Raw genomic sequence first — 230494 nt, forward strand, 5'->3', positions numbered from 1 at the left:
CGGTGGACAACCTGTTGCAGATGCACTAGCAAACTTACTGCAACGCCCTGTATTGACCGCAGAAGCCAGTGTTTGGCCTGTGCAGGCAGATGGACGCCCACAGCGTATGAAAGCCCTAATTCGTGAAGATGAGTGCATTGGTTGTACCAAATGTATTAATGCCTGCCCTGTCGATGCCATTTTAGGCTCAGGCAAACTCATGCACAGCATTTTGACTGATTTATGTACGGGCTGTGAATTGTGTATTCCACCTTGCCCTGTCGATTGCATTGACTTGGTAGAAGATACACAACCCCTGCTTTCTGATAGCGCAAGAGTGGCAGAACAGAATGATTTACGCCAACGCTACTACGCCCACATACAACGTGAAGAACAACGTCGTCTGCACCGTAAAGGCCCTGTGGTACGTGCAGAAATTGATACCGAACTGTTTGCTCAATTTTCTGCACAAGCCGATGCTGCTGTGCCTGTGATTGAATTGCCTGTGCAAAAAAATGAACAGATTTCCACTGCCGATGCACAAACCACCATCGAACTTGCAAAATTACGCACACAAATTAAAAAACTCGAAAAACAACTCAGTGTGCGTGACGATGAGAAAAAACGGCTATTACTAACCAATTTACAACAACAGTTACGTGAATTAGGAGCATAAACATGCCCGAAAGAAATACACGTCTGACCAATAAAGCGGTCAAAACAACGGCTGCCAAAAGCACCACGCTCAAAGAAAAGCTGTCTAAAAATATGACCAAAAAGCAAATTCAGACTTTTTTTGAGCGCTTGCGTGACCAACGTCCAAATCCGACCACTGAACTGAATTTTTCCAATCCATTTGAATTGCTGATTGCGGTGACCTTATCAGCACAAGCGACCGATGTCAGCGTCAATAAAGCCACCGACAAACTGTTTCCTGTTGCCAATACGCCCGAAGCAATTTATGCCTTAGGTGTGGAAGGTTTAAAGGAATATATTAAAACCATCGGACTGTATAATTCCAAAGCAGAAAATGTCATTAAAACCTGCAAAATTCTCATCGAAAAACACGGCAGCATCGTGCCTGATAATCGTGCCGATTTAGAAGCCTTGCCCGGCGTGGGACGCAAAACTGCCAATGTGGTGTTAAATACCGCATTTGGACAGCCAACCATGGCGGTCGATACGCATATTTTCCGCTTAGGTAACCGCACAGGTTTAGCTGTAGGTAAAAATGTTTTAGAAGTCGAACACCGTTTGATTAAAGTCATTCCTAAAGAATTTTTAATTGACTCGCATCACTGGCTAATTTTACATGGCCGTTATTGTTGTATTGCGCGTAAGCCTAAATGCGCTGAATGTGTGGTGTCAGATGTGTGTAACTGGCCTGATCGCTTTGAATTTGGTGCACATCGTCATACTACGCTGCATGAAATTCATCACGCGCCCATATCTAAGTAAGTGCTTCGGTAGACTTTTGCAAAGTGATCTAAACTTATTGATGACAAGCTAGATCATCAAAGCAATGTGGATCATCCAAAATCGTGTGGATAACTGTGCAATCTATGCACAAGATTATGTAGAGATGATTTATTTATCCTGAGAATCTTCAGACTGACGTTGTTGTTCTTGCTGTTGTTTAAGTTTCGGATGCAATTGATAGTGCTTACCTGATTTTTTTTCAGTCGAATTCTGAGCTTGTGTGTTGCGCAATAACTTATAGCTCACAAAAACAAGAAAGCCTAAAACGGCAATACTTGCCAATAACATGATGATAACAGCAGCATGTTGCAAAGCACTCTCCCAAACTGACACAAATAAAAAGAGCCCTAATATGAATCAGGACTCTTTTAAAGTCAAAACAAGCAGCCTGTTTAAACGATTTTATTTTCTTTTAAACAGACTTGGTCTAAAACCTAGACTTATTTTGCTTGGTCTAAAATAGCAAACAAATCTGCTTGAACTTCTTCAATTGGACGAAGACCATTCAATTTGTTATAGCTTGGTGCATTTTCACCAGAAGCAGCACGACCTTGATAGAAGCCAACCAATTGCTCAGTTTCTGAGTGATACGCTTTTAAACGCTTACGAATGGTTTCTTCTTGGTCATCTGGACGTTGAACCAAATCTTCGCCAGTTTCGTCATCTTTACCTTCCACTTTTGGTGGGTTGTAAACAAGATGATAAATACGACCAGATGCAGGGTGCTGACGACGACCAGACAAACGCTGTACGATTTCTTCGTCTGCAACATCAATTTCAATCACGTGGTCGATATTGATGCCTTCACTTTCCAAAGCTTCAGCTTGTGGAATGGTGCGAGGGAAACCATCAAAAATACAACCATTCACGCAATCTGGCTGCGCAATACGCTCTTTCACTAAGCCAATGATCAGTTCATCGGATACCAAACCGCCACCGTCCATAACGCTTTTGGCTTGTAGACCTAATTCAGTACCTTCACGAATTGCAGCACGGAGCATATCACCGGTTGAAATTTGTGGGATATTGTAGCGCTTACAGATCAACTGAGCTTGTGTACCTTTACCTGCTCCAGGTGGTCCGAGTAAGATAATGCGCATAAAAAAACATCCTCATTTTAACAATGTATTTGACACTCGTTGCATATCAGAGCCATCGCCCTTTACGCAGCCAGCATCCTCTTATAAGAAAGCGACAAACAAATGTATTAAACCAGCAATAAAACCAGTTACACCACCCAAGACAATTAAAATCCACTCATCTTCCTGAAAGGCAGGACGCAAGAGATTCTGGAATTCTTTTGGCGTCAGTTCACGAATACGATCTCTGAACATTTGATAAATTTTCTGTGCACGGCTCGCATTAAAGGCAGGGTCGCATACAGGCACCATCGTAATTTCAATCGAACGATCAATCAAGTCAGTCTTGAGTTTGGCATACTCTTTTGGCCCCAAAGACAACTGTAAAGAGGTACGAACCAATGGTGTTTCCATAATTTCGTTGATGTGGCGTTTGACAATACGGCGGGTTTTGTCTTTTTTACTGCCATACATCATTTCAGTCATAATCGATTTTAACGTAATCAGATCTTCTGTGACTACCGTTGCAAACACATCCGAGACTTCTTCTTGGCGTTTCATGAACGCACCCTGAATATTATAAGTCCCAATGCGTGGAATCACTGGCTTAATCCATGGAAATTGACGATTTTCAGTCAATTTAAAGAACTGCGGATATTTCACGTAATGTGGTTCGACTGGGTTAAATACCATCCAAATCGCAATCCAGTTGGTCAAGAAGCCCCAAATTGCCGCCCAAAATGGAACCGTCCAGTGCCATGGTACAAGAAACCAAACAATCATTTGGAAAATACCAAAGAACATCCCAATCAATGCACTGATATGCCAAATAAAGTTAATTTCTTTTTGACCGACTTTTAGGAACATACGCACCATTAAGCGGCGATCACCTTCCATTTGGCTGACCACCATTTCACGCATATCCACCAAGGATTCAACATTCAAGGTCAGTTCAGTCACCAATTCACGCAGCACACCTGGCAATTGTTTATGCGCCTGTGCGTAAATACGGCGTTTAATCGAATACGGTAGGTTTTCCCAAAGCACAGCATTGCGGTCTAACATGACCTCATCAATTAAGTGTTCAAGTTCAAAACCCACTTGCTCACCAATAATACGCGCCATATCTTCAGGGTCCATAGCATTGAGAAACTCACGCAATGAACCTAATTTTGACAATGTGTTATCGGTAATGATGCCTGAAATACGCCCTGCTTTACGCGGTACAATCCCCTGCCATCCCACAGGAATAGGCCCAAGGTGAAAGCCCCAAAAGCTAATTGGATAGAACACCATTTTTAGTGCCATCCACACGTGCGCCCAAGTCACAAAAGCAGTCACAGGAATAATACTGAGCACGGCCCAAAAATCTGGACGATTCAAAAAGGTTTGCCACAACTGATTGACGTACTCAAGCATGCATTTTTTCCATATTTAGTTCTAATTACAAGATTCTAAAGTAGTTAAAAGTCACTATTCTGACTACAAACCCATACTGAGCGTATAGGAAAATTGTAGTCTAGGCTCAGTTTCCGCAATCACTCGCCCTTGTCGATCTTCCAATTTTTCACCTGCGCCAATGCCAACACTAAAGCTACTGATGCGTTCAGGGCTCAGTAATACATAAGCCAGATCAATGCCTGCACCTAAACGCGCTTTTTCTTCACCATCCACCCATTTAGATTCTAGGTGTCCTGCGTAAGCGCCAATATAATAACCATTTTTGTCTTTACCTGTGAGGTGGTATGGGTAACGAAAACCTGTTTGCCCACCGACTTCATGGTCACCATTTAAAAAAGCCCCCGCTTTTAGATAGGCAATGCCATAAGGATTGACCCATTCACCATTCAAATGCAGTAATTTTTGGGTAATACCCGCCCCTACATTCCAGGTTTTTGCGCTATCTGCGCTAATTTTTGCTTCAGGTAAAAAAGTAGTGTTCCCAGCAAAGCTAAAACTTGAAAAGGCAAGTAATGCCACGAAAGAATAGACTTTTGTCATTATTGTCACCAGTGTCCATTTGTTTTAATTTTAAAAACAGTCCTGTTTTCGTGTTTTGACTCTAGCAGAATTGTCAGGATTCTTATATACAGCAAATTACAATTTTGATGTCGCTAAAGTCAAAAATTAAGATTGCGCCCATCTTCTAGGTTAAATCGGGCAATTCAGTCAAACATGGTTACTCAAAATTGCCAATAGATGCGTTAGAATAGTCCAAATTCGTTCTCCCTCATTTTTGTTAAGCCAATTTTTGTATGAAACAACACTATCCGTTAAAAAATGCTCAGCAAGAGAAGCGTATTTTTCGCAATCGCATCTTTTTTTCGGTGGGTGTTGTGGTTTTTTTCTTGCTGCTGTTGGTGGCTCGTTATGCCTTTTTACAAATTAGCGGCTACGATGAATTTGCGACTGCATCAGATAAAAACCGAATTCGGCTACAACCACTCGCACCTGCACGTGGTTATATTTATGACCGCAATGGTGTGTTATTGGCAGATAACTACCCTGTGTTCTCAGCCACTTTAAGCCGTGCAGATGTTGAAGATATTGACGATACCATTGCGCGACTGACACCTGTTTTACAACTGACAGAAGAAGATATCGATCGCTTTAAAAGTCGGATTAAAACTTCACGTAAAACTGAACGTGTATCGATCAAGCTGAATTTAAATGAATCGGATATTGCCCGTTTTAGTGAAGTTAAATTTCAGTTCCCTGGGGTCAATATTGAAACCCAGATGACACGTTACTATCCGCATGGTGACTTATTTGCGCACGTGATTGGTTATGTCGGGCGCATTAACGACAAAGAACTGAAAGAAATTGACAAAGATGCTTATGCAGGCACCAACTTGATTGGCAAAATTGGGGTGGAGAAATCGTATGAGCACTTGCTACATGGCGTACCCGGCAACGAATCTGTAGAAGCCGATGCACATGGTAATGTGCTGCGCAATTTAGGACGTAAAGACCCTGTACGTGGCAATGATTTGTTTTTGTCATTGGATTATGGCTTGCAAGTGGTCGCCTCTGAACAACTGGCAGAACGCCGTGGTGCAATTGTGGCACTTGACCCACGTACAGGTGAAATTTTAGCTTTAGTCTCCAGTCCGAGTTTTAACCCTAACTTATTTGTCACAGGTATTAGCCATACCGACTACTCTGCCTTACGCGATAATTTAGATCAACCACTCTATAACCGTGCAGTACAAGGTGTTTATCCACCGGGTTCTACCATTAAGCCGATGTTTGGTTTAGGTGGTATTCATTATGGCTATGTCGACTGGAAAACCGCCATTCAGGATTATGGTTATTTCACTTTACCAGGCGACAGCCACCGTTTCCGTGACCATAAAAAAACTGGGCATGGCATTGTCGATATGCACAAAGCTCAAGTCGTGTCGTGTGATACCTACTTCTATGTATTGTCGTATCGCATGGGCATTGAAAAAATGAACGACTGGATGCGTCAATTTGGCTTTAGTGAAAAAACTGGGGTCGATTTACCAAGTGAAAGCACAGGACTCTACCCAAACCCGGACTGGAAAATGCGTACGCGCAAAGCCAAATGGATGAAAGGTGAAACAATTTCCGTCAGTATTGGTCAGGGTGCATTTACCTCGACACCATTGCAATTAGCAATGGCCACCGCCATCACCGCCAACAAAGGATTTAAAGTCACACCGCACGTGTTACGTGAAAGTCGTGGCGCGAAACCATTTAAAGTTCACAATGGTACCAACGGAAAAATTGACTTTAACGGCACAGAAGAAGACTGGATTAAAATGCGTGATGCCATGGTTGATGTGATTCAATCAGGTACAGGTAAAGGGATTAAAGGCGGCTTGCAATATTCAGTTGCAGGTAAAACAGGTACAGCACAGGTTAAAAGTATTGCGCAAGGTAAACGCTATAACGAAGCCTTATTGACCGACCGTCAGCTTGACCACGGTTTATTTGTTGGCTTCGCTCCTGCCGAAAACCCTGAAATCGCAATTGCCATCATTCTAGAAAATGGTCGCGGTGGTTCTGCAGCAACGGCTTTGGCGCGTCCAATTTTAGACTATTGGTTACTGAATAAAAATAAAAAGCCAATTCGTCCATCTGCCGCACAAGTGAGTGGTGGCTTAATGACTGCAGGTTTAAAACCAAGTGAATTGCCAAGTGGTGAAGTCCCTTCATCTACTGCACCAAATACGAATAACGTGAATAATCCGAATACAGCAACCAATCACCCTGCGCTCAACCCAAATCCTTCGCAAACTACTCCGAGTTCAACTCCAACCAATCCACCTGCAACTGCGCCAACAGCAGTTGTACCCACTAACCCAATTGAGAGCGACTAAGCCATGAAAAATCAACTACGCATTATTGGTGGAGAATGGAAACGTCGTCAGTTGGCTTTTGCTTCAATTGAGGGATTACGCCCTACGCCCGACCGAGTGCGCGAAACCTTATTCAACTGGTTAATGTGGGATGTGCAAAACGCCAAAGTGTTAGACCTCTGTTCAGGTTCGGGCGCTTTAGCTTTTGAAGCCCTGTCTCGCGGTGCGGCACACGTGGTCATGATTGAGCCAAACCGTACACAAGCACAGTTTTTACAGCAAAATTTAGAATTATTACGCGTCAATAAAAGCAAAGCACAATTAAAAGTTTCTACCGCACAACATGCTTTGGCGACACTAAAAGATCAGTTTGATTTGGTATTTTTAGACCCGCCTTATAGTTTAGATTTATGGGAAGAATTGGCAGGGTTGGCTGATCCACTCATTGCGGCACAAGGTCTGATTTATGTTGAAGCAGATCGTGATTTAAACCTGTTAAAATTACCGCAGACTTGGCAAAAAGTTAAAGAGAGCAAAGCGGGAACTGTACGTGCGGGCTTATACCAAAAGATTGTTGTTTAAATTTTCTCCTTAAAAGATACGCGGTAATTTTATGACTATCGACACTTTTCAAGAGTCATCTATTAATGTAATATTATAACATTACATATTGTAGTATTTATCTTCATGAAAGTTCGTTCATCTTTAAAAAGTGCAAAATCGCGTGCCGATTGTCAAATTGTGAAACGTCGTGGCAAATTATTTGTGATTTGCAAATCCAATCCACGTTTTAAAGCAAGACAGGGATAATCCCCTGTCTTTTAGTTTTGATAGATTATTACACTGAAATAGTGTGCTTATTCTGAATAGTAACGTGTATCGACACTAAAACTTTCAGGAAATTTTGCTTGAACCTGCGCATAAAATGCCATGATTTCAGCCATATCTTTTTCAAAATCACCGGTTGGATGCACAATTTTTCCCACACCCGTTTTCTTTTTTGCGTAATCCATATACGCCAAAGCAATTGGCACACCTGCATTTAACGCAACATGATAAAAACCTGTTTTCCATTGTTCTTGACGCGCACGTGTGGCTTCAGGCGTCACCAACATCACCAATTTAGGATGGTTTTTAAATAAGTCCGTCATGAGCTGAACCATACTAGGTCGTGCTTCGCCTGGTGCTTTCGGACGACGGTCTATACCAATGCCTCCCATCGCACGAACAAATGGCCCAAACGGCAATTTCATATAGCTGTCTTTAATGGTCAGGCGAACATTAACGCCCAAAGCTTTAAGCCCTAAGCGTGCATATAAGGCATCCCAATTACTGGTATGCGGTGCAGCAATCATCACATATTGGTCTAATTCCAACGGACAATGATTGTCGATTTCCCAACCCATTAAATTTAAGCTTCGCTCAGCTAACTTTTCAAACACAACCGCATACCCCAAATAAAGTGTGCGAATTCTAGCAAGCATCACCAAATATAAAAGTCTAAAACGATGAATAAATAAACAAATACTTTATAAATGTATAAAAATTCCCTGCACTCATCTCAATTTTCTTATTCCATGCAACATCATACTGTTTTTACATCCATTTATTACCAGATTTAAGCAGATTTAAAAATTGTAAATATATGAATTTACGCGTAGTTTGATGAGTTTCAAGGTCTAATCCGATGTAATCCTTGAAGTAAAATTTAAAACGTTAAAACACGAACTTGTTATGATTTGCTACAAATTTTCATTAAATATAAGGCGAATTAGCTTTTCAGATACAAGGTGAAAGATTAAGGTGGCAGCAACAAGAGTTTTGAGTTCAGAACATTTATGCTGAATCGTTATCCGATTGCACTCAGTACACTTAGCTTACTTTTAGCTGCTTGCGGGTCAACCGAGCAAAGTAAGGAATATCAAGCTAATTTGGCTTCTGAACCACCAGTCGCGCACAAAACTGAATCTCAAAAATCAGCAACTTCTTGGTCAAGACAAGCTACAGGTAACTTTATAGCCTTATTACCTTGTGACCACTGTGAACAACATGTGATTCACTTACGCCTGAATGATGATCAAACCTTTCAACTTAGCGACATTAAACGCTCGAAACAGCGCCAAAGCGAAAACCAAGTGACAGGAACGATTCAAGCTGCTCAAGACAACAAACAGCGAGAAAAACAGAATCAACATCCATCTCAAACTACTATTGATGAATGGTTGCTCCACACAGAAAATGTAGAAGCTTACGCGCGCATTCAGCTTACAACTCACGGGCTTAAATTCAATTTATACAAACAAAGAAATATAAAAAATCAGCCGAAAATTGAAACCCAGGTTTTCCTACATCCTGTAGAAAGTATAAAAGTCAGTAATGCGCTGAAGCATGTCGATATTCAGGCTGAACACGTACAAAATGTTGAGGTCAAAGAATTAAACGACCCTGTGATGGCACACGATTATTTTCTGGCAATTCACAATCAATCTGATCAAGCATTACAATTACATGCCAATGACTTGGTTTTGGTCGATCAGCAATATCAGGAATATGCTGCTGTAGTCGATCCGCAATTTTTAGAACCGATTCCTGCACAACAAAAACAATGGATTAAGGTGTCTTTCCATTACCCTGCTTCTGTACAGGCAGATGTGATCAAAATTAAATAGGTTACAGCTGCTGCATTTCATAAATGAAGGAACATCAATTTAAGGATGTTTCAAAGTTCTTTGACTATTTTAAATAGCCATAAAAAAACCCTGCATCAGCAGGGTTTTCTTTTAAACCATCAAGCGATTACGCGTTGAATTGGTTCATTGTGTTTTTAGCTTCGTCCGCTGCTTTAAGCGCGTTGTCACCAGAGAAAATTTCTTTGTGATCGTCACCGATGTCAGAACCAGCCATTGCTTGGTGTTTAACACAAGCGATACCACCGCGGATTTCTTTACGTTGTACGCCAGCAACATAAGCCAACATACCTTCAGAACCGAAGTAACCTTGAGCAAGCTCGTGAGTAGAAAGAGCAGCTGTGTGGTAAGTAGGCAGAGTGATCAAGTGGTGGAACACGCCTGCTTCACGAGAAGCGTCTGCTTGGAATGTACGTACTTTTTCGTCAGCTTCAGCAGCCAATTCAGAATCGTCGTACTCAGCGCTCATTAATTTAGCGCGGTCGTATGCAGATACGTCTTTACCTTCAGCAACCCAACGGTCGTACGCTTGTTGACGGAAGTTCAGTGTCCAGTTGAATGATGGAGAGTTGTTGTAAACAAGTTTCGCATTTGGCACAACTTCACGTACACGGTTAACCATGTGAGCGATTTCTTCTACGTTTGGAGTCGCAGTTTCGATCCAAAGAAGGTCAGCACCGTTTTGTAAGCTAGTTACACAGTCAAGTACAACGCGGTCAATTTGAGTGCCTTCACGGAACTGGTACAAGCCAGAAGCTAAACGCTTAGGACGGTGTAATTTACCATCACGCTTGATTAGGATTTCGTCTTCTTTCGCTTCAGAGATGTCAATTTCTTGAGTGTCTAAGTAGCTGATGTATTGAGAAGCGATGTCGCCTGGCTCTTTAACTACTGGGATTTTTTGAGTTAAGTCAGCGCCTTCAGAGTCAGTACGTGCAACGATGATACCGTCGTCAAGACCCATTTCTAAGAACGCATAACGTAACGCGTGGATTTTAGCGATGAAGTCTTCGTGTGGAACAGTTACTTTACCAGCTTGGTGACCACATTGTTTCGCGTCAGAAACTTGGTTTTCGATTTGAAGTGCACATGCACCCGCTTCGATCATTTTCTTAGCTAATAAGTAAGTTGCTTCTTCGTTACCGAAACCAGCGTCGATGTCCGCAATGATTGGCACAACGTGAGTTTCAAAGTTGTCGATTTGAGCAGTGATTTCAGCAGCTTTAGCAGTATCACCAGCGTCTTGTGCTTTTTTAAGTGCGCGGAACAAATCGTTTAATTCTTTCGCGTCAGCTTGACGTAAGAATGTGTAGATTTCTTCGATCAATGCAGGAACAGAAGTTTTTTCGTGCATAGATTGGTCAGGAAGTGGACCGAATTCTGAACGAAGTGCAGCAACCATCCAACCAGAAAGGTAGATATAACGGCGTTCAGTAGTACCGAAGTATTTTTTGTTCGCAATCATTTTTTGTTGCGCAACAAAACCGTGCCAGCAACCTAAAGATTGAGTGTATTTGCTTGAATCAGCATCATAAGCAGCCATATCACGACGCATAATCGCAGCTGTATATTTAGCAATATCTAAACCAGTTTTGAAACGGTTTTGCATTTGCATACGCGCAGCATCTTCAGGACTGATGTCTGCCCAAGTGTTGCCGAATTTTGCTTTTAATTCGCGGATTGCATCAATCGCTGTTTGGTATGTAGTCATGATATTGTACCCTGTAATATTATTTAGGATTTATCAATCGAAGGCTAAATCGCGCTTATGCTTGATTGCTCAGATTTAGAGCACTTCGTTACGATGAATACAGAGTAGAGTGACTGAATGAATTAATCCAATATTCTCGTGTAATTCTCGGTATTTTTTAAAAAAATGTATAGATCAAAGTCTTAATTCACAAAAACAATAAAAACACAACCCATTGATTTTAAAAACCTTATTTAGAAAATTAATCAAATATCTTTGCTTACAAATTCATCTCTGTGCCGATATTTTCTGCATTAGACTTAAGTCTTGCATTTCATAAAAAATGCTTGCATTGGCGATTTCTGCCATTTTTTAGCAAAATTTTGCTGCTTTTCAGCACAATGTAAGTGCATAAGTTTCATACAAAATAGAATCTGCTATCAGTTCTGCCAATGCTTTTAAGTGTTTTTGCATTTAAGATTAAAAAGTATAGATGCAGTGCTAGGCAGCTTACATTTCTTTAGGAAATAATGATGGGGCTGGCTGTTTTTATTCAGATTTTTTGCTATTTATCTCGTCGATTTTTTCATCATAATTTATACACAAGCCTTACGGCTTATGGCATAATTCCAATAATTTAGTGATTTTATTTTCGGTATTTATTTTATGAATCTGGAGCGGGTTGATCTTAATCTATTAATTTATCTTGACGTCTTACTTCGTGAAAAAAATGTAACCCGTGCTGCAGAACAATTGGGCGTTACCCAACCTGCGATGAGTAACATTTTACGTCGTTTGCGCAATTTATTTAATGATCCCCTGCTGATTCGTTCTTCTGAAGGCATGACGCCAACTGAACGTGCCTTAGAATTACAACCGCGTATCCGCGATGCCTTATCTGACCTTTCTATGATTTTGGAGCCGCGTACTGAGTTCCGCCCTTATACTTCAAATCGTGTATTTCGGATTATGACCTCCGATTACGCAGAAGCCACTTTAGTCCCACGCTTGGTTAAAGCTTTACGCTCTGAAGCACCTAATGTGGTATTAGACTTTTTAACCCCGAGTGATGTGTCTTATCGCGACATGGAACAAGGTAAAGTCGATTTGGCGATTAACCGTTTTAATGAAATTCCACAAAGTTTCCATCAGGTTTTAGTTTGGCGTGATAGTTTTTCTTGCCTGCTCAATCACAAACACCCTGCTGCCAATAACCTGAATTTAAAAAGCTACTTAGATGCACAACATATTTGGGTTTCTAAAACAGGTATGGGCGTTGGTTTTGGTGTGAATCCAGAGAAACAAGCGGGACTGGGTTGGATTGATCAAGCTTTAGAGCGTATTGGACAAAAACGTAAAATTTCGGTGTTTACCCGTCATTATCAAATGCCTGCACTACTCGCGTCTAATGTAGATTTAGTCGCAACCTTACCTACACGTATTGCGCGCTTACAAGCCAAAAGCCAAAGCTTACTGATTAAAGACCCACCATTTTATATTCCAGAATTTGAATTAAAGATGGCATGGTGTCCGTTGTTACATCATCACCCTGCACACCGTTGGTTACGCCAATTGATTTTATATGTAGCGCGCCAAATGATTGAAGAAGAAAACCGTGAGTTTTTACTGAATAACTCTCAATTTTCAGCCTATTAATTAAAAATTCACTGAACTTATTGGCACAAACGCTTATACTCAGATGAGGAATATTTCGATATTCCTCATTGTTTAATCATGATTTAATAAAGATTCAAATTGTTATATTTAAAATAATATAATCCACAGGTGGATTCGTGAGCCTCTTCCAGAATATTGTTATTATCCTCATCCTCATTGTCGGAGCTGGTTTTTTATCGCTGACTGAAATTGCGTTGGCTGGTGCACGTAAAGTTAAACTGAAAATTCTAGCCGAATCAGGCGATGAACGTGCCCAAAAAGTTTTAGACCTACAAGAAAACTCAGCTGATTTTTTTGCTGCCTCACAAATTGGCTTAAACGCAGTTGCCATTTTAGGTGGTATTTTAGGTGAAGGCGCATTCCGTCCTTATTTTTACAACTTAGTTGTGCGCTTCTATCAAGGACCATGGGCTGAAACGCTTAGTTTTGCCTTGTCATTTACCTTAGTGACTTCGCTGTTTATTTTATTTGCCGACCTAATGCCTAAGCGTTTGGCAATGATCGCCCCTGAAAAAATTGCGGTATCGGTGATTAATCCGATTCAAATTTTTATTCGGATATGCAAGCCTTTGGCATGGATGATTAATGCGATTGCCAACGTGCTGTTCCGTTTATTCAAAGTAAACACCACGCGCGAAGACAATATTACATTTGATGATATTTCTGCAGTCATGGATGCAGGCGCTCAAGCAGGTGTTTTACAAAAGCAGGAACATCACTTTATTGAAAACGTGTTTGAACTTGAAGAACGTAACGTGCCTTCGAGTATGACTACACGTGAAAATGTGGTGTTTTTTACCCTAAAGGAATCTGAAGCCAGTATTCGTCAAAAACTTGCAGAATATCCTTATTCCAAATTTTTGGTCTGTAGCGAAAATATTGATGATGTGATTGGTTATGTTGATGCCAAAGATATTTTGGTCAGAATCCTCAATAATCAATCTTTACTACAACTAAATGAAAGCACCATCCGTAATGTATTAACCATTCCAGATACACTCACGCTGTCTGAAGTCTTAGACCGTTTCCGCTCGACCAAAGAAAAATTTGCCGTGGTGATTAATGAATATGCTTTGGTTGTGGGCGTAATTACCCTGTCTGATATTATGATTACTGTGATGGGCGATTGGGTAACACCTATTGAAGAAGATCAGCAAATCATTAAACGTGATAACAATTCTTGGCTGATTGATGGCAGTACACCAATTGAAGACATTAAACACGCGCTGCAAATTGATGAAATGCCAGATGATGAAAATTATGAAACCATTGCAGGTTTTATGATGTATAAGTTACGTAAAATCCCGCGTCCTGCCGACTCTGTACTTTTTGATGGTTATAAATTTGAAGTGGTCGACGTCGATCATTTTAAAATTGACCAACTTTTAGTAACACGAATTGTAGAAACACAGGAAATACAAAACAACACTGAAGCAGATGGATAGTGAAATTCACTGTATTCGTGTGGGCTTGATCTGCATCCAGATTTTCTAGCATTCATAAAAAAGCACCACATCAAAATGAAGTAGTGCTTTTTTCAAACCTGAACAGATACATCTGAAATTCAGCTGAATATCTATTTAATATTTGCTGATCAATTCATCCAATACCGCTTGATAGTGAATCGCAATATCTTCAGCTAGAATTTTATAGACATTGTCGAATTGCACCATCGGCCAGCCCTCTTTCCAGAAAGGAAAAATGTTGTGCAAATCATGCGTCACCACAGCATCTTCACGCACAATCGCTTGTGCAACCTGAGCCAATACTTGTGCAGTTTCTGTGCCATCAATGGCTAAATAATCAATCCCACGTGCTTTTAAAATACGCACACGGTCTTTTTTATAACGAATTTTTTTCATTTGCGCTTCATTTAACTGCAAAGCCAAACTCACCGCTTCTACAAATTTGCTTTCAAATGATTGATTCAGTGCCACCAACGCTGCTTTATGCGCTTCCTGACGACCTGCTTTCCCACCATTACGGATAATTTCTTTTGCCTCTGTGTCTAGCTCATCACTTTTCATAGACTGCAAAATGTCGAGTATTTCGATATCACTTAATGATTCAGGAGATTGGTCAATCATGTACTGCCCTTGGACAAAAATAGCAAAACGCTATTTTCGCACAATTTAGCTAAAAGCTCGACACATTCCGAAGCAATTGTTCACACAAGGCAGTGCTGCACCTATTACAGTGCAGCAGTTTAAAATTGATCTTTCAGCTTTGATCATCCTTGTTTATTTTAAATTTCTTATTGTTCCCTTAGTTTTTCTCCTGAATTTTACCGTCTATTTAAAACCCGTTATTTCAAATGAATAATCCAATAAATAACAGGTTTAACTTTTCAACTCACTTGTACTTTTTAGTAAAAAATAATTAACAGGTTGCTCTTTACACTTAATACAAGTTTTCGCGTTTATCATGATCGAGGCGGTCAATATAGCGCTCTAAATGTAGCATCGCATGATACATTTTATTTAAGTTCCGAACATTGATTTGCTGACGAACAATATTTTTGTGTAACCGTTTTAATGCACGTAGACTGTGTTTTGGCGTATATGCAGATAAAATTTTCATAAGCCTGCTCTCTCTATCAAATTATTTTACATGAACCGTTTTGTTATCTTGAGAATGAATTCAATGAATATAAAGATAAGCTCTATTATTGACAGGGTGTGTCCTACACTTCCTTAATATTTGACTATTTGGAAAAATTTTATTGTGTTAAATTGTAGTTTAAAGGAATATTTATGTAATTATGATTAAAATAATTGCTAAAACTGATTCAAAAAATCTTTGTTAAAATCCTCTATAAAGTACACATAAAAAACTGACACTCGGTCAGTTTTTTTATGTACGTTGATTTTAAATTTGAGTCTTTAAATCACTTCGACCACTACTTTGCCCACATGCTCGCCTGTATCCATTTCGGCATGCGCTTGCTGAATTTGATCAAACTGAAAGGTTTTATAAATCATAGGCAGACATTCACCTTTGGCTAACAATGGCCAAACTATCTCTTGCAAACCTTTGGTAATTTCAGCTTTTTCTGCAGTATTGCGGGCGCGCATGGTCGAACCCGTAATGGTAAGACGCTTCATCATAATTTGACCAAGTTTTACTTCTTTGGCTTTTGCACCACCTAAGAATGCGATATACACCAAGCGACCATCACGACGTAATAAGTTTAAATTACGTTCCAAATACGGCGCACCAACAATATCTAAAATGATATCGACCCCGGCATTGTCTGTCGCTGCATTAATCACTTGTTCAAAATCTTGTGTCTTGTAATTAATCGCTGTGGTGAGGTGTGAAATTGCCTGTACTTTTTCATCTGAGCCTACAGTTGCAAAGGTTTTTAAACCTAAGGCATTGCACAGCATTAAAGCAGTTGTACCAATACCACTGGTTCCACCATGAATCAGCGCCGTTTCACCTGCTTTGGCTTTACCCATTTGGAATACATTGGCCCACACAGTAAAAAATGTTTCAGGTATCGCAGCGGCTTGTACAAAACTGACACCTGTTGGAATTGTCAAAGTCTGGCTTTCTGGTACAACACAATATTCTGCATAACCACCACCATTGGTTAAGCCACACACTGCATCACCAACTTTAAATTGGCTAACATCTGCACCCACAGCAACTACTTCACCTGCTACTTCTAAACCTGGCACTGGCGTCACGCCTTTAGGCATAGGATACAGACCCTGACGCTGTAAAATATCAGGACGATTCAAACCAAAAGCATGTACTTTGACCAAAACCTCATTGGCTTGTGGCTCAGGTATTGCAACCGTTTCATAGGCTAATTTTTCTGGGCCACCTGGTTCTGTAATAATAATCTGCTGCATTGTGTTTTGTGTCATGGCAAATCCCTGATTGTTTGATGCTGATATGAATTCTGACTATTTGAACATAAAACAGCAAAGCATTAAAACCCAGATTAACTTAGGTATAATTCTCATGCCGTGGTGTTTCATGCGTGATTAAATTTTTATTTATGATTAAAGAGTATGTGATGTCAGAAATTGTGGAATACAACGAAAATAATTACCGTGAGTTTGAATATGAAACAGGCGTTGCGGTGATTCGTTTTTATGCGACGTGGTGTACGCCTTGTGTTCAAAATGCACCATTTTTTGAGCAGCTTGCCCAACTTTTTGATGCTTCGGTAAAGTTTGGCAAAGTGAATGTCGATCAATCTCCAATTTTAACTTTGCGTTATCAAGTCTTTGGTTTACCGACCACTCTGATTTTTAAAGATGGGCAAATTGTTGAACGACTGTCGGGCAATGTTTCTGTCGTACAACTTCAACAAAAAATTCAGAGCTATCTTTAAGCCATGTAGAGTAGCGTCAACATATTAAGTTTGAATTACTACCTGATCGCGTCCTGCATGTTTGGCTTGATACAAATGCGCATCTGCAGCTTTCATAAAATCATCCACGTGCGTATACGCTTGTGCGCGAGTCATCCACGCTACACCGATACTTAAAGTCACATATTGTTTATGGTCTTCTCGTGCTACATGCTCAAAAGCTGCATCACGCACAGCCTGCAAGACCTTTTGCATGAGTGGTGCAATCGCAGGTTGCGGAATATCGTGCAGTAAAATGGCAAATTCTTCACCCCCATAACGTGCCACAAACGCATTTTTAGGCAAAATATCTTGTAAAACTTTAACTAGGTTTTGCAGAATTTGATCGCCTTTTAAGTGCCCATAATGATCATTGTATTTTTTAAAATAATCGACATCGAGCATCGCAAAGACCAAAATATGTCGCTTATTTTGCAAGGTTTCAAAATACAAACGCTGAATTTCTTCATTTAATGCACGGCGATTATATGCCCCTGTTAATGCATCGGTTTTAATCTGTATTTCCAGTTTTTCATTCAAAAGACTGAGTTGTTCAGTGCGTTCCTGCACTTTTAAATCTAACGAGCTGTTTAAATGAATCAGTTTTTGGTTCAAGCGTTCAATGCGCAAGTTATGGTAGGCATAATTTCGTGCCTGCTGAAACATGATAAGCAATGCATAAACACTGGTCGAAATAAAAGATAAATGAATGGAATTGACCAGATTCAGCATTAATAAAAAATCATGAATAAATGTGCCACATAGAATAATTACTGCCCAAAAATTAATTTTGGAATAATCCTCTCCTGAACGCAGGGTTTGATAAAATCCATAAGCAAAATTTGCCAAAATCAAAACAAAGAAAAATGAACTATAAAATGCCAATTGCTGAAAAATAGTGGGTTCTGCCCACAGCGTCACCCCAATATTAAAGCTCAATAACAGCATTGCCGCGCTATATACCCAACGATGCAAATAGCGCGAACTGAGCAAAAACATATAACTCAGGAAAAATAAAATCGCTAAAAAACTAAATAAATATTCGAGTCTTATTCCCCAAGACCAACTTAAATTCAGGAAAGTGGTATAGGCATAGGGTGCAGAAAATAAATTGTGTAATGCCAGAAAAACAATAAAAATGCCGAAAATAAAAATACGCTTGGTCTTTCCACCATTTGCAAGACTAAATGCCGAAAACATCAAGGTAAACAAACCAATACCAAGTACTGCCCCACAAATCATGGCAATACTCATCATCAAACGCTGATACTGTTGATTGATGGTGCGACTTAAACCAATTTTCATTGGATTTTTTAAACCACCTTGCAAGCTCTGAAAGCTAGACGCTTGAATGGTCAGGGTAAAATATTCACTTTCAGGAACAAAATATGCAATTCGTGGGGCATTTTCGGTTTGGTGACTACTCGCATCTGCACCGACTGTGCCAACACGCACCAGTGGATCGCCATTTAAAAATACCCGATAGGCGCCATATTGGTTGGGAATCCAAATCGCAATACGTCTGCCTAGAAATTCTTTTGGAATTTGAAAGTGCCCAATAAAAGTGCCGTAAGTATTGGCATTGCCCATTAAATCTTCAAATGAAGCAGGCAATTCAACGGTATTCGATGCCAGTACCGCACTGGGTTCTTGAATCAATTGTTGCGGATAAAACAACCATCGCCCAGTCAAAATACTCGATTGATCTTCAGTAAATTGAACAGAATTGAGCAGTTGTTGATGTAGATAGTAAGATTCAGGTGCAGACTCATACTGCGCCAACACACGCGGTGGTGTGAGTACACTGCACAGTAAAATTAAGAAGAGTAATGCACACTTGTGCCACATCCGAGTGAAATTCAAAAATGCAAAAGTCCTATTGTGCTTGTTTTTTAATCTAATCGTTCTTGCACTAAATTTGAAGTAAAAAATTAAGTCATTTATGCTAGACCTTACTGGCATCGGATGAATGACTTAAATTCTAGCGGTTTGGCTAAGTTGAAAGGTGTTTATTGATCGCGTGTTTTCACATCATACAATTCAATTTCAAAAATCAAATTAGAATTAGCAGGAATGATATTGCCCATTTTGCGCTCACCATAAGCCAAATGCGCAGGTACGATCAGTTTGCGTTTACCACCCACTTTCATCCCCATGATGCCTTGATCCCAGCCTTTAATGACACGACCTGTACCAATCACGGTTTCAAAATAGTTACCACGGTCTAAGGATGAATCAAACTTGGTGCCATCTTCCAACCAGCCTGTGTAATGCGTAGTAATTAAAGCGCCTTTAACCGCTTCTTTCCCCTCACCCACCACCAAATCAATAATTTCTAATTCTGCACTCATGTTCATCTCCAAATATTTACACTTCGATGTTTAAGATAATTTCCAGCTCGTGCAAGTGTTATTGCAACTGTGTCCACTCAATCTGAGCCTGTGCCTGATCGCCAATCAATGTCCATTCGCCATCCATTACATTCAACTGCAATTGCATGGTACGTTCGCATAAAGCTTGAACGGCTTCGGTACTCGCTGGCGATAGTTGCCACACTTCAACATTATTTAAAGTTTTGATTTTACTGTTACGTTTGTACCATTCATCTACCGATGAACCATAAGCAATAATCGCAACTTGCTTACAACGCGAACTGGCTTTTTTGACTTTGTCTTCATCTGGGCAACCGACTTCAATCCACTTAATTAACTGCCCTGTTAAGTCTTTTTCCCACAAAGCAGGCTCATCGGTTTCAAATAAATCTTTGGTAAATTCCAAAGCTTCATCTGCATAACGTGCGAATGCCAAAATACGCACCATCAATCGCTCAATAGTTTCAGAAGGATGCAATGCCATGGTGAGCTGATAGTCACCGTATTGATGCACATCCATATTGGCAATGTTCAAATCTGCCTTATAAATTGTCGCTTTCAGCGCCATTGTCTATTCCTAAAACTATGTTTAAATTTGCCACTAAGCATAATGGATTTTCTGTGATTTTGCTGTATCGTTTGCCCGATAACGTATAGATTTCAGTCTAGAACCGCAGCAGCATCGACCCGATACGCCAATAGTTCAGCCTCAAATTTTTCCCAATCACGCTCGCTTTGATAAATAATTTCCAACCGATTGTCTATGCCTTCATCGGTAGATTGATAATTAAATTGCTGCGGATTGAAGTTGAAACTTTTCCAACCCTGATTGGTATAAAAAATTCCTTTAATACGCAGCCAATCTTGCTGTTCACAGAGTAAATCTAATAAGGGATAAAAGTCGAATTGCCAACGTTTAGGCAATTTCCAACCTGCGACTGCATATCCTTGTGCAGTTTCGACATAGTGATATGGCAATTGTTTGATTTCTGCAGACTCTTGCAGATTTGTAGAGCTGACCTTCTGTTGCAATTTTAGCAACGGCTGAATTTTACGCTGTGTACCGACATACGGTATATCCATTTCGGTCAAAGCCAGATGACCCTGTTCTGCTTTCAACCATTTTTGCGCGTAGGCTTGATATTCCTGTTGTAGTTGTATGAGGGTTTGCTCATCTGCCGCCTGCATTTGGTCTGCATGTGACACCACAATAATTTGTGCAGCTTTGAGCTGATCGGCATACAGGTTTTGCTGCGTCCACGCCTGATCATGCAAACGCGAACCATCTACTACCGTCACCAAGGCGCGCATCGATAAATGCGTATGCCAATGTGGTTCGGTCAGTTGTTCCAAGAGTTGCGCAGGATGCCCCAAACCTGTCGGCTCGATGAATAAACGGTCAGGCTTCGCTTCGGACAATAAACGCGACAAAGTAATTTGCATAGGCAATTGGCTGCTACAACATAAGCAACCGCCCAATAATTCTTTGACTTGATAACCCTGTTGCTGAGGTAAGAGTTGTTGATCGACCCCGATTTGTCCAAATTCATTCATCAGCACCGCCCAAACTTCATGTTCTGGTTTTTGGCTGAGTAACTGTTTCAATAAGGTGGTTTTTCCTGCACCGAGAAAACCAGAAATAATATGCGTCGGGACTGCTTTTTGTGGTGCAATTAATTTCAAAATAAGCTCACTTTATTGAATTTCAAACAACTCAAGCATGCTAAGCAAGTTTAGCGATTAGTTCAATCTGAATCTAAACACACTGAAATTTATTCATTTCAGCACATCTATCACCATCATGATTTGAAAAATTCGCTTACATTTATTACGTGATGATCTGCAACTTATTTGGGGAAATACACGAGTTTTAGCCGCTTGATGTTATGTTTTATTGCCAACCACGCAATTTTATTGCGGAAAACACAGCCATTTTGATTGGATTTGACTTCATATTTAAAACAAAAATTACCAAACTACGACCTATTCATCATCATTGTGCGGTTCAAGTAACCGTCATTGTTTTGCTTTGTTGCAAGCATTGATCCCATAGCTTTGGCTCTTTAGCATGAGTTCCTGTTCAGCCCGTTCAAATCAGGTGATGACTGACTTGAACACTTTAGCCGCAATAAGTTTTTTTACTTAATGCTTGTGCTGAGCACTCCCTACTACTCATGAAAAACTTTAAATAAGGATGCCAAACCATGAAATTGACACAAATTTTACTCGCTTCAACTTTTGCTTTTGCCACTGCAACTACTTTTGCTGCAAAGGCTGAATCGACAGCAACAGAACAGGAAAAAGTAGTTGTTTCAACGCAGGAAACTGTGGCTGAACCAGCTTCAGAACAAGCTGCTGCACAACCTGCATCTGAAGCAAGCACTGAAACCCCTGCTGCATCGACGCAACAGCCTTAAAACTTAGATACATTTAAAAATGTAAATCGAATACAAAAACTGAGTTTTCCGCCACTCTCTCGGTTTACTCAGTTTTTGTTTATCTACAAAGCCAATCAATATTGCCTTGGACAAAATTAAAAAATAGGCACAAAAAACCTGTCTACAATTGCAAACAGGTTTTCAGCTAAATTTGATGAAAATTTAGTTTTGTTCAGTTTTCTTATAAATGCTGCAAGATGGATGATGATTTTCTTGCAAACGTGCTACTTTACGCTGCTCTGCTGCTTCAAAACGGCAACGCTTCCAGTCATTGTCTAATTTCAACGCAGGGATTTGTTTTGGTTTACCATTTTCATCGACAGCAACCATAGTGAAGTAACAGCTGTTGGTATGGCGCACTGTACGCTTTTGAATATTTTGTGCTTCTACACGAATCCCAATTTCCATTGAAGTACGACCGACATGGTTCACACTAGCAAGGAAAGTCACCAATTCACCCACATGAATCGGCTCTTTAAAGTTCACTTTATCAACCGAAAGGGTCACCACATAACTACCCGAATAGCGGCTTGCACATGCATACGCCACTTGGTCTAATAGTTTTAAAATTGTTCCACCATGTACATTCCCTGAGAAATTTGCCATGTCGGGTGTCATTAACACGGTCATGGTTAATTCTGACTGGTCATCTAACACTGGGGCAATTTGATCTAATGGTGACATTGCGTTCTCTAGACTCTTTTAAAGACAGTAAGATATGAGCCTATTATTATATCGTGTTTATAAAAGTTTGAATGTTCATTTCGGCAACAAGTGCATCATTATTATTTATATTGTTTATGATAACATTTATTTAAAATTATAAGACTAAAGACTAAGACTCCCAAGCTGTTATTTTTTAATCCATTTCTGATTTTTTAGAATATTTGTTCAAATTGAATATTACGTGAATCCCCCTGATTCAAGTGTTCAAAAAACAATCTAAAATCTTTTATTCAATGGATTATTCAAGCAAATTTCGGCGAATTTACACAAAAAAAGTTCAATTTCCCCGTAAATTTTCAAACTTCGCTGCGACATTTAAGCCAAGCGCAGCATTTCCTGCGACACATTGCTATAAGTCAAAGTTTGTTCAGTACTCAGTGCAGCTTCAATCACATAAGAACCATCTGGATTAATCATCGTCACTGTAAAAATAACTTGCTCCATAGTAGCAAGTTTCACCTGCTGTCCAATTTCAAAGCCGTGCATGAAGTATCCCCTCGATTTTTTATAAAGTTTTAAAGTCCTGAAGCACAAAAGTTAGGCCGTCTTGGAAGCATGTTCAATTGGTAAACTGCTTAAAAAACTAATTCAGTAAATGCTGCATAGAATAAATGGAAACAGTGCGAAAGAACACGCTAAAAAATTGATTTTAAGTCTAAATACCTCATCTCAGTATTTAGATATCTTTAGGGTATCTTTATTTTTAAACTATAATATCAAATACTTACAAAGAATAAATCTAAGCAATCTAACATTAAAGTTATTTTTATCAAGCACCTAATTAGACTTAAGTTAAATCTGTTGATTTCATTGAATTGACCTAAATGAAGGATCTGGACAGCTATTTAAACTGTCCATAAAGCCCAAAAGTATTACTCACTTTATAGTCTACAATTCTATGCCCATGCGCATAATGATGCTGTTGATAGACCTGATCAATTTTATTTAATTGCGCTGCGGTTGCTTCTGCACCTGCCAGCATAGTCGCTTCGCGCCCTTTTACATCAAAAATATGGGCTTTTTCACGTAAATCGGGTTGAATGACCACATCTGCCAGTTTCAATTCTTCATTGGCCAAATGCTTTTGCATAATATTAATATTTTGGTTAAACAATCCCCACACATTACTGGTTTCAGTATGAATAGGCTGCGCCAAAATATTCACGGCAATCACAATATCTGCCCCTAAATCGCGTGCAACCTTGACAGGTACAGGGCTCACTAAACCACCATCGACATATTCATGTTCTGCAATTTTAGTAGGTACAAACATACTTGGGATAGACACTGACGCACGCACCGCTTGACCCGTATTGCCATAATTAAATACAACTTTTTTGCCTTCTTTTAATTCAGTCGCCACCACGTACATCGGGATTTTAAATTGCTCCAAACGGAGTTGATCGACTTGTGCATTGACATAATTTTCAACTTTTTTACCATCAAAAAAGCCTTTTAAATCTAAAGTCACATCCCGCACATCATTGGCTTTCATATTCATGGCAATTTCACGTAATTGCTGTGCATTTTTACCACTGGCATAAATTGAACCGACAATGCTGCCTGCGCTGCTGCCCACAATAAAATCAGGATGAATACCGTACTGCTCAAGTACTTCAATCACCCCAATATGTGCATAACCACGTGCGCCACCACTGCCCAAAACCAAGGCGACAACTGGACCTTTTTTTTGTTGTTTTAACTGACGAAAATCAATTTGATTCAGGCGTGACTCTGCTTCAACCACGGGCTGCGACTCACGCAAAGTTTGAGTCGAAAATTGCTGCTGTGATGGCACCACCTGACATCCCACCATCAGTAATGCTGTAAGAGATACATACCCAATTTTCATAATGACCTTCTTGAATCCATAGGTTTCAGTCGATATTTCACCATCAATCGTGTCAAGGTTGATCAGCCTACTTGATACAGCAACCCTCTTAACGTCAACAGTTATGCTCTCTGTTTTTACCTTGCATGAGCGCCCATAGTCTATCTATTATTTTAACCGATCCTTGTAGTAATTCGTTAAACTGTCACGTCTAGCGACTACAGTGGCGCACAATTTGAATCTATCTAACATAATATGCAACCACCTTCTTATTCCTTATTATTCTGGATTTTTCTGCAATTAGGCTGTCTGTCTTTTGGCGGGCCTGCAGCGCATTTGGTATTTTTCCATCAGCGTTTTGTGCATCAACTCAAATGGCTAGATGAATCCCAGTATTCACAAATTGTCGCACTTGCACAACTCTTACCTGGCCCAACTAGTAGTCAGGTGGGTTTAGCGATTGGTTATTTGCAAAAAGGCTATTGGGGTGCAGTCCTAGCGTGGTTGGGTTTTACCATGCCTTCCGCATTGTTTATGGCATTGGTTGCAGTTTTGGGACATCAATATTTAGATGTACTGTCGTCAAATAGCTTTCACAGTATTCAACTGATCGTATTGGCCGTGGTGGCTTGGGCATTTTGGCAAATGTTGCGTAGTTTTTGTAAAACGGTTTGGCAATATGCCTTAATGTTTGCTTCTGCCCTATTTATTTATCTGATGCCCTTGAGCTTCAATCAAGTTTTAGTGATTCTGATTGCAGCTTGTTTTGGCATTTGGATGGCGAAACGCGCAGCATCGACTGCTGCACCATCATCCACCAATACACGGGCGACAGATACGCATTTTACTGCGGCACATTTACTCAAACATCGTCGTTATGCTGTATTTTGGGCGGTACTATTTGTTGCACCCTTTATTGTGCTGTCAGGTCTAAACTGGCTACAACCTCATTTACTCTATGCAGCTAATTTAAGTTTCTATCAAGCCGCATCTTTGGTCTTTGGCGGTGGGCATGTCATTTTGCCTTTATTGCATCAAGATTTTGTTAGCACAGGCTTAGTCAGTGCAGAACAGTTCGATTTGGGTTATGCCATGGCGCAATTGGTACCTGGTCCACTGTTCAGCTTTGCAACATATTTGGGCAGTTTGATTCCAATGACAGAATCTATGCTGCTGAATGCGACTTTAGCCACGTTGGCGATTTTTATACCATCTTTCTTTTTGGTATTTGCCACCTTGCCTTATTGGTCTTGGTTGATGCAGCAAGCCTATATTCGTCATGCGGTTACAGGGATTAATGCAGCGGTAGTCGGTTTGCTGCTGTATATGGTGCTCGAAATGGCACAGCGTCATATTTTGAGTATTGCTGATCTGCTGTTTATTGTTTTGGTGATTGGATTATTAAAATCCAAACTACCTGTTTGGCTCAGTCTAATTAATAGTTTCCTGGTCTATACAGCATTCTTGCATTTCATGGCTTAAATGAAAAATGCTACAGATCAAATAAAAATGCCAGTTCAATTGAACTGGCATTTTTTGTGGATGACTGAATCAAGCCTGAATGCTTTGGAGCTTAGCCACCAAAGAATTTTAGAATAGATTGAATCACCGCAACGTTAATTAAATCGACAAAGAATGCACCACACAGCGGCACAATCAAGAACGCTTTATAAGATGGACCATACATATTGGTAATGGCCTGCATATTGGCGACTGCTGTTGGCGTTGCCCCCATCCCAAAACCACAGTGTCCTGCTGCCAACACGGCTGCATCGTAGTTTTTCCCCATAAGACGGAAGGTCACAAAAGCTGCATATAACGCCATTGTGAGTGCTTGCGCACCTAAAATCACCATCAACGGACCTGCCAAATCGGCCAATTGCCATAGTTTGAGTGACAACAACGCCATCGCCAAATATAACGATAAAGATGCATTCCCAAACACATCAATCGCACGGTCAAAAATATTAACTTTAAAAATACTTTCTAAGACATTACGCAGAACCACACCGCCCGCCAATGCCCAAACGAAAGTTGGTAATTCAAACATCGTGCCTTTGGCAGCGCCTGTCATAAATTCGGCAAATGCCAAACATCCAGCAAATAAACCCAAAGTAGTAATTGCGTTATCTGCTGTAATTAAACGAACCTGATGCGGATATTCAAATGGAATAAACTCATTGGAATCTTGATCCGCAGGCGTATTATCGCGTTTTTCAATTTGTTCGTCGGTACGTGGTACAGCCAATTGATGACGGTTGATTAAAGTTTTAGCCAGTGGACCACCAATTAAACCACCAATAATTAAACCAAAGGTCGCACTTGCCATGCCCAGTGCCAAAGCACCTTGAATACCATATTGGGTTTCTAAAATTTCACCCCACGCACCTGCTGTACCATGACCGCCAGTTAAAGTAATCGATCCTGCAATTAAACCAATTAGTGGATCAATACCTAACAATGTTGCAAGACTAATGCCGACAATGTTTTGCAACACAATAAATGTGGAAATTGCAATCAAGAAAATAATTAAACCGATTCCGCCCTGACGCAATTTTGTGAAGTTCGCGCTTAAACCAATCGAGGCGAAGAAAATAAGCATAAAGCTAGTTTGCAATGCGCTACTGGTGGTAATGCTATAACCCCAAAATTGATTCACCAACAATGAAACAATAGCGGCAACCAAACCACCTGCAACAGGTTCAGGAATATTATAGCGTTTTAAAAAATCAATTTTATTGACTAAAAGTCGCCCTAAGAGCAGGACGATGACCGCAGCAATCAGCGTATAAAACGCATTAAAAGTAAATTCCATGGCAATATCCATATAGTGATTGCAGATTGTTTTTAATACGATGAAGAGCTGTCTATGCAAACCAAAGCATTTGCATCACTATGACTCTAAATCAACTAAAAAATGCCGCAATACAAAGTATGTAAACAGTATCGTATTTGACCGAAGTTTAAGAGGTATGCATTTCGCTCAGCCAACCCATCCTTTGGTTTCACTCAAGCGTTATCATCTGCGTTTGCCTAGAACAGAAGAAGAGAAAGACAAAAGACAGCATTTTCACTTTCGGGGTGACTTCGAGTGCAAACAACTGAATCGGCTTAACACTGAGAGGTAATCTCATATAAGCTCCAAAATATCTGAGGTGGATAAATACCTTCCGATAAAGATATTCAACCACTTGACAAAAAACAGCAAGATTAAAGGTCGATCATTATGCATTTTTTTTGACAAAAAGCTGCTATTTTCTGCGTTTTTTTCTATAAATTTTAATGATTGTTTTCAGCTATAAGTGAAAGTTAAAGCATTTTATAAAAGTGGATAAAATTTAAGTTATTGAATTAATTTCATAAATTTAAATCATAAAAAAACAGAGCTTAAAATTAAGCTCTGTTTTGGATTGTGCTCAAAAGGAGTGACTTAGAAGCTATAGCGCGCCATAAAGCCTACACGGTCATCACTGAATTTTTCACCAGCAAATGTTTCACGTTCACCATTTAGATACTCGATACCTAAATCAACTGGTTTTACAGGTGAATAGATAAAGTTGATCCATGCTTGTTGTACTTTCTCGTTAGCACCAGTGTTTAAACGTGCATAGTCTGTACCATCATCTGCAAATAGTGCACCATAAGCTAGAGTTGAACGTAGTTGTGGTGAGAACTTATAAGTTGCGCCCACTTGTACACCAATCGTTTCATTTTGCTCAATGCTATTACCATCAACTACAAATGCTGAGTTATTACCATATAAGTAATTGCTGTTACCTTTTACATAAGATACGTCTGCAGATACTTTTAAAGGTTCTGCAACTTGATAATTCGTACCTACAGCAGCACCCCAACCAGTTTTATCATCATTTGCTGCTTCTGATTTGTAATGTTCAACCAATGCACGTGCAGAAGCTAAACCTTTACCATCAGCAAAACCTTGAGTCACTTTAGCAGTTAACACCGGGGCACGATAAGTTACTGGTGTACTTGTTGAGACTGTACCAGCTGAGCTATTGCCTTCTTCAGCAGAAACAAATAATTGTGTTGCAGGCGCTAATTTTTGGCTATAACGAACTTGCGGGACACGCGTTGTACCACCACCAATATTCGTTGCAAAGTCAATCATTTCTGGTGCATGATTTGACAAGAAGTTCGATGTGGTTTGACCGAATAACCAGTTGTTTAAAGTTAAATAAGCATGACGGATACGCAAGTTGTCAGATCCGCTTGCAAAGTCAACCTCAACTTTACCGCCTACTTTGTTGTCACCAACAGGTGTATTAAAGTCTAAACCTAAGCGGGTGACTTTTGCGGTAGCACGTAATTTGTCTTGTACATTAGTTGTACCAGTTTTATGAGTAGCGTTAAAGTCATCATCCGCACCATCAATAATATAGTTTGCATCACCACGGATCGAACCATAAATAGAAACATCTGCACCAGATTTAGACTTTAAACTGCTTAATGCACTTACAGGTGCAGCAGGCTTCGCCTGTTGTACTTGGGCAATTTGAGTTTGCTGCTGTTGTTGTACTTGCTGTTGTTGCTGAATTAACGATTTTAACGCTTCAACTTCTTGACGAAGTTCTTGAATTTGTTGTTGCTCAGTTTTTGCTGCGTGTGCAGTACCTACCATTAATGTTGTAACAGCAATAGCTAAACCTTTGATCATAAATTGACCGTTGAGTAATTGACTCATTTATCTCTCCAAAATAAAACAACGCTGCATCCGTGCATGATGATTTTGTTCGTCATCTATCGATTTCACATCGAATTATAAAAATGGCTTAAAAATCAAAACACTTTTGCCAAATAGTCCAAGACACTCAAATATTTCAAATTGTGTCATTTATTACAGGCTTCAATCTATCAAGTTATGACGTTTATTAAAATCAGTTTTCCCGAATAAGAAATCACAATTAATCATAATTACAGATTTAAACAATTAAACCATATAAAATTCAATACTTTAAATAGGTTGATTATTCAAGTATTTACACCACCATTAGACTATTGTATATATTTCAGTTCTGTCTAAAAGCCCGATTTTTGCGAAAAAAATCACCATTTGAAAAAGTATTGACCTCAACTCAGTCTGGTTGCGGTTGTAAAATATGAAAAACGGCGAACATTCCAGACCCAATAAATAGCAGCATTAATACAGCCATATTCAGCAAAGCACTACCTGTTAAAAAATTGAGTAACACCCCACCAATCAAGCCACAAAAGAATTGCACACTACCCATGACCGCACTGGCTGTTCCTGCACGTGCGCCTTGTTTTGCCATAGCTAGTGCCATGGCATTCGGGCCTGTAAAACCAATCCCAGACACGGCAAGAAATAAACCGATCATCACCAATGCCAAAGGTGCATACCCCAAACTACCTGCAAGCAGTAGAATGACCGCACCACTCAGTTGAATCATGCTGCCCAATTTTAAGCGTTGTAACACACCCAATTTGCCACTGATTTTTTTATTCAGGGTCGAAAACAGCATAATACCAATCGCATTGGCACCAAACACATAAGCAAAAGCTGTTTCACTCAAGCCATATTGATCCATCATGACTGTACTCGAACCGCTGATATAACAAAATAAAGCACCACCAGTTAAGCAGCCTGCCAACATCGGCATACGGAAATTTGAATCTTTTAGAATAGAGCCATATAAAGTCAGCACCTGCTGAAAATTCAGGTCTAAACGGTGCTGCTTAGCTAAAGTTTCCTGAAAAAAGAAATGCACGCATATCAAACAAATCATGCCCACACAGGCCAGCACCGCAAAAATGGCTTGCCAATTCATCCATTGCAAAACCCACGCCCCTAAAGTTGGCGCAATAATCGGGGCAATGGTCATCACAATCATCATGCTTGAAAAGGCCTGTGCTGAAGTTTGTAAATCCAAACGATCACGAATTGCAGCCCGGGCGATCACCACCCCCACACAACCGCCAAGTGCCTGTAAAATACGTGACGCAATTAAACTCCATTCATTTTGAGCAAAAACGCACAATACACTAGCAACAGAAAACAGCGCCAAGCCAAAATACAATGGTGGTTTACGTCCTATACGGTCACTGAGTGGGCCATAAATTAATTGCCCCAATGCCAAACCTAAAAAATAGGCAGGCAAACTATTGGCCACCATTTGGGTAGGTACACCAAACGCATTTGCCATGACAGGCAAAGCGGGCAAATACATATCAATCGATAATGGCCCAAGTGAGGTCAATAACGCGAGCAACAAGATCCATGCTGTTGAATATTGCTGTGAAGATGGTTGTGGCGTACCGTTAGAACTTGGTATCGTTTTTGCTATGGTCATATTTGATGATGAAATGGCATACTTGCAGACAAGCTTACACGCTCCATAGTATGATTTGTTGGCATCAAAGATGAATTTTCACATAATTTACCTGACTCCCATAAAACCTCAGTCTAAACAGAGCATTTGCTTAAAGGAATACAGTTGAAATCTTGGCTGACACGGCTGAAACAAGCGACTTATAACACCACGTTTATGTATAACATCCGCATGCTCATTGCATTTGCGGGAACGGCATTTGTCCCCTATTTTATGGGCATGCAACTGGCCACAATTCCACTCACGCTAGGTGTTGTGGCAGCAGGCTTAAGTGATATTGATGACCGCTTTTCAGTGCGGATTGTCAATCAGCTATATACCTATATTGGCTTTTTTATTACCGCCACCTCTATTCAGTTTTTATTTCCACATCCGGTTTTATTTGCCACAGGTTTAATTCTTTCCTGCATTGTTTTAATTCTGCTGGGTTCACTCGGTCGACGCTACGCCACTATTTCTTATGGCTGTTTAGTGGTGTCGGTCTATTCCATGCTTGGGGTAGATTTATTTGAAGAATGGTATATGCAACCACTGCTCTTGGTTGCTGGTGCTATTTGGTATGGTTTAATTTCAACCATTAGCTTTTTGCTGTTCCCCGTGCGTGCAGTACAAGACAAACTGTCGCATAGCTATGCATCTTTAGGCGACTTTTTATTTGCCAAATCCAATTTATTTGATGTCGATATGACAGCAGCGAGTTATCAGCAAAGCATCATCGACCTATCGCTCGAAAATGGTAAATTAATTGGAATTTTTAACGATCTAAAAACTGCTTTGCTGACCCGTTTAAAAGGCGACCGTGGGCAAAAAGATACCCGACGCAGCTTACAGTATTATTTTGTCGCACAAGACATTCATGAACGTGCCGACTCTGCACATATTGATTATCAAAAACTGGCGAAAATATTTCAGCACAGCGATATTTTATTTCGCTTCCAGCGCATTTTGTCTATTCAAGGTAAAGCCTGTAAAGATTTAAGTGAAAGTATTCTGCATCGTAAACCTTATGTGCATAACAAGCGTTTTAAACATGCTTTTGAGAATCTTAAACAGTCTTTAGAAAAGCTGCGCAGTGAACAGCAATATGACCAGGTTTGGATTAATGCACTGTTTGCCTTATATCAAAACCTAAAATCAATTGACGCTCAACTGCGTAATCTTGAAACCGAACGTAATATTAAACTGGATAAATCCAAACATATTGAACAGCAACTGAAAGATGATGACTTAAAAAGTTGGGATGATATTGTCATTCGGATTAAGCAGCATTTAACCCCCGAATCGGTTTTGTTCCGCCACGCCATTCGTTTGTCGATTGTGCTGTTGATTGGCTATATTTTTGTGCAAGTCACCAACATTCAATATGGCTACTGGATTTTACTGACCGCCCTGTTTGTGATGCAGCCTAACTTTAACACCACCAAACGGCGTTTACGTTTGCGTATTATTGGGACGTTAGCAGGGATTGTAGTCGGCTACACCATTTTATATTTTGTACCGTCCGTTGAAGGGCAATTACTGGTTTTAGTGATTAGTGGCATGTTGTTCTTTGAATTGCGCAGTAAACAATATGCACAAGCCACTGCCTTTATGACCATTTTGGCGCTGATGAATTTTAACCTAGAGGGTTTAGGCTATGCCGCAGCTGTGCCACGTATGGTCGATACCTTAATTGGTTGTGCGCTAGCATGGTTTGGCGTGAGTTTTATCTTCCCCGATTGGAAATTCCGTCGTTTATCACGCACGATTCGCCGCTCACTCACCGCGCAATGTGGCTATTTGGCAGAAGTGATTGAACAATATAAAAATGGACGCAACAACGGTTTGAATTATCGTGTCGTGCGCCGTGCTGCTCATAATACCGATGCAGAAGTTGCTTCACTGATTTCAACACTCGCCACCGAACCTGATTTTGACCCCAATCAAAAAGCTCAAGCCTTTGAGTTCTTGTGTCTAAATCACACCTTTATTAGCTATATTGCTGCACTTGGTGCGCATCGTGACAAAATTGACGATCAGGAAGTCTTGCAACTGCTCGATCAAGCGATGGACGATATTCAAGGTGCTTTACTGAAAGATGAAACGCCAGATTTAAGTGCACACAACATGTTGCAAACCATTCGTCAGCGTTTAAGCCAAAACAAAGAAGAAGATCAAAAATCATTAATTATTTTGCAGCAATTATCTTTGATGATGAGTATCTTGCAACAATTAAGTCGCTTAAAACAAAGTTTAAGCCACGAACATGATCAGGACGCAACTGAACTGGCGTCTTTATAAACAATCCTGCAAACGGTCAGTGCCTACTTATTCGCCCTAAGCTGCACAAGTATTCACCGACCTTAGCATGATTTTGCGACAATATACTCACTGCATGACAGCAATTAATGCTAAACTTTTTATAGTTTTAAATTTGTTAGTTTCACTATGACCGCGAAAAGTTTATACGCCTATACCCTACAGCCTGTGATCTACGAAGTTTCTGAAGAAGAACAACGTCACGCACAACTGGTAATTTGGCGCAGTACCAATAAAATTGGCATGAAAGCATGGATTATTATGGGTGTGATTGTTGCCCTTTCCATTTTAGGCATTCTGCTATTAAAAAATTATTCGACAATTTTCTGCTGGGTTGCCATTGTCTGTGTGGTGCTCTACCTGCTCGTGCGTAAATACGGCTTGGAATGGTACGTTAAGCGAAAAATGAATGAATTTCCTGTTCAAGAAATTAAAGGGATTCGTTTAGGCGTACAACCACACGGAATCGTAATGCGTCAGCAAATGGGCGCTCAAGAAGGCGTGGGTGCAATCGGCTGGAAAGATGTGTATGAATGGTACAACACCCCTGAATTTATTTTGATGAACTTCAAAGTAAAAGGTCAGCAAGGCGCTTATATTCTACCTAAGCGCATGGACAGCAAGAACTTTTCGTTCAACACCATTCGCAAACATTTAACCGAAGCTGCAGGCGAAGCCAAGCAAATCTAAATATCCCGATCTAAAAATAAACCTCTATCCCCTGCGATGGAGGTTTTTTTACTTAAAATCAAAATAATGAACGATAATGAGAATAAATAGCATTTGCATTAACTTTGTATCTAGATTATTCTTCTGCAAAATTCGTGCTCAACTCGCATTCCTCATGTTAAAAAAAACTTTTTTCCAAATTCACTGGTTCCTTGGCATTACAGCAGGGCTTATTTTGTCACTCATGGGTGTCACTGGGGCAATTTATTCCTATGAACAACAAATTCTAAAATGGTTGAATCCAGACAGTTACCAAGTTCAAGTTGAGCAGAAACCCAAACTTACTCCTGCAGAAATTTACACACATTTTCAGCAAGTCCAACCAAATTATAAAATTAACAGTATTACCATTGACCAAGATCCTGCAGCATCTTCAAGCATCAATATTGCGAAAGAAGGCGCCAGACGCGGTCAAAATATCATGATTAATCCCTACTCTGCAGACATTTTACCTGAAGTGAAAGGGCGTGATTTTTTTCAATTTATCCAACAATTACACCGCAATTTAACCGTAGGGCCTATTGGTAAGCAAATTACAGCCGCATGTACCCTCATGTTGTTGTTCTTTGTGTTAAGTGGCATTTACCTACGCTGGCCGAAACGCCATTCATTTAAACAATGGTTTGCGCTCAAACCTCAATTAAAAGGACGTAATTTTATTTGGGACTTACATGCCGTAGTAGGCACATGGGTGGTGATTTTCTATCTAGTGTTGGCATGCACAGGGCTATATTGGTCGTATGATTGGTGGCGCAATGGCATGTTTAAAGTCATGGGCGTAGAAAGACCACAAGCACAATTACAAGCAGAGGCACGCAATAAAAAAGAAAATCAAAATAATCAAACACATCATCAAGCAAGGCAGACACAAGTTGTGGAACGTGCCCCAAATACAGAAAAACCAGCCAAGCAAAATACGCTGGATCAGGCACAAATTAATCTTGCTTTGACGCAGGCATGGCAGCATTTCCCACAGCAATTGGGGCAGGATTATTCGAGCATCACTTTTAACGTGCCTAAACATGCCAATAGTGAAATTGAAATTAACTTTGTCGATGTCATTCCACAACATGAACGTGCCCGCAATAGCGCTACTTTTGATTATCAACAAGTGCGTATTACTCAACTTGAATTATATGCAGACAAACAGCTTAATGAAAAAATCATGAGCAGCATGCTGCCTGTGCATCGCGGTAGTTTCTTTGGACCTGTTTATCAATTTTTAGCCATGCTTGCTGCCTTGATGATGCCGCTGTTTTTCGTCACAGGCTGGATGCTATATTTAAAACGTCGTAAACAAAAGCGTTTGACTCTTGCTGCACGTCAAAACCAAACTCAATTTAAGATTGACCCAAATGCTGAACACTGGCTCATCGTCTATGCCAGCCAAACAGGTACTGCCGAACAATTGGCATGGCGCACCGCTACTAGTCTGCAAGAAGCACATCAGCCTGTCACAGTCAAAGCCCTGCAACATCTCAGCCTTGAAGATCTTAAAAACACCACCCAACTGTTATGTATTGCTAGCACTTATGGCACAGGTGATGCACCCGATTTGACCTCAAGTTTTGTGAAAAAAATCCTACCGCAAACCTGTGACCTGAGTCATTTGCGTTATGCAGTACTGGCTTTAGGTTCACGTGAATATGCAGATCATTACTGCCGTTTTGGACATACGATTGCTGCATGGCTGCAACGTAATCAAGCACATGCCTTGTTCAATACCATTGAAGTAAATAATGCCAATCCTGCAGACATACAGCGTTGGAATCAGGCTTTGGTACAGGTCACACAACTTGACTTACCAAGTATGCATATCGAAAAAACTTTTGATACATGGACCTTACAGCAACGTGACTTGCTAAATCCCAACAGTTTAGGCGCACCCGCCTTCAATATTGAACTGTTAGCACAACATGATGTGCATTGGTCTGCAGGTGATATTGCAGAAATTCAGCCTGAAAACAGCACTGCACGGATTCACGCCTTTTTAAAACAGCATCAACTCGATGCCAATACAATTCTTGCTGATGGTCAGCAAACCTTAGTACAGGCTTTGGCAGATAAAGACCTCACCGCGCCAATTCAGACATTTAAAACTGCGGATGAATTATTGGCACAACTTTCACCCTTGCCTAGTCGTGAATATTCAATTGCCAGTATTCCTTCACAACAGGTTTTAAGACTTGTGGTGCGTCAAAAATTCGATGCTCAAGGCGAGCTTGGCTTAGGTTCAGGTTGGTTAACTGCACATGCTGCACTTGGGCAAAATATCGCATTACGCATTCGCAATAATCCATCTTTCCATTTAATTGATGATGACCGCCCAATTATTTGTATTGGCAACGGTACAGGGCTTGCAGGATTAATGAGCTTATTGCATGCACGTACCCGCCTGAATTACACCCAAAACTGGTTGTTTTTTGGTGAACGTCAGCAAGCGCACGATTACTTTTATCAGCACACCATCGAGGCTTGGCAAAGCACAGGTATGCTACAACGCCTTGATTTGGCCTTTTCCCGTGATCAAGCCGAAAAAGTCTATGTACACCATAAGTTACGCGAACAGGCTGAAGAATTAAAACGCTGGATTGAACAAAATGCCGTGATTTATGTCTGCGGTAGCATTCAAGGCATGGCCAGTGATGTCGACCAAGCCTTAAAAGATATTTTGGGTGAGACTCAACTGGAACAATTACGTCAGCAAGGACGTTATCGCCGAGATGTGTATTAGGATTTGTTGACACTTTTTAAATGGCTTGCGCTGTAGCTCTATAGCTAAAACTTGGCAATTCACCCAAGTTTTATCCATAGCCTCAGCCGAAACATAATTCAGTTGAGGCAAAATTTTTCAGCAGCTTCGGCTATACTGTTTGTACAGCATCACAGTACAATAAAATTATGCAAGGCATGCAAGCAAGTCACGTACAAACACAATTTAGTCTATTTAAAAGAATATTGAGTAGCCTAATTGGATTAATTTTAGTATTGGATGGTGCCTATCTCATCAGCTTAAAGAAAATTCATTTCGGCACCGTTTTACCTGTTTTAATAGGCATGATGCTGCTGTGTTATGCCATTTTCTATACTTGGATTCAAAGCTACTTAAAACAACATACACGCTTAGATTGGCTGTGGAAATTCGGTTGGGGCGTATTTTGGCTGTGGTGCATCAGCCTGCTGATCTTTTTTACTTATATTCATTTCAGTACACAGCAGCAAAATACTGTAACCAACAATGCTAAAGTGGTGATTGTACTCGGCAGTGGCATTGAAAATGGACAACCATCGCCCACGCTCGCCAAACGACTGGATACTGCAGCCGCGTATGCCTTAGCGCATCCTCAAAGTTATTTCATTGTTAGTGGTGGCCCTGCATTTGCGGAACAACTCACTGAAGCACAGGTGATGTCTAATTATTTGCAACAACGTTATGCAATTGCAGCATCACACATTATCTTGGAAACCCAAAGCACCAGTACGGCACTTAATTTGAAAAACAGTCAGCCCTTGCTGCATACATTAGGCACAGATAAAACCCAACCGATTATAATTGTCACCAGCGACTTTCACACACCACGTGCAGCAGCCATTGCCAAACGACAAGGATACACACAGTTCAGCATGCTCAGTGCAACGACACCACTCTATACCCGCTATAACGCATGGTTACGCGAGTATTTTGCTTATATCAGTGGTTGGCTGCTGAATGAGTATTAAAAATAAAATCTAGCAAGCAGATCGCTTAATTCAAACGTATCGAGCGTGGTAAAGGAATTTGCATATCTTTAAAAAATTCAGGTTTTTGCATATACACCTGATACAAATAATTTTTTAGATCAAGCAATAACTTTTCAGGGGCAACCAATACATTCTGCCCTTCTGGGCTTAGATTCATCGAAATATTGGTGGCTTCCTGACGTAAAAATGGAATCACTTTTTCAATAAAATCTTTCAGTGAAATTTCTTCGACTTGATAATTGGCCCAATTGTCTTTAATTAACAGTTTTGCCAGACTTTTATTTTGCCACATTGCAAAAGCACGTTGCCCTGTAGGCGTGGCACAGAGCGCCCAGCCATCTTCATACAATGCAAAAACATGCCCCTGAGACACAATGGTCTCAATAAATTGCTTGTAAATATCTTGTGCATTATAAGTTTGCGTTGCTTGCTTAGATGCAGCTTTACGTTGATAAGGATTTCGCATAAGTCACGGATATTAGTATTATTATTAAATAAAAATTTTAGGCGAATTTATTGCAATACGCAAGTAATATAAGATAAATGAGGATGAAAGGATATGGTGGGCGCTGACGGGATCGAACCGCCGACATTCTGCTTGTAAGGCAGACGCTCTACCAACTGAGCTAAGCGCCCTGAAGATTAAAAAATAACATCGTTATTTTTTATGATGCAAGACAAGCAAAGAACGTCGTCTTGAACTTTGAAATACATTTTTCACATCAGGGAATGAAAAATGGCGCAGCGGACGGGGCTCGAACCCGCGACCCCCGGCGTGACAGGCCGGTATTCTAACCAACTGAACTACCGCTGCAACGGTAATTGCGTAAGCAATTAAGGTCTTTTTTGTATGTATGCCAAGCATAAATACTAAAATATGGTGGGCGCTGACGGGATCGAACCGCCGACATTCTGCTTGTAAGGCAGACGCTCTACCAACTGAGCTAAGCGCCCTGATAAGATCAAAACAATATTTTGTTCTGATTTTGCAAAACTGTCAAACTTTGCATTATTTCAGTTTAAGTCTATCAGGCAACCTAAACTTTTCTTTTGAATGGCGCAGCGGACGGGGCTCGAACCCGCGACCCCCGGCGTGACAGGCCGGTATTCTAACCAACTGAACTACCGCTGCATCGCAAAAGAATCTGGTGGGCGCTGACGGGATCGAACCGCCGACATTCTGCTTGTAAGGCAGACGCTCTACCAACTGAGCTAAGCGCCCTCAAAAGCAATTTATGTAAATGGCGCAGCGGACGGGGCTCGAACCCGCGACCCCCGGCGTGACAGGCCGGTATTCTAACCAACTGAACTACCGCTGCACTTACACAAAGTCACTATTGTGGTACAAACAATGGTTAAAGAATCTTAAGTGGCGCAGCGGACGGGGCTCGAACCCGCGACCCCCGGCGTGACAGGCCGGTATTCTAACCAACTGAACTACCGCTGCACGTAAGAATCTATAACGTAAAGGCTTGGTGGGCGCTGACGGGATCGAACCGCCGACATTCTGCTTGTAAGGCAGACGCTCTACCAACTGAGCTAAGCGCCCTTAACGTCTTTATCGTTTGTGAGGTGCATTATAGAGAATCTTTACCGCCTGTCAAACGCTTTTCGGCTTGTTTTCAGTTTTTTGTGACTGAGTGATTAAAAAATAGGTGATCCGCTATAAAAACAAACAAATTCTGCAAGTTATTTTAGTTTTCAAGCAAAATTAATGTGCTTTTCAACTTGTTAGCTCTGCAATCTATCTGCTCAATATGTTGGTTTTTTATGTTGTGATAGATACAACTTTATTCAATTGACTCGCACCATCAACCAAGCAAACCTAAGCTATTTAAATCTAGCTTGTGTTCAGAAATATAAACCAAGGCTTTTTCTGGAATCAGTTCATACAATTCTAAAATATCGTGGTTACGCATCCGAATACAGCCATGCGATGCAGGAATTCCCATCGGCTCTGTATCTGGTGTGCCATGTATATAAATATAACGCTGAAAAGTATCGCAGCCAACGCCTTGATTAAAACCTTCTTGCAAACCACTGAGCCATAAAATGCGGCTTAAAATCCAGTCTCGTTCAGGAAATTGTTCAGCTAAATCTAAATTGTAAATTTCCCCTGTCGGTTGACGTGCAATGAACACTGCATTTTCAGGTTCATTTTCACCAAACTTTAAAGCGACTTCATGCCAGCCACGTGGTGTTTTACCACTATTTTCAGTTTCACCAATGCCATTCACACCACTCGAGATGACGTAGAGTTTCTGATGCTTCGGCAAATATAAAGTTTGCTCGGCTAAATCAATCAAAATATCTGCTTGTGTGTATAAAAAAGACATTGCGCTACCCTATTCTTCTTCTTTCGTGGGCGGCTGTGGTTCAGGACGTAACCACAACCAAATACACACCACCAACATGGTGGTATTGGTAAAAATTTTGACCGCAACGGGCGCAGTTGTGAACAGCATGATCACGGCACTAATACTCATCATGATCGTTGCAAACCATTTGGCTTTACGCGGTACAGTACCATTGGCGCGCCAATCTCTGAGTGTACTGCCATATTTAGGATGATTCAGTAACCAGTTGTCCATTTGCGGCCAACCGCGTGACGATGCCCAAGCTGCTAAAATCAAAAAAACTGTAGTAGGCATACCCGGCAACAATGCACCAATAAAGCCGAGGATGACAAAGATCACCACTAAACTTCGCCATAACAAGCTTTGCATACCACTGTCCTAAACTACGAATTGCGGTAGTATAAAGCGTTTTTTAATTTTCCGTTGTAATTCTGCATTTTTCAGCATGGATTCATAATGATTGAGTTGTATCAACCCGAACTTCTGCCCGAAGTATGGCTGACCTACAAAACCCCACTCATCCGTCAGTTGGCTTTTAGTGTGGCAAGTCCGAATATTTTATGTGCTGTGCCTGAGCAATTGCCCATTCAACATGCTTTTGAATTCCATTCAGATACTTTTTGGCAGCACCATTATCACGCTTATCAATCACGTTTAGCCTATTTAGATTCACATCCAGAAGCAGTGTACGACTTTTTAAATCAACTGAAAAGCACCCGTTTAGGCTTACGCTTTGAAATGCTGATGTGGTTTTGGCTGCGTGATCGTGATTATCATCCCTTCGAATTATTGGGACACAGTATTCAAATTATTGATGGCGCTAAAACTGTGGGTGAACTGGATTTTTTACTGCACAACCATGACACACAGCAGGTTGAACATTGGGAAGTCGCATTAAAATACTATTTAGCCGAAGCGGATTGCTCTTTGGCACACTGGTATGGTTTAAACCGCTCCGATACTTTGGCGCGTAAACTGAATCATTTTAGTCAAAAGCAATTTCAATTTAAGCAAGCCTTGGATGTGCCGATTCAACGCCGTTTTGCTGTACTCAAAGGACAATTGTATTTCGCCATACATCACTTGGCACAATCATCTACAACACTTACGCCACACTGGGTTAATCGCGCTCGTCGTTTAGGTCTTTGGGGGAGTGATATTCCTGCCCAAGCAGAACGGTTTTATCGCCTACAACGTCATGAATGGATTTGTCAAAATGCTCAAGCCAGTAGCCTACCGAATCAATGGTGGGGCGATGGTTTGTATTATCAAGAGGCACATTCACAATTTTATATGTATCGCGCTGCACCGCTGATTAGCTATCCCCCTTTAACACGCTGAATAACTGTTTCAACATTTTATTACGTAAGCACTATAAAAGTTGCCTATTTATTATTCTGTTTATTTCCTAAGCTAAAAAACACATCAAAATAATCTATCTAGAGCATATTGGAGATGATCATGAAAAAAATTCTAGTGACTTCACTGCTATTAACCTTTGTTTTAACGGGTTGTAATACAATTAAAGGCGTGGGCGAAGACGTATCTTCTGCAGGTCATGCGGTGAGTAACACTGCTGAAAAAACCCAACAAGAAATTCGCAAATAATTCTGAGTATTTCACGAATATCTTCACAAAAACCACAAAAAACCTTGTTCTCGGACAAGGTTTTTTCACGCTAAAATTTCACTTTTGTTGCATTATTCCCCTATTATTAGCACTTACTCTTGATAAACGTCTGAAACTCTCATGACCTCTTCTGCTACTCTGGATTTAAGCCTTCAGCTTTTACGCCAACCGTCTGTCACTCCTGTCGATCACAACTGTCAAAACCTCATGGCAGAACGCTTAGAAAAAATTGGATTTAAGATTGAATCTATGCGTTTTGACGATGTAGATAACCTCTGGGCGCGTAAAGGTACGGAAGCACCAGTCTTTTGCTTTGCAGGTCATACAGATGTTGTACCGACAGGCAATTTAGACGCATGGAATACCGATCCATTCGTACCTGAAATTCGTGATGGCAAACTTTATGGTCGTGGCAGTGCCGACATGAAAACCGCATTGGCAGCCATGGTGGTTGCCTCTGAACGCTTTGTCGCCAAACATCCTGACCACAAAGGCTCAATTGCCTTTTTAATCACCTCAGATGAAGAAGGCCCATCCATTAACGGCACCGTAAAAGTTGTAGAAACGTTGGAAGCACGTCATGAAAAAATGACTTGGTGTTTGGTGGGTGAACCTTCAAGTACCCATAAATTAGGCGATATTATTAAAAATGGGCGTCGCGGTTCGCTTAATGGTGTCTTAACGGTAAAGGGTAAACAAGGTCATGTGGCTTATCCACACTTGGCAATTAACCCGATTCATACCGCGTCTAAAGCGATTTCGGAACTGTGTGAAACGGTGTGGGATCATGGCAATGAATACTTCCCTGCCACCTCATTTCAAATTTCAAATATTCAAGCAGGAACAGGTGCGACCAATGTTGTCCCAGGTAACATGACGGTGACCTTTAACTTCCGTTATTCGACTGAAGTGACTGCAGATGAGCTAAAAGCACGTGTCTTGGAAATTTTAGATCGCCATCAAGTGGATTATGAAATCGAGTGGACGCTTTCAGGTTTGCCATTTTTAACCCCTGTGGGCGAATTGGTTAATGCTGCACGTCAAGCCATTCGCAATGTCACAGGTGTTGAAACAGAATTATCGACCAGTGGCGGTACATCTGATGGTCGCTTTATTGCGCCGACAGGTGCACAAGTGTTGGAGTTAGGCGTACTCAATGCCACCATTCACCAAATTAACGAGCATGTTGATGTGGCTGATTTAGAGCCATTGGCAGAAATTTATGAACAGATTTTGGAAGGATTACTAACTTAAATCCAATAAGATTAGTTGCATGAAGCAGAAAAGGAACTCTATTTGAGTTCCTTTTCTATTTTACAACGGAGAAAATTGCGTTTAGATCGTCAAATTTTCTTGAATGTATTGCAAATTCGGTACATGAAAGACCTGCTCACCCATACGGACATATTGGAATACCGCAGGATCAGTCGTGGTTTGTTGGTCATCATCTACCACTTCAGAAATACGCAAGCGCAGGGTTTTAGGCATTTCATTGCACATCAAAGCAAAACGCTGCTCCATTTCATCGCCTTCAATCACCAGTGCCACGCCCATTTTTTTCTCTGGGTCATTGACCGCATAAACAGGCAATTGCGATTCGTGCCATTCCACAGTTTTAACTTGAGTGGCGTTATCCAGCGCTGACAACACAATATTTTGAGGTATCAGCATCGGGGGTTTACCATGACATTCAACAATATAAGCATCAATAAAACCGGTAGATACGGTAATTAAATGTTGCAGCTCTTGCTGACTGATTTGCCCGAGTAAATTTGGACTATTCGTCTGACTCATCGTTTACCCCTGACTAACTGCTAATAATTGTTCAATATTGGCAAGCAATTCTGCCTCTTGGAACGGTTTACCCATGTAATGCGTCACACCTAAGCTAAACGCTCGTTCGCGGTGTTTTTCACCTGTACGTGACGTAATCATGATGATCGGCAGATTGCTATGCATGTCGTGGTGGCGTACAAGGTTAGTCACCTCAAAACCATCCATACGTGGCATTTCAATATCCAGTAACATCAAGTCAGGTTTGACGTTTTCAAGCTGCTCCATGGCATCGACACCATCTTTGGCAGTCACGATGTCATAACCTTGACGCTCAAGCATACGTGAAGTTACTTTACGTACGGTGACTGAGTCATCCACAATCATAATTAAGCGGCGTGTATCACGACGTTGGCTATCACGTTGATCGCTGGCTTGTTTAGTACGTTGCGTTGCAAGAATTTGACGGGCAATGTTCTGACCATCCAAAATCAAACAAACTTGACCATCACCCAAAATAGTTGCGCCTGCAATTGCACCAATGCTTGAGAACTGTTGTCCAATTGGTTTCACAACAATTTGACCACGCGAACCAATCAACTGATCGACTAGTAAAGCAATGGTTTGACCTGTGCTGCCTTTAATTAACAGAACAGGTAGTGAATGACCCACATGGCTTAAACGCGGTAATGGCTGATTGCCAACGAACTCAGATAAGTAACGTAACTTGTAGTTCTGGTTGTCAATTTGGAAGAAATCTTCATTGCTGTTGAAGTAAGATTCCAAAGTGGTTGGTGCAATACGTACAATACGGTCAATTTGCGCCAACGGTACAGCAAATTGTTGATCACCAACTTTAACCATTAAGGCATCGGATACCGCAACCGTCGTTGGTACACGAATACTAAAGGTTGTGCCTTGACCTAATGTTGAATCTACAGAAACGTGACCGCCGAGCGCCTTAATCTCACTTTGCACCACGTCTAAACCAACGCCACGACCTGAAATTTGTGTAACCGATTGTGCTGTTGTAAAGCCTGGGTGGAAAATGTATTGCAGAATTTCATTTTTATCTAAATTCTGATCGGCTTTGATTAAACCTAAGCTCAATGCTTTTTCTTTAATCTTAGCATCATCAATACCCTTACCATCATCCACAAAAGTCACCATAACATCTGTGCCTTGGCGAGTAATGTTCAGTTCAATTTTACCAACTTCAGGTTTATTGGCTGCAGCACGTTGTGCAGGGTCTTCAATACCATGGTCAACCGCGTTGCGCAGCATGTGTTCAAACGGTGTCACCAAACGCTCTAGAATGGTACGGTCTAATTCACCTTCAGTGTTATAAACCACCAATTCTGTCGGACGGTTTAAGGTCGATGAAGTCTGACGCACAATACGTTGTAAACGTGGCAATAAACGTGAGAATGGTACAAGGCGTGTACGCATCAAGCTTTCTTGAATTTCAGCCTGAATACGTGATTGTTGTAATAACAAACCTTCGGCATCACGAATTTTTTCAGCCAAGGTGCTCTTAAAGTCCACCAAGTCCGATGCAGATTCCGCCAGAGATTTAGACAACTGATTCAACGATGAATATTGGTCCATCTCTAATGGGTCAAAGTCTGCATAACGTGAGTTTTCAGAACCATGCTTGGCAATAATTTGCGATTCCAGCTCGCCTTCCATTCGGCGTAACTGATCGGCAAGACGTTTAATCGCCAATTCCATCTCATTCAACGTACCGCCTAGTTGCCCAAGCTCCATTTCAATACGTGAACGGTTAATCGAGTTCTCGCCTGACAAGTCAATCATCTTCTCGACTAAATCGGCAGAGATACGAATCATCTCATTGCTATTATCCAGCTGTGTGGTTTCGCCCCACTCACCCGACATTGCAGGTGGCTCTGTACCATCACCCTGAACAAACTCATAACTACGGCTTGGCGATAACAAGTCGGTATGCGTTAAACGCTCGGGCAATTGCGCAGATACATCTACAAACTGCATCGCCGACAAGCTCGATTTCAGACTATCATAATTGCTGTAATCGGCTTTAAAGATAGCATCACGCAACCAAGCCAACGTGGTTTGTAAAAGTGCATCGTAAACATTCGAGTTAAACTGATGTACAGCAAACTGTTCAAAGGTACTTTCAAGCTGGTAGGCGATTTGAGCAACTGGCTCAATTTCAGCCATACGTGCGCCACCTTTTAAGCTGTGTGCAGCACGTTGTAACTGTAGCAAAATACTACGGTCACTACGTTGCTCAAACCAATGTTTCAAGCGCTGATCCGCAGAATCTAAAATTTCTTCAGCTTCTTCACGGAAGGTTTCTTCTACTATAGAAAGCAGTTGTTCGTCTTCAGACTCAACCGTGGTTTCAGGTGCTACAGTTTCAGTGATTGGCTCAAATACGGCTGCAGGGGCATCTTCAAGTTCAACTGAAACATCATCTGCCAATACTTCTTCTGCAGGCTGCATCTCAGCTTCAGCTTCGGCGTCTGTTTCAACTTGTGCTGTCTGCTCTTGTTGCATTGAAGGTTGAACAGCGGTAGTCGTTTCAACCGACTTACCTTGTGACAAGCTAACAATGTCAGCCAAAATCGCAATAGATTCTGGCGCTGCATAGTCCACACCTTCTTCACGAATGGTTTGAATACGGTCTGCAATGTCGTCTTGTACTAAGCGAATAATTTGAATCAACGCAGGTGAAACAACAATTTGGTTGTTGATAATGCGCTCATAAATTGATTCGAGGTTATGCGCAATCAAACCAATATGCGTTGCAGCAATCATATTCGCACCACCTTTTAAAGTGTGCAAATAACGCATCAGGTTGTTTAATGCTGATGTATCGCTGGCGTCTTTAGACCACGTGTTTACATCTTCATCCATCCCCACCAAAAGTTCTTCGGCTTCTTCAAGGAAGATGTCCTGTAAATCTGGATCAAAGTCTTTATTGGCATCTGCTGCGTGGATATTTTGACGGTCAGCAGCAATACGCTGTGACAATTGCGCCAAGTTTACCGCACCAGAACTTTCAGTAGCTGCAAGCTCTGACGTAGTCTCTACACTTTCTACTTCAGCAGGAGCAGTTTCAGTGACTTGATCAGTTGCTGCAATCGTGCTTTCAGATGTTTCAAGCGCTAAATCTTCAATATCTTGCTGTACAAATGCAGTTAAGTCATTCAGCGTTTTCTGAATATCTTCAGTTACTGTGACACGCTGCCCAGCGGCCAAAGTGTCAAATAAGTGGATAAACTCTTGATGTGCCTGCGCAAATAGCTCGTAAGCATATTCTGAATTTAGCAACACTGGTTGAGCTAAAACACGGTCATACGCTGCTTTCAGCTCTTGAGTAAATTGATGAATACCAATAGATGCACGGTTATCTGTATGATCCACCAACAATTGTGCCTGCGCACTCAATTCTTGCAAATAGTCTGGATACTGTGCTTGTGCCAATTTATCAAATTCAAACTCAGCATCAAGTAAACGGTCAATATTCAGTTCAATTAATTTAGAGACCAAACCTTGAGGATTGGCTAATTCATCAGTGTCGCTGCTGCTAAAGCCGTAGTTATCCCACGCTTTGTTATAGGTGTCATAAATGACATCTAAACCATCACAACGTCCTTGACGCAGAATATGCAAATAATCACGTACAAATTCTGCATATTGAACTAACAATGCTGTTTCTTTAGAGGTCGATTCAATTTCATCTTGCACAAAGGCTTTGAATAAGTTTTCAACTTTAGAGCTTGCTTCAAATACCTGCTCAATTTGCGCCATAGACGAACTGCCGCGCAGTGTATGTAAAGCACGAATTAAGCCATTATAGTCTTGTGAGTGAATCTGATCTTGCGCCAAGAACTGATCAATTGTTGCTAAATGCTCTTCAGCTTCTTCCACAAAAATAGCCAGAGTTTCAGCCAATAGGCTTGCATCAGCAGCCTCTTCTTGTGCAACTTCTGTCTGCGGCATTTCTTCAGCAGTTATTACGTCTTCAGATGATTCAACTGCTGTGACTACTGCTGTTTCAACTGCAGCATCCGCCAATTCTAGCCCTATCAGTATATCAGTTGCAGTCAGTTGATCCGCTAGAACTAGCAACTCTTCCAGTGCAGGTTCAGGACTTTGGTTTTGCTGTAATTGTTGTCCTAAAAGCACCAATGGGCGTAAATCAAGATCAATTAAACCGACTTGCTTAAAAATTGGATAAAGCTTGTATTGATAAATATTTAAAACAGTTTTTGCGTATTTTTGAATATCAGTATTGAGTGTTACCGCACCCGAAAGCACACGGTTTAAAGTATCTTCAACCGTCCATGCCAATTCGCCCGCAGACTTCGCACCCACCATGCGACCCGAGCCTTTTAAAGTGTGAAAGTGACGACGAATAGTCACTAAAGTTTCTTGATCTGTTGGGTTAGCAAACCAAGTAGTAAATAATGGATTTAATTCTTCGAAGATTTCTTCAATTTCTTCGACAAAAATTTCAAGAATTTCCGCATCTTGCTCAAGATAACTATCTTCAGGAAGCGTCATTGTTTCGACTAAATTTTTTAATATTTCTTTCATAGCTAAGGCTTCTTACGTTTTCAGCACCAAAAGGCACTTCAACTTAATTGTAACCATCCTGAATGCCCCTAACCCAAAAGTTAAGTTCATCTTTGCGATGCTTTATCTCTGAATGATGGTGTACCCATAACTGTGTATAGGTACACCTTTCCCCAAGCTGGAATCCCGCTTATTCAGGTAGTTTAAAGTCAGTTACAGATTCACGTAATGATTCTGCCATGTTGGCCAACTCAGATACCGAACGTGCAGTATCGAAAGTTGCACTGGTCGTTTGCGAGGTAATTTCCTGTACAACGTTCATCGTGGTTGCAATGTGACCTGCAGAAGCAGACTGAAGTTTTGCAGCGTCCGAAATGTTAGAAATCAATTTCGCAAGGTTGGTTGATACCGTTTGAATTTCATCCAGTGCAACACCCGCATCCTTAGATAAGTTCGCACCACGTACAACTTCCGATGTGGTTTGTTCCATCGAAATTACGGCTTCGTTGGTATCAGTCTGAATGGTTTTAACCAGTGTTTCAATCTGTTTAGTTGCAGATGCTGAACGTTCCGCTAGACGCTGTACCTCGTCGGCTACGACTGCGAAACCACGACCTGCTTCACCCGCCATAGATGCCTGAATTGCTGCGTTTAATGCCAAAATGTTAGTTTGGTCGGCAATATCGTTAATCAAGGCAACGATGTTACCAATCTCTTGTGAAGATTCACCCAAACGCTTAATACGCTTAGAGGTTTCTTGAATCTGCTCACGAATGATATCCATACCTTCAATTGAACGGTTTACAACGTCTGCACCATTCGATGCAATATGTACTGAACGTTCTGCTACCGCTGCTGATTCTTCAGCGTTGGCAGATACTTGGTCAATTGACATTGCCATTTCGTTAATTGCGGCAGATGCACCTGCAATTTCTTGCGCCTGATGCTCAGATGCTTCAGCAAGCTGGTTGGTAATGTTCTGTGTGGTTGCCGTATATTGTGCAACTTCGTGCGATGTTTCGTGAATACGCGATACAAGGTCACGTAATTGGTCAATTGCGAAGTTAATCGAGTCGGCAATGGCACCCGTGAAGTCTTCCGATACTGTTGCGTATGAACGTAAGTCACCATCCGCAAGGTCGGCAATCTCATCAAGTAAACGTAAAATCGCGTTCTGGTTACGGTCATATTCATCTTGTAGACGAACCACGCGAGTTTTATCGGCTTCACCACGTAAGTTCAAGAGTTTGAATACACAGAATAAGAACGCAAGTAATGCTGCAATTAAGCCAATTGCAGGAATTGCAATAGACCAACCTGAACCGCTAGACAATTTATTTAAATTGGTTAAAAGCTTATCTGACTGATCAAAAATAGAAGATGATGCCTGACGTACTTTTACAATTTGTGTTGAGTTATTTAAAACTGTTGCAGCAGCAGATTTCAATACATCTTCATATTCTGCTTGAATACCTTCTAATGAACTACGTAAATCTTCTTGAGTAATACGTTGTACACCAAGTTCCACACTACCATTTAACTGTGCTGCCAAGTAAGCACCAAACGTTTCGGTATCGGCACTAAAGTCATCTGCAGATTCACGTGAACTGTCTGTACCTGTTAATACAGAACTGATTGAACGTAAAATACGTTCTGCAATGAATACTTGGTTCTTTGCAATAACCACCTGGCTACTTGGCATGTCTTGACGTGCCATTTGGTCAACCATCAAGTTATATTCAGCCTGAATACCCGGAATGGTTTCAGCAATTGCAATGTTGGTGTCATAGAGTTGGTTAATGATTTTTTGTTGTGAAGCAATCAAATCAATATTTTCAGAAACCGATTTCCACTGTGTTTCTACTTCACGCAAGGTATCCGTATTTGGGTGAATATCTTTCACTGTTTCTAAGTTTGCAGCAAAGGCTTTTTGTGAATCTGTTAAGTTTTTAATAGATTCAGGCGTACCTGATGCAGTCGCTTCAGTTGCTTGACGTGAAATGGTTTGTGACAACAGACGTAAATCACCCAAACTACGGGTAAAATCGTTATTACGCGGCACGCTATAAAAAAGGTATAACAACAGGAAAAGCGATAAGATGATACAAAAAGCTGCGCCTAAAATAAGTGGCTTAGATTTTTCTGTTTCGCCAAATACACTCGCAAACTCTTCTGTTCGCGCCTGTAATTTTGCAAAAAAACCTGGACCACTTGCTTTACGGACGGTTTCTTCGCCTGAATTTTTCTTTTTAAGTTTAAAGCCCATGCAGCTTCTCCCCGATTGACGCCTTCATTTTTTAGGTGCGCGACAGTTAATTTATAAATTTTATAGATGCGTTCATGTATTTTGGGTTTTGCAATAAACGACTAAATAAGAAAACATGCCATTGTTGGTTATGTTGGTGAAAATACCCCTGACAATATTCTTGTAAATTACTATCTAAATCATTGTGTTTAGAAAAGAAACTTTTCTTATTAAAGTGCTGTATACCCAAAACTTGATCTACAACTAAACCGACATAATGGTCATTATGACTAATACACATTACTTTTTGAGTAGGTGAATATTGGCTGCTTTGCCCAGAAACATAATGTGCCAAATCTGAAACTGAAAGTAATCTTCCGCGAATATTCGCTAAACCTACTACCCAAGGTTGGGTATTTGGCACTGGCGTATATTTCGGTGGATAAATAACCTCAGAAACTTCTCCTAATGGAGCAACGAAATATTGCCCCATCATCTCAAAAGCAATGCCTGACCAGCGGTTTACCTCATTTTCGGTACTAACGTAGTTTTTGTTTCCACGTTTAGATAACCGAAGCAATTCAATAAAACCATTTGCAGCCATAGCTTATCCTGCATTAAGGTGTTGATTAATCACATCAATTAATTGTTTTTCGTCAACAGGCTTAGTTAAGTAATCGCTTGCACCTTGGCGTTTTCCCCAAACACGATCAGTTGCCTGATCTTTGGTACTCACAATTACAATTGGAATGTGTTTGGTGGTGTCACCACGCGAAATTTGACGTGTTGCCTGAAAGCCATTCACACCTGGCATAACCACATCCATTAATACTAAATCTGGTAATTCAGCTTGCGCCATGGTCACGCCATCTGCACCATTCGCTGCTTCAATGACTTCAAAACCATGCTTGGTCAAGATTTCTCTGAAGCGGAATGTTTCTGTAGGTGAATCATCTACAATAAGAATACGAGCCATTATTTTCCCCAATAAATCTAACTAACTAATAATTATGCTGTCACGTGGTTACGAATGGCGTTTAATAATTCATCTTTACTAAATGGTTTAGTCAGATACTCATCAGAACCTACTACACGTCCTTTGGCTTGGTCAAATAAACCATCTTTACTTGATAGCATAATGACAGGAATGTTTTGGTAGTTTTGCGAGTTTTTAATTAAGGCACACGTTTGGTAACCATCTAGGCGTGGCATCATAATATCTACGAATACGATATCTGGATTTGATTCGGCAATTTTGGATAAAGCTTCAAATCCATCAACTGCGGTAACCACTTCACAACCTTCACGCTGTAGAAGTGTTTCAGCTGTACGGCGAATGGTTTTTGAATCATCAATCACCATGACTTTTAGATTTTGGAATTTATCGTCCATTCAATGACCCTTCCCATTTTTGTTTGTACAAGCAACTGAGTAGAAAAATTTTACACATTGATCGTATTTTTAACATATCTTTACTTGTAGTTTCAATGAACATATTTAGTGTAAAGCTACACTTTTACACCATTATCACCAAACCGCTCACACTTTCGTGTGACCATTGATATTTTTTTATCGGTTGTATTTTTTTAATTCCTAATTTTGATCTAATATAACACTATTATTACGTGTAATTTAAGTAATTTAGTCAACTTTATTGTGGGGGACAACGTGAGCACTTTTTTTGCAAAATCACTCGCTGTAAAATTAAAACAAAATAAGCAGTCACTCAAATTGGGCATGCTTGCGTTACTGCTATTGCCCTCTGCCCCACTCATGGCTGACAGCCAGAACAAAGCGGTGTGGTATCGCTATTATGATCAACATGGCGTTGCAAATATTAGTAGTAATGTGACACCTAATCATATTCGTCATGGTTATGAAGCATTAGACCGTAACATGCAAGTAATTCAGCGCGCACGTCCATACAACACCGAAACGGATATTAAAAAAGCCCCACAACGTGCTGCTCAAGCGTATCAAATGGAATCTGATCAGCGTTTGAAAAACGCCTATACCAATAGTCAAACTGCAATCACCAAACGTAATAACGCTTTAGCGCATATTAAAAAGCAAATTATTTTCCAACAAGAACAACTCAAACAGTTGCAAAACGACCGTATTACTTTTAAACGTCAAGAAATGGAATATTTACGCAAAGTCAAACCTGTGCCTGCACAACTAAAAACCAATTTGGACAATAACTTAAAAAACATCGAGCTTAAAAAAGATATGATTCAATCTTTACAAACAAGCTATCGAAATACACAAGCAGAATACGACAGAATTATTACTCGCTTAAAAGCACTTGAATAGTTGATTTGAATTACCTTGTCATTTTGGCAATCAATAAGGACAAATATGCATGCACATTGCACAGCGTATCGCAGTTAGGTTTAATCGGCAGCATTTACCCATTTTTCGTATTGGTGCAATCGGTTTATGTATTTTGCTGAGTGCCTGCCAAAAAACAGAAACTGAAAATAAAACAACAGTATCAGAAAAAATTGAACTCATTCAGCAAGATTTAGTGACACCACAACAAGGCAGCGCAATCAGTAAAACTGCCTTTACAGGCACAGTGCGTGCAGTCAATCAAAGTAGTATTCAAGCACAGGTGACTGCCACAGCAACTTCAGTCTATGTCAAAGTGGGCGATAGCGTACAACGTGGTCAAACCTTGCTACGCTTAAATAATCAGGATAATGCTGCGCGTTTAGCACAAGCTCGCGCCAATTTAGCTGCAACGCAAGCGCAAGCCAACCAAGCCCGCAACATGATGCAACGAAAAAAACGTTTGCTCGATCAGGGTTTTATTTCACAAGTGGAATATGAGCAAAGTCAGTTAGATTATCGTGCGCAAATGGAAAATGTACGCGCCCAACAAGCCAATGTCGATATTGCACTAAAAGCCGATCAAGATGGCACGATTACCAGTCCAATTCATGGTGTCATTACCCAACGTCAAGTTGAGCCTGGGCAAACTGTGGCTGCAGGACAAACCTTATTTGAAGTCGTCGATCCGAACCAATTAGAAATTCAAGCGAAATTACCAAGCGACTTACAAGCCGCACTCAAAATTGGTCAAAAAATTGAATATCAACTCCAAGGACAAGCAAACACATTTAATGCACAAATTAGCCGTGTTTCTCCTGTTGCGGATTTAGCCAGTCGTCAAATTGAATTTTTTGCGACCCCGCTTGAGCGTCTTCCCTCTTTAAGTATTGGGGCATTTGTGGATGGTTATATTTTAGCGAACACGACAATTTCAGGGCAAATCATCCCACTCAATACCATTCACGATATCCAAAACAAACCTTATGTTTGGGTGATTCGAGATCAAAAAATTGCCCGTGTAGATATCACAGTTTTAGAACAGCGCTATAGTGACAATACTGCCGTCATTCAAGGCTTACAGAGCAGTGATCTAGTCAGTCGAGTGGTGTTCAACCCCGATCAAATTCAGCAGCAGGTGATCATTCAAAATAACCCTCAATAAATTGAATTTCATCTCAATGCAGTAGTGCAGATGTCCAATAAATAAAAAATCAGGATCGTTGTTATGTGGTTTACCCGAGTTAGCGTCAAGTATCCCGTTTTTACCATCATGATGATGTTTTGTCTAATGGTGCTTGGCTTGGCTTCATGGCAACGTATGGGCGTGGAAGAATTTCCTGACGTCGATTTTCCGTTTGTAGTGGTTTATACCAGTTATCCGGGTGCATCACCTGAAACAGTTGAATCTGAAATCACCAAGAAAATGGAAGATCAGATCAACACCATTTCTGGACTCAAACAACTGGTTTCACAATCCAGTGAAGGGCTATCTACTATTATTGCCGAGTTTAATTTAGATGTTCCTTCGGCAGTGGCGGCACAAGATGTACGCGATAAAATTTCGTCTGTCAGTGCAGGGTTTCGAGATGAAATTCAAGACCCAGTGGTGGAGCGCTACGATCCAACTGCCAATGCAGTGATGTCGATAGTTTTTGAATCCTCACAAATGTCCTTACGCGATTTAAGTTCCTATTTAGATCAACAAGTTGTACCGCAACTACGCACTGTGTCTGGTGTCGGAACTGTTAATTTATTGGGTGATGCACAGCGACAAATTCGGATTGAGGTAGATCCACAAAAGTTAATGAGTTTTGGCTTAGGTGTAGATCAGGTCATCAACACGCTCAAAGCTGAAAATATTGAAGTACCTGGCGGCACACTCAAACAAGCCAATAGTGAATTGGTGGTCGAAATCCAATCCAAAGTCATTCATCCTCTGGCTTTTGGCGATTTAATTATTGCCAATAAAAATGGTGCGCCCATCTTTTTAAAACAAGTTGCCACAATTCAAGACAGTCAGGCAGAGCTGGAAACCAGTGCATTTTTAAATGGGCAAACTGCGGTTGCTGTCGATATCTTGCGTAGTTCAGACTCTAATGTCATTGAAGTGGTAGATAACACTTATAAAACCTTAGAACGTATTCAAACCCAACTGCCTGCTGGCATGACTGCAAAAGTCGTGGTGGATTCTTCTAAAGGGATTCGTGGCAGTATCCGTGATGTAGCGCGCACCATTATTGAGGGTGCGATTCTGGCAGTCCTGATTGTACTGTTGTTTCTTGGTTCATTCCGTTCTACCGCCATTACAGGATTGACCCTGCCAATCGCCCTACTCGGCACACTCACCTTTATTTGGGCATTTGGCTTTACCATCAACATGATGACCTTACTGGCGCTCTCGCTCAGTATTGGCTTATTGATTGATGATGCAATTGTGGTACGTGAAAATATCGTGCGTCATGCCGATATGGGTAAAGACCATGTCACGGCTGCTTTAGATGGTACTAAAGAAATTGGCTTAGCAGTTTTAGCAACCACCTTAACCATTGTGGCGGTATTTTTACCTGTGGCATTTATGGGCGGCATTATCGGACGCTTTTTTTATCAATTTGGTGTCACCGTCAGTACTGCCGTGCTGATTTCCATGTTTGTCAGTTTTACGCTGGATCCAATGCTTTCTGCACACTGGGCAGAAAAACCAAATCCGAATAAAAAACCTGGACGAGTAAAACGCTTCTTAAACTGGATTTCCAACAAACTCGACAATTTAAGTCATCATTATGAAAAACTTTTAAAATTAGCACTACGATTTCGCGTTATCACCTTATTGATTGCCGTGGGTTCATTATTTGCAGCACTCGGATTATCCAAACTGATTGGCACAGAGTTTGTACCTGTACCCGACAAAGGTGAAATTCGGATTAAATTTGAAACACCTGTGGATGCCTCGCTTGAATATTCACAAGCAAAATTAAAACAAGTAGATCAAATCATCCGTCAACACCCTGAAGTACGTGCGACTTACGGAGCCATTAACAGCGTGACAGATCGCGGGAAAAATCATGTTAACTTGCGTGTAACTGTCAGCCCGCGTAATGAACGTCAACAAACGCTGACCGAACTCAATAACGAATTTCGCCAGCGTCTACAAAGTATTGCAGGCATCACCATTACCTCTGTCGCATCTGCCGATGAAACGGTTTCTGGTGGGCAAAAACCTGTGATGGTGTCTATTAAAGGCCCTGATTTAGCAGAATTACAAAAAATCTCTGACCGCTTTATGACTGAAATTGCTCAGGTGAATGGTATTGTCGATTTAGAAAGCTCGCTAAAAGCTCCTAAACCTACATTAGGTGTTCATATTAACCGTATCCTTGCCAGCGATTTAGGGCTATCGGTAAATCAAATTGCCAATATTATCCGCCCACTGATTGCGGGGGATGATGTCACCACTTGGCAAGATGAACGTGGCGAAACCTACGATGTCAATGTTCGCCTTACAGAAAACCATCGTAGCTTGCCGAGCGATGTGCAAAATATGTATTTAACTTCACAAAAAACCGATGCCAATGGACAAAATATTTTAGTGCCTCTAGCAAGTGTGGCGAAGTTTGAAGAAAGTTTAGGTGCAGCGCAAATCAACCGCCGTGATTTGGCCCGTGAAGTTTTGGTCGAAGCTAACACTGCTGGACGTCCTGCAGGTGACATTGGTGCCGACATTCAAAAAATTCAGGATAACTTTAAATTACCCGCAGGTTATAGCTTCGACACTCAAGGCGCCAATGCTGACATGGCTGAATCTGCAGGTTATGCACTGACTGCAATTACCCTGTCTATTGTGTTTATTTATATTGTTTTAGGTTCGCAATTCAACAGTTTCATTCACCCCGCAGCAATTATGGCTTCCCTACCTTTATCGTTGATTGGAGTATTCTTGGCACTGTTTATTTTTAACTCGACCATGAACCTGTTTTCTATTATCGGTATTATTATGCTGATGGGATTGGTCACCAAAAATGCGATTTTACTAATTGATTTTATTAAAAAAGCTATGGATCAGGGCGATTCACGTTATGATGCAATTATAGCTGCAGGGAAAACCCGTTTACGCCCTATTTTAATGACCACCAGTGCAATGGTGATGGGGATGGTGCCACTCGCACTTGGCTTGGGTGAAGGCGGCGAACAAAGTGCGCCTATGGCACACGCAGTCATTGGCGGTGTAATTACATCCACCCTACTCACCTTGGTGGTCGTACCTGTCATTTTCACTTACTTAGATGATTTTAAGAATTTTATGTTACGCCAAACGCGTAAACTGATTTCTTAAAATCTCACGCAAAGTCACACAATCGTTCTGGCTAAATTTTAACGCAAGTTTAGCCCGATTTTTATTGTATAATCTGGCTTTGAAAAAACTCCATTTAACGCTTCACTTTTTAGGACAGTTTCCATGCGCGCGAGTCGCTTTTTATTTGCTACGTTAAGAGAAACCCCAAACGATGCCGAGGTGATTTCTCACCAGCTGATGTTACGTGCGGGTATGATTCGTAAATTGGCTTCAGGTTTATATACTTGGCTGCCAATGGGTGTACGTGTGCTAAATAAAGTTGAAGCCATTGTTCGTGAAGAAATGAACCGCGCAGGTGCTTTAGAAACCTTTATGCCTGTCACTCAGCCTGCTTCACTTTGGGAAGAATCAGGTCGTTATGTGCAATACGGTCCTGAATTACTACGCTTTAATGACCGTCACGACAATCCTTTTGTACTTGGCCCAACACATGAAGAAGTCATTACCGATTTGGCACGTAATGAATTAAAAAGCTATAAGCAATTGCCAATCAACTTCTATCAAATTCAAACTAAATTCCGTGACGAAATTCGCCCACGTTTTGGGGTAATGCGTTCACGCGAATTTATTATGAAAGATGCTTATTCTTTCCATACCGATCAAGCTTCTTTACAAGAAACCTATGATGTGATGTACGACACCTACTGCCGTATTTTCTCGCGCTTAGGTTTAGACTTCCGCCCAGTACAGGCAGATACAGGTTCTATTGGTGGTTCAGGTTCACATGAATTCCACGTTCTGGCTTCAAGCGGTGAAGATGATATCGCCTTCTCTACCGAATCTGATTATGCAGCCAATATTGAAATGGCTGAAGCTATTTTGGTGGGTGAACGTGCTGCTGCAACCCAAGAACTCAACATTGTGGATACACCAAACCAAAAAACCATTGCGGAAGTTTCTGCATTTTTAGGTACAAATAGTAACCAATCAGTCAAAGCGCTCTTGGTTCAAGGTATTGCAGATGAAACAGGTCAAGTGCCTGTGATTGCATTATTCCTGCGCGGTGACCATGAACTCAACGAAATTAAAGCAGAAAAGCATCCACAGATTGCAGCACCACTTACTTTTGCAACCGATGCACAAATTGCAGCGTTAGGTTTAACTGCTGGCTTTGTTGGTCCACAAGGTTTGGTTGAAAAAGGCATAACTGTGATTGTAGACCGTGCTGCATCAGTACTGTCTGACTTCGTTGCAGGTGCAAACCAAGTTGATCAACACGCAACAGGTGTGAACTGGGTACGGGATGCACAATATACTGAAGTTTACGATTTACGAAACGTCGTTGAGGGCGATCCATCTCCAGATGGTCAAGGAACTCTACAAATTAAACGCGGTATTGAAGTCGGTCATATCTTCCAGCTTGGTACTAAATACTCTGAAGCGCTGGGCTGCAAAGTATTAGGTGAAGATGGCAAACCGTTTACTGTTACCATGGGATGCTATGGGATTGGAGTCACACGTGTCGTTGCCTCTGCCATTGAACAAAATTTTGATGATAAAGGGATTATTTGGCCTGCAGCCATCGCACCATTTGAAATTGCGATTGTACCAATGAACGCACATAAATCACCTCGCACATTAGAAGCAGCAGAAGCACTTTATGCTGAACTTCAAGCTGCGGGTTATGATGTATTACTGGATGATCGTAATGAACGTCCTGGGGTGAAATTCTCTGACCTTGAGCTTACAGGTATTCCGCACCGTATTGTGATTGGTGAGAAAGGTTTAGATGCAGGTACTTTTGAATATAAAGGTCGTCGTGATGCTGAATCTAGCAACCTAACGAAAGAAGAATTACTCATCAAAATTGCCAAATAAGATTGAACACTGAGTATAAAAAATCCCGCACAAGTTGCGGGATTTTTTTCATTTGGAATTAACAGAATTTCATACCACCATAACAGTTAGGGGTAACGTTTTGGTTATTTAAAAGCTTATCCTTTAATGTAATCGTAGCTGGATTTCCTGTTGCATAATTCGTAAATTGACCTACATTAATATTCAATTTTTTTTCAACAGCTACGCCAGCCAAAGAACCTAAAGCCTCAAAAGCACCAACATCAATTGGTTCGGATTTATTGAGCAAATAGTCACTAATCGCTGTAGCTACTTGTGGTAATACCGCAGAAATATCAACCTTATCTGTTGTTGCTAAATATCCCAGTTGTATAGGTTCTTTAAAAGACATCCACCACCCTTGTTGAGCAACATCACCCTGATCGGCTCCTTGCCAATGCACAGGTTTACTTTGCAGAGATAAATACCCTCCTGTGCCATTGAGTGGAATATTGTGAATCATATTTAGGGCTTGGACAAAAGTAATATCCATATTAAGTTCATCCAAACTCGAGCCTGCTGACATTTTAAAGAATGAGTGTGTCCCAAGAGAACCAAATAATAAAGCAGGGAATTCTACATAAAGCTGGTCTTGAGAGAAATCAGGAGTTCCTTGAACACTACCCGGTAAACTCTTACCCGGCTCTGCAACAGCTAAAGGAATAGAAGGAATAGAAGAGCGAATACCACTCACTTTGGCAGCAGTCATACGTTGACCCGTAACCACCGTTTCTGGCATAGTAAAATCTACTTTCATAGAAGGAACTGTAATCCCTGTATGCCCTTCTGTTCTAACACCATTTGTAAATGGCTTACTATCAAACTGTCTTGTTTGCCCCAAAGCCTTTAAACGACCAGAAATAATTTCATCATCGGTCATACCAAATGTCGCTTGCTCAGTAAATGAATGACCTTGAGTTTGTGCCATTTTCATATAACCACTAAAACTTTTAATCCCGTCATTTGGGTTTTGTACGTTATCTGTACCCAAAGTCAGTAGACCTAAAATTTCTTCAGCACCTAAGCGAAAACCAACCACTTCACGTGTTGACGCACTATTTCCACTAATCGCAAACTCAATAAATGGATTGGTAATTTGCGCACTAGTACCCGCACGTTCACCATTAAACTTTGGACTACCTGTTGAATCATAAGATTCATTCAAGCCACTTAATGCAATATTGGAAATATCAATATCACATCCCGCTTTACTACCAATCGCATTATTTACACCACCACAACCCAATTGTAGCGTTTTAATGTTGGCATTGAGCTCCATGAGTGCATCAACACTCAGCTTATAAAAGTTGAGCCCTTGTGATTGATCTGTCGCAGTCATCAGGTTCAAAAGTGCCTGACCTTGTACATGAGATAACTGATCATCATTTAAAGCCTGCATCGCTTGAGCAGAATTGAATGAAAAAGCTGTACTTAAAATAGATGCAACTAAAATTGTTTTTTTCATTTTATTTCTATCCTTTAGCGTGGCGTAATGCCGAATGTGCTGCGCATGGTTCCACCTGTAAGCGCGACAGATGCGATTTTCTGCATATTGCCATTGGTAGACATTGCAAAGTTTGTTTTAAAGGGTTGAGCAATATCATTTTTATAATTAAATTTAACTTGATTGTCTAAAGTGACCGTATCTGCACTGACGACTACTTTTCCTTTAACACCTATATGACCTTCCATTCGATTCAAGTTTATTGAAGAAGTTTGAACAGTTTCATTATTCACTTGATCTTCATTAATCAAACTAAAATAACTACCTAAATTCTTGGGATCTGCCTGTTCTGTGCTATCTAGACTTCTAAACTTAAAGTTCGCATCAAAAGACAAAAAGTTTGAGTTCGGATTAGTATCGGTTGGATCCATTCCAGGAATCACCAACAACTCACCATTTCCATCTAATTTAAAAGCGATTGTGGTCAACACATCATCTTTCTTAGAGAAATTATCATAAGGTATAAAGCCACCGCATTTAGTTGATCCTGTGACGCAGTTGTATTTTGAACCCGGTAGTTGTCCAATCGCTAACTCAGCTTTTGCTGCAACCAATAAATGATCTGCACGAATATAAATCCCTTCATCTTCATAACCAATCACACCATCGGACTGAATTAATGCATCAATATTTCTTAAACCAGCATAATAGTTGACAGCTTCACCAGCATGCAGGCTTTTTTGCCCATCAATTAAGATAATAGAAGTGGTACTTGGTAACCCAGTTTTTGAATCAATGCCATAACCTTCGGTAGAAACAATAGCGTTATAACCAATTCCGGTTTTGTTCGTTCCATCATAAGGTGACAGATATTGTTTACCCGACAAGGCCACATTGGCATTTAAATTATAAATTGGAATCCCAATACCCCAAGAACCACCATCTCCTGTCAATTCATTTAAAGAGTTGTCAGAAATAATTCTAGCTTTGGCTGCAATAGACTGAAAGTCCATGCCACGAACAGCGATCAGTGAAAACTGGTCACCTTCAAGCTTACTCGATAGCAACTGGTTTAAAATAGGACTGGTTGCACCAATAGTATTTTTAATATTTTCATTGACTAAAAAATTGAGGTTTTTCGCTTGAACGGTATTAATATAAATATCGCCAAAATCGATAGAGGCATTTTTATTGTGTAAATTACCTTGTGCATCACGTGTGGTTAGCAATCTTAAATTCGAAAACTCAACCGCATAACTGCCTTTTCCTGTGTGCCCAATTTCTAAGGTTGTTGGTAATTGCCCTGCAGCCAAGCCTGCCGTATTTTGATTGGTAAAATCAGCAGATAAGCCCAAATGCAAACCACCTTGCCCCACCACAGTATCGTAGCCTGTAACTGCGGTATTTTTTGTTTCAATTACACCATTGACCTTATTCGAAACGTCAAAATTGGCAACATTTTTTTGATGCCCATTAAAAAACAATTTCGCATTGCTTACCGCACCTGATGCACCAAAGCGAATTAAATTTTTATCATCATAACGCAAGTCAATATTGACCCCAGGATTGGTTGCATTTTGTCGGCTACTAGCAACATCACTTAAGTCTTTCACTCGTCCAAGATTCACAAAATGGTCGGTGGTGCCATTTTTAGTGGTAAAGACCAATCCCTCATCGGCATCAATGTACATATAGCCGTCAGTCGCAAAATTAAAGTTAAAATCATGCATAGATAATTGATGCTTACCTAAACCATGACTAATTATGGCATTCTGTAACTGGAAGTTTAAATGTGCCGTTTCATTTTGATTGAATAAACCTGCTTTGGTTTCTAATAAAACTTTTAAAGGTGATTTAGTTTCTAAGCCGAACTGACCCAAGCTTTGTGTTTCTTTAGTACAACTATTTCCGACACAGTTTTTTTTGACCAAGTTTAAATCTGCAGTCGATTGAAAAGCATCAATACTCGCATCGATACGCACACCTGCGCCAACATCAGTTTTCCCCACATCTAAAGCAAGCTTACTGATAATAGGCTGGTTATTCTGTCCTTTAATTTCTACATTATGTAAGCCTAAACCCTGTTGAGTTCCAGCCACTAAATCAGGATCATACCAATTGACTTGATTAATCGTGGCTTTAGACATTTCATGGGTGATTACAATACCATCTTGCCCACTTACATCAGACAAATGCTGGTCTGCAATCAGCTCTAAAGCATACACTTGTTGCGCACAAAGTACGCTCAATGTTAATAAATTCAACTGCATTATTTTTTTCATTGTTATTTCCCTATACTGTACTTAATCCTATATTCAACAACGACTTGCTGCCGAACCTGTACAGTTGTAGCTAAATATTTTCACATTGCCAGACATGTGCATATTGCCGTGAATATTTAAGCCCATAAATCCTTTTTCAGCGCCCTGATCAAACAAAGGTACATCTTGCTGAACTAAGTTATAACTACCATCTTGTTGATAATTTCTTCCTTGAAATTTGGTATATACCTCTGAATTTGCATAACCTTCATTTGCTCCCTGACCTGTACCTGTTTCGATCGCCATGGTTGCAAAACCCAAATTTCTTATTTTTAATGGCTTATCATCATAAAACTTAAGCTGCATTGCCGTTTGTGGGTCATTTTTATGATTAATAATAGTCGTGCCATCTAAAGAAAATTTATCTATTTGTATGGTGCCCTGAATTTGTTTAAATACCAGCCATTTTTTATTGCCGTTATTATCTTCATGGTTATTGGGTGCAATGGCTAAACGACAAAGCACATTATTGTCAGCACAATTTTTACTATAGCGATAATAAACTTCTGTAGGTTTAGTCCCACCATTAAATTTAGAAATATTGCTGAGTTCTAAATTTTCGGCATATTCATGGTTTAACGATAACGTCCAACTGAGGTCTGCTCCACCTTGACCAGTAGCCTGCGTTAATTCATGATTTTCCAGTGCAATTAAATTGGCATGGGTCAAAGGACTACACATCAATGCAATACAAGACAGTTTTTTCAACATGATGATTCTCCTTTTATAGACCTGTTGTTTTAAATTTAAGGTGCTGAATCAGCACACCATCTATTGCAACTGAACCTAGATTCTTAGCAGTACCATCCACACCTTTAAATACAACACCTGTGGCATTATCATGATCTTTGGCACGCAACATATTATTTGGCAAGCGTTCTACAGTACCAATTGCAATACTACTATGCGTCGCATTACGTCCTTGATACATCGCAGCACTGTCATTGGCATTGGCTTTTAGCGGTGTGCCACAGCTCACCACATTACAGGTAGAACCTGTAAATGCTGTAGAACCTAAATATCCACCCTTTCCATCTTCATAATTTTGATAAATTTTATTGTAAATTTCAGGAACATTCGGAATACGTGTTACTTCCAGCACAATATTATTGCCCTCAGAACCAACCACAAAAGGCTGATACATATTCCCTAAAACTAAATTGATATTTGGACTGTATAAATACAAACCTTCTATATCATGAAAAACTGGTGCTAATGAACCATCTATTGCTGGTGTGACTGCAGTTCCATCTAAAGTATCTGATTTTGCTGCTGTACTAATGCGAATTCCTTTACTATCTAAGTTTGAATCTGTGAAACCTAAATTCGCAGGATTATCATTGGTATTTAAACGCAATACACTTGCCATACCCAAGGTTTGATGATGATTTGGGTTATCCGAGTCTAAAGTCTGAAATACTCGGGTCTGTGAACCATTTAAACTTAAACCATTGGCAACAAACTGAGTACGTAAACGGTGCTCTTTATCTAAACCCGATTTTGGTGCTCCAGTGCTCGGATCAACCTCTGCGCTTGAATTCAACTGACGCGAAAAAATATCAGTCCAAAAGCCCAATTTAATATTATTATCACTTTCAGTTGGCGTTGTAGTTGCGAGCGGTGCCTCAAGTGCCAAATAACCGACATCTTTTTCTACATTTTTAAATTGTTTTACTTTTTCTGTACCAGCACGGAATAACCATGGATTGTCTGCAGAACCCCAGTTAAAACCCTGATTGCTATAACGACTGCTTAAAGAGTTATCACTTTTAGATAATGCCAGACCATAAATAAAGACATCTGCTTTGGTTCTGAGTGAACCCACTGAAGTTTGTGCTGCTGCTGTTTTTGCTGCTTGAGTTGCGTTATCTACTGCTAATAATTCTAATTCTTTGATTGCATTTGTAGCTGCTGCTTTTGCAACTTTATCACCCTCAAGGTTTAGTCGCTCCTGAGTTACTGTTTCTACAGTTTGAGCAACCTTAGGATCAATATGATTAAATCTTGTAACCCCTTGCGTCCACTGTGTTGAAGGTACGGTATCAATACTTCTATTGCCATATAAAATTTCAATCATTTCATATGTATTCTGTAATGCATATTTGGTAGATGCATCTTTATTCCACAAAGTTGGATTTGCAGCACTAGGAATAGTCGTTCCATCCTTCGTCGCATTAATCCTTCCTTCATTATAATATTCATTATAGCGCTGTTGATAATATTGTTTCATTCGGTCAGATTCAAAGTATTCTGCCACTAGACTTTGACGCACACCAACTGAGATTTCACTGCTCACTGCAGTTTTTGTAGAGCTATAATTTTGTGTTTTATAGTTATTGAAAGTCGTTGTATAGGTACTTTGGTATAATGTTGATGTAGTTGAAACACCTGCCAAATATTCAGCATCATAAACCTGATTATAAACTTTCTTATAGGTATGTTCTGAAATATTCTGATAATTCTCCCCCGTCGGGATAATACGAATAAAGCCCGTATCATATTGACTTGGGTTTTCTAGCCCACGTGTATAGCTCGACCCTGTTGATAGATCATTCGGTTGCTGAAACACCATTTTGAAATCATCAAGGACTAAAGCAACCCCTTCGCCTGTGGTATTTGACAAAGAGTCATCGGAGAGTGCTTGTAAAGCATAACTCGGGTTCGTCAAAAATAAGCCTATAGCAGTGGCTAAGCAACGCTTACGAAAAGGGAAAGTAATTGCGTGTTCAGTCATCTCGACCTTCCTTTTATCTGATGCTCCGCATCTTTCTTTTATTTATCTATAGCTTGGCTATTTATTTGAGTGTTTTTATCCTTAAAAACGTGATTATGCCAAACCATTCTCATATTTAATTATGCTGAATATTTATGCAAATGCAAAACAAACTGGCTAAACAGCACAGCTTTCCGATGAATGAAAAAAAGCGAGCACATTGGCTCGCTTGTTCAACAGAAAAATTGTGATGGGTTAATCACTTATGCTTTAGGCAAGGTCACGCCTGTCTGCCCTTGATATTTACCACCACGGTCTTTGTACGAGGTTTCACAAACTTCATCTGATTCAAAGAACAACATTTGTGCCACACCTTCGCCTGCATAAATACGTGCAGGTAAGTTCGTGGTATTGGAAAACTCTAAAGTTACATGACCTTCCCACTCTGGTTCAAGTGGCGTCACATTCACAATAATACCGCAACGTGCATAGGTCGATTTACCTAAACACACTGTCAATACATTGCGCGGAATACGGAAATATTCAACGGTACGCGCCAATGCAAACGAGTTTGGCGGAATGATGCACACATCTGATTCAATATCGATAAAACTTTTTTCATCAAAGTTTTTTGGATCGACAATTGCTGAGTGAACATTGGTAAAGACTTTAAATTCACGTGCACAACGTACGTCATAACCATAGCTAGAAACACCATAAGAAATGAGTTTTTCGCCATTTTCGTCAAAGCGAACTTGGTTTTCTGCATACGGTTCAATCATGCCGTGTTTTTCGCTCATTTCGCGAATCCAACGATCAGACTTAATTGCCATTTATTTTCTATCCAAAATATGAATGTTTAACTGTGCTGTACTTTAACTGAAATCTAAGTTAATGAAAACCAGCCGTTTCCCTCACATCGCTTTTTTAAGTGCAATGATTATTTGTGGTGGACACAACTTTGGCTTTATAGACTCAACAAAGCCGAATAACTTAAAGGAATTGAAAAGCTCAGCAACACAATAGAAGCTGTTTTTTGTAGATTGCACTGATTGAGCCAGCTAATTTTATTTTTAGCAAGCACGGAACCAATAAATGTCCAGAAAAAGGCAATCGGCACGATTAAACATAAAAATGCCAGCATGTATGCCACATAATAGTCTGCTTTTACCCATGCAATCGTTGGGAAAATTGCAGAGGCGAACAACAATGCTTTAGGATTCAGTAAAGTCGCTAAAAATAGCTCACTCGCACGGATCGTAGGTTGATTAAAGCTTTGCTCGACTTTAGCCGTGCGCCATAATTTAATCGCCAAGAAAATAATATAGCTTGCACTGAATAATTTTAGAATGGTGGGCAACAACGGGAGATGAGTAGACACCGTACCAATTAAGGCGCCCCAAAGTGTAATAGAAATCAAATAACCCAATGCTTCTGCTGGAATTAATCGGAAAGATTTGCGGATACCAACCTGAATACCTGATGATGCAAGCAAGGTATTGGTTGGCCCTGGTGTCAATAAAATTGTGATCACCAAACCGATAAAAAACCATGAAATCATGCATTGACCTCACTACTGAATGAGCGCAGATTAAAATAGTTCATTGCAATTGGCAAAAAGTATTTTGTAAGACAAATTCTTGATCAGTTTAACATTTTAAATTTATTATTTTATTCAATCACTTATATAAAAAATATTTTTTAATCGAATGGTAACTTATAAGTCATTTTTTCTTAACATTTTTAAGGTATTTGAAGATTAAACACCTTTAAATCATATACTTGTGTGTTTTTCAATCAAAAAAGATAGCCCACCGAAGTGAGCTAAATTTTCAAAATATTGTGACTTAGCTTTCAAAGATGGATCACTTAAAATTTGAAGGACGACAACTGAATGACGACAACCGCGATCATTCCAAGCTGAGGTCCCCGTTTAGAAAATACGATTCTGATCTTTTTCGGCTTTAGGCAGTTTTTTTGCAATTTGCTTGGCAATCGCAATGTAACTATCGGCAGCATCATCGCCTGCAATCACTGACGGCGTACCTGCATCCACATTTTCACGAATACTGACATTTAAGGGTAAACGCCCAAGCAACGGAATGTCGTATTGTTCTGCCAGTTTATCGCCACCGCCCTGACCAAAAATTTGTTCTTCGTAGCCGCAGTTTGAGCAGATATGCGTCGACATATTCTCAATTACGCCCATGACAGGAATTTGCACACGATTAAACAGTTCGATGCCTTTCACAGCATCCATTAAGGCAACATTTTGTGGTGTGGTTACAATTACCGCTCCCGTTACAGGAATACGCTGTGCAAGTGTTAGTTGAATATCCCCCGTTCCTGGTGGCATATCAATCATCAACACATCCAAATCTGGCCATAAGGTTTGATTAAAGAGCTGCATTAATGCACCTGTGGCTTTTGGCCCACGCCACGCAACAGGTGTATTGTGGTCACCTGTTAAATGCCCGATGGATAACACAGGCATTCCAAAAGCATCCAACGGTACAAACTGCTCAGCTTCAATCATAGGAGTTTTGCCTGCATTGCCAAGCATGGTCGGAATACTTGGACCATAAATATCGGCATCTAATACGCCAACTTTTAAGCCTAGCTTTTGCAATGCCAAAGCCAAATTTACTGTAGTGGTAGATTTTCCAACCCCACCTTTGCCCGAAGATACTAAAATCACGTTTTGAATACGTGGATGTTTCGGCACATCACGTTGTTGTGGCGCAGGTTTTTGAATCGGTGGATTATTCGGATCGGCTTCTTGCATAGAACTTTGACCTGCAGCATCCACCACTGGTGGTAAATGAGATGCTGTGGTCTGTGTGGTCGATGTAGCGCAGCTTTCACCTTCAGCATGCTGATGCCCACAACTTTCTTTTTTCTGTCCAGTTTTCTGCTGAATCACATGCATATTCAATTCTTTAATGCCGCATTTTTCTAAAGCATCTGCCAACTCATCATGAATTTGTTGTAAATGTTGTTTTTCTTCAGGATAAGTATTGATGGTGATTTGCAGAATGTCTCCTTGCACATTCACTTGAGAAATACGATCTTTTAAGGCATGTTCAGATTCAGGCAAGATATAACTTTGTAGCACGTGCTGAATAGCTTCCTCATTCACCGTATGCGAAGGTGAAAAAACTGATTTAAGTGAAGAAAGCCAAGACATAGATTTACTCCAAAGTTTGGAAATACCGCGATTTTGATAGTGTAACGATAATTCAGTATAAGGTTAAGTCGTGCTTTCACTGAAATACTTAATTCTGAGTATATCAGTTGGTTTTCAACATGGTTTATCTTCAAATGCAGACCAACTCCTTGTTTAGATATTGTATTTAGCCTTCTAGGCGGATTTGAAAAGAATTCATGGAATCCCTTGTGCATCTATGTGCTATCTAAGGTAAAATTGCCCGAATTGCATCGTCCCTATTTGAGAGAGTTATATCCGTGCGTCAAATTTTAGTCACTAACGCCCTACCATACGCCAATGGTCCGATCCATATGGGTCACTTACTCGGTTATATCCAGGCAGATATCTGGGTTCGCGCCATGCGTGCAATGGGACATGACGTGACTTATGTCTGTGCGGATGATGCGCATGGTACAGCAATCATGCTGCGTGCCGAAGCCAACGGGATTAGCCCTGAACAGCAAATTGCCAATGTGCAACAAGAACACATTCGTGATTTTGACGGTTTTGGCGTGCATTTTGATCATTATGATTCAACGCATAGCGACACCAACCGCGCACGTGCCAGCGAAATTTATGTCAAAAATCGAGATGCAGGCAATATTGCCGTGCGTCCTGTTACGCAATTATTTGACCCTGAAAAAGGCATGTTCTTATCGGATCGTTTTATCAAAGGCACCTGCCCAAAATGTAAAGCAGAAGATCAATACGGCGACTCTTGCGAAGTTTGCGGCACAACCTATAACGCGACTGAGCTGATTAATCCAAAATCGACTTTGAGCGGCGCAACACCTGTAGAAAAATCATCAGATCATTACTTCTTTAAATTGCCTAATTTTGGTGAATATTTACAAAAATGGACGCGCGATGAAGGTCGTTTGCCAGTTTCAATTGCCAACAAATTGGATGAATGGTTTGAAAACGGTTTAAATGACTGGGATATTTCACGTGATGCACCATATTTTGGTTTTGAAATTCCAGATGCACCAAATAAATATTTTTATGTCTGGGTTGATGCGCCAATTGGTTATATGTCGAGTTTTGAAAACTACGTAAAAAACAAACGCCCCGACCTGAATTTTGACGATTATTGGAAAAAAGATTCAGACAAAGAAGTCTATCACTTCATTGGTAAAGACATCGTCTATTTCCACGCTTTATTCTGGCCTGCGATGTTAGATGGTGCGGGTTATCGCACGCCTACAGGTTTATTTGTAAATGGTTTCTTGACTGTAAATGGTCAAAAAATGTCGAAATCTCGCGGCACATTTATTAAAGCAGAAACGTATTTACAGCATTTAAATCCTGAATATTTACGCTATTACTTTGCATCAAAACTGTCTGATAAAGTTGAAGACTCTGACTTAAATCTGGATGATTTTGTGCAGAAAGTAAACTCTGATCTTGTAGGTAAAGTGGTGAATATTGCCAGTCGTTGTGCCAAATTCATCAACACTAAATTTGATAACAAATTAAGTGCAAACTGCGCTGAACCTGAGTTAGTACAAAGCTTTATTGCTGCAGGTGACTCGATTGCCAAAGCATACGAAGAGCGTGAATTCTCTGCGGCAATTCGTGAAATTATGGCGCTTGCTGACCGCGCCAACCAATATATTGATGAGAAAAAGCCTTGGGCTTTAGCCAAAATTGAAGGCGAAGAACAGCAAGTTCATGACGTATGTTCTGTAGGGATTAACCTATTCCGTCAATTGGCGATTTATCTTGCGCCTGTACTGCCAACCTTGGCTGAACAAGTTCAAGCCTTCTTACAGTTAGATAGCTTTAACTTTGAATCACGTAAAACTGTTTTAGTCGGTCATGAAATTGCGTTGTTCCAACCACTCATGCAACGTGTTGATCCGAAAGCGGTAGCTGCAATGGTAGATGCATCTAAAGATTCTTTAGCCGCACCTGCTGAAGCACCAAAAACGGAAAAGAAAAAAGAAAAAGCCAAAGAGAAAAAAGCAGAACCTAAAGTCGGTGAAGCGGAAATTATCACCATTGATGACTTTGTCAAAATTGATTTACGTGTAGCAGAAGTTTTAGAGGCTGCAACCGTTGAGGGTTCTGACAAGCTGCTTCAATTGACCTTAAATGTAGGTGAAGCCGAGCCACGTAAAGTGTTTAGCGGTATCCGCGAGTTTTACGCACCTGAAGATTTAAAAGGCAAATTGGTGGTGATGGTTGCAAACCTTGCACCACGTAAGATGCGTTTTGGTATTTCTAACGGGATGGTACTCGCTGCGGGTAATGGCGAAGGTGTTTGGGTGATTTCACCTGAATCTGGTGCTAAACCGGGGGATAAAGTGTCTTAATTTTTAGACACTGATAAAAAGCCCTGCTATATTTTAGTGGGGTTTTTTTATAGCTATAAATAATGAATAGATGGATAAAGTTTTTTTGCTTAGTTCTACCAATAGTCTTGATAATTATTAGTTTGCTAGCTACCTATTTTATTTTTACCAACAAAGCTTTTCAAATTGGAGCAACCTCCTTGATTGATCCAAATTTAGGAGCTTCTTTAGGTAATTTGTATGGAGGACTTATAGGTACTCTCTTAAGTGCATCAAGCATATTCCTCTTGATTTATACAATTATTAATCAAAAAGATGAAGCGCAGAAAAATAATTTAAAGTCTAATTTTTTTAAAATGATTGATTATCACAACCAACATTTGATAAATATTTCTTTACCCAATACCGATCCGCAACACCCACCAAAAGAAGGAAAAAAGGCTTTTGTAACCTTCAAAATTCAGTTCAAAGGAATTTTAGAAACGATTCAAGAAATTTCTGCACAAGAAAATCTCCAACTCAATAAATCACAAATATTAGATATCTCATACGTTATTTTTTACTTTGGTATAGAGGGAAGTGATCCTAGACAAAATAATGGACAGCACGTCCCTCTAAAGATAACGTAACTTTAATCTTTGGAGATTCAAGAAATGGCTAAACGTTTTAGTCCCGAATTTAAACAGCAAGCGATTGATTATGCACTTTCAAACTCACACGAGTCTGTAGCTGCAATCGCCCAGAAATTAGGTGTGGGTTATTCAACATTAGATAAATGGATTCGTGAAACCAATCCGGCAGGTTCAAGCAAACGTCAACTTTCACCAGAACAACAGCGGATCGTGGAATTAGAGAAAGAAGTCAAACAGCTCAAGGAAGCCAATGACATCTTAAAAAAAGCGCATGTGTACTTTCTAACAGATCATGCCAAGAAAAGTACACGGTAATTCAAGATCTAGATATGAATGAAGTCACCGTATCTTCTGCCTGTCAATGCCTAGGTGTCAGCACTTCAGGCTATTATGCCTGGCGAAAACGTCAAGCCAATACGGCACAGAAATATAATGACTTAAAAGCCGTATATTGGCAGCATCATGCACGATTGGGTGCACCTTCATTAGTACATGACATGCATGATTTAGGTTACAACATGAGCGAACGTACTATTGGAAGGATGCTAAAAAAGCTTGGTTTACGTAGCAGGATTGCACGTAAATACAAGCATACGACTGATTCAACCCATCGTTTGCCTACAGCACCCAACTTGTTGGATCGCCAATTTACAGTTACTCAGCCTAATAAAGTCTGGACAACAGACATTACCTATATCCGCACTAAAGAAGGTTGGTTGTATTTATGTGTGATGCTAGATTTATTTAGCCGTCGTATCGTGGGGTGGCAAACCAGCCATCGAATAGACCGCCAGTTGGTGTGTGATACGTTTAACTATGCAATGGCTCGTCAGGGTTATCCAACTGGTGTTATGGTTCATTCGGACCAAGGCTCACAGTACTGTAGTCGTGATTTTAGAGCGCTGTTACTGAAAAATGATTGTACTCAGAGTATGTCTAGACGTGGAAACTGTTGGGATAATGCAGTGACTGAAAGCTTCTTTCATACATTAAAAGGTCATGTGGTACATGGCAGTGTGTTTTCGACTCGAAAAGAAGCGAATGCTGTCTTGTTTGACTATATTGAAATTTATTACAATCGAGTCAGAAGACATTCTGCAAACGGCTGGTTAAGTCCAGAAGCCTTTGAACAGAAATATATTAAAAGTTTAGAGGGGCTGGTTGTCCACGATACTGTCTAGGATCAGTCTAGGATCATCTCCCAAAAGGCATAGGTATCTACACAAATAAATCACTTCATCCCAAAAATTAATTTTAAGCCCAATACTGTCATTACCGCCCCTGCTGCACGGTCAAAAATAGCCTTAAACTTAATATAAGCCTGACGCGGTTTTTCTGCAGACAAAGCCACTGCAACTAATGAGCACCAACCTGCATCAATAAAAAAACACAGAATTGGCAGCACCACATAAAAATAGTTCGGAATTTCTTTAGGCAACAAAGCCGTAAAAATACTCGCCAAGACAATTGCAATTTTAGGGTTAGATAACTGCGTAATTAAACCTGTGGTAAACGCACGGCGAAGGGACATTTGCTGTCCATGTGCAAGATTGGTTTGAATAGGCTCTTTGGCATGCTTCACAATTTTATAAGCCAAAAATAACAGATATAAACCACCACAAATTTTAAGCAGAAAATATGCAGAAGGCACAGCCAATAAAATAGCCTGCAACCCCATCACCGCCAATAAACCAAAAATTGCGGCACCTGTGCCTGTACCCAAAGCAGTGAACAAGCCATGTCTACGTGAAATAGCAATTGAGTTTTTTGCCACATAAATAAAGGTTGGCCCCGGACTCATTGCACCAAGCATTAATGCCAAAGCAATAGAGCCTAAAATCAATAATGATTCCAAGATAGACCTCAAGATTAGAATAATTTTCAACTATTTATTTTACTTAAAAAACCATAATAGAAGATATAATTTTTTGATTTATGTTTATAAATTTAAGGATTTTTCAAGCAATTTGATATTTAGTAAAAAACCAAAAATAGAGTAAAAACTCAATTTAATTTTAATATCAAACAGTTAAAACATAGCATATGAACAGTAAAATTTTATTGTGCATCCATTTTTTCTATTAAAGTTTTTTTCTGATAATAATTTATCATCGATTTTTAGCAGAACTTTCATATATTTTAAAAACACATAATCCCATAATAAAATTACGACTTTAATTTTCTTTAGAACTACAAACGAGGCACATCAGATGCAAAATAAAAGACTGAAAACATTAGACCGCTCTAAATCACATCTTTGGATTGTAGGTGGAGGCATAGCTGGTATGGCTGCTGCTGCTTTTGCGATTCGTGATGCTAAAGTGCCAGCTGAACATATCCATATTTTAGAAGAATTGAATGTTTCTGGTGGTTCGATGGATGGTGGACATAATCCGCTTAATCCGAACCAAGCATGGGTCACACGTGGTGGACGTATGCTAACTGATGAAACTTATTTGTGTACTTGGGATTTATTTTCAAGCATCCCATCTTTAGAAAATCCAGACATTTCTGTTCGCGAAGAATGTCGTGAATTTAACGAACAAGTTAAAACCAATGCTCAAGCACGTTTGATCGACTCAAATCATATTATTGCAGAAGCTCAAAAATTGGGATTATCAACGCTCAACCGTGCTCAAATGTTACGTCTACTGGCATTAAAAGAAGATCGTATCGGTAGTCGCCGTATTGATGAATTTTTTGATGATGCATTTTTCCAAAGTAATTTTTGGCGGATGTGGCGAACCACGTTTGCCTTTCAAAAATGGCATAGCGCAGCGGAATTACGCCGTTATTTTCTACGTTTCATTCAAGAATTACCACGCATCCATACCTTAGCAGGTGTGAAACGAACTAAATACAATCAATATGATTCAATGATTCATCCTCTACAACGCTGGTTGGTGGAACAAGGCGTTGATGTTCGTTTCGGTAGTTATGTCACAGATGCAGACTTTGTCGAAGATGCCCAAACGAAGGAACGTAAGGCAACCCAACTTTATGTCAACATTCCAGAAGGCACTGAACAAATTCAACTGGGTGAGCATGATCTTGCGCTCTTTACTTTAGGTTCGATTACGGCTGATTCACGTTATGGCGATAAATTCGATGTTCCTGAGCTGATTCGTGATCGACAAGATCATGGCTGGCGTTTGTGGGAAACATTGGCTCAAAAAGCTCCTGATTTTGGTCGTCCAATGACCTTCTATGGCAACATTGATGAGCATAAATGGAAATCCTTTACGCTCACCATGCATGATGATGTGCTGCTAAAACGGATTATTGATTACACAGGAAATGAACCGGGTACTGGTGCACTCATGACTTGGTTTGAATCTGGTTGGCATCTATCTGTGGTCGTTCCAGCTCAACCGCATTTTGCTGACTTACCAGAAGGTAAATTCACCTTATGGGGTTATGGTTTTGAAATTGCCCATATCGGCGATTACATTAAAAAACCGATGAGTGAAGCGACGGGTCAAGAGATTTTAATTGAGTTGATTCATCAACTTGGTTTCGATGACATCTTGGATCATGTGTTGGCACATACCGACATTACCACAGTAATGATGCCTTATGCTTCTGCCCTATTTGCATGTCGTAAAGCAGGTGATCGTCCATTGGTCATTCCAGAAAATGCGGTCAACTTTGCTTTCTTAGGTCAATTCGTAGAGCTTGAAGATGATGTGGTTTTCACTGTGGAATATTCCGTACGTTGTGCCATGATTGCCATTTATCAGCTCTTAGGTGTCGAACGTGAAATTCCAGAGATTTACAATGGTTTACTCGATCCTAAAGTTGGCTTAAATGCTTTGGAAGCAGTTTTTCATTAAATTTTAAAAAGCCATAGGGTAAATTGCTGCCCTATGGTTATTCAACTTATTTTGATAAAACGATCTTTGTACACGACAAAAAAAGATAACTCATTTAAATAATGGCATAATACTTGTTTTCTAACGACGAATATGATGACACATTTCAATGAGTTACATCTCATCTTAAACAAATATCTAAAGTGAAACAAGTCACATGTAAAATGTTTTACACTGATTATGCTTGCATTAATTGTAAAACAGAAATGTAATCTTTCTTCTGCATCTAAAGCCTTACCCATCAAGTGCTTACCACAATCATTTTATCGACGTATACAACGCTTCTTTGCAGATCAGTATTTCGATTATCGTCAAATTTCTCAATTAATTTTCAATATATTTTTATTCGATAAAGTCCAATTAACTTTGGATAGAACCAACTGGAAATGGAGAAAACGAGATATCAATATCTTGATGTTAGCCATCGTCTATCGTGCAATAGCGATACCTATTGTTTGGACATTGCTCAATGAACCAGGCCATGTGGAACAGATTTCCCCCGCTGCGGGTTCAGAGTTCAGTGTACTTAAACCTGACAATCCCACAGGAAATTTTACCAAAGTCGTTCAACGTATAGCGGTACGTATCACCATTGATCCGAATCAAAAAGGGATCGAAAATCTACGCCCTGGTATGTCGGTGATCACGTCGGTGGATACCGACTCATAAACCAACACTGACATTCTCAATCAAATACATTTACAATGTGGTCAAATTCATTTCTCGTTCGCAAAAAATGTTTGATCACATTGCTTTTCCTACCCCTTATCAAACATTAGAACTTCCCCAGCCTGTTCAACTGACCATCAAACGCCTTGATCAGATTCATCCCCAGATTTCGGGCAACAAGTTTTTTAAACTCAAATACAACCTCTTGGCAGCACAACAGCAAGGTTTTTCTCAAGTCCTCACTTTTGGCGGTGCATTTTCCAATCATATTGCAGCAACGGCTTATGCAGCTCAACGCTTTGGCTTTCAAAGTATTGGCATCATTCGTGGTCAAGAACTTGCGACCCAAGACTTAAATCCTACCCTACAAACAGCGCAAGATTTTGGCATGCAACTGCATTTTGTCAGCCGAGCCGAATATCGTCTGCGCCATGAAGTGGAATATTTACAACAACTTCAACAGCAATATCCTCAAGCCTTTATTATTCCAGAGGGTGGAAGCAATTCCCTTGCCATTCAAGGGACACAGGAAATCCTCTCCCCTGATGATTTAGAAAATTATGACGTAATTTGTTGTGCTGTGGGTACTGGTGGAACAATTGTGGGCATCATTGAAAGTAGCTCGGAACAACAGCAAGTTTTAGGGTTTTCAGCCTTGAAAGGTGATTTTCTCAAACAGGACATTCAACAATGGACCGATAAAAGCAATTGGTCTTTAACCGATGCCTATTGTGGTGGCGGCTATGCCAAAACTACACCTGAATTATTGAAATTTATTCAAAATTTTGAGCAAAAATATCAAATTCCACTCGAACACATTTATACAGGTAAAATGATGATGGGACTTCTTGATTTAATCCAGCACAATCATTTCCCTGCCCACACTCGAATCCTGGCCATTCATACAGGTGGGTTGCAAGGAAAGCTTAAAGCATATTAAAACCCCCACAAATCTTTTATAATTGCTCGCTTTTCGTCTACCGAGTAATACTCATGGTTCATCAGGTTGATGTTGTTGTTTTAGGTGCAGGTGCATCAGGCTTGATGTTGGCTGCAGAGGCTGGTAAACGTGGGCGTTCGGTTGTGGTACTGGAAAAAGCCAATAAAGTGGGCAAAAAAATTCTGATGTCGGGTGGTGGTAAATGTAACTTTACCAACTTAGAAGTCGAGCCAAACCATTATATTTCACATAATCCACACTTTGTCATTTCTGCACTCACCCGTTATACCAATTGGGATTTTATTGGTTTAGTCTGCGAATACGGCATTGAATATGAAGAACGCAAACACGGACAATTATTCACTTTAAACGGCGCTAAAGAAATTTTAGCCATGCTCTTAGCCGAATGTGAAAAAACCAAATTGGTCGATATTCAAACCAATTGTGAAGTCAAAGCCGTGAATGCGGTAGATGATCAAGGTTTTCAAATTGCAACGACTTTGGGTTATTTCCAAGCAAGCGCTGTCGTCGTAGCAACTGGCGGTTTATCTATTCCAACTTTAGGTGGCTCTGGAATTGGCTATGAAATTGCCAAACAATTTGGTCATCGTGTTTACCCGACCCGTGCAGGTTTAGTGCCTTTTACCTTCTCAGACAGCTTTAAAGAAGTCACTACACGTTTAAGCGGTAATGCGGTGGATGCGACTTTATCAAATTCATTGACTAGTTTTACCGAAGCATTGCTATTCACCCATCGCGGTTTGAGTGGGCCGAGTGCCTTACAGCTTTCTAATTATTGGGATGTCGGACAAAGTTTTAAAATTAATTTTTTGCCTTACTTAGAACTCTATGACTTTTTTAAAAATAAAAAGCAAAACAGTCCTAAAGTTTTACTGCGCACCTTGCTCAGCGAACATTTGCCAAAAAGTGTAGTGGCTGAATTACAGCAACTGATTTGGCCTGCACTCTCTGAAACGGCAATTGGCAATATCAGTGATGAAAAGCTAGAACAGATTGCAGCACGTTTAAATGCCTTTGAAGTCAAACCATCAGGCACAGAAGGTTATCGTACTGCCGAAGTCACTTTAGGCGGAGTCGATACCCAAGAAGTTTCCTCTAAAACTATGGAAAGTAAAAAACAAAAAGGCTTGTATTTTGTTGGGGAAGTTTTAGATGTAACGGGACATTTGGGCGGCTATAATTTCCAATGGGCGTGGTCATCTGCACATGCAGCATCGGAGTATGTTTAAGTTTGCTTTTAGATGAAACATGCAAACAAATGAATGTGATAAAAATGATTCTAGTCTAAACAGAATAATATTGATCTTGCCGATCAAATTGCAAAATGACAAAAGCCAGTTTTTTCTAAACTGGCTTTTTCTTTAACACCGTCACGTACTATAAAGACTTAGCAATACGTGAATCCTGTTATTTTATTCTAAATAATCGGTACGAAATAATACCAATTTTGGCGTATTTGCCAAACGTGACTCAGTTTGCTGCATTTTAAGCACAGCATTTTGTTGATGCATAGGTAACGAATTTGCCACTTGAACTTTTAAACTGATACGTAATTTGTTTAGCATATTGATTTCTCTCATTATTGTCATCCTTGCGCGAATTTTAAGACTCAAATATTTCAGCTTGGTTAAAACCCAAGTTTTTTATTTTTCCCTTAAACCCTCATCAAGCTTTCCAAGCTATTGATCTGATTTATCCAAATCAGTCTTTGGCTCATTCCTGCCAAAGTTGATTAATTTTTAACATAATTTAAGAGCTTGGTCTATCCTCTTTTGGATGATTTTTCTCAACATTTTCAGTTGATTTTGCGGTGGCTTCTGGCTTGGCAAAAACAAATTTATAGGCTGCAACAAAAAAGCCGATGGTGATGCCAGCAATCACGATTGGGGCAAAAAACTTATCGGGTGCTGATTTGGACATTATCGTTTCCTCTTTTTTAATGAATACCGAAAAGAAATCGACCAATACGGTGATTGGTCGATCATCTTAGCGATTCAAATCAAAATTTGAACAGGTTATTTCGGGTCATTTTTTGGATGTTCATCGACATCTGGTTCAGCCTCACCTGTCGAACCAAATGGGTTGTTGACTGGTGGATGTTCAGGATCAACCTTTAAGGTATCTGGCACTGCATGATCAGTTGCCGCTTCAGGTGTTGTAGTCACATCACTTACAGACGCTTGCGGCTGCTCAGATACAATAGGTGTCATCACACTTGATGCTGACGTTGCCGTTTCTGTCTTGTGCAAAGGATTCGGTTGATTTGCCTCACGTTTAGCTTTATCAATCAAATCAGTTAACACACGCTCTGCAGGTTGACGACCACCTAAACCAAAGGCAAGTGCGAAAGCCACTGCAACAGAACCGAGAGTTAAACCAAAGGCCAAGTTCACAATCGAGTCGGCAATACCCATCGCGCGTAAGCCCATGGCTACCACCAAACCCATAATTAAAATACGGACTAAGTTTGCCAACCAACGTGAGCTGTTATATTCACCGCGCTGTACCACTTTGGCGACCAAATTCGCGAGCCAGAAACCCACCACCAAAATGACAGCACCCAACAGGATATCTGCACCAAACTGGATAAACATGGCAATCAAGCCGCTGACTTGATCAAAGCCCAAACGGTTCGCCGCTTCAGATACCGCAAATAGCATGGTAAAGAATACAATCAGATAACCGACTACACATGAAATTTTAGTCGTACCTAAAAAGCGCTGTAAGTCGAGTTTGGCAGGAATATCATCGACTCCTGTACCTGCAACCACTTCCATCACAATATTGGCTACAAAACGCGACACCACATAAGCCAAAATAAGAATCAGACCTGCCGCAATAATATGCGGGATCGCATTCATAATTTCATACAGCATGGCTGTCGCAGGCTGCGAAATGGCTTCAATTCCAAGTGCCTCAAAACCAATAATCAAGGCGGTGATGATCACCAAGGCGAAAACAAACGAACCGAGTAATTTAGGTAAATTTGAATTTTTAAAAATGCCAACTTTTTCAGCATGCTGTTGAATATTCAGGCTGCCTAATAAACCTTCGACAATGCCACGAACAATTTTTGCCAGAATGTATCCGACAAAAACAATCACGCCTGCAATGAAAATATTCGGTAAATAAAGCACAACTTCATTCACCATATTTTGCACAGGGAAAAGTAAACCGTTTAAACCTAAAATTGACAGCACAATTGGCAAGAACAGCAATAAAATCAGCCAATAAACAATTTCACTGATATTTTGACTTAAACCACTCACACCGATATCGGCACTGAGTTTTTCATCCAACTGAGTACGTGCCAACAGTTTTTGCATCCCCACTTTGACCAGATTTGCCAAAATCCACCCAATAAAAGCAACGGCTACAGCAGCCAGTAAAGAAGGAATAAACAGTAAGAACTGCTGAATCATATTACTGAATGGCCCACTGACACTGGTCAGATTCAACACATTCAGCGCACCAATGACCGCAATAATTAAAATCACCCAAAACACGACCCGCGACACAATCACTTCAATATTTGAACGATGCCCCGTTGCATTTGATAATTTTTGATCGGTGCCTAATTTTTGTAGAACCTTTTTAATTCCACCCGCGACCAATAATGCAATCACCCACCCGACAAGTAAAATTGCGACTGCAGCTAAAATGGGTTGAAATTGCTCCCAATAATACATGGCATCAAAAGCTCTGCCATGCAGGTTCCCATTAAAATAATCATTCATCTTGTTTAATCCTCATGGTGATTAGATTCATTTTTAGGTTTGCACCACGGCGCAAAACTGCTTTTTATCGATTCAAATTATTGAGTAAAGCTCTACCCACCATAGAATTTGCATATTTTTTATTCAACCTTGGGATGCAGAATCGCAACAATTCTACAAAGGAGGGATAATAAACCTTGCGAAAATCCACAAAAAAGCCCTGCATCTAGGCAAGGCTGAATTTGTAAATACGATTTTTTGACGCTTAGGCTAAACTACCGATCTGTTGCTGTTGCAGTATTGCTGTCCTCTGCACGTGCTTCATCTCCAGCTGTGCCCGTTGTCGTGCTATTTGGCGTTGCTTGTTGTACGGTTGGATTAGGATGTCCAGGAGGTGCTTCGCTCGGACTCGGATTGCGATCCGCCATCATGTAAATCAGCAATGCCAATAAAAAGATTCCCACCAGTAGAAGCATATAGACTGGAATACGTTTTTTTCGCTTAATGTCTTCAGCTGAGTTTACATGAGGTGGTTTATTGAAATCATGCGGCATGTTCCCCTCACTTATGTATTTATCTGATGAATTTTCATACTAACAAGCTCCTCACGCTTATTGTGTGACAATACATAGCAAGATGGTGAAAAGATGTAATATACCTCAAGTACCACCTATGTTGCCCAATATCGACAAAGCTGCCTCTCACGGGGAAATGCGCTATAATCACGTACCGTTTTTTGTGTACTTTGAACTTTATGGCGTATCGTCAACAAAGTGTATCGCTTGATCTTGACACTGACGTCACTCATCAATGTGCCTTGCACTATACCCGTGATGGGCATCTCATTGGTATTATTGAATTTAGCAAGCCCAGCTATCTGCTCAAATGGGGCGATTTGGAATATTTCCGTCGTCGTACCGAAGAATTTTCGGTCATGCCATTTCCAGATTGTGTGAATGCCATGATCATTGATATTCGCAACATTGCTGCATTTCTGGATAATGAAGTGCCAATTTTACCGTGGCGCTTACTTGAAGAAGAATGTCCTGTGCGTTTGGTGGTTCCTCAAGAGCGCTTAGAGCATTATGCAGGTTTTTTTGAACCGACTTGGCTAAGTAGCGATGTCGATAGCGCGATTCAGGAAATCCGCGAATATATGGATATGTTTGTGCACTAATTTCTTTGAAGAGTCACTTTCAAGCATTGCGTTCAAAAGTTGCTTTCAAAATTGAATCGCACCAAGCAAAAACCTCATCTGCAGCGTTGTAGATGAGGTTTTTATATGAATGGTGAAGATCACCTCAACAACCAATTTTTAGCGAATTGTGAAAATACATTTATTTTCAAAACTCGATTTAGGCAGCCACAAAACCTGCTTAAAACGCACCTGATCTATGCCAAAACTTCGCATTTTCTTAGATGTATAGCGCTTGATATTTTTCATATTCAGGTGCCTGCCCTGCAATGGTTGAGCTTTGCTGAACTTTAATTTTCTGAAAAAAAGCGGTTTCTTTCGCACGGATTGGGCCAATGTAATCGTTATACATTTGCTCCATTTCAGCACTTTCAAATTGCATTTTTTGCAAACTGCCGCCATGCCAACCGAGCTGGCTACGCAAGTTTAAATATTTTACTTTGCCCGCAGGAAATACATAATTGGCACAAGAAGAAAAACAATATTGTCCAACTTCTACATTCAGTTGATGGTCAAAGACCAAATTGCCCAAATCAATACCTAAGCCGATCTCGCCACCCCGACTGTTGATTTTTAAGGTATCAATTTTATCTGACTGTTTAAGTAATTCCGCTGCACGTGCGTTGGCTTCAGGGCTAAGTGGCCCATCATAAATGAGTACGTGATCTTGCACAGCAACCTGAGTTTCCACCGTTTCAGCCTGTACGGTTTGTGCGACTATAAACATCAGCCCTGCGCTGGCTATATATTTGAACAGTTGATATTTGAATAGTTGTATCACATCCTCACCAATAATTTTCAACTGCAATATTACCTTCCCCGCGGCGGTTCATGCTTAAACCACGCGCTTTTAAGGCTTCTTTGGTGTCATCCACCATGGCAGGGTTACCGCATAACATCACATGGCTGGTTTCAGGGTTGAGTACACTGCCTGCAGCCTGTTCCAATTCGCCATTAGCAATTAATACAGGTAAACGATCATGCAAAGCAGCTTGAGGGTCGCGGGTGACAATTGGGATAAATTTAAAGCCCGAATGCCCTTCGCCAAAAGTTTCGGCAATTTCTTGAATTTTATCGACATAAGCCAATTCGGCTGCGCTACGCACGCTATAAATCAAATAAATATATTGATATTTTGTCCACGTTTCAAAATCTTGCAGCATGGATAAAAACGGTGCAAGACCTGTACCTGTGGCCAACAACCATAAATCGTGTGGCGCAGGCAACTGATAACGCGCCAAGGTCAAAAAACCATAAGGGATTTTTTCCAAGTACAGCCCATCGCCCACTTGAAGGTGCTGCAAGTTAGAAGTAAACGCACCATCTGGCACGACAATTGAGAAAAACTCTAAAGTTTCATCAAAGGGTGATGACACCACCGAATAAGCACGTACCACCAATTCATCGCCCACTTTTAACCCGATACGTGCAAACTGTCCTGCGGTAAATTTAAAATGCGCAGGTCGGGTCATGGTGAAGCTAAACAAGGTGTTGGTCCAACGATGAACCGAAAGCACTTTTTCTAAAGTAAATTTTTCAATTGACATGATTTGAGCGTGGCATGAAAGACTGTGCTCATGTTAGCATGTTGGGGTAATTTATGAATATTTTTAAATGTTAAGGCTTGATTCATGCGCATGACTTTACGCCAGTTGGCGGTTTTTGTAGCAGTTGCCCAAGAAGGGACAGTAACCAAAGCCAGTGATGCCGTTAAGCTCACCCAAAGTGCTGCAAGTATGGCCTTAGCAGATTTGGAGGATGGCTTAGGCGCTCCACTGTTTGACCGTTTGGGTAAGCGCCTACAGCTGAACGATTTAGGTCGTTTTTTATTGCCACAAGCCTTAGAAATTTTGGGTCGTTGTGAAGCTTTTGAGCAAGCTGCTAAAGGCGAACTACAAAGCATCGATTTGCGTTTAGGTGCAACTCTCACCATTAGTGACTATTTGATGCCTGATTTAATGGCAGACTTTTTGCAAATTCAACCACAGGCGCATTTACAATTACAAGTGGGCAATACCCGCCAAATGATTGAAGCTGTGAATCAGTTTCAGCTAGATTTAGCCTTGATAGAAGGCTCTTGTCACTTACCACAACTCCAATGTATTCATTGGCGTGATGATGAGCTCGCAGTGTGCTGTGCGCCAAGTCATCCTCTAGCGCAGTTAAACCGTGCTTTAAGCATTGCAGATTTTGAAGATGCCGAGTGGATTTTACGTGAAGAAGGTTCAGGTACCCGTGAAGTGTTTGACAATGCAATTTTAAAAGACCTGCCTGATGCCAATATTCGTTTAACTTTGGGTCATAACGAAGCGATTTTAAAAATTGTCGCAGGTGGGATTGGTATGTCGTGTATTTCACGATTGGCGATTGAACCTTTACTAGAAAAAGGTCAATTGGTGATTTTAGATACACCTTTCTGGCAACTGACGCGCCCGTTATTCATGTTGGTGCATCGTCAGAAATACCAAGGGCCTGGCTTAAAGGCATTTATGAAGTTTTGCGACGCGAAATAGTTTATAAAAGAGTACCGATGATGGTACTCTTTTTTTAGCGATTAAACTGACTCTCACACGGTATGCCGTCACCATCACCGTCCATTTTAGTATTTGGACAATTTCGTATAAAGAATAACGCTTCTTCGTAAGACGTCATTTGACTACAGTGCTCACGCCCATCACAAGTAAAGTTCTGTTCAACAACAGGAACTTCTACTACTTTTTGTACTGATAAAGCTTCAGGCTGGCTATTTTGCCAAGCTTGGTACTTATTAAATACTGCATAAGCCAAGCCGAATATAATCAATATACCCATATAAGTCACAAAATTGGATGAGTTATTTTCAGACTTCTGCTGTCTTTTTTGAATCTGCTTTGTCGTATGAATTGCCCTTGATTGAGGCGTATGCCTTTCGACTGCAACCTTAATATCTAGACGGACGATATTATCTGCTTTGAACTTGCCATTTTCTTCTACTTTACGAAATTTTAGATTTTCTCCCACTTTTGGTGGCAGATTTTTATTGGGAAAATCTTTAATATGAAAAAACAAATCTTTTGGTTCTCCTTCTATTTGAATAAAACCAAAGCCTCGTTCTTCGTTATAAGTTTTTATTTTCCCTTCTAAAAACATAAATTACTCTTTACACGTTAGTTTTTGATTATTGTATAAAAAAAGAGACTGAAATGCCCCTTTCTATTCATGAAAATATTTAAAATTAACCCTTTAAGTTCGATAACAATGCAGACGTAATCGAGGTATTTGCAGCAACCGCTTTGGCCTTTTTCGCTTTTTTGGATTTATCTTCTACAGGTTCAATATTAATGGCTTTATAACGATCACCATTTTGAACCACATTAAATTTAACCCGATCATTGCGCTTTGGATCGCCTTCAGCCGCAGAAAAATCCGAGATATGGAAAAACACTTCACCTTCAGGTGCGGCAATAAATCCATAGCCTTTTTCGGCATTGTATTGTTTGATTTTCCCTTGATATTGTTCAGATTTCATGGCTTAACCTTTTACGAGCTGCACTATATGTGAGTATATAAAAAAGAGACAGTTAATGCCTCTTTTTTACCAACATTCAGCTTAATCTTTTTGGACTGAACCAAAAATTTTATCGCCTGCATCACCCAGGCCAGGCACAATATAACCATCTTGGTTTAAACCTTCATCAACCGATGCAGTAAAGATCACCACATCTGGGTGCGCGGCTTCTACACGTTGAATGCCTTCTGGCGCTGCAACCAAAACCATCACACGGATGTCTTTACAACCACTGGCTTTGAGCAAATCAATTGCTGCCACTAAAGATGAACCTGTGGCAAGCATAGGGTCAATAATCATCGCGATACGATTTTGTACATCTGGTACTAATTTTTTGTAGTAAGTACGCGCTTCTAAAGTTTCTTCATCGCGTTCCAAGCCAAGTACAGACACTTTAGCACTTGGAATCAGGTTCAAGAAACCATCTAACATGCCAATACCTGCACGTAAAATTGGCACAACCGTAATTTTTTTACCCGCAATACGGTCTACAGTGACTGCACCATTCCAACCCGCAATTTCGTGCTCGACCACTGGCAAATCTTTAGTCGCCTCATAAGTCAGCAACATGGTTACTTCTTGTGCTAATTCACGGAAGTTTTTGGTGCTGATGTCTGCACGACGTAATAGCCCTAATTTATGACGAATAAGTGGATGACGGATTTCATGAATAGCCACGGGAGAACACCTAAAAGGAAAGAAAAGCAAATATCGTTTTATTATATGCTGTTTTTATTGTGTATATAAACCAAAAAGCCTTCAATTTATGAAGGCTTTTTGACTGAAAGTTAAACTTCTTTCAAATTATTGCTGTGACAGCATGAAATGGATGGGTGACAAAATTTCAGCTTCAAGTGCAATTTTGATAATTGGGTCTGGATAAACACCAATCACCAATACCGCTAAAGCTGCAGCCAATACCATAATACCGCCCACTTTTTGACCCCAATGATCGACAGCATCCATTTTTGGTTCGTCAGGCGGTGTCATATACATCACCACCATAACGCGCAAGTAGTAGTACAAACCAATACCTGAACCCACGATGATCATCGCAGCTAAGAACCAGTGCTGAGTCGTTACCGCAGCCATCACCACCAAGAACTTACCAATGAAGCCTGCAGTTAATGGAATACCTGCAAGAGAAAGCATCATCACGGTTAATACAGCAGTCAATACTGGACGACGCCAGAACAAACCACGGTAGTCAGCCAAACTTTCAGCTTCTGCTACGTTGTTGTATGGGCTAGACATTAATGCCACTGCACCAAACGCGCCAATAGTCGTCAAGACATAGGTAATCACATAAACGCTGACATTACCCAAGCTTGCATAAGTCATGCTGATCAAACCAATCAACAAATAACCAAAGTGTGCAATTGATGAGTAAGCCAAAATACGTTTCAAGTTCACTTGACGTACAGCAAGGAAGTTACCCACCAAAATTGAAAGCACGGCAATAATGGTCATGATAGTTACAATCGAGTCGATCAGGATTGCCCCTGAACCCAAAATGTAACGCACGAACAAACCAATGGTTGCTACTTTCGCTGCAGTCGCAAGGAAGGTTGCGATTGGTGCAGGCGCACCGTCATAAACGTCTGGTGTCCATTTGTGGAATGGCGCCAAAGACAGTTTAAATGCCACAGCAAAGACAATTAAGCCTAAACCTAAAATTACCAAAGGTTGCTGGATGTTTTGCATTAATGCTTGAACAGAGTCATAGAACGACAATGAACCTGTGTACGCATAAATGTACGCCATACCCATAAGCAACATTGCTGATGCAGTTGCAGACAATACTAAGTACTTCACACCCGCTTCTAAAGATTTAGAACGCTGGTGGGTATATGCCAATAAGCCATAAACAGGAATTGACATTAATTCAAGGCTAATGAAGAACGATGCATAGTGCGAACTTGACACCATCAACATAGCGCCCGCCACTGAACACAACATTAAGATGTAGAGTTCTTCGCGGTTGTCTTTATACGTTTCAATATACGCATGTGACAAAGTAGAACATGCTAATGCAGCGATCAGAATCACCAGTTGATATAACAAGGTGAACGGATCAATCATAAACATGCCCATCACGCTGGCAGGAGCAAAATTCCCGCCAAACATCATGAGTAAAAGGTAAGCAGCAGCGAGGTTCAAGCCCACCACTGATGCTGTAGCAATTAAGTTATGGTTACGCTTAATTGCAGTAAGGATCATCACGATAATCGCAGTTAAAGCCACGATCATCACAGGAGCTAAAGGCATAAGCTCAGAAAATGACATTGTGAAGTTCATGGCTTATTGGATCTCCACATTTTCGAGTTGAGTTGTTACTTCATGAGTAACTTCAACTACTTCTTGAACTGGGATGTAGCTATTCGCTAACCACGCCATACTTGAGTTTGAAATATCAAGGAAGGTTTGTGGATACAGACCAAGCCATACTAGACCCAGCGCACAGATTAAAAGAATCACAACTTCACGTGCATTTAAATCTTTTAACGGATTTGCATAGTGCTGTTTTTGCTCTTCATTTGGCACACCAAACAAAGCTTTGTGAATCAGGATTAAACCGTATACACCTGCAAAGACCAAGCTCACTGCCGCAATAATTGTGAAGGCTGGGAACTGCTCGAATGAACCCATGAGAATCAGGAATTCACCAATAAAGTTACCTAAACCAGGAATACCAACTAACGCTGCCACAAAGAACATAAGGAAGAATGAAAGGTATTGGAATTGACCACGGATACCGCCCATTAAACGCATGTCACGTGTGTGTACGCGCTCATAAATTTGGCCACACATAATGAACAATGCTGCAGATGACAAGCCATGTGCTAACATCATGATCATTAAGCCTTGGTAAGTCAGGATATTACCTGCATAAATTGCAAGTAATACGAAGCCCATGTGCGAAATAGAGGTATAAGCTAGTAAACGCTTCATGTCGGTTTGCTGGAAAGCACACCACGCACCGTAGAACACACCAATTAAACCCAAAATAATGGCAATGTCTGCAAATTGAGCAGATGCCGCTGGGAAGAATGGAATCACGAAACGTAGTAAACCGTATGCTGCAGTTTTAATCAAAATACCTGCAAGGTCGACAGAACCCGCTGTAGGCGCTTGTGCGTGTGCATCTGGTAACCAACCGTGTAATGGGAAAACTGGAAGTTTTACCGCAAAACCGATGAATAAACAGATCATGAAAGCATAAGCGACTGCTGGTAACTGCGCATCAAGTGTGTTCGCCACAGCCAATAAATAGTTGTAGTTGAACGAAATTGTACCTGACATCATGTATCCGTAGATCACTAGACCTAAGATACCAATCAACATGATTAAACCAGCAACTTGCGTATAGATAAAGAATTTGGTTGCAGCGTAAACACGTGAACGACCGTTTGAACCTTTATGACCCCATAACGCAATCAGGAAGTAGATTGGTACAAGCATCATCTCCCAGAAGAAGAAGAACAGGAACAAGTCAATCGCAAGGAATACACCAATTACCCCACCCAAAGACCATAAAAGGTTAAGGTGGAAGAAACCGACGTTCTTTTGAATCTCACCAAATGAACAGCCTACCGCTAAAATACCCAGTAATGCAGTTAAACCCACCATGAGTAAAGATAAGCCATCCACCGCTAAGTGAATGTTGATGCCTAGGGTTTGAATCCAAGGCAACATAAATTCAGCCGACCAAGTTGGAACTTGAGCGCCTAATTCGTAGTTATAGCTGGCACCTTGCCACAATGCGATAGTTAAGCCCAAAGTTACGAGCATACCCACTAAAGCAATGTAACGCGGTAATTTATCGTCGAGTTTATCGACCAACCAGCAAATAAAACCTGCAATGAACGGAACAAGGATCAGCGCGGGTAGAATTAAATTGTTTGGAGCGTCCATCTTATTTCCCCACGACCTGAATCACGATCAAGATCATTAGTAAGACCACAACACCAAGTGCCATACTCGATGCGTACTCACGTAATGAACCTGTTTGACGTGAACTTGTGAAGCTATGACCACCTTTGACCAGTGCAGGCAGTACTAACCACATGCCATCAACTGGATCACGACCTAATAGTTTGGCAATCAGCAAGAATGGTTTTACAAATACGATGTCATACAACGCATCGAAACCAAGTGCATTACGGCAAATGTTGGCAAGGCCCGCACCCAATGAAGTTTGCGCAAAACCTTTTACAGCATTATAAGCAAAGGCAAATAACACCACGCCTACGGCTAAACCAGCCAAAGCCACACCAATTGCAACATACTCTGCACCATGTGCACCTGCTTCCAAAGCTTCAGGAATCACAAATGCTGGGATTTTTGCAGCATCAAGAATGCTCATGACTGGCGCTTTTAATACAATCGCTAAACCAGTTGAAAGTACTGCAAGTACAGCCAATGGGAACCAGTAAGTTGCGCCTTTGATTTCGTGATACGGTGTGTTTTCTTTACCAAAGAATACAACCCAAATTAAACGGAATGTATAAATTGAAGTTAAGAATGCACCAGCTACACCTACCCAATACAAGGTGTTATATAACGGAATACCTGCGATATGACTTTGCGTCCAAACTGCTGCCAAAATAGCGTCTTTTGAGAAGAAACCAATGGTCAAGAATGGAATCGCTGCCAATGCACCGCCACCAATTGCGAAACATGCAAATAGGAATTTGTTCTTGTAGAACAAGCCGCCCATTTTGAAAATGTTTTGTTCGTGATGGTAAGCCAAAATCACCGCACCAGAAGACAAGAATAATAATGCCTTGAAGAATGCGTGAGTTAGCATATGGAATAGACCAGCCTGATACGCTTCAGCACCTACCGCCATAAACATATAACCGAGCTGACTCATAGTTGAGTAAGCCAAAATACGTTTGATGTCGGTTTGAACCAATGCAGCAAAACCAGCAACTAGTAAGGTCACCGCACCTGTAATAGAAATGAACAACATCACTTCTGGTGCTAGTTCAAATACGCTGAACATACGACAGCATAAGTAAACACCTGCAGTTACCATTGTTGCAGCGTGGATCAATGCAGATACAGGTGTTGGACCTGCCATCGCGTCAGCTAACCAAGTTTGCAATGGAATTTGTGCAGATTTACCCGCAGCACCTAAGAACAACATTAACGCTGTCCAAATGGTGATGGATGAGCTTTGAGTCATTACATTGGCTGCATTTTCTACGATGTATTGCGTATTCAAGGTGCCGAATTGTTGATACAGCAAGAACAATGCAATCAGTAAGAAAACGTCACCCACACGTGTTACGGTAAATGCTTTGATTGCCGCAAAACCATTTGCAGGGTTTTGGTAGTAATAACCAATCAGCAAGTAAGAGCACAGACCTACACCTTCCCAACCTAAGAACAATAACGCTAAGTTATCGCCTAAAACCAACAGCAACATGCTCGCAACGAACAGGTTGAAGTAAGAGAAGAAACGTGCAAAGTCTTCTTCACCACGCATGTACCATGAGGCAAAGATGTGAATTAAGAAACCCACACCCGTAATCATGCCAAGCATGAGTAAAGATAAACCATCTAGGTGCAAACTAATTGCTGGCGCAAAACCACCTACATTGAACCAAGTCCATAAATGTTGAGTCGTTGCAACCGAACCGTTGTTCACAAAGTCCATGCCTGCAATTAGCGCAAATAATGCAGACAGACCCACTGAACCTACGCCAATAATCGCAGCAACTTTTTCAGGTAAGTTGTTACGCCCTGCCGCTAAAAGGATAAAACCAATGAGCGGAAACAATACTGTTAGATATAAATAACTCATCCGCGCATCTCACTAGCAGCATCCACATCCAAATGATGGAAGCGATGATAGAACTGAAGGACGATCGCAAGACCGATACACGCCTCTGCCGCAGCAAGTGTCAAGATCAGGATAAACATGATCTGACCATCTGGTTGTACCCATGCACTACCAGCCAAGACAAACGCCAATGCCGCAGCGTTCATCATGATTTCAAGGCCCATTAAAATAAATAGTAGGTTGCGTCGCACCATCACACCGTAAAAACCGAGTGCAAAAAGAATGGTCGCGACAATCAAACCATGTTCTAAAGGGATGTTGCCCATTATTCTTTTTCCTCTTCTGCACTTGGTTCACGTTTACCGATGTGGAAGCCTGCAACCAAAGCTGCAAGTAATAACATTGCGGCAACTTCAACCAACAATAAGTACTGAGTAAAGAGTGCTTGACCCACTGCTTTTGGACCCACCATTTCGGTGCCCATAAGCGCGCTTGGTGCAGTGTAGTCTGAGCTTAATGACCACACTAAAACCAAACCAATTAGGAAGCTCATCAAAGCTGGGTATGCCCAAGTTGATGAAGTCAACCATTTACGCTCTTGCACAACAGTTTGCTGACCAAGGTTCAGCATCATCACCACGAATACGAACAAGACCATGATCGCACCCGCATAAACAATGATTTCCAAGGCACCAGCAAATGGTGCACCCACGATCATGAACATGCCTGCAACTGCAAGCAATGACACGATCAAGCTTAATAAAGCATGTACTGGGTTCGCGTTAGTGACTACACGAACCGTAGAGACAATGGCCACGAGTGCCATCAAATAAAACGGCCACATCATGGTAATAGACTCCGTACATCAACAGGTGCGCTTTCACGTTGCGCTTGACCTTTGTCTTTACCTGTAACAGCCATACCCGTTACACGGTAGAAGTTGTAGTCAGGATATTTACCAGGACCTGAAATGAGTAAGTTTTCTTTCTCATAGACCAAGTCTTGACGCACATATTCACCTAACTCGAAGTCAGGCGTTAATTGAATTGCAGTCGTTGGACATGCTTCTTCACACATACCGCAGAAAATACAGCGTGAGAAGTTGATACGGAAAAACTCCGGATACCAACGACCATCTTCCTGTTCTGCTTTTTGTAGTGAAATACAACCCACTGGGCATGCAACTGCACAGAGGTTACATGCAACACAACGCTCTTCGCCATCTGGATCGCGTGTTAACACAATACGACCACGGAAGCGTGGAGGTACAATTTCTTCGGCTGGTACTTCCGGATACAAAATGGTGTCACGTTTACGTGTCACGTGCGAGAAAACCATCCACAGTGAACGTACAATTGACCCAAACCCAGCTAGAAACTTAAACATATTGTTCTCCCTGCTGTCTTAGGCCGAATGATTCATAAGAATCACAGCACCAGTTACCAAAAGGTTAACAAGCGCCAATGGCAAGCAAATTTTCCAACCAAAGTTCATCACTTGGTCATAACGTGGACGCATTAAAGAACCACGTGCCAAGACAAACATCATTACAAAGAATGCTGTTTTGATAATGAACCAGAAAGCTGCTGGAATGAATGGAATTTCAAGGTTAAACGGCGCAAGCCATCCACCGAAGAATAAAGTCACGATAAGCGCAGAGATCAGTACCACGTTGACATATTCTGCAACGAAGAACATACCCCACTTCATACCGCCATATTCGACGTGATAACCTTCAGCCAATTCTTGTTCTGCTTCTGGTTGGTCAAATGGGTGACGGTGAGTTACCGCAACGCCTGCAACCACGAAAATCAAGAAACCTAAGAATTGTGGAATCACAAACCAAACATCACGTTGCGCTTCAACAATTTCACGCATGTTGAATGAGCCTGCAATAGCAACCACACCCATGAGTGAAATACCCAAGAACACTTCATAAGAAATGGTTTGAGCGGCTGAACGTAAACCACCAAGCAATGCGTATTTGTTGTTTGATGACCAACCACCAAATAACACCGCATACACTGCGATACCTGCCATTGCCATAAAGAACAACAGGCCAATGCTCATGTCTGCCACACCTAAATAAGGTGATACAGGAATAACCATGAACGACAGTACCGCAGTTGCCATTGCAACTGCTGGTGCCATACGGAACGTAAGTTTGTCGGCAAATTTTGGTGTCCAGTCTTCTTTGAACATGATTTTCAGCATGTCGGCAACAATCTGGAACATACCGCCTGGACCTACACGGTTCGGACCATAACGGTCTTGCCATAAGCCCAGTAAACGACGCTCAACAAAAGACATGAGTGCAGCAATCAATACCACAACCAGTAAGATGACAATCGCTTGAATGACTGAATAGGCAATTGGCCAGTTCTCAGCCCACAGCGGCGTCTGACGGATTAATTCTTGTTGCATGAATTACACTCCTACCGCGACTGAAACAGGCTCTGCAAGAGATACCGTTGGTGCAAGACCAATTGGGTAGCCAATATAACCTGTAGGTAAATATTCAATCACTTGTACTGGCAACACGATAGATGTTTCGCCTGCTTGTACAGTAATTGTTTGACCATCTTGTAGATTCAAACGCTGCGCATCCTGCGTACCTACAGCAAATACTGCTTCAGGAATACGTGATTCCATTGCAGGTGTTTTCACCGTAAATTCACCCGATGCAAAAATGTGATGCATTGGAATTAAACGGAAGCTGTCTGGATTTGCAAGTACTGGTGCAGGTGCAACATAGCTACGTGCAGGACGTTTCGCCAAACGGTCGAATAAACGAATACCTGCGTCACCACCTTTTAAGTGACCACCCACGTTGTCTTGGAATTTGTTCCAAGCTTGTGGCGAGTTCCAACCTGCAGACCAAGCAAATGGTACAAGTGCCGATGGTGTTTGGTTACCAACATAACCTTCCATAGAGAAAGTTAATGCAGAATCGACATCGGTCGGTTGTTTTGGTTCGTGAATGGATAACGGTGCACGCATAGCGGTACGACCTGAGTAACGACGTGGTTCACGCGCAACTTTTAAGCCATGTACACGGAAACCTGCATCTGGTGCAACATCTTGAATTGCTTCAAGTGCTGGAACATTCTTCACTACAGATTCAATCACGTCATCTAAAACAGTCCAAGCAATTGCTTTGCCTTTTAAGCCTGTTTCAAGTGCGTGTAACCAGCGCCAAGATTCTTTAATCGCCAATTCAGGTTTGTAGTAGCTTGGGTCATAAACTTGGAAGAAGCGTTGTGCACGACCTTCCTGACTCACCACCGTACCATCACCTTCCGCGAAGCTTGCTGCAGAAAGTACGATATTGGCTTTTTGCACAGTTGCGGTTTCAGCATGATCTAGCACGATGACATCTTGTGCTTTCGCTAAAGCTGCATCGACTTGTACTGCAGGTAAACGACGATATAAGTCATTTTCAACCACAATCACAGCATCGTAATCTTGCGCAAATGCTTGCTCTAAGCTTTGACCACCAAAAATAGCCAAGCCCATTGAGTTCACTTCTGGCACAGTTAAGCTTAAACCTGCGTTTTCACCCAAGTTTTGTGCCACTTGTGCAGCCGCTTCCATAATGGCAGCGTCTAGTAAGCTTGTACCTGAAATCACCAATGGTTTTTTCGCAGCTTTTAACGTGTCAGCAATGGTTTGTGCAAATGCTTTCGCATCGTCATCTAAACCAGTGATTACATCGCCTGCTACTGCAGCTGCAATCGCAAAACCTAAACGTGCGATGTCGTTTGGAGATGCAACCACTTCACCTGTTGCGACATCGGCTAAACGCGTTTGCGTTGCAGCCAAAATGTAAATTGGTGATTTTGCATCTTGTGCGATACGTTGCACAGGTTCAGCCAACCAGTCTGGGGTACGACGCTCTGCAGCCATTTCTTTGGCTTTGTTTTTCGCCGCTTGGCGAACAGACAAGGCCATACGTGGTGCAGTTTGGGTTAAATCTTCACCCAAAATTAACACAGCATCGTAATCTTCAATTTCACGCATACCTGGGTTGTAAATACCTTCGGTTTGCATGATTGAAGCTGCAAGCTCTACCAAGTTTTGCTCTTTTTGCGATAAGCCTGTTGAGTAGTTGTCTTGACCCACTAACTCACGCAAAGCAAAGTTTGATTCAAGCGATGCACGTGGCGAACCAATACCCAAAACTTTTTTGCCTTGAACTTTGGCAATAATCGTATCAAGTGCAGTATCTACAGAAACGGTTTCTACACTCGCACCATTACGGAACTGTGGCTGACGTGGACGATCTTCACGGTTCACATAACCTGTACCGAAACGACCTTTGTCGCACAGGAAGTATTGGTTAACTTCACCGTTAAAGCGGTTTTCTACACGACGTAATTCGCCATAACGCTCACCTGGAGAAATGTTACAGCCAGAAGAACAGCCTTGGCATACGCTTGGCGCATACTGCATGTCCCACTTACGGTTATAACGTGCAGAGTGCGTTTTGTCGGTAAATACACCTGTTGGACATACTTCAGTCAAGTTACCAGAGAATTCAGATTCCAAAGTACCTGATTCAGGACGACCAAAGTAAACACGTGATGCGTTGGCATAAACGCCAAAGTCTGTACCACCTGCATAGTCTTTGTAGTAACGCACACAACGATAACATGCGATACAACGGTTCATTTCATGTGCAATGAACGAACCTAGCTCTTGGTTATAGTGCGTACGTTTGGTGAAGCGGTAACGACGACGGTCATGCTGCGTCATTACAGTCATATCTTGTAAATGACAGTGACCACCTTCTTCACAGACTGGACAGTCGTGCGGGTGGTTCGTCATCAAGAACTCTACAATTGAAGCACGGAACTCAGTCGCTTCCTTGTCTTCAATTGAGATATAGGTATTGTCAGCAGCAGGTGTCATACATGACATCACCAAGCGACCACGAGTATCTTCAGGGTTCGCATATTGGGTCACGGCACATTGACGGCAAGAACCGACAGAACCTAAGGATGGATGCCAACAAAAGTACGGAATGTCGATCCCAAGGCTCAAACATGCTTGCAGCAAGTTTTCCGAGCCATTGACTTCGTACGATTTTCCATCGACATGAATTGTAGCCATAGTCGAATTCCTTAAGCTTGTTCTACGTTGCTAGCTTGAGCAGCAGGACGGCTATTTGCCACTTTTGCTTCAAACTCGCTACGGAAATATTTGAGTGCGCCCATTAATGGCTCCATCGCACCTGGTGCGTGAGCACAGAAGGTCTTACCAATCCACAATTTTTTGGTGAGTTCTTGAAGATGTTGAATGTCTTCTTCTTTCCCCTCGCCATTTTCAATTGCTTTGAGTGCTTTTACAGCCCACGGTAAGCCATCGCGACATGGGGTACAGAAACCACATGATTCGCGCGCAAAGAATTCTTCTAAGTTACGGGTTGCAGAAACCATACATTGGGTTTCATCGACCACCATAAGCAAACACGTACCTAAACGTGAACCTGCTTTCATGATGCTTTCTGCATCCATTGGCAAGTCAATGTGTTCTGCCGCCAAGAAGTCAGTAGATGCACCACCTGGTAACCATGCTTTTAGCTTCAAGCCATCACGCATGCCACCCGCATAGTCTTCAATTACTTCACGTGCAGTCGTACCAAATGGAAGCTCCCATAGACCTGGGAATTTCACCTTACCAGAAGCACCGTAAATTTTTGTGCCAGGGTCTTTCGATTTACCTGCAGATAAACCGATATACCACTCTGCACCACGCAACATGATTGCAGGTAAGTTGTTATAGGTTTCTACGTTGTTGACAATTGTTGGACGACCCCATGCCCCTGCAACTTGCGGGAATGGTGGTTTAGTACGAGGGTTTGCACGACGACCTTCAAGCGAGTTAATCAATGCAGTTTCTTCACCACATATATAACGACCTGCGCCTGTGTGCACGTATAACTCAAAGCCCCAACCTGTACCTAAAATGTTTTCGCCCAAATAACCTTTGGCACGAATTTGCTCAATTGCTTCATTTAAGTACTGTGCAGCTTCGATGTATTCGCCACGAATAAAGATATAGCCGTGGGTTGCTTCAAGCGTGTACGCAGCAATCAGCATACCTTCAATCAGTTGGTGTGGAAGTTTTTCCATCAACAAACGGTCTTTGAAAGTACCCGGTTCCATCTCATCGGCATTACAAATCAGGTAACGTGGACCTGAATTGTCGTTTGGTGCCATCAGTGACCATTTGATCCCTGCTGGGAAGCCTGCACCACCACGACCTTTCACTGTCGCAGCTTTAATGACTTCAAGCACATCTTTAGGCGGCATAGAAATCGCTTTCTTAAAGCCTGCATAGCCTTCTAGTGCTTCGTAATCATCTGCATTACGCACGTGCTCTTGCTTGCTTAAACGCCAAGTTAATGGATGCGTTTCTGGGTTACCGTCACCATAAATTGGTCTTGGTTCGGTATTCATACATACTTCTCCAATAACTGTTGCACCGATGTCACCTCAACTAAACCGTGAGTATCTTCATCAATCATCAAGGTTGGACCCTTATCGCAATTTCCTAAACAGCAAATTGGCAATAACGTGAAACGACCATCTGCAGTCGTTTGACCAAACTGAATGCCTAATTCACGCTGGAATGCTTCTGCAAGTGTTTCTGCACCCATCAAAAAGCATGCAATCGAGTCACACAATAAAATCACGTGACGACCTACAGGCTGGCGATAAATACGGTTATAGAATGTTGCGACACCTTCTAAATCAGCAACGCTGATGGTTAGAAGCTGTGCAATCGCATTTAACTGCGCATCATCTACCCAGCCATTACGGCGCTGTACACACTTCAAGGCATCTAAAGATGCTGCACGTGGGTACGGATAATGACCAATGTGATGTTCAATTTCATGGATTTCTTCCGCAGTCAAAATCCCTTCAACATTCACACGTGGCTTTTTATCAGTCAAAATCATCATAATGCGTTTACCCCTTAGCGATCCACGTCTGCCATTACGACGTCAATGGTCGCTAAATAAATGATTAAGTCAGATACCAGACTGCCGTTAATCACAGAAGGCATTTGCTGTAAATGCGTGAAAGTTGGTGTACGAATACGGGTACGGTAACTCATCGTCGACTTATCTGAAGTCAAGTAATAGTTAGATGCACCTTTCACCACTTCTGCCATTACAGATGCTTCACCAGCAGGCATTACAGGACCCCAAGACACGCTTAAGAAGTGTGTAATCAAGGTTTCAATATCTTGTAATGTCTTGTCTTTTGGTGGTGGAACAGCCAATGGATGATCCGCTTTATATGGACCAGAAGGCATGTTATCTAGACATTGTTTGATGATTTTCAATGACTCTTCGATTTCACGGAAGTGTACCAATACACGTGCGTAAGCATCGCCTTCGTACTCTACTGGCACGTCAAAGTCATAGTTTTCATAACCACTGTATGGACGGTATTTACGCACATCAAAGTCGATACCTGTTGCACGTAGACCAGTACCTGTTACACCCCACGCCAAAGCAGATTTCGCATCATACTGTGCAACGCCTTGCGTACGACCCATGAATACAGAGTTGCGTAATGCCGCAGTGTAGTATTCGTTCATACGCTTTGGCATCCACTCCAAGATTTCACGAATCAGGTGCTGCCAGTTGTTTGGTAGGTCGTGTGCGGTACCACCAATACGGAACCATGCTGGGTGCATACGGTAACCCGTAATGGCTTCAATCGCATCGTAGATTTTTTGACGGTCTGCGAACATATAGAATACAGGGGTCATACCGCCCGCATCCTGAATTGCAGTACCAATGAACAATAAGTGGTTATTGATACGGAATAATTCCGACATCATGACACGAATACATTGTGCGCGGTCTGGCACCGTAATGCCTGCCAGTTGTTCCACACCCATTACATACGGCATGTTTTGGGCACAACCACCTAAGTAGTCCACACGGTCAGTATACGGAATGAATGAATGCCAAGTTTGACGTTCAGCCATCTTTTCCACACCACGGTGGTGATAGCCGATATCTGGCACACAGTCTTTCACTTCTTCACCATCCAACTGCAAAATTACACGGAACGCACCGTGCGCAGATGGGTGGTTAGGACCCAAGTTCAGGAACATGAAGTCTTCGTCTTTATTACCGCGCTTTAAGCCCCAATCTTCAGGCACAAAGCGAAGGTGTTCTTGCTCGAAGTCTTGTTTGGCTTGGTTCTGCATATACGGTGTATATTCCGTTGCACGTGCAGAATACTCTTTGCGTAACGGATGACCTTCCCAATATGTTGGCAACAAGATACGACGAAGCATTGGATGCCCTTCGAAGTTGATACCAAACATATCGTAAGCTTCACGCTCGTACCAGTTGGCATTTGGCCAAATGTTGGTTGCTGTTGGAATGTTGAGATCACTCTCATTCAACGCAACTTTAATACGAATGTCCGTGTTACGCTCAAGCGATAACAAGTGATAGAACACAGTAAAGTCAGACGCAGGTAGACCGTCGCGGTGAGTACGTAAACGCTCATCTACCGCAGACAAGTCGAACAACATCACGTATGGACGTGACACTGTACGCAAGAACATTAAAACTTCTTGTACACGTGCGCGCTCAACCCAGACTGTTGGAAAATCTTCAAAAGTCGTTTGCACGTAGAAGTTCTCACCAAATTTGGTTTTAAGCTCTTCTACAATTGCAAATGCTGGGCGTGAATCAACTGCTGTCGATTCTGGCATAGCAATGTCAGTTTCAGCCATTGGCTTGGCTTCCTATTTAATACAAATTCAGTCAACCTAAACGACAACTACACCCTTCGGGTGCATCAATATTTGTACGTTTAAATTATTTAATTTCATCCATAGAGCGTAAGTTTTTCACCGCAATACGCTGTGCATTCTTACGGTCACGTTCTGGCATCATCTTCGGCTTATACACTGGCTTAAGATCATCACCAATCACCGCAGACAACGGACGACGCTCTAATTGAATTTGGTCTTGTAATAACATTAATGCTTGAATTAATGCTTCAGGACGTGGTGGGCAACCTGGAATGTACACATCCACAGGAATGATTTTATCCACACCTTGTACAACTGAATAAATGTCGTACATACCACCTGAGTTTGCGCATGCGCCCATTGAGATAACCCATTTAGGCTCAAGCATTTGCTCGTACAAACGCTGAATTACAGGTGCCATTTTTACGAAACACGTACCTGCAACAATCATCAAGTCTGCCTGACGCGGTGAAGCACGAATAACCTCGGCACCAAAACGTGACAAGTCATGCACACCTGTTAAGGTCGTTGCATACTCTACGTAGCAGCATGATGTACCAAAGTTAAACGGCCAAACTGAGTTCTTACGCCCCCAGTTTACTGCTGTATGTGCCAAGTCCTCTAAACGAGTCATGAACACATTTTTATTCACTTCTTCTTCAAGCGGATCGGTTACGATCTGACGCTCTTGAAGTGGATATTGATCAGCATCGGGATTCGCACGGGTTAAGGTATATTTCATCCCGAGTTACTCCTTGTCAGATGAGGTAGTCGCAGATTTTTTTACACGACCAGAGGATTGAGCTGGAATTTGACCGGTAGGGTCCGTTACCAATTCTTCAATTGAGTTAAAGCGTGTGATTTCTGCAAGATCCATATTTGGCGAACCAATTTTAGGTTTAATCCCTGCTGCTTTACGCTTATCAGATGGAGCCCAGTTCAGCGCACCAGTTGATAATTCATAAATTAAGCCAACGAGTAAAACTAAAATAAATACAGCAGCCGTTGCAAAGCCCACCCAACCTACTTCACGAACAGAAGCTGCCCATGCGTATAGATAAAGTGCTTCTAAGTCGAAAACAACGAAGAAAATTGCAACCAAATAGAACTTTGCAGATAAGCGGATACGTGCTCCACCAGCACCTACAACACCCGACTCAAACTGCTCTTGCTTCGCACGCCCCCATGATTTACCCCCAAGGAGTAAAGGAACGGTTAGCATAAAGACGCATAAAAATGTAACGCCGATCACGAAGGCAATAATTGCCCATTCGTATGGAGTAATGGCACTCATGCGGGGATAACTCCTGGCAGGCCTATTTATTAACAAAGAATGTATGTATTGGCCTTCAAATACACCAAACACAAAATTAATCACGCCAATTGTACCTGATTTATGATTTCACTTGCTAGTTCATAAGTCTTAGTCTTTCGGATGATTTTTTATTCAAATACTTGATATTTTAGAATTCCACTACTCTGTAGGGCTATTAATCGCTTTAATGAATAGATAAACCATTTATGATTATTTTTTCCAAAACACCAACTGCGCTGTTCGTTACAAAGTTTTTTAATTTCTAAACAGATCATGGCAAATTTAGGTTTCAGCTTAGTGCACAGCATCAAATTCTTTGTGTAGTTTTTGCAACTTCAGCCCAGAGTTTCTTTAATTTTTAGCCTAGAGTGTGTTATTCCTATGAAGCATTAAAAATTTGAATAATAAGGAGTAAACACATGAGCTTAGACTATACCCACAAACCGAATTACTTTATGTTTGCGCAATTATTTATTCGTCATTTACAAAATTATTTTGAAAAGCATCCCGATGCACAAAATGCAATTTTTGACCTACGCGATGTTTATGAGTTATTTCGTCAAGACAAGGCTTCTGCCACCATTAATTTAGACGGCATTATGAATATTGCAGATGAATACCGAATAGAAACTTTACAGGGTGATCAAAAATTGATTAGTCGCTATGCGATTGATCCACAAAACAACTCTCTTTTGGTCGATTTTAACCGAGAGGCTTTAGATAGCTTAAAGCAAGGCAAAACAATTCTTGCTCCGGATGCAACACTTCAGGAATAAAAAGCAAAAAAAGGAGTGAAATTTTAAACCGGTAAATATTTTAAAATAGACTTACTCCAAAGCAACAACATAAAAAAGCGAGCAAATGCTCGCTTTTATTTTTTTGGCACACCGCCAATTTACTTCAATTAAAAATCACTATATTTAAAGGTATCAGTAAACCTAAAGCATCAATTAGCTTTTACGTGACAGTAAAAATTCTGAAATTTTCTGTAGCTCTGTTGCTGCAGCAGTATCAAAAAAAGCCAACGCAGCAAAAGCCTGATCATGTAACTGTTGAGCGTAAGTTTGTGCCTGCTCTAGCCCCATCAATGCAGGATAAGTGGATTTTTCCACCTGCTCATCTTTGCCTGCGGTTTTACCGAGCACTTCAGTCTCTGAAATAATATCCAAAATATCATCTTGTACCTGAAAGGCTAGACCAATCGCTTGTGCATATTCACGCAGTTGTGGAATGGCTTTATCTCGTCCATCAAACACGGTCACAGCAGCCATCATCACTGCAGCAGAAATCAAGGCACCTGTTTTATTACGATGGATACTTTCCAAAGTCGCCTGATCGACTTGTTTGCCTTCAGATTGTAAATCCATAACCTGACCACACACCATTTTTGATGATGCTGTAGCTAAAATTTGAATCTGCTTGAGTACAATCCCTTGATCTACCGCAGCAGACTGATCAAACAAACGACTGCCTAAAATTTCAAATGCCATCGATTGTAAAATATCACCTGCCAACAACGCTGTATCTTCACCATAAGCTGCATGACAGGTTGGCTGCCCACGACGCAACAAGTCATTATCCATACACGGCAAATCGTCATGCGCCAGTGAATAACAATGAATCAGCTCAATTGCAACTGCAGCACGGCGTACTGCTGCATAATTCTGATTAGGTCTTAACGCAGCTGTGGCATAACACAAAGCAGGACGCACACGCTTACCACCCAACATGACGGCATGATGCACAGCAGACTTTAACGGTTCTGGCAATGCAAAAGCCTCTAAAGCGGTAAGCAAGTCTTGCTGAATACGTTGTTGGGCTGCGGTTAATGCATGCGCCTGTAAATCGTGAAGTGATGACACATTCGCCTCGAGTTGTTGGTTCATGTCTAATAAGCAGTAAGCTGCCTGTGTTGCAGCATTGTACCTGTAATTCAAAGTTTTTTAAGCCTTAACTGAACTGATATAACATTTCAGCCATAAATAAGCCCCTATCGAAATAGAGGCTGTATTTAGTTAATTAGGGTCTGTTGACACTTCATCTATGTTTGCGACAACGCATATTTTTTAGCTGATATAAGGCATGGGACAGGAAATTTAGTCATTCTAAATGACTGGCACATAACGCAATAGCAGCAAAAAATATGCTTGTCCTGAAAGGCTGTGGCTAAAACTTTCTCAGATTGCGTTATGAAACTTGGCAATAGACCCACTATTCCCTGCGTTTCATGCCTGATCTGCTCAGTTTTAGCCTACAGCGCAAGCCATTTATGAAATGTCAACAAACCCCAAATCTGTTCGAAGCAAAACTTATTCTAATGTTTCCGCAGGTACACGCACCCAACCTTCCATTAATACACGTGCACTACGGCTCATCACAGCTTTTTTGACTTGCCATTGTCCATTTTCCTGCACGGCTTGCGCACCTACACGAAGCGTACCTGATGGATGTCCAAAACGTACAGCTTCACGCTCACCCCCGCCCGCAGCCAAGTTGACCAATGTTCCCGGAATGGCTGCAGCTGTACCAATCGCGACTGCTGCTGTACCCATCATGGCATGGTGTAATTTACCCATCGACAATGCACGTACCAATAAATCAGTATCTTCAGCCTGAATTTGTTTACCACTTGAAGATACATAACTTTTTGGCGCAGAAACAAAGGCAATTTTTGGCGTATGTTGGCGTTTTTCAGCTTCAGCAATTTCCTGAATCAAACCCATTTGTTTAGCACCATAAGCGCGAATGGTTTCAAAACGTGCCAAAGCTTGTGCATCGCCATTGATTGCATCTTGCAGTTCTGTGCCTGTATAACCAATTTCTTCTGCATTTAGGAAAATTGTGGGAATACCCGCATTAATAAAGGTTGCTTGGAATGTTCCAATATCTGGCACATGCAAAGTATCCACCACATTTCCAGTGGGGAACATTGCCCCACCTTCTTCGCCATCATCGGCAGGGTCTAAGAATTCAATTTGTACTTCTGCGGCAGGAAAAGTCACGCCATCCAACTCAAAATCACCCGTTTCCTGCACCTGACCATGCGTCATTGGAACATGCGCAATAATGGTTTTTTCAATATTTTTCTGCCAAATACGTACGGTACAAATGCCATTTTCTGGAATTTTACTGGCATCAACCAAGCCATTGCTGATCGCAAATGCACCGACTGCAGCCGTTAAGTTACCGCAGTTGCCACTCCAATCTACAAATGGCTGATCAATCGAAACTTGCCCAAACAAATAATCGACATCGTGATCGGGTTGAGTGCTTTTGGCTAAAATTACGGTTTTACTGGTACTCGAGCTTGCACCACCCATTCCATCAATTTGTTTGGCATAAGGGTCTGGACTGCCAATCACACGTAATAAAATTTGATCTCTAATTTTGCCTGGCTGCTGTGCCGCTGCAGGTAAATCATCAAGTTTAAAAAATACACCTTTACTGGTACCGCCACGCATATATGTTGCTGGAATTTTAACTTGTGGTGCAAAACGCATGAATTTTATTCCCTTGTTTTTTGATTGTTATGGCCATATAAAAAGACCCTTTTGCATCATAACGGTTTTTATTCAAAAGGTATCGCGGTCTTGACTTAAGTATAAAAAAACAACATTTGGTAAATTTTACCCTAACCACTCATCTTGATTTATAAGGCAAAAATAAAATTAATATATTGATTCACTTATCTTTTATACAAATAAAAACCATAAAATATTTTAATATTTATCATAAATTTATTTCATTATTGTCTAGCTACTAGGCTAATGAAATTTGATCTATTACAATCTTGTCACTTTTTCCTTGTCGGGCTGAATACTTTGAACAACGAGTCTTCACAACTTCAGCGTGGCTTAAAGAACCGCCATATTCAATTGATTGCCATGGGTGGAGCAATTGGTACAGGCTTATTCTTAGGTTCCGCGCAGGTCATCCAATCTGCTGGCCCTTCTATTATTTTGGGTTACGCCATTGGTGGTCTTATTGCATTTTTAATTATGCGCCAATTGGGGGAAATGATTGTTCATGAGCCCGTTGCAGGATCATTCAGTCACTTTGCCTATAAATATGCAGGTAAATTCCCTGGCTTTTTAGCAGGTTGGAACTACTGGATTTTGTATATTTTGGTGGCAATGGCAGAACTCACCGCAGTTGCCAAATATATTAACTACTGGTGGCCGCATATTCCTGCTTGGACTTCGGCACTGTTCTTTTTCATTGTGATTACCATTATTAACTTGGGCAATGTAAAGTTCTATGGTGAGTCAGAATTCTGGCTAGCAATCATTAAAGTCGCTGCTGTGGTTTCGATGATTGTGTTTGGTTTATATCTCTTACTTTCTGCAGATGCCAATTCAACCGCATCATTCAGCAACCTTTGGGCGCATGGGGGGTTCTTCCCGAATGGCTTTGAAGGTCTGTTCTTCATGCTTGCATTCCTCATGTTTGCCTTTGGCGGCATTGAGTTGATTGGTATGGCTGCCGCAGAAGCGCAAGATCCTGAAAAAACCATTCCTAAAGCCATTAACCAAGTGGTGTTCCGTATTCTAATTTTCTATATCGGTTCACTCACCATTCTATTGTCTTTAGTGCCTTGGAATCAGTTAGATTTAGGTGGTTTAGATAAAAGTCCATTCGTAATGATTTTTAGTCAAATGGGCATTGAATGGGCAGCGCACTTACTGAATTTCGTGATTTTGACTGCGGCACTTTCTGTGTATAACAGTGGGATGTATGCCAACAGCCGTATGCTGTTTGGTTTGGCCAAACAAGGTAACGCACCAAAAATTTTCCTAAAAGTGAATAAACAAGGTGTGCCAATTCCAGCAGTATTATTCTCTGCGGTATTAATTTTCGGCTGTGTATTATTGAACTACTTTGTACCCGAAGAAGCTTTAAGCCACCTCATGTATATTGTTGTGGGTGCATTGGTTTTAAACTGGGCGATGATCAGTTTGACTCACCTTAAATTTACCAGCACACTGAAAAAATTAGCGATTCCAACTAAGTTCCCTGCGCTTTGGTCACCATTTAGCAACTATTTGGTTTTAGCGTTTATTGCAGTGGTACTTTATATTATGTGGACACAAGGCTTTAAAGAATCAGTCATTATGATTCCTGTATGGGTGGTCTTGATGTACATTTTATTTAGAGTGCTTAATGCGAAAAAACCTTAATTTGCATAGTACGCATAGTACAGATTTCTAAAAATTAAAAAGTTATTGCTTCGGCAGTAACTTTTTGCTTTTAAGCCCCCCTTTTAATAGCCCATAAATAAAGTGCTGCACTTAAAATAATTTAAATTCCAACCCATTCTTTTCAGTTGATATTTCAACTTTTTTGTAGCAAAAGCTACATCATTTACATTCTAAATGATAAAAAGACTCTACATGAGAAGAATTCTTAGTTATCATTTGAGCACAAAATTTGTCGTGTGAATAAACTATGAATGCGTACGCTGCTCAACCTGCCAATGTCTTGACGATCCAACAGCTCAGTAAAAAGTTTGGTTCGCGTTTTGCAGTGCAACAAGCAACATGGTCAGCGATGAGTGGACAAATTGTGTGTTTATTAGGTCATTCAGGCTGCGGCAAAACCACAATGCTACGTCTGATTGCAGGCTTGGAAACACCAAGCAGCGGCACAATCCAACTGGAACAAAATACCTTGTGGAGTGAACATGCACAGATTCCTGCAGAAGCTCGCCATATTGGTTTAGTCTTTCAAGATTACGCACTTTTTCCGCATTTAAGTGTGTTAGACAATGTTATGTTTGGCTTAAAGAAATTTCCCAAAGCGCAGCGGGAAACTATTGCCAAACAAGCTTTAGCGCATGTTTCCATGTTGCATCATCAAGACAGCTATCCATATACACTTTCAGGCGGCGAACAACAACGCGTTGCCTTAGCACGTGCCTTAGCACCAGAACCACAAGTCTTGTTAATGGATGAACCTTTTTCAAATTTGGATCATCGTCTGCGTGATCAAATTCGTCAAAACACCATTCAACTGCTCAAGCAAACTGAAACGACTACGGTTATCGTGACACATGACCCAGAAGAAGCATTGCAAATTGCCGATCAAATTATTTTGATGCATCAAGGTCAAATTATTCAAATTGGTTCACCGAAACAACTTTATTTACAGCCTAAAACCTTGTTTGCTGCACGTTATTTTTCAGCATTGAATGAAATCCCAGTGCAAATCAATCACCAAGAAATTCATACCGTATTTGGCAAAATTGATTTACCAGAACATACCACCGCTCAAGATTCACTGGTTTGCTGCTTCCGTCCGCATCAATTGCGTGTCAGCCAAACACCAAGTGAAAATGCATTGCCAGCAAGCATTGTGTCATCAAGTTTTATGGGCCATGCGCAACAACTGCGTCTAAAACTACGCGATCACGATCTCACTCTTTTGGCGCAAGTCAGTCATCTTCAAGATATTCAGCCCGCTGAACAAGTCTATGTTTCTGTCAATTTAAACAGCTGTTATTTCTTGGCGTCTGATGAACAATCACCCACTGCTTCATCTTCTACTCAAGCTACTGTTCAGGTTTAAATTTTTAATTAGGAATACTGCATGAAACCACTGTCTAATTTATCATTGCTTGTTACAGGTTTACTTGCATTTGGTGCAAGTGTCGCACAAGCAGCGGAAGTCAATTTATACACCACGCGCGAACCTGTGCTGATTCAAACCTTATTAACCGAATTTACCCAAAAAACTGGGGTAAAAGTCAATACGGTTTTTATTAAAGATGGTTTATTGGAACGTGTAAAAGCAGAAGGTCGTCGTTCTCCTGCCGATGTGATGCTGACTGTAGATTTTGGCAATTTGGTTGATTTAGTAGAAAGTGGTTTAACCCAGCGCGTAAGTTCTAAAACCTTAAATAGCGCAATTCCTGCCAATTTACGAGCTGCAAATGGTCATTGGTATGCTTTGTCGATGCGTGCACGTGCAGTCTACGCCTCTAAAGACCGTACACCGCTTAATGCGATTACTTATGAAGATTTAGCCAATCCAAAATGGAAAAATAAAATCTGTATTCGTTCAGGCAACCATCCATATAACACTGCTTTAATTGCAGCGTATATTGCCCATCATGGTGAAAAACAAGCCGAAACTTGGTTGCGTGGCGTGAAAGCCAATTTAGCACGCCCAGCAAGTGGTGGTGACCGAGATGTGGCGCGTGATATTTTAGGTAAAATTTGTGATATTGGCGTTGCCAACACCTATTATGTCGGCACGATGCGTACAGGTGATGCGGAACAAAAGCGCTGGGGCAATGCCATTAACGTGGTACTTCCGCGTTTTAAAAATGGTGGAACGCATGTCAACGTATCGGGTGCAGTGGTTTCAAAACATGCACCAAACCGCAAAGAAGCCGTGCAACTGCTTGAGTTTTTAGCTTCAGATCATGCACAAGCCATCTACGCACAAAACGGCTTTGAATACCCAGTCAAACCTGGGGTAAAAATTGACCCTATTATTGCTAGCTTCGGTAAACTCAATATCGATTCGATTCGTTTAAGCGATATTGCACGTCACCGTAAAGCTGCAAACTTATTGGTCGATAAAGTCCAGTTTAACCGCTAAAATTTTCTGCTTTTATCTTACAGTGCAGCGCTTTGCACTGTAAGATGCTCAGCTGTTCCCTCCCCCTTATTTAGTACCTCTATTGCAATGCTTAAAAATAAATTTAATTTTTTATTTTCGCTCAGTGGGTTATTGACACTACTCGCCTGTTTACCTGTGCTCGCTTTAATTTGGACAGCATTACAAGGCGATAGTGAAATTTGGGGACATCTGCTGCGTTATGTGATTCCACACACGTTGGCAGAAACAGGGATTTTATTGTTGGGTGTGGGTATTCTCACCATCCTGATTGGTACAGGCAGCGCATGGATTGTAACAGCATATCAATTCCGAGGTCGTGCATTTTTAGATTGGGCCTTACTGCTACCTTTAGCCGTACCGACTTATATTATTGCGTATAGTTATATCGACATTTTGCATCCTATCGGCCCTGTACAAAGTATCCTGCGGGATGGGTTTAATTTAGAATTACAACAGTTTTGGTTTCCTAATATTCGTACTGTTTGGGGCGGCATCTTCTTGCTTAGCTTTGTGCTGTATCCGTATGTGTATTTAAGCACCCGTGCAATGTTTCTGATGCAATCGGCCAGTTTAATTGAGGTTGCTCGTTCATTAGGATTAAAACCCGATCAAGTGTTTTTACGTGTTGCAATTCCACTGGCACGTCCTGCAATTGCTGTGGGTACTAGTCTGGTTTTAATGGAAACCATTAATGATATTGGTGCAACAGAATTTTTAGGCATTAAAACCTTAACTTTGTCGATTTATTCAACCTGGACCAATCAGTCCGATTTAGCCAGTGCCGCACAAATTGCCATTTTCATGTTGATGATTATTACCTTATTGGTGTTAGTAGAGCGTTTAGGTCGGCGTAAACAGCGCTATATGAACTCGGCTCAACGCAGCCGTTTAATGCCTGCACAATCAGTCAAAGGTGTTAAAGCACTCGTATTATTGGGTTTAGGTTTAATTCCTGTCTGTATTGGCTTTTTAATTCCCACCAGTCATTTACTTGTAGAATCTTATAAACGTATTCAATATGCAGGGTTCTCAGATTATCTGATCCAAGCATCCATCAACACACTGACACTTGCTAGTATTGCCACCATCTTCACTATTTTGATTGGATTCTTCATTGTCAGTGCAGCACGTTTTAGTAAACACACTTGGTTTAGCCGCATTTCTAGCTTAGGCTATGCCATTCCAGGAACCGTTTTAGCCATTGGTCTCATGTTGGCTTTGGGCAAAATTGATCATGCCATTGCAGATTTTTTAGAATTTAAATTGGGGATACACACTGGTTTATTATTTCTCGGTACTAGTTTTACCCTTATTTATGCTTATGCTGTGCGTTTTTTAGCTATTTCAGTAGGTGGCATTGAGTCAGGCTATAACCGTATTCATGGTGTTTTTGATGATGCTGCACGCAATTTAGGGCAAAACAACTTTGCACTGTTGTGGCGTGTACACCTGCCATTATTACGCCCTGCTATTATTTCTGCAGCTTTATTAATTTTTGTAGATTGCATGAAAGAGCTACCTGCCACTTTGTTGCTCCGTCCCTTAAATATGGAAACACTCGCTACTCAGCTATATGCAGAAGCGTCTAGGGGCACTTATGAAGATGGCGCAGTAGCAGCTTTACTAATTGTATTGGTTGGGCTGATTCCTGTCATTCTTTTGGCAAAGCTTGGAAAAACCACACGTTAATGCACCCCATTTTGTTGCAAGATATGCCTTGCAACAAAATGAATTTTGATAAAAAGTATTTTTTTTAACCAATTAAAAACATTTAAACAATAGATTGATTTTTAAATTTTATTATTTAATTTCAATCACTAACAAACTAAAAACCCACACCAATTAGAACAAATACTCTATTCAGCGTGTTTTTTATACTGATTAGTTTTTTCTAGAGCATTTACTCTTATTTTAATTGTGATATTTTTGTCACATGGAGTAACAAATGGTCTCGGTTTGCACAAGTCGAAATCATCCTAAATGAAAGCTTAAAGCATCAACAAAAACTGTCATAAAAGACTTTATAGCCCAAGGGAAATGTATAATGAAATTAAAAGCACTTAGCACAGCAATGATTTTAGCAACTGTACCAATGACAGGTGCTTTTGCTGCAGCTCTAGATCGTTCTGGTCAATCTATGGCTGCGTTCTTACAACCGGGTAACTATTTTGAAGCAGGTATTTCTGTATTAGATCCGAGTGTTTCTGGTAATGTAAAAAGTGGCTATGTACCAGCAGGTGCACCTGCTGCTCTAGCTCCAGTATTTGGCTTAGAAAATACAAATGTTGGTGAAATGGCTGGTGACTACTATTTTCCTCATGCAGCTCTAAAACTTCAATTAACCGATAATTTTTCTTTCGGTTTAATTTACGATCAACCATTCGGTGCTAAAGCTGAATTTTCCGCTAATACCAAAACAACTCCACCAGCTGCGGTACTAGGTTCAATCAGTCCCGCTTTGGGTGCCTTTGGTGGTCAAGGAGCTTTTCACGATGGAACAGAAGGTTCTAAAGTTGAAGTTGATACTCAAAACCTCGCAATGGTTTTCGGTTTCCAACCAACTGAAAACTGGAATATCTATGGTGGTCCAGTGTATCAAACTGTAAAAGGTGACGTACAACTTCGTGGTTTAGCTTATGGTGGTTCAGCTACATTTGGTTCGTATAATGCTAATATGAAAGAAGATTCAGCAATTGGTTGGCTAGCTGGCTTTGCATATCAAATTCCTGAAATTGCGCTAAAAACTTCAGTAACCTATCGTTCTGAAGTTGAACATGAATCAAATACTAAAGAATCTTTTAAAACTGGTTTATTTGCAGGTTTAAATGCCGCACCAGATGCAAAAACAGAAATCACAACACCACAATCTGTTAACTTAGATTTCCAAACTGGTGTTATGGCAAATACTGTTGCTTTTGCTAATTTACGCTGGGTAAATTGGAAAGACTTCTCTATCCGCCCAGATAAATTTGGTAAAGCATCAGTTGTAGCTGGTCAAAACCCTGCTATTAATAAACCAACTGGTTTTGATATTGTTGGGTATACGGATGATCAGATATCTGCAACCGTTGGTGTTGGTCGAAAACTGAATGAGCAGTGGGCAGGTAATGTCTCTGTGGGTTGGGATTCTGGTGCAGGTGATCCTGTAACAACTCTTGGACCAACTGAAGGTTATTGGAACGTAGGCTTAGGTGTTCAATACTCACCTGCAGCTAACTACTTTATTGCGGGTGGTGTAAAGTACTTCATGCTTGGTGATGCTAAAGCTCAATCAGGTGCACAATTTGGAACGAATGAATATGTTGCAAATTTTGAAGACAACGATGCTTGGGCATACGGCTTAAAAATCGGTTACCGCTTCTAATCTATTGCTTTTCAAAGGAGCCACCCTTCAGGGTGGCTTTTTTTTCAACTAAAACTCCCATTTTTTATACGAGTGTTAACTAAATGTTCAAATTTAAAACACTTAAACTCATATTTACCCAAACATTACCCTAAAAAATTATTTAATAGAATTCATTTACTTAAGACTTTAAAATAGTACTTTTACTCTAATCAACTGCGATTTATAACTTATTCAGTTCATTTATTCTGCGAAGTTGAGCATTTACTCTTTTTTTAAATATGTTACTTTTCCTGCACTTTTTGTTACATAAAGCATCAGGGAACGACCATGAAGCTCAATAAAATCTATTCGGCTATTTTACTTAGCACTCTCCCACTTACACCTGCGCTTGCTGCTGGTTTAGACCGTTCTGGTCAATCTATTGCTGCATTTTTACAACCGGGTAATTATGCAGAAGCAGGTATTTCAATTTTAGATCCCAAAGTTCAATCTAATCAATTGAAAGTTAACGATATGGCAGAAGATTATTATTTCCCTTCTGCTGCGATTAAAGTACAAGCAACTGAACACATTTCTATAGGTCTTATATATGACCAACCATTTGGCGCCGAATCTCTCTACCCTTCAAATAATCTAGTTTTTGGCGCGAATGGTGAAGCAACCCAAGTAGAAGTAGAAACACACAATCTTTCAGCTTTAATTGGTTACCAACCTACAGAAAACTGGAATTTCTACGCAGGTCCTGTTTATCAAACAGTTAAAGGTAATGTATCTTTACGCGGTACAGCCTACTCATTACTTTCTGGCTACAACATTGACCTGAAAGAAGACGATGCATTTGGTTGGTTAGCTGGTGCAGCTTACCAAATCCCTGAAATTGCTCTAAAAGCAGCGATCACGTATCGCTCTGAAATTAAACATGAATTAGATACTACAGAAACTTCAAATGTTTATATTCCATCATACGGTATTGATCTACGTTCTATGACAAGCCAAACAGAAGTGGTTACACCACAATCTGTGAACCTTGATTTCCAAACAGGTATTGCAAAAGATACTTTAGCTTTTGCTAATCTACGTTGGGTACATTGGGATCAGTTTGCCGTAAGCCCAGCAGCTTTAGCAAGTGCTAGTAAACTCGCTAAAGGTAAAGCTCAAAATTTAATTGACTATTCAGATGATCAAATTTCTGCAACCGTTGGTGTAGGTCATAAATTTACTAGCAAATGGTCTGGTTCTGCATCTGTAGGTTGGGATTCTGGTGCAGGTAACCCTGTAACTACTTTAGGCCCTGTTGAAGGCTTCTGGAGCGTAGGTTTAGGTGGTCAATATAGCCCTGCGGAAAATTATTTTATTCAAGCTGGCGTAAAATACTTCTGGTTGGGTGATGCCACTGCACGTACGGGTACAACAGACGTTGGTGAATTTGAAGACAACTATGCTTTGGGTTATGGTCTAAAATTCGGCTACCGCTTCTAAATCAATGCACTGTTAATATTGCATAAAAACAAAGGGCATCAAATGATGCCCTTTATTGTATTCAGCTTCAGATTAAGCAGGAATATCTCGTACCGAAGCACCACGAATTGCTTCTTTTAATGCTGCATAACCATGAATTGCAGGGAATTGTGGGAATTCTGCGATCACATTATCAGGTGCATCAAATAAGAAACCTTTGTCCGCTTCACCTAGCATCGTTGTATCATTATATGAATCGCCTGCAGCAATTACGCGGAAATTTAAACCGTGTAAGGCTTTAACCGCCTGGCGCTTTTGGTCGGGTTGACGCAATTTATAGGCGGTAATCATGCCATTTTCATCTGTTTCTAATTTGTGACAGAAAATTGTTGGCCAGCCCAATTGCTTCATCAACGGATGTGCAAACTCATAGAACGTGTCTGAAAGAATAATCAATTGGAAGTGTGTGCTCACCCACTCTACAAACTCTTTCGCGCCAGGGAATGGCCCCATATCCGCAATCACCGCTTGAATATCATTCAAACCCAAGCCATGCTGTTTTAAAATATTTAAACGCTGAGTCATCAACACATCGTAGTCTGGAATATCACGTGTAGTTGCTTCTAGTTCTTTAATTCCAGTTTTTTTAGCAAAGTTGATCCAAATTTCTGGAACTAACACACCTTCAAGATCAAGACATACGATTTCCATGGGTTCTCCCAAAATACCAATAAAAATTTTCACTATCATAGCCGAAGATTCGGTTTTTGCCTTGTTCTTTTTTAAATCTATTTAGTTCATAAGCATTTATTTTTTAGTGATAATAGAGTTTTGACAATTCTATTAAAATAAGCGCTTAATTCAGTAAGATTAGCTTCTCCAAGCCGAATGCTAGGAACATATAATGACCACCATTCCAACTATAGATATCGTTGATGCACTCGCAACCGAATATACAGACAAATCGCCTAGCGAGATTTTAAAACTTGCTTTGAACCAGCAGGGTGAAGTTGCAATTTCTTTTTCTGGCGCAGAAGATGTGGTACTGATTGATATGGCGTCTAATTTAGGTTTGCCATTTCGTGTATTTAGTTTAGATACAGGACGTTTGCATCCTGAAACCTATCAATTTTTAGAAACTGTACGCAAATATTATAATATTGAGATCGAAATTTGCTTTCCTGAAACCGAAGCAGTCCAACAATTGGTACAAGAAAAAGGCTTGTTTAGCTTTTTTGAAGATGGACATCAGGAATGTTGCGGAATTCGTAAAGTTCAACCTTTACGAAAAAAACTGGCAACACTAGATGGCTGGATTACAGGGCAACGTAAAGATCAAAGCCCAGGTACACGTCAAGATATTCCAGTGGTACAAGCCGATGCAGGTTTTGCTGGTCCAGATAAACAATTAATCAAATACAATCCACTGGCAAACTGGTCAAGCAGTGACGTATGGAATTACATTCGCATGATGGAAATTCCATACAATCGTTTGCATGAAGAAGGTTTTATTTCAATTGGCTGTGAACCTTGCACCCGCCCTGTGTTGCCAAATCAACATGAACGCGAAGGTCGTTGGTGGTGGGAAGAAGCAACGCACAAAGAATGCGGTCTACATGCTGGAAATTTAAAATAACAAATCTGTTACTACAATAAAAATCACAGTTTTACTGTGATTTTTATTGACTTGCGATGGCGCAAAAATCACTATATTTGTTTGATAAAAAAGATATACTGAATTAAATCTTATATAACTCTAAAAACCTTGTTCAGATAAGAACAAGCGTAGAAATTGCAGTGAGGCAATCCACAATATGCGTCCATTACACCCTATTGATTTTATTTTCCTATCACTCGAAAAACGTCAACAGCCCATGCATGTGGGTGGATTATTCTTATTCCAAATTCCAGAACATGCGCCAGACACTTTTATTCAAGACTTGGTTGCCGATATTCGCAATTCAAAGTCGATGCCTATTGCACCATTTAACAATAAGCTCAATGGTCTATTTTGGGATGAAGATGAAGAGTTCGATCTCGATCATCACTTCCGTCATATTGCCTTGCCAAAACCAGGTCGCATTCGTGAATTATTAACGTATATTTCACAAGAACACAGTTCACTGATTGATCGCGCCAAACCTTTATGGACTTGCCATATTATTGAAGGTATTGAAGATAATCGTTTTGCGATGTTCTTTAAAATTCATCATGCCATGGTAGATGGTATTGCTGGCATGCGTTTGGTGGAAAAATCCCTTTCGCACGACGAAAATGCAAAAAGAATTGTACCGCCTTGGTGTGTGGAAGGTCCGCGTGCTAAACGCCTGAAAGAACCGAAAGTCAGCCGTTTAAAGAAAATTTTTGGTGGAGTTAAAGGTCAGTTTGAAGCAACCCCTCGCGCAGTTTATGAAGTATCACAAACTGTTGCCAAAGATATGGGACGTAACCCCGATTATGTTTCTAGCTTCCAAGCACCAAGTACCATCTTAAACCAACGTGTCAGCGCCTCACGTCGTTTTGCCGCGCAATCTTTTGAGTTTGCACGTTTGCATCGCATTGCTAAAGCTTTGGGCGTAACCATTAATGATGTGGTACTGGCAATTTGCTCAGGCGCATTGCGTGAGTACTTACTCAGCCAATATGCTTTACCGAAAAAACCTTTAATTGCGATGGTGCCTGCCTCTATTCGTGATGACGATTCTGAAGTATCTAATCGAATCACCATGATTTTAGCCAACTTGGGTACGCACAAAGAAGATCCGCTTGAGCGTTTAAAAATTGTGCGCCGCAGTGTACAAAATGCCAAGCAGCGTTTTAAGCGCATGAATGCCAATCAAATTATGAACTATAGTGCTTTTGTTTACGGCGCTGCTGGTTTAAATATTTTGTCAGGCATTATGCCAAAACGTCAGGCCTTTAATTTGGTTATTTCCAATGTACCTGGCCCACGTGAACCTTTGTATTGGAATGGTGCAAAGCTAGATGCACTATACCCTGCTTCAATCGTGTTAGATGGACAAGCTTTAAACATTACCATGACCAGCTATTTAGACAAATTAGAAGTTGGTTTAACTGCTTGTCGTCATGCCTTACCGAAAATGCAAAACTTATTGCAACACTTGGAAGATGAAATTCAGCGTTTTGAACAGATTATTGATGCGCCTGAAGGGGTCAATAAAATCGTGGATTGATACGTCAATCCATCAGAAAAATAATTCAATAGAATCAATTAAGGGGCAATTGCTGCCCCTTATTTTTGAATAGTACGACACTGTTTTAATAATTGCTGACAAACCGCGCTAACCATTGCGGTGGTAATTTGAGTTTCTTTACCTTGCTCATCCACAATATAACCGTTATGTGTCACTTTACGATCTAATACTTTTAAACTCTTTTGAATCACAACTTTACTCATACCCATGACATACCTCATTTGCTAAACCGAGGGAGATGTTCGGCTTTGGCTACTCTGTATGCTTAGTATTGAGAATTCACTCAAAAAAGTAAAATTTCAGATGTAACAACTGTTTAGCGATATCCTGTTACAATTTCAGCTCAAAATGATATCGTATTGCTCTTGCGTATATAAATTTTCCACCTGAAATTTAATCACACGGCTGACAAAGTGCTCTAAATCCGCCACTGCTGGCGCTTCGGCAGTTAACAATCGGTCAATCACCGATGGGTGCGCAACGACAGTAAAGCCACGTTGTGATTCAAATGCGCGTGCGTATCTTAAAATTTCTCGAAAAATTTCGTAACATACTGACTCTGCTGTTTTGACATATCCCCGTCCCTGACAAGTTGGACAGGCTTCACAAAGTAAATGTTCTAATGATTCACGGGTGCGTTTACGGGTCATCTCGACCAAGCCCAGTTCAGACACTTGGGTAATTTTGGTCTTGGCATGATCTCGTTCAAGCATACGCTCAAACTGACTCAAGACTTCATCACGATGCTGTACTTCTTGCATATCAATAAAGTCGATAATGATGATGCCACCCAAATTACGCAAACGTAACTGGCGGGCAATGACCTGTGTGGCTTCCATATTGGTTTTAAAAACAGTGTCTTCTAAAGTCCGACCACCGACATAAGAACCCGTATTCACATCAATGGTGGTCATGGCTTCGGTCTGATCAATCATCAGATAACCGCCTGACTTTAATGCCACACGGGTTTGCAACGCTTTTTGAATATCTTCTTCGACATTGTATAAATCGAACAGTGGGCGCTCGCCTGGGTAATGAATCAGGCGATTGTGCATATTGGGCACAAACTCATCCACAAATTCTTTTAATTTGGCGTGAATTTCACGAGAATCGACATAAATTTTGGCGGTGTTATCATTCGCCAAATCACGAATTACGCGTTGCGGTAACGGCAACTCTTCAAAAATCAAAGAAGGCACAGCAATGCTTTTTTGTTTACGCTGAATGTATTCCCACAATTTTGCCAAGTAACACATATCTTGCACTAAGGCCGCTTCATCGACGCCTTCGGCTGCTGTGCGTACAATCACTGAGCCTGGTAATTTATGCTCAGCCTGAATGGTTTCAATGATCCCGCGTAGACGCTCACGTTCTTCACTCGATTCAATGCGTTGTGATACGCCAATATGACTGCCATACGGCATTAGAACCAAATAACGCGAAGGAATGGAAAGATCAGTGCTCAGTCGTGCGCCTTTAGTACCGAGCATATCTTTCATCACTTGCACGGTTAGAATTTGCCCAGGCTGCAATAATTCAAAGACATTCGGTGTAGGTTGGCTGCGCGGCCAAATCATGTCATTGATATGCAAAAAAGCAGTACGCGATAAACCAATATCGACAAAAGCGGCTTGCATGCCTGGCAGCACGCGCACCACTTTGCCTTTATAAATATTGCCCACCAAACCACGCTTGGCTGTACGCTCAACGAATAGTTCATTGACCGTGCCGTTTTGAATTAACGCCACCCGACACTCCATCGGTGTGACGTTAATCAACAACTCGTCAGACATAATAAAACTCAAAACATTATAAAAATTTTTGTGCAGCAGTTAATTTAGTGCCTTAACTGTCTGTAATAACTGTACGGTTTCATAGAGTGGCAGGCCGACAACATTGCTATAACTGCCCTCAATACGCGGAATATAACGTGCTGCGATGCCCTGAATCGCATAAGCACCCGCTTTTCCAATCGGCTCACCTGTTGCCCAGTAACTTTCCATATCATCTAGGCTAAGCGATTGAAATTCAACCTGTGTACGTACCACTATACTGGATTTTTTCTGTTTTGTACGCACACAAACCCCTGAAAAAACATCATGTTTTCGACCAGAAAGTTGTGACCAAATGGCAAAGGCATGTGCTTTGGATTCTGGCTTGCCCAAAATCTGCCCATCTACGCCTAGACTGGTATCGGCAGCAATCACAATAGCATCAGGAAATAGCCGTAAAACCGCATCGGCTTTGGCACATGCCAACCGCTCAACATACGCGGCAACATCTTCGCCCGCTAAAATAGATTCATCGATGTCTGGACTGTAAATTTCAAATTCCAGCCCAAGCTGTTGCAGGAGTTCCCGACGGCGCGGTGAACTTGAGGCAAGAATTAAATGCGCCATTTTCGCAAGAAATAATACAGCACAGGCCAGAGCAAAATACTACTCAGCAAAGGTTGCCAATGACGGGCAAATGGGAACTGAATCCCACCCATGACTTGCATCACCCAAATCAGGGCGAGGTGAGCCAAAATTGCGATTACACTAATGACCCATAAATTCGCAAACGTCATAATACGGCGCTCACGAGTCAGGAAACGCGCCACAAAAGTAATCACCACAAAACTTAGGGCATTCATGCCCAAAGGTGCATCGAGGAGCAAGTCTGCAAACAAGCCTGTACCAAAGGCAAACCAAATACCACACCAAGTTGGTTGCCCAAGCACCCAAAACAAGGTCACCATCAACATAAACAATGGTCGCCAACCCGAGCCTGTATAAGACAGCGGATACACCATGAGTACAGATGCAGCAATTACAGAAAAAATAATCGGAAATAGTGGATCTTTATTCTTGTTTTGTCCGAGTCGGGTTTGTCCAATTTTAGCGATTGGCATTTGGCTGCTCCTTCGCTAAAGATTCTGAGAACAGCACCACCACATGATGACCACCCGCCAATTGTGCTGCAGGCATCACATCAATTTGTGCAAACTCACCAGAATTATGTCGGCTGATTTTGGCAATGCTTCCAACCAAATATCCTGCAGGGAAATGCTCGCCCAAGCCTGAGCTATAGACTTTCTCTCCAACCTGAATATTGGCACTGGTCGGTACATATTCCATTTTCAAACGCCCTAAATCGCCCGTACCCGACACAATGGCTCGCATGCCTGTATGTTCCAAACGCACTGAAAGTGAGTGTTCTTTGTCAGAAAGCAACATGACACGGCTACTGTGTGGATACACCGCAATGATCTGCCCCATAATGCCTTTATCATCCAAAACGGTTTGCCCGACTTTGAGCTGATTTTGTGAACCACGGTTAATCACAATAATGTGGCGCAAAGGATCGGCATCGGTACCAATTACTTCAGCAATTTCCATGCGTCCATCAATGATTAGAGGCGTATCGAGTAGACCACGCAGGCGGGTATTTTCTGCAGAGAGTTCAGACAATTTTTGCAAACGGACTTGAGCCTGTAATAGCTCTGCCTGCATCGCGGTATTTTCACGACGCAATTGAGCCTCAGACTTACTTTGTTGACTTAGCCATTCTCGCGACAATACAGGATAGCTTGCAAGGGCATAAATTGGATTATATGCCGCATACAAAACATCACGTGCAGGTTGAATTACATGCGGGACACGCCAGTTAAAAAACAGGATGACCAAGCAAGTAATGACCGCAATTATAAAAGAGCGAAAAGATGGCGGTTGTCTGGAAAACAGATTTGTTTGCACCGCCGAATCCTATGTATTAGCCAACAAATAACATATCGTGGTTTGGATTATCAAAGAATTCCAAGACCTTGCCGCCACCACGGGTAACGCAAGTTAATGGTTCTTCTGCGACTACCACAGGCAAGCCAGTTTCTTGTGCCAAAAGCTTGTCTAGGTTACGTAATAACGCACCGCCACCGGTGAGCACAATTCCACGCTCTGCAATATCGGAAGAAAGTTCTGGTGGAGTTTGTTCCAGTGCAGATTTTACTGCCGATACAATGCTTTGTAACGGATCAGAAATAGCTTGGGTAATTTCATCAGAAGTTACAGTAATGGCACGTGGCACACCTTCTGCCAAGTTACGACCACGTACTTCAATTTCCAGTGGTTTAGCACCTTCATCTGGCAATGCCATGCCAACTTCTTTCTTAATAGTTTCTGCTGTGGTTTCACCAATCACACAACCATGTGCCTTGCGCACGTAGTTAATGATTTGCTCATCAAACACATCGCCACCAATACGCAATGAATCTGAATAAACACAACCTTGTAATGAAATGATCGCGATTTCTGTCGTGCCACCGCCAACATCTACCACCATTGAACCACAGGCTTGCTCGACTGGCATACCTGCGCCAATTGCTGCTGCCATTGGCTCTTCAATTAAACGTACATCACGTGCGCCCGCATTAAACACGGCTTCACGAATGGCACGGCGCTCTACCAAAGTAGATTTGCATGGTACACACACCACTACACGCGGTGCAGGTGGGAATAAACGTTTTTCATGCACTTTGCCAATAAATTGGTTCAGCATGGTTTCAGTCACTTCAAAATCAGCGATAACACCATCTTTCATTGGGCGAATTGCAGAAATGTTTGCAGGGGTACGACCCAACATTTGTTTGGCATCAAGACCGACTGCGGCAACAATTTTCTGTGAACCGCTGTGACGAATTGCCACAACTGTCGGTTCATTTAATATAATGCCTCGTCCTGGCGCATAAATAAGTGTATTTGCTGTACCTAAATCAATGGCTAGGTCTGGCGAAAACAAGCCAATTAGTCGTTTTAGAATCACGGAGTCGTTCTCGATTAAACTTTATGTGGACGCAAGTTGGCAACTTTAACTAAATGTGGTGCGTTGAACAAGTCAATCGCTTATTATAACGCACGATATTTTGAAATTTTTTATTAATACTGATTTTAGGTGATGTTATGTCTACCTCGGATGCTCAGCATTCTGCAGATTTAAATGCACAAACAGTTTCAGCAATTGCCCATCTTGCTCGTCTTAAACTCAATGATACGCAATCTGCTGAGTATGCTCAAAGTCTAAATAAAATTTTAGGCATGATGGAAAGCTTAAAAGGCATAAATACCGATGACGTTGAGCCTTTAAAAAGCCCATTTGACCACCCTCAACCATTACGTGAAGACGTCGTAACCGAACAGAATCATCGTGAGCAATATCAAGCTGTTGCCCCTGCAGTTCAGGATGGCTTGTACCTTGTTCCACGTGTGATTGAATAATTTATTCGGCTGTTACATTTTGACTTCATAAAAAGGTAAAAGAATTTTTCTCATGACAGATTTACATCGCTTATCGATTCGTGAAATCTCTGAGGGTTTAGCGGCAGCCAAATTCTCCTCTCGCGAACTAACAGAACATTATTTAAAACGTATTGCCAAAATTGATCCGCAAGTGCGCTCTTATGTCACCGTGACCAATGAAGTAGCACTGGCACAGGCGGATGCAGCCGATGCATTACGTCAGGCGGGTCAAGCGACAGCACTGACAGGTATTCCTGTTGCACATAAAGATATTTTTTGTACCCAAGGCATTAAAACCTCTGCGGGTTCAAAAATGCTGGACAATTTTATCTCGCCTTATGACGCAACTGTGGTGGCACAAGGTAAAAATGCAGGTTTGGTCACTTTGGGTAAAGTGAACATGGACGAATTCGCAATGGGTTCAACCTCTGAAAGTTCGTTCTATGGCGCGACCAAAAACCCATGGGCACTTGACCATGTACCGGGTGGTTCGTCAGGTGGTTCGGCTGCTGTCGTGGCGGCTGATCTTGCACCATTTGCTACAGGTACAGATACAGGTGGTTCAATCCGTCAGCCTGCGTCTTTCTGTGGTTTAACAGGTCTAAAACCAACTTACGGACGTGTTTCACGTTACGGCATCATTGCTTATGCATCGTCTTTAGATCAGGCAGGCCCAATGGCACGCTCTGCAGAAGACTGCGCATATTTAATGAATGTGATGGCAGGTCATGACGCCAAAGACTCAACCTCTATGGATAAAGCGGTTGAAGATTATGTGGCGAACCTGAATGCAACAACGCTCAAAGGCTTACGCATTGGTATTCCGAAACAATACTTCAATGTGGCTGGTTTAGATGCTGCGGTGAAAGCACGTGTTGAAGAATCACTAAAAAAATTAGAAGAATTGGGCGCAGTATTGGTTGAGATTGATCTCAACATGACTGAAAGCTACGTGCCAACTTACTATCTGATTGCCCCTGCAGAAGCATCATCTAACCTTTCTCGTTACGATGGTGTGCGTTATGGCTACCGTGCAGAAAATCCTCAAGATATTTTAGACCTCTACAAACGCTCGCGTTCTGAAGGTTTTGGTGCAGAAGTGCAACGTCGTATCTTGATTGGTACGTATGTTCTTTCTGCGGGTTATTACGATGCTTACTACGTGAAAGCACAAAAAGTACGTCGTTTAATTCAGCAAGACTTCTTAAAAGCCTTTGAACAGGTCGATGTAATTGCAGCACCAACTGCACCAACAACTGCCTACAAAATTGGCGCGTCTTTAGACCCTGTTGAAATGTATTTGGGTGATATTTACACCATCGCGGTGAACTTAGCGGGCTTACCTGCAATTAGTGCGCCTGTTGGTTTTGACCAAGATCACTTGCCTGTGGGTTTACAATTAATTGGCAATTACTGGTCTGAATCACAACTGCTATCTGTGGTACATCAGTATCAACAAGCGACCGATTGGCATACTCAACGCGCTGCAATTGCTGAGGAGAACGCATAATGGCGAAGAATACTGCTAAACCCAAATCAAACCTGATTGATGGTTGGGAAGTCGTGATTGGTATTGAGATTCACACTCAGCTTGCAACCCATTCTAAAATTTTCTCAGGTTCATCAACCGAATTTGGTCAAGACCCAAATACGCAAGCCAGCCTTGTTGATTTAGCCATGCCAGGCGTCTTGCCAGTGCTGAATAAAGAAGTGGTGGATTTGGCAATCCGTTTTGGTTTGGGCATTGATGCTTACATCGACCAAGCATCTGTATTTGCACGTAAAAACTATTTCTACCCTGACTCTCCAAAAGGCTACCAGATCAGCCAGATGGATAACCCGATTGTAGGCTTGGGTCATATCGACATCCAACTTGAAGATGGCACAACCAAACGGATTGGCGTAACCCGTGCACACCTTGAAGAAGATGCGGGTAAGTCGATTCATGATCAATTTGAAGGCATGTCAGGTATTGACCTCAACCGTGCAGGTACGCCTTTGCTTGAAATCGTATCTGAACCCGATATGCGTTCGGTTGAAGAAGCGGTTGCTTACATTAAAGCGATTCACACACTGGTTCGTTGGTTAGGTATTTCTGACGGCAACATGGCAGAAGGTTCATTCCGTGCGGACTGTAACGTGTCGCTACGTCGTCCAGGTCAGCCATTCGGTACACGTTGTGAGCTTAAAAACTTGAACTCATTCCGTTTCATTGAACAAGCGATCAATGTTGAAATTGAACGTCAAATGGAAATCTTGGAATGGGATGGCACCATTGATCAGGAAACACGTTTGTTTGACCCTGTGAAGATGGAAACGCGTTCAATGCGTTCGAAGGAAGAAGCGAACGATTACCGCTACTTCCCTGATCCAGATTTGTTGCCTGTGGTTATTCCAGATGCGCAAATTGAAGCAATTAAAGCCACTATGCCTGAATTGCCTGCGACACGTCGTGCACGTTTTGTAGCAGACTTTGCTGTGACTGAATACGATGCTCACGTTTTAACGCTTACTCGTGAAATGTCAGAATTTTACGAAGCTGTAGTTGCTGCGGCTGGTGGTGCGGCACAAGGTAAGATTGCTGCAAACTGGGTAATGGGCGAATTCTCAGGTGCTTTAAATAAAGCAGGCTTAGACTTGGCTGATTCTCCTGTATCTGCGGAAAAACTTGGCGGTATGATCGCGCGTATTGTAGACAACACCATTAGCGGTAAGATTGCAAAACAAGTGTTCGGCTTTATGTGGGATGAAGGCAAAACTGCAGACGAAATTATTGCGGAAAAAGGCTTGAAACAGGAAACTGATACAGGTGCGATTGAAGCAATTATTAAGGAAGTGCTTGCTGCCAACGAAAAAATGGTTGAAGAATATAAGTCTGGTAAAGACAAAGCCTTCAACGGTTTAGTCGGTCAAGTGATGAAAGCATCTAAGGGTAAAGCCAACCCTGCTCAAGTGAATGAATTAATGAAGAAATTGATTGGATAATTTATTCGATAATTAATTGATTTTATGTTATAAAAACCTCGCTTAATGCGGGGTTTTTTATATTTAAATCTTGTGCTATCACAGATAAAATGAGGGGGATAACAAAATGAAAAGAGCAATAAGCCTGATATTGAGTTGCGTTGTATTCACAGGATGTGCTACTTCATCCAAGAACCTTACAGCATCATACGTATCACCATTACAGTATCAGCAATATAGCTGTGATCAGCTAGGACAAGAGGCTAGCAACATTCAAAACAGAGTAGCTGAAATTGGCGGTTCAGTAGATTCTCGTGCAACACGTGACAAATGGGTAACAGGTGCAGGATTAGTACTTTTTTGGCCAGCACTCTTCTTTATTGGAGGAAATAAAGCTCAGGAAGCAGAGTTCTCAAGATTGAAAGGAGAATACGAAGCTGTGCAAAAGATGGCTGTACAGAAGAATTGTTTAACATCTCCAGCATCGAAGTAACTCTATTTAATAGAAGCTTATTTACATTAATAAGCTTCTATCAATTATAACTATAACCATCTGCAATTTTTCCCAAAACTATGTGCTTTCAACATCGGTTGGCATGAACAACCTACTCGGGAAATTTATAGCTATATCCAACCTAAAGGCTATTTATTACGTGGCGAAGCAGTGAATAAAGAATTTGAGAAGTTATATCCAAATCTTATTTAATTTTATCTCCCATTCCCACAGCGAGAGGAAATATCACACCCTCAATAGAATATTAAAATTACCAACAAACCTTCTCTTAAAAACCGAGGTCTTTACAAACATTCTCCTTGTCTAAACCCTTGAGTAATACACGATATTCTTTGGTTTCTGCATCAATTTTCTTTGGATTAAAATGTCGATTGGCTTGGTTTAAAGCAATAACATCTTGATAGTACTTACGAACATCCACACACAAAATACGGATTTGCTCGCGCTCATCGCCCCTGAGTCTGGCTCGTGTCATCTTTTCATCTATAGCACGATTAGAATCTAGCCCCAAATAATAACGCTCTGTCACATAATCATGCGCAGTGGCTTGTTTCAGGCTTTTGGCAGAAATATTAAAACTGAATAAAGCCAATATACTAAATCCTGAAATTTTAATTGTGCTATGCAGCAAATGTTTTAACTTCATAACTGTGGATGCTCCGTCGGTAGTCGATTCCAAAACCAATGAATACGGCCTTGTGTATCAAGCAAAGTATGTGTCTTAATCTGCTCATGTGTAACATTGTTGCCCCAGCAGGCATTTGCACTATTTCGGTTATTATGTAGATATATTTTTTCAGTCGTATCATCAATTTTTTGTGGTGGAATGCAGACTGCATAGCCAGCAGGAATCCATAAATCTGCCACAACTAAAGCTTGTTGTTTGGTGTCATATAGACCAACAGAAATCACCAAGTCCAAATAAGGGTCGCTGGAAACGAACAAATGCGGAAAATTATGCCCTTCTAAATCTGTGCAAATTGTAGGAAATAAAGTCCGATCTTGCCCTGAAGATGCTGTGTCTAAATATGGATTGGCATAAGCTGCAAATTTTCCGTAAATGTATTCACAATAACTAACGATATCGTACTCATTTTCAATCTTGATACTTTTGCCCTGTCCAATCAAATGCATACCAAAAGCTGCTGCCAATTCTGGCGTGATTTTGAAAGGTGGATAAACAATTGATTGTGTAACCTCAGGAAAATCAAGTTCTGTGATCACCCCCCATTTGGTTTTTTTCTGATTTTTTGCTCGAACCCGAATGGGTGCTAAACAACTTAAATCAGCTGCTGTCACAGCTTCGGTCTTAAGCAAAGTTCTCTGAATTCTTTTATTCAATGCGGTGAAATGTGGCCTGCCCCGTTCATTAAAAAAATACGGTGTCGCGCTTAAATCTACCGTAATTTCATCGACCATCTCATTCAACAGCATGCGTGAAAAATAAGTCCCCGTATCTACACGCTGCTCTGTGTTTTCTTTTTTCATTTTATTTTCTTTTAAATGACTCAATTCATTTGAATACCCAGCTTATAAAGCTAGGGGTTGGTTATTTCATTTGATTTAACATATTTTTTGCGCCCGCATGATTATAATTTTTGGCTAAATTCTGCAAAATGCGCTTGGCTTGCACTTCTGCGTTTGGAAAACGACTGCGATAACTCGACACACTGGTTAAACAACGTGCCACCAACATGCCAGATTCTGTATAAATACGCGTACCCTCTGCGCCCTGTAACTTGCCATAGTTATAAGCACGTTGCGCATTATTACAGGCATTAATTTGATTACGCCCACTGTTTAAATCACGACGTGCCGCCACATATAAACGTGTCTGTTGCTGTTGTGGTGTCTCAACCACGCGTGGTGGAGCTGTTTTTACTGGCGCAACTACAGGCTCTTTTTTCTCTTCAGGTTTTTCTTTCATTTCAGCAACTTTGGTTGCATTTGTTGTTTTTGGATTACTTTGAGCTGCTTTAGGTGCAGCCTTTGCAGGTGTAGAAACCGCGCGGTAAAAACGTCGTGCTTCATCTTCAGACATTATTTTAGTGACCAAACTCACTACTCGCGCTTCACCACGCTGTTCCAACTGGCGCTCTGCCACAGGTTCAATAGATACAATCCAACTTTCGCCCTGATTACCTACACAGCGGTATGCCCCAATCCCCTGTTTTACATCTCGATAAGTATTGAGTAGTTTTTTAGACCATGCATTTTTGACTAAACTCATTGAGCTTTTATAGGCCAGCGTTAAGCGTCCATGTTGTGACTGACAATAGCTGCCCATATATTTACGTGGAATCATAGATTCAGCAGGCTGATCTTTGCGCTGTGGCCCCCAATAATAGACATATTCTTTAGCGACACCACTCGGCTGATTTAATTGTTTTTGAACAATCAGTTCTTGTGCAGATGCAAAATGCTTCACCGAATTTGGGCTGTATTGATCGACTGTTGCACAACCAAATAATAGGCTGCCCACCCCCCCCATTAAAAGTATTTTTTTGCAGGTCACGTTTCAATTCTCAATTGTTTTTATAGGAATGAAAATATATGAATTGGCGGAAAATAACAAATCTAACACCTTGATTTTATAATTAAATAATCATCGCTTTATTTGAATCGAGTTTGATATTTTTATAAAACAATCCAGTTCATCACAGTTTTTTATGATTTTGAACACTAACACTCATATTATTTTTATACAGCTGTTCAGATCTATTTATATTTAGCAACCATAGTTCTGAACATGTGAACGCGACATCCACAACAAATCATGGATGTCGCCACCACAACTAGTGATCCAATGTCGATTCAAATGCTTTTAAACGCTTATAGATAGACAAGAGCTCAATAATGGTTGGCCAAGATGCAATCAGATACTGAAAAGATTCACGGACTTTGCCAAATACGTTGGCAATTTGCATCATCAAACCCAATGTAATAGCCCCTGCGGCAATGCTTGGGAATAACACAAATAAGCCGTAAATATTGTCTAATTGCATATACCAAATGCGTACCAAGTTAAAATAGGCATAGTGGAAATATAAACGGAAATAGTTCAAACGCACTTTGCTAAACAGTTCTTTTAAACTCAGCGGATCAGCACGTTCAGCGTGATCTTCACCATAAACCAATTCTTTACGATAAGCCGCCTCAACTTTTTGGTTATTAAATTCCAGACCTGGTAACTTCGCACCCACCACAATTAACACCACCGTACCAAATACTGCCCAGCCAACAGCCGCCCACACTAAGGCATACGGAATTTCCCCAATTATAGGCAAGGCTTTGACATGCACAGACAAACTAAACAGCACAGGTAAAAATGCCAACAAAGTCATTAGGGCTTCGACTAAATTTACCCCTAAAGTTTCCATGGTTCTGGCAAAGCGCATGGTATCTTCTTGAATACGCTGTGAAGCCCCTTCAATATGTCTGAGTTTTTCCCAATGTGCGGTGTAATAATTATTCATTGCTGTACGCCAACGAAAAACATAGTGACTAACAAAAAATAAATTCAAAACCATTAAGGTCACTGCCACCATGGCGATGTATAAAAAGGTCAGCACACCTGCATAGAGTTCATTGACATCTCCACCGCCACTACTGAGCATTTTTTGAATCAGGTCATAAAATGGGTTGTACCAGGCATTCACCACAACATTGACTTGTACCCCAAACCAAATATTAAACAGGATGAATGCCGATCCCCATACCGACCAGCGCTGCCATGGGTGATTTGCTTTAAGTTTCCAGAAAATGGCAAACAGCGTCGTTGCCACAAAAAACCACAGATAAAACCATAAAAATGCAGGTGACCAAAAACGGCTGACATCGATGGGTAATGTTGCTTCGGCATAGCCTTGCGGGAAGCCAATCCAACTACCCCATGCGCTACCGCCCGAGTACCATAAAGCCAGATTGATCGCGAACCAAACAAGCAATGAAATAAAAAACCACTTTGGATTTGGAAAAAATGACTTAAACATGCAGACAAAAAGCCTTTATTTTTTAAATTGGAATGTAAAACCCAGTGCCTTCACCACTTAAAAAAGCGTGAATGGATACTTTAACTTTTATACTTTATACGCTGTTTTTTCAGCAATAATTTTATTTTTATACTGAAAACTGTAAATTTCATCAATCGGCTATATTTTACTGCGCTGTTCATTTGCCATTCATCTAAGAAATTACATCAAATTTCAATTTCTTATATTTTTAAAATGTCAAATTATGAAGTATTGGGCAAATTTATTGCGATTTTTTGACCAACAATTCAAGTACAAAATATTTAAACCCGACACAAATTTACGATTTTGTGTAGATTATTCATCAATTTACTATATAATACAGTTGATTAAAAATAACTCATTTAGGGTGCGGTATGGAATCTCCAACAGAAAACATTGCTATTGAGCTACTTGAACCTATTGTTCTACGTAAAGAAAACTGCGCACCAATTGAATTCGAGCAAGGTACAATTTTAAAAGTTTTATTGGTTAATCCTAACTCCTACTTGGTTACCGTAGACGACGAATTTAACTTTACTGTCTCTTTAGAAGATGAAAATAAGGTGTGGCGTAAACTTTAATTACTGAGTCGCCACAAACTTTAATGATTGAATGTACGCAAAGCACATTCAATCATTAGATAAAGCTTGATAAATACGCTACTGCTTTCATGGCTTATAAAAACTAAACTTTCATTACACCTATCAATCACAGCATCCTTTTAATTTTTCAGAAGTCCACTTCGGGTATGGCTCTCTGAAAATGTTGCCTAAGATTCAGTTTTCAATCCTCTGTATATCATTGTAGATTTTGCAACAATCTCATCAAAATCACCTTTATATTGGGCAAAATGAGATAAAAATTAGCTTTAAATTTTCATCTTATTTTCTCTATAAAAATCAATAAAATATACCAATTTATCAAACCAAAACAACAACAGCAATGACTTTAAATTCACTTTTACAACTAAGCAAAACCAAAATTAATCAAAAATTATGATAAGATCATGCTTCTTGTAAAACACATTTTTTTATAAAGATGAGTTGCTTAAGCAATTTTTACTGTCTTTAGTGTGTTTTATTTTTTCTATTTTTTTAATTCACATCCTATTTTGACAAGATCTACTTGATCTCTAAATTTAGGATTGTATTTGCTTATTTTTATAATGCGGATATTTAAAATCCTGAATTGTGTCACTCAAAATTGGAGAAGTAATTAAGAACTCAAAAACTAATGGAGATAGCAATGGATCGAATTGCAATTATTGGCGCTGGCCCAAGCGGCATGGCCCAATTAAGAGCGTTTCAGTCAGCAAAGGCCAAAGGTCTACAAGTTCCTGAAATTGTATGTTTCGAAAAACAAAATGATTGGGGTGGACTCTGGAACTATACTTGGCGCACAGGTATAGATGAACATGGCGAACCTGTCCACGGCAGTATGTACCGTTATTTATGGTCAAATGGCCCTAAAGAAGCGCTAGAATTTGCCGATTATACTTTTGATGAACACTTCAAAAAACCAATCGCGTCTTATCCGCCACGCGCAGTGTTGTGGGATTATATTCAAGGTCGTGCAGAAAAAGCACAGGTGAAAGACTTAGTCCGCTTTAATACCGCCGTTCAGCATATTCATTATGATGATGCGACGCAAAAATTTACGGTTGATGTCGAAGATTACGCACAGCAACGTCATTATTCAGAACAGTTTGATTATGTTGTGGTGGCCTCTGGGCACTTTTCTACCCCGCGTGTCCCTGTTTATGAAGGCTTTGATCAATTCCATGGTCGTATTTTACACGCGCATGATTTCCGTGATGCACTGGAATTTAAAGGTAAATCAGTGCTGTTGGTGGGCAGCAGCTACTCTGCCGAAGACATTGGTTCGCAATGTTATAAATACGGCGCCAAACAAATTTACAGTTGCTATCGCAGTAAAGCCATGGGCTTTAAGTGGCCCAAAAACTGGTCTGAAAAACCACAATTACTGCGTGTAGATGAAAATACTGCTTATTTTGGTGATGGAACATCGGCCAAAATTGATGCCATTATTTTATGTACGGGCTATTTACACCACTTCCCGTTTATTGAAGATGGCTTGCGCCTCAGAACGCATAACTGCCTTTATCCACTAGGTTTATATCAAGGTGTGGTTTGGGAAAAGAATCCACGTTTGTTCTATTTAGGCATGCAGGATCAATGGTACACCTTCAATATGTTCGATGCGCAGGCATGGTTTGTCCGTGATGTGATTTTAGGCAAAATTGCATTGCCAAGTACAGATGAAATGCAAAGCCATACCCAAACCTTGCATGAAAAAGAACAACGCTTAATCAGCGATGAACAATCTGCACGTTTCCAAGGGGATTACATCAAACGCCTGATTGCGCAGACCGACTATCCATCTTTCAATATTGATGCAGTACACGATATTTTCATGCAATGGAAAAAGCATAAAAAAGAAAATATTATGGGCTTTAGAGATAAAGTTTATCGCTCAGTGATGACAGGAAAAATGGCTAAACCGCATCACACACCATGGCTTTATGCACTAGATGATTCTTTGGAAAGTTATCTAGAAGATGAAGCTCAACGTGAGGCAATTTAAGGCGTAATCTAAAAGATCAAAGTAACGAAAAAACAGCTACAAGCCTCAAAAGTTTTGCTGATGAGGCTTGTGGTTTAAAGATTTATTTCAACTTAGCGTTATTTTAGAAATAGCGCTGATTATAAGTCTGACTTAGCACGTTTTAAGGCTTGTTGCCAACGCGCTAAATGTTCTGCACGCTCTGCTTCATTCATTTGGGGTTCAAATACCCGATCTAACTGCCAAGATGCTGAAATTTCAGATAAGTCAGAAAATACACCCGCCTTTAAACCTGCCATAGCTGCTGCTCCCCAAGCGGTTGATTCCAACATTTTAGGACGTAACACAGGCACATTTAAAATATCGGCTTGGAATTGCATCAACATATCATTTTGACTAGCACCACCATCGACTCGAAGCTCTTTCAGTGGATGATCTAAATCGGATTGCATCGCAGTGAGTACATCCGACACCTGAAATGCAATGGATTCCAAGGCAGCACGGGCAATATGTGCCTTGTTGGTGCCACGTGACATTCCACATAAAAGCGCTCGCGCTTCACTGTCCCAATGTGGCGCACCAAGCCCTGTAAATGCAGGAACTAGCACTACACCATCGCTAGAAGTTACACTATTGGCAAGTTGTTCCACATCGCTGCTTTTTTGGATAATACCCAAACCATCGCGCAGCCATTGCACTACAGCACCTGCCATAAAAACACTGCCTTCAAGGGCAAAATGGGTTTGATTTTGACATTGCCACGCCAAAGTAGCGAGTAACTTATTTTGGCTAAATTGCACCTGATTGCCTGTATTAAACAACATAAAACAGCCTGTGCCGTAGGTATTTTTTGCTGTACCAACTTCAAAGCACGATTGCCCAAACAACGCCGCCTGCTGATCGCCTAAAATACCTATAATTGGGATATTCGCCCCCAATAAACCCGTTGCGGTATCTGCAATATAGCTGTCGGATGCAATAATTTTAGGTAAAACTGATGCGGGAATTTGAAATAATTCCAGCAATTCTTCATCCCAAGTTTGGTGATGTAAATTCATCAACATCGTTCTTGAAGCATTACTCGCTTCAATGACATGCTCTGCGCCTTGGGTCAAATTCCAGATTAACCAACTGTCGATGGTGCCAAAAGCCACATGCCCCTGCTGTGCCAATGCTTTTAATCCATCGACATGCTCAAGCAGCCACACCAGTTTGCCTGCACTAAAATACGGATCTATACGCAGACCTGTTTTTTCCTGAATCAATTGCATCTGATTATTTTGAATCAAGTGATGACACCAATCAGCCGCACGACGATCTTGCCAAATTATTGCAGGCGCTAATGGTTTACCTGTGCGTTTATCCCACACCACTGTGGTTTCACGTTGATTGGTCACACCAATTGCGCGAATGTCTTTAGCCAAAATACCTGCAGTCGCCAGAGCCTGTTGCACCACAGCAATTTGATTTGACCAGATTTCTTGAGCATCTTGCTCCACCCAACCTGAATGTGGGGTCTGAATATGGGTTTCTCGTTGTGCCGTTGCCTGAACTTGTCCGTGTTCATTGAAGATGATAGCGCGACTAGAGGTTGTGCCTTGATCGAGTGCTAGTAAATAACTCATATTTTTTATTGTGTTTGACTTGAAAAATAAAATATTAGCGCAATTATGTAACTAAGCGCATCGAAATGTGTAATTGTGCAGAAAATACATCGTAATTTTTGCCAGCTATGCTATGATTGCGCTGTGATATGGGGATGTTATTGGCTTCGACGCTGATGATGAAGCTCATAGATGCATGCCGAGAGCGCATTTTCTCTCGTAAATCAAATTTGCATTAAAATAGTCGCAAACGACGAATCTTACGCTCTAGCTGCCTAAGGGCCGCTTGTCCGCTTCACTGAATACTTGTGGTCAGTGAACCCGACTGAAGCGCACGCACACAAGTCCGTATAGAGTTGAGCCTCGGGACTTTATACCAAACTTAGAGGATCGCACTTTAAACCCTGTTCGTCGGGTCTTAGAGTGTTAAAACAATAGACGATATCTAAGCATGTAGTATTCTCGAGTGTAGTGTTGGCGGACGCGGGTTCAACTCCCGCCATCTCCACCAAATTCTTAAATTCATATGAAGTTACATAACTAAATATGACTAAAAAAGCCTTAAACATCAGTGTTTAAGGCTTTTTCTATGGGTTTTGCGTCCAATGCTATCCAGAACAAATTGACCCAAATTTGAATAAATTGGGTCAAAATTGCGTCAATTTGACCCACAACTTTTAGATCTATAATGACCTGAAGCGAAGCACATCTCTCAAACAACCCTTGTCATAAATTTGTAATGTTTGTTGCTTATAAATTCTTAGAAATTTCAACTTTATATTTTAAGGTTCAGGAATGTCAGCAAACATCAGCTTAAAGTATCTAAATTCATTGATCAGTGATGCTCAGACTAAAGGCAATAAAATTGAGAAAATATTATTGGGCTATAAGGCTTATTATTTTTTCATGTCAGATAGTGATTTCCATAAGGCAGTGACTAGCTCTGCACTCTCGCCAAGCAAACGTAAATATAAAGACCATAAAATTAAAGTGACCCAAGACGACTATCAAATTGAGGTAAAACTTCACGAAAAATGATCAGGATTGCTCACTTTTGCACAATACAGGTTCAAATCCACTTTTAGGATTTAAGCCTTTTTATTGGACGGTTTATTCATCTCCAAACATTTTTCGCTTTCATCCCCCCAAACCGAATAACTCCCCCGCACAACAACAAAATAGATTATATTATCCTTAATTGATAAAAAATTATGCGGAGTACACATGCAGGTATTTCCCTTAGGAAAGCGAACTATTTCCGTGATTGTGGTCATTGTAGCTCTGGTTTTATTGTTAATTTACGTGGTCTTACGCACAGGCCCATTTGCCCCTGTCAACGTCACCCTCACGCAAGTCAAATATCAATCCATTCAACCTAGCCTGTTTGGCGTAGCAACCGTTGAAGCGCGTTATAATTATAAAATTGGCCCAACTGCAGCAGGTCGCTTAAAAAACTTAAAAGTAGATATTGGCGATAACGTACAAGCAGAACAACTGTTAGGCGAAATGGATCCTGTCGATCTAGAAGATCGTTTATTGGCTCAACGTGCGATAATCCAAAAAATTACCGCTCAGCAACAAGACACTCAAATCCGTCAAAATTTTGCGCAGCAACAAGTCAATCGTTATCAACAACTAGCTAAAATCAATGCCACCAGCCAAGAATCTTTAGCCATTAAACAACAAGAGCTCGGTTTGGCAACGGCGGCACTCAGCGCGATGCAACAAGAACTCAATAAAGCACGTGCAGACCTGAATACCTTACAAGCACAGCGTGATAATTTAAATTTAGTGGCCACAGCTGCAGGTGTCGTCACTGCACGTTATGCAGAACCGGGTTCAACGGTGGTAGCAGGTCAAACCGTACTAGAAATTGTCGATCCTAACTCCATTTGGATGAATGCCCGTTTCGATCAATCCAGTGCGATTGGTTTAGCTGCTGACTTACCAGCTCAAATTCATTTACGTTCACGGCAAAATAATGCTTTGGCAGGTCATGTGTTATGGGTAGAACCTCGTGCCGATGCCATTACCGAAGAAATTTTAGCCAAGGTGGTTTTTAACCAACCTCCAACGCCTCTTCCGCCTTTGGGTGAGTTAGCAGAAGTCACTATCAGCCTCGCACCATTGGCACGCAGCTTAACCATTCCCAATGCGGCAGTTCACCGTATCAATAACCAAGTAGGCGTGTGGAAAGTTGTGGCCGAAAAGCCGCAATTTGTTGAAGTTCAATTAGGACGTTCAAATTTAGCGGGCGATGTGCAAGTGCTCGCAGGCTTATCCGAAAATGATCAAGTGGTGCTGTATAGTGAAAAACCCCTACATGCCAAAAACCGTTTACGGGTTGTCAAGCAACTTGCAGGAGCAGCTAAATGATTAGTCTGGCAGGTCGTGATATTTTCCATTCATGGGGTAAATTTGTATTTACTGGCTTTGGACTCGGCTTGCTGATTGGTGTGACCTTAATTATGGCTGGCGTGTATCGCGGCATGGTAGATGATGCCAAAGCCCTGCTGAATAACAGTGGTGCTGACCTATGGGTAGTGCAGCAAGATACACTTGGCCCTTATGCAGAACCTTCAAGTGTGCGTGATGATTTATATCGCAGCGTGATGAATATGCCCGGGGTGGCGCATGCTTCAAATATTACTTATTTAACCATGCAAGTGCATCATCAAGATAAAGATATTCGCTCGATGGTGGTCGGGATTCAAACAGGTGAACATGCGTGGAATAACTTGGGGTGGCCGCCACATTTATTGGCAGGACGTCAATTGACCCGCGGGCACTATGAAGCCGTAGCCGACATGAGTACGGGATTAAAGTTGGGTGATCGTATTAAAATCCGTCGTAACACCTTTACCGTGGTGGGTTTAACCCGACGCATGGTGTCTTCGGGTGGTGACCCGATGATTTTTATTCCGCTGAAAGATGCACAACAGGCGCAATTCCAAAAGGACAATGCTGCCATTTTACAAGACCGTAGACGAATTACAGTAAACCCAATTTATAACCGCCCTGCTTATCCTGACTTGCTTGAAAGCGTACTCAATGCACAAAGTAGCAACCGTTATGTGAATGCTATTTTAGTCCGTTTAAATGCAGGTGCTTCAGCTGAAGAAACAGCAGCACATATTCAGCGTTGGCAACAACTAACAGTCTATACCCGCCCGCAGATGGAACACATTTTAATCAGCAAAATGATTGCCACATCCGCCAAACAAATTGCCATGTTTTTGGTGATTTTGGCCTTGGTCAGCGCCGCGATTGTGGCATTTATTATTTATACCCTGACTATGGACAAAATTCGTGAAATTGCGGTCTTAAAATTAATTGGCACACGCAATCGCACAATCGCTTGGATGATCTTGCAACAAGCACTCGCGCTGGGATTAATTGGATTTGCTGTCGGTAAAATCAGTTCAACTTTTGCAGCACCATATTTCCCGAAATATGTCTTATTGGTTCCGCAAGATTCTATTTTTGGATTTATTGCGGTGATGCTGATTTGCATGTTAGCCAGTTTGGTTGCAATTCGGATGGCACTGCGCATTGACCCTGCCGAAGCAATTGGGGGATAACATGACACACGGCATTTTAATTAAAGGTTTAAAAAAGCGTTTTGGACAAGGTGACAATGCCTTTTATGCCTTAAAAGATGTCAAAATGCAGGTTGCACCCGGTGAAGTGGTTGGGCTGATTGGCCCCTCAGGTTCGGGTAAAAGCACCTTGCTCAAATGTTTAGGTGCCGTGATTGATCCTACCGAAGGACGCATGACTTTGGGCGATGAGGTGATTTTTGATCAACGTTGGTTAGTCAAAGACTTAAGTGCCTTACGCCGCGATAAAATTGGTTTTATGTTCCAAACCCCGTACTTAATTCCTTTTTTAAATGTTTTGGATAATGTAGCGCTGCTGCCGATGTTAGCAGGCGTAGCCAATGACATTGCCCGCGCCCGCGCATTGGAAATTTTAACGGCGCTCGATGTGCAGCATCGGGTACATGCCATGCCTGGGCAATTGTCTGGTGGTGAACAACAGCGTGTAGCCATTGCACGTGGTTTGATTAATCAACCGCCTGTGATTTTAGCCGATGAACCCACTGCACCATTGGATAGTGTACGCGCGATGACCGTGATTCGCTTATTACACGAAATGGCAGAAAAATTTCAAACTGCAATTATTGTAGTCACACATGACGATAAAATCATCCCTACCTTTAAACGCTTGTACCACATTCGAGATGGTGTGACTTATGAAGAACAAGGCGAAGGACGTCCTTTTAAGTAGGCTCTAAAGTTTTCAGCGCTGGAAACTGATGTTTTAGCTCAATATCAAAAGCAATAAAATATCTGCATTTCAAGTTACATGCGACACAATGCTAAAAAACGGTTGATGTGGTATTCTGATAGCATCAGAAATGCAAAAATATAATACTTACTAGCTTCATACTGTTCTTGGAATTTAATCAAAATACGCATATATTGATTAAATAGAGCAATTTATTCTTAATCCAAGAATTGACGCGCTAACCATGAAACTTAATCACCTAGAGGTTTTAGATATGTCAACTAGAAACCGAACCAATGAAAGTGAAATCGCTACAGCTGCAGCTGACGTTTTGCGTGAACGCTTCATTGCAGTAGCTCACAGTGATCGAGTACTTTATGTGGAAAATGATGCCTTAGTCAGCAAAACCCCGAATGGCAAACCAGTTTTAATCAAACAGTTATCTGGTCGGAACCCTGATCTAGCCCGCCAGTTTAATGGTCGCAGAACCTTTAAAATTAGAAAACGTAACATAGAGGCTACTGCAGAATAATTTATGTTGCCAAAAACACCTCGAATCAGAATGTTTGCGGGTCCAAATGGATCGGGCAAAAGTACGATGATTAATGGTTTAGATAGCCGTTTATCTAAATTGTTTTTGAATGCTGACAACCTTGAGCGCGATCTTAAAGCCACACCCATTCTTGATCTAAGTCAATTTGATATACGCATTAATGCAAACATATTGGTTGATTATCTTACTCAAGCAAGTCGACCACTAAAAAATGCAGATGGTACTCTAAGCAAAAGTCCTCTCCTCTCAGTAGATCCTGTGATTGATGGAAGCTTAATCGACTTAAGCGGGAACACGATTGATTCCTACCTCGCAGCCCGAATTCTTGATGTCATCCGTAAAGAGTTACTTACGCTTAAGGTTGGATTTACATTTGAAACCGTAATGTCTCATGAGAGTAAAATCGAGTTTTTGCGAGATGCTAAAACGCAAGGCTATCGTACCTATTTATACTTTGTGACGACTGAGGACCCTGATATTAATGTGGACCGAGTTAAACAACGTGTGAAAAATGGTGGTCATCCAGTCGAAGAAATTAAAATCCGTGAACGCTATTTCCGCACTATGCACATGTTGATTGATGCGATTGAAGTATCTGACCGAGCGTATTTATTTGATAACTCAAGTAATGCGACCAAGAATATGGCTTCTTATATCTGTGAAGTGACTAACGGAGATACATTGATCATTAATCCAGATTTTAAAGGAGAGTTTCCGATCTGGTTTGAAAAATATGTACTTGTTCATTTGGTTGATGAAGAATAAAAAAACCGCGCTTGAATCATTCAAACGCGGTTTTTTAAATATTCACAGGTCAGTAAACTGAACCCATCGGCATCTTACTCAGCCAACATTTTACTCAGTATTCATAGCCATTGTTGATTGACCATTGCTGCAATTTGCCATAATAGATTTCATCGTTGAACAGTAGGTCTGCTTTAGAGGCAGCATTACTTTCTTCGGTTGGGCAGAAACCATCATCACAATCGGCATCGACAACCCAGCAACCACGCACAAATAATACTTTATTGCCTTCTTGCTCCAGTTGTTTCTGAACGCGATCAATCGCTTCATGTAAGTCATCTGCGCCTAAATATGCGGTCAAATACGCATAAGAGCCTGTTTCATCGGATGCTTTACGGAACTCTACACCCACACAAAATAAATGTTTTTTCATTCTTGGCTCCTTGTCATCTTATACAACTAAGCTAATCTTTAATTTGGTCTAGGTCTAGTGCTTTTTCTTACACTTAACAATACGTTACCTATTCACAATACTGCAGTTCAAAGTAAAAACCTAGTATCCAAATATTAGACTTAAGCCATAATCGCTGTATAAATGAGGTAGAACGCAACACCAATGACTGTTGTAGCAAATACCTTTTGTACAGTATTGCTATTCATGCGATGTACCAAAGTACGTCCAAGTAACATCCCGACAATACATGCCAGAACAAAGGTGATGGTGACTGCCATTGGGTACTGAAAGCCATCTAAAACGTGTGCTGAAATACTCACGCCACCAATCAGGAAAATAATCATCAAAGAGGTTGCGACGATACTGCGCATATCCAAATCGGTAAATTTACGCAATAACGGCACAATAATAAAACCACCGCCCACACCCAACAAACCCGTCAATAAGCCTGCAATTACACCCACACCACCAAGCAAAGACGCCGTTTTAACATTCCAAATTAAGCGTCCTGTGTTTTGGTTTACCTTACACGGTGGATTAGTTTGGTCGTTGACCTTATTAAAGAAAATACGATACGCCACAATAAACATGACCAAACTGAACGCCAGTGTTAACCACATGGGCGGCACAATACCTGCCAAATGCACCCCATAACGCGCAGATGGAATACTGATTAAGGCAATCCACAATGCAGCACGATAACGCACAATACGTTTGAACAAGCCTTCAACTGTGCCAACCAAAGCTGCCAAAGTGACTGCCAATAAACCCACGGGTGCAGCCTGCGCCACAGTCCAGCCTTGGCTTGCCATAAGAGCAGGAACGGCAAGAATACCGCCCCCTGCCCCTGTCAAACCCAGCAAAGTACCAATCGCCAAGCCTTCTAGGATTAACATCCACATGCGTATTTTCCCCTATTCCATCACTGTGTTGTACTGTGCAAGCATTACTTGCCGCAAACTTTATTGGCAGGCAAAGCCACATCAATATGTTTTGGATAAGGCAGTTTTAAATTCTGCATGAGGGTAATAAATTCCGCTTTGGTGCGCCCTTGTCCTAAACGCGAGTTATTGCGTTTTTCCTGCCCAACGGTAGAAGACACACGCCCTTTGTAGTCATGCCCTGGGTACACCAAAGTGTCATCAGGTAAGCTAAAAATTTGTAGATGAATGCTGTCATATAAAGTCGCCGGGTTGCCTTCCTGAAAGTCAGTACGACCACAACCATCAATTAACAACGCATCGCCAGTGAATACCATGCCATTGACCACATAGCTGGTACAGGCGTTGGTATGACCCGGGGTATAACGTGCTTCAATCAATAATTCACCCACACGAATGGCGCTGCCATCGGTAATGAAAATATCGCCACACACCACACCTGAATTACGATGTAATACAGTTTTACAACCAAAACGTGTTCTGAGTTCGTTGGCAGCAGTAATATGGTCAGCGTGTACGTGCGTATCTAAGCTATACACCAATTGCAAATCATGCTGTTCTAGAAAAGCAGCATATTGCTCAACCTCTGAAATTACAGGGTCAATCAGCACCGCTTCACGGGTTTGTTCAGATGCCAATAAGTAAGTATAGGTCGAGCTGTCAGCTTCAAAAAATTGATGAAAGATCATGAGATAGATACTGAGTTTTATATTTTGTTATTCTTAATTTTGCAAATATAGTGCCAACTTAATCTCTTTTAAATATATTAATAAAATACAATATATTAAGAGATATTATTAAATTTAGATCATCCTCCATGTTTCACATCTGTTGCATTTTGTGTTTCAATTGAATCAATAATGAAACAAAAGATGAAACATCATGAATGCGATACATGACTTTGAACAACAAGCCAGTCTTGAAAGCTTTTTGTTTCATTTACAACAACTTTGTCCAGACAGTTTGCTCTATGTTTATGACGACATTGCTCAAACATGGATTTATGAATATGCACAAGATGCTTCTGTTTCTGCAGCTACGGGTAAAACATTAAAAAACCAATTATTGAAATTAAAACTACAATCACAATCAGCATCACAACCACAGACAGGTCTGCTGCAACTCCCGAATAGTGCTAAGGCATGGCACTACCACAGCTTAAATATTCGTGTCCATACAGCCGATTTCACAGGATGTTTATTCTTTCTGCAGCCTAGCGTTGCAACAGTGTCATCACAAACACTCACCCCATCTGCCCAAGCACAAAATAGTTTGGCGGAGTTTTTCCATAGTGATTCGCCACAAATGCAGCATATGTATTCCATTATTGAACGGGTAGCGATTACTGAGTTTCCTGTTTTGGTGCGTGGTGAATCTGGTAGTGGTAAAGAGTTGGTGGCGCAAGCAGTACATGCACGCAGCCAACGGCATGCACAAGTCTTTATTGCGATTAACTGTGCGGCTTTAAATGCCAATATTTTAGAAAGTGAATTGTTTGGGCATGTGAAAGGTGCATTTACAGGGGCAATTCGTGAGCATAAAGGTGTGTTTGAACGTGCTGCAGGTGGTACTTTATTTTTAGATGAAATTGCAGAAATTCCACTGGAACTGCAAGCCAAATTATTGCGAGTATTAGAAACGGGCGAATTCACCCCTTTGGGCGGTGAAAAAGCGATTAAATCGAATGTCAGAATTATTACCGCAACCCATCGCGCTTTACGTGAAGAAGCGCGTTTAGGCAGATTTCGCCAAGATTTACTTTATCGTTTACGGGTGATTCCAATTTTTGTGCCACCACTACGTGAACGTAAACAAGATATCCCTAAAATTGCAGCATTTATTTTGCAACAACAAGCCCAGCTTCAGGTCACGCCACATTTGACCGAGCAAGCACTGAAGGTATTAATCAATTACGACTGGCCGGGCAACGTGCGTGAATTAAAAAATACCTTGCTGTATGCATTGACCATGTCAGCAGGTAAAACGGAAATTGATCAACACGATTTACCCGATGAAATTGTGCATGCTAGTTTGAAACTCGCCACAGCTCCCCCAACGCCACAACCTATTGAGCTGCCCATCAAAACCAACAATAAAGTAGATAAAGACACACTGCAGGATTTACTGGAAAAATATCAGGGGCAAACTGAATTGGTGGCACAAGCCTTGGGCATTAGCCGAACCACCTTATGGCGTTATCGCAAAAAGTTTCATTTATGACTTAGATGACTTAAGGTTTTTTAGATTGAGCAACATAGCTTAAAGGACTCGACTTTTTACTTTTGTCGGCATAGTGGTAAATGGTGTCTAGATCTTTTTGAATAGACGCAGCCACAACATGCGGCATTACCTGATTCAATTTCACAAATATTTTTTCAGGATAACCAACTTGGTACGATTGCCCTGATTGATTCAAAAATTGATATAACTCCTGTGCCACAAATTCAGGACTATCAATTTTTGTGCCCATTTTAATATTCATTTCTATCACATCGGGATTGTTCATACTGGTATTGGTCGCGCGTGGGGAGAAATATCTAAAACGAATGGCAGTCTGACCATACTCTCGCGCCAATGCTTCAGTTGCACCACGCAAGGCAAACTTACTGGCGCAATAACTCACATAGCCAGGGTAGCCGATGCTGCCAAAAGTCGAGCCAATATTGATGATCTGACTCAGCTGACTGTCCGACATATATGGAATCACATCCTGAATCAGTTGCAGCGGATAAGCCACATTGACCAACATCATTTGCTCAATGGTATCCTGTGATTGCTGCGCAAACAGACGAAAATCATTCATGCCTGCATTGTTAATATAGTAATGAATCGGCTGTTTTAATGCGGCAAGTGCCTGAATAAAATCATGACGACTGCTGGCATCAATTAAATCACAACGCAGACTGTGTAATTGCAACTGAGGATACTGCTGCGCCAGACTTTGCTCTAGTTGTTGCAAGGTGTCTTGCTTACGCCCAACCAAAATTAAGTTTAAGCCTTTTTCAGCAAAATGATGCGCAATCGCATGACCAATCCCGCCTGTTGCCCCGAAAATCACCGCAGTTAAATTTGACATAAAAGATACTCTCAATTTTAAGATATTCGATACAACTCAATTATAAAAATGCAGGATTCAGTCCCAAGCCCATACAAATATAGAGTTTACGATCTTCTAATGGCACCAATATTTCACGTCTGCCATGCATAAAGCGCTTGTTATCAATGAGCACCACATCACCATCTTGCCAGTCAATTTCTGAGGTTTCACGCTCGCAACGCTCTGCCAATTCTTCCAATAATTCTGCTTGGATTTCGCTGCCATCGGCAAAGTAAAAACGCGGCTTTTCGTAATTATAAGAAGGCCCCAACAAGGTATTGGCAAAGGCAGGCACAGCTTTTAAATTGTCATGGCGAATCATCGGCATGTTCAAGTCATACTGCACACCTTCATCATGCGCAGGACGAATCCGTTGTCCAGGAATCATCTCAATAAAATGAGCGAGTTCCTGCTGCCCGACCTGTACGGCATCGGCAATATTGAGTGCTGTCGCCACATACTTTTGCCACATCGCTTTGGGTAAGTAACGGCTGATGGTCATCGGTTCAGCAAATTTCTGCTTCAGTGTGTCAGGCAGTTTTTGCCATACCTCATGTCCATCACATAAAGTAGTCTGCGAACCACGCGAAGCACTTTTTTCACTAAAAAAAGCAATAATATCAGGCGGCATTGGGGTTGAACCATTTTCTATATGCAGTCCCATTGCCTGCGTACCTGCATCTACTTTTTGCGATTGTCGGGTCACATTTTCACGTGCAGGGTCATAGGTCAGCTTTTGGCAAATATTGCTCATCAGCCCACTAAACGCATTCACATCATAATGTTCATTTCTAAGTAAAACCCAACCGTGCTCCACCAAACGATCTTTAATTTGTTGTGGGGAATGTTTGAATTGCTGTTGTGCAATATTCATGTGATTTCTCTCTATCTCTATTGATGACTGACAGGTTGATGTCTATCTGTGAAACATCTCCAAGATCAGCCATTAAATACGTTGTAGGATGTGCCAAAGCTGTCTGATACTGTTGCTGAATGACTGCTCTACGCAATTTTCCGTTATCGGTTAACATCTGATTATTTAAAGAAAAAGGTTGTTCAGCACGGCACCAGTGTTTAATTTGGGCATAATCAGGCATACGGGTATTGGCACGATAAATCGCGGCTGCCAATTGCGCATCTGAACGATGTTCCTCGGCATAAATCACTGCAGATAATGACGGCTGCGCTTCACCAAACACGGCAATCTGTTGAATTTCAGGCTCACTCAAACTGTTCGATTCAACCCATTCTGGTGAAATATTGCGCCCAAAACTGCTGACAATAATTTGCTTGATACGCCCCGTGATATATAAATAGCCATCTTCATCAAAATAACCTGCATCGCCTGTGTGAATATCGGCTGATACCGCATCCTGCTCACGCCCAAGTTCATGCATATATCCCAACATGGCATTGCCCTTGACCACCACTTCTTGATTGGCAGCAATTTCGACTTGAACATGCGGCAATACGCGGCCAACACTGCCAATTCTGCGAGCTTCAGGCAGGTTTAAACTCACGACCGATGCACATTCAGACAGACCATAACCTTCATAAACAGGTAAATTGAATTGCTGACACTGCTTGAGTAAATCTGCAGACACCTTGCCACCACCCACGGCAATAAACCTCAAAGTATGCAAGCCTGCATCGCCATGTTGATGGATATATTCCACAATCGCTTTGAGCATTTGTGGCAATAAAATCACGCTTTCAATATGATATTGCTGCACGGCATCGACAAAGCGTGAAACATCAAACTCATGGTTGGACAGCAAACCAAACTGACTGACTTCAGCCACCACCACTGCACGCCCCATGTGAAAAGGCACATACACGCCTGCGATATTTTCAAGCAATGTTGCAAATGGAATTAGACACAAATGCCGCCCAAGCTGGCTGCTTTGCAATGCCTGACTTAAAGAGTACGTAATTGAATTAATGGTGGCTTCTGCCAAACACACACCTTTGGGAGTACCCGTACTGCCCGAGGTATAAGTAATTTTTGTAGGCTGCTCAGCAGAATTTGGGGATAAATGCGGTTGTGCTGTTTCAACGCTTAGACGAAACAACTGCCCTTGATATAAATCTGATGGTGGCAAAACCTGTGCCTGAACTGCATCAATCATCTCCAACAAAGCTTCTGGAATAGCAGTATTTCCAATAGCCGAGTTAACATTGGACGGAGTATCGCTTTGTGCAGTATCCGTCAAAATACACAGCAACTCGGCTTGGCTGTCTTGCAGTAAATGTTGCACTTGTGCAGCAGTAAAAAATAAAGGCACAGGAATGACTGTCATTGCAGCTTTACGTGCGGCTAAATCGACCACAATCCAATCGGCCTGGTTCACACCCCACAACGCCAAACGCTGTACTTGATAAGTTGCCAATTCTGCACTGAGCAACTCAACCCGTTGCTGTAATGTGGCATAACTCAGTGTGGTTTGTGCCGTCACAATTGCTTCACGCTCAGGGTCTGTTTGGGTATAGTGATTCAGGTTTTCAAACAACTCATTCATCTTTCAATTTCCGCCTTTCTGCATAACCTTAGGCATAAAAACAATATTGCTGTTGCGTGACCGCCAACGCTGCTGCAACGTCAATCGCCAGTACATAAGGCTTCTGTTGGTAATAACTGCCCCATTGATGCTGTGCATCGCCCAAGGCTTCGGGGTTGGCTTTTTCTAGCACCTGAAAATGCAGTCCCATTTGCTGTAACACATAGCGCACTGCTGCTGTTCCTGTGCAAACTGCCCACGACACATTGTTCTGCGATAAATGAAACACCAAAAAAGCCACCATCAATTTGGCTTTGCTCATGTCTTGCGCTGCTAAGTTGCCAATTTCAACAATCTGCGCGCGCGTTACAGGCACTTGGCTCAATTGGGTTAAAATGGTTTCAATGGGTGCACCTAAATACTGTTCCAAAAAGGCTTGGTTCGCGCCCAATGGTTGCATGCCAATCACCACTTGCATGTCGTGGTTTACATAGCCTGCAAACAAGGTATCTGAAAAAGTATTTATGGATGCCTGATGGACTTTTTGGTATTTATCTCGAATAAAATGCTCTAATGCCAAGCGTTGTTTGCTAGCATCTTGGGTCACAGTTGTCACATTTAAATGTTGTGCTGTTGTGTGTGCTTGAATCACCGAGGCATAGCTGTGTAATACATCTAAATGTGGCTGTTCTAGGTTCAACTGTTTTGGGTTCGTTTGTGGTTTATACGGCTGCGCTACAGATGCATACCCGTTGAATTGTTTTTTATTTTTTTGCTGATGAAAATTCGCATCCAGAAAATGCGTTTGACTGGATGATTGAGCATCAAAATTAAATTTGATCATGTGCATCACATTGGATAGAAAATAACTCAATGCTCAAGATAGAAATCTAAACTTAAAGAAAACTTAAGTCGCTACAAACTGTCACAATTCAAAAAACTCTTCATGCACACAAAAAAAGGAGATGATCACTCAACTCCTTATATGTTTAAAACAATAAACTAATCAAAAATAAACAGTCATCCAATTATGCAAAACACAATTGTTCGCGCCCTACCTTAGATTTTAATAGGCATAAGACGCAATTGCCGTTGCAATTGGTTTATCTTCATCATTGACCATCGTCATACGCATGGTGCAGCCTTTACGCCCTAAACGCAAAGTTTCCGCACGGGCAATAAAATACTTGCCGCGTCCCGGTGCTAAATAATCCACTCGCATATCTACCGTAGCCAAACGAGTGACTTTTTTAATGGTATCGGGCAAATCGTCAGGTTCTGTCCGTTTATATAACTCCCCCATTGCCACAATACCGCCCACACTGTCCAAAATGGTTGCAGCAACACCACCATGTAAAATTTGGAAAGCCACGTTGCCCACCATATACGGTTGCATCTCAATATAGGCTTCAATTTGACCATCTACCACACGCATGCTCATGCCATTGTGTTGAAAAAATGGCGATCCATTAAATGCATTGACCAATTGTCTTAGCACGACATCAATATCGACTTTCGCGCCTAAATGTATATTCCCAGTCCAATTTTTCTCTGCATTACTCATAACGTGCCCAAAAGTCCAAACAACTCAATTTACCAACAATAAAAACAGCCAATGTATGCCCAAATGAAATTTAAGGGGCTACAATAGTCGTCTAGTTTAATACTGATCAGTGAGATTTTTATGACCTATACGTTCAATCGCCCTGCATTTCCTGCCACTCGTATGCGTCGTATCCGTAAAAATGATCAATTACGCGCCATGGTTCGCGAAACTCACTTAACCACAGATCACTTGATTTATCCTGTATTTGTTTTACCGGGACAAAATCAAACCCAAGATATTCCAAGCATGCCGAATATTCAGCGTTTATCGGCAGACTTATTACTCAAAAAAGCCGAGCGTTTAATGCAGCTGGGTGTGTCTAAACTGGCATTGTTTCCAGTCACGCCACAAGAAGATAAAAGCCTGACCGCAGAAGCAGCATGGCGTGAAGATGGCTTGGTGCAAAACACACTACGCCTGCTGAAAAAAGAATTGCCAGAGATGGTACTTATTACCGATGGCGCACTCGACCCGTACACCACTCATGGTCAAGATGGCATTATTGATGACACAGGCTATGTCCTGAATGATGAAACGGTTGAATGTCTAATTAAACAGGCTTTAAGCCATGCCGAAGCGGGTGCAGATGTGGTTGCGCCAAGTGACATGATGGATGGCCGTATTGGTGCGATTCGTCAGGCGTTGGAAAGCAACGGGCATATCTATACCTCTATCATGGCTTATTCAGCCAAATATGCCTCTAGCTTTTACGGTCCTTTCCGTGATGCAGTCGGTTCTGCCAGCAACCTAAAAGGCGGCAACAAATACAATTATCAAATGGATATTGGCAACCGTGCCGAAGCCTTGCATGAAATTGCACTGGATATTCAAGAAGGTGCAGACATGGTGATTGTAAAACCAGGCATGCCTTATTTAGACATTGTACGTGAAGTGAAAGATAACTTTGGTGTGCCAACCTTTGTCTATCAAGTGAGTGGTGAATACGCCATGCTTGCTGCCGCGATTCAAAATGGCTGGTTGTCGGACAGTGTGATTATTGAATCGCTAATGAGTTGCCGCCGTGCAGGTGCAGATGGTATTTGGACATATTTTGCCGAAGAAGCAGCACTCAAACTTAAAGATATGGCATAAACAGGCGACTTTCATGCACATCGCAATCATTGGTGCAGGCATCAGCGGTTTGTTGTCTGCACTCGAACTGGTAGAGCAGGGCTGCTCTATCAGTATTTTTGATCAACAACAAGCAGCACAAGCGGCATCATGGGCAGGTGGTGGAATTCTTTCTCCCATGTATCCGTGGCGTTATCCTCAAGCGGTCAATGACTTAGCCCAATTTGCCAAACCGCAGTACCAAGCATGGAATGAAAAACTCAAACCTATTACAGGCATTGATTTTGAAATCCATGAAACAGGCATGTTGATTTTTGATGAAGATGATTTTGAGATTGGTTTAAATTATGCCGAACGTCATCATGAACCGATGCAGCAAGCTGAATGTCTGAATCGGGAACAGCTCGAACAAATTAACCCGCATATCCATCCCAAATTTAAACAAGCCCTGTATTTCTCACAACTTGCCAATGTGCGCAATCCGCGTTTATTACAATCGCTCACGCAATATTTGAAACAACATCCGCGCGTGCGATTTTTTGAACACTGCCCAATTCAGCAATTTCAGATCACTGAAGATCGTATTCAAGCCATTCAATCTGCCGATGGTCGCTTGCATCGTGCAGATCATATCGTGCTTGCGACAGGTGCATGGTCACAGCACTGGGCGGCACAACTGGGTTTAGATATTCCTGTACAGCCTGTACAAGGGCAAATTGTGTTATTTAAAACCCCTGCACAATGGTTGCCAAGCATGTGCATGAACAAGGTGATGTACTTGATTCCACGTCAAGATGGGCATGTGCTATGCGGTTCCAGTATGCGTCACGTTGGTTTTGACACCACACCAAACCCGCAAACCCAACAAGATATTTTAACGGCTTGTTTTGAAATGGTGCCTGAATTGGCACAGTTCCCCATTGTGAAACAATGGGCGGGTTTACGTCCAGGCTCGCCTACAGGTGTGCCGTATATCGGCAAAGTGCCAAGCCTAAATAATGTATGGATGAATTTCGGACACTTCCGTAATGGCTTATGTATGGGCACTGCTTCAGCGCAGTTATTAAGACAGCTCATGCTTGGGCAAGAAACGATTGTTGATCCTGCCGCTTATGATCCAAAGCAGTTACAGCCCACCTCAATCTGTGCATAACACTCAGCAGCATCCTCTGTTTAAGTAGAGGATGATGCACCCAGACAAGCCGCTAGCGCCTGTTCAAGTTTTGGATATTGAAAGCAATAGCCTGCTTGTTCTAACGCTTGTGGTTTAACATATTGCCCATTCAGCACCAATTGCGATTGCTCGCCCAATAACCAACGCAAGACAAAAGCAGGTAACACCAAAAATGGACGACGTTTTAAAAGCCGAGCTGCGGTTTCGGCAAAGTCTTGCTGACTGGTTTTTTCAGGTGCAACCACATTCAAAATTTTGGCGTCTACAGGTTGCGTCATTAACCAGTGAATGGCCTGTAAAACATCTTGTATATGCACCCATGCAACAGGCTGCCGTCCATGCCCAATCCGCCCGACGGCATTTAAACGAATTGGTAATAACATTTGCGGTAAAATGCCACCACCGCGCCCAAACACCACGCCCAAGCGCATAATTTTAGTATTTTGCTGGCTGAAGCTTAACGCAGCCTGTTCCCATTGCTGGCACAACTGCGACATAAAAATATCTTGTGCTGCACTGTGTTCGGTACATACTGCTGACCATTGTTCCTGCGGGTCAATTCCGTAATACCCCACTGCCGAGCCTGAAATAATACACTTGGGGAAAATACGGCGCTTTTCAAGATATTGATATAAGTGCAGTGTGGTCTGAACTCGACTATCAAGCAATTTTTGTTTGCGTGCTGCTGTCCATCTGCCCTGCCCAATACTTTCTCCCGCCAAATTAATCACATAATCAATTTGTTCGGTGTCGAGTTCATCTAACTGCTGAATCCAGCGTAATTGTGGATGTTTGGATACTCGATTGGGCTGTCGGGTTAGCCCCACCACCCGATAATCCTGTTGCAATAAAAACGGCAACAATTGTGAACCAATAAAACCACTTGCCCCTGTTACCAGTACCAAAGGTTTATGCATCTTCCAATCTCAGCATGATGAAAAATATAGTTTTAGCTATACGTGATTTAGACTGAATGTTCAAGTCTAAGCAAATCATCATCACATAACTGATCATGTATATTTGAAGAAAATCAGATATTAACAACTTCTTTTATCAGCCAAACATTTTAACTGCCATACGCTGTGCCTGTTTACCATAAAACCAATAGGTCAGCAGATACAATGGAATTGCGATCAACAAGAACATGATCACCACCACACTCATAAATTGCGGCTGTTGCAAATACTGTAAAAAATCTTGCCAAATGCTTGGGTTTTGGCGAGAAAATATCGCCAAACCTAATAATAAAAACGCCAAGTTATAGCCCCAAAAAATCAGGCTAAATCCTAAAGTAAATGTCTTGCGTTCCTTGTCATTCGGCGCACGGCGTTGTTGTTTTAAAAACTTATACAGCACTAAAATCATGGCAACCAAATAAGGCACCGCAGTTAAAATCCCGCCTACACCCGCAGGTAATAATGCAGCCAATACGCCACAAATACAGGTCATCACAAAGCAATACAAGAAAAACCAGATAAAATAATGGCTTAGCGATACCATAAAGATGACTCAGACAAAAGATTCAGCCTAGTATAAAAAAAATTGATTTTTTTTTCATGAAATTGTCAACCGAATACAAAAGCCTGACGTTATATAGGCTACAAGGTCACAACAACCGTTAATGTGTATGGCATCCACAATATTTTCGGTGACCTGACTAAAGCAATAAATCGCATACAGTCATGCTTTGAACAGCAGCCAAAGCTTTACTGTATCGCAAGTTTTTCTTTGACCGACGATTTCATCATCACTCGAATCGTCGGTCTTTATTTTTTAAGGTCTTTTTTTAGCCTTTCTAACATCAGTATTTTAACTCTCTATATTTTTCTATACAGATCACGACAGATTTTACTTTCCCTTCTCTTTAAAATCTCTGCGACCTAAATTGTCGCTTTAAAAGCAGAAAACTGGTTTTTTGCCGTAGTGTTGCGCTCAGTTATGTTAAGTTATCCCATAATTCAACATCAAGATTGGAACACGCATGGCTGTTCATTTTTTACATACCTCTGATTGGCATTTGGGGCAATTTTTCCATCACCATGAACGTGAATATGAACATACTGAATTTTTAAATTGGCTCTTAACTCAAATTAAAAGCAAACAGCCGAATGCCCTGCTCATAGCAGGCGATATTTTTGATGTGGTCAATCCTGCTTCGAGCGCTCAGAAACAACTCTATCAATTCCTTACCGATGCGCATGTGCTTGCTCCACACATGCAAACCTTAATGATTGCAGGCAATCATGACTCTGGGTATCGCATTGAGCAAGTTGAACCCTTTTTAGACCGCTTCAACGCCAAAGCTGTGGGCGTGATTGGTAAAACAGCCGAGCAAAAATTAGATTTAGATAAACTCCTAGTGCCTATTTATGACGCTGCGCAAAATATTGTGGCATGGTGTCTGACCCTGCCCTATTTACGCAGTGCAGAAATTACAGGTTTAAATGAACATAGCAGTGACAATCAATCTGCTGTTGCTTACTTACATCAACAACTGATTGCAGAAGCCAAAGCCCGTAAACAACCCGATCAAGCCCTGATTTTAATGTCACATGCACACATGCAAGGTGGCGAAACTTCCGACTCAGAACGCCCAATTGTAGTGGGGAATGAAGAAGCCTTATCGACTGCGCTGTTTGATGAGGTGATTGACTATGTCGCACTCGGACACTTACACAAACCGCAACAGGTCGGACAGCCACACATTCGCTATAGCGGCTCACCCATCCCTTTATCATTTAGCGAGCTGAATTATAAACACCAAGTCCTTGAAGTTAGGATTGATCCATTACAGGCAGATGCACAGCGTTTCCAATATGAAAGCTTGCTTATTCCACGTACGGTAGAGCTGCTTCGGATTCGCTGTGAACTTTCTGAATTAATCACCGAACTGAATAAATTGCCAAAAGATGAAATTGCAGAAGTTTGCGCACGGCATTTTTTAGAAATTGAATATATCAGCGATGCGCCACCACCCATTGATTTACGCCAACAAATTGAACAAGCACTGCCTGCCAACCGCTATCGTTTACTGCGCATTGCACGACGCTTTCAAAACTGTGAAAACTCGAACGTGCAACAATCAAAAATTGATTTAGAGCCGCCTACGCCTGAAAAATTATTTTTAGATTTATGGGAAAAAATGGGCTATCAACCTGACCCAGAAGTGAGCCAAGATTTTTTACAGCTTTTGGCCGAAGCCCAACAAGAACTTGATCAGAATAAAGCTTAAGGATTTGCCATGAAAATTTTACGTTTAAGTTTAAATAATTTGGCATCTTTGGCAGGCACGCATGTCATCAATTTTGAAGATGAGCCACTGGCACAGGCAGGTTTAATTGCAATTACGGGCAAAACTGGTGCAGGCAAATCGACTTTGCTGGATGCCATGTGTTTGGCACTTTATGACGAAATTCCACGTTTGAGAGGTGCTACAGGCAGTCTGACCGATACCGCAGGCAAAGAAATTTCCTTAAAAGACTCTAAACATATTTTACGTCGTGGTACGACTTCTGGCTTTGCAGAACTTGAATTTATCGCGCTCGATCAAAAACGCTATTCGGCACGTTGGCAAATTCGCCGTGCACATAACAAAGTGGATGGAAACTTAAAAGTTGAACGTGCCATTACCTGCCTAGATGAGCAACGGGTTTTAAATCAAAGAATTTCTGAAGCTACGCCAATTGTAGAGCAGTTGATTGGCCTTAGTTTTGAGCAATTCACACGCGCAGTATTATTGGCACAATCGGAAGTTGGGGCATTTTTAAAAGCCAAAGACCATGAACGGGCAGATTTACTTGAATATTTAACCAATTCGCAAATTTTTACCGAAGTCAGTAAACGTGCAGCCGTTAAATTTAGTGAAATTAAACAAAAGCGAACAGATCTTGAAAATGTCATGGGGCATGTGGTGCTCCTCAGCGATGAAGCACTAAAAGACTTAGAAACCCAACAACATGACCTAAGTCAACAATTAGCTTTGCTGACCCAAACCGAAAAACTGTATGAAAATGATGTGAAATGGCACAAAGATTGCCATGAACTCTATGCCAGCACCCAAGCTAAAAAAGAAATATATGATGTTCAAGTCGATGCCGATCTTAAACTCGCCTCTCAAAAACAATTGCTCAAACATTTAGATGAATTTCAAACCATCCGCGAGCAATTTGTCTTGCGTCAGCAAGCAGATACCGAGCTAAAAAATCTGAATCAGCAGCTTTTGAAATTTGAACCAAACTTGCAACAAGCGGAATACGCACAACAGCAAGCGATTAGTCAGCAACAGCAAGCGGAAAAAGACCTTCAGGCATGGCAGCAGCATGTTGAACAATTGAAACCACAACTTGAAATTGCGGCACAGTTACAACATGAAATTTCTAGCAAACTTCAACAATATACCGCTTTGGATGCTGCACAAAAATTATTTGCAGAGCAGCAAATTCAGCCTGTGCAAAATAATTTGAAGCAACTGACGACTCAACTTGCAACCGAGCAACAACAACAGCAACATTTACAACAGCAATTCAAACAGACTGCGGCATGGGCAAATTTTGATGATAATTTAGCCCTTACGTTGCAACGTCTGCAAGATTATTTACAGCTTGAACAGCAGCTACGTCAGCAAAACCCTACGCTGTTCCAATCTGCATTAGATACTTTAATTGAGCAACAACAACATACACAGCAACAACTGTTGGTTTGGGAAAAACAATATCAACATCCTGAACAACTTGAGCAGCAACTCACGGCAGAGCAACAGCAATTACAACATGCTTTAAAGAGTGTGCATGTTTTAGAGCGCTTGCAACAGGCACTTGAACAATGGCAACAACAGACCACCCTATTTGAGCAGTTACAACAGCGTCAGCAAGAAACTTTAAGTCTGCAACAGCAGACACAGACTCAAATTCAAACCCAACAGCAGCAAGTGCAAATTACTGAACAAGCCTTGCAACAATTACAGCAGATCTTTGAACAGCAGCGTTTATTGCAGCATCAAAGTGTGCAGGATTTACGTGCCCAATTAAAACCGAATGAAGCCTGTATGGTCTGCGGCAGCAATGAACATCCGTTTATTCAGCATGAAAATTTACTCAGTGACGCTTTAAACCAATTGCAGGATCAGCAATTGCAGCAGGCCAAAACTGAATTTGAGCATGCGCAAAAACAGCTACAACAATTGGAGCGTGCTCGCAGTCAATACGATGCAACTTATCATCAACAACAACAACGCAGTCTTGAACTGCAACAGCAACTTGAACAACAACAGACATTGGTGCAACAGCTTGCAACATCCTTATCTTTAGATTTGGATGCAGCGCTGCCTGTTGCAAAGCAAATTGAACACGTACAGCAACATTGGGCAACAACACATCAATCCACTCAACACTTGCAGCAGAGTATTCAACAAGCAAACGATACCCTGAAACAATGGCGCAATGCTGCACAGCAGGCAGAACAACTCAAATATGCTATTCAACAACGCCAAGACCTCGCTCAGCGTTTACAGCCTATTTTGTCGCTTTTAGATGCAGAACAAAGACACGCTTGGCTCAATCAACCGATTGAATACTATCAAAATGCCTTACAACAGTTAGAGCAACGTCATCACTTGCAGCAGCAGCAAGTTCAACTGAGCAAAACGATTGAACAACTGACTCAACAACAGCAGCAAGTGCAAGAAAAGTTGCTATTTTTACAACAGCAACATGCAGAGAAAACCCTACAACTGCAGCAGATTAAAACTGCAGGAAGTGAGCTGCGTGATCAAATTAAGCAGCTTACAAGAACTCATGCGGGATGTGAATATCAGACCTATCAAGAATGGCAGCAGGCTTTAGATCAGCAACAACAGCAACTCAATCTTGCACTTAGCACACAACGAACTGTACTTAATCAAGCAGAACAGGTGTTAAAAGACTTACAACTGCAAAAACATGGTTTGGATAGTAGAATTCAACAGCGCATGCAGCAACACACTGAATGTCAGCAACACATTGCAACGTGGCAAGCGACACACACGCATTTTCAAGCCAGCATCATTGATAAATGTTTACAGATTTCTTATGCCGAACATCAGCAAATACGCAAGATGCTGCAGCAACAACAAAACAGTTTGGAGAGTGCTAAAACGGCTTGGCAAACATTGGAAGAGCAATATCAAAAACACTTAAAGCAACAGCCAGAACTGAGTTTTGACGAGGTCACCACGCAACTGGCAGCGCTGCAAACAGACAAAGCCAAACAACAGCAAAACTATAATGAGATTGAGGCACAGCTACGCCTGAATAGCACCAATCAAGGGATTTTTGCTACCTATCAAACTCAAATTGAAAGTATCAAAGCTGAAGAATACCGCTGGGGACGTATTTACGATTTAATTGGGCATAAAGAAGGTACGAAATTTAAGAAAATTGCTCAAGAACATCACTTGGATATTTTGGTGGAATACGCCAATCAGCAATTGCTGCCACTGAGTTCGCGTTATCAGTTGCATCGTATTCCTGACAGTTTGGGGTTGGCGATTATTGATTTAGATATGAACAGTGAAATTCGCCCTGTTCTGTCTTTATCGGGTGGCGAAACCTTTTTGGTTTCTTTAGCTTTGGCACTGGCAATTGCCAATATGGCATCTGGCTCAATGAAACTGGAATCGCTATTTATTGATGAAGGCTTTGGCACTCTCGACCCGACTTCCTTGCACATGGTGATGAATGCCTTAGACCATCTGCAAAGTCAGGGACGTAAAGTGGTGCTGATTTCGCATATTCAGGAAATGCACGAACGAATTCCTGTGCAAATTCAAGTCAAACCAGTGGGTGCAGGGGCAAGTGAAGTCAATGTGGTGGGTTAAAGCCAATACTGCCTAAAATCTGAAGATTATTTGTCGATTGAAGAATTATTGAAATGACTGTGAGATTTCAGATTTTAGGCTTCCATGAAGTTGTATTGAATTTATTTTAAAATCACCCACACTTTAAGTACTTAATTTTATGGATATAAAAACGATTATTCTCTTTGCTGTATTGCCCAGTTTAAGTATTATTTTTCTCACATGGTTAATACGTTTCCCTAAACCTTGGGTTTTTAAAGCGGTTTTAATTTTTGAAATCATTCTCACCGTCTGCACTTTAGTCATTGAGTTGGATGCAAGAAAAACACCTGGAAATAGCGGTTGGACCATCATTTTCACAGGCTTCTTTCAGTTCTGTTTTTTGCTATTTTTACTGATTGCCCGTATTCGAATCTGGATAGAAAATAAATCTTGAATGTCTACTTCACCTATTTACTGGACGGGAGTGGCGCTTTCTAAAAATAGTGAAGGTTATTAAAAATAATCTACACAAGCCAAAACTTTGACAGCTTTACAGCATACATAACTAAAAAAGCCTCGACATCCTGTCGAGGCTTTCTAGATTCAGTTTTTGGTATAACTCCTGTCGTACCAAGCACTTCCGTGTTGTTCTATTTCTTATTCTTCTTATTTAGGAAACTCCCTGTTTCCCGATAAGTTCATATTAAGAAAATCCAACCTTCAGCACTAGCCGCAAAATTCCGCATTTCATGTCAGCCAAAACGTACAAGATAATGTTTGCAAAATCTTGGCAGATTCTTTGTTCATCTAGCAATTAAGCCTTGGAATAGTCACGTGCGCCAAACAATGCTGTACCAATCCGTACCATAGTTGAACCTGCTGCAATTGCGGCATTTAAATCGCCCGACATCCCCATACTCAAAGTATCCCAATCTTCAGGTTGTGCATGTTGTGCTTTCACTGCATCAAACAATTGTTTGGCATCTTGAAAAGCTTGAGGATGATCAGGTGCAGGAATCACCATCAAACCGCGTAGTTTTAAATGCGGTAATTGGCTGATCTGTCGGACTAATTCTGCAACTTCGCTCGGCTGACAACCATCCTTCGTGTCTTGCGCATCAATATTTACTTGTAAACAAATATTCAGGGGCACTTGTTGAGCATCGCGCTGATTCGATAAACGCTCGGCAATAATCAAACGATCTACCCCATGCACCCATGCAAATTTTTCTGCCAAATGTTTGGTTTTATTGCGCTGCACATGCCCAATAAAGTGCCATTCAATTTCTAAATCACTCAGGGCCTGCATTTTATCCAAAGCTTCTTGCAAATAATTTTCGCCAAAAGCGCGCTGCCCTGTCACATACATTTCACGCAAGGCTTCACTCGGATGAGTCTTAGACACTGCCAACAATTGCACCGTATTTGGCTCGCGCTGTGCCAACTGGCATGCCTGTTGAATTTGTTGCAAAACCTGAGTGCGCATAAGCTGCAGATTATTCATTGATGCATTTCTCATTTCATTCATCTTTTTTTACCTTGTCCAGCAACTAACAGTTGGTTAAGCTGATGGAAAGCCGTATTATTCTATCAAAATAATTAAGATTTAATTGATCTCGGGGACTTTCATGGATATTACAGAATTATTGGCGTTCTCCGCTAAAAACGGCGCTTCGGATTTACACTTATCTGCGGGCATGCCACCACTGATTCGTGTGGATGGTGAAATTCGTCGAATTAACTTACCAGCATTAGAACATAAAGAAGTACACAAATTAGTGTACGACATTATGAATGATAAACAACGTCGTGATTATGAAGAAAATCTAGAAACGGACTTTTCTTTTGAAGTCCCAGGCGTGGCTCGTTTCCGTGTGAACGCATTTAACCAAAACCGTGGTGCAGGTGCAGTATTCCGTACCATTCCTTCTAAAGTTTTGACCCTTGAAGATTTAGGCATGGGACAAATCTTTAAAGATATTTGTGAATATCCACGTGGTTTAGTGTTAGTTACAGGCCCAACGGGTTCGGGTAAATCGACCACACTTGCCGCGATGATTGACTTTATTAATGACAATCGCTACGACCACATTCTGACCGTCGAAGACCCAATCGAATTTGTACACCAATCTAAAAAATGTTTGGTCAACCAACGTGAAGTACACCGTGATACGCATGGCTTTAACGAAGCATTACGTTCAGCACTGCGTGAAGACCCTGACATTATTCTAGTGGGTGAGATGCGTGACTTAGAAACCATTCGTTTGGCACTGACTGCTGCTGAAACGGGTCACTTGGTATTTGGTACGCTACACACCACCTCTGCAGCAAAAACCATTGACCGTGTGATTGACGTATTCCCTGCCGAAGAAAAAGACATGGTACGTGCCATGTTGTCTGAATCTTTACAAGCCGTCATTTCACAATCCCTGCTCAAGAAAAATGGTGGTGGTCGTGTAGCTGCGCATGAAATCATGATTGGTATTCCTGCAGTGCGTAACCTGATTCGTGAAAACAAAGTAGCTCAAATGTACTCGGCAATTCAGACTGGTGCCAACTACGGTATGACCACCCTTGACCAGAGTTTGAAAAACTTGGTATCGCGCGGTGTAATTAGCCCACAAACGGCTCGTACGGTTGCAAAACAGCCTGAATCATTCTTATAAGTTTAAAATTCGAGATACGCGATGGACTTTAATGATTTACTGAATTTAATGATTCAGCAAAAAGCGTCTGACTTGTTTATTACAGCCGATGTTGAACCTTCCATGAAAATTCATGGACAAATTGTGCCTGTAGCCAAAAGTAAACTTACAGGTGAAATTGTCGGTCAGCTGCTTAACTCAATTATGAGTGAAAAACAGCGCAAGGAATTTGCCGAAACCCGTGAATGTAACTTTGCGATTACCAACCGTGAAAAAACAGCACGTTTCCGTGTCAGCGCATTCCAACAACGTGATGAGCCGGGCATGGTACTCCGTCGGATTGAAACCAAAATCCCGACCATGGATGACTTGAAACTGCCACCTATTCTCAAAGATTTGGCGATGACCAAACGTGGCATCATCATTTTTGTAGGTGCGACTGGTACAGGTAAATCGACTTCTTTGGCGTCTATTATTGGTTACCGCAACCAAAACTCCAAAGGTCATATCATTACCATTGAAGACCCGATTGAATTTGTGCATGAACATGCAGGCTGTATTATTACCCAGCGTGAAGTCGGAATTGATACTGACTCCTTTGAAATCGCCTTAAAAAATACTTTGCGTCAAGCACCTGACGTGATTCTGATTGGTGAGATTCGTTCCCGCGAAACCATGGATTATGCAATTGCCTTTGCCGAAACAGGTCACTTGGTATTTGCCACCCTGCACGCCAACAACGCTAACCAAGCAATTGACCGTATTATTCACTTCTTTGAAGCAGACCGACATAACCAGTTGTTCATGGATTTGTCGCTAAACCTGAAAGCGATTGTGGCACAGCAATTAATTCCAACCATAGATGGCAACTCACGTCGTGCTGCGATTGAAATTTTAATTAACTCACCATTAATTGCAGATTTAATCCGTAAAGGTGATGTGCACGAAATTAAAGACCTAATGAAGCGTTCTCGCGAATTGGGCATGCAAACCTTTGACCAAGCTTTATACGACCTCTATAAAGCCAAGCAAATTAGCTACAAAGACGCACTTAAACACGCCGACTCGCCAAACGATTTGCGTCTACAAATCAAACTTGCAGAAGAAGGTGGCGAGCGCTTGTTACATGCAACTTCGAATATTACCTTCGATGGGCAATAACATCACAACAACGCTTAAACACAAACAAAATAGGCTTCCATACGGAAGCCTATTTTTTATGCTTACAGCAAATTATTTCTTGCGTAAGGCTTCACGACATTCTGGCGCATCACAATAACCATATAAATTCAGCGAGTGCCCTGTGAGCTCAAAACCAAATTTTTCAGCTACATCATGCTGTTCTTTTTCAATGGTATCGTTAATAAATTCAACCACTTTGCTACAGTTCAAGCAAACCAAGTGGTCGTGGTGATCTTCCTGCATAATTTCAAACACAGAATGATTGTTCTCAAAATTATGACGCTCAATAATGCCCGCAGCTTCAAACTGTGTTAACACACGATACACAGTTGCTAAACCCACATCTTCACCCTGATCGAGTAAAGTTTTGTAGATATCTTCTGCACTTAAATGATGTTGTTTTGAATTTTCTAATAATTCTAAGATTTTAATTCGTGGAAGGGTAACTTTAAGTCCAGCTTTGCGTAATTCTTGATTTGAAATAGGCATGAAAAAAGGTCTCTCAACAAAATTAAAGTTGGAATATGCAACAAAGTTAAGATGCAGTATGATCTAACACTGGATCAAGATCAAATGCATCATAATTAATTTGGGATAGTGTAGCAAAATGCAAAAAATCATGTTGACGTTATTGGTCACTTCACTGCTCGCAGGCTGTTCGACCTTGGGCGTTTATAAAGTCGATATTCCACAGGGTACACCATTAACCCAAGCTCAAGCGTCTAAAGTCCAAGTCGGTATGAGTCATCAACAAGTCCGCTTTTTGCTGGGCAGTCCTACCATCGCCGACCCGATGAATCCATTACGTTGGGACTACATTTACAACTATATCCCAGGAACTTATGCTAAAAAAGCCAAGATCCCTGCCGCGCATGGTCAGCATTTGAAAATCTTTTTCAATCCAAATGGTATTGTAGAAAAAGTTGAAGGCTTGGAAACGATTCCAGAATCTCAACCAGGTCTACCAGGATCGAAAGAAGCGATTCTCAACGCGCCACCACTATAGCCGCTTTAGAATAAAAAGAAACCCCTCACTGAAATTCATCTGAGGGGTTTTTTAAATCATTGCAATTGTCTCAAGCGATTGCTTTTGGCATAACGCCCTACTGGGTTCTTTGCGGCACGTTTACGACGAATATCTTTCGGATTAATGGTCAAAGCACGATAAATCTCAACCCGATCACCTGCTTGTAATACATGCTGCGGCTCAACCCGTACGCCAAAAACACCCACCATCAACGGTTCAGGCAATGTCGTTGCTGTCACAAGTCCACTTTGCTGGATTGCATCCAGTACAGTCATACCCTGCTGAAATGCGACTGCCACATGCCATTGTTGTTCTGGTGTGGCATACGCCACCCAAACCTGCGCCACTTGAATCATGCGATCCACTGTCCAATTAACGCCACCATCGCCACTACGATAGATACAGGTAACACCACACGTACCGCAATACGCCAAATGTTATAAAAGGCTTCACTGCTAAAGTTCATGGCTTTACGCAAATGGCTGATTTTCATAATCCAGCCTGCAAAAATTGCGTAAATCAAACAAATAACTAAGCCCCAAAGCAATAAGGCAAAATTAAATACAGGACCAATGGCAGGAATTGCCCAAACCAAAGTTGCTGCAATCAATACAATCCACTGAATCGCAACCGCCATTTGACGTTGTGCCAATTGTTCACGTGCCAATTGCAATAGAACCGCTGCTGCTGCAACAGTTGCCACCACCAAAGCCAACGCTGGAATTTGTGCTTGCACGGCAAAGAATGCAAAAGCAACGACTGCCAATAGCTGAGCAATCCAAATTGGCAATACCGTTGAAGTTGCTGCAGATTGTTGCTGTACTTGCGGCAAACTAGTTTGCCAGTACAAGCCCATGCCTAAACCACTGGCCACCAAAGCCAAAACGGTTGCACTGCCCCATTCGCTAAACTCAATTGAGGTGACTTGCCATGCAGGGAGTTCTGAACCCATCACCATCGATAAAACCAAAGCCGCCACAACAGCAACAGCAGTACACAACAATAAAATTTGACGCGGCACTAATGACAATGCCAGTGCGAAAATAGCCACAATCACAAATAAGACATGACTAGCCAAGTCTGCAGCGGCATATTGATTTAAAATTTGCGCAGCATTAGACAACAAACCGCCTGCTAAAAATGGAATGAACACCACTGCAAGCCAGCCCACCAAACGCCATTTTTGAGAAGCATCGGCATCACGGGTTAAACTTGAAAGTGCTTGTAATGCTGTCGTTTTTGAGCGTTTGGCTAAGGCAATTTCCAAATAAGTAATCGGTAATGCCAAAATCAGCATGGTTGCTAACCACAACAACCAAAAGTCGAGCTGGCGCTCAACCTGAATACCTGTCATTGGTGCGAGTGTGGCAATAATAATGAATGATAAACCAAATGCCATCAGCGGCGATAACCATCGTGACATAGCATTGTCCTGCATGACGCTGTCCTAATAAAAATCTACGGCTATTTTGCCTTTGTCATCAAGGAAAAGCAAAACCTCAAAAAAGAAAAAAGCAAACTATCGTTAGACAGTTTGCTGCGCAAATTTATAATTTTTATTCTTTCATTTTTTATGGCTTCAGACTTATGAGAAGAAACGAGCGAACCAACCTTTACCTTTCTTCTTCTCATTTTCCTTAATAATGCCCATCATATTCTCTTTCACAGCACCAACATAATCGGCGTCATCGTGTTGAATATGATTAATTAACCATTTTGATAAGACTTCATGCAATTCGCCTTCAATGGATTGTCCCATTTCAAAACGATCGCGATAAGACTCAATTTTTTTAATGAATAAATCATGCACACGTTTATGTGGTACGCGGTATTTATAACCCGCTTCTTCTTGTAATGATTCTTCAAACGTAAAATGCGACTGGGTGTAATCAATAATATTATTTAAAATCTGCTTTACACGTGCTCGATCTGTACCATCGCTAATTTCAACAATTTCATTAATATAATCGAGGATACGTTTATGCTGATCGTCAATCACATCGATACCAGTATTGTATTCTGGAACCCATTTCATCTTCATACGACCACCTTACAGAAATAAATGATTAATCACATTGCGGAATGGTAGCCGTATTTCCCATAAATAAAAATGAAGCGAATTGGTAGGGATTGGTTTAAATCGCACAAAAACAACACAAGACATTGATTTAAATAAATTTTAACAAAAATACCCGACTAAAAGAATCAATTATTAATTAACCAATTTATACATTTTCATTCTTGATTTAATTGAATTATACAATAATAAAATGAATATTTTTCAACCACACATACCCGTATAAATTAGTATTGATCCGCTTTGGTGATCCGTCTTAATTCAGGATTTAAACGCTCACGTTCCAAACGCGCAATATGTGTCATTTGGGTTTTAATTGGGCGTCCATGTTGAAATAAAATCATTTCACCTGGCTGAAATGCTGTCCATGTTTCATTTTGAGTCAAGGGTTCAGTGGTAATCACTGCCACACAATCCTCTGCTGTGGTGACTTGGCTAAAATCAACCTCAACATCTAAATCAATTAATTGTGCAGGCTGAAATGGATAAGCACGCACCAACCAATGTAATTTGGTCACCGCATAACTAAATAATGCCTGACCATTGGACAAACAAAAATTAAAAGTGCCATGTTCTGCAATTTTAGGAGAAATTTCGGCTAACAAGTCAAAAATTTGCGTCAGGCTCGGTTCATCATAACCAAAATGATTTACCAATTGATCTAACAAATAACAAAATGCACGTTCACTGTCGGTATTGCCCACAGGGGTAAAACGACCTGATAAACGTGGATGAAAGTCATGTAAATCACCATTATGGGCAAAAATCCACTGGCGTCCCCACAACTCACGACTAAACGGATGTGAATTTTCTAAATTAATTTTGCCTTGTGTCGCTTTACGAATATGGGCAATCACATTACGCGATTTGATGGGATAGTTACGGATCAATTCTGCAATGGGTGACTCCACTGCAGACTGGTTATCGACAAATAAACGGCAAGCTTTATCTTCAAAAAAAGCAATGCCAAAGCCATCAGAATGATCTGAGGTGATTCCTGCGCGCTGCGAAAATCCCCGAAATGAAAAGGTAATATCGGTAGGTGTCGCACAATTCATTCCAAGCAACTGACACATAAGGCCTTATCTTTATACAAATAATGAAATTATCTGATTATTGTGCATCAGCCATGTGGATAATTCAAATCTGAAAAATATAAATAGATTTCTACAGTACCACTTCATAGATATGCAGTGCTGTAGAAATCTCTGCTTAATTATTCTAGTTAAGATGCTTTCACTTTCTTTTGGCGAATAAAATGTTTCGCCATTTGTTTCACATCTAACAAAACAAAATAATCTAGACAGTTAAACTCACGGTCATAAAATGCTTGCTCAGACAGCTTAGCATTCATTTTCAGATAAACATCAAACAGTTTAGGTATTCGTTCATCTTGGCTAAAGCTATGACTTGGACAACTTGGCTCAAACGGCTGCTGTGGCTGAATATCGCAGCGTTGATTTTCTGCCAATTGTTGAATCGCTTGATGGGTATGATACGCGCGTGCTTCATTACCTTCCAAACGAATACTGACACAGCCAATCATGTGTTTGGCACGCATTTCCCATAACACTTTAGGCACTAAATTCAGCCATAAAATAGAGAGTGTTTTGCCTGAACGATAACGTGGATGCACACAAGTACGCCCCATTTCGACAATATTCGAGAGATGCCCTAACTCATCTATAATTTTAAACTCGTGCGCACTATAACTGTTGGCTAGCTCATGCCCTTGCCAAAGTTTTAAACGAGTATAAGCAACAATTTCACCCGTAGATTTATCTCTGAGTACGGCGTGTTCACAGCCAAAATCGTACAAGTCCTGATCTAAACCCGATTCAAATTCAATGCCAAATTGCTTGGAAAATTGCTGTGCACGAAAGCGCTGTACTTCTTGTAGTTGCTTTAAATTTTCAACCCATTCAAACGCATATTGCGTAGCTTTGCTGTTTTTTTTCTGTGCTTTACCCACTTTAACCATAGGAAAGCTAAACTGCTGACGATACTGATTTAATTTTTGTAGCATCATAGATACCTCATGTTTTCTCCTACACTAGGACAGCAGCATGACACTATGATGACCGCGATTTTAGCGACTACAATTTTAAGATTGCAGGATAGGTGCAAAGCAATTTCAAGGATGCTGAATCAACAAAATTTCAGTTTCTTGCCGTAAATTTGACATAAAAAAGAGCTTCAATTGTGAAGCTCTTTTAGGGATCATCTTATAGAGTTTTATTTACGCGTTTGGACACGGTTGGTAATTAATGTTCCCACACCATGATCAGTAAAGATTTCCAATAAAGTAGCATGTGGCACACGACCATCTACAATATGTGCACTGATTACACCGCCTTTAACTGCATCCAATGCACAACCCACTTTTGGAATCATGCCACCGTAAATCACGCCTGTATCAATTAAACGATCTACTTCCTGCGTAGTCAAACCAGTTAACAGGTTTTTATTTTCGTCTAATACACCCGTAATATTGGTCAGCAAAATTAACTTTTCCGCACCCAATGCTTCGGCAACTTTACCTGCGACTAAATCGGCATTAATGTTATAGGTATTGCCTGCATCATCGACACCCAAAGGTGCAATCACTGGAATAAAGTCACTGCTGGTAAACATTTCCAACACATCGGTTTTGACACCCACCACTTCACCCACCAAGCCAAGGTCAATCTGTTGTACTTCGCCTGTTTCAGTGGTTTTTTGCATCAATAATTTCTGTGCGCGAATCAAGTTACCATCTTTACCCGTCAAACCAATCGCACGACCGCCATGTTGGTTAATCAGATTGACGATAGATTTATTGACGCTCCCGCCCAAAACCATCTCTACAACTTCCATGGTCGCAGGATCGGTGACACGCATACCATCAATACGGTCAGACTCACGTCCCAATTGCTTGAGCATAGAATCCACTTGTGGGCCACCACCATGAACCACAATTGGGTTTAAGCCCACGGTTTTTAACAACACAATATCGCGAGCAAAAGAACTTTCTAGCTCAGGATCGGTCATGGCATTGCCACCATATTTCACAACAAGGGTCTTGCCCGCAAAACGTTGAATATACGGCAAAGCTTCCGTCAAAATTTGCGCTTTGTCGATACCAGTCTGTTGATGTGGCATTCGCCTCTCCTTATTGAGCATCTAAAATGTCTTGGGCGATTTCAGGATATCGCTCACTTAACATGGAAACAAATGTATCGCGAATATCATTCAGTCGTGATGGATTATCGGCATCAAAACGCACCGTAAAATATTCGCCTGTATTGGATGCTCGAATAATGCCAAATCCATCTTCAAAATCAAGTCTTACACCATCTATTTTACTTAATTCTGCACCACTGCGATGGCTAGAACTTTCAACATCATTTAAAACCGCACTCGGTTCAATATTCCGTGTGCTGATATACGTGTCTTCAGTGCAGCAACGCTCAGGGTATTTCTGCATCAATGCCGAAAGGCTGCTGTAATTACTGTGGCTTAAATATTCCAACACGCGCAGCGCTGCGTAAATACCATCGTCATAGCCAAAACCACGTCCATCATTGAATACATAATGTCCTGCGTATTCGCCACCGAACACAGCCTTGCCTTGCGACTGCGCCAAATAACGCCGCAAGAAGGTACTGCCCGTGCGAATCATCACCGCTTCGCCACCCAAATCACGCACGGTATTGCGCACCATAGTGGAGCATTTTACATCAAACACCACTTGATGCTGAGGATGAGTTTTTAAACACATTTCTGCAAATAAAGACAGCAAACGATCTGCTGAAAGCACATTGGCATGTTCATCCAAGAGGACGACACGATCACCATCGCCATCTAAAGCAATGCCAATGTCCGCCTGATGTTCACGCACCGCAGCTTTTAAATGTTGTAAGTGTTTTTCTTGTGATGGATCGGGTGCATGTTCTGGAAAATGACCATTGGCTTCGCAGCGTAAAGCAATCACCTCACAGCCCATTTTTTGCAAAACCAAAGCAGCGCAATGACCTGCCGAACCATACATCCCATCTAAAACCACTTTAAAAGTGCCCGCCAGTTGAATATCGTTCAACATTGCCTGCTGATATTGCTGACACGCATCTTCAATAAATTCATGTGAAATGTTGGTGGCGTGTTGTGAGGCGATGGATGGTGCTGCATCGGTATTTAAATAATATGGCGCTGCATCGTGTGCCACGTGTTGAATCATTTCAGGGGTTGGCGGTTCGCCCTGCACAATCCATTTAATGCCGTTGTCTGATTTTGGATTATGACTGGCCGTAAGCATAATGCCATTGCCTGCCGTGTGTCGTGCCATAAAATACAACATCGGGCTAGAACAACAACCCACCATCGTCACTTGAAATTGATGGGCAAGAAAGACTTGGCGCATAATTTCAGCATAAGCGGGGCTATTTAAACGCGCATCATAACCAATACTAATTTGAGTTTGCTTTTCTTGTTGATATTGTTGCACCAATCCTTGTGCAATGGCGTGTACCAATTTCGCGGTCAGCACAGTTTCTTTGCCACGAATGTCGTAAGCGCGAAAAATATGCTGAGGAAAAAGTGTTTGTGGATTGTTCATAGGCTTACAACTACAAAGATGAGCCAACATAAAGTGAATAAATCTTGGCTCTATAAATTTTGAAAAATTCTAATCAGACTTTTTAAAGTAGGAATTATCGTCTCAAATCATCAAGCAATATGCTTGTCATTATTAGTGCATCTTTCGTTACTTTTCAAGAATTGTTGGTAAAGTTTCAAGTAAAACCTTACCAAACGATTTAGGCTAAAACCTCAGTAAACTCAGTTTTTACCCGTATGCCCAAAACCACCTGCACCACGTTCAGTGGCGACAAATTCATCTACCTGTTCAAACTTGGCCTGTACCACAGGAACCAAAACGTATTGCGCTAAACGCTCACCAGGTTCTAAGCTAAATGCTGTTTGGCTACGGTTCCACACCGAAACCATCAATTCACCCTGATAATCTGAATCAATCAAACCCACCAAGTTCCCTAACACGATACCATGTTTGTGACCCAAGCCTGAACGCGGCAAAATCATGCCTGCAAAACCTGTATCTTGAATATAAATCGCTAAACCTGTTTTAACCAATACTGTTTGACCTGGCTCAATCACGGTGCTGCTGTCTAGACAAGCACGTAAGTCCAACCCTGCCGAACCTGCGGTTGCATAAGTTGGCATTGGCCATTCTGTGCCTAAACGTGAATCTAAGACTTTAACTTGAACTTTCATGAAGTTTATCCTGTTTTTAAATTTTCAATGTAATTTCGATATAAATTATGCCCTTTGATGCTGTACTTGCATCAACACCGCTGAATGTTTTTCAGCGCTTAATCAGAGCACGTAAATTTTCCAAATAATGCTGTGCCTGTAATTTCGGATCGACATCACCGGCTAACTTTTTCTTACGTCCGAGCCATTCCAATTCATCTTGTGGTAATTCATCCAAAAAACGACTTGGGGTCATTTGTTTCATTTGCCCACCTGCTTTGCGCTGTTCTGCCAAAGTAATGGTTAAGCCCTGACGTGCACGAGTAATCCCGACGTACATCAAACGTCGTTCTTCCTCGACGGTATCTGCCACAATCGAGTTTTTATGCGGTAAAAGTTCTTCTTCCAAGCCAATCAAATACACATACGGAAATTCCAAACCTTTGGACGCATGCAGAGTTAGCAAATTGACTTTATCGGTGTCTTCTTCTTCCTGTTGCTGTTCGAGCATATCGAGCAGCACCATTTTACGAATCACACTTTCAATATTTTTTTCATCGACATCTTCAGCGCGGTTAATCAGACTTTGGATGCTGCTATATAGAACTTCGATATTATCTAGCTTGGTTTTTTCCTGCGCAGGGGTAGCTGCTTGCTCTTTAATGTAGTCGATATAACCTGCTTCGAGCATCATTTGACGGATGATTGGCACAGGCTCATCATCTTCCAATAAATTACGAGTAAAATTACCAATAAAATCTGCAAACTCTGCCAACTGTGTCGTGGCTTTTTTCGGAATTGCCATCGTCAGACGCTGATCACCTGCGGCAGCCAATAATGACAAATGGTTTTCCTGTGCAAACAGCCCTAGTTTTTCCAAAGTCACAGGACCAATCGCGCGTTTAGGCGTGTTAATAATGCGTAAGAATGCGCTGTCATCTTCAGGGTTAATAATCAGACGCAAATAGCTCATGATGTCTTTGATTTCAGCGCGCGCAAAGAACGATTGACCACCGGAAAGCTTGTAAGGAATTTGCATTTGGCGTAATTGGGTTTCCAGAATACGTGCCTGAAAGTTCCCTCGGTACAAAATTGCATAATCTTTCCAGCTTTTACCATTCATCAGTTTATGCGTGAGTAAGTCTTTAACCACACGTTCTGATTCATCATCATCGTTACGGCAAGTGATCACCCGAATCACTTCGCCATGACCTTTGTCTGACCAAAGTTTTTTATCAAAAATATGTGGATTATTGCCAATGACGGTATTGGCCGCTTTTAAAATGCGACTGGTCGAGCGATAGTTTTGCTCAAGTTTAATCACTTTTAAATTCGGGAAATCATCTTTCAGCAAGGCCATATTTTCAGGCTTGGCACCGCGCCATGCGTAAATCGATTGGTCGTCATCACCTACCGCAGTGAACTGCCCCATCACACCCACCAATAATTTCACCAAGATATACTGTGCGGTGTTGGTATCTTGATACTCATCGACCAATAAATAGCGAACACGGTTCTGCCACTTGTCACGTACTTCAGCATTTTCTTGCAATAAACGGGTTGGCATCACAATCAAATCGTCAAAATCGACTGCGTTATAGGCACGTAAATTACGTTCGTAAAGTTGATATAAATGTGCAAATTGGATGTCTTCTGGCGTTTCGCACGTGGTATGTGCCTGTTCTGGTGCGATCAGATCGTTTTTCCAGTCCGAAATCATCTTCATGGCTTTGGCAATCAATTCTTTGCTTTCTGCACCCGACAAATTATCGCGGTGCATTAAATCCATCAGAATACGTTTACAGTCATCGGCATCCAAAATAGAGAAGTTGGCTTTTAACGGCGTGTGTTTTAATTCAAAACGTAATAAATTCAGACCAAAGGTGTGGAAAGTCGAAACCGATAATCCTTTAGCTTCTTCACGTGACAACAATTTGGTCACACGCTCTTTCATTTCTCGTGCTGCTTTGTTGGTAAAAGTCATCGCTGTAATACGATGCGCAGGAATCCCGCAATGCTTAACCAAATAGGCAATTTTTCGGGTAATCACCGAAGTTTTGCCTGAACCTGCACCTGCAAGCACTAACAAGGGTCCTTGAGTGTATTTCATCGCTTCAAGTTGCTTGTCGTTTAACTGACTTGCCAGTGTCATAGTATTTCCTCTATTTCGGTTCGAGCTCGATTATAGTCATCTCCGCCAAAGATGACTAATCTAAAATGCTACTTTAGACGTCATTGTCTATTTGCTGAGTAGACCCTAGAAATTGCTTGCATAAAAAAACCGCCCGAAGGCGGTTCTTTACAATCTATACAATGCCAGATTATTGGATTGCATAAATGCTGATTTCTACACGACGGTTTTGCTCACGACCTTCTGCAGTAGCATTCGATGCGATTGGGTTTGCAGCACCGTGACCTTGTGCATTAATACGTGAAGTTGATACACCACGGCTAGCCAAGTAGTTTGCAACCGATTGTGCACGTGCTTGTGACAATGGAATGTTGATTGCGTCGTTACCAGTGCTGTCAGTATAACCTGTTACCAAAATACCGCTCTTGTTATCTTGGGTTAGCGTTTGCGCTACTTTGTCCAAGGTAGAATAGAAGTTTGGTTTGATGTTTGATTTGTTAGTATCAAACGTGATGTTACCCGGCATGATCAAGCCAACAGAACCATCGGCATTACGGTTTACTTCTACGCCTGTACCAGCCATTTGTTGACGAAGTTGTTTTTCTTTATTGTCAAGATAAACACCCGCAGCAGCACCCACTACAGCACCAATCGCTGCAGCACGGTTGTTTTGTGCGCTTGTATTTGCGTTACCTTTAGAGATGCCATAACCCGCAGCAGCACCAATTACTGTGCCTAACGCAGTTTTGTCATATTCCATACCACCAAGGTTGTTACCAGTCGTTTGACAACCAGTTAAAACCATTGCCCCTACGACTGCTGCCGAAATTGCTAATGCACGCATGGCATGCCTCCTTACTTGTGTTTTGTTGTATATGCTGAATATTGAATGAAAAAATATACTTAGACCATTGATTTTTTGTTAATAAAAAAACTTTTACTTACAAATATACATGATCATGTACAAATCTTGGTATAACTTCATCACAATTTCTACACACTTTCACTTCAACACTTTTTTATTTTAAAAACAACATTTATATTGGAGTCATCTACAAACACGTGACGCATTGGACGATTTATCTTCAGGATTGATTTATATGTCATCGCAAGCAAAGAAACACCCTTTATTAAAAAAAATCACAAAAGGTCTCACCGTGGGTACAGTCATCACTGGCAGTACATTTTTTCACGGCCCTCCTGTGTTGGCTTTGGGCTTAACCAAACTGTTAAAGCAGTCACGTAAGGTCGATGAAACCAATATTCAAATTACCAACAGTTGGCTCAGTGTAAACAACTGGCTGATTGATCATGTATTACCCAATACCCAATGGGATATCAGCATTGATGAAGATTTGCAACTGAGCATGCAAGGTCGTTATCTCATGACCTGTAACCATCAAAGTTGGGTCGATACCACAGTAAATCAGTATTTTGGCTTAACCCGTATGCCATTGACCCGCTTTTTTACCAAGTGGGAACTGATCTTTATTCCCTTTGTAGGACAAGCCTTTAAAATTTTAGGCTTCCCAATGATGAAGCGTCACAGCAAAGCACAAATTGCCAAAAAACCTGAGCTGAAAGACCGCGATATGGAAGAAGCGCGTAAAGCCTGCCAACAGTTATTAAGTCAGCCCTTTACCCTGCTGAATTATTTAGAAGGCACACGCTTTACCCAAGAAAAACATGATCAACAACAATCGCCTTATCAACATTTATTAAAGCCAAAAGCTGGTGGTTTAGCTTTGGCATTGAATATTTTGGGTGATCAAATTGATGCCTTGGTAGATATGACCATTGTGTACCCAGATGGCGCGCCGGGCTATAGCGAGTTTTGGTTAGGTGAGGTGCCGCGCATTGCGGTGAATTTACGCAAAATTAATATTCCAGATTGGGTGTTGGGCGGCAATTACGAAGATGATGCTGAATATCGTGAGCGTTTTCAGCAATGGGTGCATGAACTGTGGCTGGAAAAAGATCAATTGATTGAAAGCATGCAACAAAAACTTGCAGCTCCGACTGCATAACCATTCAGGTACGCCATGAAAAAGTCTGAAGAACCTGTCATCAAATCCTCTTTTCATCCCCTGCGTAAAGATTCATGGGGATGGAAAATTGCCTTGGCTTATGACTTGTTTTTGATGGGTTTAATCATCTTTAACTTGTTCTGTTTAAGTGCCAATGCCATTTTAATGAGTGATTTTGGCGAATGGTTGTTCGATTTTATTCGTCTACCTGAAATTTTACAGTTTTATCGAACAGAATTGCGCCCTTGGGTGGTGATTACCGAAGGCTGGTTTACCACGTTTTTAATTGTAGAGTTGGGCGTGCGTTGGGGTATTGCAATTATTTTCAAACATCATCAGCGTTGGTGGTTTTTCCCGTTTATTCACTGGTATGAAATTCTTGCAATTATTCCGCAATTGCGTTTTTTACGTTTATTACGTGCCATCGCGATTGGTTACAACCTGCATAGCCATGGCTATAAAGTCATTCCAGACAGTTGGTATAAACGCGGCAACTTTTACTACAACTTGCTAATGGAAGAACTGAGTAGCCGTGTGGTGCTCACGGTACTTAATGGTGTGCAACGTGAATTGACCACCAGTACCACTCACAAACAATTTATTGATGATTTGGTCGAGCATCATCGTCAATTACTCGCGATTGCCCTAGCCGATATTTTGCAGGAATCCTTAGGCAAAGAATTACAAATGCAGCGTCACATGATTGCGAAAAATGTCGGGTTGGTGGTGAATCAAGCCATTGAAGATACGCCTGAACTGACGCAATTGCTGCGCCTGATTCCATTGGTCGGTGGACGTATTGAACAGCAAATTCAAAGTATCGGACAGCGATTGGGTGAAAATATCACCCAAGGTTTAATTGAACCTTTTGCACAGCAGAATCAACAAGTACAAAATCCAACTTATCAAATGATTGCTGAAAAAATTAGTCAGATTGAGATTGAACATAATCAGCATATTGATAAATTAGTGGAATCGGCAATATTTGAAAGTTTAGAAGCGATTCGCAAACAAGTAAAAGTTAAACAATGGCAACAAATTTTAAATGAAGGACAACAACACGATATTTCATAAAGGTCTTTCGATAATTTCAGCTAAAACAATGTGAAATATTTTTAGTAACTGAACTAGAGAATTCACCCAATTTGTTCTAGGATTTGCTCTATTTATAAGATGACTTCAACAACCAGCAAAGTTAGAAGTGTTAAGGAATTATTATGGCTGACATACGGATAAAAGGCAGATTGGTCAATGCGATTCGCATTAGCTTAGACACCAATGATCATGATGCGATCCGCCAGCAACTAAGCCCAATGTTGCAAAAATCATTTCCACCAGGGGTTTTGGTGGTCATTGAAAGTTCAGTCGAACAAGAATTGATTGCGCTAATTCAATTGCTAATTAGCCTAGAAGCACAGCCAATTGCTGTGACTGAAGGCATTATGGCAGATCAGGCACGTGCTATTCAGTTCCCTGTCATCCCGCAAGACCGTCCATTGCAGGAAGTGAAAGCCACCAAAGAACAAGTGGTTGAAGTAAAACCTGAACCTGCGGCAGAACAGCAACAGACGGAAAATCAAGTCGCTGAAACTGCACCTGCTGTGGCACATATTACGTCTTATCACGATGAAATTTTGCGTACAGGTCAATGCTTGGTACAACATCAGGGCGACATTATTTTAACCGCAGGCATCAACAGCGGTTCTGAAGTGATTGCTTCAGGAAATATACATATTTATGGTAGTGTACGTGGTAGAGTCATTGCCGGCGCGGGCGGGAATATTGCGGCACGAATTTTCTGTCATTCCCTAGAAGCAGAATTGGTATCTATTGCAGGCACGTATTGCGTGGCGGACGATATTCCTCAGCATGTGACTAAAAAACCTGTGCATATTTACTTAAATGATAACCAAGAGCTTGTATTTGAAGCTCTACAATTTTAATGTATAAATAATCACCAAAAATCCCCGAAAAAATATAGGGGAATTTAAACCATAACAGGAGTGGATTCGGTGGCGAAAATTGTTGTCGTAACATCAGGCAAAGGTGGCGTAGGTAAAACCACTACAAGTGCATCTTTTGCAACAGGTTTAGCCCTACGTGGTCACAAAACTGTTGTTATCGATTTTGACGTGGGTTTACGTAACCTTGACTTAATTATGGGTTGTGAACGTCGCGTTGTTTATGATTTTGTGAATGTATTAAATAATGAAGCGCGTTTACAACAAGCATTAATTCGCGATAAAGATATCGAAAACCTTTATATTCTTCCAGCTTCACAAACCCGTGATAAAGATGCCCTCACCGATGAAGGTGTGGCACGTATTATGGATGAGTTGGCACAAGAGTTTGATTACATTATTTGCGACTCACCTGCAGGGATTGAGCGCGGTGCCATTCTTGCAATGTACCATGCCGATGAAGCGATTATTGTGACTAACCCTGAAATTTCTTCAGTACGTGACTCTGACCGTATTATTGGTATGCTTGACAGCAAAACCAAAAAAGTAGAACAAAATGAAGGTCGTGTGCGTAAGCACTTGTGTATTACACGTTACAACCCAGAACGTGCCGATAAACAAGAAATGCTGACCATTGACGACATTTCTAAAGATATTTTACGTGTACCAACTTTAGGCGTGATTCCTGAATGTAAGAGCGTACTTCAAGCATCTAACGAAGGTAAACCTGTCATTCTGTATAGCGATGCTGCTGCAGGTCAGGCGTATGATGACTTAGTTGCACGTTTCTTGGGTGAAGAACGTCCGTTTCGTCATATTGAAACAAAACCGAAAGGTTGGTTAGCACGATTATTTGGAGCGTAGACATGGCAGGATTTTGGAGCAAATTATTTAGCGGTGAAGACAAGCCATCTAGCGCACAAACAGCAAAAGATCGCTTAAAAGTGATTGTTGCTTCTGAACAAGGTCTAGGTAAACGCTTAAGCCAAGACAAAATTGATCAGATGAAAAAAGAAATCATGCAAGTGGTAAATCGCTACGTGCGTGGTGTCGATGAACAACATATTCAAATGTCTGTGCGTTCAGAAGCCAATATTGAAATGTTGGAAATGAATATCAATTTGCCTGAAGAGCGATAATCTGAATACTGATTAGTCAAGCAAATTGAATCAGGGCAAAATAACACTAGTTATTTTGCCCTATTTTTTTCAAAAGAATATAAAGGAGATTGCCATGGCATTATCTCAACCTGCGACCTTTAACGAAGCATGGTCGGATGAACGTGTATTTGCCTATTTGAATCAACTTCCACCTGCAGGTGTGAATGCAGATTTTCACGTACTCTATCACGCATTTAAACACATGCGTCCAAGTGACTATGAACGTCTATTGACACAATTTGTTGCCGATGGTCGCGATGTCAATGCCACTAATCCTGAAGGTCAGCGTATTCACAATGTGATTGCTGAATTTCCACGTCAAAAAGATGGTTTTTTAGCAGTTTTAGCCAAGTTTGCTTAAACTGTTTAAACACAATCTCTGGCTAAATTCAGCCAAAAAGATTGAGTGTAAAAAGAAAAAATCCCGCAATTGAATTGCGGGATTTTTTTATAGCACTACTTGATTCAAAATCAAACAGAAAGTGAAAGCTTTACACTAAAATTTCACGTTTCCCATTTGCTCCTTGCTCGCTCACAATGCCTTGCTCTTGCATCTGATCGACAATACGTGCCGCACGGTTATAGCCCAAGCTAAATTTGCGCTGTAAAGATGAGGTCGACACTTTACGTGTTTCCAAAACAAATGCTACACACTGATCATACAACACATCACGGTCTGGACTGCCTTCACCATCTTCAAAACCACGTGAAGATGGTTCTTCATCAAATGGCGTCAAGATTTCATCGACATAGTCAGGATCGCCACGCTCACGCCACGCATCACAAATACGGTTGACTTCATCATCCGAAATAAACGCACCATGCACACGCTCTGGTTCAATTTTACCTGGCCCTAAAAATAGCATATCACCATGACCAAGCAGGTCTTCTGCACCGCCCGCATCCAAGATAGTACGTGAGTCAATTTTCGAGTTCACACGCAAAGCTACACGGGTTGGAATGTTGGCTTTAATTAGACCTGTGATCACATCCACCGATGGACGCTGAGTTGCTAAGAGTAAGTGAATCCCTGCTGCACGTGATTTTTGTGCCAAACGGGTAATCATTTCTTCCGCTTTCTTGCCCACTTGCATGATCATGTCGGCAAACTCATCTGCCACAATCACAATAGATGGCAATGGTGTTAAACGCGGTGCACGTTCTTGCGTTGCTGAATCTCCCGGCTTCCAAGTTGGATCAATTAAATCTTCACCATTGGCAATAGATTCTTCAACCTTACGGTTATAGTCGCTTAATTTACGAATTTTCAGGAAAGACATTAGCTTATAACGACGTTCCATTTCATTGACACACCAATTTAAAGCGCTGACGGCATCTTTCATATCAGTCACTACAGGCGTCAATAAGTGTGGAATATCGTTATAGTTGGCGAGTTCCAATTGTTTCGGGTCAATCAAAATTAAGCGTAATTGATCAGGCTTGTATTTCAGCAACATCGACAAAATCATCGAGTTCACTGCCACTGATTTACCTGAACCCGTTGTCCCTGCTACGAGCATGTGTGGTGCTTTGCCCAATTCAGTAATCACAGGATTGCCTGAAATGTCTTTCCCCATCGCCATAGATAAAATGCCGTTTGGATCTTCAAAAGCAGGCGTTTGTAATAACTCAATCAAACGTACCATTTCACGTGAACTATTCGGTACTTCAATGCCAATATACGGTTTGCCCGGAATCACTTCGACCACACGTACCGATGCCATCGACATTGAACGCGCCAAGTCACGAGAAATATTGGTTACTTTTGAAGCTTTGACCCCAGGTGCCAAATCCAGCTCAAAACGGGTCACGACAGGACCAGGCTGTGCTTCAACCACTTTGGCTTTGACATTAAATTCCTGTAATTTAATTTCCAGCAATTCCGACAAGCGCGATAATTGTTCTGCGGTGAAGTTCACTTTTTTGTTTGGATCGACTTTATCAAGCAAATCCAAACCCGGTAATGGCGATAAATCACGACGTTTTTCTGCAACCTGCATGGCGCGTGACATCGGACGACCATGTGCATCGGTCAGCGGCGCATCAAAATCAAAGTCATCTTCGTCTAGTGGTTTGCCTGCGGTTTCCTGCCAAGCTTCGATAAATGCTTCTTTGGATAACGCCACTTTTTCTGCTTGTTCAGCCTGTGTAGCAGTCGCTGCGTTTGCCATCACTGCGGCAGTGGCTGCCGTCTGAATAGGTGCCTGAACAAAAGCAGAACTTTGTGCATAGCTACTGGTACTACGCGCTACAGGCGCTTGATCTTGAAATGCATCTTGCTGTAACTCATCACCCAAAAGATCATCCACCAACAAGTCATCTAAACTGTCTAAATCATGCTGCAAATGGCGCTCTTGGCGTACAGCATGATTTTGCGTATTCGAAGCACTTGACGATGGCGGGTTAAAATCTGACTCAAATCTGCTGAGATCATCGTTAAAATTGTGAGCCGTAGGATTCGAGTGCGGATGCACTGTTTCTTGCTGGGTCACAGACTCATCTAAAGTATCCATTGCCCCGCTGTTTTGGAATGGGCTGTGTAAATCACTTGCAGCTTTGCCTTGCGGAACTGCTGCGAGCAATTCATCAAAAATTTGATCATCATCCCAATCTAACGAAGATTTTGCAGTGGCTTGAGATGCCGTAGATGCAGGACGCACTTCATCAAAAGGATTCGATTGTAGATGTGGCTCTGGTTCTTCAGAAGCACGTAATAATGCATGAATGTCTTGGTTATGCTGACTGTCGGTATTTTCTTGTAAAGCACGCCACACTTCGCCTGTCGCAACAATACGCTGGCTGTCTTGTTCTAAGCGATGCGCCTTTTCGATGGTTTTTTCTAACTCAACATCATCAATTTCATCTTGCACCAATAGCTGTTGCTGCGCCTGTTGCTCTTCTTCTTCACGTTGCTGCATGTGATTAAACATACGCTCTGCCGCAGGATGTGGCGCAGTTGTTTCAGCTTCTTTCGCCTGTGCAACCACGGGTTCACTTGCTGCTTCTAAATCAGTTGATGCCACTTCAACAGCAACCACAGGTGCAGCAGCGACAACGGTCTTTTTCACCTGTGGTGTAGAACGGTCAAAGTCAGATTCTGCTTCAGGTACATTGCGATAGAACAAATCTTGCAGATAAGCAGGTGTAGCTTTTAAAGTTGCCCACGTTCTGTTCCACTTCACCCCAAATGCGAGGGTAAATAAGAAAATCCAAAAGACGACTAAAAAAAGTGTTGCTCCATAAATGGTTAAAATTTGCGATAAACTTTTCCCAAGTTCAAAACCAATGATGCCGCCTGAGGCATTGTCTAACGTATCGGCAGGTACTTGCCAAAATAAATACAGCAAACTTGCTGTTGCCAATAAAATGAAGAATTGTGCAGCATAACGAAATGGACGGTTTAAAAAACTACGTGGCCACCAGACTTGTAAGGCTTCAATAAAAAAATAAGCAGGAAGAAGCAGACTCGCCCAACCTAAAAAGCCAAACAGTAAATCGGCAATCCACGCACCTGCGATTCCACTCGCATTTGAAACCTGTTGGGTGTCACTGGAAATGTGCATCCAACCTGGGTCAAATGGAGTATAGGTCACCGTTGCAAGGAACAGATATATTCCAAAAGAGACCAAAAATAATGTCGCTATTAAGCGATGTGCATAAGCACCCGACACCGCAGTCATATATTGTCCTGTCGCCAATTCTTCATCAATGTTTTTTGTTTGTTCGATGGTCTTAAAAAGCCACCTGATTCGGAGCGTCTGTATTTCATTTAGCTGTGTCATTTAAGTTGCATTTCACGATGCAAGCTTCACCACACAGCAAGCTATAAATTATAACAGACCTTCTATTATGCATGTGTTGCCTAGAAAAAGATGCAAGATTATTGAAGTGTGTTGTTAACTTTTTCTATATAGCTCAAATCGATTTACATGATCAGTAATATCAACTTTAATCACACAGCAAACTCATCCTGTTTCACGTATAATTCCATAAATTTCTAAATAAAAAAAGGATGCTGTGCATGAGCGCTCGTCACTCACGTTTAATTATTTTAGGTTCAGGCCCTGCAGGTTATAGTGCCGCAGTATATGCTGCACGTGCCAACTTAAAACCGACTTTAATTGCAGGCTTACAATTGGGTGGTCAGCTCACCACAACTACGGAAGTTGATAACTGGCCGGGTGATCCTGAAGGTTTAACAGGCCCAGCGTTAATGGAACGTATGCAAGCTCATGCAGAACGCTTTGGCACAGAAATCGTGTATGACCATATCAATGAAGTGAACCTGAATGTGCGCCCATTTGTACTCAAAGGCGATATGGAAGAGTTTACCTGTGATGCTTTAATCATTTGCACAGGTGCGACTGCACAATATTTAGGTTTAGAATCTGAAGCAGCATTTATGGGTCAAGGCGTAAGTGCTTGTGCTACCTGTGATGGTTTCTTCTACAAAAACCAAAAAGTGATGGTCGTTGGCGGTGGTAACACGGCTGTTGAAGAAGCATTATACCTGTCTAACATTGCATCACACGTGACATTGGTGCATCGTCGTGATTCACTTCGCTCTGAAAAAATCTTGCAAGATCATTTATTTGCCAAAGAGAAAGAAGGCAAAATCAGCATTCTTTGGAATAACCAAGTTGATGAAGTCTTGGGCGACAACACAGGCGTAACTTCAGTACGTTTAAAATCAACCACCGATGGTTCTACTCAAATTGTTGATGTGTCTGGCTTATTCATTGCGATTGGTCACAAACCAAATACAGGCATGTTTGAAGGTCAATTAAACTTGCGTGATGGTTATATCCAAGTACAAAGCGGCACTGCAGGCAATGCGACACAAACTTCTGTGGCTGGCGTATTTGCTGCGGGTGATGTAGCCGATTCCATTTATCGCCAAGCGATTACTTCTGCAGGTTCAGGCTGTATGGCAGCACTGGATGCAGAAAAATATTTAGATGCACTTGGTGAATAATTTAGTGTCCAAGTTTAAAGACCGCTCTCCTTGAGCGGTTTTTTTATCACGACATTTTTAGGTATGATGAAATCAAGTTCATCGCAAAACTTCATACGGCAATTGATATGCACACGCTCCCCGCTTCACAATTCATTTTCCCCGATCCCATTGAAGTTGATCCTGAGGGTGAAGGCTTGATTTGTGTAGGTGCAGACCTTTCCCCTTCAACCTTATATGAAGCCTATACACATGGCTTATTTCCATGGTTTTCAGAAGGTGATCCTATTTGTTGGTGGAGTCCTGAGCCACGTTGCGTGATTATTCCGCAACATTATCAGCCGAGTAAGTCTTTAATCCGCAACATGAAAAAAATGGATTATCGCATTACTGTCAATCATGCCTTTGAACAGGTAATTCGCAATTGTGCCTTGCCCCGTAGCTATGCCAATGAAACTTGGATTTCTGAAGAGATCATTCAAGGTTACAGTCAGCTTTTTGCAGCAGGTTATGGCTACAGTGTCGAAGTTTGGGAGCAAGATCTTTTGGTCGGTGGTTTATATGGGGTCAGCATTGGCAAGGGCTGTTTTGGTGAGTCCATGTTTAGCCATCGCACTGATGTATCTAAAATGGCATTTTATAGTTTGATGCTGCTCGGACAAGAACAACAATTGCCTTGGATTGACTGTCAATTGGTCAATGATCATTTAATTAGTCTGGGCGCATGTACACTTTCTCGCCAAGACTATCTTAAATCGTTACAAGATGTTGTAAAACAGCCTGCAATCAATTGGAAAAAATATCAGGACAGTGTATTTTCAAGTAAAACAATAGCGCAGTATGCGCGCCTATTTGAATGACAATAACAGAGAGGGATCTTGAAAATGAATTCATATCACCCAAAATCCCTGCTAAATGATTTGCAGTATTACATTACTCCGCCGCATGATTGCAGCTATTTACCCGAAAAATCTGCGCGGATGGTTTTTTTAGACCCTGCACATAAAATTGATGTGCTGACTTTGTCTGAACTCTCTCGGGTCGGTTTTCGTCGCAGTGGCGATTTTGTCTATCGTCCTGAATGCCATTTGTGCCGCCAATGCCTTTCTTCGCGTATTCCTGTCGCTGAATTTAAAATGAACAGCACCCAAAAAAAAGCTTGGAAACGCAATCACGATTTACAAATCAAAATCACCAAGCCACAAGATGCAGGTGATTTGCATTATGCGCTGTATGAACGCTATATCAATGAACGACATGCCGATGGCGATATGTTCCCTGCCAGCCGTGACCAATTTGAAAAATTTTTAATCCACAGTTGTACCAGCAGCTTCTTTTTAGAAGTTTGGCAAGCAGATCGCCTAATTGCGGTATCGACCTGTGATTATTTAGATGATGGTATTTCTGCGGTCTATACCTTTTTTGACCCAGACGAAAGTCGTCGCTCACTCGGAACATTTGCGGTATTAAAACAAATTGAACAGGCACAGCATTTGGGACTGCAATATGTTTACTTAGGCTATTGGGTACCACATTCCAATAAAATGAATTATAAATCGCAATATGGGCCCCTTGATCTACTACTCGATGGTCAATGGCGACGCATTAACCGCAGCCTAAATACCGATGAGGTGCAGCAATTGGGAAACTCCTTAATGACCACGCTGCCCGTAGGCTGGAATAACTCCATCATCAAATAAAAATGTAATGATGCAATACTATTTTTGCATCGATCAGATTTACTTAAACAAACTGGCAAAATCATCGCTACAAGATTTCACCATAATAATGGCATGCTCACGTGTGCCATCCGTTTTAGGATAATAATTTTTACGTAAATCAATTTGATGAAAACCTGACTTTTCATACAGGGCTATCGCAGCTAAATTACTTTCGCGTACTTCTAAAAAAATCTGCACAGGTTGGTTCTTCAATCCTGCAATAGAATGTTCTAGCAGTTGATAACCTAAACCTTTGCCTTGCTGACTTGGATGTACCGCCATCAACAACAAATTCGCTTCATCCAACACAGGTTGTAAAATACAAAAACCCACCACTTTCCCTGCGTGTTCAATCACGGTACTGTGATAACTGTCCACCGCTTCGGCAAATTGTTTGGCACCCCACGGATGACTTTGTACCAAATTTTCAATCGCAACCACATCAGCGACATCATGGGCTTGCATTAAACGAATCATAAGAAATGATCTTGTGCTGTTCTAAGATGTAGGCATTATAGATTTCACGACAAAAAAATCGAGCAAAAAAAAGGCAACTTACGTTGCCTGACCAAAGGGAAAAGTTTAAAAGCCTAATTTAGCTTTCCAAGTATTTAATAATGTTGTGGTATCAAAATCGTTAGGATGAAAATTCGGTTTGAAATAGAACAACATTTCTTTGCCCATGCCTGTAATAATCCCTTTAGATGGACTATAGGCATAACGATAAATCATGCGTAAATTTTCCAAATTCAACTGCTTGTCTTGTTTTAGTAAACGCAACAAAAAATAGTTTTGTACAAAAAATAAAGTCAGCATCGAAATAACCAAAGAACTTGTACGTAGTGCATAGGCTTTCAGACCTTTGCCAAACACACCTTCAAATACATCATACGCAACAGCTTTATGTTCGTTTTCTTCAATCGCATGCCACAACCACATAGTTTTCATGGTGTCATCGGTCATCAATTCTTGAATATGTGAATTGGTTAATAATTGCGAGGCAATCGTTGCCGTGAAATGTTCTAGCGCGGTTGTTGCGGTTAAATCTACCATTTCCTGTGTAATGCCGATCGGTTTAGCCAACTTTGCCATAAATTTGCGTGTGGTTTGAATCACGGTATCTGTATGACGATCCAAAGTATCAACATCATGCCCAAATTTCTGTGCAGAGGCATTAAAACCGACATGCTCATGCGTGTGCATGGCTTCTTGTCCAATGAAGGCACTGATTTCTTTCTGTAAATCTAGATTGTCTTTCAGCATTGGGTGATAACGCACAGCACGCACACTGTCTATAAAGAACTTCTCACCTGCGGGAAATAACGCAGATAATGCAGTCATAAAATGCGTTAGACCTGCATTACCACTCATCCAATATTCAGGTACAGCATCAAAGTTGAAATTCATACGACGGACAGGAAAACTCGCCCCTGCACGTTCACTAATACTCACTTTAGCATTCATGTTGCTCACTCCTGAGATTACAACAATGAAGTTATTCATTTCATGTAACCCGCTATATTTTTTATTTTTCGGTATGAGTTCATATTACGGTTTTCTGTGCGGTATTTAAGTGCAGTTAAGGACAGTGAGTTGTCAGTTCAGGACATGAGGAATAAAAAATAATGATAAGTGAAATTATTTTTTGTGACGCAAGAGTAAAAAATAGACAATGAAATTATTTTTACGACGCAAGAGTAAAAAAATAGACGATGATTTTTTATGACGTAAGAGCAAGAATAATTAGACAGCAAAATTATTTTTATGATGTAAGAGAAAAAAAGGCAACTAAACCGCAGCAAAAGAATGTTCATAAAATGGTTTTAGATTGATTCAAGGTTTAAAGAACAGCTATTTCATCCATCAATACAGTAGGACAAGCTTTCATCCATCTGGAAACTAGCACACAAAATACAGCCATAAAAAAAGCGCCCCAAATGGAGCGCTTTTTCACACTATAAAGTGATTATGCTGTTACTTTAGCAACAACACCAGCACCTACAGTACGACCACCTTCACGGATCGCAAAACGTAGACCTGGGTCCATTGCGATTGGGTGGATTAATTCTACTGACATTTCAACGTTGTCACCTGGCATTACCATTTCAACGCCTTCTTTCAACTGGATTGCACCAGTTACGTCAGTTGTACGGAAATAGAATTGTGGACGGTAACCGTTAAGGAATGGAGTGTGACGACCACCCTCTTCTTTAGAAAGTACGTATACTTCCGCATCGAATTTAGTGTGTGGCTTGATTGTACCTGGCTTAGCAAGTACTTGACCACGTTGTACGTCTTCACGCTTAGTACCACGTAAAAGAACACCACAGTTCTCGCCCGCACGACCTTCGTCAAGAAGTTTACGGAACATTTCTACGCCAGTTACAGTTGTTTTAACTGTGTCTTTGATACCAACGATTTCAACTTCTTCGCCTACTTTCACGATACCAGTTTCAACACGGCCAGTTACTACTGTACCACGACCAGAAATTGAGAATACGTCTTCGATTGGCATTAAGAATGCTTGGTCGATTGCACGAACTGGCTCTGGAATGTAAGTGTCAAGCGCTTCAACAAGAGCTACAACAGCGTCTTCGCCATATTGACCTGATTCACCGTTAAGTGCTGCAAGAGCAGAACCACGGATTACTGGAGTGTCGTCGCCTGGGAAGTCGTAAGTAGAAAGAAGTTCACGAACTTCCATTTCAACTAATTCGATTAACTCTTCGTCGTCTACGATATCGCATTTGTTTAAGAATACGATGATGTAAGGTACACCTACCTGACGAGAAAGAAGGATGTGTTCACGAGTTTGTGGCATTGGACCATCAGTCGCTGAACAAACAAGGATCGCACCGTCCATCTGAGCAGCACCAGTGATCATGTTTTTAACATAGTCGGCGTGGCCTGGGCAGTCTACGTGCGCGTAGTGACGAGTTGGAGAATCGTATTCTACGTGAGAAGTATTAATTGTAATACCACGTGCTTTTTCTTCTGGTGCAGAGTCGATAGCAGCGTAATCTTTCGCTTCACCACCAAACTTACGTGCACATACTGTAGCAATCGCAGCTGTTAAAGTTGTTTTACCATGGTCAACGTGACCGATTGTGCCCACGTTAACGTGTGGCTTATTACGTTCGAACTTAGCCTTAGCCATGAGATCTTCCTTTTTAAAACAACTCATGGAGGATCACTCCATGAGCATTAGGTTTTTTAACTATGAATTAGTTTGCGCTTATAGTAATCGAAAGATTACTCGTCGTCACCTTTTTTACCACCAGACTGGAATTTAGCAATGATGCCATCTGCCACGTTACGTGGAGTTTCAGCATATTTAGCAAATTCCATAGAGTAAGTCGCACGACCTTGAGACATAGAACGCATGTGTGTTGCGTAACCAAACATCTCTGCAAGTGGAACTTCTGCACGAATTGCTTTAGTACCACCAGGTAAGTCGTCCATACCTTGAACCATACCACGACGACGGTTTAAGTCACCCATGATATCGCCCATGTAGTCTTCTGGAGTTTCTACTTCAACTTTCATGATTGGCTCAAGAAGAACAGGATCTGCTTTCATGAAACCGTCACGGAATGCGTAAGAACCCGCCATTTTGAACGATAATTCGTCAGAGTCGACATCGTGGTAAGAACCGTCGAATAATGTCGCTTTAATGCCTACAACTGGGTAACCAGCCAAGACACCATTCTTCATACGTTCTTGGATACCTTTGTCTACTGCACCGAAGAATTCTTTAGGTACTACACCACCTACAACTTCTTCAGCGAATTCGTAGTCTTTACCAGCTTCAGGATCAAGCGGCTCTAAACGTACGAATACGTGACCGAATTTACCTTTACCACCAGTTTGACGTACGAATTTACCTTCTTGCTCAATCGTCTTTTTGATCGTTTCGCGGTATGCAACCATTGGTTTACCAATGTTCGCTTCTACGTTGAATTCACGCTTCATACGGTCAACGATGATGTCAAGGTGAAGCTCGCCCATACCCGCAATGATCGTTTGACCAGATTCTTCGTCTGTACGAACGCGGAATGATGGATCTTCTTTCGCCAAGCGACCTAAAGCAACTGACATTTTTTCTTGGTCAGCTTTAGTTTTAGGTTCAACAGCCAATGCAATTACTGGCTCTGGGAATTCCATACGCTCTAGTGTAATTACGTGGTTTTCATCACATAATGTATCACCAGTAGTTGTATCTTTAAGACCTACACACGCTGCGATATCACCTGCACGAATTTCTTCGATGTCGTGACGGTCATTTGCGTGCATCTGTACGATACGACCAATACGCTCACGCTTCATTTTCACTGGGTTGTAAACCGGGCTACCCGCTTTAAGAACACCAGAGTAAACACGTACGAACGTTAAGTTACCAACGAATTTGTCGTTCATGATTTTGAACGCTAACGCTGCGAAAGGTGCTTCGTCAGACGCTTCACGAGAACCTTCAGTTTCGTCTTTGTCGTCTAAGATACCTTTGATCGCTTCAACGTCAGTTGGTGCAGGTAAGAATTCAATTACTGCGTCCAACATACGTTGAACACCTTTGTTTTTGAATGCAGAACCACACATTGCAGGTTGAATTTCACCCGCTAATGTACGTTGACGTAAACCAGCAACGATTTCTTCTTTAGAAAGTTCGCCATTTTCTAGGTACTTGTCCATGAGTTCTTCTGATGCTTCTGCAGCAGCTTCAACCATGTTCGTACGCCATTCTTCAGCAGTTGCTTGAAGGTCAGCTGGAATCTCACCGTATTCAAACTTCATACCTTGTGAAGCTTCATCCCAGATGATTGACTTCATTTCGATTAAGTCAACAACACCTGTGAATGTGTCTTCTGCGCCCACTGGAACAACGATAGGCACTGGGTTTGCACCCAAGCGAGTTTTCATTTGTTCAACAACGCGGAAGAAGTTTGCACCTGTACGGTCCATTTTGTTCACGAACGCTAAACGAGGTACTTTATATTTGTTTGCTTGACGCCATACAGTTTCAGACTGAGGTTGTACACCACCTACAGCACAGTAAACCATACATGCACCGTCAAGAACACGCATAGAACGCTCAACTTCAATTGTGAAGTCAACGTGTCCTGGGGTGTCAATTACGTTAATACGGTGTTGGTCAAACTGGTTACCCATACCTTTCCAGAAGCATGTTACAGCTGCTGAGGTAATAGTAATACCACGTTCTTGCTCTTGTTCCATCCAGTCAGTTGTTGCTGAACCTTCGTGAGTTTCACCAAGTTTGTGACTTTCACCTGTATAGAACAAAATACGTTCTGAAGTTGTTGTTTTACCCGCATCGATGTGCGCAGAGATACCAATGTTACGGTAACGAGAAATTGGGGTTTGACGTGCCATGATTTCTAGCATTCCTAAATTTTGTTGTTTAAAACAGGACGCTTTAAGCTGCCTAGCAACTTAAAGCGATTTGATGACAATTCAGTGACAACCGATTCATCACCCTCCTGATTAGGGCCTGTTTTATCCGCTTAGAAACGGTAGTGAGAGAAGGCTTTGTTGGCTTCAGCCATACGGTGCACATCTTCACGTTTTTTGATCGCTGCGCCTTTACCTTCAGATGCATCAAGCAACTCGCCAGCAAGACGTAACGCCATAGTTTTTTCAGAACGCTTAGCAGCAGCATCTACCAACCAACGCATCGCTAAAGCAGTACGACGGGATGGGCGTACTTCCATAGGAACTTGATAAGTAGCACCACCAACACGGCGTGCTTTTACTTCGACCATTGGACGAACTTTTTCAAGCGTAGCTTCAAAAAATTCAACTGGGTCTACTTTAGATTTTTCTTGAACGCGGTCTAAAGCACCGTAAACGATACTTTCAGCAATAGATTTTTTACCATCTTGCATTACGTGGTTCATGAATTTAGCGATTGTTTGGCTGCTGAATTTAGGATCCGGAAGGATTTCACGAGCAGCGACTACGCGACGTCTTGGCATTTTAAACTACCTATAAATATGACACTTCAGGGTGATCCAGCCGTAGCACAAAGTGTCGTGTGCATTTCGCTGGCCTTACTACACGTCGCTTGAATTTCACAAAATTAAATGCAGAAATCAGACAAGCGAGACGATAAAGGATTGCAGTTCTACGAACTAAGAGTTTAATCTTTAAAAGATTATTTCTTAGGACGTTTAGCACCGTATTTAGAACGTGACTGGTTACGATCTTTCACGCCAGCACAGTCTAAAGAACCACGAACGGTATGGTAACGTACACCTGGTAAGTCTTTAACACGACCACCACGGATAAGAACAACACTGTGCTCTTGTAGGTTGTGACCTTCACCACCGATGTAGCTAGAAACTTCAAAACCTGAAGTTAAGCGAACACGGCAAACTTTACGCATTGCTGAGTTAGGTTTTTTAGGTGTAGTTGTGTAAACACGTGTACAAACACCACGACGTTGTGGACAAGCCTTCAACGCAGGAACTTTTGATTTTTCAACCAAAGTCGTACGACCCTTACGGATCAACTGATTTGTTGTTGCCATGTGGCAATTCTCCCGTTAATAAAAAGCCCCAAAAACATACTACTTTTTGAGGGCATGCAATTGTAAGCGAAGATAGAAAAATGGTCAATATTTCATAGGCAGTTAAAATACCAACCAAATTTCTACTTATCACTTGTTTTTATTCAGCTTTTGGCTTGCGAGTACTTGTACGAGTTCTCGGCTTTTTTGTAACCTGCTTTGCAGTTTCTGTACTTGATGTTACTGGATTTTCCGAAACAGTTTCAGCCACTTGGGTTGAATCTTCCACAGGCTCTAAAGCATCTTCCAGCATATATTCATCAATTTCTTCTGCAGGTACAGCAGGTTTTTGCGGTGCAACTTCAGCATGTGGCTCTAGCATTTGATCTGCCAATTCTTCTAGACCTTGCTGAATATTTTCATCGAGCTGTGCTGCAATTGTTTCCACTTTGTCCGATTTTTTCTGCACTTTTACCGCTCGGATACTTTCATGGTCTGATACGGTTTGCACTAAAGCATCTGACGGCGCAGATTCCGCGCGCTCTTGCCCCGCTACTAATTCATCTTGCTCCGCATGTTTAGCTTCATTGCCCTTCAATTGCTCCAAGAGTTTAGGCGCAGCCTGTGCCAGCAATTCCAACGATTTTTCATACGCATGAATGGCAGATAAATTGCTGTCTTTATGCTGAATTAAATAGCTACGGGCATTGGAAAATACTTGCTGTGCCTTGTGATGCACATCTTCCACCAATTTCCAGCTATATGCTGCACTCACCGATGCGGTTGCTACAGGCGTGAGTTTATTCAACATGGAAAACTTAGGTACATGATTCAACCACGGCCATTTGACTTGACCTTGCTCATTCAAGAAGTATTTCTTTAATGCCTCATAATCATTGCTTGAACCGAGCATATTTTGTAATTGATGCACATCATGAGTTTGCAGCATATTAGATAAGGTTTTTAGCCCCATCAACACTGCTTGCTTTTCTGCAATGACGCCTAAATCAATTTGTTTAAAAATAAACTGAACAATTTCTTGCTCGGTGTCTTTGTTCAGTTCAAAACCGTATGCACGTCCCACCTGATAAATGGTACGCAAAGACATCACAATAGATGCAGGCACATCAATAGTTGAACCGATTACTCCTGTTGCACCTGTCAATGCGCCTTGCAGTGATGCAATCCATTTATTTTGTTCTGCGAGTGCCTGACTAATTCGTTTAGAACGATCTACATCTTGAGTCAATTCTTCTAAATCGCGTACGCCAGCCTGATCAAGCACATCATCAACAGAGCTGATATTGGAAGTAAAACTATTCAACTGATCAAATAGGTAATCTGAAATTTTGTCGGAAAAATCGGGCGACACAAAACTCGCCACCTGATTGACGCGGTTATAGTGACGACCTAAAAGCTGACGTGAAACTTGTGGCACATGCTGTCTGAGCATGTGTTGAGGATTGTCATATTGACGTGCTTGAAAAGCACTAAAGCTACGCGCCTGACCTTCAATAATTTGTCCTGATTTTGCACTGTGCTCATCCTTTGCTACAGCACTTGGTGCAACTTGCTGCAAAACATGGATGCCTGTTCTGCTGAGCTTTTTAGCCACTCCAATCGCATTCGAGAAGAATCCGCTTGATTGTTTATTCTTGGAATCTGACATTCTTACTCCTCATTTTTAATTTCTATGATTTATGGGTAAATACTAGGTGTAGTCTAAGTTTATCTCAATGTGATTGTGTATCTTTTGGTTGGCTTCCTGCATCTTATTTGCTGCTTCACTGCGGTTTGATCTTCTCTGCAAAGTGGCATCATATTTGCCATAAGAATTCAAAATTCTTTCTGTTATTATGAACGCAATTGTAAGACATGAGTCATACCGTATCAGCGATTGCTTGGCAATTACGGTGTTCGGCTCAACATTATCACCATAAAAGGGATCTGTAGATGAAACGTGTTGTAATCACCGGCATGGGCATTAACTCGTGCATTGGTAATACTTTAGAAGCTGTGACTCATTCTTTACAAAACGGTATTTCAGGAACACGTTCCAACCCAACTTATGCTGAACTTAATTTCAAAAGCCACGTAAGTGCAGCAGCAGAACAAAACTTTAACCACATTGACCGTAAATTAAAACGCTTTATGGGCGTGTGTGCGATGTACGCTTACAACGCTGCAGTAGATGCCATTGAACATGCGGGCTTAAAGCAAGAAGATTTAGCAGGCAACCCACGTTACGGTATCGCGGGTGGTTCAGGCGGTAACTCAACTGCATCTGTTGCAGAAATGATTGAGCTACTTGAAGAAAAAGGCGCACGTAAAATTGGCCCGTTCTTCGTACCACGTAACATGTCGAACACCATTACGGCAAACTTGGGTGTTGCGTTCAAATTACAAGGTATCGCGCACTCAATTACCAGTGCATGCGCAACTTCTGCCGATGCAATTGGTTATGCCTACAACCTAATTCAATTGGGTAAACAAGATTTAATGCTTGCAGGTGGCGGTGAAGAAGATCACTGGTCACAAAGCTTATTGTTTGATGCGATGGGTGCTTTGTGTTCTAAATACAACGACACACCAGAAACAGCATCTCGTCCGTACTCTGCAGACCGTGATGGTTTCGTCATTGCAGGTGGTGGTGGTTTCGTGGTTCTTGAATCACTTGAACACGCACAAGCACGTGGTGCAAATATTTTAGCTGAAGTGGTTGCGTATGCTGCAAACTCTGACGGTGCAGACATGGTTGCACCAAGCGGTGAAGGTGCAACACGTTGTATCTTGATGGCTTTAGACGAAGCGAAACAACACGGTGTAGACGCAATTGACTATGTGAACACACATGGTACTTCTACTCCAGCAGGCGACGTGACTGAATTGAAAGCCATGGAACGTGCGTTTGGTGAAGGTAAAGTGCCTGCTCTTAGCTCAACGAAGTCAATGACTGGTCACAGCTTGGGTGCTGCAGGCGTTCAAGAAGCAATTTATTCTGTCTTGATGATGCAAAACGACTTCATTGCACCAAACATCAACGTCACTGAACTTGATGAAGGCGCGAAAGCATTTGATATCGTACTTGAAAAACGCGACACAAAATTGAATACTGTGATGAGTAACAGTTTTGGTTTTGGCGGTGTAAATGCCTGCCTTATTTTCAAGAAGTGGGATGAATAATCTCCTATAGGATAGTCGATGGATGCACCTTCTGATGCTTTTTTATGGGTAAAAGCATTACATATTATTGCCGTGGTTTGTTGGTTCGCTGCATTGTTCTACTTACCACGTTTATATGTTTACCATGCCATGAGTGAAGATACACTGAGCCATCAGCGTTTTGAAATCATGGAGCGCAAGTTGTACCGAGGGATTATGTGGCCGTCTATGATTGCCACCCTCATCACAGCACACTTTTTGGTAGATTGGGGCGATGCGACCCGCAATTACCACGATGCGTTATGGTTTTACCTGAAAGTAGCATTGGTCGGTTTATTGGTGATTTACCATTTGGTTTGTGGCTATTACCGCCAAAAACTGATTGGCAATGCGCATTATAAATCACACAAGTTCTGGCGATTCTTCAATGAAATGCCGACTGTGCTGCTATTAGCGATTGTAATTTTAGTCGTGGTAAAACCACAGTTCTAAAATTTGAAACGCCAAGTATCCTGACATCTCAACCTGATTCGGTTGTAAAAAAACCTCAGTGCAAAGAACTGAGGTTTTTTTATGGGTGACAACTAAAAACAGCACTTATGCTTTAATTCAACGTATTTGTGAGTAAGGCTGAAAGCCCAATGCCGCTGCTTGTTTCTGCTGAGATTGAGGAATCGTGACAATAGCAATTTTTCCATCTGCACCACCACAGACCTGTGCATACATCCGCCCATCTGAACCTACACTGGCCCGCTTCACCTGAATCTGTGCTTGCTGTAAACGCTGAACAATTTCCGTAAGGGTTAAACCTGAATCTGGCTCACACTGTCGATGTTGCAATGATGTGTACATTTCGACCTGCGCAGTAGGTGTTGTGGATGTAGCAGCATGATTGGCACATGCAGTCATCAGTATTGAAACCGCTACTACTGCAATAGATTGACTAAATATCTTCATCACATACCCTCTTTCAATATTAAAATTAAATATTCAAATTAAATATTGAAGCACGATCTTTGCAATAACACTGCGCTAGAAATACAAACAGATGTAAGCATCTCGCTCATCCAGATAACTGTTCAAGCACCGACAAAATTTGCGCAAAACACTGAATTCTATGTTTTGGTGCAGCCAAGTCTAACTCCTGAGCCGAACCATAGCCATATTCGACTGCAACACAATCGACACCATTGGCTCGCGCACCGAAAATATCGTGTTCACGATCTCCAATCATTAAACATTGTTCAGGTTGCAATTGTTCTTGCTGCAAAATATAGGCAATTAAGTCCGCTTTATGGGTACGCTCACCATTCAGTTCACTACCATAAGGATATGCAAAATATTGCAATAAATCGAAGTGATCTAAAATTTGGCGTGCATAAATTTCAGGCTTGGCTGTTGCTAAAAACAGTCGATAGCCTTGTTGTTTTAAAGCTGCCAATGTTGGAGCAGCATCTTCAAAGACGTGATTTTCAAACAAGCCTGTCGCAGCAAAACGCTCTCGATAGCCTGCTAAGGCTTGCTCTGCCAATACTTCATGCACATCTACATGAAGTAATTTTGCCAAAGAGGCTTTTAAGGGCGGCCCGATAATCCAATCAATATTTTCCGTATCTGCAATAGGATGTCCAACCTTAGCCAAACCATAACGCGCAGAAGCGGTAATGCCCTCTTTCGGGTCGGTCAGCGTGCCATCTAAATCAATTAAAAGGTTCTTTATCACAATGTCAGCCTATGTGCCTAAATGACTATCGAGTGTTACTCCAAAGTTGCCTATACTAACGTAAATAGAAGCAATTAAGGATATGTGTGTGCGACCAACAGTACTATGTTTTTCTGGTTTAGACCCTTCGGGTGGCGCTGGTTTACAGGCTGATATTGAAGCCGTTGGCAATAGCGGTGCACATGCAGCGATTGCCTGCACAGCACTGACCATTCAAAACTCTCAGCAAGTATTTGGCTTTGAAGCAACGTCTAAAGAATTGTTATTGGCGCAAGCCAATGCGGTGGTGAATGATTTGCCCATTAAAGTTGTAAAGTCGGGCATGTTGGGCACCACTGACAATATTGCAGCGCTGGCAGATTTTTTACGTGCACATCCTGATTATTTATATGTGCTTGACCCTGTTTTGGTTGCCAATAGTGGTGGTTCTTTAGGTGATCAAGCGACTTTGGTTCAGGCATTTGTCGAGTTGATTCCACTGGCGACTTTAATCACGCCAAATACTGTGGAATTACGTGCCTTAACGGGTGAAGATGATTTAGAACGCGCAACAGCTAAATTATTTGCAATGGGCGCGCAGGCCGTTTTGGTCAAAGGTGGGCATGAAGATACGCCTGACTATATTCGTAATGCACTGTATATTAACAATGAAATGGTTTCAGAAACCCGCTGTCCACGGCTTGAAGGTGAATATCACGGTTCAGGCTGTTCATTGGCGAGCTTTATTGCAGGGCGCTTGGCAATGGGAGATCAACTGAAACAAGCGGTACATCATGCTGAAACTTGGTTGTTTGGTGTGCTTAAACATGCTGAAACACCTGTTCCAAATGGTCAGAAAATTCCGAAACGGTTTTAATTTTAAGGCAGAGATATTTAAGCCCTGAGCATATATCAGGGCTTTTTATTTCAATTCTTAACGTTCATGTCGTTGTTTTAAATTTTCAACATGCTCACGATTTGTTTTCCAAGACTTCTCCAAAATTTCTTTTTCTATCCGTAGTTGAATACGTTTAAGCTTCATCGGTGGAATCACCTCATGCTGAAAGCCTTTAATAAACTCAATCCAAGCACTGCCTTTAAAAACATTCTTAGGTAAACTGGTTTTAAATTCACAATCTGGCATAAATACAATCACAGAATGCAGCAATTGAGGCTCGACAATATCGCTCAATACCGATTCCAATACTTTTATATGTTTATAATTTTGATAGACAGGGTTCTGAAACTTATAGCTTTTCTTATAAATCTTTTGTGTCCATACTTTTTGACGCTCTCCACCAAAAATCCAGCCTTTATAGTTTTTCGTTTCAATCACAAAAACGCCAAAAGGACTTAATAAAATATGATCAATTTGCGTTGTCCCTGCCGACTCATCAGGCAAAGTCACGTCATTCAATAAAATATAACGCTCATCTAAATACAGTTTTACATGCGTACTTACTGCGAGTTCCCCCACCTTTCCCTTTAGAAAAGGTTTGAAAATTTTGATCAGCCCTACACCTGCAACAAGCAGAATAAGCCACCAAAACTGCAACAATAATGTTTTTAACATTTCCCCTGCTCTATTCTATTTTGATCAAAATTGTTGTTGAATCTCAGTCATTTAAACTTTTGAAGTTGAAGATTCTAACTTTAACAAAATCGCTTTATTATCCAACCCGCCTGCAAAGCCCACCAATTTTCCACTTGCACCCACCACCCGATGACACGGTGCAATAATCGAAATTGGATTTTTGCCATTTGCCGCCCCTACGGCACGCATCGCATTCTCACTACCAACTTGTTCGGCAATTTGCTTATAACTACGAGTTTCCCCAAAAGGAATGCTTAATAACGCCTGCCAGACTTTCTTCTGAAATTCAGTGCCTTCAAAATCAAGAGGCACATCAAATTGCTGACGCTGACCTGCAAAATACTCTTGGAGTTGCTGCTGAGTTTTGAGCAAAATTGGATGATCATCTTGTCGAACTAAACTGGCTAAACGTACCCGTTTATGATCTTCGTTATCCCACATTACCGCAACCAATGCGTGATCGTGAGCCACCAATTTAAGCACGCCTACAGGAGTGTCCATTTCAGTAAATGCCAATTGCATTATTTTTCTCCTCAAGCAGGTTGGGTATCTGGTCATCCTGTTTTTAACTCAAACCGATCTGTTATTGAGCACACACTAAAAGACTGCATTCCAAGTTAGCTGGATGAAATTTTCATAAGCACCAAACCTGAAATAATCAGAACTGCAGCCAACATACGCATAGCACTGGCAGGTTCGCCTAAAACAAAAATACCGACTAAAAATGAACCGACTGCGCCTATACCTGTCCAAATCGTATAAGCCGTGCCTAATGGCAAAGTACGCATGGCATAGGCCAAAAGCGCAAAACTTAAAATCATAAAAAAGATAGTCACGATACTGGGCGTTAATTTACTAAAGCCGTCAGACAACTTCATGGAGTATGCCCAAACCACTTCAAAAATACCCGCCAATATCAACATCATCCAGGCCATAACGCCCTCCTTCAATAGCATGAAATCAGGCCGTCCTGAAGATTTTTCTTGTCGAGTGTTCAGTCACTTTGACTATTTCTAAAAACCCAAACAAGGGAGGTCGTTCCTCCTGTTGCAATTTAAGCCACCGCGCAGCGATGATCCGTCTATTTTAAACTTAAAATTTTGCGCGCACCATTCAATACAAACATGGCCACAACTAAGCCAATAATCAGGTCTGGATAATTCGACCCTGTCAGCATCACCAAACCGCCCGCGATAATCACACCTAAATTCACAATCACATCATTGGCGGAAAAAATATAACTGGCTTGCATGTGGGTTCCACCATCTTTATGCCCTGAAATTAGCCATAAACAGGTGACGTTTGCCAGCAATGCCACAGCACCAATGACCATCATCAACATGGATTCAGGCTCACTGCCTAAGAAGAAACGGCGCAGGACATCAAAGATAACCAGTGCAACCAAACCCAGTTGTACCCAACCAGACAAATGTGCAGCTTTGAGCTGTTTCTTGGCGGATTGACCCACGACAAATAAAGCCAAACCATACACGGCGGCATCGGCAAACATATCTAAGGAGTCAGCAATTAACCCAGTCGAAGATGCAATTAAACCTGCAATTAATTCCACCAAAAACATAGCGGCATTAATACCAAGCAAGGCATATAGCACTTTTTGTTGTGCAGCGCTGTTAGATACAGGCAGTTCAGTTTGTGTATTGGCTTCAGTCTGTTGCAACACAGCACCCAAACCCAATGCTTCTAATTTATGGGTAATTTCTGTGGCAGATTGGTTGCTGTGATAAACCTTTAAAAGTCGTGCAGGTGAATCAAAAGACAAGGCTGCAATATCATTATGATCTGCCAAAGCAATCCGCACCATTTGTTCTTCTGCGCCACAATCCATTTTAGGAATATGGTATGCACTCACCCACGGACTCAAAAGTTCCGAATCCAAAATTGTTGCTTTATCTGTCTTGGCAGTCGTTGCAGATGTACAGCTATTTTGATCAGCACAGCTTTTTTCTGTATCGCAAGACGAACCACAGCCTGTATCGCCACATGACTTGGAGTGTGTAGGCGCAGTTGCACAAGGCTGGTTTACATTTTTTTGCGTATCACAACCACAGCCAGTATTGTTTAGATTTTGGTTTTCTAAGTTTTTATCTTGATTCGATTGAGGATCTTGAGTTGATGAAGACATACGCCACACCCAAAAATACAATAGGCTCAGTATAAACCAAGCCTATGTATTTAGGGACAATCTATTCTATTTAGAAGCAGCAACGATCCATTGACTTAATCATTGATAAATACCCCTAATCATTAAAACCTGAAACGCAAGCCTATCGCATATAAGCCGCTCTGCTCGGAATCGGTTGCAGACTGCCAAGCAGTGTGTTGATCACCTTTCGTATACTCATAACCTGCACTGATATACGGCATGATGTTCTTGCTGATTTCATAACGCATTTCCACACCCACAGCTGCGCGGTTGAGTCCTGTTTTTTTCGCATATTTGGCATCATCCTGCAGAATAACATCTACATCTAAATAAGGCTGTGCGATCAATTTCTGAGTCAATAACAGATCCCGTGTGGTTTCCAAACTCAAAGCCGCATATTGATCCTCACCCAAATAAAAATAAGCATCGGTTTCAAAAAAATATGGAGCTAAACCATGTAAGCCAAACACAGCGTCAAACTTATCTTCTCGGTCTGTTTGATGCTCTTGCTGATTCACTTCGTGTCGATATCGCACACCTGCTTGCACATCCCAAAAATCTGAAATCATACGACTGTATAACAACTTGGCATCATATTCAGTCGCTTGTGACTCTTGCTTATCGCTATGAATTTTCACAAACAACTTGTTTTCATCAGTTCCGATACGAGTTTGTAATTTAGATTTGAGCACTCCCTCGGCATGATCATTCACTTGCCATTGCGTATCTAAAGTGCTCACCGCGTACACCTGCGCACCATGTTCTTTACGATGATCGTGTGACTGCGACTCTTGCACGGACGAATCGGATTGATGCGATTGATGCGATTGATGCGATTGATGCGATTGATGCGATTGATGCGATTGATGCGATTGATGCGATTGATGCGATTGATGCGATTGATGCGATTGATGCGATTGAGTATCAGCCTGAGCTGCAATTGTTGCAATCTCTGCTGAACTGGCATGTGCACTATGCACCTCTGTCGCTGCTAGCCCAACTGTACTGATGCAGCAGACAGAAATACTTAAAACTGTTTTCGCAAAAAGATTAATGTTGTGCATGTGCTGCTCCTTTTTGCGCTGTCGCTGAAGGGGTTTGAGTGGCTTGAATTGCTGTGGTTGAAAGCGGTTCATTTTCACTCACCTGCGCTACAATCAATTTATTCATCATTCCCGCGCTCATGTGATAGAGCAAATGACAATGTATTGCCCATTCACCTAATTCATCTGCAGTAAGCAGTGCAGTTACAGTTTGACCTGGCGGCACAATTAAGGTGTGTTTATTCGGCATTTCTGCTGCCGTTTGACCATTTTCCAACTGCATAAACATGCCATGTAAATGCATTGGATGTGCCATCATGCTGTCATTGATAAATTTAATCCGAATACGCTCACCATATTTCACCTTGAGTGGTGTGGCATCACTAAATTTCTTACCGTTGATTGTCCAGATATAACGCTCCATCGTACCGCCTAAACGCACGACCAATTCACTGCTTGGTTCACGTGTATCTGCTTGTGGCTGCAGCGATTTCAAATCTTCATAGTGCAAGGCTTTATGCCCCGCGGGTGTAGAAGCATTTGCCCATCCATATACCACCGCATTTTTGTGTTCTGTTGAAGGCATGCCATGTTGTGTATGCGTATTTTCAGACATTGTTGCATGGTTCATCTTGGAATGATCCATTTCCGACATTACCGCATGATTCATCTTGGAATGATCCATTTCCGACATCGCTGCATGGTTCATCTTGGAATGATCCATATCCGACATCGCTGCATGGTTCATTTTGGAATGATCCATTTCAGACATCGCTGCATGATTCATTTTTGAGTGATCCATATCCGACATCGCTGCATGGTTCATTTTGGAATGATCCATTTCAGACATCGCTGCATGATTCATTTTTGAGTGATCCATTTCAGACATCGTTGCATGGTTCATCTTGGAATGATCATCGCCTGAATGCTCTGTAGCATGCCCCATATCTTGCATGGTGAGTAAAGCACGCGGGCGCGCTGCAGGGAGCTGTAGATTTGATGTTGCAGAATGAAGTTCACTCTGCAAGCTACCCACAGCAAAACCTGAGCGGTCTATTGATTCCGCTTCAATTTGATAATGCGCTGCTTGAGGTTCAACAATCACATCGTAGGTTTCTGCAGTGCCGATACGAAATTCATCCACAGTAACAGGTTTGACTGGCTGACCATCGGCACTGACCACTGTCATTTTTAAGTTTGGAATCCGCACATCATAAAACGACATGGCAGAGGCATTGATAAAACGTAAACGCACTTTTTCATTTGGCTTAAATACACCTGTCCAGTTCTGTTCAGGTGTCTTGCCATTCATTAAAAAAGTATAGCCTGTGACATCGGAAAGGTCGGTTTTCAGCATGCGCATCTGATTCCACATTTTGCGGTCTGACCATGTGGCTTTTAGCCCATCACGCTGTACTTGACGCCAAACATCACCTAAGGTTTCACGCTGATTTTGATAAAACTCGGCTGAAATTTTTAAATCTTTCTGAATTTGATTGCTAGATTTTTCATGAAAATCTGACAGCATCACCACATAATCACGATCTGTGTATTCATGTGCGTTTACGGCTGGCTTGGCTTTAGGATGAATCACCAAAGAGCCGTATAGACCATCTTGTTCCTGACCTTTGGAATGTGCGTGATACCAATAGGTACCACTTTGACGTACTTTAAATTGATAAACAAAATGTCCTTGTGGCTTAATCCCTTGAAAACCATTAAATCCAGGCACACCATCCATCAAACCGGGCAACAATAAACCATGCCAGTGAATAGATGAGTCCTGATTTTTTAATTGATTATTAACGTGAATTACCGCCTCATCGCCTTCTTCAAATTCGAGTGCAGGCGCGGGAAATTGTCCATTGACTGTAATACGTTGAACAGGTTTTCCCGTGATATTGACCGTTTGTTCTGCAATGGTCAGGTGATATTCCTTGACCGCAGCAAATGCAGAACTCGAACACAATGCACAGACTGTTAAAAACAGCGCAGGCTGATAAAATTTAGACATGACTTAATCCTTAAAATAAAACGTAAAAGTGTTTTGAATTCAGGATTAAGCTTTGGGTGGACGTAAAATTTGCTGCCAATGCCCAAGTAAATGTTGAGCTTGATAAGCAGGCAACAGAATATTGACCGATGTAAATGCTATAGGTTGAATCAGTTCAGGGACTTGCACATTCAACACACTGTTTAAGCTTTGACAATGCAACTGCGCACAGTCCTGACAATTCGTCTTTGCAGTAGAAAAATCAGCCGAGCCATAACAATCTGCCGCATTTAAATCGGTATCCGTTGCGGATGTGTGCTGACTGAGATGATGGTTGGCCTTGGCATCATGCCCAGATATATGCTGCTTGGTTTCAGGATACGTTTGTAAAGCTGTGGTATGACAATCTGGTAAAGATGTCATTTCACTCGCTGCGGTTGCAGAATGTCGAATCTCAGACCCTGCTGCCTGATTTGACATCATCCAATCATGTGCAGGTTTTACCGCAGCACTAACAATACCACTCCACCCTATGACAAATGCCATCAGGACAACAAACCACATTTGATTGTAGGGTTGAGTCAGCACTAAATAAATTCCTGAGTATGAAAGATGCAGACCTGAACTTGCACAAGAATTGAACATTTTTGCCAAGTACAATCCACAATCTGCAATGCACTCAATATAATTCAAGCCCCACTTATACACAATATCTTCTGCATTGAAAAACAGAGTGAATCCGTGCGATTTAAAAGCCAACTAAAACAATCAAGTTATATATTAAGCAACTTATTTTTATAATTAACTGAGTAAATACTCAATAAATTCAGTGTATTTAAAATAAACAAAAAGGATTCGACTGAATCCTTTTTATACTTATTTTGTATAAGTCATAAACAATTGATGTACAAATGTTTATAAATTAATCGGCTTATCCATAGTGTTATCAACATAGATATCCATACGGTTATCTACAAAGTTATCCACAGCATAAGCACTTGTGATTGTAGAAATTTATACTTCGACTGCGCCAACTTTTGCCAATTCAGCACGCATTTCATCAATCACCGTTTTATAGTCTGGCTTGCCAAAAATTGCTGAGCCTGCAACAAACATATCTGCGCCCGCTTCTGCAATTTTACGAATATTGGCAGGTCCCACACCACCATCGACTTCTAAACGGATATCACGACCTGAAGCATCAATGATTTGACGTGCCTGACGTAATTTCTCTAAAGTCATTGGAATGAATTTTTGCCCACCAAAACCTGGGTTCACACTCATGAGTAAAATCTGATCAACTTTATCAAGTACATAATCTAAATAATGCAGCGGTGTAGCAGGGTTAAATACCAAACCCGCTTTTGCCCCGCCCGATTTAATCAGTTGCAATGAACGGTCAATATGCTCTGAAGCTTCAGGATGGAACGTGATAATGTCTGCGCCCGCTTCTAGAAAATCACCAATCATGCGGTCTACAGGTTTTACCATTAAGTGCACATCAATTGGTGCAGTAATACCATAGTTTTTCAATGCCTTACATACACCTGCACCGAAAGTTAAATTCGGTACATAGTGATTATCCATCACATCAAAATGCACCACATCGGCACCTGCCTGAAGTACATTTTCCACTTCTTCGCCTAGACGAGCAAAATCTGCAGATAAGATAGACGGCGCAATTAAATAAGGCTTGGACATGGGAGAACCTAGCTAAATATTGGGATTGTGGCGCATTATAGCAAAGACTGCTTGGTGTGGTGGATTCTGTTACGATTGGATCATTCAGTTCGATGATTCAGGTCGATCAGCCAATTTGATAGTTCTATCTCCGCAACGCTCTGTTGCAGCACTCCACTGTTCTTTCAGTCTGGCTTTGTTATAGTAAAGGTCTTTACTCATTTGAACAAAATGCTGGTTTCAACAGATGATGAACAGTTCTGCCCATATTCAAACAACGCAAGCAAGCCGTATTGCCAAGCGTCTACTCAACCACTGGAAACATAAATTTGACGTTGCAGAAAGCGCAACCCAATACCAAATTATGATGCCAAGTGCCACAATTCTACTTATACCCCAAACACATGAGCTTGTAGTTGAAATTCAGGTAAAAAATACTGAAACAGATTTAAGTTACCTCGAACAAGTCGTGCTTGATCATTTAAGTCGTATGGGACAAACAGAATTGAGCGCGGTTTGGCAACGGTACTAACTGTTTCATGTTAAGGCGCTAAACGCTGCGTTTGTTCAAAATCCTTAACCGCTTGAATACGTTTTTGTGTTGCAGGATGGCTTTGTAAAAAATCCAAAGGGCTTTTGGCGGTGTCTTCACCTGCATCTTCTGCCAAACGCTCCAGAAAATGAGCGAGATGAATGGTTGGAATGCCGTGAGCGTGCATCGTATTTAAAGCATAATTATCTGCTTCTGATTCAAAATTACGTGAATAATTTGCACCTACAAGCGCCACAGGCAAGGTCGAAACTAAATCTGTACCATCTCCTGTAATCGCGAGCAAAATAATACTAAACCCTAAACTCGATAAGGCTTGTTGCAAACTGTGTCGTTCTACCAAATGCCCTTGTTCATGTGCCAAAACGCCAATGATTTCCTGATCATTCTGCGCCAATTCCACCAATTCATCGGTCAAAATAATGGTGTTATTCGGAATTGCCAAAGCATTCGCGCCTAAGCGATCACCTTGTCGAAACAGCACTTTGGCAGGTGTATCTCCTGCAATGAGCTTGCGATAATCTGCCAAAATTTTCTGCTGACGTACTGCGGGCAATTGACTTGGCGCTGTCATATCTAAAATATAACGCTCTGCTTCATCACCAATTTGATTTAAGGTGTTCGCAGGCAATTGAAAGGCAACGTATTTTGATGCACTTGGGATGCCCCATTGCACTGTGACAAATACCATCAACGACACAAAAACCAGACTAAATACGATCAGACTTGGCGTGCGTTCCAATTTCCAGATGGAATGCTGCACCTGTTTATTTCGCAGTTGAAACCACTCAGGTAAGGCTTGGGAAAATTCAATACGCGCATCATCTTTGAGTTCAATGACAGGTTGAATTTTACCCAGTGCCCCCACCAACATCATGTCTTGATAATGATAGCGCCGCTGTTGCTGTAAATTTTCACCATAACGAATAAGTACCGACTGAGCATCTACAGGAGAGATTTTGGCAGCCCATGGTTTAGACACTACACCATCATAAAACACTACATCCACGACCTGTGCCGCCATCTTCTTCTCCTAGCTTACAGCGATACATCAATATCAAAAATATCACTGAGTTCTTCTGCAAGTGCGCTATGTTCAGCTTGCAGTTGATTGATCATCAAATCTGGATCATTTTTTAAATGTAGACTTAAAGACTCAACCTGATAGCGATATAAACGAATGGCTGCCCATGGGGTCATTAAACCCAAACTCAGAACTTTCACAATCCAATTGGTCACCACAATCCAAGTATAGTGCCACTGTCCGCAATCGGTCTGAAATTCACTACGACTGATACTGGTATTGTTCCATGTGGTGATAAAAATTCGCGCCGACATTAGTGGCCAAATTAAAAATATCCCCAACAGATAAACCGCTAAAAATAACCAAACCAACTGCGCAGGATTACGACTCAACTGTCCTGCCAAAGCCAACATTATCCCGACAGCAAGCAAAATGCCAAAGAACAAAAAAATAGGCATATACATTGCGCGCATATATGCTGGCCAGTCTGCTTTTAGTTTAAATTTAAGCTGTCCTGCATATAAATGGTCTAGGCAATAACGCTTATACATCCACACCAACACAGGAAAAAATAAGCCCAAAGTAAACAAATTAATTACGATACATTTTAGAAATACCCAATAGGCTTCTTTGTTACTGCCTGAAAAATAAAAACGCGCATTGCCAAATTTACTATTTCGCGCCTTGAAACGGATGGTCGCTCGAATCAACCACGGCACAGCCAAATATAAAGCCACCACGCCAATAACCATGGCTTTGACTGAATAATTGGAAACCACCGAGATCGCAACATAAATTCCAATGGCAATTAAACGTCCCAATAAAATTTTATGTGGGATGCCCGTGAAATCAAAACGACGTTTGATTAATTCGGTATTGCCATAAAAGTAGCGCAAACGACGTACTTTTGCCCACGGTGCATACAGCCCAAAGGTCACGATCATCAACAAAATATTGACAATCCAAATACCAAAATACTCTGAGGCACTACCATGAAATTGAAAATGATGAATGCGTCCAAGTAATGGATTACGCGCAGGCGGTGTTGTAGGCTCCGCTGGAAAAAACGGGGAAGATGGCGTTGCTTGTTGTGGTGAATCCCATTCTGAATTGTGCATGTGATGCCTTATTTATTTTATTGTGCAGTCGTTATTTTACCTAGACACTCAAACCCAAATGAGCAATCTTTCCAAATGGTAAAAAAGCAAGTGTCCACCATTCTAATTAAAAGTGAACAACTTGCCTAGAAAAGTTTAAAAATCAATATGTAAAATTGAGTACTTTGCTTAGTCAGTTTGCAATTGCACCGCATGGAATTGTAAATGCTGATCTATAAAGCTTTGAATGAAATAATAGCCATGATCATAGCCTGCATGTTCACGCAAACTCAGTTTTTGCCCAACCGCATCGCAAGCCTGCTGAAATAATGCAGGATTGAGCTGACTGTAGAATTGGTCTTGCAATCCCTGATCAATCAAAATTTCACTGAACAATGCACCTTTGGCCTGCACTAAAGCAGTCGCATCGTGCTGTAACCATACTTGCTGATCTGTACCTAAATAATTCGAAAACGCTTTTTCACCCCACGGGCATTGGCTTGGCGCACAAATCGGAGCAAAAGCAGACACTGACTTAAATTTTTCATGATATTTCAACGCGAGGGTCAATGCACCATGACCGCCCATACTGTGCCCCATGATGCCAACGTGCTGTGCCTGAATTGGGAACTGTTGCAATACCAATTGATAAAGCTCATCGGCTACAAACGTTTCCATTTGATAATGTGCCGCCCACGGTGCTTGTGTTGCATTGATATAGAAACCTGCACCCTGCCCAATATCCCAATGGTCGCCTTTGGCAACAGCTTCGCCACGTGGTGAAGTATCTGGACTAATCAAAATTAGTCCCAATTGCGCTGCCATGTACTGCGCATGTGCTTTAATCGCAAAGGTTTCTTCGTTACAGGTTAAACCTGCCAAATAAAATACCGCAGGACAAGCCTGCCCCGCCAAAGCTTGTTCTGGTAAAAAAATGCCAAACTGAGTTTCAGTCTGTAAAGCATTGGAATGAAAACGATAAATTCGTTGCTCACCCTCAAAACAGCGGTTGTTCTGAATTAACTCCATCACCCTCTCCCCTTTGGCTTATTGAACAGATTGTGCACTCAATTGAATTTCAGCCGATGTTGCAACACTTTTTTGAGGAAACAAACGCTGCTCTAATTGTGGCAACATCAATTCCATATTTTTACCAATTGCCCATTGTGGCTCTGAAGGTTCAAAACCTTGCGCTTGCTCCCATTTCGCCACAGTCACTTTGGCTTCATTAAAAGCATTAGCAAAAGAGTTTTGTTCACGCATAGCCTGATCAAAAAAGGCACGACCAAAATAAGTATAATCAGCTTCGTTTGAACAACCAAACGACTCACGATCTGCTGCCGATGCAGTAATCACTAAGGTATTATCATCTTGCAAGGCGGATACAAAGCTACCTGAATAACAGGCTGAAATGACGATCACACGCCAACGAATACCCGATTTATCCAAAGTATCGCGTAACCATTTCGGATCGACCTGATTTAAGTCAAGTGGTGCATTTTCAATTTCAAAATGATCTTTTAAACCGTGTGAGGTCATATATAAAAACAGCACATCACTTTCACGGTTCATGCGCTGTCCAATACGGCGCAGCGCTAATTCAATACTGGTTTGCGAAGCAATTGGAATTACATTGCGGGTCATTGGGTTATTAATTAACACCATCGAACGCCCAAAAGTACCAAAACGGGTATCAAACTGTTCACGAATGCGCTCAATTTCAGACATAAATACGTCTTGATAACTCGCCCCTGCAATACCTAAAAAGTACCAATGCGATTGAGCAAATTCCCCATATTGAATACTGTCTAAAGCTTTATTTAGCACACGGCTTTGTGCATAAAAAGCTGCTTCGCTTAGACTTGGTGGAACTTCTTCTACCTTCCAAATGGGCTGACTTTTCACTGACATTTGCCAAACCACCAAAGTGAATAAGGTCGCTAAAACAATCAGCGCACGTTCCCACCACGGCCAATGCAGCTCACGTGAAAACACCCACACTACTGCCAAACTTTGCCAAACAAACAGCACCATAAAAATGGTAGGTAAATAGTCATATAACACATACGGCAAGACATCCATCATGCCCATGTATTGAATCAAGCTTTGCAATAAAGCAACGTGAGTATCTAATACCAACCACAACAAAGCAGGTACTAACAATAAACGCGGGTTATTGACACGCTGAGAAAGAATGATTCCGACAATTAAAGCAATAAAAGGCCATAAGGCATAACTGACCAAACCCTGTGGGTTAAATTCGCCCACTTCTCCTGCGACCAACCAACTGAATAAGGTATTGGCAAGGCCACCTAAAATCCCCCAAAAAATCAGTTGTAAGATAGAGGGACGAATAATTTGCAAAGAGCGTCGCGAACCCAAAAATAACCAAACACCCGCGGCTTGGTTGCTTTTAAAATCGTGCCAAAAATTAATGGAGGGTTTGAAGTCAATCATAGGATTCTGTTAATCGCAGCTCGCGTTTCCACACTCCAAGTTTATGCTTGTCGTCGTAATTATCAATTGTCAATTTTAACTATATAACAAATCTTTGCGCATTATAGAAGCATTGAACGCCTTGCCACTGCTTTAGTGGTAGAAATCTACCTGTTGTTCAAATTTGCTTGGAAATAGGCATCAAATCGGCAAGCATCACCCTGCCATTGATGTGTGGTTTCCTGTCCCGCCAAAAACACTGCTAAACGTGGACGCTTCACCACAACACGTTTGGCAATTTGCTGTGCCAAACCCAATAAATGATCACCCAAATCCATTTCACCATCTTCAGGTAACAGCAAATGTAATAACTGCATTTGTTTTTTGACTTGTGCCTGCTTTTTCTGCGCCTGTTGATGTTGATCTCGCTGCGGAAACATCGGGTCTAAATACACCACATCAACCACTTTGCCCTGCGCTGCGCAGTTGCGTAAATAATCTGCTGAATCTGTAAAAACCAACTGGATACGGGCAACAACACTTGCTAAAAAAGGATCATTTGCGGCTTGGCGTTTAGCATCTTCCAACAAAGTAAAAAGAATAGGATGACGCTCCAACAACGTGACCTGAGCACCCAAGTGAGCCATGAGTAAGCTGTCGTGTCCTAGCCCTGCCGTAGCATCAATCAAACTTGGTTTTTCCGACAAATTACAGGCGCGAGCAATCATTTCCGATTTTAAAGAGGCACGTTTCAATCGCCCAACTTCAGCTTTCCAATCGGGTTGCATTTTCATGCCATTGGCACACAACCACAACCCTTCAGCATCTACACACAATGCCAATTCAGGGTTCAAACGCAAAAAACGCGCATTGAGTTTTTCTACTGTTTCAATGCACGTTTGCACGCCTCTAGACAAAAGCACAGCAGAATAATGCTGTGCTTGAGTGAGCCACTCGGCTTCGGTGTATAAGCGAAGTTCGCTTACCATAGTTTCCAGCCTGTGAATGCGAACAATAAAATGATTAAACCTGAAGCAATACGATACCAAGCAAAAATCATAAAATCACGTTTCGCCACATAAGCCACCAATGCACGGATCAGCAAAAGTGCAGAAACAAAAGAAACGATGATCCCGAAGCTGAGCACGGTCCAATCTTCGGTGGTTTGGAATACATCATAGCTTTGGTACAAGTCGAGTAATCCTGCGCCAATAATGACAGGAATCCCCAAAAAGAAGGAAAACTCGGTTGCTGCTTTACGCGATACACCCAAGAACATCGCGCCAATAATAGTTGCACCTGAACGCGAAGTCCCCGGAATCAGCGACAATACCTGAATTAGACCAATCCAAATCGCATCTCGATAAGTTAGTTCTTCAACCTCATGGGCACGTACTTGTGGTGGATGTTTTTCAATCCACATAATAATAAAACCGCCAATAATCAAACCAATCGCCACGGCAACATCATTAAAGAGTAATTCTTTTACAGTCTGCCCAAAGGTCAATCCAATCAGAATAATTGGAATAGATGCCATGATCAGACCAAAGCCCAAGCGACGACCTTTTTCTTCGCCTGTAAACATGCCCGTAGCTGCGCCCCATAGACGTGTCCAGTACTCATAAATGACCGCTGCAATTGCCCCCATTTGAATGGCAATCACAAATACATCACTTTTTTCTTTGGTCCAAAAGTCCATCAGCTCTGCAGCGAGAATCAAATGTCCTGTGCTAGAAATGGGTAGAAATTCAGTAATCCCTTCTACAATACCCATAATTGCCGCTTTGAGCAGCAGTAAAAGATCCATAAATAACCCTAATTATGCCTTGCCTTGTTCTGGAATTTTTTTCCAAGCATTGTCACGTAAATAAACAGGCAATGCTTGTTCTGCGCTGACCCATTGCTGTTGCTGTGCACAGACGCGTGCAATAGTAGCAATATCTTGTGCGGTTGCACTTAAGCCTTTGTATTGTATTTGTTCTTGATCAATGAGACCTGCACCAGAACCGACCAATTGAAAGCGTACCGTCTGTGCAGCATCGCTATAATTCAATAATTGTTCCTGATCAACCGCCTGCATGATTCCTTGTGCATCTAGCTCAAAACTGGCGATATACACTTCATTCATGCGTGCATCCAACACAGCCGTAACCGCAGTTAATCCTTCAAGACGATAAGCCGCCTGCGCCAATGCCTGCAAAGTCGATACAGGAATTACAGGCACATCATGCGCCCACGCCAAAGCTTGCGTGACTGCCGCATTAATTCGCACACCGCTAAAAGAACCCGGGCCACGGCTAAAGGCAATTGCAGTCAGATCAGCCGTACTAATTTGAGTTTCAGCAAAGCCTTGCTCAATCATCGGTAAGATGGTTTGCGTTTGTGCTTTTGCTCGCGCATCTAATTGAAAAAAGAGTTCCTGTGTTTCATCTACAATCGAAACGGAACACTGCTCATTGGCAGTTTCCAATGCCAGCAATTTCATGCACAACCTTCAAGGAGTAAATATCAAAAATTGGCGTTATGATACTCCACTCCTGAAATTCACGCGAGGATTTACATGCCTTAGATTGCAATTCCTGAGTATAAAATTCTATGTAATTACAGCTAAAAAATGCGTTTGACTAAACGATGCAAATTCTATTTTAGAGTGTTGCAGGCTCTAGGTTTACAAAATGCTGAAAATGTTCAGCATAGTGCAGCGCACTCATTTTTAAACGTGCTTCTGCAGACTCATCCAAAGTCTTAACCACTTTACCGGGAGAACCCATCACCACAGAATTATCGGGAATCACTTTCCCTTCAGGAATTAAAGCATTGGCACCAATAATACAGTTTTTACCAATCACCGCATGATTCAGTACCACTGCATTAATGCCAATCAGACTGTTATCGCCCACGGTACAACCATGTAACATCGCCTGATGTCCAATAGTCACATAATCACCAATCTGCATTTCAATGCCTGCATCGGTGTGCAAAACAGCATTTTCCTGAACATTGCTAAAATTACCCAATTTGATTTTACTGTTATCGGCACGTATCACAGCCCCAAACCAAATACTGACTTTCTGCCCCAACTCAACCTGACCAATGACCGTGGCATTATCCGCCACCCAACCATCCCACGGTTGCTGCATGGCTTTAGGCGCATATCCTTTAAATTTATACAACATGGTTCCTTCCTATCCTCACATCAAAATTTTTCTATTTCTTAAATGTTGGTGAATTTAACAAAAACGGCCATTCTTTACGATAATCCAAACCATATTCAAATAAAGACACCAACATCCGCGCTGTTAAACCCCAAACCACTTCATCTTCAACCTGCATGCTCGGAAAATATAATTTTTGTTGTGCAAAGCTCACTTCATACGGCGTTGGTGGCGCTTCCATCAAATGCTGTAAAGAAACAAAAAAGATCCGATCAATTTCTGAAGGTTGTGCAATTAGTTCTACTTTTGGGGGAATCAGCCCCACCACAGGTTTGACTAACATTCCATTACGGGCTTTTTGCATTGGCAAGTCACCAATCAACTGCACTTCAAATGGATTTAATGCAGTTTCTTCCTGCGCTTCACGCAATGCCACCACAATATTACTGGTATCTTGCGGATCGCGTTTGCCACCAGGGAAAGACACCTCACCCGCGTGATTATTGAGTAAGGTAGAACGGCGGGTTAGCAATACCTTTGGATCAGACTCGTCGGTAATGGCAATCAATACCGCTGCATGCGCTTCCATGAACGTTTTAGAAAAGCGCAAACGTTGCTGTAATAGATGCGTGAGCGAATGATCAATCATGCCTTATAATTCTCCTTGTCTAAGTTTTCATCATAGCTGAAATAGGTGGGCAATAGATAGAGAGGATGCCAAAGTTGAAATTTTCAGTTATTCTGAGAACTCCCTTCAACAATGACGATCACTATGAACTTTTGTGGAAATTGTGGACAAAAAACAACAACGAAAATTCCGCTTGGCGATCAGCAATTACGTCAAGTGTGTAGCGCATGTGGCAATATTCACTATGTCAATCCAAAAGTCATTTGTGGTGCATTGGTCGTTTGGGAAAATAAAGTATTGTTGTGTCGTCGTGCAATTGAACCACGCTATGGTTTGTGGACTTTACCCGCAGGCTATATGGAAATGTTTGAAACCATGGAGCAAGGTTCTGCCCGTGAAACCCGCGAAGAAGCCGAAGCGGAAATTGAAATCGAACAACTTTATTGCATGTATAACATTCCACGGATTGGGCAAATTTATGTGCTGTTCAAAGCTCAATTGTTGAATGGTCAATTTGGTGCAGGTGAAGAAACCATCGAATCACGCTTGTTTAGTGAAGATGAAATTCCGTGGTCTGAATTGGCTTTCCCAAGTGTAGAACGTACTTTACAACACTACTTTGCAGATCGAAAAAACAACCATTTCACGACCCACTTAGAAACCTTAGGTTCACGTACCGATCATACGGGTTAAAAACCCCACATGATGTTCATTTGAATCAAGCTAAAATCTGAATAATAAATAGCCCACTGAGTAGTGAGCTATTTTCATCTCTATATCATAGGAAATTAATGCTAAATACGCACTTTATCTGGGTTATAACATTCGGCAACATCTAGACTTACAGCTCCACCTTGGGCTTTCACCAAAGCTTTATCTGCATCAGTTGCTAAAGCTGGGTTTTGAGCCACGTAAGTTGCAAGTTGCGCATGATAAATATTGCTCCACTTCACTGTTGAGCCATTGAAATCAGACAATGTAATACGTGTAGAGTTGGCTGCAACTAAATTGCCAATATTGGCACGTGCACCGCCCACCACTTGACCATTTCCACCTTCAACCGCTTCAATTTTGGTATTCAAACCAATGACTGCGCCATCAAGTTTATGAAATATTGGATTGGCCAAAATCATACGCAAAGTAACTGCTTTATTGTCGATATCGGTTGCACCTAACACACCTATACGGTATTGCTGCACACCATTTGTATCAACATATTCAGCACCAGACTGACGAATTGCTGCACACTGACCAGACATATCGGTTTCTGTGGCATTTGGTGCTATATCTGTACGAATATTGCCATCCTCATCTAAAACAACACCTAATTTGATGCTATCTGTAGTCGTTCCGCCATCAAAATTAAAGGTCAAGGTTGCATAAATTGGGAAAATATAGCGACTGTCTAAAGGTACATTTTTCTGGGTTTTAAAAACGCGATTATCCAAAAAGTTCACAGAAAAGAATTTATAGGCATCAAAAGAACCTTCGAACTGATCGGTACCTATGGTTTGTTGCCATTGACCATAATCTGCAGGATTCGCTGTTGTAGATTTGGTCAATAATTTATAAAAACCTTCCGTGCCCGCAATTAAATAATCATTAAACACCTTACCTTGGGTAATTTTAAAATCATCAGCCGTATTGTCATTCACACTAAAATGGAATGGCTCCTGAATACGTTTATTCAATGGGTTGACCCATGTGGTTTGTGCTGCTGCAACCATACGCTCAGGACGCACTTTACGAATCAATTCACCACTCACCGTTAAAATTGGGTTAGTCGTGTTCGCAGACACCGCACCTTTCCACTGCATACCATAACCGAAGGTATACCCTGAACGGTCTGTAATCAGTTGATACTGCCCAATGAGGTGTTTCAAATCTGCGACCGTAGATTTACAATCTGCCAAATTACAGCCATATAAACCCTGTGGTAATTGTGAATCTTCTTTGGCTAAAATTGGATAGTTAGCTTGATAAGATGCCGAGTTATTCATGTAAACCAAGGTGTTTAATGCTTGATAAGCATCATCTTGAGATACCTGTGACACATCTACCCACGGGCGTAAAATACTGGCATAAGCCCCTGAACGATAGTCACCAAGCTCAACGGACTCAGCAACATTTGCCAATTGTTCTTTTTTTAGTGTCGTAATCGTTAAAGGCTGAATATCGCCTGCGACAAAATTTTTATTTTCAAGAGATAAAGCCTGTAAAACACGTACAATTGCAGTCGCGACCTGTATAGTTTCGTCACTACTACTTAAACTCGTTGCTTGGCGTCCTGTTAATCCACGTGCCATATCTAACACACTTAAACGTGGATAACCCGCGCCTGCAGTACTGACCATTCCAATATCAGACAATGATACTGTGCCTAAATCAATATATTGATTGGTCTTTTCCTGAATAAAGAAGTGGACTTTATCTCCTTCACTACATTTACCTGTTGCCGCATTACTTTTCGGCTCAATCATGGTGATGTAGGTTTTACTGGTATCACTGCTACAGGTAAAATTCAAACCATCCACAGGATAATCCAATGCAAATTCCACGCAGTTTTTTTCTGTACTGGCACAACTCCCGTTGATATACGCCACAGCATTAGGCTCTGGATTAATATTGGCACTTTCTCCACCACAGCCACTCAATGCCGCCATCAATGCTGTCGTTGCAAAAGGTAAAATATGTCTTGTTTTCATCCTGAATTCTCTTATTGTTGTTAGCGTATCGCAATGAGTTTTAATTGCCCTTGGTTACTGAGCGCGCGATGTTCCATATCCACTGCAGAAGCCAATGGCGTTAATAATACATAGTGGCTATTTTTTGGAAGTTGCAGCATGCCCTCTATCACCTCGTGTTGTAAGACATTGCCTGCAGTATCCTGATTTCTAAAACCACCTGCACCTTCAATCACACAGCCTTTTTGATCCAGAAAAACCACAAACGGCCAATAAAAGGTCGGTTGATTTTGCTTCGTAGCATAAGAGTTGATTTGAATATTTTGAATATTGCCTTCTAACTTCACCAATTCATAATCAAATTTTTCGGTTAAGGGAGCTCTAGGCCACAAATTTAAATCTTGTTGTGCTTTTAAGGTTTTAGCTTTATTTTTTTTGCTTTCAGCAAAACATTGCTGCCCCAAACCCTCAATTGCTTCAGCTTGATTAACACGATAATAGTCTGCAGCCAAAACAATAGCGTGAGGCTCAGCAACCGATTGCTTTTTAAATAATTTATTGAGAACGGAACGGCTTACACCACGTTCACGTTCGACCACTTGCATACGAGCACCACCGCCATTTTTTGTGTCAATTATGCCTTCTGGCATACTATAAAAGCGTTTTTTTCCTTCTAAATTAAACTCCTGATCTTCCAAATACTCACTTTTAACATACTGTTCTCCCGCCATCTCCATAAAACCTGATGATGTCGCGTCAGTTTCAGCTTTCGCCTCAACCACAATTGCAGACTGAGAAAGAGGTGATGCAGAATTTTCTTCCAAGCCGATTACACTCGATATTTTTGGCTTGGTTTTCTCAACATCTACGCTAGATGCTTTTACAAGCTTCTGTGTGCTTGAGGCTATGTCAGTTTTCTCTGCAATTAAAGATGGCTTGGATTGCTCAACATCTTGAGTTACGAGTACTTTTTGCTGCTGTTGCATCGTTCTTGCTTGCTGAACAACAACTTTAGAGCTTGGTGCAGTTTCTTGTATTTGCTCTTTGAGAGTCTTTTGAGCAGCATTTTCCGATGCACTTTTAAGTTGTAGTGAGGTGGCTGGTATCACTTGTTGTGCAGGAACAGCTTGAACAGCGGTTTGAGCTGGTTTTTGCTGCTCTTTCTTTTGTTTTTGTGCGGTTTCCAACGCCTGTATCGTTTGCTTTTTTTCTGCAGCATTACGCTGCACCACAATTGGACGACCATCTGGTCCAATAATGGTGTAAAACTGATTCGCGTAACACACCGATCCCATACTGAAAATCAGTGTGAGTATCGACTTTGAAAATAAAGTCCGTTTTATTTTCCGTACTGAACTTACCATCGTGTTCTATAACTCAATCCAAGAATTGTAATTTTTGTATCCGTTTTCACATTCAAACCCGCATAAGGGTTTAACAGCAGGTTATTCACACCTTCCTTATTGGCTAAGCTACTGGTATTGGCTGGAATTTTATCCTTACTTTGTAAAAAGCCGATGGATAAATCAAGGTCTGTATCTGCATCAAAACGATATCCCACACCCAGACCGAATAAACGTGCATTATTAATTGGTACCATGGTGTTACGTTTATTGTCAGGAATCGCACTACCACGTGGTTCATAACCCGCACGCAGTTTTAAACGGTCTGTGGCTGAATATTCGATGCCAACACCCCAGTTCCACGGTGACTTAAACTCTAATGGCAAAGCTAAACTGTCATCAGACACATGCTCCGAAAGCAATTTTGCAATTTTTAATGCCGAGATTTGACGGTCAAACTCGAATTTGAATTTATCCCATGCTTTATAGTCAGTCCAACCCACATCAAAATTGACTTGTAAATCAGGCATGACTTTATATTTTATCCCCGCTTGAAAGTGCGCAGGATATTCAAAATCCATAGAAACCAAACCAGACTCACTGGCTGGAATATAACTTGGGAAACCTAAAATTGCCGCTAAAATCTGCCCTGTTGGTGAAGACATCAAACCATTAATTAACTCACGCGGTGCTTTCGAGTTATCAATATGATATTTGCCCTTCAAGCGCATTTTAGCTGCACTCTGATACACCATACCAAAGCTAAAATCTTCTGTCGGTTCCCACAAAATACCCAAGTTATAACTCGGGCTTAAACTTTGCTCAACCGCCAATTGCATTTGCCCAAAACGCGAAAATGGATTCATACCTTCTTCGGCATTACAAATCCCGAGCAACAAAATATCGGTAATGATGTCTGAATTTTCTTTAAATGGGGTACAGACGACCTCATCCACCATACGCAACATCCCGATTAGTTCATTCGGGAAGCGCAAATCGGTATTCATGGCGATAGCTTGGTAAGACATCCCAATTGACGCACCGACTGACAATTCATCATTGACTTGATAGGCAATAGATGGAGAAAGATAGGTGATACGTTCTAAGGCAACCTGTTGTCCCATAAAGTTACCAGGGTTACCATTTTCGGCACCAAAGCCTGCAATCAGCGGTGCATATAATGCGGTGGCAAAGGTTACTTTGGAACCAGGTGGATTATAGGCAATACCGTTGGTTGGCGCTGCCAGTGGCATACCCTTACCTAAATCGACAAATTTTTTCAGAATCGGGACATACAACGTTGGATATTCGACATCGGCTTGTACTGTACCTTTAAAATCGGTACAAAAATCGGCCAAAATTTCTGGCCCATCGTTACACACCACAGGGTCATCAGAATAACCAAATACGTCATAACCTGCTGGAACAGAAAGCTCACGCTGTACATCAAAATGTGCCAACACCCCTTGCACATCTGTTTGCAAACCTTCAATCTTGGTCAGTGCAGCAGGGTTAAAGTGAATCGCACTAATACCAGGAGGATCTGCAGTGACCGCATTCCCCATAGTCAAAGAACGAATATCGACAGATAAGTTTTGTCCAAGCTGCGCAAAAGCAGCCCCTGAACAGCCCGACAGTATAATTGCAGTCACTAACGGGCGAAGTCGTATCATTTTCATGCGACTAGCCTCTTAGCGAATTTTTTTACCGAAACCGAGAATATCCAGTGGGAATGACAAACCAAGTGATACGTCTGGCGCGTCTTCGGTCAGACCGATTCCTACCGTACCATTCACAATGGTTTCAGGCGAAACGCGCACGCCTAATGAAACAGCTAAAGTCGCACTGGTTTGGTCTGCAGGCGAATAGCTTTCACCTCCTTCATAAAAAAACTCAGAACCAGTATTGAAGCTCTGCTGATAAGACATGGTCATCGACACATCGTAGTTAAACGAATAAGCAAAACCAAAAGCAAAACCACCACTAATCCCTGGCTCAAATTCTTCAATTATACGTCTACCGCGAATTTGATTGAGACCGCTTTCTTTAAAACCATAGTTGGCTGAAGCAGAAGCAAACAATACAACAGGGTCAATATATTTACGCGTACTTGCACCAAAACCGACCGAGTAATAACCTTTCCCTGTAGCCAAATCTTTGACGGGGTTAATTTCATACGGGCTATCACCAGTCTTGGTCGAAAGGTTGGCAAATAAAATTAAAGGCAAACGACCTGCTTTAAGTGGGAACGGTTCCCAACGTGCGCCTAATGAAATATCCCCTAAACCTGCAGCTGTAGTATCTTTTAATAAATCTGTTTTTGCCACTAAAGGTAAAGATGCCGACAAGGTCAAATTGTCACGCAAGCCATACTGTGCTGTAAAGGTATTGGTTAAAGCATGAGAAGCATTTTCTTGTACACGTAATTGATATAATTGACCTTGTGCCATTTCAAGATCAAGTTGGGTATCACGATAATAGGTATAATCAATGTCGTAGTAAGATGAAATTTCACCTTGTTTCATCAATGAATATTGACGTTCATTTGAGGTAAAGACTTCTTCTAAGTTGGCCTCTTTGGTTGCATCACCCTCTTGTTGCTGCAATGCAGTAGAAGCGGCTTGCTGCCCATTTGTTGAAGTCACTACCGCCTCAGTACTGTTTGTTTCAGCTGTTGTGGCGGAAACTTCAGTTGTTGCTTCTGATACTTCAGCCTGTTGTTCAGCTGTTGTTTCATATTCCCCTAGCTGTGGCTCTTCTGCAGCATACGCTACCCCAATTACCATTTGGATACTAAGCGCCAATAAGGTTTTATTCATCCATTTACGTTCCATGATTTACCCCTTCCATTTTTTATTTTTGTATGTTGTGAACAATGTATTATTTGTTTTTGTAGTAGAGTCTTAAATAGCGATGCTCATACTGTCCATAATTTTCAGAATCTTTATTTACATTACGCTCTAAACGTATAGTCGATGCTTTATCTGCAATTTTTTCCATGGCAAATTGTGGATATTGAATATCGACAAAGGCATAGCGATTCACAGTAGCATCCTCAACATGACGTAAATCTTTTTCATGTAATGCCAACATAGTTTGACGATTTTGCGGTGCGACATTAATTAGAAATAAGGTGTTATTTTCCCAGACTTCTTTAAAGCGTTCTTCATCAAAACTAATATTGCCTAATGCAGGGTCTGCCACGTAGACACGTCCATTTTTATATGCCTTGTACACCACAAAATGTTTAAAACCTGCATAAGAAATCGGCACAATTGCAGGCTGTCCTTGTTTCACTAAATCTGAAAATTCCCCGCGATATCCGCCACTTTCAAAGCCTAAAGCTGCGACAAAGCGCTTCATATCCAATAGTGAAAAACTACGACGTTCAATAATTCGTTCGTACTCTCCATAACGCAGTAAACCACTCATGGTCTGTTGTTCGTTTAATTGTGTTCCAACATAACCATTCAGTAAGGTTGTTAAAGCTGCAGAACCACAACTGTAGTCATAGGCTTGACGCACAATTCCGCGGAATTGATCTTCTAAAGCAGGTTTAATTTGCACAGGTTCTCTATGCATACGGGTAAAGGAATTATTTCTAGAATCCAAAGTTTCTGTGTAACGCACAGTTTCAGGATGCTGTTCTTTTAAATCAAAGGCTTGTGTGGCAGCGTAATAGATCAATGCCGAGCCCAAAGCGATCTCTAACATATATTTTTACTTTTTAGTTCTCGGCAATACCTGCCTAATATTTTTATTTTTAGAGTTTTCACTCTACTTCCTTGTATTTAGAAAGATACTCGTTTTATAGAAAAAAAAAAGAGCTTTCTATATTTTTTTGCGAACTCATCAGTTTATTTGTAAAAAAAAGCGCGTGAATTCACGCGCTTTTTCGGTGTTTAAATTAGTGACCAGAGATGGTGATAACAGCACCTTTAGTATAGCTACCCTGAGAAGTACTATAGTAGGTTTGAAGACCTTGAACTTCCATATCACCAATAGACGCAGCATTACGACTACCTAAATGAATACCTTTGATATATTGGTCTTTTGCCGAACCAGTGTCATTACTTACAATACGAATATGCGCTGCTTTACCAAGGGTTGCACCGCCGCCAACATAAGCATCATTAAACACTTGAATATTTTGGTCTAATTTCAAGTTGCGGCTATTTGCATCCGTGATTTTAATGCTTTCAATAAAGATTTCACCCGCTTCCTTTGTTGACACAGCTGTTGCTGTACCACTAACATCTACACTACCAACTGCTTTTCCTTTAGTGGAATTATCCAAAATACCTAAATTCTTAATTTCTAAACCACCCACCATTGTAGTGCTTAGCTTAACCATTGCGCCTTGAGGTGCCGCACCTAGTTGAATATTGGCATCCATTTTACCAGTTTTGATCTCCAAGCCTGATAAAATTGCATTGTAGTTAGTATCACTGTGACCACGACGAATACTGGTTGCATCTGCGGCTGGCATATCATTCGATGCAGATACGCCAATTTCACCAATCTTGATATCTAAACCAGATACTTGAGCTGCTACATTAATAAATGCACCATTTGTGCCCGTACCCGCATCTGTATCAATAACCAAATCTGCTAAGTTACGAGAGTCTAATAAATAAGCACCACCATTATCATAGTTTGCGCCAATCACTACACCTCGATCTTTTACTACATTTGTTTCTACACCATTTTTATCTAAAACTGACAGGCCATTACCCTTAATAACAATAGCACCAGCACCATCTGCTCCAGTACCACCAAAACCAGCTTCACCAGCTTTACCTTTAGGAGCCAAACCATCATTATCATGGATTAAAAGTTTTTCGATTTCGATTTTAGAAATACCAATCCCGATGCTTAAACCATCTTGACCAGTAGTTGCGCTTAATGCAGTATCGTCCATTGCCTGCATTGCCATTGCATTTGTCGTTAACGCGATTGATGATACCAAAGCAAGTTTAGTAAATTTTTTCATCTTGTTACTCTCCCGAGAGTATTATTTTTTTGGTTTTACCACTCAGTGCCAGTGATTGTGTTTTTATTTGATGAGGACAACACTGACACACATTCCTTGAGTAGCCGGTTTGCACATACAAAGGTATATCTGAGTTATTTTTTGTTCAACTGCTGTTGGTCGCAATCCACATCTTACCGACAAACGGTTATTTGCTTTTTATCTGCTGCAATCATGTAAAATAGCCTTTTAAAATCTCTCAGCTGTTTACGCTTTATGTCCTATCCTACTCATTTTAAAAAATTATTCTGTGAACCTGAATATAAGGCTGCAAGAATTTTGCAAGCTTTGGCAGCACTTTCACATTGTATTTATTTGCAAAATAATGGAAAGGCACGTATTGCTTTTTTGGCTGAACGCTATTGTGTGCAGCAAAACCATCAACATTTTTACTTTCAAAAAACGGCATTGGATCAATATGAATTAAGTCCAACTCAATTAGATTTAACAGCTCATCTAGGCACTTCAAATGATACAAACACTGCCCCATTTTGCAGTGTAATGGGTTTTATTTCTTATGATGCTGCAGCACAGCAACACATCAATATGCAATCCCGCGCCCAACCAAGTGTTTTTTTAGGTCAATTTAAAAGCTATTTACAGCAAGAACCAAATGGCTGGTATTTTTATAGTTCAGATGACAATGCAATACAAGCTTATGATTTTATTTTAAATTTATACAGCCAATCTGCCGTTGTTGAACAGTTCCAATTAAGCCAAAAGTGTCAAGCACGCTGGAATTTCACAGATTACCAACGTGCCTTTCAGCGTGTTCAAGACTATATAGTCGCAGGAGATTGTTATCAAATTAATCTTACGCAAGAGTTTAGCGCTAAGGCTCAAGGTCCACTTTTAGCAACTGCAGCGCAGTTTTGGCAACTGACCAATGCACCTTATGCAGGTTATTTACGTATTGGTGATTTTGAAATTCTAAGCTGCTCACCAGAGTTATTTATTGAATTTGAAGCAGATCGTAAAATTACCACCAAGCCCATTAAAGGCACCACACCACGCTATGATGATCCGCTTTTAGATCAGCAATCTAAACTTCAATTACAAACGTCCCAAAAAGATCAGGCTGAAAATGTCATGATTGTGGATTTATTACGTAATGATTTAAGTGTTTATGCCGAAACTGGTAGTGTAAAAACACCTAAATTATTTGATATTGAATCTTTTAATCAAGTGCATCACATGGTCAGTGAAGTGACCGCAACACTAAAAGCCGAGATGAATCCTTTTGATGTGCTAATGTCAGCTTTGCCCGGTGGCTCAATTACAGGCGCCCCTAAAATTCGGGCCATGCAAATTATAGATGAACTAGAAGGTGCACCTCGTGGCGCATATTGTGGGTCAATGGGGTATTTTGATGCCGATGGTACAGGTTCTTGGAATATCCTCATTCGTTCCATTCAAAAGTATCAGCAGGATGTTTCATTATGGGCGGGTGGTGGAATTACCATCGCTTCAGATTGTGATGCAGAATATCAGGAATGTTTTGATAAAGTTTCGGCAATGCTCAACTTACTCAACACATGGTATACACCTACCAAATAATACAACTCAATTAAAAAACTGAATCAACAAAAAAGCGAGTGGATGATTTGATCCACTCACTTTTTATAATGTAAGCAATTAAGCCAAAATATCTTGTTTTAAGGTGTCGACCAAGCGCTGATTTTGTTGGTCTGTACCTATGGTAATACGTAGATATTGGTTGATTCTTGGCTTATTAAAATAACGCACAATAATGCCACGTTCACGCAATGCTGTAGCCAATTCACCTGCATCATGTTCAGGATGTGATGCGAAAATAAAGTTGGCACTTGATGGCAATATCTTAAAACCCAGCGTTGTTAAATCTGCAACCAATGCCTCACGGCTAGCAATTACTTTTTGGCATTGCGCCTCAAAATAAGCCTGATCTTCAAAGGATGCTACGGCAGCGGCTATCGCAAAACGATCCATTGGATAAGAGTTAAAACTATTTTTTACGGCTTCCAATGCGGCAATTAAATGTGGCTGTGCAATGGCAAATCCAACACGTAAACCCGCCAAAGAACGTGATTTAGAAGTCGTTTGACAGACGACTAAATTGTCGTACTTTTCCACTAATTTCACTGCAGATTCTGCACCAAAATCGACATAGGCTTCATCAATAACCACCACAGAATTTGGATTGGCTTGCAAAACCTCTTCTATGGCAGATAAACCTAAAGCAATACTGGTTGGTGCATTCGGATTGGTAATAATAATGCCGCCATTGGCTTGCTTATAATCGGCGACTACAATTTCAAAATCATCATTTAGCGGTAGTACTTTGGTTTTTACCCCAAAGAACTGACTGTAAACAGGATAAAAACTGTAGGTGATGTCAGGGTAAAGTAGCGGCAACTCTTGAACAAAAAATGCTTTAAAAATATGCGCAAGAACTTCGTCGGAACCATTGCCCACAAAGACATTTTCAACAGCCACATGTTGCTGTTTGGCAATAGCTTGCTTTAGCTCGCTTGCATCTGGGTCTGGATATAAACGCAGCACATCTGCAGAGTTTTCTAAAACCCGTTGCACCGTTTCCACCACTTTAGGTGAGGGCGGGTACGGATTTTCATTGGTATTCAGTTTTAATAAATTTTGGATTTTGGGTTGCTCACCCGGTACATACGGCTCAAGCTCACGTACTTCAGGGCTCCAAAATCGCATTTGTTCTGTGGTGATATTTGACATCTTTATTCTCTTATTTCCCCTCTCCTAACCTCTCCCAAAGGGAGAGGAATCTCCTATAACCTACATATTGCTTTAGCGGACAACTAATTCTTTCAATGTAAGTTCCCTCTCCTGAGCAAGTTTTAAAGTACTGCTTTAAAATGAAGCGCAAGTGAGGGTTAGGGGGAGGTTGGCTTTTTATTTATGGTTGATAACGATAACGCGCTGATCTCGCATGCGCATCCAAGTTTTCCTGTTGCGCCAGAATATCAGCAGTACGCGCCAAAGATTTCACCCCATCTACCGAGCACATAATCAAGCTTGAGCGTTTTTGGAAATCATACACGCCAAGAGGTGATGAAAAACGTGCTGTACCCGAGGTTGGTAAAACGTGATTCGGCCCTGCACAATAATCACCAATCGCTTCAGGGGTATAACGCCCCATAAAGATTGCACCTGCGTGACGGATTTCCTCAGCCATCACTTGTGGATCATCCATACACAACTCCAAGTGTTCGGGCGCAACTTGGTTGATCAATTCAATCGCCTCTTGACGATCTTTGACTAAGATCAATGCACCACGATTTGCAATAGAAGTGCGGGCAATTTCAGCTTTAGGCAAATTCGCCAAGTGCTGTTCAATCGCTTGTTCAACCTGATTCAGCAATTGCGCATCTGGTGTAATAAAGATAGATTGTGCAACCGTGTCGTGCTCGGCTTGGGAAAGTAAATCCATCGCCAACCATTCAGGATTATTTTCACCTTCGGCATAAACCAAAATTTCGGATGGCCCAGCAATCATATCAATGCCAACCTGACCAAATACAGCACGTTTTGCAGCCGCCACAAAGCGGTTACCTGGCCCCGTAATTTTATCTACCGATGGGATGGTTTCTGTACCATAAGCCAATGCAGCAACAGCTTGCGCTCCGCCAATGGTAAATACACGAGTCACCCCTGCTAAATATGCAGCCGCCAAAACCAATGGATTGAGTTCACCATTCGGTGCAGGTACCACCATAATAATTTCAGGTACACCAGCAACATGCGCAGGCACGGCATTCATGAGCACAGAAGATGGATAAGATGCTAAACCACCCGGTACATAAATACCTACACGATCCAAAGGAGTCACTTTTTGTCCAAGCGTATTGCCCAAGGCATCTACATAAGTCCAGCCGTCTTGTTTTTGCGCTTGGTGAAATTCACGAATACGTGTCGCAGCCAACTCCAAAGCTTCACGGACTTCTGTAGTCAGACCATCAAAAGCAGCTTTGAGCTGTTCCTGACTTAACTCAAGTTCTGAAAACTGATGCGCTGGATGTCGATCGAACTGTTGAGTGAGTTTAAGAACCTGAGCATCGCCATGCTGACGCACATCAGCAATGATTTGATCTACAGTTTTTAAAAGTTCAGGATCACTGACAGTTTCAAAAGCCAACAAGTCTGCAAAGGCTTGTTTAAAGCTTTGATCTTGAGTCGATAAACGTCGCATCAATTTACCCACAAGGTTTGATAGAAAAGTTTAGTTTACCTTGTTTCTAGGGCTTTGTGGGAATCTATACATGGCGAAAGCAGTATGTTTTGATGGAAATTCACGTTCAAAATCATTCAAGAACAGAATCATGGGTGGACATAAAAAACCGTCATTAAATGACGGTTTTTTGAGAAAGCAGGATGATGGATGCAAAGTTAAGCAGATTGTTTTGCCAACTCGCGTTCTACCACTGCTTTTTCAAGTTGTGCCAAAATTGGATTGAGCAAATCTTGCTTGCGCTTAAAACTGGCTTTATTGACAATTAAACGTGAAGATACTTTACAGATTTCTTCTAGCGGCTCTAAACCGTTGGCACGTAAAGTATTACCTGTATCAACCACATCGACTATGTAATCACCCAAACCGACCAATGGTGCTAATTCCATTGAGCCATAGAGTTTAATGACATCAACCTGCTCGCCTAAGCTGGCATAGTATTGACGAGTCAAATTCACATATTTAGTGGCAATTTTTAAACGACCTTTGGGACGCTGCATACCAACTTTGCCCGCAGTCATCAATTTACAATTGGCAATTTTCAGATCCAGCGGCTCATATACATTTTGAGCGCCATGCTCCATCAGCACGTCTTTACCCGCAACCCCAATATCTGCTGCACCATTTTCAACATAAGTTGGTACATCAGAAGCACGTAAAATTAAAATACGCACTTGTTTATGTGTGGTTGGAAAAATCAACTTACGTGATTTATCTGGATCTTCCAGTAAATTAATTCCCGCAGTTTCCAATAAAGGCAAAGTTTCTTTTAAAATTCGCCCCTTACTTAATGCCAAAGTTAAACCATGATCAAAATTGCCCATGACGTCAAAATTTGGATCATCGTTTCTCATGTCATTCATCAATTTACTCGCTTAATTTGGGCGCCTAAACCTTGTAACTTTTGTTCTACATTTTCATAACCGCGATCAATATGATAAATACGGTCAATCAATGTTTCGCCTTCTGCCGCCAATGCTGCTAACACCAACGAGAATGAGGCACGTAAATCAGTTGCCATAACAGGTGCAGCAGAAAGTTTTTCTACGCCTGTCACCACCGCATCATTGCCTTCTACCTGAATATTGGCACCCATACGTGACAACTCAGGGACATGCATAAAACGGTTTTCAAAAATAGTTTCCGAAATGGTAGCAAAACCGCGTCCAATCGCATTCACTGCCATTAACTGTGCTTGCATGTCTGTTGGAAATTCAGGATGTGGTAAGGTTCTGAAGCTCACGGCTTTAGGGCGCTTGCCCATCATATCCAGTTCAATCCAGTCATCGCCACGTGTGACTTCAGCACCCATTTCTTCAAACTTATCTAACACAGATTCTAGCAAGGCAGGATCGGTATGCGTGGTTCTGATTTTACCGCCTGTAATTGCAGCTGCTGCCAAATAAGAACCCGTTTCGATACGGTCGGCAACCACTGAATACTCACAACCATGCAAGTGTTCAACACCTGTAACCACTAAAGTATCGGTGTCTAAACCTTCAATTTTAGCACCCATTTTAATGAGCATTTGCGCAAGGTCAGTAATTTCAGGTTCACGCGCAGCATTACGAATGGTAGTAACACCATCTGCCAATACCGCAGCCATGAGAATGTTTTCTGTACCGCCAACAGTGACCATATCAAAGACCACTTCGCCACCTTTAAGGCGACCTTTGACTTTGGCATTTACATAACCATTTTCGACTTCAATTTCTGCGCCTAACGCTTCGAGTGCTTTAAGATGTTGATCGACAGGACGTGAACCAATTGCACAACCACCTGGCAAAGATACTTTTGCACTACCATAGCGCGCGACCAATGGGCCAAGCACCAAAATAGAAGCACGCATGGTTTTTACCAATTCATAAGGTGCAAATTGGTTGTCCAATGTTGAGGTATCCGCAATGACAGTATCGCCCTCATAAGACATTTTAATACCCAAGCCTGCGATCAACTTCACCAAGGTATTTACATCTTTTAGATTTGGAACATTTTTCAATGTTATTGGTGTTTCTGCAAGAATCATTGCAGCAAGAAGTGGCAAGGCTGCATTTTTTGCACCAGAAATGCGCACTTCACCTTCGAGCTTATTACCGCCCTGTATTAAAAATTTATCCATTAAATTATTAAGCTCCAAATAAGCTTGCTTTACGCCATTCTTCTTGTGTCATTGCACGAATTGTGACCGCATGAACTTCACCGCTGGCAATATAGCTATTCAATGGTGCATACACTGCTTGTTGACGAGCAACAGGACGCTTACCTTCAAACTGATTATCTACAATACGAAGATCAAATTTGCCGCCTTGCCCACTTACAGCAACTTCAGCCTCTGGAAAAGCAGCTTTTAAAATTTCAGTGAGCTGTTCACTATTCATCACAAAGACCTCTTATAGGACCAACGGTGTAAAAACCTGTTATTTTACTATAAATAGAAAAAATAATTCATTAATCCTATACATTATCGCAATAAAAAAAGAGGTTTATCCAAAACCTCTTTTTAAATCATATTTTGACTAGATGGCTAAAGGCTGATAATCCAGCTGCATCTTCCGATGTTTCTCTAACTGACGTTTTAATTTTTCTGTCATCATCTTAATTGAAGTGTACATATCATCTGCACTGGCCTGCGCAAAAAGCTCCGTTCCAGGTAAACGGATAATCGCTTCTGCAATATGATTGGCGCTGCCTTTTTTAGAATGTTTATCGATTTGATGATCTTTGCTTAATTTCACCTGCATACTATTGACCTGATCGAGATGTTTGGTCATTTGTGCAAATTTAAGTCGAATATTTTCTTCAATTGCAGGGGTTATAGCTAAGTGATGTCCACGAATTGTTATTTGCATAATTCTATCCCTCACCTTCATTAGAATTAGGAAGGCATAGTTCACATGATTGATTGTCAAATAACAGAACACTGCTGAGGTCACTTTAAATCATGTCTAACTATTCCTTCAAAAAAAGATTCATTATTTGGTCATAATGAATCCTTAGAATAGACCGATTTTAAAAATTAGATCAAGACTTTTCGCTCAGAAGATGACGGAATATTTAATGACTCACGATATTTCGCAACCGTTCTACGTGCGACATCAATTCCTTCTTCCTTAAGGAGGTTCGCAATGGTGTTATCTGACAAAGGTTTACGTGGATTTTCATCGGCAATTAATTTTTTAATCTTGGCGCGAATCGCAGTTGAGGATGCTTCTCCGCCTGAACTGGTTCCAACATGACTTGAAAAGAAATATTTCAATTCAAACAAACCACGTGGAGTTAACATATATTTATTGGTGGTCACCCGTGAAACTGTAGATTCATGCAACTCCACCTCATCGGCTACATCACGCAAAATCAAAGGTTTCATTCCTTCAGCACCAATTTCTAGAAAATCGCGTTGATGCTGCACAATACAGGTCGCCACTTTTAATAAAGTTTTGTGCCGCTCATCGACACTTTTAATAAAGTTTTTTGCATCCAACATTTGATTGCGCAAATATTGATTGTCTTCGCTTTGATCTGCACGTTTAATCATATTGGCATAAAAGGAATTAATTCTAAGCTTAGGCACAACATCTGGATTGAGTTGCACATGCCAATGATCCTGTTTTTTACTAACTACCACATCTGGAATTTGGTAGTCCGAATCCTGATCTTCAAATGCAGTACCAGGATGTGCTTGTAATGTTTTCAACAATGCCACGGCATGTTGTAACTGCGTAGCGTTCAAACCTGTTTGCTTCAGTAGTTTCGGCAAATCATTCGAGATTAAAAGCTCATAATGCTGCATTAACTGTAGCGCTTCCTGACGGTATGGCACATCTATAGCCAAACTTTCAAGTTGAATAGATAAACACTCAGCCAAATTCCGTGAACCAATCCCAATTGGATCTAAACGCTGGATATGTTTCAGCACCACTAGAACTTCGTCATCTTCCACTTCATCTTCGTAGTCCATAGATGCCAATAGATGCTGCACCGATGTAGTAATTTCCGATACTTCACAATCCAAAAAACCATTGTCATCCAAAGCATCGACAATACAATATGCAATTAACTGTTCAACTTGCGAAAAATGCAACAAATTAATTTGCGTATGCATGTGTTCTTTTAGCCCTAAGTGGCCTTGACGATTATCCTCTCGCTCTTCATATTCTGCCGCCCCTAAACTGGTCGGTAAGTGGCTATACACATCATCCCAATCCGTATCTACCGGCAAATCATTTGGCAAATGATCTGCATTTAGTTCTTTTGTTAAATCTTTCTGATCTCGCTCTTGGTCTTCGAGTGTTGATAAGCTTTCAATACTGCTTTGCTCTTCTACTTTTTCTAATAAAGGATTACTATCCAATTGAATTTGAACTTCTTGTTCTAACTCCAAGCTTGAAAGTTGAAGCAAACGAATGGCTTGTTGTAACTGCGGTGTCAGTGACAAGGAGTTTGCAACTTTAAGTCCAACCGATAACTTCATATCTTACCACTCTTTTAAAATAATTGATTTTTCAATAACTTAATCCAATAAGTTATAATAAGCAATTTTTATGCCGTTTTATAAGATATAACATAGATTTATTTAAAATCATAAATATTTTTTAATACGGATATTTTAGTAGTCTTTATTCTTAACATTTTATTTTATCCATAAAAAAAAGTCCCCCATCTCATTGAGAAGGGGGACTTTGAATAATGAGCTGGCGATGACTTACTCTCACATGGGTAACCCCACACTACCATCAGCGCGAAGAGGTTTCACTTCTGAGTTCGGGAAGGGATCAGGTGGTTCACTCTTGCTATTGTCGCCAGCACAACTGTTATGGACTTGTTCGGGTCTTAGTTACATTGCTTAAGCTCGATGCTTTTGCTTGTAATGCCTTACTTGGTTCCAAATGAGTTATTAACAGGTTGGCTATTGTATCTGAAATTTCATGTTCAACAAGGGCTGAATCAAGATATTTGATCTGATCAGTTTCAAGTGATCTTTTATGAATCGATTGATGCTTGTGATACAACAACTGTTTGGGTGTTGTATAGTCAAGCCTCACGAGCAATTAGTATTGGTCAGCTTCACATATCGCTATGCTTCCACATCCAACCTATCAACGTCGTAGTCTTCAACGGCTCTTTAGGAGGCATAAA

At 41.2% G+C, this 230494-nt stretch carries 209 protein-coding genes, 8 tRNA genes, 2 rRNA genes, 1 other RNA gene and 2 pseudogenes (1 of these 222 only partly in view); 78 read left to right on the plus strand and 144 right to left on the minus strand.

The annotated features are described in order from the left end of the window. Positions 1-655: the 3' portion of an RnfABCDGE type electron transport complex subunit B gene (locus FTV43_RS02295; RefSeq protein ID WP_004970712.1), read on the plus strand. 140 nt of this gene lie to the left of the window's left edge; the window shows 655 of its 795 coding nt (coding positions 141-795); its start codon lies off the left edge, out of view; the stop codon is at positions 653-655. Positions 656-747: 92 nt separating this feature from the next. Next, positions 748-1437 (plus strand): endonuclease III, encoded by a 690-nt coding sequence (nth, locus tag FTV43_RS02300; RefSeq protein ID WP_154321249.1) that lies wholly within the window; start codon positions 748-750, stop codon positions 1435-1437. A 129-nt stretch (positions 1438-1566) separates the two neighbouring features. Here the strand turns inward: nth and FTV43_RS02305 are convergent, their stop codons facing one another. The 4 genes from FTV43_RS02305 to FTV43_RS02320 all read right to left on the minus strand — a co-directional run bounded on the left by FTV43_RS02305 (position 1567) and on the right by FTV43_RS02320 (position 4538). Beyond that, positions 1567-1791 (minus strand): hypothetical protein, encoded by a 225-nt coding sequence (locus tag FTV43_RS02305; RefSeq protein WP_228153788.1) that lies wholly within the window; start codon positions 1789-1791, stop codon positions 1567-1569. A 107-nt stretch (positions 1792-1898) separates the two neighbouring features. Then, the gene (gene adk / locus FTV43_RS02310; RefSeq protein WP_004970717.1) at positions 1899-2558 is read right to left on the minus strand and encodes an adenylate kinase; all 660 of its coding nucleotides are present in this window, start codon (positions 2556-2558) and stop codon (positions 1899-1901) included. 81 nt (positions 2559-2639) lie between these two features. Next, entirely contained in the window at positions 2640-3956 is a 1317-nt protein-coding gene (locus tag FTV43_RS02315) for a hypothetical protein (RefSeq protein WP_004970719.1), read from the minus strand. Positions 3957-4019: 63 nt separating this feature from the next. Further along, positions 4020-4538, minus strand: coding sequence for a hypothetical protein (locus tag FTV43_RS02320; RefSeq protein ID WP_004970721.1), 519 nt, complete (start codon positions 4536-4538; stop codon positions 4020-4022). Between the two features lie 254 nt (positions 4539-4792). Here FTV43_RS02320 and mrdA point away from each other — a divergent pair, with 254 nt between their 5' ends. The 3 genes from mrdA to ykgO all read left to right on the plus strand — a co-directional run bounded on the left by mrdA (position 4793) and on the right by ykgO (position 7672). Next, the gene (gene mrdA, locus FTV43_RS02325) at positions 4793-6883 is read left to right on the plus strand and encodes a penicillin-binding protein 2 (RefSeq protein ID WP_179994780.1); all 2091 of its coding nucleotides are present in this window, start codon (positions 4793-4795) and stop codon (positions 6881-6883) included. Positions 6884-6886: 3 nt separating this feature from the next. Further along, positions 6887-7444: a 16S rRNA (guanine(966)-N(2))-methyltransferase RsmD gene (rsmD, locus tag FTV43_RS02330; RefSeq protein WP_004970724.1), complete on the plus strand. Its 558-nt coding sequence runs from the start codon at positions 6887-6889 to the stop codon at positions 7442-7444. A gap of 105 nt (positions 7445-7549) precedes the next feature. Further along, positions 7550-7672, plus strand: coding sequence for a type B 50S ribosomal protein L36 (gene ykgO / locus FTV43_RS02335; RefSeq protein WP_026438469.1), 123 nt, complete (start codon positions 7550-7552; stop codon positions 7670-7672). A 47-nt stretch (positions 7673-7719) separates the two neighbouring features. Here the strand turns inward: ykgO and FTV43_RS02340 are convergent, their stop codons facing one another. Continuing rightward, positions 7720-8268, minus strand: a complete 549-nt coding sequence (locus FTV43_RS02340) for a 1-acyl-sn-glycerol-3-phosphate acyltransferase (RefSeq protein ID WP_257222467.1) — start codon at positions 8266-8268, stop codon at positions 7720-7722. A gap of 432 nt (positions 8269-8700) precedes the next feature. Here FTV43_RS02340 and FTV43_RS02345 point away from each other — a divergent pair, with 432 nt between their 5' ends. Next, on the plus strand, positions 8701-9531 hold the full coding sequence (locus tag FTV43_RS02345) for a copper resistance protein NlpE N-terminal domain-containing protein (protein WP_179994782.1): 831 nt from the start codon (positions 8701-8703) through the stop codon (positions 9529-9531). Positions 9532-9658: 127 nt separating this feature from the next. Here the strand turns inward: FTV43_RS02345 and FTV43_RS02350 are convergent, their stop codons facing one another. Then, entirely contained in the window at positions 9659-11260 is a 1602-nt protein-coding gene (locus tag FTV43_RS02350) for an isocitrate lyase (RefSeq protein WP_004977281.1), read from the minus strand. A gap of 645 nt (positions 11261-11905) precedes the next feature. Here FTV43_RS02350 and FTV43_RS02355 point away from each other — a divergent pair. Together FTV43_RS02355 and FTV43_RS02360 are read left to right on the plus strand one after the other, a co-directional pair. After that, positions 11906-12895 (plus strand): LysR family transcriptional regulator, encoded by a 990-nt coding sequence (locus FTV43_RS02355; protein ID WP_004977282.1) that lies wholly within the window; start codon positions 11906-11908, stop codon positions 12893-12895. A 137-nt stretch (positions 12896-13032) separates the two neighbouring features. Then, positions 13033-14361: a hemolysin family protein gene (locus tag FTV43_RS02360; protein ID WP_104852324.1), complete on the plus strand. Its 1329-nt coding sequence runs from the start codon at positions 13033-13035 to the stop codon at positions 14359-14361. 135 nt (positions 14362-14496) lie between these two features. On the opposite strand, the gene FTV43_RS02365 is transcribed toward FTV43_RS02360, so the two are convergent. The 3 genes from FTV43_RS02365 to FTV43_RS02375 all read right to left on the minus strand — a co-directional run bounded on the left by FTV43_RS02365 (position 14497) and on the right by FTV43_RS02375 (position 16791). Beyond that, a complete protein-coding gene (locus FTV43_RS02365) occupies positions 14497-15003 on the minus strand; it encodes a hypothetical protein (protein WP_004977287.1) in 507 nt (168 codons plus the stop codon). Positions 15004-15316: 313 nt separating this feature from the next. Beyond that, a complete protein-coding gene (locus tag FTV43_RS02370; protein WP_096901477.1) occupies positions 15317-15496 on the minus strand; it encodes a hypothetical protein in 180 nt (59 codons plus the stop codon). Positions 15497-15798: 302 nt separating this feature from the next. Then, on the minus strand, positions 15799-16791 hold the full coding sequence (locus FTV43_RS02375; protein ID WP_096901476.1) for an NAD(P)H-quinone oxidoreductase: 993 nt from the start codon (positions 16789-16791) through the stop codon (positions 15799-15801). Positions 16792-16943: 152 nt separating this feature from the next. On the opposite strand from FTV43_RS02375, the gene FTV43_RS02380 reads away from it, so the two are divergent. Beyond that, a complete protein-coding gene (locus FTV43_RS02380; protein WP_004977299.1) occupies positions 16944-17264 on the plus strand; it encodes a co-chaperone YbbN in 321 nt (106 codons plus the stop codon). Positions 17265-17288: 24 nt separating this feature from the next. Here the strand turns inward: FTV43_RS02380 and FTV43_RS02385 are convergent, their stop codons facing one another. From FTV43_RS02385 to FTV43_RS02400, 4 genes are all read right to left on the minus strand, one after another. After that, the gene (locus tag FTV43_RS02385) at positions 17289-19130 is read right to left on the minus strand and encodes a GGDEF domain-containing protein (protein ID WP_257224087.1); all 1842 of its coding nucleotides are present in this window, start codon (positions 19128-19130) and stop codon (positions 17289-17291) included. A 161-nt stretch (positions 19131-19291) separates the two neighbouring features. Further along, positions 19292-19633: an FKBP-type peptidyl-prolyl cis-trans isomerase gene (locus FTV43_RS02390; protein WP_004977304.1), complete on the minus strand. Its 342-nt coding sequence runs from the start codon at positions 19631-19633 to the stop codon at positions 19292-19294. Between the two features lie 58 nt (positions 19634-19691). Further along, a complete protein-coding gene (locus tag FTV43_RS02395; RefSeq protein ID WP_004977306.1) occupies positions 19692-20222 on the minus strand; it encodes a YaeQ family protein in 531 nt (176 codons plus the stop codon). A 92-nt stretch (positions 20223-20314) separates the two neighbouring features. Next, a complete protein-coding gene (locus FTV43_RS02400) occupies positions 20315-21337 on the minus strand; it encodes a GTP-binding protein (RefSeq protein ID WP_179994783.1) in 1023 nt (340 codons plus the stop codon). 521 nt (positions 21338-21858) lie between these two features. On the opposite strand from FTV43_RS02400, the gene FTV43_RS02405 reads away from it, so the two are divergent. Further along, positions 21859-22071 carry a hypothetical protein gene (locus tag FTV43_RS02405; protein WP_004977309.1) on the plus strand — a complete coding sequence of 71 codons (213 nt, stop codon included), beginning with the start codon at positions 21859-21861 and terminating at the stop codon, positions 22069-22071. Positions 22072-22254: 183 nt separating this feature from the next. Here the strand turns inward: FTV43_RS02405 and FTV43_RS02410 are convergent, their stop codons facing one another. From FTV43_RS02410 to FTV43_RS02420, 3 genes are all read right to left on the minus strand, one after another. Then, positions 22255-22776 carry an acyl-CoA thioesterase gene (locus FTV43_RS02410; protein ID WP_004977311.1) on the minus strand — a complete coding sequence of 174 codons (522 nt, stop codon included), beginning with the start codon at positions 22774-22776 and terminating at the stop codon, positions 22255-22257. Between the two features lie 357 nt (positions 22777-23133). Further along, the gene (locus FTV43_RS02415) at positions 23134-23304 is read right to left on the minus strand and encodes a hypothetical protein (RefSeq protein ID WP_165492551.1); all 171 of its coding nucleotides are present in this window, start codon (positions 23302-23304) and stop codon (positions 23134-23136) included. A 355-nt stretch (positions 23305-23659) separates the two neighbouring features. Then, positions 23660-24634, minus strand: coding sequence for a patatin-like phospholipase family protein (locus FTV43_RS02420; RefSeq protein ID WP_179994871.1), 975 nt, complete (start codon positions 24632-24634; stop codon positions 23660-23662). A 270-nt stretch (positions 24635-24904) separates the two neighbouring features. Between FTV43_RS02420 and chrA the strand changes: the two genes are divergently transcribed. Beyond that, positions 24905-26131, plus strand: coding sequence for a chromate efflux transporter (gene chrA / locus FTV43_RS02425; protein ID WP_179994784.1), 1227 nt, complete (start codon positions 24905-24907; stop codon positions 26129-26131). 91 nt (positions 26132-26222) lie between these two features. On the opposite strand, the gene gltS is transcribed toward chrA, so the two are convergent. From gltS to FTV43_RS02440, 3 genes are all read right to left on the minus strand, one after another. Next, a complete protein-coding gene (gene gltS / locus FTV43_RS02430; RefSeq protein ID WP_131261496.1) occupies positions 26223-27464 on the minus strand; it encodes a sodium/glutamate symporter in 1242 nt (413 codons plus the stop codon). A 615-nt stretch (positions 27465-28079) separates the two neighbouring features. Next, a complete protein-coding gene (locus FTV43_RS02435) occupies positions 28080-29351 on the minus strand; it encodes a DcaP family trimeric outer membrane transporter (RefSeq protein ID WP_179994785.1) in 1272 nt (423 codons plus the stop codon). Between the two features lie 391 nt (positions 29352-29742). After that, entirely contained in the window at positions 29743-30978 is a 1236-nt protein-coding gene (locus tag FTV43_RS02440) for a multidrug effflux MFS transporter (RefSeq protein WP_179994786.1), read from the minus strand. A 144-nt stretch (positions 30979-31122) separates the two neighbouring features. Here FTV43_RS02440 and yccS point away from each other — a divergent pair, with 144 nt between their 5' ends. From yccS to FTV43_RS02460, 4 genes are all read left to right on the plus strand, one after another. Next, complete coding sequence (gene yccS, locus FTV43_RS02445; protein WP_179994787.1) at positions 31123-33297, plus strand: YccS family putative transporter; 2175 nt, start codon at positions 31123-31125, stop codon at positions 33295-33297. A 147-nt stretch (positions 33298-33444) separates the two neighbouring features. Beyond that, positions 33445-34005, plus strand: coding sequence for a YcxB family protein (locus tag FTV43_RS02450; protein ID WP_004977388.1), 561 nt, complete (start codon positions 33445-33447; stop codon positions 34003-34005). 154 nt (positions 34006-34159) lie between these two features. Continuing rightward, complete coding sequence (locus FTV43_RS02455) at positions 34160-36778, plus strand: sulfite reductase flavoprotein subunit alpha (RefSeq protein WP_179994788.1); 2619 nt, start codon at positions 34160-34162, stop codon at positions 36776-36778. Between the two features lie 167 nt (positions 36779-36945). Then, positions 36946-37764, plus strand: a complete 819-nt coding sequence (locus tag FTV43_RS02460; protein ID WP_179994789.1) for a YdcF family protein — start codon at positions 36946-36948, stop codon at positions 37762-37764. Positions 37765-37789: 25 nt separating this feature from the next. Here FTV43_RS02460 and FTV43_RS02465 read toward each other — a convergent pair whose 3' ends face one another. From FTV43_RS02465 to FTV43_RS02515, 11 genes are all read right to left on the minus strand, one after another. After that, the gene (locus FTV43_RS02465; protein WP_004977378.1) at positions 37790-38251 is read right to left on the minus strand and encodes a DUF2750 domain-containing protein; all 462 of its coding nucleotides are present in this window, start codon (positions 38249-38251) and stop codon (positions 37790-37792) included. 94 nt (positions 38252-38345) lie between these two features. Then, positions 38346-38421: transfer RNA gene (locus tag FTV43_RS02470), tRNA-Val, on the minus strand. Between the two features lie 101 nt (positions 38422-38522). Then, positions 38523-38599 (minus strand) — tRNA-Asp (locus FTV43_RS02475). A gap of 64 nt (positions 38600-38663) precedes the next feature. Further along, positions 38664-38739, minus strand: a tRNA-Val gene (locus FTV43_RS02480). A 101-nt stretch (positions 38740-38840) separates the two neighbouring features. After that, positions 38841-38917: transfer RNA gene (locus FTV43_RS02485), tRNA-Asp, on the minus strand. Between the two features lie 14 nt (positions 38918-38931). Beyond that, positions 38932-39007, minus strand: a tRNA-Val gene (locus FTV43_RS02490). 20 nt (positions 39008-39027) lie between these two features. Continuing rightward, positions 39028-39104 (minus strand) — tRNA-Asp (locus FTV43_RS02495). A gap of 51 nt (positions 39105-39155) precedes the next feature. Next, a tRNA-Asp gene (locus FTV43_RS02500) sits at positions 39156-39232 on the minus strand. Between the two features lie 26 nt (positions 39233-39258). Then, positions 39259-39334, minus strand: a tRNA-Val gene (locus FTV43_RS02505). 262 nt (positions 39335-39596) lie between these two features. Further along, positions 39597-40121, minus strand: a complete 525-nt coding sequence (elsL, locus tag FTV43_RS02510; RefSeq protein ID WP_179994790.1) for a cell wall-recycling L,D-carboxypeptidase ElsL — start codon at positions 40119-40121, stop codon at positions 39597-39599. Positions 40122-40130: 9 nt separating this feature from the next. Next, positions 40131-40511, minus strand: a complete 381-nt coding sequence (locus tag FTV43_RS02515) for a YbaN family protein (RefSeq protein ID WP_004968265.1) — start codon at positions 40509-40511, stop codon at positions 40131-40133. An 87-nt stretch (positions 40512-40598) separates the two neighbouring features. Between FTV43_RS02515 and FTV43_RS02520 the strand changes: the two genes are divergently transcribed. The 3 genes from FTV43_RS02520 (at position 40599) to dapE (ending at position 43025) form a co-directional block, all read left to right on the plus strand. Further along, a complete protein-coding gene (locus FTV43_RS02520) occupies positions 40599-41483 on the plus strand; it encodes a DUF1853 family protein (protein ID WP_179994791.1) in 885 nt (294 codons plus the stop codon). 120 nt (positions 41484-41603) lie between these two features. Next, positions 41604-41750, plus strand: a complete 147-nt coding sequence (locus tag FTV43_RS02525) for an entericidin A/B family lipoprotein (RefSeq protein WP_004968261.1) — start codon at positions 41604-41606, stop codon at positions 41748-41750. Positions 41751-41891: 141 nt separating this feature from the next. After that, entirely contained in the window at positions 41892-43025 is a 1134-nt protein-coding gene (gene dapE, locus FTV43_RS02530; protein WP_179988577.1) for a succinyl-diaminopimelate desuccinylase, read from the plus strand. Between the two features lie 81 nt (positions 43026-43106). Here the strand turns inward: dapE and FTV43_RS02535 are convergent, their stop codons facing one another. The 6 genes from FTV43_RS02535 to pilG form a co-directional block, all read right to left on the minus strand. Beyond that, on the minus strand, positions 43107-43565 hold the full coding sequence (locus FTV43_RS02535) for a hypothetical protein (protein WP_179994792.1): 459 nt from the start codon (positions 43563-43565) through the stop codon (positions 43107-43109). Between the two features lie 3 nt (positions 43566-43568). Further along, positions 43569-48128 (minus strand): Hpt domain-containing protein, encoded by a 4560-nt coding sequence (locus FTV43_RS02540; protein ID WP_179994793.1) that lies wholly within the window; start codon positions 48126-48128, stop codon positions 43569-43571. A 169-nt stretch (positions 48129-48297) separates the two neighbouring features. Then, entirely contained in the window at positions 48298-50373 is a 2076-nt protein-coding gene (locus FTV43_RS02545) for a methyl-accepting chemotaxis protein (protein ID WP_179994794.1), read from the minus strand. Between the two features lie 46 nt (positions 50374-50419). Further along, positions 50420-50956 carry a chemotaxis protein CheW gene (locus FTV43_RS02550; protein ID WP_004975527.1) on the minus strand — a complete coding sequence of 179 codons (537 nt, stop codon included), beginning with the start codon at positions 50954-50956 and terminating at the stop codon, positions 50420-50422. 3 nt (positions 50957-50959) lie between these two features. Continuing rightward, positions 50960-51328: a PleD family two-component system response regulator gene (locus FTV43_RS02555; RefSeq protein WP_004975526.1), complete on the minus strand. Its 369-nt coding sequence runs from the start codon at positions 51326-51328 to the stop codon at positions 50960-50962. Positions 51329-51360: 32 nt separating this feature from the next. Then, positions 51361-51744 (minus strand): twitching motility response regulator PilG, encoded by a 384-nt coding sequence (gene pilG / locus FTV43_RS02560; protein WP_004975524.1) that lies wholly within the window; start codon positions 51742-51744, stop codon positions 51361-51363. 276 nt (positions 51745-52020) lie between these two features. On the opposite strand from pilG, the gene FTV43_RS02565 reads away from it, so the two are divergent. The 4 genes from FTV43_RS02565 to FTV43_RS02580 all read left to right on the plus strand — a co-directional run bounded on the left by FTV43_RS02565 (position 52021) and on the right by FTV43_RS02580 (position 58855). Further along, entirely contained in the window at positions 52021-52665 is a 645-nt protein-coding gene (locus FTV43_RS02565) for a hypothetical protein (protein WP_131261508.1), read from the plus strand. Positions 52666-52714: 49 nt separating this feature from the next. After that, entirely contained in the window at positions 52715-53848 is a 1134-nt protein-coding gene (locus FTV43_RS02570; protein ID WP_004975519.1) for an efflux RND transporter periplasmic adaptor subunit, read from the plus strand. Between the two features lie 63 nt (positions 53849-53911). Then, on the plus strand, positions 53912-57016 hold the full coding sequence (locus FTV43_RS02575) for an efflux RND transporter permease subunit (protein ID WP_179994795.1): 3105 nt from the start codon (positions 53912-53914) through the stop codon (positions 57014-57016). Positions 57017-57139: 123 nt separating this feature from the next. Then, entirely contained in the window at positions 57140-58855 is a 1716-nt protein-coding gene (locus FTV43_RS02580; RefSeq protein ID WP_179994796.1) for a proline--tRNA ligase, read from the plus strand. A gap of 58 nt (positions 58856-58913) precedes the next feature. Here the strand turns inward: FTV43_RS02580 and FTV43_RS02585 are convergent, their stop codons facing one another. From FTV43_RS02585 to apbC, 7 genes are all read right to left on the minus strand, one after another. Continuing rightward, positions 58914-60338: a hypothetical protein gene (locus FTV43_RS02585; RefSeq protein WP_179994797.1), complete on the minus strand. Its 1425-nt coding sequence runs from the start codon at positions 60336-60338 to the stop codon at positions 58914-58916. A 14-nt stretch (positions 60339-60352) separates the two neighbouring features. Next, positions 60353-62599: a DUF6160 family protein gene (locus tag FTV43_RS02590; RefSeq protein WP_179994798.1), complete on the minus strand. Its 2247-nt coding sequence runs from the start codon at positions 62597-62599 to the stop codon at positions 60353-60355. A 33-nt stretch (positions 62600-62632) separates the two neighbouring features. After that, positions 62633-63349, minus strand: a complete 717-nt coding sequence (locus tag FTV43_RS02595; protein WP_004975509.1) for a hypothetical protein — start codon at positions 63347-63349, stop codon at positions 62633-62635. A 13-nt stretch (positions 63350-63362) separates the two neighbouring features. After that, a complete protein-coding gene (locus FTV43_RS02600; RefSeq protein WP_179994799.1) occupies positions 63363-65372 on the minus strand; it encodes a hypothetical protein in 2010 nt (669 codons plus the stop codon). A gap of 242 nt (positions 65373-65614) precedes the next feature. Continuing rightward, positions 65615-66184, minus strand: a complete 570-nt coding sequence (gene dcd, locus FTV43_RS02605; protein WP_004975507.1) for a dCTP deaminase — start codon at positions 66182-66184, stop codon at positions 65615-65617. Between the two features lie 134 nt (positions 66185-66318). After that, on the minus strand, positions 66319-66912 hold the full coding sequence (locus FTV43_RS02610) for a LysE family translocator (protein WP_179994800.1): 594 nt from the start codon (positions 66910-66912) through the stop codon (positions 66319-66321). 372 nt (positions 66913-67284) lie between these two features. Next, positions 67285-68538 carry an iron-sulfur cluster carrier protein ApbC gene (gene apbC / locus FTV43_RS02615; RefSeq protein WP_179994801.1) on the minus strand — a complete coding sequence of 418 codons (1254 nt, stop codon included), beginning with the start codon at positions 68536-68538 and terminating at the stop codon, positions 67285-67287. Positions 68539-68816: 278 nt separating this feature from the next. On the opposite strand from apbC, the gene metG reads away from it, so the two are divergent. The 3 genes from metG to FTV43_RS02630 all read left to right on the plus strand — a co-directional run bounded on the left by metG (position 68817) and on the right by FTV43_RS02630 (position 72666). Beyond that, positions 68817-70874: a methionine--tRNA ligase gene (gene metG, locus FTV43_RS02620; RefSeq protein WP_179994802.1), complete on the plus strand. Its 2058-nt coding sequence runs from the start codon at positions 68817-68819 to the stop codon at positions 70872-70874. Between the two features lie 179 nt (positions 70875-71053). Then, positions 71054-71482, plus strand: a complete 429-nt coding sequence (locus FTV43_RS02625; protein ID WP_179994803.1) for a hypothetical protein — start codon at positions 71054-71056, stop codon at positions 71480-71482. 24 nt (positions 71483-71506) lie between these two features. After that, positions 71507-72666, plus strand: a protein-coding gene (locus tag FTV43_RS02630; protein ID WP_179994804.1) for an IS3 family transposase whose coding sequence is annotated in 2 segments (ribosomal slippage) — positions 71507-71741 and positions 71741-72666 — 1161 coding nt in all. Because the reading frame shifts where the segments join, the coding sequence is not laid out codon by codon here. A 50-nt stretch (positions 72667-72716) separates the two neighbouring features. Here the strand turns inward: FTV43_RS02630 and FTV43_RS02635 are convergent. Continuing rightward, a complete protein-coding gene (locus tag FTV43_RS02635) occupies positions 72717-73340 on the minus strand; it encodes a LysE family translocator (RefSeq protein ID WP_179994805.1) in 624 nt (207 codons plus the stop codon). A 355-nt stretch (positions 73341-73695) separates the two neighbouring features. Between FTV43_RS02635 and FTV43_RS02640 the strand changes: the two genes are divergently transcribed. From FTV43_RS02640 to FTV43_RS02660, 5 genes and pseudogenes are all read left to right on the plus strand, one after another. Continuing rightward, on the plus strand, positions 73696-75318 hold the full coding sequence (locus FTV43_RS02640; RefSeq protein ID WP_179994806.1) for an oleate hydratase: 1623 nt from the start codon (positions 73696-73698) through the stop codon (positions 75316-75318). A 135-nt stretch (positions 75319-75453) separates the two neighbouring features. After that, positions 75454-75840, plus strand: a pseudogene (locus FTV43_RS02645) (IS4 family transposase); the annotation flags it as partial. Beyond that, positions 75835-76026: pseudogene (locus FTV43_RS02650) on the plus strand (HlyD family secretion protein); the annotation flags it as partial. The pseudogenes FTV43_RS02645 and FTV43_RS02650, both read left to right, overlap by 6 nt. 67 nt (positions 76027-76093) lie before the next feature. Continuing rightward, on the plus strand, positions 76094-76966 hold the full coding sequence (locus tag FTV43_RS02655) for a 1-aminocyclopropane-1-carboxylate deaminase/D-cysteine desulfhydrase (RefSeq protein ID WP_131261522.1): 873 nt from the start codon (positions 76094-76096) through the stop codon (positions 76964-76966). Positions 76967-77019: 53 nt separating this feature from the next. Further along, the gene (locus tag FTV43_RS02660) at positions 77020-78216 is read left to right on the plus strand and encodes an NAD(P)/FAD-dependent oxidoreductase (protein ID WP_179994807.1); all 1197 of its coding nucleotides are present in this window, start codon (positions 77020-77022) and stop codon (positions 78214-78216) included. 183 nt (positions 78217-78399) lie between these two features. Here the strand turns inward: FTV43_RS02660 and FTV43_RS02665 are convergent, their stop codons facing one another. The 4 genes from FTV43_RS02665 to FTV43_RS02680 all read right to left on the minus strand — a co-directional run bounded on the left by FTV43_RS02665 (position 78400) and on the right by FTV43_RS02680 (position 81257). Beyond that, the gene (locus FTV43_RS02665; RefSeq protein ID WP_004975492.1) at positions 78400-78567 is read right to left on the minus strand and encodes a hypothetical protein; all 168 of its coding nucleotides are present in this window, start codon (positions 78565-78567) and stop codon (positions 78400-78402) included. A gap of 169 nt (positions 78568-78736) precedes the next feature. Further along, positions 78737-78907, minus strand: a complete 171-nt coding sequence (locus FTV43_RS02670) for a hypothetical protein (RefSeq protein WP_179994808.1) — start codon at positions 78905-78907, stop codon at positions 78737-78739. 95 nt (positions 78908-79002) lie between these two features. Beyond that, a complete protein-coding gene (locus FTV43_RS02675) occupies positions 79003-80724 on the minus strand; it encodes a mechanosensitive ion channel (RefSeq protein ID WP_179994809.1) in 1722 nt (573 codons plus the stop codon). 254 nt (positions 80725-80978) lie between these two features. Then, positions 80979-81257, minus strand: a complete 279-nt coding sequence (locus FTV43_RS02680; RefSeq protein WP_004975487.1) for a hypothetical protein — start codon at positions 81255-81257, stop codon at positions 80979-80981. Between the two features lie 200 nt (positions 81258-81457). Between FTV43_RS02680 and FTV43_RS02685 the strand changes: the two genes are divergently transcribed. Continuing rightward, the gene (locus FTV43_RS02685; protein ID WP_004975486.1) at positions 81458-81880 is read left to right on the plus strand and encodes a hypothetical protein; all 423 of its coding nucleotides are present in this window, start codon (positions 81458-81460) and stop codon (positions 81878-81880) included. 238 nt (positions 81881-82118) lie between these two features. On the opposite strand, the gene FTV43_RS02690 is transcribed toward FTV43_RS02685, so the two are convergent. Both FTV43_RS02690 and FTV43_RS02695 read right to left on the minus strand, forming a co-directional pair. Further along, positions 82119-82706: a hypothetical protein gene (locus FTV43_RS02690; protein WP_179994739.1), complete on the minus strand. Its 588-nt coding sequence runs from the start codon at positions 82704-82706 to the stop codon at positions 82119-82121. Further along, complete coding sequence (locus FTV43_RS02695; protein WP_179994810.1) at positions 82684-83445, minus strand: ferredoxin--NADP reductase; 762 nt, start codon at positions 83443-83445, stop codon at positions 82684-82686. Before FTV43_RS02695 ends, FTV43_RS02690 begins: the two co-directional genes overlap by 23 nt. A gap of 84 nt (positions 83446-83529) precedes the next feature. Between FTV43_RS02695 and gigC the strand changes: the two genes are divergently transcribed. Beyond that, positions 83530-84411, plus strand: coding sequence for a LysR family transcriptional regulator GigC (gigC, locus tag FTV43_RS02700; protein WP_004975482.1), 882 nt, complete (start codon positions 83530-83532; stop codon positions 84409-84411). A 34-nt stretch (positions 84412-84445) separates the two neighbouring features. Here the strand turns inward: gigC and FTV43_RS02705 are convergent, their stop codons facing one another. From FTV43_RS02705 to ndhC, 16 genes are all read right to left on the minus strand, one after another. After that, positions 84446-85027: a cold shock domain-containing protein gene (locus tag FTV43_RS02705; RefSeq protein ID WP_179994811.1), complete on the minus strand. Its 582-nt coding sequence runs from the start codon at positions 85025-85027 to the stop codon at positions 84446-84448. Positions 85028-85112: 85 nt separating this feature from the next. Next, positions 85113-85406, minus strand: coding sequence for a cold-shock protein (locus FTV43_RS02710; protein ID WP_178318208.1), 294 nt, complete (start codon positions 85404-85406; stop codon positions 85113-85115). A gap of 81 nt (positions 85407-85487) precedes the next feature. Continuing rightward, positions 85488-86123 (minus strand): uracil phosphoribosyltransferase, encoded by a 636-nt coding sequence (gene upp / locus FTV43_RS02715; protein WP_019836328.1) that lies wholly within the window; start codon positions 86121-86123, stop codon positions 85488-85490. A 126-nt stretch (positions 86124-86249) separates the two neighbouring features. Further along, positions 86250-87743, minus strand: coding sequence for an NADH-quinone oxidoreductase subunit NuoN (gene nuoN, locus FTV43_RS02720; RefSeq protein WP_179989664.1), 1494 nt, complete (start codon positions 87741-87743; stop codon positions 86250-86252). Positions 87744-87746: 3 nt separating this feature from the next. Further along, on the minus strand, positions 87747-89360 hold the full coding sequence (nuoM, locus tag FTV43_RS02725) for an NADH-quinone oxidoreductase subunit M (RefSeq protein ID WP_179994812.1): 1614 nt from the start codon (positions 89358-89360) through the stop codon (positions 87747-87749). A 1-nt stretch (position 89361) separates the two neighbouring features. Beyond that, complete coding sequence (gene nuoL, locus FTV43_RS02730; RefSeq protein WP_168461369.1) at positions 89362-91257, minus strand: NADH-quinone oxidoreductase subunit L; 1896 nt, start codon at positions 91255-91257, stop codon at positions 89362-89364. Continuing rightward, complete coding sequence (nuoK, locus tag FTV43_RS02735; protein ID WP_004975463.1) at positions 91254-91562, minus strand: NADH-quinone oxidoreductase subunit NuoK; 309 nt, start codon at positions 91560-91562, stop codon at positions 91254-91256. Before nuoK ends, nuoL begins: the two co-directional genes overlap by 4 nt. Continuing rightward, positions 91562-92080, minus strand: coding sequence for an NADH-quinone oxidoreductase subunit J (nuoJ, locus tag FTV43_RS02740; RefSeq protein WP_179994872.1), 519 nt, complete (start codon positions 92078-92080; stop codon positions 91562-91564). Before nuoJ ends, nuoK begins: the two co-directional genes overlap by 1 nt. Further along, on the minus strand, positions 92080-92622 hold the full coding sequence (gene nuoI, locus FTV43_RS02745; RefSeq protein WP_104852362.1) for an NADH-quinone oxidoreductase subunit NuoI: 543 nt from the start codon (positions 92620-92622) through the stop codon (positions 92080-92082). Before nuoI ends, nuoJ begins: the two co-directional genes overlap by 1 nt. A gap of 18 nt (positions 92623-92640) precedes the next feature. Beyond that, positions 92641-93660: an NADH-quinone oxidoreductase subunit NuoH gene (nuoH, locus tag FTV43_RS02750; protein WP_179994813.1), complete on the minus strand. Its 1020-nt coding sequence runs from the start codon at positions 93658-93660 to the stop codon at positions 92641-92643. A gap of 3 nt (positions 93661-93663) precedes the next feature. Next, positions 93664-96348, minus strand: coding sequence for an NADH-quinone oxidoreductase subunit NuoG (nuoG, locus tag FTV43_RS02755; protein ID WP_179994814.1), 2685 nt, complete (start codon positions 96346-96348; stop codon positions 93664-93666). An 11-nt stretch (positions 96349-96359) separates the two neighbouring features. After that, positions 96360-97697 carry an NADH-quinone oxidoreductase subunit NuoF gene (nuoF, locus tag FTV43_RS02760; RefSeq protein WP_104852364.1) on the minus strand — a complete coding sequence of 446 codons (1338 nt, stop codon included), beginning with the start codon at positions 97695-97697 and terminating at the stop codon, positions 96360-96362. Beyond that, positions 97694-98203, minus strand: coding sequence for an NADH-quinone oxidoreductase subunit NuoE (nuoE, locus tag FTV43_RS02765; protein ID WP_004975451.1), 510 nt, complete (start codon positions 98201-98203; stop codon positions 97694-97696). The genes nuoF and nuoE overlap by 4 nt, the downstream gene beginning before the upstream one ends. A gap of 14 nt (positions 98204-98217) precedes the next feature. Next, on the minus strand, positions 98218-100005 hold the full coding sequence (nuoC, locus tag FTV43_RS02770) for an NADH-quinone oxidoreductase subunit C/D (protein ID WP_070155070.1): 1788 nt from the start codon (positions 100003-100005) through the stop codon (positions 98218-98220). An 85-nt stretch (positions 100006-100090) separates the two neighbouring features. After that, entirely contained in the window at positions 100091-100768 is a 678-nt protein-coding gene (locus tag FTV43_RS02775) for an NADH-quinone oxidoreductase subunit B family protein (RefSeq protein WP_004975447.1), read from the minus strand. 6 nt (positions 100769-100774) lie between these two features. Next, positions 100775-101320 (minus strand): NADH-quinone oxidoreductase subunit A, encoded by a 546-nt coding sequence (ndhC, locus tag FTV43_RS02780; RefSeq protein ID WP_004975445.1) that lies wholly within the window; start codon positions 101318-101320, stop codon positions 100775-100777. Positions 101321-101760: 440 nt separating this feature from the next. On the opposite strand from ndhC, the gene FTV43_RS02785 reads away from it, so the two are divergent. Continuing rightward, entirely contained in the window at positions 101761-102117 is a 357-nt protein-coding gene (locus tag FTV43_RS02785) for a hypothetical protein (RefSeq protein ID WP_154320444.1), read from the plus strand. 174 nt (positions 102118-102291) lie between these two features. Here FTV43_RS02785 and FTV43_RS02790 read toward each other — a convergent pair whose 3' ends face one another. Next, on the minus strand, positions 102292-103203 hold the full coding sequence (locus FTV43_RS02790; RefSeq protein ID WP_368856082.1) for a polyprenyl synthetase family protein: 912 nt from the start codon (positions 103201-103203) through the stop codon (positions 102292-102294). Between the two features lie 447 nt (positions 103204-103650). Continuing rightward, a complete protein-coding gene (gene prpF, locus FTV43_RS02795; RefSeq protein WP_131261531.1) occupies positions 103651-104841 on the minus strand; it encodes a 2-methylaconitate cis-trans isomerase PrpF in 1191 nt (396 codons plus the stop codon). Positions 104842-105162: 321 nt separating this feature from the next. Here prpF and FTV43_RS02800 point away from each other — a divergent pair, with 321 nt between their 5' ends. From FTV43_RS02800 to FTV43_RS02825, 6 genes are all read left to right on the plus strand, one after another. Continuing rightward, on the plus strand, positions 105163-106518 hold the full coding sequence (locus FTV43_RS02800) for an amino acid permease (RefSeq protein WP_171287414.1): 1356 nt from the start codon (positions 105163-105165) through the stop codon (positions 106516-106518). Positions 106519-106786: 268 nt separating this feature from the next. Beyond that, the gene (locus tag FTV43_RS02805; RefSeq protein WP_179994816.1) at positions 106787-107905 is read left to right on the plus strand and encodes an ABC transporter ATP-binding protein; all 1119 of its coding nucleotides are present in this window, start codon (positions 106787-106789) and stop codon (positions 107903-107905) included. A 21-nt stretch (positions 107906-107926) separates the two neighbouring features. Next, positions 107927-108943, plus strand: a complete 1017-nt coding sequence (locus FTV43_RS02810; RefSeq protein WP_136143844.1) for an extracellular solute-binding protein — start codon at positions 107927-107929, stop codon at positions 108941-108943. Between the two features lie 87 nt (positions 108944-109030). After that, a complete protein-coding gene (locus FTV43_RS02815) occupies positions 109031-110653 on the plus strand; it encodes an iron ABC transporter permease (protein ID WP_179994817.1) in 1623 nt (540 codons plus the stop codon). Between the two features lie 355 nt (positions 110654-111008). Further along, on the plus strand, positions 111009-112328 hold the full coding sequence (locus FTV43_RS02820) for an OmpP1/FadL family transporter (RefSeq protein ID WP_179988602.1): 1320 nt from the start codon (positions 111009-111011) through the stop codon (positions 112326-112328). Positions 112329-112637: 309 nt separating this feature from the next. Further along, on the plus strand, positions 112638-113789 hold the full coding sequence (locus FTV43_RS02825) for an OmpP1/FadL family transporter (protein ID WP_179994818.1): 1152 nt from the start codon (positions 112638-112640) through the stop codon (positions 113787-113789). 72 nt (positions 113790-113861) lie between these two features. Here the strand turns inward: FTV43_RS02825 and thrH are convergent, their stop codons facing one another. Then, positions 113862-114479, minus strand: coding sequence for a bifunctional phosphoserine phosphatase/homoserine phosphotransferase ThrH (gene thrH, locus FTV43_RS02830; protein WP_096901782.1), 618 nt, complete (start codon positions 114477-114479; stop codon positions 113862-113864). A gap of 193 nt (positions 114480-114672) precedes the next feature. Between thrH and FTV43_RS02835 the strand changes: the two genes are divergently transcribed. Together FTV43_RS02835 and FTV43_RS02840 are read left to right on the plus strand one after the other, a co-directional pair. Next, positions 114673-115404, plus strand: a complete 732-nt coding sequence (locus tag FTV43_RS02835; RefSeq protein WP_179994819.1) for a phosphoadenylyl-sulfate reductase — start codon at positions 114673-114675, stop codon at positions 115402-115404. A 178-nt stretch (positions 115405-115582) separates the two neighbouring features. Continuing rightward, on the plus strand, positions 115583-116962 hold the full coding sequence (locus FTV43_RS02840; protein WP_179994820.1) for a wax ester/triacylglycerol synthase family O-acyltransferase: 1380 nt from the start codon (positions 115583-115585) through the stop codon (positions 116960-116962). 59 nt (positions 116963-117021) lie between these two features. On the opposite strand, the gene FTV43_RS02845 is transcribed toward FTV43_RS02840, so the two are convergent. The 6 genes from FTV43_RS02845 to FTV43_RS02870 all read right to left on the minus strand — a co-directional run bounded on the left by FTV43_RS02845 (position 117022) and on the right by FTV43_RS02870 (position 121783). Then, positions 117022-117192 carry a PA1571 family protein gene (locus FTV43_RS02845; RefSeq protein WP_004975418.1) on the minus strand — a complete coding sequence of 57 codons (171 nt, stop codon included), beginning with the start codon at positions 117190-117192 and terminating at the stop codon, positions 117022-117024. Positions 117193-117321: 129 nt separating this feature from the next. After that, on the minus strand, positions 117322-118776 hold the full coding sequence (gene rng, locus FTV43_RS02850; protein ID WP_104852376.1) for a ribonuclease G: 1455 nt from the start codon (positions 118774-118776) through the stop codon (positions 117322-117324). Positions 118777-118815: 39 nt separating this feature from the next. Further along, complete coding sequence (locus FTV43_RS02855) at positions 118816-119382, minus strand: Maf-like protein (RefSeq protein WP_004975413.1); 567 nt, start codon at positions 119380-119382, stop codon at positions 118816-118818. Further along, entirely contained in the window at positions 119370-119876 is a 507-nt protein-coding gene (mreD, locus tag FTV43_RS02860; protein ID WP_154320436.1) for a rod shape-determining protein MreD, read from the minus strand. The genes FTV43_RS02855 and mreD overlap by 13 nt, the downstream gene beginning before the upstream one ends. Beyond that, positions 119863-120720: a rod shape-determining protein MreC gene (mreC, locus tag FTV43_RS02865; RefSeq protein WP_167846190.1), complete on the minus strand. Its 858-nt coding sequence runs from the start codon at positions 120718-120720 to the stop codon at positions 119863-119865. Before mreC ends, mreD begins: the two co-directional genes overlap by 14 nt. A 16-nt stretch (positions 120721-120736) precedes the next feature. Then, positions 120737-121783 carry a rod shape-determining protein gene (locus FTV43_RS02870; RefSeq protein ID WP_004975408.1) on the minus strand — a complete coding sequence of 349 codons (1047 nt, stop codon included), beginning with the start codon at positions 121781-121783 and terminating at the stop codon, positions 120737-120739. Positions 121784-121920: 137 nt separating this feature from the next. Here FTV43_RS02870 and gatC point away from each other — a divergent pair, with 137 nt between their 5' ends. From gatC to FTV43_RS02890, 4 genes are all read left to right on the plus strand, one after another. Next, positions 121921-122235, plus strand: a complete 315-nt coding sequence (gene gatC, locus FTV43_RS02875) for an Asp-tRNA(Asn)/Glu-tRNA(Gln) amidotransferase subunit GatC (RefSeq protein WP_004975405.1) — start codon at positions 121921-121923, stop codon at positions 122233-122235. A 52-nt stretch (positions 122236-122287) separates the two neighbouring features. Next, positions 122288-123766 (plus strand): Asp-tRNA(Asn)/Glu-tRNA(Gln) amidotransferase subunit GatA, encoded by a 1479-nt coding sequence (gene gatA, locus FTV43_RS02880; protein WP_179994821.1) that lies wholly within the window; start codon positions 122288-122290, stop codon positions 123764-123766. Then, entirely contained in the window at positions 123766-125241 is a 1476-nt protein-coding gene (gene gatB, locus FTV43_RS02885) for an Asp-tRNA(Asn)/Glu-tRNA(Gln) amidotransferase subunit GatB (RefSeq protein WP_179994822.1), read from the plus strand. The genes gatA and gatB overlap by 1 nt, the downstream gene beginning before the upstream one ends. Before the next feature lie 106 nt (positions 125242-125347). Next, positions 125348-125713, plus strand: coding sequence for a hypothetical protein (locus FTV43_RS02890; protein WP_154320432.1), 366 nt, complete (start codon positions 125348-125350; stop codon positions 125711-125713). Between the two features lie 289 nt (positions 125714-126002). Here FTV43_RS02890 and FTV43_RS02895 read toward each other — a convergent pair whose 3' ends face one another. The 4 genes from FTV43_RS02895 to sbmA form a co-directional block, all read right to left on the minus strand. Then, positions 126003-126380 (minus strand): hypothetical protein, encoded by a 378-nt coding sequence (locus FTV43_RS02895; protein ID WP_179994823.1) that lies wholly within the window; start codon positions 126378-126380, stop codon positions 126003-126005. Further along, positions 126377-127222 (minus strand): hypothetical protein, encoded by an 846-nt coding sequence (locus FTV43_RS02900; RefSeq protein WP_179994824.1) that lies wholly within the window; start codon positions 127220-127222, stop codon positions 126377-126379. The genes FTV43_RS02895 and FTV43_RS02900 overlap by 4 nt, the downstream gene beginning before the upstream one ends. Positions 127223-127283: 61 nt before the next feature. Next, the gene (locus FTV43_RS02905; protein ID WP_179994873.1) at positions 127284-128225 is read right to left on the minus strand and encodes a hypothetical protein; all 942 of its coding nucleotides are present in this window, start codon (positions 128223-128225) and stop codon (positions 127284-127286) included. Positions 128226-128529: 304 nt separating this feature from the next. Next, complete coding sequence (sbmA, locus tag FTV43_RS02910) at positions 128530-129726, minus strand: peptide antibiotic transporter SbmA (protein ID WP_179994825.1); 1197 nt, start codon at positions 129724-129726, stop codon at positions 128530-128532. A 395-nt stretch (positions 129727-130121) separates the two neighbouring features. Between sbmA and FTV43_RS02915 the strand changes: the two genes are divergently transcribed. Both FTV43_RS02915 and FTV43_RS02920 read left to right on the plus strand, forming a co-directional pair. Continuing rightward, on the plus strand, positions 130122-130328 hold the full coding sequence (locus FTV43_RS02915) for a hypothetical protein (protein ID WP_004975391.1): 207 nt from the start codon (positions 130122-130124) through the stop codon (positions 130326-130328). Positions 130329-130992: 664 nt separating this feature from the next. Beyond that, positions 130993-132351 carry an NAD(P)-binding domain-containing protein gene (locus FTV43_RS02920; RefSeq protein ID WP_179994826.1) on the plus strand — a complete coding sequence of 453 codons (1359 nt, stop codon included), beginning with the start codon at positions 130993-130995 and terminating at the stop codon, positions 132349-132351. A gap of 119 nt (positions 132352-132470) precedes the next feature. On the opposite strand, the gene glpK is transcribed toward FTV43_RS02920, so the two are convergent. Beyond that, entirely contained in the window at positions 132471-133955 is a 1485-nt protein-coding gene (gene glpK / locus FTV43_RS02925) for a glycerol kinase GlpK (RefSeq protein WP_179994827.1), read from the minus strand. Between the two features lie 130 nt (positions 133956-134085). Here glpK and ssrA point away from each other — a divergent pair. From ssrA to FTV43_RS02960, 7 genes are all read left to right on the plus strand, one after another. Then, positions 134086-134445: a transfer-messenger RNA gene (gene ssrA / locus FTV43_RS02930) on the plus strand. A 284-nt stretch (positions 134446-134729) separates the two neighbouring features. Next, the gene (locus tag FTV43_RS02935) at positions 134730-134972 is read left to right on the plus strand and encodes a hypothetical protein (protein WP_004975383.1); all 243 of its coding nucleotides are present in this window, start codon (positions 134730-134732) and stop codon (positions 134970-134972) included. A 186-nt stretch (positions 134973-135158) separates the two neighbouring features. Then, entirely contained in the window at positions 135159-136310 is a 1152-nt protein-coding gene (locus FTV43_RS02940; RefSeq protein ID WP_179994828.1) for an efflux RND transporter periplasmic adaptor subunit, read from the plus strand. Further along, positions 136307-137515 carry an ABC transporter permease gene (locus FTV43_RS02945; RefSeq protein WP_179994829.1) on the plus strand — a complete coding sequence of 403 codons (1209 nt, stop codon included), beginning with the start codon at positions 136307-136309 and terminating at the stop codon, positions 137513-137515. The genes FTV43_RS02940 and FTV43_RS02945 overlap by 4 nt, the downstream gene beginning before the upstream one ends. A gap of 1 nt (position 137516) precedes the next feature. Next, positions 137517-138224, plus strand: a complete 708-nt coding sequence (locus tag FTV43_RS02950) for an ABC transporter ATP-binding protein (protein ID WP_179994830.1) — start codon at positions 137517-137519, stop codon at positions 138222-138224. A 274-nt stretch (positions 138225-138498) separates the two neighbouring features. Next, positions 138499-138756, plus strand: a complete 258-nt coding sequence (locus FTV43_RS02955) for a hypothetical protein (protein ID WP_004975373.1) — start codon at positions 138499-138501, stop codon at positions 138754-138756. Between the two features lie 3 nt (positions 138757-138759). Beyond that, entirely contained in the window at positions 138760-139542 is a 783-nt protein-coding gene (locus FTV43_RS02960) for a hypothetical protein (protein WP_225543583.1), read from the plus strand. A gap of 94 nt (positions 139543-139636) precedes the next feature. Here the strand turns inward: FTV43_RS02960 and FTV43_RS02965 are convergent, their stop codons facing one another. The 3 genes from FTV43_RS02965 to FTV43_RS02975 all read right to left on the minus strand — a co-directional run bounded on the left by FTV43_RS02965 (position 139637) and on the right by FTV43_RS02975 (position 141605). Continuing rightward, the gene (locus FTV43_RS02965) at positions 139637-139954 is read right to left on the minus strand and encodes a hypothetical protein (protein WP_004975369.1); all 318 of its coding nucleotides are present in this window, start codon (positions 139952-139954) and stop codon (positions 139637-139639) included. Positions 139955-140094: 140 nt separating this feature from the next. Continuing rightward, positions 140095-140877 carry a sulfite exporter TauE/SafE family protein gene (locus FTV43_RS02970; RefSeq protein WP_104852390.1) on the minus strand — a complete coding sequence of 261 codons (783 nt, stop codon included), beginning with the start codon at positions 140875-140877 and terminating at the stop codon, positions 140095-140097. A 44-nt stretch (positions 140878-140921) separates the two neighbouring features. Further along, on the minus strand, positions 140922-141605 hold the full coding sequence (locus tag FTV43_RS02975) for an MBL fold metallo-hydrolase (RefSeq protein ID WP_096902279.1): 684 nt from the start codon (positions 141603-141605) through the stop codon (positions 140922-140924). 193 nt (positions 141606-141798) lie between these two features. Between FTV43_RS02975 and FTV43_RS02980 the strand changes: the two genes are divergently transcribed. Beyond that, on the plus strand, positions 141799-143136 hold the full coding sequence (locus FTV43_RS02980; protein WP_179994831.1) for a sigma-54-dependent Fis family transcriptional regulator: 1338 nt from the start codon (positions 141799-141801) through the stop codon (positions 143134-143136). Positions 143137-143146: 10 nt separating this feature from the next. Here FTV43_RS02980 and FTV43_RS02985 read toward each other — a convergent pair whose 3' ends face one another. The 5 genes from FTV43_RS02985 to FTV43_RS03005 all read right to left on the minus strand — a co-directional run bounded on the left by FTV43_RS02985 (position 143147) and on the right by FTV43_RS03005 (position 148075). Continuing rightward, a complete protein-coding gene (locus FTV43_RS02985; protein WP_179994832.1) occupies positions 143147-143992 on the minus strand; it encodes an SDR family oxidoreductase in 846 nt (281 codons plus the stop codon). Between the two features lie 40 nt (positions 143993-144032). Continuing rightward, positions 144033-144887, minus strand: coding sequence for a TauD/TfdA family dioxygenase (locus FTV43_RS02990; RefSeq protein ID WP_104852394.1), 855 nt, complete (start codon positions 144885-144887; stop codon positions 144033-144035). Continuing rightward, positions 144841-146532, minus strand: coding sequence for an AMP-binding protein (locus tag FTV43_RS02995; protein WP_179994833.1), 1692 nt, complete (start codon positions 146530-146532; stop codon positions 144841-144843). Before FTV43_RS02995 ends, FTV43_RS02990 begins: the two co-directional genes overlap by 47 nt. Positions 146533-146560: 28 nt before the next feature. After that, positions 146561-147355, minus strand: coding sequence for a thermostable hemolysin (locus tag FTV43_RS03000; RefSeq protein WP_167846200.1), 795 nt, complete (start codon positions 147353-147355; stop codon positions 146561-146563). A 222-nt stretch (positions 147356-147577) separates the two neighbouring features. Next, positions 147578-148075, minus strand: coding sequence for a thioesterase family protein (locus FTV43_RS03005; protein WP_096902274.1), 498 nt, complete (start codon positions 148073-148075; stop codon positions 147578-147580). A gap of 120 nt (positions 148076-148195) precedes the next feature. On the opposite strand from FTV43_RS03005, the gene hemB reads away from it, so the two are divergent. Then, entirely contained in the window at positions 148196-149209 is a 1014-nt protein-coding gene (gene hemB / locus FTV43_RS03010; protein WP_004975342.1) for a porphobilinogen synthase, read from the plus strand. 13 nt (positions 149210-149222) lie between these two features. Next, the gene (thiO, locus tag FTV43_RS03015; protein ID WP_179994834.1) at positions 149223-150341 is read left to right on the plus strand and encodes a glycine oxidase ThiO; all 1119 of its coding nucleotides are present in this window, start codon (positions 149223-149225) and stop codon (positions 150339-150341) included. Between the two features lie 20 nt (positions 150342-150361). Here thiO and FTV43_RS03020 read toward each other — a convergent pair whose 3' ends face one another. Continuing rightward, a complete protein-coding gene (locus FTV43_RS03020) occupies positions 150362-151279 on the minus strand; it encodes a TIGR01777 family oxidoreductase (RefSeq protein WP_004975339.1) in 918 nt (305 codons plus the stop codon). A 136-nt stretch (positions 151280-151415) separates the two neighbouring features. Further along, entirely contained in the window at positions 151416-151862 is a 447-nt protein-coding gene (locus FTV43_RS03025; RefSeq protein WP_179994835.1) for an ABZJ_00895 family protein, read from the minus strand. A gap of 481 nt (positions 151863-152343) precedes the next feature. Between FTV43_RS03025 and FTV43_RS03030 the strand changes: the two genes are divergently transcribed. The 3 genes from FTV43_RS03030 (at position 152344) to FTV43_RS03040 (ending at position 157630) form a co-directional block, all read left to right on the plus strand. Further along, positions 152344-153594: an exonuclease SbcCD subunit D C-terminal domain-containing protein gene (locus tag FTV43_RS03030; RefSeq protein WP_154320420.1), complete on the plus strand. Its 1251-nt coding sequence runs from the start codon at positions 152344-152346 to the stop codon at positions 153592-153594. Positions 153595-153603: 9 nt separating this feature from the next. Continuing rightward, positions 153604-157215, plus strand: coding sequence for an AAA family ATPase (locus FTV43_RS03035; protein WP_179994836.1), 3612 nt, complete (start codon positions 153604-153606; stop codon positions 157213-157215). Between the two features lie 139 nt (positions 157216-157354). Further along, positions 157355-157630 carry a hypothetical protein gene (locus FTV43_RS03040; RefSeq protein ID WP_004975329.1) on the plus strand — a complete coding sequence of 92 codons (276 nt, stop codon included), beginning with the start codon at positions 157355-157357 and terminating at the stop codon, positions 157628-157630. 360 nt (positions 157631-157990) lie between these two features. Here FTV43_RS03040 and FTV43_RS03045 read toward each other — a convergent pair whose 3' ends face one another. Then, complete coding sequence (locus FTV43_RS03045) at positions 157991-158680, minus strand: YggS family pyridoxal phosphate-dependent enzyme (RefSeq protein WP_167846204.1); 690 nt, start codon at positions 158678-158680, stop codon at positions 157991-157993. Between the two features lie 124 nt (positions 158681-158804). Between FTV43_RS03045 and FTV43_RS03050 the strand changes: the two genes are divergently transcribed. Both FTV43_RS03050 and FTV43_RS03055 read left to right on the plus strand, forming a co-directional pair. Then, entirely contained in the window at positions 158805-159842 is a 1038-nt protein-coding gene (locus tag FTV43_RS03050) for a type IV pilus twitching motility protein PilT (RefSeq protein ID WP_004975327.1), read from the plus strand. Positions 159843-159863: 21 nt separating this feature from the next. After that, positions 159864-160982, plus strand: a complete 1119-nt coding sequence (locus tag FTV43_RS03055) for a PilT/PilU family type 4a pilus ATPase (RefSeq protein ID WP_104852406.1) — start codon at positions 159864-159866, stop codon at positions 160980-160982. Between the two features lie 72 nt (positions 160983-161054). On the opposite strand, the gene fur is transcribed toward FTV43_RS03055, so the two are convergent. Next, entirely contained in the window at positions 161055-161492 is a 438-nt protein-coding gene (fur, locus tag FTV43_RS03060) for a ferric iron uptake transcriptional regulator (RefSeq protein ID WP_004975325.1), read from the minus strand. A gap of 118 nt (positions 161493-161610) precedes the next feature. On the opposite strand from fur, the gene FTV43_RS03065 reads away from it, so the two are divergent. After that, on the plus strand, positions 161611-162009 hold the full coding sequence (locus tag FTV43_RS03065; protein ID WP_178318246.1) for an outer membrane protein assembly factor BamE: 399 nt from the start codon (positions 161611-161613) through the stop codon (positions 162007-162009). A 56-nt stretch (positions 162010-162065) separates the two neighbouring features. Here FTV43_RS03065 and FTV43_RS03070 read toward each other — a convergent pair whose 3' ends face one another. From FTV43_RS03070 to FTV43_RS03115, 10 genes are all read right to left on the minus strand, one after another. Next, a complete protein-coding gene (locus tag FTV43_RS03070) occupies positions 162066-162386 on the minus strand; it encodes an RnfH family protein (protein WP_096902265.1) in 321 nt (106 codons plus the stop codon). Then, complete coding sequence (locus FTV43_RS03075) at positions 162383-163468, minus strand: hypothetical protein (RefSeq protein ID WP_179994837.1); 1086 nt, start codon at positions 163466-163468, stop codon at positions 162383-162385. The genes FTV43_RS03070 and FTV43_RS03075 overlap by 4 nt, the downstream gene beginning before the upstream one ends. Before the next feature lie 147 nt (positions 163469-163615). Beyond that, positions 163616-164071: a bacteriohemerythrin gene (locus FTV43_RS03080; protein WP_096902263.1), complete on the minus strand. Its 456-nt coding sequence runs from the start codon at positions 164069-164071 to the stop codon at positions 163616-163618. 263 nt (positions 164072-164334) lie between these two features. Beyond that, entirely contained in the window at positions 164335-165183 is an 849-nt protein-coding gene (locus tag FTV43_RS03085; protein WP_004975313.1) for a class II glutamine amidotransferase, read from the minus strand. Between the two features lie 149 nt (positions 165184-165332). Beyond that, a complete protein-coding gene (locus FTV43_RS03090; protein WP_179994874.1) occupies positions 165333-166133 on the minus strand; it encodes a GNAT family N-acetyltransferase in 801 nt (266 codons plus the stop codon). A gap of 209 nt (positions 166134-166342) precedes the next feature. Continuing rightward, on the minus strand, positions 166343-167248 hold the full coding sequence (gene argB / locus FTV43_RS03095; protein WP_179994838.1) for an acetylglutamate kinase: 906 nt from the start codon (positions 167246-167248) through the stop codon (positions 166343-166345). A 10-nt stretch (positions 167249-167258) separates the two neighbouring features. After that, positions 167259-168701, minus strand: a complete 1443-nt coding sequence (locus FTV43_RS03100) for a phosphomannomutase/phosphoglucomutase (protein WP_004975308.1) — start codon at positions 168699-168701, stop codon at positions 167259-167261. A gap of 221 nt (positions 168702-168922) precedes the next feature. Beyond that, the gene (gene dut / locus FTV43_RS03105; RefSeq protein ID WP_179994839.1) at positions 168923-169375 is read right to left on the minus strand and encodes a dUTP diphosphatase; all 453 of its coding nucleotides are present in this window, start codon (positions 169373-169375) and stop codon (positions 168923-168925) included. Between the two features lie 91 nt (positions 169376-169466). Continuing rightward, on the minus strand, positions 169467-171506 hold the full coding sequence (locus tag FTV43_RS03110) for a UvrD-helicase domain-containing protein (RefSeq protein WP_104852411.1): 2040 nt from the start codon (positions 171504-171506) through the stop codon (positions 169467-169469). Positions 171507-171675: 169 nt separating this feature from the next. Continuing rightward, entirely contained in the window at positions 171676-172329 is a 654-nt protein-coding gene (locus FTV43_RS03115; RefSeq protein WP_104852412.1) for an OmpA family protein, read from the minus strand. 256 nt (positions 172330-172585) lie between these two features. Here FTV43_RS03115 and FTV43_RS03120 point away from each other — a divergent pair, with 256 nt between their 5' ends. The 6 genes from FTV43_RS03120 to FTV43_RS03145 all read left to right on the plus strand — a co-directional run bounded on the left by FTV43_RS03120 (position 172586) and on the right by FTV43_RS03145 (position 176994). Beyond that, the gene (locus FTV43_RS03120; protein ID WP_136144223.1) at positions 172586-173512 is read left to right on the plus strand and encodes an acyltransferase; all 927 of its coding nucleotides are present in this window, start codon (positions 172586-172588) and stop codon (positions 173510-173512) included. Positions 173513-173527: 15 nt separating this feature from the next. Further along, positions 173528-174586: a preprotein translocase subunit SecA gene (locus tag FTV43_RS03125; RefSeq protein ID WP_131261721.1), complete on the plus strand. Its 1059-nt coding sequence runs from the start codon at positions 173528-173530 to the stop codon at positions 174584-174586. A gap of 143 nt (positions 174587-174729) precedes the next feature. Further along, the gene (gene minC, locus FTV43_RS03130) at positions 174730-175455 is read left to right on the plus strand and encodes a septum site-determining protein MinC (protein ID WP_096902696.1); all 726 of its coding nucleotides are present in this window, start codon (positions 174730-174732) and stop codon (positions 175453-175455) included. Positions 175456-175524: 69 nt separating this feature from the next. After that, positions 175525-176337 (plus strand): septum site-determining protein MinD, encoded by an 813-nt coding sequence (gene minD, locus FTV43_RS03135; protein ID WP_096902697.1) that lies wholly within the window; start codon positions 175525-175527, stop codon positions 176335-176337. Between the two features lie 2 nt (positions 176338-176339). Further along, complete coding sequence (gene minE, locus FTV43_RS03140) at positions 176340-176612, plus strand: cell division topological specificity factor MinE (RefSeq protein ID WP_096902698.1); 273 nt, start codon at positions 176340-176342, stop codon at positions 176610-176612. A 94-nt stretch (positions 176613-176706) separates the two neighbouring features. Beyond that, on the plus strand, positions 176707-176994 hold the full coding sequence (locus FTV43_RS03145; RefSeq protein WP_179994840.1) for a PA4642 family protein: 288 nt from the start codon (positions 176707-176709) through the stop codon (positions 176992-176994). A gap of 130 nt (positions 176995-177124) precedes the next feature. Here FTV43_RS03145 and FTV43_RS03150 read toward each other — a convergent pair whose 3' ends face one another. Further along, complete coding sequence (locus FTV43_RS03150) at positions 177125-180313, minus strand: DNA translocase FtsK (protein WP_104853253.1); 3189 nt, start codon at positions 180311-180313, stop codon at positions 177125-177127. Between the two features lie 341 nt (positions 180314-180654). Between FTV43_RS03150 and trxB the strand changes: the two genes are divergently transcribed. The 3 genes from trxB to FTV43_RS03165 all read left to right on the plus strand — a co-directional run bounded on the left by trxB (position 180655) and on the right by FTV43_RS03165 (position 183287). Further along, positions 180655-181608 (plus strand): thioredoxin-disulfide reductase, encoded by a 954-nt coding sequence (gene trxB, locus FTV43_RS03155; protein ID WP_104852414.1) that lies wholly within the window; start codon positions 180655-180657, stop codon positions 181606-181608. 107 nt (positions 181609-181715) lie between these two features. Continuing rightward, positions 181716-182447, plus strand: coding sequence for a leucyl/phenylalanyl-tRNA--protein transferase (gene aat / locus FTV43_RS03160; protein ID WP_096902699.1), 732 nt, complete (start codon positions 181716-181718; stop codon positions 182445-182447). A 24-nt stretch (positions 182448-182471) separates the two neighbouring features. After that, positions 182472-183287 carry an arginyltransferase gene (locus FTV43_RS03165; protein WP_179994841.1) on the plus strand — a complete coding sequence of 272 codons (816 nt, stop codon included), beginning with the start codon at positions 182472-182474 and terminating at the stop codon, positions 183285-183287. A gap of 39 nt (positions 183288-183326) precedes the next feature. Here the strand turns inward: FTV43_RS03165 and rimI are convergent, their stop codons facing one another. The 7 genes from rimI to FTV43_RS03200 all read right to left on the minus strand — a co-directional run bounded on the left by rimI (position 183327) and on the right by FTV43_RS03200 (position 191500). Then, a complete protein-coding gene (gene rimI, locus FTV43_RS03170) occupies positions 183327-183785 on the minus strand; it encodes a ribosomal protein S18-alanine N-acetyltransferase (protein WP_179994842.1) in 459 nt (152 codons plus the stop codon). A gap of 105 nt (positions 183786-183890) precedes the next feature. Next, positions 183891-184772, minus strand: a complete 882-nt coding sequence (locus FTV43_RS03175) for a metal-dependent hydrolase (RefSeq protein ID WP_179994843.1) — start codon at positions 184770-184772, stop codon at positions 183891-183893. Between the two features lie 502 nt (positions 184773-185274). Continuing rightward, complete coding sequence (gene tuf, locus FTV43_RS03180) at positions 185275-186465, minus strand: elongation factor Tu (protein WP_004975768.1); 1191 nt, start codon at positions 186463-186465, stop codon at positions 185275-185277. 95 nt (positions 186466-186560) lie between these two features. Further along, positions 186561-188696, minus strand: a complete 2136-nt coding sequence (gene fusA / locus FTV43_RS03185; protein ID WP_004975278.1) for an elongation factor G — start codon at positions 188694-188696, stop codon at positions 186561-186563. 131 nt (positions 188697-188827) lie between these two features. Beyond that, positions 188828-189298: a 30S ribosomal protein S7 gene (rpsG, locus tag FTV43_RS03190; protein WP_004975277.1), complete on the minus strand. Its 471-nt coding sequence runs from the start codon at positions 189296-189298 to the stop codon at positions 188828-188830. Positions 189299-189477: 179 nt separating this feature from the next. Further along, positions 189478-189852, minus strand: coding sequence for a 30S ribosomal protein S12 (gene rpsL / locus FTV43_RS03195; protein WP_000246374.1), 375 nt, complete (start codon positions 189850-189852; stop codon positions 189478-189480). Between the two features lie 139 nt (positions 189853-189991). Next, positions 189992-191500 carry an EcsC family protein gene (locus FTV43_RS03200; RefSeq protein WP_179994844.1) on the minus strand — a complete coding sequence of 503 codons (1509 nt, stop codon included), beginning with the start codon at positions 191498-191500 and terminating at the stop codon, positions 189992-189994. 284 nt (positions 191501-191784) lie between these two features. On the opposite strand from FTV43_RS03200, the gene FTV43_RS03205 reads away from it, so the two are divergent. Both FTV43_RS03205 and hemJ read left to right on the plus strand, forming a co-directional pair. Beyond that, positions 191785-193014 (plus strand): beta-ketoacyl synthase N-terminal-like domain-containing protein, encoded by a 1230-nt coding sequence (locus FTV43_RS03205; protein ID WP_004975268.1) that lies wholly within the window; start codon positions 191785-191787, stop codon positions 193012-193014. An 18-nt stretch (positions 193015-193032) separates the two neighbouring features. Continuing rightward, a complete protein-coding gene (hemJ, locus tag FTV43_RS03210) occupies positions 193033-193485 on the plus strand; it encodes a protoporphyrinogen oxidase HemJ (RefSeq protein ID WP_004975266.1) in 453 nt (150 codons plus the stop codon). Between the two features lie 117 nt (positions 193486-193602). On the opposite strand, the gene FTV43_RS03215 is transcribed toward hemJ, so the two are convergent. Then, positions 193603-193950 carry a hypothetical protein gene (locus FTV43_RS03215; protein ID WP_004975264.1) on the minus strand — a complete coding sequence of 116 codons (348 nt, stop codon included), beginning with the start codon at positions 193948-193950 and terminating at the stop codon, positions 193603-193605. Between the two features lie 106 nt (positions 193951-194056). Then, complete coding sequence (locus tag FTV43_RS03220) at positions 194057-194716, minus strand: HAD-IA family hydrolase (protein ID WP_179994845.1); 660 nt, start codon at positions 194714-194716, stop codon at positions 194057-194059. An 88-nt stretch (positions 194717-194804) separates the two neighbouring features. Here FTV43_RS03220 and FTV43_RS03225 point away from each other — a divergent pair, with 88 nt between their 5' ends. After that, positions 194805-195572, plus strand: coding sequence for a hydroxymethylpyrimidine/phosphomethylpyrimidine kinase (locus FTV43_RS03225; protein WP_179994846.1), 768 nt, complete (start codon positions 194805-194807; stop codon positions 195570-195572). Positions 195573-195629: 57 nt separating this feature from the next. On the opposite strand, the gene FTV43_RS03230 is transcribed toward FTV43_RS03225, so the two are convergent. The 8 genes from FTV43_RS03230 to rpe form a co-directional block, all read right to left on the minus strand. Further along, a complete protein-coding gene (locus tag FTV43_RS03230) occupies positions 195630-196268 on the minus strand; it encodes a nuclease-related domain-containing protein (protein ID WP_179994847.1) in 639 nt (212 codons plus the stop codon). Positions 196269-196319: 51 nt separating this feature from the next. Then, positions 196320-196811, minus strand: a complete 492-nt coding sequence (locus FTV43_RS03235; RefSeq protein WP_004975257.1) for a methylated-DNA--[protein]-cysteine S-methyltransferase — start codon at positions 196809-196811, stop codon at positions 196320-196322. 95 nt (positions 196812-196906) lie between these two features. Further along, positions 196907-197224: a quaternary ammonium compound efflux SMR transporter SugE gene (sugE, locus tag FTV43_RS03240; RefSeq protein ID WP_004975255.1), complete on the minus strand. Its 318-nt coding sequence runs from the start codon at positions 197222-197224 to the stop codon at positions 196907-196909. A 146-nt stretch (positions 197225-197370) separates the two neighbouring features. Beyond that, the gene (locus FTV43_RS03245; RefSeq protein ID WP_179994848.1) at positions 197371-198432 is read right to left on the minus strand and encodes a cation transporter; all 1062 of its coding nucleotides are present in this window, start codon (positions 198430-198432) and stop codon (positions 197371-197373) included. Between the two features lie 122 nt (positions 198433-198554). Then, positions 198555-199517, minus strand: coding sequence for a copper resistance protein B (locus FTV43_RS03250; RefSeq protein WP_179994849.1), 963 nt, complete (start codon positions 199515-199517; stop codon positions 198555-198557). After that, positions 199504-201510, minus strand: a complete 2007-nt coding sequence (locus tag FTV43_RS03255; protein WP_179994850.1) for a multicopper oxidase domain-containing protein — start codon at positions 201508-201510, stop codon at positions 199504-199506. Before FTV43_RS03255 ends, FTV43_RS03250 begins: the two co-directional genes overlap by 14 nt. Positions 201511-201555: 45 nt before the next feature. Continuing rightward, a complete protein-coding gene (locus FTV43_RS03260) occupies positions 201556-202134 on the minus strand; it encodes a hypothetical protein (RefSeq protein WP_257224088.1) in 579 nt (192 codons plus the stop codon). A gap of 369 nt (positions 202135-202503) precedes the next feature. Then, entirely contained in the window at positions 202504-203190 is a 687-nt protein-coding gene (gene rpe / locus FTV43_RS03265) for a ribulose-phosphate 3-epimerase (protein WP_178867928.1), read from the minus strand. A 229-nt stretch (positions 203191-203419) separates the two neighbouring features. On the opposite strand from rpe, the gene FTV43_RS03270 reads away from it, so the two are divergent. Then, positions 203420-203701, plus strand: coding sequence for a DUF2218 domain-containing protein (locus FTV43_RS03270; RefSeq protein WP_026438437.1), 282 nt, complete (start codon positions 203420-203422; stop codon positions 203699-203701). A 10-nt stretch (positions 203702-203711) separates the two neighbouring features. On the opposite strand, the gene FTV43_RS03275 is transcribed toward FTV43_RS03270, so the two are convergent. The 9 genes from FTV43_RS03275 to FTV43_RS03315 all read right to left on the minus strand — a co-directional run bounded on the left by FTV43_RS03275 (position 203712) and on the right by FTV43_RS03315 (position 212080). Further along, positions 203712-204743 (minus strand): M48 family metallopeptidase, encoded by a 1032-nt coding sequence (locus tag FTV43_RS03275; protein ID WP_179994851.1) that lies wholly within the window; start codon positions 204741-204743, stop codon positions 203712-203714. 14 nt (positions 204744-204757) lie between these two features. Then, positions 204758-205861 carry a YjgN family protein gene (locus FTV43_RS03280; RefSeq protein ID WP_179994852.1) on the minus strand — a complete coding sequence of 368 codons (1104 nt, stop codon included), beginning with the start codon at positions 205859-205861 and terminating at the stop codon, positions 204758-204760. A 168-nt stretch (positions 205862-206029) separates the two neighbouring features. Then, positions 206030-206869, minus strand: coding sequence for an S-formylglutathione hydrolase (gene fghA, locus FTV43_RS03285; protein WP_179994853.1), 840 nt, complete (start codon positions 206867-206869; stop codon positions 206030-206032). Between the two features lie 18 nt (positions 206870-206887). Beyond that, positions 206888-208297 (minus strand): C13 family peptidase, encoded by a 1410-nt coding sequence (locus FTV43_RS03290; protein WP_179994854.1) that lies wholly within the window; start codon positions 208295-208297, stop codon positions 206888-206890. A 146-nt stretch (positions 208298-208443) separates the two neighbouring features. Continuing rightward, complete coding sequence (locus tag FTV43_RS03295; protein ID WP_179994855.1) at positions 208444-209265, minus strand: class I SAM-dependent methyltransferase; 822 nt, start codon at positions 209263-209265, stop codon at positions 208444-208446. Beyond that, complete coding sequence (locus FTV43_RS03300) at positions 209259-210083, minus strand: undecaprenyl-diphosphate phosphatase (protein WP_136143576.1); 825 nt, start codon at positions 210081-210083, stop codon at positions 209259-209261. Before FTV43_RS03300 ends, FTV43_RS03295 begins: the two co-directional genes overlap by 7 nt. 12 nt (positions 210084-210095) lie before the next feature. After that, positions 210096-210761 carry a tRNA (adenosine(37)-N6)-threonylcarbamoyltransferase complex dimerization subunit type 1 TsaB gene (tsaB, locus tag FTV43_RS03305; RefSeq protein ID WP_096902124.1) on the minus strand — a complete coding sequence of 222 codons (666 nt, stop codon included), beginning with the start codon at positions 210759-210761 and terminating at the stop codon, positions 210096-210098. A 160-nt stretch (positions 210762-210921) separates the two neighbouring features. After that, positions 210922-211452 (minus strand): gamma carbonic anhydrase family protein, encoded by a 531-nt coding sequence (locus FTV43_RS03310; protein ID WP_179989107.1) that lies wholly within the window; start codon positions 211450-211452, stop codon positions 210922-210924. Positions 211453-211483: 31 nt separating this feature from the next. Further along, positions 211484-212080 (minus strand): CoA pyrophosphatase, encoded by a 597-nt coding sequence (locus tag FTV43_RS03315; RefSeq protein WP_179994856.1) that lies wholly within the window; start codon positions 212078-212080, stop codon positions 211484-211486. A gap of 123 nt (positions 212081-212203) precedes the next feature. On the opposite strand from FTV43_RS03315, the gene FTV43_RS03320 reads away from it, so the two are divergent. After that, on the plus strand, positions 212204-212752 hold the full coding sequence (locus FTV43_RS03320) for an NUDIX hydrolase (protein ID WP_026438436.1): 549 nt from the start codon (positions 212204-212206) through the stop codon (positions 212750-212752). A gap of 101 nt (positions 212753-212853) precedes the next feature. On the opposite strand, the gene FTV43_RS03325 is transcribed toward FTV43_RS03320, so the two are convergent. From FTV43_RS03325 to FTV43_RS03350, 6 genes are all read right to left on the minus strand, one after another. Then, complete coding sequence (locus FTV43_RS03325; protein ID WP_179994857.1) at positions 212854-214764, minus strand: flagellar protein FilF; 1911 nt, start codon at positions 214762-214764, stop codon at positions 212854-212856. 20 nt (positions 214765-214784) lie between these two features. After that, a complete protein-coding gene (gene filE / locus FTV43_RS03330; RefSeq protein WP_179994858.1) occupies positions 214785-216107 on the minus strand; it encodes a putative pilus assembly protein FilE in 1323 nt (440 codons plus the stop codon). Continuing rightward, positions 216101-217765 carry an OmpP1/FadL family transporter gene (locus FTV43_RS03335; protein ID WP_004975217.1) on the minus strand — a complete coding sequence of 555 codons (1665 nt, stop codon included), beginning with the start codon at positions 217763-217765 and terminating at the stop codon, positions 216101-216103. The genes filE and FTV43_RS03335 overlap by 7 nt, the downstream gene beginning before the upstream one ends. Before the next feature lie 12 nt (positions 217766-217777). Further along, positions 217778-218920: a hypothetical protein gene (locus FTV43_RS03340; RefSeq protein WP_179994859.1), complete on the minus strand. Its 1143-nt coding sequence runs from the start codon at positions 218918-218920 to the stop codon at positions 217778-217780. Between the two features lie 46 nt (positions 218921-218966). Then, the gene (locus tag FTV43_RS03345; RefSeq protein ID WP_179994860.1) at positions 218967-219800 is read right to left on the minus strand and encodes a C39 family peptidase; all 834 of its coding nucleotides are present in this window, start codon (positions 219798-219800) and stop codon (positions 218967-218969) included. Between the two features lie 193 nt (positions 219801-219993). Continuing rightward, entirely contained in the window at positions 219994-221079 is a 1086-nt protein-coding gene (locus tag FTV43_RS03350; protein ID WP_179994861.1) for a DUF6160 family protein, read from the minus strand. A 255-nt stretch (positions 221080-221334) separates the two neighbouring features. On the opposite strand from FTV43_RS03350, the gene pabB reads away from it, so the two are divergent. Beyond that, the gene (pabB, locus tag FTV43_RS03355) at positions 221335-222675 is read left to right on the plus strand and encodes an aminodeoxychorismate synthase component I (protein WP_179994862.1); all 1341 of its coding nucleotides are present in this window, start codon (positions 221335-221337) and stop codon (positions 222673-222675) included. 78 nt (positions 222676-222753) lie between these two features. Here pabB and hisC read toward each other — a convergent pair whose 3' ends face one another. From hisC to FTV43_RS03400, 9 genes are all read right to left on the minus strand, one after another. Next, on the minus strand, positions 222754-223845 hold the full coding sequence (gene hisC, locus FTV43_RS03360; protein WP_179994863.1) for a histidinol-phosphate transaminase: 1092 nt from the start codon (positions 223843-223845) through the stop codon (positions 222754-222756). A gap of 181 nt (positions 223846-224026) precedes the next feature. Further along, positions 224027-225331, minus strand: coding sequence for a histidinol dehydrogenase (gene hisD, locus FTV43_RS03365; protein WP_179994864.1), 1305 nt, complete (start codon positions 225329-225331; stop codon positions 224027-224029). Positions 225332-225516: 185 nt separating this feature from the next. Next, complete coding sequence (hisG, locus tag FTV43_RS03370) at positions 225517-226221, minus strand: ATP phosphoribosyltransferase (protein WP_167846233.1); 705 nt, start codon at positions 226219-226221, stop codon at positions 225517-225519. Beyond that, a complete protein-coding gene (gene murA, locus FTV43_RS03375; RefSeq protein WP_179994865.1) occupies positions 226221-227477 on the minus strand; it encodes a UDP-N-acetylglucosamine 1-carboxyvinyltransferase in 1257 nt (418 codons plus the stop codon). Before murA ends, hisG begins: the two co-directional genes overlap by 1 nt. A gap of 7 nt (positions 227478-227484) precedes the next feature. Then, on the minus strand, positions 227485-227736 hold the full coding sequence (gene ibaG, locus FTV43_RS03380; RefSeq protein WP_004975198.1) for a BolA family iron metabolism protein IbaG: 252 nt from the start codon (positions 227734-227736) through the stop codon (positions 227485-227487). A 138-nt stretch (positions 227737-227874) separates the two neighbouring features. Then, positions 227875-228207, minus strand: a complete 333-nt coding sequence (gene raiA, locus FTV43_RS03385; RefSeq protein WP_004975196.1) for a ribosome-associated translation inhibitor RaiA — start codon at positions 228205-228207, stop codon at positions 227875-227877. Positions 228208-228374: 167 nt separating this feature from the next. Next, a complete protein-coding gene (locus FTV43_RS03390) occupies positions 228375-229829 on the minus strand; it encodes an RNA polymerase factor sigma-54 (RefSeq protein ID WP_179994866.1) in 1455 nt (484 codons plus the stop codon). 218 nt (positions 229830-230047) lie between these two features. Then, positions 230048-230162: ribosomal RNA gene (gene rrf / locus FTV43_RS03395) — 5S ribosomal RNA — on the minus strand. Between the two features lie 223 nt (positions 230163-230385). Next, positions 230386-230494 (minus strand): 23S ribosomal RNA (locus FTV43_RS03400); the annotation flags it as partial.

The sequence above is a fragment of the Acinetobacter sp. YH16053 genome, assembly GCF_013417035.1.
Lineage (GTDB): Bacteria > Pseudomonadota > Gammaproteobacteria > Pseudomonadales > Moraxellaceae > Acinetobacter > Acinetobacter towneri.

Excerpts from the sequence above, each read along its gene's own strand:
- FTV43_RS02890 (WP_154320432.1), top strand. The coding sequence starts at position 125,348 with ATGAAAAGAGCAATAAGCCTGATATTGAGTTGCGTTGTATTCACAGGA.
- FTV43_RS03070 (WP_096902265.1), bottom strand. The coding sequence starts at position 162,386 with ATGATTCAAGTGGCGCAGGTTTGGGTGGCGTATGCCACACCAGAACAA.
- FTV43_RS03085 (WP_004975313.1), bottom strand. The coding sequence starts at position 165,183 with ATGTGTCAGTTGCTTGGAATGAATTGTGCGACACCTACCGATATTACC.
- FTV43_RS03100 (WP_004975308.1), bottom strand. The coding sequence starts at position 168,701 with ATGAACAATCCACAAACACTTTTTCCTCAGCATATTTTTCGCGCTTAC.
- FTV43_RS03250 (WP_179994849.1), bottom strand. The coding sequence starts at position 199,517 with ATGCACAACATTAATCTTTTTGCGAAAACAGTTTTAAGTATTTCTGTC.
- FTV43_RS02340 (WP_257222467.1), bottom strand. The coding sequence starts at position 8,268 with ATGGGTTGGGAAATCGACAATCATTGTCCGTTGGAATTAGACCAATAT.
- FTV43_RS02785 (WP_154320444.1), top strand. The coding sequence starts at position 101,761 with ATGAGCTTAGACTATACCCACAAACCGAATTACTTTATGTTTGCGCAA.
- ykgO (WP_026438469.1), top strand. The coding sequence starts at position 7,550 with ATGAAAGTTCGTTCATCTTTAAAAAGTGCAAAATCGCGTGCCGATTGT.
- FTV43_RS03115 (WP_104852412.1), bottom strand. The coding sequence starts at position 172,329 with ATGCGTGCATTAGCAATTTCGGCAGCAGTCGTAGGGGCAATGGTTTTA.
- FTV43_RS02405 (WP_004977309.1), top strand. The coding sequence starts at position 21,859 with ATGAAATTGACACAAATTTTACTCGCTTCAACTTTTGCTTTTGCCACT.
- FTV43_RS02365 (WP_004977287.1), bottom strand. The coding sequence starts at position 15,003 with ATGATTGACCAATCTCCTGAATCATTAAGTGATATCGAAATACTCGAC.
- FTV43_RS03270 (WP_026438437.1), top strand. The coding sequence starts at position 203,420 with ATGAACAGTTCTGCCCATATTCAAACAACGCAAGCAAGCCGTATTGCC.
- rpsG (WP_004975277.1), bottom strand. The coding sequence starts at position 189,298 with ATGCCAAGACGTCGCGTAGTCGCTGCTCGTGAAATCCTTCCGGATCCT.
- FTV43_RS02935 (WP_004975383.1), top strand. The coding sequence starts at position 134,730 with ATGTCAGCAAACATCAGCTTAAAGTATCTAAATTCATTGATCAGTGAT.
- dcd (WP_004975507.1), bottom strand. The coding sequence starts at position 66,184 with ATGGCAATTAAGTCTGATCGTTGGATTCGCGAAATGAGCGAAAAACAC.
- sugE (WP_004975255.1), bottom strand. The coding sequence starts at position 197,224 with ATGGCCTGGATGATGTTGATATTGGCGGGTATTTTTGAAGTGGTTTGG.
- FTV43_RS02670 (WP_179994808.1), bottom strand. The coding sequence starts at position 78,907 with ATGTCCAAATCAGCACCCGATAAGTTTTTTGCCCCAATCGTGATTGCT.
- tuf (WP_004975768.1), bottom strand. The coding sequence starts at position 186,465 with ATGGCTAAGGCTAAGTTCGAACGTAATAAGCCACACGTTAACGTGGGC.
- FTV43_RS02590 (WP_179994798.1), bottom strand. The coding sequence starts at position 62,599 with ATGAAAAAAATAATGCAGTTGAATTTATTAACATTGAGCGTACTTTGT.
- FTV43_RS02435 (WP_179994785.1), bottom strand. The coding sequence starts at position 29,351 with ATGAGTCAATTACTCAACGGTCAATTTATGATCAAAGGTTTAGCTATT.
- FTV43_RS03345 (WP_179994860.1), bottom strand. The coding sequence starts at position 219,800 with ATGTTAGAGATCGCTTTGGGCTCGGCATTGATCTATTACGCTGCCACA.
- glpK (WP_179994827.1), bottom strand. The coding sequence starts at position 133,955 with ATGAGTTATTTACTAGCACTCGATCAAGGCACAACCTCTAGTCGCGCT.
- nuoF (WP_104852364.1), bottom strand. The coding sequence starts at position 97,697 with ATGAATACCGAACCAAGACCAATTTATGGTGACGGTAACCCAGAAACG.
- FTV43_RS03040 (WP_004975329.1), top strand. The coding sequence starts at position 157,355 with ATGGATATAAAAACGATTATTCTCTTTGCTGTATTGCCCAGTTTAAGT.
- FTV43_RS02970 (WP_104852390.1), bottom strand. The coding sequence starts at position 140,877 with ATGTGGATGTTAATCCTAGAAGGCTTGGCGATTGGTACTTTGCTGGGT.
- nuoM (WP_179994812.1), bottom strand. The coding sequence starts at position 89,360 with ATGGACGCTCCAAACAATTTAATTCTACCCGCGCTGATCCTTGTTCCG.
- FTV43_RS02920 (WP_179994826.1), top strand. The coding sequence starts at position 130,993 with ATGGATCGAATTGCAATTATTGGCGCTGGCCCAAGCGGCATGGCCCAA.
- gatC (WP_004975405.1), top strand. The coding sequence starts at position 121,921 with ATGTCTACCTCGGATGCTCAGCATTCTGCAGATTTAAATGCACAAACA.
- nuoI (WP_104852362.1), bottom strand. The coding sequence starts at position 92,622 with ATGTTTAAGTTTCTAGCTGGGTTTGGGTCAATTGTACGTTCACTGTGG.
- nuoE (WP_004975451.1), bottom strand. The coding sequence starts at position 98,203 with ATGATGATTTTGACTGATAAAAAGCCACGTGTGAATGTTGAAGGGATT.
- mreD (WP_154320436.1), bottom strand. The coding sequence starts at position 119,876 with ATGCCAATCGCTAAAATTGGACAAACCCGACTCGGACAAAACAAGAAT.
- rpsL (WP_000246374.1), bottom strand. The coding sequence starts at position 189,852 with ATGGCAACAACAAATCAGTTGATCCGTAAGGGTCGTACGACTTTGGTT.
- FTV43_RS03145 (WP_179994840.1), top strand. The coding sequence starts at position 176,707 with ATGGCATTATCTCAACCTGCGACCTTTAACGAAGCATGGTCGGATGAA.
- dapE (WP_179988577.1), top strand. The coding sequence starts at position 41,892 with ATGACCTCTTCTGCTACTCTGGATTTAAGCCTTCAGCTTTTACGCCAA.
- FTV43_RS02995 (WP_179994833.1), bottom strand. The coding sequence starts at position 146,532 with ATGAATGAGTTGTTTGAAAACCTGAATCACTATACCCAAACAGACCCT.
- FTV43_RS02680 (WP_004975487.1), bottom strand. The coding sequence starts at position 81,257 with ATGCCGCATGATTTCAATAAACCACCTCATGTAAACTCAGCTGAAGAC.
- FTV43_RS02415 (WP_165492551.1), bottom strand. The coding sequence starts at position 23,304 with ATGCACGGCTTTGAAATTGGACAGCAGGTGAAACTTGCTACTATGGAG.
- FTV43_RS02550 (WP_004975527.1), bottom strand. The coding sequence starts at position 50,956 with ATGGCTGCAAATGGTTTTATTGAATTGCTTCGGTTATCTAAACGTGGA.
- FTV43_RS02535 (WP_179994792.1), bottom strand. The coding sequence starts at position 43,565 with ATGAGTCAGACGAATAGTCCAAATTTACTCGGGCAAATCAGTCAGCAA.
- FTV43_RS03235 (WP_004975257.1), bottom strand. The coding sequence starts at position 196,811 with ATGCAATTGGCATTTACTGAAATGGACACTCCTGTAGGCGTGCTTAAA.
- FTV43_RS02945 (WP_179994829.1), top strand. The coding sequence starts at position 136,307 with ATGATTAGTCTGGCAGGTCGTGATATTTTCCATTCATGGGGTAAATTT.
- FTV43_RS03300 (WP_136143576.1), bottom strand. The coding sequence starts at position 210,083 with ATGGATCTTTTACTGCTGCTCAAAGCGGCAATTATGGGTATTGTAGAA.
- FTV43_RS02320 (WP_004970721.1), bottom strand. The coding sequence starts at position 4,538 with ATGACAAAAGTCTATTCTTTCGTGGCATTACTTGCCTTTTCAAGTTTT.
- FTV43_RS02820 (WP_179988602.1), top strand. The coding sequence starts at position 111,009 with ATGAAATTAAAAGCACTTAGCACAGCAATGATTTTAGCAACTGTACCA.
- fur (WP_004975325.1), bottom strand. The coding sequence starts at position 161,492 with ATGCCTATTTCAAATCAAGAATTACGCAAAGCTGGACTTAAAGTTACC.
- FTV43_RS03320 (WP_026438436.1), top strand. The coding sequence starts at position 212,204 with ATGAACTTTTGTGGAAATTGTGGACAAAAAACAACAACGAAAATTCCG.
- rng (WP_104852376.1), bottom strand. The coding sequence starts at position 118,776 with ATGTCTGACGAGTTGTTGATTAACGTCACACCGATGGAGTGTCGGGTG.
- FTV43_RS03175 (WP_179994843.1), bottom strand. The coding sequence starts at position 184,772 with ATGAATGCTAAAGTGAGTATTAGTGAACGTGCAGGGGCGAGTTTTCCT.
- FTV43_RS02775 (WP_004975447.1), bottom strand. The coding sequence starts at position 100,768 with ATGAAATATACCTTAACCCGTGCGAATCCCGATGCTGATCAATATCCA.
- minE (WP_096902698.1), top strand. The coding sequence starts at position 176,340 with ATGGCAGGATTTTGGAGCAAATTATTTAGCGGTGAAGACAAGCCATCT.
- ndhC (WP_004975445.1), bottom strand. The coding sequence starts at position 101,320 with ATGAGTGCCATTACTCCATACGAATGGGCAATTATTGCCTTCGTGATC.
- thrH (WP_096901782.1), bottom strand. The coding sequence starts at position 114,479 with ATGGAAATCGTATGTCTTGATCTTGAAGGTGTGTTAGTTCCAGAAATT.
- FTV43_RS03025 (WP_179994835.1), bottom strand. The coding sequence starts at position 151,862 with ATGGTATCGCTAAGCCATTATTTTATCTGGTTTTTCTTGTATTGCTTT.
- rpe (WP_178867928.1), bottom strand. The coding sequence starts at position 203,190 with ATGTCCAAGCCTTATTTAATTGCGCCGTCTATCTTATCTGCAGATTTT.
- FTV43_RS02990 (WP_104852394.1), bottom strand. The coding sequence starts at position 144,887 with ATGAATATTGCACAACAGCAATTCAAACATTCCCCACAACAAATTAAA.
- nuoC (WP_070155070.1), bottom strand. The coding sequence starts at position 100,005 with ATGGCTGAAACTGACATTGCTATGCCAGAATCGACAGCAGTTGATTCA.
- prpF (WP_131261531.1), bottom strand. The coding sequence starts at position 104,841 with ATGCGTTTTGCACCACAAGTTAAAATTCCAGCAACATATATGCGTGGC.
- hemB (WP_004975342.1), top strand. The coding sequence starts at position 148,196 with ATGACCTATACGTTCAATCGCCCTGCATTTCCTGCCACTCGTATGCGT.
- FTV43_RS02805 (WP_179994816.1), top strand. The coding sequence starts at position 106,787 with ATGAATGCGTACGCTGCTCAACCTGCCAATGTCTTGACGATCCAACAG.
- FTV43_RS03075 (WP_179994837.1), bottom strand. The coding sequence starts at position 163,468 with ATGCAGGACAATGCTATGTCACGATGGTTATCGCCGCTGATGGCATTT.
- FTV43_RS03065 (WP_178318246.1), top strand. The coding sequence starts at position 161,611 with ATGCAAAAAATCATGTTGACGTTATTGGTCACTTCACTGCTCGCAGGC.
- FTV43_RS02455 (WP_179994788.1), top strand. The coding sequence starts at position 34,160 with ATGTTAAAAAAAACTTTTTTCCAAATTCACTGGTTCCTTGGCATTACA.
- FTV43_RS02395 (WP_004977306.1), bottom strand. The coding sequence starts at position 20,222 with ATGGCGCTGAAAGCGACAATTTATAAGGCAGATTTGAACATTGCCAAT.
- FTV43_RS02585 (WP_179994797.1), bottom strand. The coding sequence starts at position 60,338 with ATGAAAAAAACAATTTTAGTTGCATCTATTTTAAGTACAGCTTTTTCA.
- pabB (WP_179994862.1), top strand. The coding sequence starts at position 221,335 with ATGTCCTATCCTACTCATTTTAAAAAATTATTCTGTGAACCTGAATAT.
- FTV43_RS03340 (WP_179994859.1), bottom strand. The coding sequence starts at position 218,920 with ATGGAACGTAAATGGATGAATAAAACCTTATTGGCGCTTAGTATCCAA.
- FTV43_RS02385 (WP_257224087.1), bottom strand. The coding sequence starts at position 19,130 with ATGTGGCACAAGTGTGCATTACTCTTCTTAATTTTACTGTGCAGTGTA.
- FTV43_RS02640 (WP_179994806.1), top strand. The coding sequence starts at position 73,696 with ATGCAAAATAAAAGACTGAAAACATTAGACCGCTCTAAATCACATCTT.
- fghA (WP_179994853.1), bottom strand. The coding sequence starts at position 206,869 with ATGGAGTTAATTCAGAACAACCGCTGTTTTGAGGGTGAGCAACGAATT.
- nuoK (WP_004975463.1), bottom strand. The coding sequence starts at position 91,562 with ATGGGCAACATCCCTTTAGAACATGGTTTGATTGTCGCGACCATTCTT.
- FTV43_RS03315 (WP_179994856.1), bottom strand. The coding sequence starts at position 212,080 with ATGATTGATCATTCGCTCACGCATCTATTACAGCAACGTTTGCGCTTT.
- FTV43_RS03000 (WP_167846200.1), bottom strand. The coding sequence starts at position 147,355 with ATGATCAAATTTAATTTTGATGCTCAATCATCCAGTCAAACGCATTTT.
- FTV43_RS02315 (WP_004970719.1), bottom strand. The coding sequence starts at position 3,956 with ATGCTTGAGTACGTCAATCAGTTGTGGCAAACCTTTTTGAATCGTCCA.
- argB (WP_179994838.1), bottom strand. The coding sequence starts at position 167,248 with ATGCCACATCAACAGACTGGTATCGACAAAGCGCAAATTTTGACGGAA.
- mrdA (WP_179994780.1), top strand. The coding sequence starts at position 4,793 with ATGAAACAACACTATCCGTTAAAAAATGCTCAGCAAGAGAAGCGTATT.
- FTV43_RS02575 (WP_179994795.1), top strand. The coding sequence starts at position 53,912 with ATGTGGTTTACCCGAGTTAGCGTCAAGTATCCCGTTTTTACCATCATG.
- fusA (WP_004975278.1), bottom strand. The coding sequence starts at position 188,696 with ATGGCACGTCAAACCCCAATTTCTCGTTACCGTAACATTGGTATCTCT.
- FTV43_RS02380 (WP_004977299.1), top strand. The coding sequence starts at position 16,944 with ATGTCAGAAATTGTGGAATACAACGAAAATAATTACCGTGAGTTTGAA.
- FTV43_RS02905 (WP_179994873.1), bottom strand. The coding sequence starts at position 128,225 with ATGGGGGGGGTGGGCAGCCTATTATTTGGTTGTGCAACAGTCGATCAA.
- FTV43_RS03205 (WP_004975268.1), top strand. The coding sequence starts at position 191,785 with ATGAAACGTGTTGTAATCACCGGCATGGGCATTAACTCGTGCATTGGT.
- FTV43_RS03045 (WP_167846204.1), bottom strand. The coding sequence starts at position 158,680 with ATGAATAATCTGCAGCTTATGCGCACTCAGGTTTTGCAACAAATTCAA.
- ibaG (WP_004975198.1), bottom strand. The coding sequence starts at position 227,736 with ATGAATAGTGAACAGCTCACTGAAATTTTAAAAGCTGCTTTTCCAGAG.
- FTV43_RS02960 (WP_225543583.1), top strand. The coding sequence starts at position 138,760 with ATGTTGCCAAAAACACCTCGAATCAGAATGTTTGCGGGTCCAAATGGA.
- FTV43_RS02580 (WP_179994796.1), top strand. The coding sequence starts at position 57,140 with ATGCGCGCGAGTCGCTTTTTATTTGCTACGTTAAGAGAAACCCCAAAC.
- rsmD (WP_004970724.1), top strand. The coding sequence starts at position 6,887 with ATGAAAAATCAACTACGCATTATTGGTGGAGAATGGAAACGTCGTCAG.
- FTV43_RS02525 (WP_004968261.1), top strand. The coding sequence starts at position 41,604 with ATGAAAAAAATTCTAGTGACTTCACTGCTATTAACCTTTGTTTTAACG.
- FTV43_RS03020 (WP_004975339.1), bottom strand. The coding sequence starts at position 151,279 with ATGCATAAACCTTTGGTACTGGTAACAGGGGCAAGTGGTTTTATTGGT.
- FTV43_RS02540 (WP_179994793.1), bottom strand. The coding sequence starts at position 48,128 with ATGAAAGAAATATTAAAAAATTTAGTCGAAACAATGACGCTTCCTGAA.
- FTV43_RS03120 (WP_136144223.1), top strand. The coding sequence starts at position 172,586 with ATGTCATCGCAAGCAAAGAAACACCCTTTATTAAAAAAAATCACAAAA.
- FTV43_RS03295 (WP_179994855.1), bottom strand. The coding sequence starts at position 209,265 with ATGGTAAGCGAACTTCGCTTATACACCGAAGCCGAGTGGCTCACTCAA.
- hisC (WP_179994863.1), bottom strand. The coding sequence starts at position 223,845 with ATGTCAAATATCACCACAGAACAAATGCGATTTTGGAGCCCTGAAGTA.
- FTV43_RS02345 (WP_179994782.1), top strand. The coding sequence starts at position 8,701 with ATGCTGAATCGTTATCCGATTGCACTCAGTACACTTAGCTTACTTTTA.
- FTV43_RS02950 (WP_179994830.1), top strand. The coding sequence starts at position 137,517 with ATGACACACGGCATTTTAATTAAAGGTTTAAAAAAGCGTTTTGGACAA.
- nth (WP_154321249.1), top strand. The coding sequence starts at position 748 with ATGACCAAAAAGCAAATTCAGACTTTTTTTGAGCGCTTGCGTGACCAA.
- hemJ (WP_004975266.1), top strand. The coding sequence starts at position 193,033 with ATGGATGCACCTTCTGATGCTTTTTTATGGGTAAAAGCATTACATATT.
- dut (WP_179994839.1), bottom strand. The coding sequence starts at position 169,375 with ATGAAAGTTCAAGTTAAAGTCTTAGATTCACGTTTAGGCACAGAATGG.
- nuoG (WP_179994814.1), bottom strand. The coding sequence starts at position 96,348 with ATGGCTACAATTCATGTCGATGGAAAATCGTACGAAGTCAATGGCTCG.
- FTV43_RS02675 (WP_179994809.1), bottom strand. The coding sequence starts at position 80,724 with ATGAATGATTATTTTAATGGGAACCTGCATGGCAGAGCTTTTGATGCC.
- FTV43_RS02665 (WP_004975492.1), bottom strand. The coding sequence starts at position 78,567 with ATGAGAGAAATCAATATGCTAAACAAATTACGTATCAGTTTAAAAGTT.
- FTV43_RS02835 (WP_179994819.1), top strand. The coding sequence starts at position 114,673 with ATGACCACCATTCCAACTATAGATATCGTTGATGCACTCGCAACCGAA.
- FTV43_RS02370 (WP_096901477.1), bottom strand. The coding sequence starts at position 15,496 with ATGAAAATTTTATCTGCATATACGCCAAAACACAGTCTACGTGCATTA.
- FTV43_RS02825 (WP_179994818.1), top strand. The coding sequence starts at position 112,638 with ATGAAGCTCAATAAAATCTATTCGGCTATTTTACTTAGCACTCTCCCA.
- FTV43_RS03165 (WP_179994841.1), top strand. The coding sequence starts at position 182,472 with ATGAATTCATATCACCCAAAATCCCTGCTAAATGATTTGCAGTATTAC.
- FTV43_RS02570 (WP_004975519.1), top strand. The coding sequence starts at position 52,715 with ATGCACATTGCACAGCGTATCGCAGTTAGGTTTAATCGGCAGCATTTA.
- FTV43_RS03005 (WP_096902274.1), bottom strand. The coding sequence starts at position 148,075 with ATGAGTAATGCAGAGAAAAATTGGACTGGGAATATACATTTAGGCGCG.
- pilG (WP_004975524.1), bottom strand. The coding sequence starts at position 51,744 with ATGGACGATAAATTCCAAAATCTAAAAGTCATGGTGATTGATGATTCA.
- FTV43_RS02595 (WP_004975509.1), bottom strand. The coding sequence starts at position 63,349 with ATGTTGAAAAAACTGTCTTGTATTGCATTGATGTGTAGTCCTTTGACC.
- FTV43_RS02610 (WP_179994800.1), bottom strand. The coding sequence starts at position 66,912 with ATGATTTCATGGTTTTTTATCGGTTTGGTGATCACAATTTTATTGACA.
- FTV43_RS02515 (WP_004968265.1), bottom strand. The coding sequence starts at position 40,511 with ATGCAAAGCTTGTTATGGCGAAGTTTAGTGGTGATCTTTGTCATCCTC.
- FTV43_RS02705 (WP_179994811.1), bottom strand. The coding sequence starts at position 85,027 with ATGTTTTTAGAAGGGAAAATAAAAACTTATAACGAAGAACGAGGCTTT.
- FTV43_RS03030 (WP_154320420.1), top strand. The coding sequence starts at position 152,344 with ATGGCTGTTCATTTTTTACATACCTCTGATTGGCATTTGGGGCAATTT.
- FTV43_RS02600 (WP_179994799.1), bottom strand. The coding sequence starts at position 65,372 with ATGACTGAACACGCAATTACTTTCCCTTTTCGTAAGCGTTGCTTAGCC.
- FTV43_RS02545 (WP_179994794.1), bottom strand. The coding sequence starts at position 50,373 with ATGGGCTTTAAACTTAAAAAGAAAAATTCAGGCGAAGAAACCGTCCGT.
- minC (WP_096902696.1), top strand. The coding sequence starts at position 174,730 with ATGGCTGACATACGGATAAAAGGCAGATTGGTCAATGCGATTCGCATT.
- FTV43_RS02655 (WP_131261522.1), top strand. The coding sequence starts at position 76,094 with ATGTTTGATCACATTGCTTTTCCTACCCCTTATCAAACATTAGAACTT.
- FTV43_RS03080 (WP_096902263.1), bottom strand. The coding sequence starts at position 164,071 with ATGAAGATGAAATGGGTTCCAGAATACAATACTGGTATCGATGTGATT.
- FTV43_RS02420 (WP_179994871.1), bottom strand. The coding sequence starts at position 24,634 with ATGGTGGGATGTCAGGTGGTGCCATCACAGCAGCAATTTTCGACTCAA.
- nuoH (WP_179994813.1), bottom strand. The coding sequence starts at position 93,660 with ATGCAACAAGAATTAATCCGTCAGACGCCGCTGTGGGCTGAGAACTGG.
- FTV43_RS02410 (WP_004977311.1), bottom strand. The coding sequence starts at position 22,776 with ATGTCACCATTAGATCAAATTGCCCCAGTGTTAGATGACCAGTCAGAA.
- chrA (WP_179994784.1), top strand. The coding sequence starts at position 24,905 with ATGCAACCACCTTCTTATTCCTTATTATTCTGGATTTTTCTGCAATTA.
- FTV43_RS02845 (WP_004975418.1), bottom strand. The coding sequence starts at position 117,192 with ATGGGTATGAGTAAAGTTGTGATTCAAAAGAGTTTAAAAGTATTAGAT.
- FTV43_RS02555 (WP_004975526.1), bottom strand. The coding sequence starts at position 51,328 with ATGGCTCGTATTCTTATTGTAGATGATTCACCTACAGAAACATTCCGC.
- FTV43_RS02450 (WP_004977388.1), top strand. The coding sequence starts at position 33,445 with ATGACCGCGAAAAGTTTATACGCCTATACCCTACAGCCTGTGATCTAC.
- FTV43_RS02815 (WP_179994817.1), top strand. The coding sequence starts at position 109,031 with ATGCTTAAAAATAAATTTAATTTTTTATTTTCGCTCAGTGGGTTATTG.
- nuoJ (WP_179994872.1), bottom strand. The coding sequence starts at position 92,080 with ATGTGGCCGTTTTATTTGATGGCACTCGTGGCCATTGTCTCTACGGTT.
- gatA (WP_179994821.1), top strand. The coding sequence starts at position 122,288 with ATGACAGATTTACATCGCTTATCGATTCGTGAAATCTCTGAGGGTTTA.
- FTV43_RS03310 (WP_179989107.1), bottom strand. The coding sequence starts at position 211,452 with ATGTTGTATAAATTTAAAGGATATGCGCCTAAAGCCATGCAGCAACCG.
- FTV43_RS03110 (WP_104852411.1), bottom strand. The coding sequence starts at position 171,506 with ATGACACTGGCAAGTCAGTTAAACGACAAGCAACTTGAAGCGATGAAA.
- murA (WP_179994865.1), bottom strand. The coding sequence starts at position 227,477 with ATGGATAAATTTTTAATACAGGGCGGTAATAAGCTCGAAGGTGAAGTG.
- gigC (WP_004975482.1), top strand. The coding sequence starts at position 83,530 with ATGCGCATGACTTTACGCCAGTTGGCGGTTTTTGTAGCAGTTGCCCAA.
- FTV43_RS02520 (WP_179994791.1), top strand. The coding sequence starts at position 40,599 with ATGATTGAGTTGTATCAACCCGAACTTCTGCCCGAAGTATGGCTGACC.
- FTV43_RS03325 (WP_179994857.1), bottom strand. The coding sequence starts at position 214,764 with ATGAAAACAAGACATATTTTACCTTTTGCAACGACAGCATTGATGGCG.
- adk (WP_004970717.1), bottom strand. The coding sequence starts at position 2,558 with ATGCGCATTATCTTACTCGGACCACCTGGAGCAGGTAAAGGTACACAA.
- FTV43_RS03275 (WP_179994851.1), bottom strand. The coding sequence starts at position 204,743 with ATGGCGGCACAGGTCGTGGATGTAGTGTTTTATGATGGTGTAGTGTCT.
- FTV43_RS02965 (WP_004975369.1), bottom strand. The coding sequence starts at position 139,954 with ATGAAAAAACATTTATTTTGTGTGGGTGTAGAGTTCCGTAAAGCATCC.
- hisG (WP_167846233.1), bottom strand. The coding sequence starts at position 226,221 with ATGAATGACATGAGAAACGATGATCCAAATTTTGACGTCATGGGCAAT.
- FTV43_RS02840 (WP_179994820.1), top strand. The coding sequence starts at position 115,583 with ATGCGTCCATTACACCCTATTGATTTTATTTTCCTATCACTCGAAAAA.
- filE (WP_179994858.1), bottom strand. The coding sequence starts at position 216,107 with ATGGTAAGTTCAGTACGGAAAATAAAACGGACTTTATTTTCAAAGTCG.
- tsaB (WP_096902124.1), bottom strand. The coding sequence starts at position 210,761 with ATGAAATTGCTGGCATTGGAAACTGCCAATGAGCAGTGTTCCGTTTCG.
- FTV43_RS03260 (WP_257224088.1), bottom strand. The coding sequence starts at position 202,134 with ATGTTCAATTCTTGTGCAAGTTCAGGTCTGCATCTTTCATACTCAGGA.
- FTV43_RS02900 (WP_179994824.1), bottom strand. The coding sequence starts at position 127,222 with ATGAAAAAAGAAAACACAGAGCAGCGTGTAGATACGGGGACTTATTTT.
- FTV43_RS02940 (WP_179994828.1), top strand. The coding sequence starts at position 135,159 with ATGCAGGTATTTCCCTTAGGAAAGCGAACTATTTCCGTGATTGTGGTC.
- elsL (WP_179994790.1), bottom strand. The coding sequence starts at position 40,121 with ATGTCTTTTTTATACACACAAGCAGATATTTTGATTGATTTAGCCGAG.
- gltS (WP_131261496.1), bottom strand. The coding sequence starts at position 27,464 with ATGGAATTTACTTTTAATGCGTTTTATACGCTGATTGCTGCGGTCATC.
- FTV43_RS03290 (WP_179994854.1), bottom strand. The coding sequence starts at position 208,297 with ATGATTGACTTCAAACCCTCCATTAATTTTTGGCACGATTTTAAAAGC.
- FTV43_RS03090 (WP_179994874.1), bottom strand. The coding sequence starts at position 166,133 with ATGCTACAAAAATTAAATCAGTATCGTCAGCAGTTTAGCTTTCCTATG.
- FTV43_RS03390 (WP_179994866.1), bottom strand. The coding sequence starts at position 229,829 with ATGAAGTTATCGGTTGGACTTAAAGTTGCAAACTCCTTGTCACTGACA.
- FTV43_RS03230 (WP_179994847.1), bottom strand. The coding sequence starts at position 196,268 with ATGTTAAAAACATTATTGTTGCAGTTTTGGTGGCTTATTCTGCTTGTT.
- FTV43_RS02975 (WP_096902279.1), bottom strand. The coding sequence starts at position 141,605 with ATGATCTTTCATCAATTTTTTGAAGCTGACAGCTCGACCTATACTTAC.
- FTV43_RS02355 (WP_004977282.1), top strand. The coding sequence starts at position 11,906 with ATGAATCTGGAGCGGGTTGATCTTAATCTATTAATTTATCTTGACGTC.
- sbmA (WP_179994825.1), bottom strand. The coding sequence starts at position 129,726 with ATGTTTAAGTCATTTTTTCCAAATCCAAAGTGGTTTTTTATTTCATTG.
- FTV43_RS03255 (WP_179994850.1), bottom strand. The coding sequence starts at position 201,510 with ATGTCTAAATTTTATCAGCCTGCGCTGTTTTTAACAGTCTGTGCATTG.
- FTV43_RS02685 (WP_004975486.1), top strand. The coding sequence starts at position 81,458 with ATGGCGTATCGTCAACAAAGTGTATCGCTTGATCTTGACACTGACGTC.
- FTV43_RS03245 (WP_179994848.1), bottom strand. The coding sequence starts at position 198,432 with ATGTCTTCATCAACTCAAGATCCTCAATCGAATCAAGATAAAAACTTA.
- FTV43_RS02465 (WP_004977378.1), bottom strand. The coding sequence starts at position 38,251 with ATGCGAAATCCTTATCAACGTAAAGCTGCATCTAAGCAAGCAACGCAA.
- FTV43_RS02810 (WP_136143844.1), top strand. The coding sequence starts at position 107,927 with ATGAAACCACTGTCTAATTTATCATTGCTTGTTACAGGTTTACTTGCA.
- FTV43_RS02460 (WP_179994789.1), top strand. The coding sequence starts at position 36,946 with ATGCAAGGCATGCAAGCAAGTCACGTACAAACACAATTTAGTCTATTT.
- FTV43_RS02855 (WP_004975413.1), bottom strand. The coding sequence starts at position 119,382 with ATGGCGCATTTAATTCTTGCCTCAAGTTCACCGCGCCGTCGGGAACTC.
- trxB (WP_104852414.1), top strand. The coding sequence starts at position 180,655 with ATGAGCGCTCGTCACTCACGTTTAATTATTTTAGGTTCAGGCCCTGCA.
- FTV43_RS03200 (WP_179994844.1), bottom strand. The coding sequence starts at position 191,500 with ATGTCAGATTCCAAGAATAAACAATCAAGCGGATTCTTCTCGAATGCG.
- nuoL (WP_168461369.1), bottom strand. The coding sequence starts at position 91,257 with ATGAGTTATTTATATCTAACAGTATTGTTTCCGCTCATTGGTTTTATC.
- FTV43_RS03125 (WP_131261721.1), top strand. The coding sequence starts at position 173,528 with ATGAAAAAGTCTGAAGAACCTGTCATCAAATCCTCTTTTCATCCCCTG.
- FTV43_RS02440 (WP_179994786.1), bottom strand. The coding sequence starts at position 30,978 with ATGACCATAGCAAAAACGATACCAAGTTCTAACGGTACGCCACAACCA.
- thiO (WP_179994834.1), top strand. The coding sequence starts at position 149,223 with ATGCACATCGCAATCATTGGTGCAGGCATCAGCGGTTTGTTGTCTGCA.
- FTV43_RS02985 (WP_179994832.1), bottom strand. The coding sequence starts at position 143,992 with ATGTCAAATTTAACTGCGGTGATTTTCGGGGCAACAGGCGGGATTGGT.
- gatB (WP_179994822.1), top strand. The coding sequence starts at position 123,766 with ATGGCGAAGAATACTGCTAAACCCAAATCAAACCTGATTGATGGTTGG.
- rimI (WP_179994842.1), bottom strand. The coding sequence starts at position 183,785 with ATGATTCGTTTAATGCAAGCCCATGATGTCGCTGATGTGGTTGCGATT.
- FTV43_RS03280 (WP_179994852.1), bottom strand. The coding sequence starts at position 205,861 with ATGCACAATTCAGAATGGGATTCACCACAACAAGCAACGCCATCTTCC.
- FTV43_RS03055 (WP_104852406.1), top strand. The coding sequence starts at position 159,864 with ATGGACTTTAATGATTTACTGAATTTAATGATTCAGCAAAAAGCGTCT.
- FTV43_RS02390 (WP_004977304.1), bottom strand. The coding sequence starts at position 19,633 with ATGAGTGCAGAATTAGAAATTATTGATTTGGTGGTGGGTGAGGGGAAA.
- FTV43_RS03350 (WP_179994861.1), bottom strand. The coding sequence starts at position 221,079 with ATGAAAAAATTTACTAAACTTGCTTTGGTATCATCAATCGCGTTAACG.
- FTV43_RS02375 (WP_096901476.1), bottom strand. The coding sequence starts at position 16,791 with ATGACACAAAACACAATGCAGCAGATTATTATTACAGAACCAGGTGGC.
- FTV43_RS03335 (WP_004975217.1), bottom strand. The coding sequence starts at position 217,765 with ATGAAAATGATACGACTTCGCCCGTTAGTGACTGCAATTATACTGTCG.
- FTV43_RS03035 (WP_179994836.1), top strand. The coding sequence starts at position 153,604 with ATGAAAATTTTACGTTTAAGTTTAAATAATTTGGCATCTTTGGCAGGC.
- FTV43_RS03215 (WP_004975264.1), bottom strand. The coding sequence starts at position 193,950 with ATGAAGATATTTAGTCAATCTATTGCAGTAGTAGCGGTTTCAATACTG.
- FTV43_RS02710 (WP_178318208.1), bottom strand. The coding sequence starts at position 85,406 with ATGAAATCTGAACAATATCAAGGGAAAATCAAACAATACAATGCCGAA.
- FTV43_RS02895 (WP_179994823.1), bottom strand. The coding sequence starts at position 126,380 with ATGAAGTTAAAACATTTGCTGCATAGCACAATTAAAATTTCAGGATTT.
- FTV43_RS02915 (WP_004975391.1), top strand. The coding sequence starts at position 130,122 with ATGGAATCTCCAACAGAAAACATTGCTATTGAGCTACTTGAACCTATT.
- FTV43_RS02955 (WP_004975373.1), top strand. The coding sequence starts at position 138,499 with ATGTCAACTAGAAACCGAACCAATGAAAGTGAAATCGCTACAGCTGCA.
- aat (WP_096902699.1), top strand. The coding sequence starts at position 181,716 with ATGCACACGCTCCCCGCTTCACAATTCATTTTCCCCGATCCCATTGAA.
- FTV43_RS02350 (WP_004977281.1), bottom strand. The coding sequence starts at position 11,260 with ATGACTACATACCAAACAGCGATTGATGCAATCCGCGAATTAAAAGCA.
- FTV43_RS02980 (WP_179994831.1), top strand. The coding sequence starts at position 141,799 with ATGAATGCGATACATGACTTTGAACAACAAGCCAGTCTTGAAAGCTTT.
- FTV43_RS03150 (WP_104853253.1), bottom strand. The coding sequence starts at position 180,313 with ATGACTGCGGTGTCGGGTGCTTATGCACATCGCTTAATAGCGACATTA.
- FTV43_RS02695 (WP_179994810.1), bottom strand. The coding sequence starts at position 83,445 with ATGTCAATTGAAAAATTTACTTTAGAAAAAGTGCTTTCGGTTCATCGT.
- FTV43_RS03050 (WP_004975327.1), top strand. The coding sequence starts at position 158,805 with ATGGATATTACAGAATTATTGGCGTTCTCCGCTAAAAACGGCGCTTCG.
- nuoN (WP_179989664.1), bottom strand. The coding sequence starts at position 87,743 with ATGAACTTCACAATGTCATTTTCTGAGCTTATGCCTTTAGCTCCTGTG.
- apbC (WP_179994801.1), bottom strand. The coding sequence starts at position 68,538 with ATGTCTTGGCTTTCTTCACTTAAATCAGTTTTTTCACCTTCGCATACG.
- FTV43_RS02660 (WP_179994807.1), top strand. The coding sequence starts at position 77,020 with ATGGTTCATCAGGTTGATGTTGTTGTTTTAGGTGCAGGTGCATCAGGC.
- raiA (WP_004975196.1), bottom strand. The coding sequence starts at position 228,207 with ATGCAAATAACAATTCGTGGACATCACTTAGCTATAACCCCTGCAATT.